The sequence below is a fragment of the Spiroplasma endosymbiont of Apeira syringaria genome (genome assembly GCF_964020205.1).
GTDB lineage: Bacteria > Bacillota_I > Bacilli_A > Mycoplasmatales > VBWQ01 > Spiroplasma_E > Spiroplasma_E ixodetis_A.
On record NZ_OZ026543.1, the window covers coordinates 57,672 to 288,357 of the forward strand.

Genomic DNA, 230,686 nt, shown 5'->3' on the forward strand with positions numbered 1-230,686 from the left:
GTATTTACAGTAATTTTAACTGCTATCTTTTTTGGTGTTAGTGTTTTATCTTTAATATTTGGTTATTTTAAACGTTGATTATATTCTTAGTGTTTAGTAAGTGTTAAATATGGATAAAAATGTAGAATATAAAAAATTTACATCTTGGGATTGAAAGCAAAAACTAGGATTATTCTTATGTATTTTAACTTTGCTTTTTCTAATAATTAGTTTAATACTATTTGGAACAGCTATTTTTAATGATCACTATAATAATTTTCTTGGTAACGGTTTTTGAAGTTTAAAACACTATGGTATTATTAATTTGTTTTATAATTGAGATCAACTAGATATAGAAGCGGCTAAAAATACTTATGTTTCTCATCCTTTTGAACAAGTTTATTTTGCAATTATTTTTTTAATCATTATTGTACCAATATGTTTTGTTCTTGGAGTTAGTTTATTAGTTAGAGGATGATGAAAGTCAAGAATTTAATATATAATTACTTCATAAATTTATTTATAGTAAAATTTAATAATCATTATTTCATTAAAAAGGGTGTATTATGATGTTTAATTCTAAAAAAATAATTGTTTTTTTACTAATAAATATTGTGTGAGTAGTAGTTTGGATTATGATAACTATTAGTTACGATAGTTATCGCGATCCAATTTTAAATTATGTACCACATAGTAACGATTATTTAACAAATGAACCAACTAATCAATTGGTTCCTAAAGCAAAAAAACCTAAACATGTAGTTATGGTGGGTATTGACGGTATGGCCAGTTATGCATTAAAAAGTGCTTATAGTCCAAATATGAACTATTTAATGCATCATGGTTCATATACATTGTAAGCACGTGATGTTTTACCAACTTCTTCTGCTGCAAATTGAGCAAGTGTTATGTTTGCTACAGATCCTATTAAGCATGGTGTTGTTGATCAAGATTTGTGGAATATTCATCATACTGTTCATGCTGAAGTAAAAGCTGATCAAGTAAGTATTTTTAGTTCTATTATTGATAAGTATGGTCCTTCAAAAAATTTATTTGGTTATGCTAGTGAAGGTGAAATGATTGCTAATTTTCAGCCCAAAGGGCAAGAAAATATAAAAACTTTAATTAGTAATAATGGTAATTATTATGCAACAGAAAATGATAAACAAACTTTTGAAAATACGAAAAATGTATTAATTAATAAACCTTTATTTTCATTTTTTTATTATGTTAATCCTGATTTAGCAGGTCATTCACGTGAATGAAATAGTGAAGAATATTATCAAGCAATTAGTCAGACTGATAAATATATTGGAGGTATTATTGAAAATTTAAAAGATTTAGAAATGTGAGAAGATACCTTATTAATTATTAGTTCTGATCATAGAGGTGTTTCACAATATCATGGTCATTCTTCTGATGCTGAACAAAAAATTCCTTTGCTTTTTGCAGGAAATTGTATTCCAAAATACGGAATTATTCCAGATAAAATTAAAATTTATGATATTCCAGCTACTATTGCTTGATTATTAGATATTAATTCACGACCAATAATTTGAGATGGTCAGCCAATTTTAACACCTTTTTTTGATATGACAAATATGTATGATCATAGTGAGGAGTTTAAGTAATGGATATTATCAATTTTAAACAAATTAACTTTCGAGATAATGGCATTAGATTACTTATTGTGCTTGCTACTATTTTTATTGTTTGAAATAATGTACAAAATGTTACTTTAAATATTGGTGGTAGTTTACATGCTTTTAATGCTTATTTTTGCTCACCAATGTTATTTGTTATATTGATATCATTTGGTTTTTTAAGTGCCAATAATAATTTTAGTTGAAAAGAGTATAGTAAATTAATACTAGCTATTATGATTTTATCTTTAATTACAAGTTTTATGTATTTAGATTTTTTTGCTTTTAAAGAAGGATATGTAACAACAGGTTATATGATAGGATTATGATTTAAATTATTATTTTTTGATTATGGTAAATGAATGATATGAATTATTATTGGTGGTAGCGCATTAGTAAAAGTTGTTACTAACCATTTTTCTTTAAGTAATAAAAGTTGAAATATTGTTAAAATAATAACTTTAGTTATTACTAGTATTTTTTTAATAATAGTTTTAATATTTAGTATTAACTTGCAACTTACTAGTAAGTTATATTGATATGATAACTTTAATTGAGATTTATTTTATGTATCATTTCGTGAGGGTGGATTTTTACAACTGATACCTGGGTTATTAGCTTTTTTAGTTGGTCTTAATTTTCAGTGATGAATAAATTGAGAAAAGATAAAAGATAATGTGGTTTATTCATTACTTAGTTTTTCTTTATTTATTGTTATTATTAGTTGTCGAATGATATTTTATTTTCCTTTAATTTATTGAGATATTATGGAAATTTTGCAAGCTTTATTTTTATTTATTCCTTTTATTATGTTAAATATTAATTATAATAAAATTTTAGCCTTTTTATTTCATGGTACTACTTTTATTTTATTTTTCCATATTGCTTTTAATAAAGTAATTAGTGTTGAATTTATGACAGGTTTATTATTGCGCTTAATATTTGGATTAAATGTTGCTAGAAGAGCAGTGGAATTTGTAAATAATAATTTTTTTGTTACTATAATTTACTCATTTGTTAAGATGTTAATTTTAATTTTCTTTTGTGCTTTTTTATCAAGACAGTATGTAAAACTATTTAAATTTAAAGTATTTGCTATAGAAAAAAAGAAAGCAATTATTCATTAAATTATTATAATTAATCTTTTTCTCTTATAATAAAATAAGGCTTTTCTCCCTTTATGTACTATTTTAATTTTATCACATAAATGCTGAGAAAAGCCTATCTACGGACTTCTCTCCACATTTTTAAATCAAACATAGAATTACAGTTTCAAAACTAGGTATCTTGTTGAATTTATATGCAGCTTCTTTAGCATATAAATGAACATGATGTTTTGCAACTTTGATATGTGTTTTAAATGTTCTTCTTATATGTTTTCAAACTGATTCAATTTGGTTGGTATTTACACCAATTTTTGAAACATAGCCATCTTGATGGTTAACTGTTTCATGCTTAGTGAAAACTGATTTAAAATCGCAATATCCTTTTCAAGAATCAGTATATACAAGACATTTTGAAGAAATGTGGTTTTTTGCAAACTGCAAAAGATTTTTACTCTTTGCGTTTTTCAATACTTTCACAATTAAATTATTGGTTGTTTTTTGATAAATGCCAACAATCAAGGTTTTATTCACCAAGGATCTTCCTTTTTTTTTAAAACCCATATGTGAAAGATACATTTCATCAATTTGCACTGTACCTTCAACAATAAATTGAGGTTTTTGTTTTGCAATACGTGTTCTGATTTTATGAGTCATTCTTCAAGCAGTTTTCAAAGTCACTCCCAATTCTTTTGCAATATCTGTTGATGGAATTCCATGTTTGGTGTTTATTCATCTAAAGATAAGATAAAACCAAGATGTTAAAGATGTTTGTGACCTTGAAAATATGGTGCCTGTGAGAATGCTAAATGTTTGATTACATTTTAAACATCTCATTCTTTTTAAATCAGAAGTATTCAAATTAAAATTAAAACACCTAATACATTTGTTTTCTTTCAAATTTGCTATATATGCAAGACATTGCTGTTCAGTTTGAAAAGCATTGTTGAATTCATTCAGTTTCATTATTCCCTCCACAAGTACATGTGGGGAGAAGTCAGTAAAATAATTATTATCTTTTAATTATTAACGATTTTCCTCATTTTATAATCAACCATCTTTATTTGAAAAAATAAGTTAGCAGTTGGTTTTACTGTTAATTATTTTAGTGATGAAGAAGGAAAAGTAGCAGCAGATGATGAAGAACAGGTTGCTGGTGATATTTGAGTTAAAATTACAGCAGATGTTAATGATCCTTATTGAACAGGAACAACAGCCATTTTGAAAGTAACTTTAACAGATAAGCGTTCTGATTTAAATACAATTAATGATTTATCAGGAATGGATCCAATTATTGTTAATCCTAATTTAACATATCAACAAATTAATAAGAATGTTATTAATACTTCTAATCAATTAAAGAGTGATCCTTTAACTGGTAATTTCACAATTCAATATTTTAGTGATAAATTTGCTAAACATGTAATTAATAACTATTATCAACAAGTTGGTATGGTTTATGTTATTATTACTCCTGATTTTCATACAGGAACTAAGTGAAAAACTAATAAAATACCAATTGTTTTTTCAATTGAAAGTAATGATAGTTTTTAAATAAAAATAAATTAAAGAGATTATTTTTAAATATTTATTTATTATTAGGTTATAATGTAATTATATTTTTTATAAAAATTTATATTTTAATTTTTTTCTTCTAACATTTTTTAAAATACTAAACATGTTTTTTATTTGTGACAGCAATAGATATTTTAGTTATGAGCTTTTATAAAATATAATATTAATTAGATTAATTTTGTTAGAAAGGATAATATTATGGAAAAAGAAAATCTTGCTAAAGTTACTTTCAATAAACGAACAGAAAGAAATTCAATAAACAAGTTGAAAAGACAAGCTATTTTTAGCACGGCAAATCCATGAAAAGCAATCTTTATTATGGTCACACCACCTTTAATTGCTGTAATTATTTTTTCTACTTATCAAATTTTTGATAAATGAATTGCTACACAATGAGGTGGACAAAGTATTATTGATAGTTATAATAATTATCAAAATTCAGGAATAATGATAACTTCTGAACAAGCATTAAAAATTATTAATATTGCTACTACTTATGCTGCTGTTCCTTCTTCAATGATGGTTTCCTTTGCTTTAATGGTTGCTACTGGAACAGGTATTAAGTTTTCAATTGCATATGGTCAAAATAAACGAGAACAAATGTCAGAATATTTAGGAAATGGGTTTCTATTATCTTTTTTAGTTTCTATTGTTCTTATGATCATTATGTATTTTAGTTGTCAGGGTATTATTGAATTTCAAGCTGGAAGTAATGCTGGAAGTAATCCAGTAATTAGGGAAATAATAATTAAAGAAGCAGTTAGATTTTCACAAATTTTAATTCTTGCTACACCATTACTTTTTTTTGCTTATTTTTTAGTTTCATTGTTACGTAGTGAAGGAATGATGTTATGAACAATTTTAATTAATGTTGCAGCTTGTTTAGTAAATATATCTTTAGATTTTATTTTTGTTATTCCTGGTAAATTAGGAATGGAAGGCACTGCATATGCAACTATTATTGCTTGAGCAAGCATTAATTTATTTTCAATAGGTATTATTTGATATAGTGCCGATAATTTAAGATTTAAAGTAGCACACTTAAAACTTAAATGAGTAATAGTAACGGGCATTTTATTAATTGGTGCAACTTCTTTATTACAAAATATTGCCCAAAGTATTTTGGCAATGGTTACTACTAAAATTTTAAATACATTGCCACCTCCAGACTATCATGGTGGAGTAATTACTGGTATTCCGGTTTTTGTTCAATTATATGGTGGTATTATGCCTTGGTTAATTTTAATTAATGCACCTATTATTGGAATTACGCAGGGAGCAAGAGCATTAATTGGCTATGTTTATGGTTCAAAGGACTTTAGTCGTGTTTGACAATTGATGTGACGTTTAACTTTATTACTTTTATTGTTGCTAATTGCTTCAGTATTATTAGTAGTAATAGCGGGGCAATATATGATGCATTTCTTTGGCGTAGATTTAGAAATGGCAAGATTCTTTAAAGTTTATATTATTATGCAGTTTGCTTTTTATCCATTAGCTACACTACATTATGTTGCTGTTATTTTCTATCAATCAATTAATCGTGGTAAATTGTCATTATTTGCTAGTTTACAACGAACAATTATAATGCCAATTATTTGTTTAGGTTTAGGATATTATGTTGCACATGTTTCTCATAATGGTTTTTATTTTTATTTATTTCTTGGCTTTATTGATTTATTTGCTGCTTTTATATTATTACCATTATTAATTTATACATTTTGAAAATCTAAACCATTTATTCATACAACTAAAGATAAAAAAACGCAAATATCTAATTTATCAGAAAAAAAAGTACTTAATAAAAATATATCTTAATATTAATATATGAATAAAATAAAAAATACTCATTTAAAACAGAGTATTTTTTTTAATTATTTAAGATTAAAAAAGGTTGTTAATTTTACAAATTAAAAGGAATGAATATACAATCTATATTTGATTGAAGTCATTCCTAAAATAAAATATTTATTTACCTTCATTAACTCTCTTTTTTAATGCTTTACAAGAATTAAATTTAACTACTCGCTTTCTAGGAATAGCCATCGGTTCTGAATTTTGTGGATTTACTCCCGGTCGAGCTTTGCGGTATTTAATAGTAAAATTTCCAAAGTTACGTAGTGTTACTTTTTCTCCTTTAATTAAAGCAGTAGCAATTTTATCTAAGATAAATTCTAACACTTCTTTGTATTCTTTTTCTGATAATTCTAATTTTTTTTGTACAGCTCGTGCTATCTGACTTTTTTGCATAAAATTTTCAACCCTTTCTTCACCAATTACCATAAGTATGCTATAAAAACATGCCTTAAATGATACTTATTATTATATAACATTTTTTAAAAAAACCTTATTTAATGAAAATTAAAGACTAGTAAAAAAATAAGATTTGAATATATAAATTTATATGTTAATTAATAAGTACAAGGGAAAAAATCTTTACATTCATTTTCTTGTATGTTAAAATTCAAAAAATAAGTAAATAACTATTTCGGAGGTACTAAGATATGCAAATGAAAAATTTATTAAGACTTATGGGTGCATTAGCCCTAACAACAGTAGCTACTACTTCAGTTGTAGCTTGTGGTGATCAAACTGTAGTTAATTTAGATACATTATTAAAAAAGAAAGAATTAGGTCCAATTTCAGTTGTTGATATTACTAAACCAACTGAGAAAGAACTTAAAGAAGCTATTAAAGCAGTTCCAGAAAATAAAAACATTGATTTAAATGGTATTACAGTTAAAGTTAATAATCCTGAAAAAGAGGGAGATCCAATTACTAGTGCAGTAGTTACTCCTGATGGTAAAATTTATAATGGTGATTCAATAACTATTACATTTACATTAGCACATAAAAAGACAGATGTTGAAGTTACAACTGATATTAAAGCAGCTTTAGAAAAAGGTGTTGATGGTAAATCATTAAATGATTCACAAAAACAAAGTGATGCTAAAGATATTATTACAGCAGCAATTAAAAAAGTTACTGATGAAGATAAAGCTAGTGAAGCAACATTTACTTTTGATAAAGAAGATACAGATTTAACTGTAGGAGATAATACAGTTAATATTAAAGTTACACTTGGGCAATCAAAAGATGTTGCAGTTGCTGTTAAATTAACTGGTGTAACAGCACACGAATAAGAAATATAATATTTTATTATAATTAAAATGACACAATTTAAATTGTGTCATTTTTTTCTAATTATTTTTCAAAATTTATTTGACTATTACTATTAAAAACTGGTATTATACTTATTGGACTAAATTTTGATACACTAGGAATTGTGTATATAATTAATTCTTTAAAATCATAAAGGAGGCTAACGATTAATGCCAACAATGAACCAACTATTACGTAAAGGACGTACAGATAAAAAATACAAATCTAAATCACCAGCGTTAAATGTTTCATATAATTCATTAACAAAAACAACTTCTTCAATTAGCAGTCCGCAAAAAAAAGGTGTAGCGATTGTAGTTACTACAAGAACACCAAAAAAACCTAACTCAGCTTTAAGAAAAATTGTTCGTGCTCGTTTAACTAACGGTATGGAAGTTACTGCTTATATTTCTGGAGAAGGTCATAATTTGCAAGAACATGCTATTGTTGGAATCCGTGGTGGAAGAGTTAAAGACTTACCTGGAGTTAGATACCATGTTATTCGTGGGTATTCTGATACTGCCGGAGTAGTAAATCGTAATCAAGGTCGTTCTAAATACGGAACTAAAAAACCAAAAGATAAGAAATAAGGAGGTAAAACTAAATGCGTAAAAATCAAGCTATTAAAAGAGAATTAGTTGCTGATCCAATTTATGATTCAAAAATTGTTACTCAATTAATTAACGCCATTATGATTGATGGTAAAAAAAGTGTAGCTCAAAAAATTGTTTATAATTCTTTTAAAATTGTTGGAGAAAAAACCCAACAAGTACCATTAGAAGTATTTGAAAAGGCAATTGCTAATATTACACCACAATTAGAAATTAAAACTCGAAGAATTGGTGGTGCAAACTATCAAGTTCCTATTGAAGTTAGTGCTACTCGTAAGATAACTTTAGCAATTCGTTGATTAGTTTCTTATTCACAAGCAAGATATGGTAATAGTATGCAAGATAAACTTGCAGCTGAGATTATGGATGCTGCTACTGGTAATGGTTCATCAATTAAAAAACGTGATGAAATTCATCGTATGGCTGAAGCTAATAAAGCCTTTGCTCACTATAAATGATAATAAAGGAGAGAGAAAATGGCAGAAAAATCAGGTCGAGAATATTCACTAGCAAATACTAGAAATATTGGAATTATGGCTCATATTGATGCTGGTAAAACTACAACAACAGAAAGAGTTTTATATCATACTGGTAAAATTCATAAAATTGGTGAGGTACATGAAGGTGCCGCAACTATGGACTGAATGGAACAAGAACAAGAACGTGGTATTACTATTACTTCAGCTGCAACAACTGCTGTTTGAAGAAATAATCGAATAAATATTATTGATACTCCGGGTCACGTTGATTTTACTGTTGAAGTTGAACGCTCATTAAGAGTTTTAGACGGAGCAGTTGCTGTATTAGACGCGCAAACTGGAGTTGAACCACAAACCGAAACTGTTTGAAATCAAGCAACTAGGTATAATGTACCAAGAATTGTTTTTGCAAATAAAATGGATAAAATTGGGGCTGACTTTGCTCATTCAATTCAAACATTAAAAGATCGTCTTGGTGCTAATGCTCATGCAATTCAATGACCAATTGGTGCAGAAGATGCTTTTGATGGAATTATTGATATAATTGAGATGAAAGCATACCATTTTGATGGTAAACCAAATGAGGATTATAAAGAAATTGCAATTCCTGAAGAACTTAAAGATGTTATTGCAAGTAGACGTGAGGAATTATTAGAAGCACTTTCTCACTTTGATGATGATTTCTTTATGAAATATGCTGAAGGAGAAGTAACTGTTGCTGAAATTAAGACAGTAATTCGTAAAGCAACAATTGCTGCTGAGTTTTTCCCAGTATTATGTGGTAGTGCCTTTAAAAATAAAGGTGTTAAATTAATGTTAGATGCAGTTATTGATTACTTGCCTTCACCATTAGATGTACCTGCAATTAAAGGAATATTACCTGTTTCATCAAAAGAAGTAGAACGTCATTCTAGTGATGAAGAACCTTTCTCAGCGTTAGCATTTAAGATCATGACTGACCCTTTTGTTGGAAGATTAACTTTTTTTAGAGTATATTCGGGAACATTAGAATCTGGTAGTTATGTATTAAACTCAACTAAAGAAAAAAAAGAGCGTGTTGGTCGAATTTTACAAATGCATGCCAATAGTCGTGCCGAAATTAAAAAGGTTTATGCTGGTGACATTGCTGCTATTGTTGGTTTAAAAGATACAACTACTGGTGATACATTATGTGATGAAAAACATGAAGTTATTTTAGAAAAAATGGTATTTCCAGAACCAGTTATTTCATTAGCGCTTGAACCTAAAACAAAAGCTGATCAAGAAAAAATGAGTTTAGGTTTACAAAAACTTGCAGAAGAAGATCCAACATTCCGTGTTTCATCAGACAAAGAAACAGGACAGACAATTATTTCAGGAATGGGAGAACTGCATTTAGACATCTTAACTGATCGTTTAAAACGTGAATTTAAAGTAGCAACTAACATTGGAAATCCACAAGTTGCTTATCGTGAAACAATTAAAGCAGTTTGTGAACGCGCTGAGGGTAAATATATTCATCAATCAGGTGGTCGCGGCCAATATGGACATGTTATTATTAAATTTGAACCAAATCCAGATAAAGGATTCGAGTTTGTTGATAAAATTGTTGGTGGTAAAGTGCCACGTGAATACATTAAACCAGTACAAGAAGGATTAATTGAATCATTAGCTAATGGTTTAATTGCAGGATATCCAGTTATTGACGTTAAAGCAACATTATATGATGGTTCATTCCACCCTGTTGACTCTTCAGAACGTGCCTTTAATATTGCAGCTTCTAAATCTTTACAAGATAATAAAGATTTATTAAAACCAGTATTATTAGAACCAATTATGAATGTTGAAGTTATTATTCCAGATGAATATTATGGTTCTATTGTTGGTAAAATTTCTGGTAAAAGAGGTACTATAGAAGCAGATGAAATGCGTGGTAATAGTAAAGTTGTTAAAGCTAAAGTGCCTTTATCTGAAATGTTTGGTTATGCTACTGAATTACGTTCAATGACCCAAGGACGCGGAACATATACAATGTCTTTTTCACACTATGAAGAAGCACCAAAATCAGTTGCTGAAGCAGTTGCTGGTAAATATCAAAAAGGAAGAATTACTAAAAAATAAAATAATTTAATTGAAAGTATAATAACTTTACTTTAAAATTATCTTAGTGTTTAATTTAATTAAATAAAAATAAGTATTAATTATTTCCAAGGAGGAAACAAAAATGGCAGAAAAAGAAGTAAAAAAATCAAAGCCTGTATCAACAGGCCCAAAACAAAAATTTGAACGTACAAAACCGCACGTTAATGTTGGAACAATTGGTCACGTTGATCACGGAAAAACAACATTAACTGCTGCAATTACTAGTTATTGTTCAAAACATGAAGCAGATGGATATAAAGGTATGTTTAAGGACTATGCTTCTATCGATGCTGCTCCAGAAGAAAAAGCACGTGGTATTACTATTAATACAGCTCACGTTGAATATGAAACACCAACTCGTCACTATGCACACGTTGACTGTCCAGGTCACGCTGACTACATTAAAAATATGATTACAGGTGCAGCTCAAATGGATGGTTCAGTGTTAGTTGTTTCTGCAACTGATGGTCCAATGCCACAAACACGTGAACACATTCTATTGGCACGTCAAGTTGGAGTTAAAAAAATTGTTGTATTCTTAAATAAGTGTGATATGGAAAGTGTAGACGATGACGTATTAGAACTTGTTGAAATGGAAATTCGTGAATTACTAACTAAGTATGAATTTGAAGGTGATGATACACCAATTATTCGTGGTTCTGCAAGAGGAGCATTAGATGGTAAAAAAGAATGAGAAGCAAAAATTAAAGAATTATTAACAGCAATGGATGAATGAATCCCAACACCAAAAAGAGAAGTTGATAAACCAGTATTATTAGCTGTTGAAGATGTTTTCACTATTACTGGACGTGGAACAGTAGCTACTGGAAGAATTGAACGTGGAACTTTAAAAGTTAATGATGAAATTGATATTATTGGTATTAACAAAGGTCTTAGAAAAGTTGTTGTTACTGGTATTGAAATGTTCAGAAAATTATTAGATGAAGCACAAGCTGGTGATAACGTTGGAGTATTATTACGTGGAGTTAAACGTGAAGATATTCAACGTGGACAAGTTATTGCTAAACCAGGATCAGTTACTCCACATACTAAATTTAAAGGTGAAGTTTATATTCTAACTAAAGAAGAAGGTGGACGTCATACTTCATTTAATCCGGGATATCGACCACAATTTTATTTCCGTACAACTGATGTTACAGGAAGTATGGGAAACTTTATTAATAAAGGTGAAAAATCGGAATTAATTATGCCAGGTGATAACGTTACTATTACTGTTGAATTAATTCACCCAGTTGCCCTTGAGAAAGGTACTCAATTCTCAATCCGTGAAGGCGGAAGAACTGTTGGAGCCGGACAAGTTACTGAGGTTATTGAATAATCACATTAAATCAAAAATCTTTATTCTCAAAAGAGAATAAAGATTTTTGATTAAAAATATTTTAGTAGTAAAATTAATTTATAGAAAAGAGATGACAAATCAATGCCTTATGTTAAAGAACTGGAAAGTCTAATTTTAAATCGTAAATCAATTCGTAATTATGATCCTAGTAAAGTTATTAGTGATAGTAAAATTAACGATATTCTTAACTATGTGCGTCATACCCCATCTTCATATGGTTTAGAACCATGAAAAATTTTAGTTATTAGTAATTCTAAAATTAAAGCACAATTGCAACCAATCATAAATAATCAACAACAAGTTAGTACTTGTTCACATTTATTTATTTTATTAAGTTATAGTGGTGAAAATTTCAATACTAGTAATCAATGATTTGTTGATACTGTTATGAAAAGACGTAATTTAACAAAACCACAATACGAAATTTATAAATCAACATTTAATAATTTCTTTGATCATGACAAAAAAACACAAATAAATCATTGGGCACAATGTCAAACTTTTATTTTATTACAAAACCTTTTATTATTATTAACTGCTCATCAAATTGATAATGTTGTATTAGGTGGTTTTAATGAACAACAATTATTAACTTACTTAGAATCAAATAAGATTATTAAACCTAATAAGTATCATGTTACAATTTTAGTGTCTGCTGGTTATGGTTATCCATCAAAAACTAAAATTATTAAAAATGAAGTTAGTGAAATCAGTACGCTTATCAAATAAATGTAGGCTTTTCTCCCTTTATGTACTATTTTAATTTTATCACATAAATGCTGAGAAAAGCCTTAAATTATTATATATAATTGTAAAATTATAAGTAAAAGTAGCAATATTATAAATTAAAATCATAATTTTATGATTTACTAACACCCAAACTAATACCTAATATAAGGTGTACTTATGTTATAATTACTATAGTATATTGTTGACTCTTCGTTAAAATTAAGTTTGAAAAGGAGTACTAACTATGAAAATTGGAATTATTGGAGCATCAGGAAAATCAGGACTTGCCTTAACTAAAGAAGCTTTAAAACAGGGATATCAAGTTGTTGCCATTACTAGAAATCCTATTAAAATGCCAATTCTTAATAATGATAATCGATTGACCATTAAAAAAGCTGATCTTACTAATAAAAGTAGTATTAAAGCGGTTGTTAATGATGTTGATATTTTAATTAGTGATTACGGCCCTACTATTGATAATCCCCAAAATATTCATCAGCAAGTTGCTAAAAACTTAATTACTATCATGCATGAATGTCAAAATATTAAAAGGTTATTAATTGTTGGTGGTGCTGGTAGTTTGCTAAATGATAAGAATGAAATATTAGTAGAAACAATTGCATTTCCTGAAGCATGAAAAGAGCATGCACAACAACAAGTTCAAGCATTAGATACTTATCGTAGCAGTGACATTAATTGAACATATTTTAGCCCTTCTTTATACTATGACCCAGAATTACCAACTTTAGGCAAATTTAAAATTGGTAACAATCACTTAATTGTTAATAAAGAAGGAAAAAGTGAAATTAGTTATGGTGATGCTGCAATTGCTATTATTAATGAGATTAAAGAACAAAAATTTATTAAAAAACGTTTTACAGCGGGTTATAATTAATATTTTGTTTGAAAGGATATTAGACAAATGTTAAAACTTACAAAAGAACAAATTTTACAAAAAACGATAACTTTAAATAATGGTGTCAAAATTCCTCAATTTGGATTAGGTACATATTTAATGGTTGATAGTAAATCTATTTATAATTCAGTAATTTGTGCTTTGCAAAATGGTTATCGTCATATTGATACTGCATAATATTATAAAAACGAGGAGATAATTGGTAATGCAATTAAAGATTTTTTAGCAGAAAATCCAGAAGTTAAAAGGGAAGATTTATTTATTACTTCTAAAATTTGAAATGACAATCATGAATATGAACTTACTAAAGATGCTTTGCGTCGTATCCTGAATCGTTTAAAACTAGATTATTTAGATTTATGTTTAATTCATTGACCAACTAAACAAAGTTTTGAATGTTGAAGAGCCTTAGAAGAATTTTATGAATATGGTAAAGTTAGGGCAATTGGTGTTTCAAATTTTAATAGTTCACAATTGAAAGATTTTTTAAAAAAAATAAAAATAAAACCAGCAATTAATCAAATTGAAACACATCCTGGTTTTAATCAAAAAAACACAATAGATTTTTGTTACGAGAATAATATTGCTGTTACTTCATGAAGAACAATGCTAGGTGGTAGAGCATATGAAATACCATTATTACAATAATTAGCAAATAAATACAAGGTTACTACTAGTCACATTGCTTTAAGATGAGCTTGACAATTGGGTCAAGTAGTTATTCCTAAATCAACTAATCCAGAGCGAATTATTAGTAATCCCGATATTGCGGTTTTTCAACTAACAGAAGAAGAGATGTTAAAAATCCAAAAATTACCACAAACTGCTTTAGGGCCACAATCTAATGATAAAAAATTTTGAAAAGGAATTATGATGGATTAAATTAAAAAGGGGGTTAAATAATTGTGATTTGAAATGATTCAACTAAGGAATTAGCAAAAAAATTAAATACTAATTTTTTTACAGGTTTAACTGAAGAAGCCGCAGCTCAATTGCTAATAGAAACAGGACCTAATCAATTACCAGTTACGAAAAAAAACCAATTTGAAAAATAGTTTTAGCACATTTTATTGAACCATTTGTTTTAGTATTAATTGCATTAGCAATTATTGCTACTGTTATTGGTCAATGACAAGAAGCATTAGTTGTTTTTTTAATTGTAATTGTTGATGCTACTTTGGCTACTTATCAAGAAGTAAAAGCTGCAGCTTCTTTGGACTCTTTAAAGAAATTAGTTTCTTCACAAGCAGTAGTAATTCGTAATGGTAATAAATACGATATTGATGCTAAAGATTTAGTGGTAGGTGATTTGGTTTATTTAGATGCGGGAATGTTTGTACCTGCTGATCTGCGTATTATTCAGTCTTATAATTTACGTACTAATGAATCACTTTTAACTGGTGAATCAACCTTAATTAGTAAAACTCCTGAAACATTAACTGAAGAAAAATTATCAATTGGTGAAAGAACTAATCTTGCTTTTATGTCTACTTCTATTGCGACAGGTAGTGGTCTTGGTTTAGTTTATGCAACAGCAAAAACTTCTGAAATTGGAAAAATAACTAAGTTATTACAAGAAGAAAAAGAACCTAAATCACCATTAACGCGACAAATGTCTTTTTTAATTAGAATAATTTCGGTTTTTGCTTTATTATTAGGTTTAGCTATGTTTTTATTACAATTTTTCTTAATTAAAGTACCTGCTATTAATGCTTTAATTTTTGGAATTGCTTTAACAATAGCAGTAATACCTGAAGGTTTGCAAGTTATTGTTACCGTTTCATTATCACTGGGAAGTTCAAGAATGGCAAAAAAACATGCTATTGTTAAACATTTACCTGCTGTTGAAACATTAGGTCAAGTTGATATTATTTGTTCTGATAAAACCGGAACTTTAACACAAAATAAAATGACTGTTAAAAAATATTATTTAACAAAATCAGTTAATGATAGTAATGACTTTAAAAAGAAAACTAAGCAAGAACAATTATTTTTAGATTGTTTAGTATTATGTAATAATAGTGAAGTTAGTAAAAATAAAACTATTGGTGATCCAACGGAAGCAGCACTTATTAATTGATCAGAAACATTAAAGTTTCCAACAAAGGCACTTAGTGATAAACATACTCGAGTTCATGAAATACCTTTTGATTCCAATCGTAAATTAATGTCAACAATTAATGAATACGATAAAGAAACTTATGTTTTTGTTAAAGGTGCGTTTGATAATATGATTAATATTTGTACTCATGCGCTTATTAATAACGAAAGGGTAGTATTAACTGCACAAATTAAAAAAGAAATAATTGCAAGTATGGAAGAAATGTCAAATTCAGCATTACGTGTTTTGGGAGCAAGTTATAAAACTGTTAATAATACGAAAGATTATAGTAATATTAGTGAAATTGAAAGTAATTTAACTTTTTTAGGATTAGTTGGAATGATTGATCCACCAAGAAACGAAGTTAAAGATTCTTTAGTTAAAACTAAAAAAGCAGGTATTGATACAATTATGATTACTGGTGATCATTTAAATACTGCTGTTGCTATTGGTCAAGAATTAGGTTTGATTGAAAATAAAACACAAGCACTTAGTGGTAATAAGATTGATGATATTCCAGAAGAATCATTTAATGCTAATATTAATCAATATCGAGTTTTTGCTCGTGTTTCTCCTGAACATAAAGTTAAGATTGTTAAAGCATTGCAGAGTCATAATAAGGTTGTTTCGATGACTGGTGATGGTGTTAATGATGCTCCTAGTTTAAAAGCGGCAGATATTGGAGTAGCGATGGGTATTACGGGAACTGATGTTGCTAAAGAATCTTCACAAATAGTATTAACTGATGATAATTTTGCTACTATTGTTGATGCTATTGAAGAAGGACGCAATATTTACAGTAAAATTAAAAGAATTGTTATTTTTATTTTAATTACTAATATGGCCCAAGTATTTTCAATTGTTATTGGTGCTATTTTTGGATGAAATGAATTATTGCAACCAATTCGAGGCTTTTTAATAATCTGTGTATCTTTGTTTTATAAAGTACTAGTTTAGATTAATTCTATCTTCAAATTTTATCATAAAATGAGCAATTGCTGTATTTCAATTTTGAATAGGCAATGTTCATTTTTTTGTTATATTTTCAATTGCCAAGTAAAATATTTTGAAAACTGCCATATCATTAGGAAAAACTTTTTTATTTCTGATGATTTTTCGTAATTGACTATTAACAGATTCAATAGCATTTGTAGTATAAATCACTCTTTTGATTTCTACTGGATAACTAATAAAAACCATTAAATTATCTCAATTTTTATATCAAGATTTAGTAATTTGAGGATATTGTTTATTTCATTTACTTTCAAACGATTCTAAAGCTTGCATTGCTTGTTCTTCACTACATGCACTATAAATTGGTTTTAAATCTGCAACTAGACCTTTTCGATGTTTGTATGAAACATATTTTAAACTATTTCTAATTTGATGAACAATGCATAATTGATGTTCTGTTTTAGGATAAACTGATTGTATTGCTTCTGACATGCCTGTTAAATTATCACTACAAGCAATAAGAATATCATTTAAGCCACGATTTTTCATTTCTGTGAAATTAGATAATCAAAACTTAGAACCTTCATTTTCACTAATTCATAATCCTAAAACATCTTTTTTGCCTTCTAAATCAACTCCTAATGCTATATAAACTGATTTGTTAATAATCCGTTTATCTTGTCGTACTTTAACTACTATACAATCAAAATAAACAATAGGATAAATACTTTCTAATGGTCGATTTTGTCATGCTTTAACATCATCAATAACATCATCAGTAATTTGACTAATAACACTTTCACTAATATCAGCACCATGATATAACTCTTGCAACTGCATTCTAATGTCAGATAATGTCATTCCTTTTGCATACAAGGAAAGAACTTGTTGATCAAAACCATCAAATCTTATTTGCCTTTTAGGAACTATTACAGGAGTAAAATTACTATTGCGATCTCTTGGTACATCAATTTCAATTTTACCTTGTTGAGTTATTAATTTTTTTGAACTTTTACCATTACGAGCATTTTCAGTAGTACTATGTTGATTTTTTTCATATCCTAAATAATTTTGCATTTCAGAATTCAACATTTTTTCAACTAATCTTTTTGTTAATTCTTTATATAAACCGCCAGGTTTAAAAACTGTTGTTAAATCTTCAGTATTTTCTAGTAATAAATCTACTGCTTTTGATATTGGATGATTATTATTAAAGTTATCTTTTTTAGCCATCTGTAACTCACTCTTTCTAGTCATTTAATTATATTTACTAGAATTAATTAAACATAGTTATTTTTGTAAGTTACACAGATTACTAAACATTTCCACCAATTCAAATTTTATGAATTAATTTAATTGTTGAATCTGTTATTGCAATTCCAATGTCAATGGGACCTAATAACCTTGATTTAATGCTTAGAAAACCAACGAAACGGAATGATAGAATTCTTACTGGTAGTTGAGGATTTATTGGTATTGTTAGTATAATATTAAGTACCTTATTACTATTAGCTTTTCATTTTTTACCTCAAATTTTACGTGAAAATAATAGTGAAGGTTTTGTTTTTGTTTTTGTTATAATGACTAATGCTCCTGTTTTTTATGCATTTTCTTTTGTTTCAGGTGCTAATACAAGTATTTTTAATAAGATTACTTGAAAAAATAAATATATTTGAGTTGCGGCGATTAGTGCTTTTGCTATTAATACTTTTAGGCTTTTCTCCCTTTATGTACTATTTTAATTTTATCACATAAATGCTGAGAAAAGCCTATCTACGGACTTCTCCCCACATTTTTAAATCAAACATAGAATTACAGTTTCAAAACTAGGTATCTTGTTGAATTTATATGCAGCTTCTTTAGCATATAAATGAACATGATGTTTTGCAACTTTGATATGTGTTTTAAATGTTCTTCTTATATGTTTTCAAAATGATTCAATTTGGTTGGTATTTACACCAATTTTTGAAACATAGCCATCTTGATGGTTAACTGTTTCATGCTTAGTGAAAACTGATTTAAAATCGCAATATCCTTTTCAAGAATCAGTATATACAAGACATTTTGAAGAAATGTGGTTTTTTGCAAACTGCAAAAGATTTTTACTCTTTGCGTTTTTCAATACTTTCACAATTAAATTATTGGTTGTTTTTTGATAAATGCCAACAATCAAGGTTTTATTCACCAAGGATCTTCCTTGTTTTTTAAAACCCATATGTGAAAGATACATTTCATCAATTTGCACTGTACCTTCAACAATAAATTGAGGTTTTTGTTTTGCAATACGTGTTCTGATTTTATGAGTCATTCTTCAATCAGTTTTCAAAGTCACTCCCAATTCTTTTGCAATATCTGTTGATGGAATTCCATGTTTGGTGTTTATTCATCTAAAGATAAGATAAAACCAAGATGTTAAAGATGTTTGTGACCTTGAAAATATGGTGCCTGTGAGAATGCTAAATGTTTGATTACATTTTAAACATCTCATTCTTTTTAAATCAGAAGTATTCAAATTAAAATTAAAACACCTAATACATTTGTTTTCTTTCAAATTTGCTATATATGCAAGACATTGCTGTTCAGTTTGAAAAGCATTGTTGAATTAATTCAGTTTCATTATTCCCTCCACAAGTACATGTGGGGAGAAGTCCGTACTTTTATTATTTTTACACCTGTTGTTAGCAATGCTTTTGGTATTGGTGCTGGTTTTCGGGCAGTTGATTGATTACTTTGTATTGCTTTATCAACAATACCAATGTGATTATTAAAAGTGTATAAAGGATGGAATGGCAACCCTTTTTAGGACTATTTTTTGGTAGACATTTGTTTTTGATAAGGCTTTTCTCCCTTTATGTACTATTTTAATTTTATCACATAAATGCTGAGAAAAGCCTATCTACGGACTTCTCCCCACATTTTTAAATCAAACATAGAATTACAGTTTCAAAACTAGGTATCTTGTTGAATTTATATGCAGCTTCTTTAGCATATAAATGAACATGATGTTTTGCAACTTTGATATGTGTTTTAAATGTTCTTCTTATATGTTTTCAAACTGATTCAATTTGGTTGGTATTTACACCAATTTTTGAAACATAGCCATCTTGATGGTTAACTGTTTCATGCTTAGTGAAAACTGATTTAAAATCGCAATATCCTTTTCAAGAATCAGTATATACAAGACATTTTGAAGAAATGTGGTTTTTTGCAAACTGCAAAAGATTTTTACTCTTTGCGTTTTTCAATACTTTCACAATTAAATTATTGGTTGTTTTTTGATAAATGCCAACAATCAAGGTTTTATTCACCAAGGATCTTCCTTGTTTTTTAAAACCCATATGTGAAAGATACATTTCATCAATTTGCACTGTACCTTCAACAATAAATTGAGGTTTTTGTTTTGCAATACGTGTTCTGATTTTATGAGTCATTCTTCAAGCAGTTTTCAAAGTCACTCCCAATTCTTTTGCAATATCTGTTGATGGAATTCCATGTTTGGTGTTTATTCATCTAAAGATAAGATAAAACCAAGATGTTAAAGATGTTTGTGACCTTGAAAATATGGTGCCTGTGAGAATGCTAAATGTTTGATTACATTTTAAACATCTCATTCTTTTTAAATCAGAAGTATTCAAATTAAAACTAAAACACCTAATACATTTGTTTTCTTTCAAATTTGCTATATATGCAAGACATTGCTGTTCAGTTTGAAAAGCATTGTTGAATTCATTCAGTTTCATTATTCCCTCCACAAGTACATGTGGGGAGAAGTCCGTTTGATAATTAACTGGAGTTAAGTAGTTTAAAGTGCCGTGAATTCTTATGTTGTTATATCAATTGATGTAATCAAATAATTCTAATTTTAATTGGATTAATGATGTAAAATTTTTATCATTAATAAATTCGGTTTTGAAAGTTTTAAAGGTTGCTTCAGCAACAGCGTTATCATAAGGACAACCTTTTTTGCTTAAAGAGCGATTAATATTGAATGCTAGTAAAAGTTTATCAATAATTTTATTATTAAATTCATTACCGCGATCACTATGAAATATTTGAATATCTTTTAAACAGCGATTTGAGTGCATAAATGCTTGATATACTAATGATGCATCTTTTTTAGTACCTACACTATGTCCAATTATTTCGCGGTTAAATAGGTCAATTAATAAACAAATATAGTTTCACTTACCATTTACTTGAACATAAGTTAAATCACTAACAATAACTTCATTTTTAACTCTATTATTAAAGTTTCTATTAACAAGATTGGTTATTTGACTATCATTGACTTTATTATGATAATTTTTGAATGATAATTTAGTGTATTTTGATATTAAATTATGTTTATTCATAATTTCTTTAATTTTTCGTCTTGATAAATAAATTTCTTGGTTTTCTAGAATGACTTTTAATCTTCTAGTACCATAAACTTCTTTATTTTTTTTAAAAGCACTAATAACAGCTTGTTCATAAATATTATTTTGAATTTTATTTTTTTTCTTTAAATTAAAATAATATGTTGATTTAGAGAGTTTTAAAAAATGACACATTGTGCGAATTTTATATTTAGATTTATTATTTGCAATAATCTCTACTTTCTGCCTATTATTAGTGCTGCTTGCTTTAAAATATCATTTTCCATTCTTAATTTTTTTAATTCTTTTCTTAATTTAATTAATTCATTTTCTTCAACAGAACGATTATCTTTAGTTTTAAAACTACCTGAATTAGTAAATTGCTTAATTCAATTGTAAGTAGCTGCTCTTGTAACATTATATTCTTTAGCAAGGCAAGATACTGATTTGCCACTTTGATATAAAGCTACTATTTTTTTTTAAATTCATCGGTATATGAGTTAATATTGGCCATAATTATAGTTCCTTTCTTTGTTCACTTGTCTATGTAATTAGTGTCCAATAAAGTGTAACCCATCCAGGAATTAGACTTTTAGTTAATAAATTAATTAAAAAAGAACAAAATAAAGTAAAAGTTAAATAATATAGAATGGAAAATTAATAATGAGAATTATTCCGTATGAATTATTTAGTTATACACCAGATATGATTTAACTGCATTGCGTAAAGAACTACTAATGTATGATCATTGTTTAAATAAAAAAATTACAAATATGGCAATGCAACCATTTTTAGACTTGGAACGCAACTATTTTAATTTACTTTTATGTAAATGAGAATTAGAAATGAAAAAACGAAATCATTATGTTAATTCATTATTTAAATGTTATACTAAATACAATGATTTTGAATTTGTTGCAACTCCTGATTTTTTAATTATTGAATGTTGTATACAATGAGATTTAAAAGGTTTTAAACCATATAAATGTAATTTAAATTGATATGAAATTATGATGATGACAATTAAAAATAAAGATAAAATAAATAAAGATTTTTATGAACAACTTTCTTTGTGGTATAAAGAAATGTTTATGAAAATTAATGATAATGGTTCTTTTAAACCTAAGAAATTAAATATGAATGTTTTTTTTGAAAAAATAAGTAATTTTTTATTAACAGCATAATAGTTTTTGAAAAAAATTTTGATTTTATTTTATAATTAAATTATAAAATACTCTAATAGAATGGAAATTTTATTTTTGAAATTAAACTAAATATGTTGTTGAATTGTTTCTATTTTAATTACCCTTTTTAAACAATTAACCCATTTACTTTGGCATAAAAGTAATGGGTTAAAATTATATATTGGATAGCAACTATATGTTATTAAATTTTGTGTATTTTCAATAGACTTCTTTCATGTTTGATTTAAAATTTACATTAGTTAATAATTTTAATAGCTTTTGGTAAAGTGACAGATATTAAATTAGTCATTCCAACAAAATCAATTGAATTTCATTGAGCAGTAATTTTAACTTTGACTATCTTACTAGTAGTTGATAAATCAATAGTAGTAATTCTATTAATACAATCTTCATCTATTATATCATATACATAATCAAGGTTTTTGATGACAATATCGCCATAACATATTTTTTGTACAGAATTATTGATGATTGAATCTAATGCATTTTCTATTTCTTCTTTTGTAACAGCATTTGGGTAAATAGCCTCAATTTGACTTGGACTATCAATATTAGTAATTTCGTTTAAATCATTTCATCATTGTAATAAGCAATAACTAATTGTAATATTATTTTTTTCTCCTTTAAATTTGGCTCCATTTTTAGCCACAATTTTAATATTTAAATTTAAAGTTAAAAAATCATTTGGTTTAAAAATATCAATAAAGTATAAATCTTTAAAGTAAAAATATTTCGGACTTCTCCCCACATGTACTTGTGGAGGGAATAATGAAACTGAATGAATTCAACAATGCTTTTCAAACTGAACAGCAATGTCTTGCATATATAGCAAATTTGAAAGAAAACAAATGTATTAGGTGTTTTAGTTTTAATTTGAATACTTCTGATTTAAAAAGAATGAGATGTTTAAAATGTAATCAAAAATTTAGCATTCTCACAGGCACCATATTTTCAAGGTCACAAACATCTTTAACATCTTGGTTTTATCTTATCTTTAGATGAATAAACACCAAACATGGAATTCCATCAACAGATATTGCAAAAGAATTGGGAGTGACTTTGAAAACTGCTTGAAGAATGACTCATAAAATCAGAACACGTATTGCAAAACAAAAACCTCAATTTATTGTTGAAGGTACAGTGCAAATTGATGAAATGTATCTTTCACATATGGGTTTTAAAAAACAAGGAAGATCCTTGGTGAATAAAACCTTGATTGTTGGCATTTATCAAAAAACAACCAATAATTTAATTGTGAAAGTATTGAAAAACGCAAATAGTAAAAATCTTTTGCAGTTTGCAAAAAACCACATTTCTTCAAAATGTCTTGTATATACTGATTCTTGAAAAGGATATTGCGATTTTAAATCAGTTTTCACTAAGCATGAAACAGTTAACCATCAAGATGGCTATGTTTCAAAAATTGGTGTAAATACCAACCAAATTGAATCAGTTTGAAAACATATAAGAAGAACATTTAAAACACATATCAAAGTTGCAAAACATCATGTTCATTTATATGCTAAAGAAGCTGCATATAAATTCAACAAGATACCTAGTTTTGAAACTGTAATTCTATGTTTGATTTAAAAATGTGGGGAGAAGTCCGTAGATAGGCTTTTCTCAGCATTTATGTGATAAAATTAAAATAGTACATAAAGGGAGAAAAGCCAAATATTTTTCAAAAATTTTTATATAAACATCATAGTCATCACTTGTAATAGTTTTTAAACCTGATATTGCTACTAATTTTGCTTGTAATTTATTTAAAAATTCAGATTTTATATTTTTTTTAAATTTTAATGTATCTAAATTTATATTATTAGGAATTTTTGTTGAAATATCAATTTTTGTATCTTTTTTTTGAGTCTGGTGTATCGCAAGCAACTACAGTTAATGGTATTGGTGTTGATATTGCTAAAATTATTATTAATTTTAATAAATTTTTCATTTTATTTTTCTCCTTTAAATTCATTTACCTTCATATAAATTATATAAAATAAAACTTAAATACCATTATATAATATTATTCACGGCAATAAATAAGAATGACAAAAAATTTCTAAAATAAAGTGTAAAAATAATTAGTAGTTTTAATGATAAAAGTTATCAAAGTTCAATAATTATTGATATAACTAAACAAACAAATATTTCAGATATTTATATGCAAAATTATTTTGCAGAGAAAACTAAACCAGTAACATCAGATAAACAGCAGGCAATTGCAAATGTTACAGATAGTTTAAAGAAAATTCAAAAAAATGAATATCTTACTAAGTCAATTAGAAGTATGTATAAAGAAAAAAATGATTTTAATCAAAGTATAATGATTATACATTAAGATTTGGTAAGAGTCCTTTAATAAAAGGTATTATTGAAGGTAGAAATGTATTAGCGCATCAATTAATTTTTATTAGTCCATATCAAAAAATTAGTTATTTTCCTCACTTAATTTCTACTATATATTTAGTTTTGTGATATCTTTATGAAATAGATTACTAAAAATTTATTTAGATAATAATTGGAAATTAGATATCTTTACCACTTTTAATTGTTTTAATATCTTTTTTTAACTGCTCTTTTAAAAATTTAATATCATTCTCACTATTTTTTACTTTTTTTAATGCTTCAATTTTAACTTTAGTATCTTTTTTTAATGCTTGAATCTTATCATTTTTTTCAGATCTAATTAACAATTTGGCTCCAACTTTCTTTGTTAAAATGTGTAAACCCATAAAAGGGTATTTTTTTAATAAAAGTTTTTCATCTTCAATTAATTCTTGATTGCGAGAAGCAATAACAGTAGCTTGTAAACCACCAGAAATATTAACTGCAGTTCTGCCCATATCAAATAAACCATCTAAAGCACCAATAATACCATAAACAGCAGCATAATAGCTACCAAAACCAAGACCACCTAAAACACCAGCTGTTACAACAGCAGCAGTTCCTGGTACTCCCGCAATTCCTAATGAAGCAACTAATGTTACAATTAAGCCATTAATAAATAAAATAGCAATTGTTCAGTTGGGGAAATTACCAGGAAGGATAACACTAAATCATAAGAAAGATAAAATAATGCCAGCTTGCACTCCAGCACAGCCACTTAAACCTATTGTTGTTGAAAGTGGCATTACTGTATCACTACCCTCTTCTTTCACTTTTAAATATTCTTTTAAGGTATTCATAGCAATTGGTAAAGCGGCATTAGAAGACTGAGTTGTAAAACCAGCAATAATTGGTTTCTGTGCTTTTAATAATCAACGATAAGGATTAATACCAAATAAATATAATGATAATAAATGTCATAAGAAAGTAATAATTAGTGCTAAATAAGCGACTCCAATAATAATGCCAATATTAGCAAGTGCACCAATTGGTTGATTAATAATTGCTGTTGCTAGCATAATCATAACAGCAAATGGCATAGTTTTAATAAACATCATTAATATTGAAATAATAATTTTTCACATTGTTTCTAAAGTGTTTCTTGCTTTGTCCATTCGTTCTTCATTATGCTTAGTTAGTTTTTTAATTGCAAATCCAATTAAAGCACCAAGGACAATGATTGGAATAATTAATGTTTGAGTAAAAACACCAATTAAGCTGCTAGGAACGTAACTAATGATAATTTCGGGAATTGTTTTGGCAGTAGTTTTATCGTAACTACCACCATCAGTTAAATTAAAACCTTGGCCAATTTTAAAAGCAATTCCTAGTCCAAAGGCAATAGTAAAAGCAATATCCACATTTATTAATAAAATAGTAATACCAACTCCTGAAACTTTAGTTATTGTTTTTGAGTTACTATTTTTTTTACTAGTAATTCTAGCAATAGCTAAAAATACTAATGGAATAGTTAACATAGTAATACCAATAATAAAAATAGTTTTTAATAATTCAATTCAGTGTACAATTTCTGCAACTCAGGGTATATAGTCAGGATTAGGTTTTATTGGTGTTCCAGGTAAGTTAGGATAAGTAATGTTATGATTATTAAAACCAGTAATAACTTGGATAATAATACCAAAAATTAGTCCTAATCCCATTCCAGTAAAAATACGAATTGGAAATTTAGTTTTATTTTTTTTAATAAAAATAGAAAGTGCTAGGATAATACTAAAAAAGACAATTATCCCGATTAGAATTTGTCAGTGTGAAATACCAAAAAAGTCTCTTAATAAGTTAATATTGTCATTACTAAGAGTTGTCATAGTTGCTACCTCATTCTTTTTATTTTTTATAGGTTATGACGATGTTACTTTTCTGCTTGCTATATGAATAATATCACTAGTACGAGCAAAAGGAGGTGAATAAACTAAATCTAAATTTTGTAAATCACGGATGTCCATTTTATTTCAAATGGCAGTAGCAAGAGCATTAATTCTTAATGTGGCATGATTATAGCCTGCCATTTGTGCTGCCAGTAATTGGAAATTTGTTTTATCATAAAATAGTTTCAAGTATAAAGGACGAGATTGTTTTAAGTATCTTGGTAGATCATAATCTTTAATATAAACACTACCAATTTTATTTTTATCAATCGTATCAAAACTACCAGTTTTTGTTATTTCTAAATTACCAACACGTAAAATACTTGATCATAAAGTTCCTGGATATTTATGTTCTGGGTTTTTAATATTATCAGCAATAATACGTGCCATTTTATTAGCATTACTTGCCAAGGGAACATATATTGATGATTTATCAAATTGACTATATATTTGTGCACAATCACCACCACTATACATATTTGAAAACTTTTTTGTAACATTTTCTTTAGAAGGAATTTGACAGAATTCGTTAATAATAATTGCTTTATTTTTATTTAATTCAATGTTGCTATTTTGTAAAAAATTCGTATTTGGTTCAAAACCAACTGCTAGTATTACTAAGTCACAAGGTATTGTTTTTCCATTTTTTTTATCACTTACACTTCTTAAACGCAAATCATTAACATTATTATGAGTCATCATTAGTTCTTAAACTTGATAGTTTAGTAAAATAGTGGCATCGTTTTTTGATTTAGTTTTATGATTAATATTTTTTTTGGTTATTTCATCATAAATTAATTGGCTAAATTCTTTATCAACAGCGTCTGCCATTAATCGATCTTTCATTTCAACGATTGTGACATCTTTTTTTTGTTTTAAGCATGCTTCTGCCATTTCCATGCTAATGAATCCACCGCCAATAATAACTATTTTTTTAGCATTTTTCATTGCTTTTTTTAGATTTATGGCATCTTCTTTAGTAAAAACATTATAAACATTATGTGGCAAAATACCATGACTAAAAGGTGGCGGAATTTTTGGTTTGGCTCCTGTTGCAATAACTAAGGCATGATAAGATACAACTTTTGCTTTAGTTTTATCGTCTGTTGTTTTTTTGACATGAATTTATTGTTTTGCTGTATCGACTTTAATAACATTTTGATTTAAATGAATTTTAATTTTATTTTTATTATTAGTTTTTTCTGAAAAATCTTTTTTTGTACGATCATTTAAAAGTTTTTTATCTTTAAATTAATTAGCAATATAATAAGGAATACCACAAGCACCAAGTGAAATATAGTTTTTTTCTTGATAAACATGGATATCAAAATTTTTATCACTATTTTTTTAACTACGTAATAATTTACTCGCAACTCCCATCCCAGTCGCGCCAGCACCAATAATAATAACTTTAATTTTCATTTTTATCATCGCTCCACTCTCATTAATTATAATATATATTTAATAAAAATATCAATTAATAGTGTTTATCTTAAGTATTGATTCATTTTTGAACAAATTCTAAAGTAGTGTCACTAATACCTTTATCAGTTACTAAATTATATTCATTAACAACTGTGTGGTCTAAATCACCAATTAAAAAACTTTGACCGTGGTTAGCATCAAGGATAGTGTATAATGAACTTTTTTTTGGTATTTCATATCGAATTTTTTCTTGAAATAATTCGTTAGCATTAGTGTAGTTAATAAAGTGATCATTTTGACCATGAAGAAATAACATTGGCATATCAGGTATTAATTTTAAATATTTAATTGGTTGTATTTCTTGTAAACCATCGACACCAAATGTTTTTTGTGCTTTTTTCCGACTTAATTTCAGCATTAAATTAGTAGGTAAGAAAGCATAATTGTATAGTTTTTCACTATACGTACGATCTAAGCGACTAAATGTACAATCAGAAATAATGAATTTTACTTTTTGATTAATTTTATGTTTTGCATATAAATCGCTTCACATTACTACTGTTGCGCCACCTAATGAAAAACCATATAATCCTAAAGCAGTAGTTTCTTGCTTATATGTTTTACAACAGTATTCAATAATGTCTTGTAAATCTTGTGATTCTTTTAAACCAAAAGTTGTTGGTGATGCATCACTTTCACCATGGTTACGAGCATCATATCAAATAACATTATAGCCAGCACGTAAAAAAATGAAAGCCTGTTTAAATATTCAAAATCTTGTATTAGTTATTCCGTGTAATAAAATTATTGTTTTATTATTATTTTCATTTTTAAGGGTACTTTTTAAAAGATTACCGTATAATGTTAAATTGTCAATTGATGTTTTAATTGAAAAAGGAATTATATTTTCATGTTTTTCTAGGTATTCTCAATATTCAAAATACATTCGCCATTTTGCTAATTCAATTTTAACTTTCGGTTGAGATTGAGAATTATATTGCAAGCATGCTTTAAACATTTCAATTGAATTTATATTAACTTTTTGTCTTAATTTTATTCTATTAATAATACTTTGTTTCATTAGTTTTCCTCACATTTTAGGTCATACATTTTAATAGTAGATGTTATTTAGTATTGTTGGTTTTGGTTTACAACGAATATATTTTTTGTATTTTTTATAAGGTATAAATTTAATATATTTGTATTTGCTAACTACGTGTTGTCCATTATTTTTACTATTTCGTCGTAAACAAGGTTTTACTTTTTTGATTTTAAAAGTACCAAAATTAGAAATAGTAATTACTTTACCTAGTTGGTTAATATTTTTAATTTCTTCAATTACACAATTAAAAACTATTTCAATATCTTGAATGTTAAATTTAGTTTTATCTGATAATCTTGCAATTAATTCTTTTGCGTTCATAAAAATCAACCCTAGCTTTTTGCCCATATCCTTCTAATATTATTTTATATTATTTTAGGCTTTTCTCCCTTTATGTACTATTTTAATTTTATCACATAAATGCTGAGAAAAGCCTATCTACGGACTTCTCCCCACATTTTTAAATCAAACATAGAATTACAGTTTCAAAACTAGGTATCTTGTTGAATTTATATGCAGCTTCTTTAGCATATAAATGAACATGATGTTTTGCAACTTTGATATGTGTTTTAAATGTTCTTCTTATATGTTTTCAAACTGATTCAATTTGGTTGGTATTTACACCAATTTTTGAAACATAGCCATCTTGATGGTTAACTGTTTCATGCTTAGTGAAAACTGATTTAAAATCGCAATATCCTTTTCAAGAATCAGTATATACAAGACATTTTGAAGAAATGTGGTTTTTTGCAAACTGCAAAAGATTTTTACTCTTTGCGTTTTTCAATACTTTCACAATTAAATTATTGGTTGTTTTTTGATAAATGCCAACAATCAAGGTTTTATTCACCAAGGATCTTCCTTGTTTTTTAAAACCCATATGTGAAAGATACATTTCATCAATTTGCACTGTACCTTCAACAATAAATTGAGGTTTTTGTTTTGCAATACGTGTTCTGATTTTATGAGTCATTCTTCAAGCAGTTTTCAAAGTCACTCCCAATTCTTTTGCAATATATGTTGATGGAATTCCATGTTTGGTGTTTATTCATCTAAAGATAAGATAAAACCAAGATGTTAAAGATGTTTGTGACCTTGAAAATATGGTGCCTGTGAGAATGCTAAATGTTTGATTACATTTTAAACATCTCATTCTTTTTAAATCAGAAGTATTCAAATTAAAACTAAAACACCTAATACATTTGTTTTCTTTCAAATTTGCTATATATGCAAGACATTGCTGTTCAGTTTGAAAAGCATTGTTGAATTCATTCAGTTTCATTATTCCCTCCACAAGTACATGTGGGGAGAAGTCCGTTATTTTATTTATAAAATGTAATCTATAAATTTTTCGTACTTTGCTTATTAATAATTTTATAGGCTTTTCTCCCTTTATGTACTATTTTAATTTTATCACATAAATGCTGAGAAAAGCCTATCTCCGGACTTCTCCCCACATTTTTAAATCAAACATAGAATTACAGTTTCAAAACTAGGTATCTTGTTGAATTTATATGCAGCTTCTTTATCATATAAATGAACATGATGTTTTGCAACTTTGATATGTGTTTTAAATGTTCTTCTTATATGTTTTCAAACTGATTCAATTTGGTTGGTATTTACACCAATTTTTGAAACATAGCCATCTTGATGGTTAACTGTTTCATGCTTAGTGAAAACTGATTTAAAATCGCAATATCCTTTTCAAGAATCAGTATATACAAGACATTTTGAAGAAATGTGGTTTTTTGCAAACTGCAAAAGATTTTTACTCTTTGCGTTTTTCAATACTTTCACAATTAAATTATTGGTTGTTTTTTGATAAATGCCAACAATCAAGGTTTTATTCACCAAGGATCTTCCTTGTTTTTTAAAACCCATATGTGAAAGATACATTTCATCAATTTGCACTGTACCTTCAACAATAAATTGAGGTTTTTGTTTTGCAATACGTGTTCTGATTTTATGAGTCATTCTTCAAGCAGTTTTCAAAGTCACTCCCAATTCTTTTGCAATATCTGTTGATGGAATTCCATGTTTGGTGTTTATTCATCTAAAGATAAGATAAAACCAAGATGTTAAAGATGTTTGTGACCTTGAAAATATGGTGCCTGTGAGAATGCTAAATGTTTTATTACATTTTAAACATCTCATTCTTTTTAAATCAGAAGTATTCAAATTAAAATTAAAACACCTAATACATTTGTTTTCTTTCAAATTTGCTATATATGCAAGACATTGCTGTTCAGTTTGAAAAGCATTGTTGAATTCATTCAGTTTCATTATTCCCTCCACAAGTACATGTGGGGAGAAGTCCGATTTTATATATAAAAGGCATTTTACATATTTAATTTGAATAATTTTAACATTAAAAATAATAAGAATCAAAGATAAAAATTTCTTTATTATATTCAATAGTATAAGTAAGTATATTCCTTAACTATAATTATAATTTATATAAAATGTAATTACAAAAATAAAATTGTTTGGCCATTGCTTTAGTTTTAAAGCAAGTGGTTTTTTATTTTTGAAAGAAAAGAAAGAGAGGTTTAAAATTATTCTAGAGATAGCGACAACAAATGTTTCAATAGGTGATATTGAAAATAAAATTAGAAAATTTAAAGAAAATTTAGAAATTTTTAAAAAAGAATTCACATTTTTCATAAATGAAAGTGTTGAGGAACAACGTAATTATAAACAAAGATATCAAGATATTTTATCAGAAGAAGAATTAGAGAATAGTAAATATGAAAAGGATTTATCTTATAAAGAAGATGATTTAAAAAACTTAAAAAGTCATATTGAAGATTTAACAAAAAGTAGGACTAATAATCAACTTAGAAATCAAACATTGGATGAAAAAATAGCAAAAGATCAAAAAGAATTAAAAAAAATAAGAAAAGAAATTAAAGCTTTGCAAAAAGATAAAGAAGAGTTTAAAGAAAAAAGCGCAAAGATAGATAAAGATACTTTTCAAGAAACTCAAAAAAATATTGAAGATTTCCAAGCTACTATGAGAACAAAAATAAAATATGTTGAAGTAGTATCAGCTTTAATTGAAGTTAATTCAAGTGATGCAAACATACAAAAGCATTGAGATGCATTATGAATCGATTATAATAATAAAGTTAAAAATGCAAAAGAAAGAATTCAAATTTTAGAAACAAAAATTTCAAGTTATAAAAAACAAATTTTAGAAAATGAAATTAGTATTAAAAGCCAAGAAAAAGAAATAATAGTATTAACGCAAGAACAATTAAAGTTAGAAATTGATATAAAAAAAATTAAAGATAAAATTGAAAAAAATATAAAAGAAATAAGGGATAAATTAAATGAAATTAATAATAAAATGAATATTTGTTTTACTGAAAATAAATTGAATATAACCAAAAAGAGTAATTATATTATTAATTTATTTAATGAATTTAAAACTTTTCATGAAAAAATAAAAGAAGATTTTAAGTTTTTCATTACATTAAAAGAACAAGTAGATAAATTTTTAGGTGAATATTTTTTTATTAAAAACTCTAAAATTGAAAATTCTATATCAATAGTTGCTGATTATGATGCTGCACTTAAAATTATTATCAAGAATTTTACTACTTTTTTTGGAGAAAATAAATATGGTGAACTTTTAAAAAGTATAAAACAGTTTAATAACTATAAAGAAAGTAATGCTCAACAAGAATTACAACCATCAACTTCTAGTGATATCACTATTGATATCAATAATGAAAATAATGGTAAATGCAAATTATTTGATTTTGAAGAATTAAAATTAGAATCAGGATCAATAGTAAAAATGACTCTTAATTATTATAATTTTTTACAAGAATATAAAGGTCCATATTCTTATCTAATTTTTATTAAAGATGATAGTTTAAATGAAGGGAAGAATCAAAAAATAGCAAAAAACCTTTATTTTAATCCATTACTATTATTTGAAGATTGTAATGAAGAAGAACAAATGATTTTTAAAAAATTACAAAATAAAATGGTAAAAAATAGTAAAAAGAATTTTCTTTTTAATGAAAACAAAAAATTTGCTTTATTATGTACTAATGAAAATGATAGTTCGCAAAATCTTTTGTTTTTAATTGATTTTACAACGTTAATTAAAATTCCTAAAAAGTTTATTCCATTAATGTATGATTATCAAAAAAAATATAATTTAAATCAAAAAATATGTAAAAAAATAGTTAATAATTTTGAACAAAAAAATAAAAAAGATTATAAATTTATGTTTATAAAAGTTAGAGTACAAAATAATAATATTAAAAATTATATTAAAAATTTAGATTTATTATATGAAAAAATTTATCAACAAAAAGATCAATTACAAGAGTTAAAACATTTATTTTTTGAATTTAATGAATTTCTTGATTTAAATAAAAAACAGCAAAATATAAAAATAAGTGATTATGAAACGCAACAAACTAGCGAATTTCTTAAAGAAAATGATTTTGTATATAAAATGGTAAAAGAAATATCTAATATTTTAGATATAACATTAAATTCAATAAATTCAGATTGTTTGATAGGAAATTCTAATAATGTATTACAAATAGCAGATGTTGAATCAATAAATCAAGAAGTATCAGTTGGTCTAGTACTTTCTGAACAAAAGATAGCATTTACAAATAATATATAATCAAAAGTTTTAAACTTATAAATAATGCAATTTTCCAGATAATTTAATTATCTGGAATTTAAAATTAATAAGGAAAAAAAATGAGGCTTTTTAATAATCTGTGTATCTTTGTTTTATAAAGTACTAGTTTAGATTAATTCTATCTTCAAATTTTATCATAAAATGAGCAATTGCTGTATTTCAATTTTGAATAGGCAATGTTCATTTTTTTGTTATATTTTCAATTGCCAAGTAAAATATTTTGAAAACTGCCATATCATTAGGAAAAACTTTTTTATTTCTGATGATTTTTCGTAATTGACTATTAACAGATTCAATAGCATTTGTAGTATAAATCACTCTTTTGATTTCTACTGGATAACTAATAAAAACCATTAAATTATCTCAATTTTTATATCAAGATTTAGTAATTTGAGGATATTGTTTATTTCATTTACTTTCAAACGATTCTAAAGCTTGCATTGCTTGTTCTTCACTACATGCACTATAAATTGGTTTTAAATCTTCAAATAGACCTTTTCGATGTTTGTATGAAACATATTTTAAACTATTTCTAATTTGATGAACAATGCATAATTGATGTTCTGTTTTAGGATAAACTGATTGTATTGCTTCTGACATGCCTGTTAAATTATCACTACAAGCAATAAGAATATCATTTAAGCCACGATTTTTCATTTCTGTGAAATTAGATAATCAAAACTTACAACCTTCATTTTCACTAATTCATAATCCTAAAACATCTTTTTTGCCTTCTAAATCAACTCCTAATGCTATATAAAATGATTTGTTAATAATCCGTTTATCTTGTCGTACTTTAACTACTATACAATCAAAATAAACAATAGGATAAATACTTTCTAATGGTCGATTTTGTCATGCTTTAACATCATCAATAACATCATCAGTAATTTGACTAATAACACTTTCACTAATATCAGCACCATGATATAACTCTTGCAACTGCATTCTAATGTCAGATAATGTCATTCCTTTTGCATACAAGGAAAGAACTTGTTGATCAAAACCATCAAATATTCTTTGCCTTTTAGGAACTATTACAGGAGTAAAATTACTATTGCGATCTCTTGGTACATCAATTTCAATTTTACCTTGTTGAGTTATTAATTTTTTTGAACTTGTACCATTACGAGCATTTTCAGTAGTACTATGTTGATTTTTTTCATATCCTAAATAATTTTGCATTTCAGAATTCAACATTTTTTCAACTAATCTTTTTGTTAATTATTTATATAAACCGCCAGGTTTAAAAACTGTTGTTAAATCTTCAGTATTTTCTAGTAATAAATCTACTGCTTTTGATATTGGATGATTATTATTAAAGTTATCTTTTTTAGCCATCTGTAACTCACTCTTTCTAGTCATTTAATTATATTTACTAGAATTAATTAAACATAGTTATTTTTGTAAGTTACACAGATTACTAAACATTTCCAAAAAAATAATAATTTAATTTTTTTATATGCTGAATTATACTTGTAAGTGCAAGTAAATAAAATTGCAAAAAAATTCTCATATAAAAATTTCATAATGCTAAATTTATTTTATAAAAAAAGTAAGGAGTTTTTATATGAGTTATAAACATCTTGGCGTAGATGAAAGAATTTATATTGAGAATCAATTGAAATTTAAAGTTAAAATTAGTGAAATAGCTAAAAATCTTAATCGAAATATTAGTACTATTATTCGAGAAATTAATAGAAATCAAGATAATAGTAATTATTTTTCATTGATTGCACAAAATAAAGCTGAAAATAGAAAACAATCACATATTTTTTTTCATAAGTTTAAAAATAAAGATTTAGTAAAATATGTGCAACAAAAACTATTATTAGGCTGATCACCTGAACAAATTTATGGCAGAATTAAAAATTTTCATAAACAATGAGTTATTAGTTTTAAAACAATTTACAATTGAATTTATTCTGGATTGCTTGATCAAGTTACTAGTAAAAATTTAAGAAGAAAAGGCAAAAAACGCAAATCTCAAGAAAATCGTGGCAAATTCAATAGCAAATCAATTAAAGAAAGAGATCTTAATATTAATGATCGTATAACACTTGGTCATTGAGAAGGAGATACTATAGTATCATCACGAGGCAAAAGTAAAAAATGTTTAATAACTTTAGTTGAAAGAGTATCACGATTTACTTTAGCAATATTAGTTAAAAACAGAACTACTAAAGTTATTAACAAAAATATTAGCCATTATTTATCAATTCTTCCTAAAAATATTGTTAAAACCATTACTTTTGATCGTGGTAAAGAATTTTCAAATTGACAACAACTTGAAAAAAATTTAGATGTGAAAATTTATTTTGCAAATCCATATTCACCTTGACAAAGAGGTACTAATGAAAATACTAATGGTTTAATTAGAGAAAAATTTCCTAAAAAATTTAATTTTTCAAAAACTTGTAAAAATGAAGTTCATAAATTTATATTGTCTTTAAACCAAAGACCAAGAAAAATACTAAATTATCTTTCACCGATAGAATATTTGGATAGAAAAATAATTTAGTTGCACTTACCTTTACAATTTAGCATATAAATTTTGAAATACTTCTATTTTTAACATTGATTTCTTCTCATGATTTTTCATCATTAATTCTATTTTTAACATTGATTTCTTTTCATGATTTTTCATCATTAATATATTTTTTAAATAAGATTTCTGATCATAATGGTGCAAAATATGAGATTTGTTGTTCTGTAAATCATGGAATTTGTCATCATGTAAATGCTTGAATCTGCTCTGTTGTAAAAACCGCAATTTGTGATGGCAAAAATGATGCAATTTGTTCTATTATAAATCATGGAATTTGTTCTTTTGTGAATGCTTGAATCTGCTCTGTTGTAAAAACCGCAATTTGTGATGGCAAAAATGATGAAACTTGTTCTTTTGTAAATCAACTGATTTGTTCTTCTGTCAATGCTTGAATTTGTCAATCTGTAAATGCTTGAATTTGCTTTTCGGTAAATGCTGGTATTTGTAATTTTGTAAAATGTGGAATTTGCTTTATTGTAAATCAGGTAATCTGTGCTGAGGTAAATTTTTCAATTTGTTGTTTGCTAAAGTATGGAATTTGTGTTGTTGCATTGAATGCTCGAATTTCTTTTTTAGTTAATTTTAAAATATTTAAAATATCATTTCCATTAATTGTGATTGGTTTAGGAACAAAATCCTTTGCTTTATCATTGTCTTTTCTTTCAAATATTATTGGTTTTCTTTTTTTAAACTTTTTTCTTCAATATTTCTTTTGTCTGTTTCAGAAGTTCCTGACTCTTTATTTGAATCTTCACTATTTTTTCTTGTAATTTTTCTAGAATTTTTTTTATCTTTTTTATCTTTCCTTTATTAGCATTTTTGGTAATCGTTGTTTTATTTTTTAATTTAATATTTATTTTTCCTTTTCCTCCGCTTTTTACTTTTGCTCTCTTATTTCTATTGAGTAAAATTAATTCTTTTGCTATTGTTTCTAGTTCTATTTGATTGTATATTAAATTTTTTATTGATGTTATGTCAAATGTATTGTTAGAATCTATTTCATTATCAATTGACATAGTATTAGTACATTGCACTTTATTGTTAAAAAATGGTCCGATTAATATTCATAATTTAAATCAATAATTTGGATTAAAGTATTTCATAATTTTTGCCCTCCTTTGAAAGTAAATATTTTTTTATTTACTTTCAAAACAAAACAATTTTTAAATTTTATTATTTTAAAATAAAAATATGATTAAATTAGTTCTCTTTTATTATTAGATTATCAATTTAAGAAAACTTGAAATAGCGCTGTCAAGAAAGATGGACATTCAAAGTGAAATTTTATTAAGTTTTATAAATAATATTTGTAAATGTTAAATTGATAGTTATCAAGTTATTATTTAGTTTGTGATGAGTTTAATATTGATTAATTTTTTAAAATATATTGCTATTTATAATCATATTAGTACTTAATATACTAGTTAAAATTAGTATTACTAAATACTTAATTCTTTTTTATTTTCTTACTAAATTTAATTTATTTAAGGCTTTTCTCCCTTTATGTACTATTTTAATTTTATCACATAAATGCTGAGAAAAGCCTATCTACGGACTTCTCCCCACATTTTTAAATCAAACATAGAATTACAGTTTCAAAACTAGGTATCTTGTTGAATTTATATGCAGCTTCTTTAGCATATAAATGAACATGATGTTTTGCAACTTTGATATGTGTTTTAAATGTTCTTCTTATATGTTTTCAAACTGATTCAATTTGGTTGGTATTTACACCAATTTTTGAAACATAGCCATCTTGATGGTTAATTGTTTCATGCTTAGTGAAAACTGATTTAAAATCGCAATATCCTTTTCAAGAATCAGTATATACAAGACATTTTGAAGAAATGTGGTTTTTTGCAAACTGCAAAAGATTTTTACTCTTTGCGTTTTTCAATACTTTCACAATTAAATTATTGGTTGTTTTTTGATAAATGCCAACAATCAAGGTTTTATTCACCAAGGATCTTCCTTGTTTTTTAAAACCCATATGTGAAAGATACATTTCATCAATTTGCACTGTACCTTCAACAATAAATTGAGGTTTTTGTTTTGCAATACGTGTTCTGATTTTATGAGTCATTCTTCAAGCAGTTTTCAAAGTCACTCCTAATTCTTTTGCAATATCTGTTGATGGAATTCCATGTTTGGTGTTTATTCATCTAAAGATAAGATAAAACCAAGATGTTAAAGATGTTTGTGACCTTGAAAATATGGTGCCTGTGAGAATGCTAAATGTTTGATTACATTTTAAACATCTCATTCTTTTTAAATCAGAAGTATTCAAATTAAAACTAAAACACCTAATACATTTGTTTTCTTTCAAATTTGCTATATATGCAAGACATTGCTGTTCAGTTTGAAAAGCATTGTTGAATTCATTCAGTTTCATTATTCCCTCCACAAGTACATGTGGGGAGAAGTCCGTTATTTAATCTGTCAAAATCTTTATTTTAAAGGCTTTTCTCCCTTTATGTACTATTTTAATTTTATCACATAAATGCTGAGAAAAGCCTATCTACGGACTTCTCCCCACATTTTTAAATCAAACATAGAATTACAGTTTCAAAACTAGGTATCTTGTTGAATTTATATGCAGCTTCTTTAGCATATAAATGAACATGATGTTTTGCAACTTTGATATGTGTTTTAAATGTTCTTCTTATATGTTTTCAAACTGATTCAATTTGGTTGGTATTTACACCAATTTTTGAAACATAGCCATCTTGATGGTTAACTGTTTCATGCTTAGTGAAAACTGATTTAAAATCGCAATATCCTTTTCAAGAATCAGTATATACAAGACATTTTGAAGAAATGTGGTTTTTTGCAAACTGCAAAAGATTTTTACTCTTTGCGTTTTTCAATACTTTCACAATTAAATTATTGGTTGTTTTTTGATAAATGCCAACAATCAAGGTTTTATTCACCAAGGATCTTCCTTTTTTTTTAAAACCCATATGTGAAAGATACATTTCATCAATTTGCACTGTACCTTCAACAATAAATTGAGGTTTTTGTTTTGCAATACGTGTTCTGATTTTATGAGTCATTCTTCAAGCAGTTTTCAAAGTCACTCCCAATTCTTTTGCAATATCTGTTGATGGAATTCCATGTTTGGTGTTTATTCATCTAAAGATAAGATAAAACCAAGATGTTAAAGATGTTTGTGACCTTGAAAATATGGTGCCTGTGAGAATGCTAAATGTTTGATTACATTTTAAACATCTCATTCTTTTTAAATCAGAAGTATTCAAATTAAAATTAAAACACCTAATACATTTGTTTTCTTTCAAATTTGCTATATATGCAAGACATTGCTGTTCAGTTTGAAAAGCATTGTTGAATTCATTCAGTTTCATTATTCCCTCCACAAGTACATGTGGGGAGAAGTCCGATTTTAAATTATAAAACTTTAAAATAATTTTTCATGAAATAACTTTTGGAAATTATTAAAATTTTTAATATTTTTTAGGCAGTGTTTTTTAAATTCAAAATTTTGTTCATAAATTTTTTGTAAAACTAAGTATCAATAGCGTTAATATTTAAAAGTAATAAAAAAGAGATTTAATAATTAAGTTTTTTGTTAAAAATTATCATATAATTAACAATGAACATCTTAATTATGGAGAAAAATATGAATAAGGATATGTATTTAATTAGAGCAGTAGAAATGGCGACAATTGCTGCTTATAAATTTATTGGTCGTAAAAATAAGAATGCTGTTGACTTTGCTGCTGTTGAAGCAATGACAATTATGCTAGATAATGTCCCTATTAAATGTCGTATTATCGTTGGTGAAGGTGAGTTAGATCAAGCCCCAATGTTATTTGTTAATCAAGAACTAGGAAAAGGAAAAACTTTAATTTATGATTTAGCAGTTGATCCAGTAGAAGGTACTTATCCTGCTGCTTATAATATTGCTGGTAGTATTGCTTGTTTAGCAGCAGCAACACCCAATACTATTTTAAAGTTACCAGAAATGTATATGGAAAAATTATTTGTTGGACCCGATTTACAAGATGCTATTAACAATGAAGATGATTTTATTACTAATATTAAAACTATGCAAAAAATGAAAAAACATAATGATTTAATTGGTATTGTTTTAGATAAACCAAGACATCAAAAAATAATTGAAAAGTTGCATGATTTAGGTATTATTGTTCGTTTAATTGGTGATGGTGATGTGCTTGCTGCTATTGATGTTATTAACAAGGAAGCAGATTTTGTTTATGGTATTGGTGGTGCTCCTGAAGGGGCATTAATGGCAGCATTAGCATTAAGTGCTGGTGGCAATATTAAAACTAAGTTAATTTCCTATCAAACAATCTGACCTACTGATGAAGACACTAAGATTCGTGTTAATATTGAAGATATTGCTATTAAAAAATATAAATTATCATATAATAAATATTATTTTGCTAAAGATTTAGTAAAAGATGAAAATGTCCGTTTTGTTGCAACAGGTTTAACAGCTGGTGGAAGTTTAAAAGCAATTAAATATTATTATGGTACATATTATTTAAATACTTTTTTTGTATCGCATGGTTTTGTTAGAAATATGGAAGTTACTTATAGTGTTAGTCAGGTTAATAAACTATTGCCAATTGTTGAAAAAATTATGAAAATATATAATAAATATGTTTAAAAATACGGACTTCTCCCCACATGTACTTGTGGAGGGAATAATGAAACTGAATGAATTCAACAATGCTTTTCAAACTGAACAGCAATGTCTTGCATATATAGCAAATTTGAAAGAAAACAAATGTATTAGGTGTTTTAATTTTAATTTGAATACTTCTGATTTAAAAAGAATGAGATGTTTAAAATGTAATCAAACATTTAGCATTCTCACAGGCACCATATTTTCAAGGTCACAAACATCTTTAACATCTTGGTTTTATCTTATCTTTAGATGAATAAACACCAAACATGGAATTCCATCAACAGATATTGCAAAAGAATTAGGAGTGACTTTGAAAACTGCTTGAAGAATGACTCATAAAATCAGAACACGTATTGCAAAACAAAAACCTCAATTTATTGTTGAAGGTACAGTGCAAATTGATGAAATGTATCTTTCACATATGGGTTTTAAAAAACAAGGAAGATCCTTGGTGAATAAAACCTTGATTGTTGGCATTTATCAAAAAACAACCAATAATTTAATTGTGAAAGTATTGAAAAACGCAAAGAGTAAAAATCTTTTGCAGTTTGCAAAAAACCACATTTCTTCAAAATGTCTTGTATATACTGATTCTTGAAAAGGATATTGCGATTTTAAATCAGTTTTCAATAAGCATGAAACAGTTAACCATCAATATGGCTATGTTTCAAAAATTGGTGTAAATACCAACCAAATTGAATCAGTTTGAAAACATATAAGAAGAACATTTAAAACACATATCAAAGTTGCAAAACATCATGTTCATTTATATGCTAAAGAAGCTGCATATAAATTCAACAAGATACCTAGTTTTGAAACTGTAATTCTATGTTTGATTTAAAAATGTGGGGAGAAGTCCGTAGATAGGCTTTTCTCAGCATTTATGTGATAAAATTAAAATAGTACATAAAGGGAGAAAAGCCTAATAATATTTAAAGGAGAAAATTATGAATGATATTGATCGTTTACCTGCCATCCCAGTTTTAGAAAGTCAACGTTTAAAACTACGTCCTATTACTTTAAATGATGCACAAGCATTATTTAATTATGCGAAGAATGAAAATATGACAAAATATGTACCATGAAAAGCTCATAAAAGTATTAATGATAGTATTGGTTTTATTAATTCTTTATTACAATAATATAAACAATTAAGTTCTTTAATGTGAGCAGTGCAATTAAAAGATGATAAAACTAATACGATGATTGGTACTTGTGGCTTTATTAGATATTTTGCTCACACTAAATGTTTGGAAATAGGTTATGCTTTTAATCCAAAAGAATGGGGTAAAGGTTATGCCAAAGAGGCATTGTTAACTGCTATTAAGTACTGATTTGAAAATACTGATAGTATTAGAATTGAAGGCAGTTGTGTTAAATAGAACATTGCTTCAGCGAAAACGATGGAAAGTGTTGGTATGAAGTTTGAAGGAATTTCCCGTAGTAATTTTATTAAAGATGGTAAAGTTAGTGATTGTAAAATATTTAGTATTATTCGTAGTGAGTATTTTAAAGATAATAAATAATAAAAAATAGTAACTAGATAATAAAATTTTAATTATTATTTAATATTTTTTAGTATTTTTATATAATTAAAACGTGAATATTTTTGTTAAAATGTTTTTTTATTAAGAGGTATAAAATATTTAAAGGAGAGATTAAAATTGAAATCTTATACAGAAATAAGATTACTTCCACATAATCCAAGGTATACTAGATCTATTGAAATTGATTTACTTAATATAAATTATGGTTTAAATTATGACATTTATGAAAATATTAAAAAATTATTACAGTATGAAGGTGAATGAGATGATTTATTATATTTATTAGAACAATTAATGTTAGGCTACAATGCTGCTATGGATCAAATTTTTATTTTAGAAGGTAAAGATCAATTCTTTTATTCAATTGAAGGTAATAGAAGAATAATGTGTATGTATTTAATTACAGAATTTGATAAATATAAAACTATTTTAGAAAATTTTTCGGATAAAAAAATTATTCAAAAGTTATTAAGATTTTACAATCGCCAGAAAAACCTAATTTTAATAAGTTGAATGTAACTGAAGTGCATTAGCAGATGTAAAGCATGAAGATGAAATTTGAAAAATAATATATACAAGACATGCTGGTGAAAATAAGGGTAAAAGATCTTGATCAAGACTAAAATATTTTTATGATTTAAAAGATATGTTTTTTAAATATAAAGAAAATAAATTTGAAAATAAAGAAATTAAACAAAAATTAAGTTATAGATTTAATAAATCAATTAAATCTTTAGATACAGATTTAAATAATGCCGTGTGAGTAATTGATATTGTTGAAACTTATAATAAGGATAAAAAAGATATAAATAAAATTAATATAAATGGAAATAGTGAAAGTATATCAGCTTTAGAATTGGCGAGGTCTGTTATTAAAATTTAATATAATGATGAATTAAAAACGTTATCTAAATTATTTAATATAGCAGTAACTGTAGAAAAATGAGAAGTTAAAATAACTCTTGTAGATAAACAAGATTTGTATAACTTTCTTGTAAAAAATTTAAAAGATGAAAATTATTCAACTCGTGGTTGAGAAGGAAGCAAAATTTTTATTTTATATGAATTTGTTATAAAATATTTAGAGCCAAGTTCTATAGGTTCAAGTACTTTGAGGCAAGAAATTGAATTAGCAAATCAAACGCCCATTCATGATAGAACCCTTATTCAAGAACAATTAATTAAATATTCTAATAATGTTAACTTTTTAAAAAATATACATAAACAATTACTAGATAATAAAGAAAAAATTACAGATATTAAATGAGGAATATTTCAAATATGAAAAAATAATACAAAACCTTTACTTGATACGTTAAAAATAAAGTCTGAAAATTATCCATTTTTAATTAGTTCTATAGTTATTAGGTCATCTTTAGAATTATTATCAATTTTTGCTATTTTAAAATCTCCCAAATTTAGATTTAAAATATTAGAAATTTGATAAAATTTAAGTAAAGAAGAAAAGGAAATTTGAAATAATTCATATTCATTTACTAGTGATAAACTAGATTTTATAAGAAAAGATTCTAAAAAATTAGAACAAGAAATATTAAAATCATTTAGAAGTGATAATATTTTTGAAATTATTAAAAGAAATATTTCAATGAAAAAAATTAAATCTGTTGAAATATTAGATATGATTTATGAAGATATGAAAATTGATAAATTTTTAATAAAATATAAAATTTTACGAACTCACATTGGTTATTTAGATAATGTTGTTTTAGGAAAAAATAATAATATACCAAATATTATTATTCATAATTATTATTATTTGGAAAATAAAGAAAATTTTAATTTAGCTTGAGAATCATTAAATACTCAATTAGAAATATTGATAAAAATATGGCTTTTCTCCCTTTATGTACTATTTTAATTTTATCACATAAATGCTGAGAAAAGCCTATCTACGGACTTCTCCCCACATTTTTAAATCAAACATAGAATTACAGTTTCAAAACTAGGTATCTTGTTGAATTTATATGCAGCTTCTTTAGCATATAAATGAACATGATGTTTTGCAACTTTGATATGTGTTTTAAATGTTCTTCTTATATGTTTTCAAACTGATTCAATTTGGTTGGTATTTACACCAATTTTTGAAACATAGCCATCTTGATGGTTAACTGTTTCATGCTTAGTGAAAACTGATTTAAAATCGCAATATCCTTTTCAAGAATCAGTATATACAAGACATTTTGAAGAAATGTGGTTTTTTGCAAACTGCAAAAGATTTTTACTCTTTGCGTTTTTCAATACTTTCACAATTAAATTATTGGTTGTTTTTTGATAAATGCCAACAATCAAGGTTTTATTAACCAAGGATCTTCCTTGTTTTTTAAAACCCATATGTGAAAGATACATTTCATCAATTTGCACTGTACCTTCAACAATAAATTGAGGTTTTTGTTTTGCAATACGTGTTCTGATTTTATGAGTCATTATTCAAGCAGTTTTCAAAGTCACTCCCAATTCTTTTGCAATATCTGTTGATGGAATTCCATGTTTGGTGTTTATTCATCTAAAGATAAGATAAAACCAAGATGTTAAAGATGTTTGTGACCTTGAAAATATGGTGCCTTTGAGAATGCTAAATGTTTGATTACATTTTAAACATCTCATTCTTTTTAAATCAGAAGTATTCAAATTAAAACTAAAACACCTAATACATTTGTTTTCTTTCAAATTTGCTATATATGCAAGACATTGCTGTTCAGTTTGAAAAGCATTGTTGAATTCATTCAGTTTCATTATTCCCTCCACAAGTACATGTGGGGAGAAGTCCGAAAAATAATAAGGATATGGTTATTAAATAATCATTATGATAATTAAAAAAAAGAAGGGAAGTGAGTAGATGTTATTAGAAGGAGAAATAGTAATTCATCATAATTTTAATAAAAATCTTATAATAGAATTACCAAAAGAAAAAACATGAAAAAACTTTAGTCGTGTTTCAGGTGATTCTATGCATAGAATTTGTTCTTATGTTGCTATGTTTTCACCAAGTTTAGCCGATTATTTTATTCAAAAGTATTCAGAAGAAAATGACATTGTTGGAATGGCAACCCTTTTTAGGACTATTTTTTGGTAGACATTTGTTTTTGATAATTAACTGGAGTTAAGTAGTGGATGGGTTACACTTTATTGGACACTAATTACATAGACAAGTGAACAAAGAAAGGAACTATAATTATGGCCAATATTAACTCATATACCGATGAATTTAAAAAACAAATAGTAGCTTTATATCAAAGTGGCAAATCAGTATCTTGCCTTGTTAAAGAATATAATGTTACAAGAGCAGCTACTTACAATTGAATTAAGCAATTTACTAATTCAGGTAGTTTTAAAACTAAAGATAATCGTTCTGTTGAAGAAAATGAATTAATTAAATTAAGAAAAGAATTAATACAATTAAGAATGGAAAATGATATTTTAAAGCAAGCAGCACTAATAATAGGCAGAAAGTAGAGATTATTGCAAATAATAAATCTAAATATAAAATTCGCACAATGTGTCATTTTTTAAAAATCTCTAAATCAACATATTATTTTAACGGACTTCTCCCCACATGTACTTGTGGAGGGAATAATGAAACTGAATTAATTCAAAAATGCTTTTCAAACTGAACAGCAATGTCTTGCATATATAGCAAATTTGAAAGAAAACAAATGTATTAGGTGTTTTAGTTTTAATTTGAATACTTCTGATTTAAAAAGAATGAGATGTTTAAAATGTAATCAAACATTTAGCATTCTCAAAGGCACCATATTTTCAAGGTCACAAACATCTTTAACATCTTGGTTTTATCTTATCTTTAGATGAATAAACACCAAACATGGAATTCCATCAACAGATATTGCAAAAGAATTGGGAGTGACTTTGAAAACTGCTTGAAGAATGACTCATAAAATCAGAACACGTATTGCAAAACAAAAACCTCAATTTATTGTTGAAGGTACAGTGCAAATTGATGAAATGTATCTTTCACATATTGGTTTTAAAAAACAAGGAAGATCCTTGGTTAATAAAACCTTGATTGTTGGCATTTATCAAAAAACAACCAATAATTTAATTGTGAAAGTATTGAAAAACGCAAAGAGTAAAAATCTTTTGCAGTTTGCAAAAAACCACATTTCTTCAAAATGTCTTGTATATACTGATTCTTGAAAAGGATATTGCGATTTTAAATCAGTTTTCACTAAGCATGAAACAGTTAACCATCAAGATGGCTATGTTTCAAAAATTGGTGTAAATACCAACCAAATTGAATCAGTTTGAAAACATATAAGAAGAACATTTAAAACACATATCAAAGTTGCAAAACATCATGTTCATTTATATGCTAAAGAAGCTGCATATAAATTCAACAAGATACCTAGTTTTGAAACTGTAATTCTATGTTTGATTTAAAAATGTGGGGAGAAGTCCGTAGATAGGCTTTTCTCAGCATTTATGTGATAAAATTAAAATAGTACATAAAGGGAGAAAAGCCTATTTTAATTTAAAGAAAAAAGAAAATAAAATCAAAAATAATATTTATGAACAAGCTGTTATTAGTGCTTTTAAAAAAAATAAAGAAGTTTATGGTACTAGAAGATTAAAAGTCATTCTAGAAAAACAAGAAATTTATTTATCAAGACGAAAAATTAAAGAAATTATGAATAAACATAATTTAATATCAAAATACACTAAATTATCATTCAAAAATTATCATAATAAAGTCAATGATAGTCAAATAACCAATCTTGTTAATAGAAACTTTAATAATAGAGTTAAAAATGAAGTTATTGTTAGTGATTTAACTTATGTTCAAGTAAATGGTAAGTGAAACTATTGGATGGGTTACACTTTATTGGACACTAATTACGTAGACAAGTGAACAAAGAAAGGAACTATAATTATGGCCAATATTAACTCATATACCGATGAATTTAAAAAACAAATAGTAGCTTTATATCAAAGTGGCAAATCAGTATCTTGCCTTGCTAAAGAATATAATGTTACAAGAGCAGCTACTTACAATTGAATTAAGCAATTTACTAATTCAGGTAGTTTTAAAACTAAAGATAATCGTTCTGTTGAAGAAAATGAATTAATTAAATTAAGAAAAGAATTAAAACAATTAAGAATGGAAAATGATATTTTAAAGCAAGCAGCACTAATAATAGGCAGAAAATAGAAATTATTGTCAAAAATAAAGTTAAATATAAAATTCGCACAATGTGTCATTTTTTAAAAATCTCTAAATCAACATATTATTTTAATTTAAAGAAAAAAGAAAATAAAATCAAAAATAATATTTATGATGAAGCTGTTATTAGTGCTTTTAAAGAAAATAAAGAAGTTTATGGTACTAGAAGATTAAAAGTCATTCTAGAAAACCAAGAAATTTATTTATCAAGACGAAAAATTAAAGAAATTATGAATAAACATAATTTAATATCAAAATACACTAAATTATCATACAAAAATCATAATAACAAAGTTAACGATAGTCCAATAAACAATCTTGTTGATAGAAACTTTAATAATAGAGTTAAAAATGAAGTTATTGTTAGTGATTTAACTTATGTTCAAGTAAATGGTAAGTGAAACTATATTTGTTTATTAATTGACCTATTTAACCGCGAAATAATTGGACATAGTGTAGGTACTAAAAAAGATGCATCATTAGTATATCAAGCATTTATGCACTCAAATCGCTGTTTAAAAGATATTCAAATATTTCATAGTGATCGCGGTAATGAATTTAATAATAAAATTATTGATAAACTTTTACTAGCATTCAATATTAATCGCTCTTTAAGCAAAAAAGGTTGTCCTTATGATAACGCTGTTGCTGAAGCAACCTTTAAAACTTTCAAAACCGAATTTATTAATGATAAAAATTTTACATCATTAATCCAATTAAAATTAGAATTATTTGATTACATCAATTGATATAACAACATAAGAATTCACAGCACTTTAAACTACTTAACTCCAGTTAATTATCAAAAAAAAATGTCTACCAAAAAATAGTCCTAAAAAAGGTTGCCATTACACTATATTTGTTTATTAATTGACCTATTTAACCGCGAAATAATTGAACATAGTGTAGGTACTAAAAAAGATGCATCATTAGTATATCAAGCATTTATGCACTCAAATCGCTGTTTAAAAGATATTCAAATATTTCATAGTGATCGCGGTAATGAATTTAATAACGGACTTCTCCCCACATGTACTTGTGGAGGGAATAATGAAACTGAATGAATTCAACAATGCTTTTCAAAATGAACAGCAATGTCTTGCATATATAGCAAATTTGAAAGAAAACAAATGTATTAGGTGTTTTAGTTTTAATTTGAATACTTCTGATTTAAAAAGAATGAGATGTTTAAAATGTAATCAAACATTTAGCATTCTCACAGGCACCATATTTTCAAGGTCACAAACATCTTTAACATCTTGGTTTTATCTTATCTTTAGATGAATAAACACCAAACATGGAATTCCATCAACAGATATTGCAAAAGAATTGGGAGTGACTTTGAAAACTGCTTGAAGAATGACTAATAAAATCAGAACACGTATTGCAAAACAAAAACCTCAATTTATTGTTGAAGGTACAGTGCAAATTGATGAAATGTATCTTTCACATATGGGTTTTAAAAAACAAGGAAGATCCTTGGTGAATAAAACCTTGATTGTTGGCATTTATCAAAAAACAACCAATAATTTAATTGTGAAAGTATTGAAAAACGCAAATATTAAAAATCTTTTGCAGTTTGCAAAAAACCACATTTCTTCAAAATGTCTTGTATATACTGATTCTTGAAAATGATATTGCGATTTTAAATCAGTTTTCACTAAGCATGAAACAGTTAACCATCAAGATGGCTATGTTTCAAAAATTGGTGTAAATACCAACCAAATTGAATCAGTTTGAAAACATATAAGAAGAACATTTAAAACACATATCAAAGTTGCAAAACATCATGTTCATTTATATGCTAAAGAAGCTGCATATAAATTCAACAAGATACCTATTTTTGAAACTGTAATTCTATGTTTGATTTAAAAATGTGGGGAGAAGTCCGTAGATAGGCTTTTCTCAGCATTTATGTGATAAAATTAAAATAGTACATAAAGGGAGAAAAGCCTTTAATAATAAAATTATTGATAAACTTTTACTAGCATTCAATATTAATCGCTCTTTAAGCAAAAAAGGTTGTCCTTATGATAACGCTGTTGCTGAAGCAACCTTTAAAACTTTCAAAACCGAATTTATTAATGATAAAAATTTTACATCATTAATCCAATTAAAATTAGAATTATTTGATTACATCAATTTATATAACAACATAAGAATTAACGGCACTTTAAACTACTTAACTCCAGTTAATTATCAAAAACAAATGTCTACCAAACAATAGTCCTAAAAAGGGTTGCCATTCCAGTAAACAAAAAAATGAAATATTTAAAGAAGAACAAATGGAATGTTTCAAATCAAAATTAGCAAGTCAAAAAGCACAATATGATTATGAAAGAAAAACATTTGAAGTGGGACTGGTTGAAAAAGAAGTAGAAAACAAAAAATTAAAAATTGAATTAAAAATGTTAGATGATCATTTAGAAAAACTAAATAATAAATGTAATAGAGAACCATTGTCTGAATTAAATCCCAATATTAATCAGTTTAATAATAAAATAGTATTAGGTGCTAATAGTTTAGAAACAAATATAAATAATAGTGATAAAACAACATTAAGACCAAGTTTAGGTTAAAGGAAAGGTAGAAAAATTATGTTTGGATGATTAGATGATATTGCTAAAGGTATAGAAGATATTGGAAATGATATTGGTAAAGGTGTAGAAGGTGTTATATCAGATATTGGTTCGGGTGTAGAAGATATTGGAAGAGGTATAGAAGATATTGGAAATGATATTGGTAAAGGATTAGAAGAAATTGGTAAAGGTGTAGATGATATTGGCTCAGATATTAGTGGCATTTGAGAAGATATTTCAAAAGGATTTGAGGATTTTACAAAAGACGTAGGAAATTTTTTTGAAAAAGGTTGACAAGGGATAGAATCATTTTTTAGTGATTTATTTGAAGGATTAGACTTTTTACTTTATGCTGTACCAATAGTTATTGGAGGAGCAATTGCTGCTGCAATAAGTGTCAAAATTTATAAGTTAATAACTAAACTGCAAAAAGATAAACTAGTAAGAATGAATCTTAAAGATGCACAACGTCAAAGAAAAATTAATAAAAAAAATAGTCCTTTATTAGGAACACTTAGTGATAAAATTGTAAAAAGTAAAAATAAAATTAAAAAAAGAGAAGATAAACTGCAAGACGCAGAAAATAAATTAAAAAATTTAAAAGCAAAAAATCAAAAATTAGAAGAAAAAGAACTTAATAAACAAGTTAAAATAGCTAAAAAGTTAAAAAAAATTAATAATTTTCAAAATGAAGTAAATGATAGTGAACCATTAATTACTAGATATAATTCTTCACCTTCGTGTTCATTATAATATTTTTCTTATTTAAAAAAAGATTGCAACCGCAATCTTTTTTATTGTCAACAATATAATATTTTATTCATAATATTATTTTTATAAATTATATTAAGTTATTTGTTAAAGAATGATAATTAATTAATGAATTTTGCAAAAAATGAAGTTTTATAAGTAAAAATATAGTTACTCTAACTTATCAATGTTATAATTTATCAAAGGAATAACTAATATTAATTTATGAAAATTTAGATAGAAAGGTGCTATTGCCATTAATATGTTTTTTAAAAGTGTAAAATTCAAGAAGACAAATGATGATTTTGAAACAGATGATAATTCTGAATCAAAAGGTAATATAGAAGGAAAACAAGAAATAATTACACCTTTTAAACAGTATAAAAGTAAAGATAGTAAAAATCTTTTTGCTAAAAAAATGTTATTAAAAAGAAAGCAATCAAAATTAAATAGTAAGAAAAAATTTAGTGTTCATGATTGAGGGATTGATAATACTAATTATGTTTTTATTGATTTTGAAATTGCAAATTTGAATAAAACAAGTGCTTGTCAATTAATTATGATAAAAGTAACACAAGGTAAAATTGTCAAAACTTATAGTTCATTAATTAAACCACATCCCGAAGAATTTACTTTTTCTCATGTTCATGGAATTACAAGTGAAAGCGTATCTTTAATGTCAAACTTTAAAGAATTATGAGTAGACATCGTTACTTTTTTTACTGAAAATACTGTTCTTATTGCTCATCACGCTAACTTTAACATTAATATCTTAAGATCATTAATTAATCATTATGATTTAAAATGTCCTAATTTTTTTTACATTTGTTCAGTTAAGTTATTTAGAAGAACATATGATTATCCTAATAACCGTTTAAGTGCTCTTGCTCATAGTAATCAAATTAAATTTGATCATCATGATTCATTGGCAGATGTTACCACTTTACATAAATTAATTAATATACATTTCAGTGAACATTACCATTTAAAAACTTTATGTAATAATCTTAATATTAAAATGGGGAAATTATTTGGTGATTCTTTATCTTAATTAATATAAGATGTATTTTTATATATAAAAATACTTTTTAAGTTTAAAGGTATAGTAAATAAAAATTTGCAAATTTAAAAATTAACATTATAATTATACTTATGTAGGGATATTAAGATAAATTATTTAAGTCAAATTGTATACAAAAGAGGTTACAGTTATGGAAAAAGAAATAGATGTTGCATATGTTTTATCACCATTGGATACAGTCACCAATGTTAATGACAAAAGTGTCTTTTCAATAAAAACACATCTTGTGCTAATAAATAAAATACTTAAAAGTAAGTAATTACTGGCTTTTAATTAGTATTAATGATTATTAATTAAGGCTTTTCTCCCTTTATGTACTATTTTAATTTTATCACATAAATGCTGAGAAAAGCCTATCTACGGACTTCTTCCCACATTTTTAAATCAAACATAGAATTACAGTTTCAAAAATAGGTGGAAATGTTTAGTAATCTGTGTAACTTACAAAAATAACTATGTTTAATTAATTCTAGTAAATATAATTAAATGACTAGAAATAGTGAGTTACAGATGGCTAAAAAAGATAACTTTAATAATAATGATCCAATATCAAAAGCAGTAGATTTATTACTAGAAAATACTGAAGATTTAACAACAGTTTTTAAACCTGGCGGTTTATATAAAGAATTAACAAAAAGATTAGTTGAAAAAATGTTGAATTCTGAAATGCAAAATTATTTAGGATATGAAAAAAATCAACATAGTACTACTGAAAATGCTCGTAATGGTACAAGTTCAAAAAAATTAATAACTCAACAAGGTAAAATTGAAATTGATGTACCAAGAGATCGCAATAGTAATTTTACTCCTGTAATAGTTCCTAAAAGGGAAATGTTTAGTAATCTGTGTAACTTACAAAAATAACTATGTTTAATTAATTCTAGTAAATATAATTAAATGACTAGAAAGAGTGAGTTACAGATGGCTAAAAAAGATAACTTTAATAATAATGATCCAATATCAAAAGCAGTAGATTTATTACTAGAAAATACTGAAGATTTAACAACAGTTTTTAAACCTGGCGGTTTATATAAAGAATTAACAAAAAGATTAGTTGAAAAAATGTTGAATTCTGAAATGCAAAATTATTTAGGATATGAAAAAAATCAACATAGTACTACTGAAAATGCTCGTAATGGTACAAGTTCAAAAAAATTAATAACTCAACAAGGTAAAATTGAAATTGATGTACCAAGAGATCGCAATAGTAATTTTACTCCTGTAATAGTTCCTAAAAGGCAAAGAAGATTTGATGGTTTTGATCAACAAGTTCTTTCCTTGTATGCAAAAGGAATGACATTATCTGACATTAGAATGCAGTTGCAAGAGTTATATCATGGTGCTGATATTAGTGAAAGTGTTATTAGTCAAATTACTGATGATGTTATTGATGATGTTAAAGCATGACAAAATCGACCATTAGAAAGTATTTATCCTATTGTTTATTTTGATTGTATAGTAGTTAAAGTACGACAAGATAAACGGATTATTAACAAATCAGTTTATATAGCATTAGGAGTTGATTTAGAAGGCAAAAAAGATGTTTTAGGATTATGAATTAGTGAAAATGAAGGTTCTAAGTTTTGATTATCTAATTTCACAGAAATGAAAAATCGTGGCTTAAATGATATTATTATTGCTTGTAGTGATAATTTAACAGGCATGTCAGAAGCAATACAATCAGTTTATCCTAAAACAGAACATCAATTATGCATTGTTCATCAAATTAGAAATAGTTTAAAATATGTTTCATACAAACATCGAAAAGGTCTAGTTGCAGATTTAAAACCAATTTATAGTGCATGTAGTGAAGAACAAGCAATGCAAGCTTTAGAATCGTTTGAAAGTAAATGAAATAAACAATATCCTCAAATTACTAAATCTTGATATAAAAATTGAGATAATTTAATGGTTTTTATTAGTTATCCAGTAGAAATCAAAAGAGTGATTTATACTACAAATGCTATTGAATCTGTTAATATTCAATTACGAAAAATCATCAGAAATAAAAAAGTTTTTCCTAATGATATGGCAGTTTTCAAAATATTTTACTTGGCAATTGAAAATATAACAAAAAAATGAACATTGCCTATTCAAAATTGAAATACAGCAATTGCTCATTTTATGATAAAATTTGAAGACAGAATTAATCTAAATTAGTAACTTTGTAAAACAAAGATACACAGATTATTAAAAAGCCTCAACTAGGTATCTTGTTGAATTTATATGCAGCTTCTTTAGCATATAAATGAACATGATGTTTTGCAACTTTGATATGTGTTTTAAATGTTCTTCTTATATGTTTTCAAACTGATTCAATTTGGTTGGTATTTACACCAATTTTTGAAACATAGCCATCTTGATGGTTAACTGTTTCATGCTTAGTGAAAACTGATTTAAAATCGCAATATCCTTTTCAAGAATCAGTATATACAAGACATTTTGAAGAAATGTGGTTTTTTGCAAACTGCAAAAGATTTTTACTCTTTGCGTTTTTCAATACTTTCACAATTAAATTATTGGTTGTTTTTTGATAAATGCCAACAATCAAGGTTTTATTCACCAAGGATCTTCCTTGTTTTTTAAAACCCATATGTGAAAGATACATTTCATCAATTTGCACTGTACCTTCAACAATAAATTGAGGTTTTTGTTTTGCAATACGTGTTCTGATTTTATGATTCATTCTTCAAGCATTTTTCAAAGTCACTCCCAATTCTTTTGCAATATCTGTTGATGGAATTCCATGTTTGGTGTTTATTCATCTAAAGATAAGATAAAACCAAGATGTTAAAGATGTTTGTGACCTTGAAAATATGGTGCCTGTGAGAATGCTAAATGTTTGATTACATTTTAAACATCTCATTCTTTTTAAATCAGAAGTATTCAAATTAAAATTAAAACAACTAATACATTTGTTTTCTTTCAAATTTGCTATATATGCAAGACATTGCTGTTCAGTTTGAAAAGCATTTTTGAATTCATTCAGTTTCATTATTCCCTCCACAATTACATGTGGGGAGAAGTCCGTTAATTAAAACAGTTGCTATTTTTAGGTGCAGCACTAATTATTTAAATAATATTTATATCTTGTATAAAAGATAATGAATTATAATTGAGAAGATTATTAACTAAAATTCAATTTTATTTAATAAAAGTCTAAAAAGTACATGAATATTTTGCTTGTTTATGATAACATTACTAAAGAAATTAAAAATAAAATTTCTGATTTTTGATGTTATTAATTTTGATATGTAATATTTTATGAAATGGAGGTGAAATCAATGAAATATGACTATGAAATTATTGTAATTGGTGCTGGTCATGCTGGTGTTGAAGCGGCATTATCTTCTGCACGAGCAGGTCATAAAACCGCTATTATTACTCTTGATAAAACTAAAATTGCATTAATGCCATGTAATCCTTCTATTGGTGGACCCGCCAAAGGAGTTGTGGTTCGTGAAATTGATGCACTTGGTGGCGAAATGGCTAAAGCAGCAGATGCTACTGCTTTGCAAATGAAACTATTAAATCATTCACGTGGTCCAGCAGTTTGAGCTATTCGTGCTCAATCTGATAAAATTGCTTATTCACAATATATGCAAAATGCAATAAATAAACAAGAAAATTTAACAATTTTAGAAGTTATGGTACAATCATTAATAATTGAAGAAAACACTGCTAAGGGTGTTATTTTAGAGAATCGCGAAAAAATTACTAGTGAAATTGTGATTTTAACTACTGGCACTTATATGACAGCTTTAACTTTACAAGGTCATAATAAGAAATCAGAAGGACCAGATGGTCAAAGAACAAGTAATGGTATTTCTGAACAATTAAAAATTGTAGGCTTTAATATGATACGTTTAAAAACAGGAACACCACCTCGTATTAAAAAAAATAGTATTGATTTTGACAAAACTAATATTGAACTAGGTAGTGATTTACCTTTAGCATTTTCACATGAAACTAAAAATTTTTTACCATTAGCAAAACAGTTACCTTGTTATTTACTTTATACAAATGATAAAACTCATACCATTATTAATAATAATTTAGATAAATCACCAATGTATAATGGTGAAGCACAAGGTACTGGACCACGTTATTGTCCAAGTATTGAGGATAAAGTAGTACGTTTTGCTGATAAGCCTCGTCATCAAATTTTCTTAGAGCCAGAATCACTTGCTTTGGATTCAATTTATGTCCAAGGTTTTTCAACATCGATGCCAATTGATGTGCAAGATAAAATGTTGAGAACATTACCTGGTTTAGAAAATTGTGAAGTATTAAAATGAGCATATGCTATTGAATATGATGCTTTTGAACCAACACAATTATGACCAACATTGGAAACTAAATTAATTAAAAACTTATTTAGTGCTGGTCAAATTAATGGTACTAGTGGTTATGAAGAAGCAGCGTGTCAAGGTTTAATGGCCGGAATTAACGCACATTTAAAAATAAAAAAAGAAAAACCATTAATTTTAAAGCGTGATGAAGCATATATCGGAGTTTTAATTGATGATTTAGTAACAAAAGGAACAGTTGAACCTTATCGTTTATTAACTTCTTTAGCTGAACATCGTTTATTATTACGAAATGATAATGCTCAAAAAAGATTAATTAAATATGGTTATCAAGTTGGCTTAGTTAGTGAACAACGTTGATCACAATTTAAAATTCAACAAAAATTAATGTCTAATATTGTTGAAAAATTAAAAACTATTAAAGTTAGTCCCAATTCAGAAGTTGCTAAGTATATTAATAATAATAATTTAGGTCCAATTCCCGATAATCATATTATTGCTTATGAATTATTAAAACGTCCAGGTGTCAAATTATCAATGTTTACTTCACAGTTACCTTTAATAAATGATTTACAATATCATCAATTAATGGAATTAGAAATTACAATTAAATATTCAGGGTATATTAATCAACAACTAAAAATGGCGCAACAAACTAATAGTTTAGAAAAAAAACAAATTCCTGGTGATATTGATTATGATTTAGTAGAAAGTATTACTGGTGAAGCTAGAGAAAAATTAAAGCGTGTTAGACCATTAACAATTGGTCATGCTACAAGAATTTCTGGTGTTAGTCCTGCTGATATTCAAGTTTTATTATTTTTTTTAAAACGCAAATATCAAAATTTAAATATTTAATAAATTAGCGATTTTTTAATTAAGTTCGCTAATTTTATATATTAAATATTTTACTTGCATTTTAAAGTTTAAAGAAGATTTTGATTTGTGATTACCAAAAAAATTAAACAGTAATAAAAATTGTAAATCTGAAACAATGACACATATTTAAGGGGTGATAAATTTATGAATAATGAAAAACAAAAAGAGTATAAGAAAAAGTGATATCAAAAAAATAAAAAAAGAATACAAGAATATCAACAAAGACCTGAAGTGAAAGCAAAAAAGAAAGAATATGCTCAAAGGCCTGAAGTGAAAGCAAAAAAGAGAAAATATGATCAAGAAAAATATCAAAAAAATCAAGAAAAAATAAATCAATATAATCAAAGACCTGAAGTGAAAGCAAAAAATCAAGAATATGCTCAAAGACCCGAAGTGAAGGCAAGAAAACAAAAATATGAGCAAAAATCCGAGGTAAAAGCAAAAAGGAAAATATATAATCAAAAATGATATCAAAAAAGGAAAAAAACAAAACAAGAATTATAATTTAATAATAATTATCAAAAAGAAGTAATGGTAAATGCAATCAACAAATTAGCTGATGAATATCCTCCTACTGCACATGTTTTAAGTGAAAATCAAAAAATTTGAAAATCTTATTTATAAAATAAAAATAAATTAAAAAAATAAATTGATAAAAAATAAGGCTTTTCTCCCTTTATGTACTATTTTAATTTTATCACATAAATGCTGAGAAAAGCCTATCTACGGAATTCTCCCCACATTTTTAAATCAAACATAGAATTACAGTTTCAAAACTAGGTATCTTGTTGAATTTATATGCAGCTTCTTTAGCATATAAATGAACATGATGTTTTGCAACTTTGATATGTGTTTTAAATGTTCTTCTTATATGTTTTCAAACTGATTCAATTTGGTTGGTATTTACACCAATTTTTGAAACATAGCCATCTTGATGGTTAACTGTTTCATGCTTAGTGAAAACTGATTTAAAATCGCAATATCCTTTTCAAGAATCAGTATATACAAGACATTTTGAAGAAATGTGGTTTTTTGCAAACTGCAAAAGATTTTTACTCTTTGCGTTTTTCAATACTTTCACAATTAAATTATTGGTTGTTTTTTGATAAATGCCAACAATCAAGGTTTTATTCACCAAGGATCTTCCTTGTTTTTTAAAACCCATATGTGAAAGATACATTTCATCAATTTGCACTGTACCTTCAACAATAAATTGAGGTTTTTGTTTTGCAATACGTGTTCTGATTTTATGAGTCATTCTTCAAGCAGTTTTCAAAGTCACTCCCAATTCTTTTGCAATATCTGTTGATGGAATTCCATGTTTGGTGTTTATTCATCTAAAGATAAGATAAAACCAAGATGTTAAAGATGTTTGTGACCTTGAAAATATGGTGCCTGTGAGAATGCTAAATGTTTGATTACATTTTAAACATCTCATTCTTTTTAAATCAGAAGTATTCAAATTAAAATTAAAACACCTAATACATTTGTTTTCTTTCAAATTTGCTATATATGCAAGACATTGCTGTTCAGTTTGAAAAGCATTGTTGAATTCATTCAGTTTCATTATTCCCTCCACAAGTACATGTAGGGAGAAGTCCGAAAAATAAATATAATTCTTTTTCATGTAAATCATATATAACAATTTTCTTTTCACTCAAAATAAAATTAAGTTGTGATATATAATTTTTATCAATTAATTTAATTAAAATACTATCAGTATCTTTATTATATTTAAATTGAAAATTATATAAACTTAAAAGTGATGATGCTACAAGATTATTGCTTGTTTTTAAAACAAAAATTTTACCAACTCCAAATTTATCAATTGGCCCAGTATAAATTAATTTACCATATTCAATAATAGTACAATTATCAATAATATCTTTTGTTTCATCAATCATATTAGTTGTTAATAAAATAGTTTTTCCTTCTTTTTTTAAATCTTGTAAAACAGAAGTAAAAAATTTTCTTGATTCTGAATCTAAATTAGCTCCTGGTTCATCTAAAATAACTAGGTTTGGATCATGTGCTAGGGCAACAATCAACATAATTATATTTTTCATTCCTGAAGAAAATGAATTTAAAGATTTATTACGTGATTCTCATAAACCAAAATTTTTTAATAATCTTTCTAAATTTACTAGTAATTTACTTTCTGAAATTATTGTTTTTTTACCTAAAAATTTCAAAAAATTATAAGCACTTAATCCCTGAGGAAAATTTTCTATATTCAAAGAATAGCCTAAACTATTTTTTGAAAAAGTTGTTCCCGCTTTATAGCCATTAATGGTAATTAATCCTTCGTAATTACTTTTTGGAATAGCACCAATAATTGATTTCAACAGTACTGATTTACCACTTCCTGAACGGCCAACTAAAGCATGAATAGTTCCTTCAAATACAGTAAAGCTAATATTATTCATGTGAAATTTCTTAAATTTTTTACTATAGTTTTGAACATTAATTAAAATTTTATTTTTATCATTTGTTGACATAAATACTCTCCTAACTAACTTATCCAATATTCTTTTTTAAGAAAAAACAAAATGATAAGAAAAATAAAACAATACACAACACACCGTAAAATAAACTAACAATCAAATTATTTTGTATGCTTGTAGTATTATTAACATCAATTTTATATTCGCTATTTAAATGAAAAGTAAAATCAGGATAACTAAATAAAGTATTTTTTTGAACATTAAAATCAATACTTGATAAAGCTAATGGTTTAAATCAAAAATTACCATAACATCCCATATAATTTGTTCACATTTGGTTTCAATGCTCAATAAAATTAAAATAGTTAATCAAAGTATATAAATTCATATTATTTTTAAATGCAATAAAATTTTCATCATTTAAAACTTTTTCTGATTTAACTTGATAATAAATTCATATTTGATTATAAATGTAATCTTCCACAGTTCTTAATAAAATATAAATTGGATTAAAAAAAAGATTATCATATTTGTTACGTAATGGACTGCTAAATTTAACATAATATCCACCATCTTTAAAAGCTCTTGTTCAATCATCACTAGTTAATGTTTTTTTATTACTACCTTCCTCAACATAAGATTTAGCAAGATCATATTCTAACAAATCAGCTATTTTTGATTTTTGTAAATAACAAAAATTATTAATTTCAAATTCATTATTATAATCTTCATATAATTGAATGCTTTTCTCCCTTTATGTACTATTTTAATTTTATCACATAAATGCTGAGAAAAGCCTATCTACGGACTTCTCCCCACATTTTTAAATCAAACATAGAATTACAGTTTCAAAACTAGGTATCTTGTTGAATTTATATGCAGCTTCTTTAGCATATAAATGAACATGATGTTTTGCAACTTTGATATGTGTTTTAAATGTTCTTCTTATATGTTTTCAAACTGATTCAATTTGGTTGGTATTTACACCAATTTTTGAAACATAGCCATCTTGATGGTTAACTGTTTCATGCTTAGTGAAAACTGATTTAAAATCGCAATATCCTTTTCAAGAATCAGTATATACAAGACATTTTGAAGAAATGTGGTTTTTTGCAAACTGCAAAAGATTTTTACTCTTTGCGTTTTTCAATACTTTCACAATTAAATTATTGGTTGTTTTTTGATAAATGCCAACAATCAAGGTTTTATTCACCAAGGATCTTCCTTGTTTTTTAAAACCCATATGTGAAAGATACATTTCATCAATTTGCACTGTACCTTCAACAATAAATTGAGGTTTTTGTTTTGCAATACGTGTTCTGATTTTATGAGTCATTCTTCAAGCAGTTTTCAAAGTCACTCCCAATTCTTTTGCAATATCTGTTGATGGAATTCCATGTTTGGTGTTTATTCATCTAAAGATAAGATAAAACCAAGATGTTAAAGATGTTTGTGACCTTGAAAATATGGTGCCTGTGAGAATGCTAAATGTTTGATTACATTTTAAACATCTCATTCTTTTTAAATCAGAAGTATTCAAATTAAAATTAAAACACCTAATACATTTGTTTTCTTTCAAATTTGCTATATATGCAAGACATTGCTGTTCAGTTTGAAAAGCATTGTTGAATTCATTCAGTTTCATTATTCCCTCCACAAGTACATGTGGGGAGAAGTCCGTAATTGAAATAAATTGGAATGGCAACCCTTTTTAGGACTATTTTTTGGTAGACATTTGTTTTTGATAATTAACTGGAGTTAAGTAGTTTAAAGTGCCGTGAATTCTTATGTTGTTATATCAATTGATGTAATCAAATAATTCTAATTTTAATTGGATTAATGATGTAAAATTTTTATCATTAATAAATTCGGTTTTGAAAGTTTTAAAGGTTGCTTCAGCAACAGCGTTATCATAAGGACAACCTTTTTTGCTTAAAGAGCGATTAATATTTAATGCTAGTAAAAGTTTATCAATAATTTTATTATTAAATTCATTACCGCGATCACTATGAAATATTTGAATATCTTTTAAACAGCGATTTGAGTGCATAAATGCTTGATATACTAATGATGCATCTTTTTTAGTACCTACACTATGTCCAATTATTTCGCGGTTAAATAGGTCAATTAATAAACAAATATAGTTTCACTTACCATTTACTTGAACATAAGTTAAATCACTAACAATAACTTCATTTTTAACTCTATTATTAAAGTTTCTATTAACAAGATTGGTTATTTGACTATCATTGACTTTATTATGATAATTTTTGAATGATAATTTAGTGTATTTTGATATTAAATTATGTTTATTCATAATTTCTTTAATTTTTCGTCTTGATAAATAAATTTCTTGGTTTTCTAGAATGACTTTTAATCTTCTAGTACCATAAACTTCTTTATTTTTTTTTAAAAGCACTAATAACAGCTTGTTCATAAATATTATTTTGAATTTTATTTTTTTTCTTTAAATTAAAATAATATGTTGATTTAGAGAGTTTTAAAAAATGACACATTGTGCGAATTTTATATTTAGATTTATTATTTGCAATAATCTCTACTTTCTGCCTATTATTAGTGCTGCTTGCTTTAAAATATCATTTTCCATTCTTAATTGTTTTAATTCTTTTCTTAATTTAATTAATTCATTTTCTTCAACAGAACGATTATCTTTAGTTTTAAAACTACCTGAATTAGTAAATTGCTTAATTCAATTGTAAGTAGCTGCTCTTGTAACATTATATTCTTTAACAAGGCAAGATACTGATTTGCCACTTTGATATAAAGCTACTATTTGTTTTTTAAATTCATCGGTATATGAGTTAATATTGGCCATAATTATAGTTCCTTTCTTTGTTCACTTGTCTATGTAATTAGTGTCCAATAAAGTTTAACCCATCCAAATCTTTTTGAGTATCGTTATTAGATTCTTCAATTTTTTGTTTTAATTCTTTTAAATTAATAAAGTATTTATTAAAAACTAAAACTATTTTAACTGTTTTGCCATTAAAATCATTATGTCCATTTCAAACATCAATTTTACCTTCCATTTCACCACTATTAAATGAACTATTTAAAAGAAATCCTTCTTTTTTATAAAAATCTTGTCTTTTACTAATAACTTCCTTTTTATTAATATTTTGTAATTCATCAATTGTTAAACTATTATAAAAATCAGCAATATCTTTAGTTAAATTAGGATAACGAATTAATCCCATTTTATAATATTTATTAAATAACATTGCTTCTTTAATTTGTTTAACCAAATAAGGTCCAACACCTTCTTTAAAAGAAATTGGTAAATTTTCTGTTTTATTTAATATCAAAGAAGAAGGCAAACCACCCAAAAGGAATAAACTACAAAAAATAACAAATATTAAAAAAACCTTTTCTGATGAAAAAAACGCTAACATAGCTACCGATCCATTAGTTACTAAAATTGAGAAAAAAAGTAAAAAAAGAAATAATTTTAAAATAATTAAGGCTTTTCTCCCTTTATGTACTATTTTAATTTTATCACATAAATGCTGAGAAAAGCCTATCTACGGACTTCTCCCCACATTTTTAAATCAAACATAGAATTACAGTTTCAAAACTAGGTATCTTGTTGAATTTATATGCAGCTTCTTTAGCATATAAATGAACATGATGTTTTGCAACTTTGATATGTGTTTTAAATGTTCTTCTTATATGTTTTCAAACTGATTCAATTTGGTTGGTATTTACACCAATTTTTGAAACATAGCCATCTTGATGGTTAACTGTTTCATGCTTAGTGAAAACTGATTTAAAATCGCAATATCCTTTTCAAGAATCAGTATATACAAGACATTTTGAAGAAATGTGGTTTTTTGCAAACTGCAAAAGATTTTTACTCTTTGCGTTTTTCAATACTTTCACAATTAAATTATTGGTTGTTTTTTGATAAATGCCAACAATCAAGGTTTTATTCACCAAGGATCTTCCTTGTTTTTTAAAACCCATATGTGAAAGATACATTTCATCAATTTGCACTGTACCTTCAACAATAAATTGAGGTTTTTGTTTTGCAATACGTGTTCTGATTTTATGAGTCATTCTTCAAGCAGTTTTCAAAGTCACTCCCAATTCTTTTGCAATATCTGTTGATGGAATTCCATGTTTGGTGTTTATTCATCTAAAGATAAGATAAAACCAAGATGTTAAAGATGTTTGTGACCTTGAAAATATGGTGCCTGTGAGAATGCTAAATGTTTGATTACATTTTAAACATCTCATTCTTTTTAAATCAGAAGTATTCAAATTAAAATTAAAACACCTAATACATTTGTTTTCTTTCAAATTTGCTATATATGCAAGACATTGCTGTTCAGTTTGAAAAGCATTGTTGAATTCATTCAGTTTCATTATTCCCTCCACAAGTACATGTGGGGAGAAGTCCGATAATTAAAATATAAAATTTAATATATATTATTTTTAGAATTACTCCTATGATGCCTCCAAAAACTAATAAAGTAATAATATTAGATACGATAAAAAATAATGAAGATAAAAATAACACGAAATATTGTGAAATGATAATTACTTTTCTTGAATATGGCCTTGTTAGTATTAGAAGAAAAGAATTATCTTCAAATTGTGTACCAAATAACTTAATAGAATTCATTAAAGCAAAAATAAAAAGAAAAATGCTATACAAAATCATAATATAATATTGAAAAATAATGAAAAAAGTATTTGAACTTAATTTCAAAGTAAAAAAAAACAATAGATATTGTTAAAGATATAAATATTGATAAAATAAATAAAAAAACTGTAATAAAAGAATAATAAACCTTAATAAAAATAAACTCTAATAATTTACCTAAATTTGCTTTTTCAACCATACCTCTCTTAAATAACCTCTCAATGTATTAGTTTATAATATTTTTATTTAAAAAAACAATTTTATTAATTTAGAAACAACAATATATACTAGCAATTATATAATCAATATTAAGCATAATATGAAAAATTTCTTAGTAGAATTTTACTATGTTTTATATAATAAATCTTGTTTTAATAGTATTAAATACAGTAAATGTTAAATTTTAAAACTAGTTATTATTTTAAAAAATAAAATAAGTAAAAACATAAAAAAACTTATAAAAAATCACTAAATATGATACTATTGGTGTTTATTATAAAACTTTAAAACATAATATAAAAAATAATTTTAGAATAATATAAGGCTTTTCTCAGCATTTATGTGATAAAATTAAAATAGTACATAAAGGGAGAAAAGCCTATTTAATTTATAACTTTATTCATATATAATTATGAATAACTTTTGGTTAGTAAAGAATGGGGAAATTAATAATGTTTTGAAATTTGACTGACAAAATTAAAAATTATATTTCGGACTTCTCCCCACATGTACTTGTGGAGGGAATAATGAAACTGAATGAATTCAACAATGCTTTTCAAACTGAACAGCAATGTCTTGCATATATAGCAAATTTGAAAGAAAACAAATGTATTAGGTGTTTTAATTTTAATTTGAATACTTCTGATTTAAAAAGAATGAGATGTTTAAAATGTAATCAAACATTTAGCATTCTCACAGGCACCATATTTTCAAGGTCACAAACATCTTTAACATCTTGGTTTTATCTTATCTTTAGATGAATAAACACCAAACATGGAATTCCATCAACAGATATTGCAAAAGAATTGGGAGTGACTTTGAAAACTGCTTGAAGAATGACTCATAAAATCAGAACACGTATTGCAAAACAAAAACCTCAATTTATTGTTGAAGGTACAGTGCAAATTGATGAAATGTATCTTTCACATATGGGTTTTAAAAAACAAGGAAGATCCTTGGTGAATAAAACCTTGATTGTTGGCATTTATCAAAAAACAACCAATAATTTAATTGTGAAAGTATTGAAAAACGCAAAGAGTAAAAATCTTTTGCAGTTTGCAAAAAACCACATTTCTTCAAAATGTCTTGTATATACTGATTCTTGAAAAGGATATTGCGATTTTAAATCAGTTTTCACTAAGCACGAAACAGTTAACCATCAAGATGGCTATGTTTCAAAAATTGGTGTAAATACCAACCAAATTGAATCAGTTTGAAAACATATAAGAAGAACATTTAAAACACATATCAAATTTGCAAAACATCATGTTCATTTATATGCTAAAGAAGCTGCATATAAATTCAACAAGATACCTAGTTTTGAAACTGTAATTCTATGTTTGATTTAAAAATGTGGGGAGAAGTCCGTAGATAGGCTTTTCTCAGCATTTATGTGATAAAATTAAAATAGTACATAAAGGGAGAAAAGCCTTATATTTTATCAACATTTTGTTTTAAGTTAATAATTTATTGTATAGGTTTATTGGGTAAATCATTAATATATTTTAAAGTAAAAGGAAATTTTTTAGGTATAGCAAAGTCATTAATAATGTTTGAAAGTTTTGTCAATTGAATTGATAATTTAATATCAAATTTTATATTTTTTTAATAAACTTAATTATTAAATTATTAGGAATAAATGAACTTATTAACTTTAATATTGAATTGATAAATTTTTCAATTATATGTTTTTTAATCATTATGTTTATTTTATTTTCAGTTAAATTTTTAAAATATATATTAAATCATAACCCAAATAACATTTCTGAAAATCTAAATATTGAATCAGAAAATAATCAAAATTTTGATTCATTTATTCGAAATACAGTAAATCATCAAGACCCACAACCTTCAACAAGTACAATATATCATTCAAATTCCATGTTATAGTTTATTTTATTTCAAATCACTATTTTTTTAAAAAATAGTGATTTTTTATTATTTATTACACATTTTTTGTTTTAAAAATATATAATTTTCTTTGATATTTTAAGTATAGAAAAAAATATTCAAAAATAATAAAAGGAGATGTAATATGTGAAAATCATGTAATGATTGAAGTCAAGCCGAAAAAGATGAATATAATAAAAGAGCTAGAGAAACAAACAAAGCTTGAGGAGAAAAAAACGAACGCGAAAGAAGAGAAAGAGTTGCTAATGCTCTTGGATTTGAAAAAAATAAATCAAAAGTAAACAGTGAAACTTCAATAAGTAAAACTCAAAGTTCTAGTAGTAAATAACAAAAAATGTAAAAAATAAGAGGTTGTAATTACAACATATTATAATTAATTTTATATAATAAAAATTAAAAAAGGGGAAAATAAATTATGTTAAATATAAATGACGAAGAAGTATTGTTTGATTCTAAATATATTCAAGTAAAAAAAACAATAAAAAATGGTTTTATTCATGTAGAAGAACCTTGATGTAACAACCAAGGAGTTGCTATTTTACCCTATGTTTTAAAAGACAATGAGTATTATTTTTTACAAATTCATAATGAAAAAAACCCAGCTCATGAAATATCTAAAATCAGTCAGTATAGTACAATTACTGGTGGACTTGAAACTATGGATTATTATACAACTGTTGTAAAAGAAATGTGAGAAGAGACAGGTATTGATATTAGTGGAAATAATGTAGTAATTGATAAATTTAATTGATCTTTTGCAAATAAATCAAGTAACAAAAAATGATTTTTGTATGCCATTGATTTGACTAATTTAAATTTAAATATCACCAAAACTTATTATGGAAAAGGTGGTGATGGTACTTATTTTGAAAAAGATATTCATGCTAAATTTATTAATAGCTTTACATTAGCAAGTGCTGGTGATACTTTATCTACTAGTATTTGAGGAAAATTAAATTTATTTAAAAAATACAAAGAAAAACAATACCAAAATTTCTTAAAAAAAATAGAAGATAAATTATTAACAATAAACAATTTAAATAAAAAAATAAATTTAAGATTACTATTTGATGAAAAATTTCTTAATAATGAATTATATGTGCTGAATTATACTTGTAAGTGCAAGTAAATAAAATTGCAAAAAAATTCTCATATAAAAATTTCATAATGCTAAATTTATTTTATAAAAAAAGTAAGGAGTTTTTATATGAGTTATAAACATCTTGGCGTAGATGAAAGAATTTATATTGAGAATCAATTGAAATTTAAAGTTAAAATTAGTGAAATAGCTAAAAATCTTAATCGAAATATTAGTACTATTATTCGAGAAATTAATAGAAATCAAGATAATAGTAATTATTTTTCATTGATTGCACAAAATAAAGCTGAAAATAGAAAACAATCACATATTTTTTTTCATAAGTTTAAAAATAAAGATTTAGTAAAATATGTGCAACAAAAACTATTATTAGGCTGATCACCTGAACAAATTTATGGCAGAATTAAAAATTTTCATAAACAATGAGTTATTAGTTTTAAAACAATTTACAATTGAATTTATTCTGGATTGCTTGATCAAGTTACTAGTAAAAATTTAAGAAGAAAAGGCAAAAAACGCAAATCTCAAGAAAATCGTGGCAAATTCAATAGCAAATCAATTAAAGAAAGAGATCTTAATATTAATGATCGTATAACACTTGGTCATTGAGAAGGAGATACTATAGTATCATCACGAGGCAAAAGTAAAAAATGTTTAATAACTTTAGTTGAAAGAGTATCACGATTTACTTTAGCAATATTAGTTAAAAACAGAACTACTAAAGTTATTAACAAAAATATTAGCCATTATTTATCAATTCTTCCTAAAAATATTGTTAAAACCATTACTTTTGATCGTGGTAAAGAATTTTCAAATTGACAACAACTTGAAAAAAATTTAGATGTGAAAATTTATTTTGCAAATCCATATTCACCTTGACAAAGAGGTACTAATGAAAATACTAATGGTTTAATTAGAGAAAAATTTCCTAAAAAATTTAATTTTTCAAAAACTTGTAAAAATGAAGTTCATAAATTTATATTGTCTTTAAACCAAAGACCAAGAAAAATACTAAATTATCTTTCACCGATAGAATATTTGGATAGAAAAATAATTTAGTTGCACTTACCTTTACAATTTAGCATGTAAAAAACACAAAAGAAACTACTAGTATTCATACAGGATTTCCTTTACATTATGCAGTAGATAATGGTTATTTTGAAATAGCTAAATTATTACTTGAAAAAGGTGCAGATCCAAATATTAAAGATGTTGGAGGAACTCCTTTACAAATTGCTGTATCAAATTTTAATAACAATATTGAAATAGTAAAATTACTTCTTGAAAATGATGCTGATATTAATATACAAAATAAATATGGTAATAATACTATTTTAGATGTTCTTTTTAAGAACAATAAAATTGAAATTATTAAAGAAATATTAATAAAAAAAATGGCTTTTCTCCCTTTATGTACTATTTTAATTTTATCACATAAATGCTGAGAAAAGCCTATCTACGGACTTCTCCCCACATTTTTAAATCAAACATAGAATTACAGTTTCAAAAATAGGTATCTTGTTGAATTTATATGCAGCTTCTTTAGCATATAAATGAACATGATGTTTTGCAACTTTGATATGTGTTTTAAATGTTCTTCTTATATGTTTTCAAACTGATTCAATTTGGTTGGTATTTACACCAATTTTTGAAACATAGCCATCTTGATGGTTAACTGTTTCATGCTTAGTGAAAACTGATTTAAAATCGCAATATCCTTTTCAAGAATCAGTATATACAAGACATTTTGAAGAAATGTGGTTTTTTGCAAACTGCAAAAGATTTTTACTCTTTGCGTTTTTCAATACTTTCACAATTAAATTATTGGTTGTTTTTTGATAAATGCCAACAATCAAGGTTTTATTCACCAAGGATCTTCCTTGTTTTTTAAAACCCATATGTGAAAGATACATTTCATCAATTTGCACTGTACCTTCAACAATAAATTGAGGTTTTTGTTTTGCAATACGTGTTCTGATTTTATGAGTCATTCTTCAAGCAGTTTTCAAAGTCACTCCCAATTCTTTTGCAATATCTGTTGATGGAATTCCATGTTTGGTGTTTATTCATCTAAAGATAAGATAAAACCAAGATGTTAAAGATGTTTGTGACCTTGAAAATATGGTGCCTGTGAGAATGCTAAATGTTTGATTACATTTTAAACATCTCATTCTTTTTAAATCAGAAGTATTCAAATTAAAATTAAAACACCTAATACATTTGTTTTCTTTCAAATTTGCTATATATGCAAGACATTGCTGTTCAGTTTGAAAAGCATTGTTGAATTCATTCAGTTTCATTATTCCCTCCACAAGTACATGTGGGGAGAAGTCCGAAAAAAATTATTAATGATTATAATGAAAAAAAATATATTGATATACTTTTAATTTATTTTTCAAAATATAATGATATATTGTCATTTAAGTGATTAAATGAAAATTTTAAAATTGATTCTAATATTGAAGATAAAGAAACTTTTTGTTCACCTTTATATTATGCAGTAAACAATAATAATATTGAAATAGTAAAATTACTTCTTGAAAATGATGCTGATATTAATGAACAAGATATAAATGGATCTACACCTTTACATTGAGCTATAGAATGTAATAATATTGAAATAGTAAAATTACTTCTTGAAAATGATGCTGATATTAATGAACAAGATATAAATGGATGTGCACCTTTACATTGAGCTATAGAATGTAATAATATTGAAATAGTAAAATTACTTCTTGAAAATGATGCTGATATTAATGCACAAGAGAAAAGTTTGGCTACTCCTTTACATCTTTCTATATATACAAATAATTTTGACATGATTAAATTATTACTTGAAAAACGTGCAGATCTAAATATTAAAGATATTGGAGAGTTTACTACTTTAAATGTTTTATTAAAAAAATACAATATTAGTTCAGAAATAAGTCAATTATTATTCAAAAAAGTGAATTTTAAGAAAAATATCAAAAGAAAGTTTTTAAAAAAAGAATTAACTAACGGACTTCTCCCCACATGTACTTGTGGAGGGAATAATGAAAATGAATGAATTCAACAATGCTTTTCAAACTGAACAGCAATGTCTTGCATATATAGCAAATTTGAAAGAAAACAAATGTATTAGGTGTTTTAATTTTAATTTGAATACTTCTGATTTAAAAAGAATGAGATGTTTAAAATGTAATCAAACATTTAGCATTCTCACAGGCACCATATTTTCAAGGTCACAAACATCTTTAACATCTTGGTTTTATCTTATCTTTAGATGAATAAACACCAAACATGGAATTCCATCAACAGATATTGCAAAAGAATTGGGAGTGACTTTGAAAACTGCTTGAAGAATGACTCATAAAATCAGAACACGTATTGCAAAACAAAAACCTCAATTTATTGTTGAAGGTACAGTGCAAATTGATGAAATGTATCTTTCACATATGGGTTTTAAAAAACAAGGAAGATCCTTGGTGAATAAAACCTTGATTGTTGGCATTTATCAAAAAACAACCAATAATTTAATTGTGAAAGTATTGAAAAACGCAAAGAGTAAAAATCTTTTGCAGTTTGCAAAAAACCACATTTCTTCAAAATGTCTTGTATATACTGATTATTGAAAAGGATATTGCGATTTTAAATCAGTTTTCACTAAGCATGAAACAGTTAACCATCAAGATGGCTATGTTTCAAAAATTGGTGTAAATACCAACCAAATTGAATCAGTTTGAAAACATATAAGAAGAACATTTAAAACACATATCAAAGTTGCAAAACATCATGTTCATTTATATGCTAAAAAAGCTGCATATAAATTCAACAAGATACCTAGTTTTGAAACTGTAATTCTATTTTTGATTTAAAAATGTGGGGAGAAGTCCGTAGATAGGCTTTTCTCAGCATTTATGTGATAAAATTAAAATAGTACATAAAGGGAGAAAAGCCTTAACTAATTCAACAAAATCAAAATTACCTAAGTTAATATTTGAAAAAGAGGAGATAAATGCTATAAATTTACAAAATCAACCCTCAACAAGTAAAACTCAAAGTTCTAGTAGTAAATCACAAAAAATGTAAATATAATAATTACTTCAAAACTGCACAATTGTGCAGTTTATTTAGCAATTTTGTTTTTTTTAAAAATATTTAACATAAATAAGTGTTAAAATATAAAAAAGTGTTATAATTAAATTGTTCTTATTTTTGTATAGAACAAAATAATTATAAAAAATGAATATAAAATTTAAATAAACATAAATTCAAAAACGGACTTCTCCCCACATGTACTTGTGGAGGGAATAATGAAACTGAATGAATTCAAAAATGCTTTTCAAACTGAACAGCAATGTCTTGCATATATAGCAAATTTGAAAGAAAACAAATGTATTAGGTGTTTTAATTTTAATTTGAATACTTCTGATTTAAAAAGAATGAGATGTTTAAAATGTAATCAAACATTTAGCATTCTCACAGGCACCATATTTTCAAGGTCACAAACATCTTTAACATCTTGGTTTTATCTTATCTTTAGATGAATAAACACCAAACATGGAATTCCATCAACAGATATTGCAAAAGAATTGGGAGTGACTTTGAAAACTGCTTGAAGAATGACTCATAAAATCAGAACACGTATTGCAAAACAAAAACCTCAATTTATTGTTGAAGGTACAGTGCAAATTGATGAAATGTATCTTTCACATATGGGTTTTAAAAAACAAGGAAGATCCTTGGTGAATAAAACCTTGATTGTTGGCATTTATCAAAAAACAACCAATAATTTAATTGTGAAAGTATTGAAAAACGCAAAGAGTAAAAATCTTTTGCAGTTTGCAAAAAACCACATTTCTTCAAAATGTCTTGTATATACTGATTCTTGAAAAGGATATTGCGATTTTAAATCAGTTTTCACTAAGCATGAAACAGTTAACCATCAAGATGGCTATGTTTCAAAAATTGGTGTAAATACCAACCAAATTGAATCAGTTTGAAAACATATAAGAAGAACATTTAAAACACATATCAAAGTTGCAAAACATCATGTTCATTTATATGCTAAAGAAGCTGCATATAAATTCAACAAGATACCTAGTTTTGAAACTGTAATTCTATTTTTGATTTAAAAATGTGGGGAGAAGTCCGTAGATAGGCTTTTCTCAGCATTTATGTGATAAAATTAAAATAGTACATAAAGGGAGAAAAGCCATAAAAACACTCAAACTTGAGTGTTTTTATAGTTTTTTTAAAAAGCGAATTTGCTTGCAAGTATTAAAGTTCAGTCACTACTAAAATAAGCATTTTTTTTTAGTTCTTTAATATCAATTTCTTTTTTTTTTCAGTTTTTTTTGATGTTAATTAAATTTATGATTGATAATGGAATAGTCACAATACAAATCATCATAGCAATTGATGTATATATTGCTCATAACATAAATCATTTTTCAACTTTAATCATTTGTGATGTTTCTTTTATTGCTACAACATCATTTTTTTTGTTTTTTTGTTTTTTCATTAGTAATAAAATACTAATTATTCCAAAAGAATTTAATGCTAAAAAATACAAAAATAATCATAAAAATCGATATTTTTGTTGTTGAATTTCATTACTATTAATTACAAAAATACTTAAACTATATGAAATAATAACTGCTTCAAAAACATAAATGGAATATGAAATAAATTTTTTATCTGCATTATTTAATTTACTTATCAACATTAATGCAAAACATAATCAAAAAGTAAGAATACCGATACAAGAATAAATAACACATATTTTCATTATATTTTTTCAACACGGATCATTTTTAAAATATTTTCATAGACTTTTAAACACTTAAATCACCCTTAATTACTTCCAAAACCCATATCTGGTATAAATCAAAGTAAACCTAACCAAGCACCATTTCCATAATCATAAGATTTTAATATAGCTGCATTTGTCGTTATTACGCTAGCAATAATTAGTGCTACGGGTACTAAATAAGGTGCTGCTTCTATGATTTGCTCAGCAATTTCTGTGGTTGATTCTCCAAAATCAGTAAATGCTTCAATTTTATTTGAACTTAAATGCAATTTTGCTCAACCAAATCAGTATCAATATGTTTCATATCAAATTCCATCAATTTTTAGATTTTTTATTTTTGGGAAATTAAAATGTGCTTTTTCTTGTTCATCAAAAGTTAGCATTTTGTTTTTATAAAGTCAGTTTAAAGTTTTTAAATACTCATCACTAGTAATAATTTGATAAATTTTTAAATCTCATTTTTTTTTATTTAATTTTGTTTTATCAAATACAACTACATCATTTTTTAAACCAATAGCAGTTAATAAATTTTCTTTTAATTCTTGTTTTTCTTGTTCAGTTTTAAAATTAAAATATTTTTCTATATATTCAAAATCTTCTGGTGTTGATATTCATTTTTGTAAATTGTTTTCATTGTGTAGTTTAGTATTTGCTGTTGTTAAGATACTAATTTGTGGAGTTGTACCTAACAGTGTTGCTAAAACAAAAATATTTGCAATATTTTTTTTCATAATAATACTACCCCTTAAAATTATTTTTATAAAATCTAAATCTAAGTTTAATATTACAACTTTTAAAAAGTTAAAGAAAAAATATGATTATGTTATGTAATTTTACTATATAGTCTTAAAACACTCATATTTGCTGTTTTTAGCGATGTTTTAATTTTGAATATAAGGGACTAGGGGTAAGGTTACTTTTGTTCTTTTACATTTAATAAAACATCATGCAGTTAAAAATTGATTAGAAAAAAGAAAACAAAAATAAAATTGAAACATTATTATTACTTTTGTGTATAATTTGACTAGAATTCTGATTTCACTCTATAAAAAGTATGCCTTACTTCCGTAAGGAATTAAAAAAGGTTTTAAAACCTTTTTTTATTTTTTATTGATTAATAATTCAATTAGTTTTCTTTCAATTAAAATGAAAAAAATTTTAAAAGTTTATAATAAATTAAAAATTTTAATTAAATTTTAATTGAATAATAAGGACTAATTATATCTTTTTTTACTAAAATTAGTAGTAAAAGGTATTTTTGCATTATAAATATTTCATTTTATTATTTTTATTGGAATGGCAACCCTTTTTAGGACTATTTTTTGGTAGACATTTGTTTTTGATAATTAACTGGAGTTAAGTAGTGGAATGGTAACCCTTTTTAGGACTATTTTTTGGTAGACATTTGTTTTTGATAATTAACTGGAGTTAAGTAGTTTAAAGTGCCGTGAATTCTTATGTTGTTATATCAATTGATGTAATCAAATAATTATAATTTTAATTGGATTAATGATGTAAAATTTTTATCATTAATAAATTCGGTTTTGAAAGTTTTAAAGGTTGCTTCAGCAACAGCGTTATCATAAGGACAACCTTTTTTGCTTAAAGAGCGATTAATATTGAATGCTAGTAAAAGTTTATCAATAATTTTATTATTAAATTCATTACCGCGATCACTATGAAATATTTGAATATCTTTTAAACAGCGATTTGAGTGCATAAATGCTTGATATACTAATGATGCATCTTTTTTAGTACCTACACTATGTCCAATTATTTCGCGGTTAAATAGGTCAATTAATAAACAAATATAGTTTCACTTACCATTTACTTGAACATAAGTTAAATCACTAACAATAACTTCATTTTTAACTCTATTATTAAAGTTTCTATTAACAAGATTGGTTATTTGACTATCATTGACTTTATTATGATAATTTTTGAATGATAATTTAGTGTATTTTGATATTAAATTATGTTTATTCATAATTTCTTTAATTTTTCGTCTTGATAAATAAATTTCTTGGTTTTCTAGAATGACTTTTAATCTTCTAGTACCATAAACTTCTTTATTTTTTTTAAAAGCACTAATAACAGCTTGTTCATAAATATTATTTTTGATTTTATTTTCTTTTTTCTTTAAATTAAAATAATATGTTGATTTAGAGATTTTTAAAAAATGACACATTGTGCGAATTTTATATTTAGATTTATTATTTGCAATAATCTCTACTTTCTGCCTATTATTAGTGCTGCTTGCTTTAAAATATCATTTTCCATTCTTAATTGTTTTAATTATTTTCTTAATTTAATTAAGGCTTTTCTCCCTTTATGTACTATTTTAATTTTATCACATAAATGCTGAGAAAAGCCTAAAATTAAAACACCTAATACATTTGTTTTCTTTCAAATTTGCTATATATGCAAGACATTGCTGTTCATTTTGAAAAGCATTGTTGAATTCATTCAGTTTCATTATTCCCTCCACAAGTACATGTGGGGAGAAGTCCGTTAATTAATTCATTTTCTTCAACAGAACGATTATCTTTAGTTTTAAAACTACCTTAATTAGTAAATTGCTTAATTCAATTGTAAGTAGCTGCTCTTGTAACATTATATTCTTTAACAAGGCAAGATACTGATTTGCCACTTTGATATAAAGCTACTATTTGTTTTTTAAATTCATCGGTATATGAGTTAATATTGGCCATAATTATAGTTCCTTTCTTTGTTCACTTGTCTACGTAATTAGTGTCCAATAAAGTGTAACCCATCCATTATGATAAAAAGTATAATATTGATTCATTTATGGATCTGCAAAGTGGTAAAGCACCTTCACTATTAACATACGATACTGATATTAATAATACTTATATACAAATTACAGGTCCAATATTAGAAAAACCCGTTCCACTATCACCCAAGGAAATTAAAAATATTTTTATTGATACATATGCATATAAATTTGATTTTCGTAATGAATTTAATAAATTTTTTTATAATCCTGTTTATTTTTTAGTTAGAACAACCGAAGAATATATTTATAATCAAATTCATACTTATCGTCAGATTACTAATAATTCTGTTACTAATGATAAAAATTATAAAAATTACATTAGTATTGCAAATAGTTATCAATTTATCAATGCAATAAATTTTATTGAACATTGAAATCAAATTTGAACTTATTTTATGGACTACTATGGTGATTTTTGATTTGAACCTTATGCAACATCTAGTATCGATTTTGATACACAAAAAAATACTTTATTTAGTTATCATGATTTTAAACTAACACTAAATAATAAAAAAATAAAAACTGATAACATTGATTATTTTCAAAATAATCAATCAGTTCTTGAAATATATTGTGGATTTTCTATCTTTTTATTATTACTTTCTTATTTAATGTATAATCGAAAAATTGTTAGTTAGGAGAAAACTTATTATGGGAACTACAGAAGACATTATGATTAGTGTCAGAAACTATAACAAAAAATTTAAAAAGTTTAATATTAGTAATATAAATTTTACTGTATTTAAAGGAACTATTCATGCTTTGGTTGGTCAATCTGGTAGCGGAAAATCTGTTTTATTAAAGTCTATCATTGGTGCAATGCCTAGTAACAGATACAGTGGTACAATTAAGATTAATGATTACAAAGCAGGAAGTGCAAAATCAAAATTAAGTTTAGGTTATTCCTTAAATTTAGAAAACTTTCCACAAGGTTTAACAGCTTATAATTTTCTAAAATATTTAGGACAAACAACCACTATTACCGATAGTGCTCTAGAAGTTAATTTACAAAAATTATTAAATAATTTTAATTTACGAGAACATCGTAATAAGGGTTTAAATTCTTTCTCTTCAGGAATGAAAAATAGAATTATGCTAATCCAAGCCTTAGCACATGATCCAGAACTAGTAATTCTTGATGAACCTGGTGCAAACTTAGATTCAGAGTCACGAAAATATTTTACAAATGTATTAAAAAGATTAAAAGCAGAAGGTAAAACTATTTTCTTAACAACTCATATGATTAACGAGGTTAAAGATATTATTGATGATTGTACTATTATTGATTTGGGAAAAATGCTTTATAGTGGACCAATAGCAAAATTTGATGTTGGCAAAATTTTTATTTTGACTACTAACAATTTACCATTAACAGCCACTATATTAACAAAATATCAATATCAATTTAAATATCTTAAAGATTTAAATGAAATCTTAATTCGCTTAGATACACAACAAAAAATTGATAATCTTAGTTAAATTTTAAATAAATATAAAATTGGTATTCAAAATCTTTATGAAAAAGAAATAGATTTATCACATTTAAAAAATTTTTTATAAAATAAAAAACAAAAATTTAACTATAAAATTTCTAATCTTTTTAATTTCTTATAGTATAATTATTTATAAACTTAATATAAGTTTAATTATTTTAAATAAATACCTTTTCATTTTAATAAGGAGAAAAAATGCAAAAAGTTAATGAATGAATAAATAAACATCAACATGAATTTAAGAAAACACTTGAAGAAAAAAATCAAATAAAAATAAATTGAGAACAAGAATACAAAATAATTAATAATTTAAAAGAAGAAATAAACAACAAATATAAAAAAACTAATTTAATAAAAAAATAAGTTACTCTATAGAGTAACTTATTTTTTTATTAACTATTACATTTTGCTAATTTTGCTTGATGTTCTAAATTAAAAGTAAATTCACTATTCAATTCTACTTGTAAATTAGGATTTGTTTTTAAACGAATTTTATACTTTTTATAGTAATAAGCAAAGTATCAAGTTATTGCAAAAATCACATTACTTAAAATAAATACTAATTCAATAACCATGGAAATGTTTAGTAATCTGTGTAACTTACAAAAATAACTATGTTTAATTAATTCTAGTAAATATAATTAAATGACTAGAAAGAGTGAGTTACAGATGGCTAAAAAAGATAACTTTAATAATAATGATCCAATATCAAAAGCAGTAGATTTATTACTAGAAAATACTGAAGATTTAACAACAGTTTTTAAACCTGGCGGTTTATATAAAGAATTAACAAAAAGATTAGTTGAAAAAATGTTGAATTCTGAAATGCAAAATTATTTAGGATATGAAAAAAATCAACATAGTACTACTGAAAATGCTCGTAATGGTACAAGTTCAAAAAAATTAAGGCTTTTCTCCCTTTATGTACTATTTTAGTTTTATCACATAAATGCTGAGAAAAGCCTATCTACGGACTTCTCCCCACATTTTTAAATCAAACATAGAATTACAGTTTCAAAACTAGGTATCTTGTTGAATTTATATGCAGCTTCTTTAGCATATAAATGAACATGATGTTTTGCAACTTTGATATGTGTTTTAAATGTTCTTCTTATATTTTTTCAAACTGATTCAATTTGGTTGGTATTTACACCAATTTTTGAAACATAGCCATCTTGATGGTTAACTGTTTCATGCTTAGTGAAAACTGATTTAAAATCGCAATATCCTTTTCAAGAATCAGTATATACAAGACATTTTGAAGAAATGTGGTTTTTTGCAAACTGCAAAAGATTTTTACTCTTTGCGTTTTTCAATACTTTCACAATTAAATTATTGGTTGTTTTTTGATAAATGCCAACAATCAAGGTTTTATTCACCAAGGATCTTCCTTGTTTTTTAAAACCCATATGTGAAAGATACATTTCATCAATTTGCACTGTACCTTCAACAATAAATTGAGGTTTTTGTTTTGCAATACGTGTTCTGATTTTATGAGTCATTCTTCAAGCAGTTTTCAAAGTCACTCCCAATTCTTTTGCAATATCTGTTGATGGAATTCCATGTTTGGTGTTTATTCATCTAAAGATAAGATAAAACCAAGATGTTAAAGATGTTTGTGACCTTGAAAATATGGTGCCTGTGAGAATGCTAAATGTTTGATTACATTTTAAACATCTCATTCTTTTTAAATCAGAAGTATTCAAATTAAAACTAAAACACCTAATACATTTGTTTTCTTTCAAATTTGCTATATATGCAAGACATTGCTGTTCAGTTTGAAAAGCATTGTTGAATTCATTCAGTTTCATTATTCCCTCCACAAGTACATGTGGGGAGAAGTCCGTTAATTATTTTATTAAACCAGCACTTTATTAAAGTAATTAATTATTCCATAACTAAATAAAAAATTATTTAGGCTATTGTGCTGGAATATTCCAATAGTAATTTTTGTCATGCTCTTTGAAAATTTCAGAAATTTTGGTTCCCTCCCCCTAGAACCCCTACCCTCCAAGGCTTTGCTACTTACAGTAGCATAAGCCTTACGTAGAGTAGTAGAAGTATTTAGTTAGTAGTATATAAGCCTTTTATCACTGTAGGTGATAAGGCTTATACGTAGAAAGGATTCGTAATGATTAATGTTAATTTAGATATTAAAAATAAAGTTAGAGAAACAACTAAAGGTATGTTATTAGAAATTGGTGAATATGAAACATGATTTCCAATTAAAGATACTACTATTAATCAAAATAATAAAAAAATAACATTAAAAATAATTGAAGATTTTAATTATAAATTAGGTAAAAAATCAATTACAAAAGATATTGAAAGTATTAAAGGTAGTGATATTTTAAAATATATTAAAAATATTTCAGATATTACTACAAATGAAAATGAATTAATATCTTGTGAATTTTATGAACAATATAATGGTTATTATATTTTTACAAATGATAAAAATCAAGAATGTTTTAAATATAACATTACATGAGAACAAGATATGAAAAGTTTTAAAATAAATAATCCATATAATGATAATGATTTAGCAATAAATTATATTGTTACACCAATGAAAGATATAAATACTCATAATTAAAAAATATTTTATTTAAAGTATTAAAGGAAATTAATATGTTATTAAATATTGAAAAAATTGAATTAATTAAAAATTTATGTAATGAAAAATTACTTAAAAATAAAAAATATATTGAAATACAAGAAATATTAAAAATTATAGAAAGAGATTAAAAATGGAAGAAATAGATAATTTAGAAATACAAGAAGATAATAAAGAATTACAAAATAAATTATTAAAAGAACAAATTGAATTAATTGAAGAACAAAAAGAATTTTATAAAAAATCATGAAAAAGTAGAATTGTATTTTTAACAATTTGAATAATTATTATGATTTTAACATTAATAATTATTGCTTCTAAATATTCTTAATTAAAGGAGTTAATATAAATGATTAATTTAAAAGAAGATAAAAGAATATATTTAAAATATGAAGAAATTGAAAAAATATTTGGTTCATGTGATATATGTAATAAAAATTCATCATTTGCAAATAGAACTTGTAATAAATGTTTTTATAAATTAATAGGTGAAAAAAATGAAATGTAATATTCATAATGAAAAATATATTTGAATTAGTGAATTAGATAATAATTATTATTGTAATAAATGTATAGATGAAATGATTGAAGAAGATATGTATTTAACATCAAATAATTGAGATTCTTTATATGAATATTATATTAATGAATTACAATTAGAAAATTTTAAAGGAGTGTAAATATGAATAGATTAGAATTAGAAAATGCAAGAAAATTAATAGAAAAATTTGAAGAATTACAAGAAGAATTTAATGACAAATATGAAGATTTAGAACTTAACATTGATGCTGATTATGAATTAAACATTAGGAATGATTATTTTACATATGAAGATGTAAACAAATTAGAACAAGCAATTATTGATTATAAAAAAATTATTAAAGGTTAAAGGAGATGAATAAATATGGTAGCAACTCCTAAAAAGAAACCAGAAGATTTAATGACTAAACAAATTATTATTCATTTAAGATTTACTGAAAAAAATTATGAAAAATTAAAAGAAATTTGTGAAGAAAAAAATATGAAAATTAATGGATTTATAAGAAGTTTAATTAAAAATGAAATAAATAGAAAGAGTGATTATAATGAATAATTTATATAAAAAAATACTTAAATTACAATTAGAAATTGGTAGTACACCTAAAAATGGTTTTAATACTCATGGTAATTATAAATATTGATTATTAAGTGATATTTTTAATAAATTTAAATTATTATGTAAAGAATTAAATATTGTGATTTTACATGAAGATATATTAACAACTGATAGAAAAATAAATTATTTAGAGACTAAAGAAGTAGAAATAACATATTTTAAAAGATATACAATTATTGATTTAGATAATGATAAAGAAATTAAATATTTTGATATACTTGCTTGTGCTAAAAATAAAGATGTAGCAAAAGCAAAAGGTAGTGCAGAAACTTATGCTTATAGATATTTTTTAATGAATTTATTGTTATTAAGTGAAGATGAACTTGACCCAGATAATGATAATGTTAATTTAGATATTAAAAATAAACAACAAAATAATTATATTAATAATAATGTAAAAATACAAAATGAAAAATGAGAACCAAGTGAAAAACAATTAGATTATTTTGAAAAATATATGATTACAAATACAGTTTTATTTGATGAATGTATCAGAGAAGATATGGAAAGATTAAATCCAAATAATAGTAAAGATTTTTTAATATTAATGGGTGAAAATTATTTAAAAACTTTATTTGATAAATTTAAAGAAATTCGTGAAAGATTTAAAAATATAAAAACTAATAATAAAAATGAGTATAGAAATTATGAATAAATGTAAATATTGTAATAAAAGAATTTGATTAACAAATTATTGATGTATGAATTGTTTAGAAATATTAGTTATGAATTTAAATAAAAATAAGTAGAAAAAATAATGAATAATTATTTACTTTCAATTGACCCAAGTATAAAAAATACTGGATTTACTTTATGAGAAAAAAGATGTCATGTAATAGATTGTGAAAATAATAATTGTATTGAATTAAAACTATGAACACCAATATGAATTAAAAGTTATAGTTTTGAAAAATTTAAAAATATTAATCGAACATTTGATGAACAAATAATATTTGAATTATTTATGATTGGTGAAATTGGAGATTTTGATAATATGAATATAATTATTGAACGTGGTACTTTTCATAGTAAAAATGGTATTGGTTATGAAACACAAGAACATTTAAGAGGTTTTATTGCTGGACAATTTAATAAATTATTAACAAAAGATATGTTAATAAGTCCTTCTTCATGAAAGAAATGATATATAAAAAAATATCATTTACAAAGTATTAATTTTAAAAATAAAAATTGAAGTAAAGAATTTTCAATAAGTATGACAGAAAGTTTAATAGATGAACAAGGTTGAAATATAAAAATATCAAATCATGATGAAGCTGATAGTTTATTAATTGGTTGATATTATTTAAATAAGGAGAAATAAAATGAGTAAGTTTGAAACAGATTATTATGCAATGAAAAGTATACAAGAATTTAGTGAAAATATAGGCAAATTAAAAAAATTAAAAAACTTAGAAATATCAATTAATTTATGTACTTGTAAAAAGGAAGTAAAATAATGCAAAAACAAAAAAAAGAAAAAGTATTACTTAAATGTATTGTTAAAGATTGTAATAGTAAAGTATTAGTTACTTTAAAAACTTTAAATATAGAAAGTAGTACAGAGCAATTTTTTAATATGTGTTATTTTCATAAAAAAACAATTTAAAAATAAAATAAAAGAAATAAGAGAATCTTATAAAGATAAAAAAGTTTAAATAAGTATAAAAAAAATAATCGTGTAAAATAAAATCATAAAACTTAATGTAAATGTAATTTTTAACTCATTACTTTTAAGAAAATAATAAATTAATTTAATAAAAAAAATAAAGGAGTTTATTATAACAAATGCAAATTTATTGTAAACATATAGAGATGTTTATTATGACAAATAAATATTTAGATGATTATTATGGTCAAGTAGAAAATGAAAATATAAATCAAAATGAAAAAGAAATTAAAAAAATGTGAGCTTATATTTTATATTATGAAGAACAAAACTCTTTTAATTTCTTATTTAATCAAGATTTTAATAATATTGATTTATCAAAAATGGATATGAATATGACGATGATATTTGATGAAGAAAATAAATTAATACAAAATAAATTACGGACTTCTCCCCACATGTACTTGTGGAGGGAATAATGAAACTGAATGAATTCAACAATGCTTTTCAAACTGAACAGCAATGTCTTGCATATATAGCAAATTTGAAAGAAAACAAATGTATTAGGTGTTTTAATTTTAATTTGAATACTTCTGATTTAAAAAGAATGAGATGTTTAAAATGTAATCAAACATTTAGCATTCTCACAGGCACCATATTTTCAAGGTCACAAACATCTTTAACATCTTGGTTTTATCTTATCTTTAGATGAATAAACACCAAACATGGAATTCCATCAACAGATATTGCAAAAGAATTGGGAGTGACTTTGAAAACTGCTTGAATAATGACTCATAAAATCAGAACACGTATTGCAAAACAAAAACCTCAATTTATTGTTGAAGGTACAGTGCAAATTGATGAAATGTATCTTTCACATATGGGTTTTAAAAAACAAGGAAGATCCTTGGTGAATAAAACCTTGATTGTTGGCATTTATCAAAAAACAACCAATAATTTAATTGTGAAAGTATTGAAAAACGCAAAGAGTAAAAATCTTTTGCAGTTTGCAAAAAACCACATTTCTTCAAAATGTCTTGTATATACTGATTCTTGAAAAGGATATTGCGATTTTAAATCAGTTTTCACTAAGCATGAAACAGTTAACCATCAAGATGGCTATGTTTCAAAAATTGGTGTAAATACCAACCAAATTGAATCAGTTTGAAAACATATAAGAAGAACATTTAAAACACATATCAAAGTTGCAAAACATCATGTTCATTTATATGCTAAAGAAGCTGCATATAAATTCAACAAGATACCTAGTTTTGAAACTGTAATTCTATGTTTGATTTAAAAATGTGGGGAGAAGTCCGTAGATAGGCTTTTCTCAGCATTTATGTGATAAAATTAAAATAGTACATAAAGGGAGAAAAGCCATAAATTAATAAAAAGTGAAATTGAAAGAAATATAAATAGAATGTGACATAATATGATAAATAACTTAAAAAGTGAAAACGATGAAATTCAAACTAAATTAATAAAAAGTGAATTCAAGTTTGTGGAAGTTAATATAGAAATTAAAAAAATAAAAGAAGAAAATAGTAAATTAAAAGAAATTGAACGTATTACCAGTAATAGTCCAAAATTTATTGATATTTTGGAAAATCTTAAAAATCAAGGTATAGAACATAGAACACCTAGTCCTTTTTTTCCTTCACCATTAGTTAATAATGAATTTTCAATTGAAAAAATACTTGAAGAAGAAAATAGAATTTTAAAACAAGAAAATAGTAAATTAAAAAAAGAAAATATTTATTTAAAGAAAGAAAAATCTAGTAAAAAAAAATACCAATTAAAAAAATTAAATGAAACTAAAAATAAAATTAATTTAAAATTAAAACAATTACAATCTAAAAAAAATGCAAATATTATAAAATAATTATGACTAAATTAAAAAATGACTTATAAGTAATAAGATAAACTTATAAAATATTTAAATATTGAAAGGATAAAATAAATTGAAAACTTTTATAAAACCAATTTTAAATCATTCAAAAAAAGGAAGAAAAATTATAAAAAAATTAAACTTAAAAAAAGAAAATAATCATACAACTAAAGTTATTTATCAAAAAATTGAAAACTTTTTAATAAAAGATAATTTAAATCAAGAAACAAATGAAAATTATATTAAATTAAAATTAAATAATATTTTTCAACATCCAAAACTAGGTAAAAAAGAATTAAAGTCAATAACTTGCAAAAAAATAAATGAAAATGATGAAATTATTAGTGATGAAATTTATATTAATTTTAAAGAATTAAATAATTATGATTATAACATTGAAATTCAGAAAATAGAAAATGAAAATATAGACGAAAAAATAAAAAAATTAAATGAAACTAAAAATAAAATTGAAAATCATATGAAAATTTTAATTAAAATTAACAATGAATTCATAAATCATATTAATAAAGATGAACTTGAAATTAAATTTGAAAAATTAAAAAATAATTATAATTATTCAAATTTAACTACTATTTCAGAATGAAGTGCTAATATAACTAATTTAGGTGCTGGTGCGACTGCATTTGTTCCTAATGTTGGTTCTATAATTTCTCCTATTTTAACAATGGCTTCTGCTAGTTGTTCAATAATAAATAGTGTTATTAAAGATAAAGAAAATAAATCCATTGAAGATAGTATTAGAAATGAAATAAATAATTTAGAAATAATTGAACAACCTTCAACAAGTACAGGAATATATAATTCAAATTTCTCTACAAGATTATAACTAAAATTTAAAAATATAACAAAAAAGTTACCAATAAGGTAACTTTTTAATTAGATGTCAACCTAATTATATAAGAATGAAGAATAATAAAACATCTGTAACTTACCTAAGTAAGCTCAGTACATTATAACATTAAATATTTAAGATTATGGGGAAGTATTATTTTGATTAGACTTTACCAGAAAAATCATTAAGATAATAAAAATTAACATAAGGTGCATATTTAACAATAGTAATATTACCATTAGAAACAATAGTATTATTTAATTTATCTTTTATTTCACTTTCGGTATTATTCATATTTAATCCATATACATTTAAAAATTTACTAAACATTGTTCCGCTAATTTCAATTTTTATATATCATTCTTTATTATAAAAATCATTAAGAGAGCCGGCATTATCTAATACATAACTTTTATAAAGGTTTAAATCCATTACTGGAATTGACATATTAATAATAATAACATTAAATTTACTAATTTTATCAAATTTTGCTGTAAAATTTTGTGGAAGACCTTGTTCAATGCCACAAGCAGTAGTAACTGTCACTGATATTGTTGTTAATTTAATAATACTTAATAAGTTTAAAATATGTTTCATATGAAAATACCCCTTTTATTATAATTAATATAACCTAATTTATCTAATCTATTATAAAAATTATAAAAAAAAATAATTTTTATCTTGCATTTAACACAATTTTATTAATTATTAAAGAATTGTTATTTCCATTTTTTATATTACCAATTCTATTATCAATTTCATTTGGTGTACAATCTAACTCAAAATAAGAAGTTGAAGTACCAATATTTCATATTAAACTATTTGATGAATTATCAAAATTTATACCACATAAAGGAATGTAATCTAATACATTATTATAATTTGTTCCTTGACCATTAAACTGTATTTCAAATTTTGCTTTTTGAAATACATAAGTTCATTGTGATTGTGAATAAGCATAAGCAATATAACCACGGCCATGTGGACTTTCTCAACTATTATGAATAAAATCATTTTTCATTATTCTTGAAAAATGATTATTAAATAATAAATCATTTAATAAAATTGTTTTAGTAGTTGTTACATTATCTGGATTTTGAAATGAAGCATTGTAATTAAAACCTTGTATAGCAAAATTAGTAGTTAAATCAGCATTTATATAATATTCAATAGTTATTGATTTATAATATCTTTTTAAATCATTAAAAGTATTAATTAATAAAGTTGGGTCTAATAATGATTTTAAATCAATAGAATAAATTTTTAAATCATTTTCATTTATATCACCAATTTCAGTACTACCATATCAATTAGAATAATTATCTGTAATTTCAGAACTAATTAAATTTACATTTTGATTAATATATTTTGCAGATACTTCCTTTGAACTTAAAATTGTTATATTTTTTGCTATATTTTGTGGACTTGGTGGTAATATTTTTGCTGGATAACTAAATGTTGTTTCTTCACTTTCAGAATATTCATCATGATTTAATTTATATAAAGTTGTTCAATTAAAAGCATTACCAGTTAAATAACCCATATTATTATAACGAAATTGTGCAACTGATATTTCATTATAATCACCTTGATAAGTAAAAGGATTATCACTATAAAATGTATGTCTTTCTTCACCTTGATGTAATGATTGAGTTACAATTGTATCAATAATATAAGCATAATTTGAACCATCAATAACTCCATTACTTGTAGGATTTCATTGACAATCTTTATCTTCGTTTGTAAATGGTGAAGCAATATCTAAAAATTCAGTATCTTCTGCTAAAATATAAACTTTATTATTTTTCTTTTGTGATAAATCAACAGTTGATATTTGTTCTTTTGTAGTTAATTTCTGACCACTATTAGGGTCTCATGGATATACTGATACTCTATCACTTAATTTCATAGTCATAGCAGTTGTTGAAACATTAGCACCTAATAATTTACCAATAGTAAAATCATTATCATTTGTAAATGCATTTAATGGAATTAAACCACCATTACCAATAATACTTTCTAAATTACTTGTAAAAAATGCACTCATAAAACCATTAAAATATAACATTTTTTTATATTGTTGAGCATTTTGAGTAATAACTCAACTACTTCATATACCTAATGTTAAAGCATTTAATAATTTACCAATTAAAGGAATATCACTTAATGCAAATGGTAATCATTGTTGACTATCATAAGGCATTTGTATTAATGGTGAAAATACTACACTATTAAAATTTAATATTGCTGACATATATTTTTGACTTATTTTACTATAATCTACAGTTGGACTTCCTATAATTAATCCACTTTCTGGGTCTTTATATTTAAAATTACTTGACATATCAACATTATAATTACCAGTTAAATTATTTATATTTCATTCACTATCTCAAAAGAATTTCGCTTCTCCTACTGATGTACCATTACTTAATCTTGCTTTATCTTTATCAAAAGATAACATACCTTTAAAATCTTTTGTTACAAATAAATTATCTTGAAAATTTAATGAAGTTTTTAATCATTCTGTAAAATTTTTAAAATTAGTAAATCCAGTATGTTTTGCATCCATAATATTATAAAATGTAGTTTCTGGATGACTACTTGTTGTTATTTTATCATTTATACCAGCAATTAAACCACCATTATTTTTAATATCAGTTGTAGATTTTTCATTATTACCAGCAATAAATAATCTTCTTGAAGCAAATACTTTACTTTCAAATATTTCTTCATTATTTTGTTGTATTGGTTCTTGACCTTGAATTATTGGTCTTCCATAATAATAACAACTTGTTAATAATTCTAATCCATAACTTTGTCTATGACTATATCTTACTCCTATATCACTCATTAAAGTACGATTTAAAGTTACTTTTCCTTGTTGAATAGTAGGGAAAGCATAACCACTACCTGGGCTTGCATATTGTACAAAATCAAGTGTATTTTGACCAGTAGAAACTTGGATGGGTTACACTTTATTGGACACTAATTACGTAGACAAGTGAACAAAGAAAGGAACTATAATTATGGCCAATATTAACTCATATACCGATGAATTTAAAAAACAAATAGTAGCTTTATATCAAAGTGGCAAATCAGTATCTTGCCTTGCTAAAGAATATAATGTTACAAGAGCAGCTACTTACAATTGAATTAAGCAATTTACTAATTCAGGTAGTTTTAAAACTAAAGATAATCGTTCTGTTGAAGAAAATGAATTAATTAAATTAAGAAAAGAATTAAAACAATTAAGAATGGAAAATGATATTTTAAAGCAAGCAGCACTAATAATAGGCAGAAAATAGAAATTATTGTCAAAAATAAAGTTAAATATAAAATTCGCACAATGTGTCATTTTTTAAAAATCTCTAAATCAACATATTATTTTAATTTAAAGAAAAAAGAAAATAAAATCAAAAATAATATTTATGATGAAGCTGTTATTAGTGCTTTTAAAGAAAATAAAGAAGTTTATGGTACTAGAAGATTAAAAGTCATTCTAGAAAACCAAGAAATTTATTTATCAAGACGAAAAATTAAAGAAATTATGAATAAACATAATTTAATATCAAAATACACTAAATTATCATTCAAAAATTATCATAATAAAGTCAATGATAGTCAAATAACCAATCTTGTTAATAGAAAATTTAATAATAGAGTTAAAAATGAAGTTATTGTTAGTGATTTAACTTATGTTCGGAAATGTTTAGTAATCTGTGTAACTTACAAAAATAACTATGTTTAATTAATTCTAGTAAATATAATTAAATGAATAGAAAGAGTGAGTTACAGATGGCTAAAAAAGATAACTTTAATAATAATGATCCAATATCAAAAGCAGTAGATTTATTACTAGAAAATACTGAAGATTTAACAACAGTTTTTAAACCTGGCGGTTTATATAAAGAATTAACAAAAAGATTAGTTGAAAAAATGTTGAATTCTGAAATGCAAAATTATTTAGGATATGAAAAAAATCAACATAGTACTACTGAAAATGCTCGTAATGGTACAAGTTCAAAAAAATTAATAACTCAACAAGGTAAAATTGAAATTGATGTACCAAGAGATCGCAATAGTAATTTTACTCCTGTAATAGTTCCTAAAAGGCAAAGAAGATTTGATGGTTTTGATCAACAAGTTCTTTCCTTGTATGCAAAAGGAATGACATTATCTGACATTAGAATGCAGTTGCAAGAGTTATATCATGGTGCTGATATTAGTGAAAGTGTTATTAGTCAAATTACTGATGATGTTATTGATGATGTTAAAGCATGACAAAATCGACCATTAGAAAGTTGGATGGGTTACACTTTATTGGACACTAATTACATAGACAAGTGAACAAAGAAAGGAACTATAATTATGGCCAATATTAACTCATATACCGATGAATTTAAAAAACAAATAGTAGCTTTATATCAAAGTGGCAAATCAGTATCTTGCCTTGTTAAAGAATATAATGTTACAAGAGCAGCTACTTACAATTGAATTAAGCAATTTACTAATTCATGTAGTTTTAAAACTAAAGATAATCGTTCTGTTGAAGAAAATGAAATAATTAAATTAAGAAAAGAATTAAAACAATTAAGAATGGAAAATGATATTTTAAAGCAAGCAGCACTAATAATAGGCAGAAAGTAGAGATTATTGCAAATAATAAATCTAAATATAAAATTCGCACAATGTGTCATTTTTTAAAACTCTCTAAATCAACATATTATTTTAAGGCTTTTCTCCCTTTATGTACTATTTTAATTTTATCACATAAATGCTGAGAAAAGCCTATCTACGGACTTCTCCCCACATTTTTAAATCAAACATAGAATTACAGTTTCAAAACTAGGTATCTTGTTGAATTTATATGCAGCTTCTTTAGCATATAAATGAACATGATGTTTTGCAACTTTGATATGTGTTTTAAATGTTCTTCTTATATGTTTTCAAACTGATTCAATTTGGTTGGTATTTACACCAATTTTTGAAACATAGCCATCTTGATGGTTAACTGTTTCATGCTTAGTGAAAACTGATTTAAAATCGCAATATCCTTTTCAAGAATCAGTATATACAAGACATTTTGAAGAAATGTGGTTTTTTGCAAACTGCAAAAGATTTTTACTCTTTGCGTTTTTCAATACTTTCACAATTAAATTATTGGTTGTTTTTTGATAAATGCCAACAATCAAGGTTTTATTCACCAAGGATCTTCCTTGTTTTTTAAAACCCATATGTGAAAGATACATTTCATCAATTTGCACTGTACCTTCAACAATAAATTGAGGTTTTTGTTTTGCAATACGTGTTCTGATTTTATGAGTCATTCTTCAAGCAGTTTTCAAAGTCACTCCCAATTCTTTTGCAATATCTGTTGATGGAATTCCATGTTTGGTGTTTATTCATCTAAAGATAAGATAAAACCAAGATGTTAAAGATGTTTGTGACCTTGAAAATATGGTGCCTGTGAGAATGCTAAATGTTTGATTACATTTTAAACATCTCATTCTTTTTAAATCAGAAGTATTCAAATTAAAATTAAAACACCTAATACATTTGTTTTCTTTCAAATTTGCTATATATGCAAGACATTGCTGTTCAGTTTGAAAAGCATTGTTGAATTCATTCAGTTTCATTATTCCCTCCACAAGTACATGTGGGGAGAAGTCCGTATTTTAATTTAAAGAAAAAAAATAAAATTCAAAATAATATTTATGAACAAGCTGTTATTAGTGCTTTTAAAAAAAATAAAGAAGTTTATGGTACTAGAAGATTAAAAGTCATTCTAGAAAACCAAGAAATTTATTTATCAAGACGAAAAATTAAAGAAATTATGAATAAACATAATTTAATATCAAAATACACTAAATTATCATTCAAAAATTATCATAATAAAGTCAATGATAGTCAAATAACCAATCTTGTTAATAGAAACTTTAATAATAGAGTTAAAAATGAAGTTATTGTTAGTGATTTAACTTATGTTCAAGTAAATGGTAAGTGAAACTATATTTGTTTATTAATTGACCTATTTAACCGCGAAATAATTGGACATAGTGTAGGTACTAAAAAAGATGCATCATTAGTATATCAAGCATTTATGCACTCAAATCGCTGTTTAAAAGATATTCAAATATTTCATAGTGATCGCGGTAATGAATTTAATAATAAAATTATTGATAAACTTTTACTAGCATTCAATATTAATCGCTCTTTAAGCAAAAAAGGTTGTCCTTATGATAACGCTGTTGCTGAATCAACCTTTAAAACTTTCAAAACCGAATTTATTAATGATAAAAATTTTACATCATTAATCCAATTAAAATTAGAATTATTTGATTACATCAATTGATATAACAACATAAGAATTCACGGCACTTTAAACTACTTAACTCCAGTTAATTATCAAAAACAAATGTCTACCAAAAAATAGTCCTAAAAAGGGTTGCCATTCCAAAATCAGAACACGTATTGCAAAACAAAAACCTCAATTTATTGTTGAAGGTACAGTGCAAATTGATGAAATGTATCTTTCACATATGGGTTTTAAAAAACAAGGAAGATCCTTGGTGAATAAAACCTTGATTGTTGGCATTTATCAAAAAACAACCAATAATTTAATTGTGAAAGTATTGAAAAACGCAAAGAGTAAAAATCTTTTGCAGTTTGCAAAAAACCACATTTCTTCAAAATGTCTTGTATATACTGATTCTTGAAAAGGATATTGCGATTTTAAATCAGTTTTCACTAAGCATGAAACAGTTAACCATCAAGATGGCTATGTTTCAAAAATTGGTGTAAATACCAACCAAATTGAATCAGTTTGAAAACATATAAGAAGAACATTTAAAACACATATCAAAGTTGCAAAACATCATGTTCATTTATATGCTAAAGAAGCTGCATATAAATTCAACAAGATACCTAGTTTTGAAACTGTAATTCTATGTTTGATTTAAAAATGTGGGGAGAAGTCCGTAGATAGGCTTTTCTCAGCATTTATGTGATAAAATTAAAATAGTACATAAAGGGAGAAAAGCCATTAATAATTATATTACTATTATTTGTTTCTATATCTTGATTATCTATTAAATCATCAAACATCTCTCTATGATTTGTTCTTAAATAAGCTCATTCATATTGAGGTACTTGTGTAACATTTTTTAATCTTGCAATTCCTATTTTTAAACATGCTTTATCATATTCTTTAAGAAAATCTTTTTGTCATTTTGTCGATCTTCTTCGGCAATCAAATATATATTTATTATCAACATTTAAAATATAATTTAATTCTTGTTTAGTACATTTTTTTAAATTATCTTTATTTTCTCTTAAATATTCTTGTATCTTTTCTTTATAATTACCTAATTCTTTTCTTTGTTTTGGCATATTATATCACCTATATTCAATAATTTATATATTAATTATAACATTTTAAGCAAATTATTTTCCAACACTCACTAGTTAATTATTGTTATACTCAAAGTCATGTATTTAGAAAGGAAAAAGCATTATGATTTTACTATCTGAAAAACTTGACAACTATCAACATAAAATTAATCATGAAAAACAAATGTTATTAGATTATGATAATAAAATATTAAAATATGATAATAATTGATTTTTAAATGAATATGATAGAAATAAATATAAATTAATAAAACGTAGAAAACATTTAATAAAAAGTGAATTTGGAATATCTTATTTACCATTAAGAACATATAAAAATAAATTAACAAATGAAATTATAACTCCAACAAGAACATATATTGATATTGATAAATATAAAAACGGACTTCTCCCCACATGTACTTGTGGAGGGAATAATGAAACTGAATGAATTCAACAATGCTTTTCAAACTGAACAGCAATGTCTTGCATATATAGCAAATTTGAAAGAAAACAAATGTATTAGGTGTTTTAATTTTAATTTGAATACTTCTGATTTAAAAAGAATGAGATGTTTAAAATGTAATCAAACATTTAGCATTCTCACAGGCACCATATTTTCAAGGTCACAAACATCTTTAACATCTTGGTTTTATATTATCTTTAGATGAATAAACACCAAACATGGAATTCCATCAACAGATATTGCAAAAGAATTGGGAGTGACTTTGAAAACTGCTTGAAGAATGACTCATAAAATCAGAACACGTATTGCAAAACAAAAACCTCAATTTATTGTTGAAGGTACAGTGCAAATTGATGAAATGTATCTTTCACATATGGGTTTTAAAAAACAAGGAAGATCCTTGGTGAATAAAACCTTGATTGTTGGCATTTATCAAAAAACAACCAATAATTTAATTGTGAAAGTATTGAAAAACGCAAAGAGTAAAAATCTTTTGCAGTTTGCAAAAAACCACATTTCTTCAAAATGTCTTGTATATACTGATTCTTGAAAAGGATATTGCGATTTTAAATCAGTTTTCACTAAGCATGAAACAGTTAACCATCAAGATGGCTATGTTTCAAAAATTGGTGTAAATACCAACCAAATTGAATCAGTTTGAAAACATATAAGAAGAACATTTAAAACACATATCAAAGTTGCAAAACATCATGTTCATTTATATGCTAAAGAAGCTGCATATAAATTCAACAAGATACCTAGTTTTGAAACTGTAATTCTATGTTTGATTTAAAAATGTGGGGAGAAGTCCGTAGATAGGCTTTTCTCAGCATTTATGTGATAAAATTAAAATAGTACATAAAGGGAGAAAAGCCTATAAAAATTATACAAATTGAGTTAATAAATTAATAATAATTAATGCAGATTTAAATAATATTACATATCCTATAATTAAACATAATTTAAAAATAAATATATCTTTATCAACTATTTGTAGAAGATTAAAAGAAACTATTATATTTGTTCAAGAATTACCAAAAGAAAAAAGACAAATATTACCAACTGATTATATTTATATACAATCAGATGAATCATATAATAATTTAATTGATAATAAGCAAAAAAGAAAATTTAGACACAGAACGGTAAGTATTAGTTTAGGTTTTGATTTAGAAAAATCTACTGATAATAGACATGTTTTAGAAAATAAATATATTTTTGTTATTTCAACTAGAAAAGGTCAAAGAATTACTAAAAAAGAATTTGGTAAATCAATAATAACTAATTTAGATAATATTTTTATTGGTTATACTAATGAAAATTTAAAATTAACTGGTGATGGTGCAACTTATCTTAAATCTACTGCTAATTATTTAAAAATTGATTATGCTGTAGATAAATGACATCCATTACAAAAATTAAAACAAGTATTTATTGTAGGAAAAGGTAAAAGAACAAAAGAAAATAATAAAAAATTAAATTATGCTTATTATAAATTATTTTTAAATGGTAATTATTATAAATTATTAGATTATTTAAAAGAAAATAATGCTGATGAAAAAATATATGAATATTTTAAAAATAATAAAAAAGGTATTGAAAATCAAAATGCTATTTGAAATATTGGTTGTAGTGCTGAAAGTGATGTTTATCATTTAATAAAATCAATATCTAATAATAATGCAAAAATTTATTCAAAAGAAGCATTTTTTAATTTATTAAAATTAAAACAAGCAAGAATAAATAAATTAAAAGTGTTTTTTTAAATTTATAAAATTTAATAAATATAAACCTAAATAGTTAGGAATTTTTGTTGTAAAATAGTAAAAATAAAAAATATATTTTGTTGAAAAAAATATAAAAATGGTATATAATTATACCAACAATTAATAATTTGTTTTATCTTTTATTTAAAGAAAATTAAATTATATCCACATTTGAAATACGTCCAAGATACATTTCATCAATTTGCACTGTACCTTCAACAATAAATTGAGGTTTTTGTTTTGCAATACGTGTTCTGATTTTATGAGTCATTCTTCAAGCAGTTTTCAAAGTCACTCCCAATTCTTTTGCAATATCTGTTGATGGAATTCCATGTTTGGTGTTTATTCATCTAAAGATAAGATAAAACCAAGATGTTAAAGATGTTTGTGACCTTGAAAATATGGTGCCTGTGAGAATGCTAAATGTTTGATTACATTTTAAACATCTCATTCTTTTTAAATCAGAAGTATTCAAATTAAAATTAAAACACCTAATACATTTGTTTTCTTTCAAATTTGCTATATATGCAAGACATTGCTGTTCAGTTTGAAAAGCATTGTTGAATTCATTCAGTTTCATTATTCCCTCCACAAGTACATGTGGGGAGAAGTCCGAAAATTAATAACTCAACAAGGTAAAATTGAAATTGATGTACCAAGAGATCGCAATAGTAATTTTACTCCTGTAATAGTTCCTAAAAGGCAAAGAAGATTTGATGGTTTTGATCAACAAGTTCTTTCCTTGTATGCAAAAGGAATGACATTATCTGACATTAGAATGCAGTTGCAAGAGTTATATCATGGTGCTGATATTAGTGAAAGTGTTATTAGTCAAATTACTGATGATGTTATTGATGATGTTAAAGCATGACAAAATCGACCATTAGAAAGTATTTATCCTATTGTTTATTTTGATTGTATAGTAGTTAAAGTACGACAAGATAAACGGATTATTAACAAATCAGTTTATATAGCATTAGTAGTTGATTTAGAAGGCAAAAAAGATGTTTTAGGATTATGAATTAGTGAAAATGAAGGTTATAAGTTTTGATTATCTAATTTCACAGAAATGAAAAATCGTGGCTTAAATGATATTCTTATTGCTTGTAGTGATAATTTAACAGGCATGTCAGAAGCAATACAATCAGTTTATCCTAAAACAGAACATCAATTATGCATTGTTCATCAAATTAGAAATAGTTTAAAATATGTTTCATACAAACATCGAAAAGGTCTAGTTGCAGATTTAAAACCAATTTATAGTGCATTTAGTGAAGAACAAGCAATGCAAGCTTTAGAATCGTTTGAAAGTAAATGAAATAAACAATATCCTCAAATTACTAAATCTTGATATAAAAATTGAGATAATTTAATGGTTTTTATTAGTTATCCAGTAGAAATCAAAAGAGTGATTTATACTACAAATGCTATTGAATCTGTTAATAGTCAATTACGAAAAATCATCAGAAATAAAAAAGTTTTTCCTAATGATATGGCAGTTTTCAAAATATTTTACTTGGCAATTGAAAATATAACAAAAAAATGAACATTGTCTATTCAAAATTGAAATACAGCAATTGCTCATTTTATGATAAAATTTGAAGACAGAATTAATCTAAATTAGTAACTTTGTAAAACAAAGATACACAGATTATTAAAAAGCCTCCATTTTTATTATACTTACAATATAAAAAATATTAAGTATAATAAATTTATGAAATATTTAGGCATTGATTTAGGTAGTAAAACATTAGGACTTGCTCGTGGTGAAGGAAAAATTGCTTTTTCTTGAAAAACTATTCGTTTCCCAGAGCATGATTTTAATAATGCTATTATCCAACTCCAAAATGTTATTAAAGAATATGATGCTGATATTCTTGTTTTTGGTTACCCTTTAAACATGGATAGCACAGTCGGCCCCAGCGCAAAAATTGTTTTAAATTTTATTGATAAATTTAAATTAACACAAAATAATGATAAACTAAATATTGTTTTACAAGATGAAAGAAGAACTACCTATTCTTCGCAGCAAATATTAATTAAATCTAATGTTTCTTCAAATAAAAAAAAACAAGTTAAAGATCAATTGGCTGCTGCTATTATTTTACAATCATACTTTGATAAAATAACTCAATCTTAAATTTTAGGAGATAAATGTGAAATATAAAAAAATTAATTTAATCGCTATCGCTGGCGGCAGTGCTTCAGGAAAAACAACAGTAGCAGAAAAAATTGCTGAAGCTTGTAATAAAAAAAATGTCATTTTTGTACAAATGGATAATTATTATCATGACCTTAGTAATTTAAAAGTTGAAGAAAGAAAAAAAACTAATTTTGATCACCCTAATGCTATTGATATGAAATTATTAATTCATGATTTAGAACAATTATTACTCGGCAATGCTATTGAAGAGCCTATTTATGATTTTAAAATCAATAGTCGCAGTAAAAACACTGAGATTATTGGTCCGGGTGACGTTATCATTCTGGATGGTATTTTTGCTTTAGAAAATCCTATTATTCGTGAATTATCTACTATCAAAATTTTTGTTGATAATTATAGTGATACTAGACTACTAAGAAGAATTAAACGAGATGTTAGTTTTAGAAATCGTACTCTTGACAGTGTTTTACAACAATATGCATTAACTGTTAAACCTATGCATGATGCTTTTGTTGAGCCAACTAAACGTTATGCTGATATTATTATTCCTTTTGATTTTCATAATACTGTAGCTATTGATATTATTGCTACTAAAATTAAAGCAATTATTAAATAATTGCTTTAAGCTTTAATTTTTAAAATAACAATAAAATGCATCTTTAAGATGCATTTTTAAATTGTTTTTTATTGTTTTTTAAGTTAACAAGAATATTATCAACTTAAATAATCAATTTTGTCTTCATTTAGAAGAGATAAAATATTAAATTTTTGTATTTGCATTACTTGCTCATAAACACTATTTTTTATTTCATATTTTTTTTCTATACTATCAATATTTAAAACTTCAATTACTGTATTTCCATTTTCATGTGTTACTAAACCAAGTTCATTATTTAAATTAAATAATGTTTGAACATTAATTGATAAATCTAATACATAATTTACTTTATTACTATCTAAATCACTATAATATAATTTTGCTTTTTTACTTGCTAAATTTAAACTATAAAAATATATTTTACTATTTATTTCTGTTATTCACATTGTATCGTTAATGTTAAAAAAATCATCTCCAATTATTGGTTTGGCTTCAGATTGACCTTTTTTTATAATTAACACACTATAACTTATAGGTTTATTTATAGATCTATAAATAACAAGATAAATATTTTCATTTTTATCAATAAATATAGAATTAACTATTAGATTGTTTGGTAAATTTATTTTTTCAGTAATTTCAGTATTAATATTATATTTATAAAAGCCATCAAAAGTTGATACATAAATATTATTTTTCAAATAAATAATATCAGTTACCATACCTGAAACTAATGGCATAGTTTTAGATTTATTTTTATTATTAAGAATTATTACTCAACCAGCAGAAGTTAAATAAATATTACCTTTAATATCAATTATCATGTGAAAATAACCTACTTTGAATTCTTTATTTTCTCAATAAATTTCATTATCTCTGGTACTGATATTATATTTTCAAATTTTTTGTCCAGGTGTATGAAGATCAGAACTATCAAAAGTTGTATAATACAAATTACCATTGTCATCCTGTGTTTGTTTTACATTTTTTGTTGATATTATATTTTTATAATTAAAGTTAGTATCTTGATAATTATCATATATTTTTTTCATTATATTATCCCCTTCATTCTTTTTTTAAAATAGTTATTTTTATTATTTCTTCTTTTAAGTACATATCAATAATTCTAGTAACTAAAATGAACAAACAATATCATATGCTTACTAGAACTTACTATAAAAGAAAAATAATTAGTAGTATTTTTTATTATCCATTATATTTTTATATTTCACATTATCTAGGTTAAACCTTGTTTACTTTAAAAATTAAAGTATCGGTCAAAAAATTCTATAAATTCTATAAATTTTATAAAAATAATTATATTTATTTATTTTCTATAAGTCAAATTTTAATAAAAATACAAATATAAATAATCAATAATAGTCATCAATATTTCTTCAATCAATTGTTGCAATTTGACATTAATGTAGCAAAAATGATAAAATAACACGTTGGAGTGGTTAAATATGAAAAGAAAACTAAATTATAAAAAAATATTAATTGCAACTGGTGTATTAGCTGTCGTTGCTACAAAAAGCACAAAATCAGAACCAAAAAAAGAATTAAGTTCTATCATTACTAAGTTAGAAGTTGACGGTAACAAATTTAATACCGAAAAAACAGTTCTTGATGAAATCATTAAAAAAAACAAAGATGTAACTGCTAATGATGTTGAAATTAAAAACTTCAAAGCAGCATCAGAAGGAACTGCTGGTTCAGCAGAACTACATGCTAAAGCCGACAGTAAATATACAGGAAAAGTTAACATTACAATTACTGCAAAAGACAAAATCGCTTTAGACAGTAAAATTACTAACAAAGAAGTTGACGGTAACAAATTTAATACCGAAAAAACAGTTCTTGATGAAATCATTAAAAAAAACAAAGATGTAACTGCTAATGATGTTGAAATTAAAAACTTCAAAGCAGCATCAGAAGGAACTGCTGGTTCAGCAGAACTACATGCTAAAGCCGACAGTAAATATACAGGAAAAGTTAACATTACAATTACAAAAATTGATACTGAAGAAGAAAAATTAGAAAAAATTATTAAAAAAATAAAAACAGCCGCTGATAAAGAAAGATATGGCAAGGAATATGTTGAGGCATATAAGGAATATTTTCCATTTCTTCAAAAATCTATCGAAGCAAAATTTAAAATAGATCCTTGAATTATAGATGTAAAACCTACAGAAATAAATAAAGAATAAATTTTTACAAAATTAGAAAATTATATTAGACAAATTAGAATATCACATTATAAAATTGGATTAATGGAACAAGGAATTTATTTTCATTTTAAACCAGAACAAATGATAATTACTGATAATCAAGAATTAAAACTTAATAATTTGTGAGTATTTTTACATAATTATGATGAAAACAAACATTTACCAAATTCTTTTTTTAATATAAATACAACTATTAAATACCAAGTAAAATAAATTTAAAATATACTAAAAATAACCAAATATTTGGTTATTTTTTATTAATATAACAAATCAATAAATATAAAATTGATAATACTAATTAATTAGTATTTGCATTAGTACTTTCTTTTAATAATTGTTGATCTCCTGTTTTTGAACTATTAATTATTGGTTTAATAAATGATTCAAAAACCAGATTAGGATTTGTAAATAATTGATCTTGATTATTTAATTCAAAAATAGATTTTTCTAATATTTCATTTTTTTGATGTGCTGGTACTTTAATTATATCTTCAATAAAAATATCAATTATAGCATTTTGTGTTTCTTCATTAATTTCTTTATCAGACAACTGATTTTTAAGTTTCAATCTAGCATTAATTAAAAAATCAGCACTTTCCTCTCTTGGAAATAAAATACTTTCTTGAAAACTATTATTACTTGAATTAACTTCAAATGAAGGCGTCACTACTTTTGTAGTTTCTTCCTCATTCCTTTTTGTTGGTGTTTGATTAGTAACATTTGAAAAATATTGATAATGTCGAGCTTGATAGTATAACTTCACCTCATTATTAGCAATTACATTATTATCTGGTTCAAATCTTTCCCTACTTGCAACATCAAAATCTTCATTAATTCTAATAATATTACAATTTAAAATATTACAAATTGCTTCAATTTCAACAGAACCTGTTATTTCGCCATTTTTTCTCATTTGTTCTAAAGTTTTTCTTATTTGTGTATCTTCACTATTGTTAGGATACAATTCTTTATTTTTTTTATTGATTTCACTTTCTAATAACATTGATCTAAAGTTAGCTTTATTATCTGGCCGTTTTGTATCTAAATTTGTTTCAATATAATCACAAATACGATTACGAAAGACTTTAACTAATTTTTCATTTTCTTTATCAGTAAAATTAAAATCAGCAAAATTAAAAATTCGTTCTCAACCGATTTCTATACCAAAAAGTGATTTATATCTTTTTTTAAATTGGTTTTTATTGGTTTTAACTTGTTCTAAATATGAAACAATTACTGCTCATAATAAACAATTGCCATCTCTTTGTACATCTTTAATTGCCATGGTAATGTGTGCTCCTTTAAAAGAAAAATAGTTACTTTAAAATAAAATAATAAACTAAAATTTTAAATAAATATATTGGGATTTTAATGCTCGTTGCTTTGCAATTCATCGCAAAATTGGTAATAAATATTACTACTTATAATATAACAAAAAAACAAAAAAATAATAGCAAATCATTATTAAAATATTATATATAAATATTTTATAATTTAATTTTATTTAATAAAAAATATATTATAATACTTTCCTAACAAATAAAATTAACCTATAAATAAAATATAAGGAGATTTTTAAAAATGAAAATTCAGAAACTTAAAAAAATAAATTTAATAACACTATCACTATTGATTTTAACTATTTTGGTTATATTTACATCTTTAACCCTAATAGATTTTTTTAACATAAAAAATGATATAAAATATATTCCTTCTTTCTATAATTATTATCGAAAACAAGAAATAATAACAAAAGAAAATGGTTTTAATTTAATAAAAGAACGTGGTTTAATTTATATGTTAACTAATAATAAATTATATTTTTGTAAACATTACCTCTTCCAAAATATTGTTGAAAACTATAATCTTAAATCATTAGTACAACTAAAAATTGGAATTGTTTTTGCTATAATTTTAAGTCCAATTTTATTATTTATAACTATATTACTAATTTTTTTAAATATTTATTTAAAAATAAAAAAAGTAGATAATAACTTTTGAGATGCTATTGAAAATTGTGAAATTATTAATAATTATTATGTTCATTAATTTTTTATTTATTATTAGAAATTAAAGTAAGAAATTTAAAAACTATTGATTATATTTATTATTTAATATAGTAAGCATATAATTTTATCTATGCTTACTATAAATTTTTAATTACTCTTGATAAAATTAACTGAATATTATCATTATAAATTTCTACCTTTCCTTCCATTAAAATTACTTTATTAACTTGTAAATATTCTTGGTATATTTGATATAACTTTTCAAAAACCGTTACTTCAATAACATTACTATCATTTTGCATTTCAAAGAAAGCCATTAATTTTTTAGTTTTAGTTTTAATTACTCTAATATTATTGATAACTCCATATACTCTAACATGTTGATCAACATAATTATTAATATATGCTAAATCAATAGCTTTATTATGAGGATCTAATTGTTCTTTTCATAGTAATTTAGGATTATATTTTAAATAAAGTCCTAATGCACGATGTTCATTAATACTATTATTATTTCAATCATCTTCTCTTTGTAACATAATTGGTTTAGCAATTAAATTAAAATTTAATGATAATTCGCCACTAGTTTCATCTTTTACCTGCACCATATTGGCATATTCTAATGCAGCATCCAAGTTTAATAATAACATTGTTCGATTTGATTGAATATCATCTAAAGCACCAGCGGCAATTAAATGTTCAATGTTTTTACGATTCAAACCAATAAATATTGCTCGAGCACAAAAATTAAAAAAATCTTGAAAAAATCCATTACTAGTACGTTCTTTAATAAGATTACTACAACTACCTTGACTCATTTGCTTAATTGCTTGTAAACTATAACGAATAGCTTTTTTAGCATCATCAATTAAAAAATCAATGCCAGAAAATTGAATTGATGGTGGTAAAACTTTAATTTGATATTTTTGACATTCATTCAAATATTGTAAAATTTTTTGATCATTACCAATAACACTACTTAATAACGATACCATAAATGCCAATGGATAATTTGCTTTTAAATAAACTAAATAATAACTAATTAATGAATAAGCAACAGCATGAGATCGATTAAATCCATAACTAGCAAATTTTTCAATATCTTCTCATATTTTCTTAACAACTCTTGATGAATAACCTCTATTAACAGCACTTTTAACAAATGAGTTTGCTTGTTCTTTCATAACTGTAGTATCTTTTTTACTAATTGCACGACGAATTAAATCAGCTTTTCCTAATGAATAACCAGCAACTTTCTGTAAAATTAATAATATTTGTTCTTGATAAATAATAATGCCATAAGTTGATGCTAAATAAGGTTTTAAATCTTCATGAATATACGTAACTTTTTGTTTTCCTAATTTACGATTAATATAATCTTGAATGTACTCTTGTGGTCCAGGACGAAATAAAGAAGAACTAGCAATAATATCTTCTAAGCTATCAACTTTCATTTTAATTAAAATTTGACGCATTCCTGAAGATTCCAATTGAAAAATACCGGTTGTATCACCATTTTTAATAATGCTAAAACTTTTTTCATCATTTAAAGGAATTTGAGATAATTTTAAATTTAAAAAATAATGTTTACTTACTTGTTGTAAAATATTTTGCAAAATAGTTAAATTACGTAATCCTAAAATATCCATTTTTATCAAACCAAGAGCTTCTAGGGTTTGCATTGGAAATTGCGTTTGATAAATACCTTGAAATCCTAATTGTAATGGAATAGCAGTAACTAATGGTGCACTTGTAATAACGATTCCTGCTGCATGAGTACTAGTTTGTCGTGGAAAACCAAGAATTTCTTTGGTTAAAGTAAACAATAAAGGATACTTATTTGCATATCATGCTAATTTTGGTGATTGTTTAATAGCCATATCTATTTCAAAATTATATTGAATTGGTATTAATTTTGTCATTTCATTAATATCTTCAATATTAACTTGAAAAACTCTTCCCAAATCACGAATTGCCATTTTACTAGCAATTGTTTGAAAAGTAACAATATATGCAACATGTTCTTTGCCATATTTTTGATGAATATATTTAATAACTTCATCTCTTCTTGTATCTTCAAAATCGATATCAATGTCTGGTAATGATATTCGTTCTTGATTTAAAAATCTTTCAAAAATTAAATTATAAGCAATAGGATCAACACCAGTAATTCCTAAAACATATGCCACTAAACTACCAGCAACACTTCCTCTACCTGGTCCAACCATTATATTCTTGCTTTTTGCAAATTTAACATAATCATTAACAATTAAAAAATAATCAGCAAAACCCATTTCATTAATTACTTGTAATTCATATAAAACTCTTTTAACGTATGTTTCAGGAATTTCACGACTTTGAAAATGCGCTTCTAATCCCTGCTTACATAATTCTTGCAAATATAAATTACTAGTAAGATTATTAGGGCAAGTAAATTTTGGTAAACTTAATTCTGCACTATTTGGCTTATTTTTAGGAAATTTTAAATTACATAATCAAATAACCTTTTCAATGTTTTCAATAATTTCATTTGGATAATGTTGCATTAAATCTTGTTTAGTTTTATATAAAAACTCATTACTTTTTGATAAATCTTCTGATTTTAATGTTTTTTGTTCTTTAATAGCTTGTAAAATTTGATAAATACGATGTTGTTTTTCATCTAAATATAAAACCAAATCAATTGGAATAATATTAGATGTAATCGATTTTAATAAAGTAATATTATCCATATCACTAGGTACTAAACCAAAACAAACTAGTTCATGACCTGTTGAATTTAAAATATCATAATTATTTTTAATATATCTAATATTTTTGTTATTAGCATGAATAATAACTAAAACTTCACGTGTTTGATTAAGATATTTTTTTACATCATTAGTAGTAACAATATTATTATTAGTACTAATAATAGTAGAAAGTTCTATTAATCTTTGATAACCAGCATATGAAGTTGCCATAATAGTTAATTCAACTTTATCACTAGCACTTTCTCAAACGCAATTTAAACCAATTAATGGTTTAATTTCATTCTCTATACATAAATTACAAAATTCATAAGCACCATACATTATATTTTTATCTACTAAAGATAGAACTTTTAAATTATTTTTTTTAGCAAATTCAATATAATCACTTATTTTAATAGTTGATGAAAGAAATGAATAATTAGAACGAACATTTAAATTAACTATATATTTCATACTATCCCCTACAATTCTTGAATGACTTATATTACAAGTTAATTTTAACATCATTTTATCTTGCTAGGTTATTCTTAAGTTATTTTTTTCAATACAAAACTATTTAAAACACTTAAAATAAACTTTTTTAGAAATAAAATTTATATTAAAAAAGAAAAAATAAACATTATTTTTTTCAATAATTAATAATAAATAACTTGGAAAAATTATAATATATTTTTTGCATATTAAAACCAATAATATGATAAAATCTGCATAAACTTAATATAAGTTTTCAACTTATTACTTCATTTTAAAGTAAGTGAGTTTGTTATTTTTAATCAAATAAGGAGAAAAAAATGGAAATTCAAAATATTAATTTAATAAAAGCTGCTAAAAGTGGTGATCTACAAGTAATTAAAAAAATAATTAAAAATGGTGGCAATGTTAATTATATATGCGATGATATAACCGCTTTAATATGAGCAGCGCAAAATGGTCATTTAGATGTAGTTAATATCTTAATAGATAATGATGTTAATATTTATCATGTAGTTAAAAATAGACCTGATCCTTGAATATTAAATAATATTAATGGACAAATAATTATCGGACTTCTCCCCACATGTACTTGTGGAGGGAATAATGAAACTGAATGAATTCAACAATGCTTTTCAAACTGAACAGCAATGTCTTGCATATATAGCAAATTTGAAAGAAAACAAATGTATTAGGTGTTTTAATTTTAATTTGAATACTTCTGATTTAAAAAGAATGAGATGTTTAAAATGTAATCAAACATTTAGCATTCTCACAGGCACCATATTTTCAAGGTCACAAACATCTTTAACATCTTGGTTTTATCTTATCTTTAGATGAATAAACACCAAACATGGAATTCCATCAACATATATTGCAAAAGAATTGGGAGTGACTTTGAAAACTGCTTGAAGAATGACTCATAAAATCAGAACACGTATTGCAAAACAAAAACCTCAATTTATTGTTGAAGGTACAGTGCAAATTGATGAAATGTATCTTTCACATATGGGTTTTAAAAAACAAGGAAGATCCTTGGTGAATAAAACCTTGATTGTTGGCATTTATCAAAAAACAACCAATAATTTAATTGTGAAAGTATTGAAAAACGCAAAGAGTAAAAATCTTTTGCAGTTTGCAAAAAACCACATTTCTTCAAAATGTCTTGTATATACTGATTATTGAAAAGGATATTGCGATTTTAAATCAGTTTTCACTAAGCATGAAACAGTTAACCATCAAGATGGCTATGTTTCAAAAATTGGTGTAAATACCAACCAAATTGAATCAGTTTGAAAACATATAAGAAGAACATTTAAAACACATATCAAAGTTGCAAAACATCATGTTCATTTATATGCTAAAGAAGCTGCATATAAATTCAACAAGATACCTAGTTTTGAAACTGTAATTCTATGTTTGATTTAAAAATGTGGGGAGAAGTCCGTAGATAGGCTTTTCTCAGCATTTATGTGATAAAATTAAAATAGTACATAAAGGGAGAAAAGCCATAATTATAGCCAAATATTTAAAAACAAATGGTTATTATAACTACTAGATACTATTGAAAATGGTGATACAGCTTTAACAATAGCTGCTAAAAACAAACACCCAAAAATAGTTGAAAGATTAGCCTATCAAATTTATGAACAAGAAATAAAGCAACGATATAAATTTGTATTACCTACTATTCTTAATGTTACAACCAATAAAAATAATTTTGAAGTTAAATCTCTTCAAGAATTAGCAAATGAAGTACAAAAAATAACAACCAATATTGATTTTAGAGAACCAAATCCATATCAAAAATTACAAATAAATTTAAAACTTGCTCAATTAGAAATTGATAAGAAAAAAATAAATGAAATCAATAAAAGAATTGAAAAAACAAAATTATTAGTAAATGAAATAAATGCAATCGATTTACAAAATCAAGCTTCAACAAGTAATCAAAATACTTATTGTAATATTTTATAGTTTACTATTAAAAAATAACAAAAAGAGTGAAGTTTCACTCTTTTTTTATATTTAAAGTAAATAAACTACAATTTATTAAAACTATTAAATTATTAATAAATTTATTTATATTTTTTCAATATCTTTAAAACTATTTATTAAAATTTGTTCTCAATCAATTATTTGCTTTTAATCATTTTCTAAAAGTTCACATTCTTTAATCTTTGGTTGTGTAACAGGGTTTTTGGGAACAAATAATGAACAACAATCAGCGAATGGTAAAATTGATGTTTCATAAGTACCAATTTTTTTAGCAAGATTAATAATATCAACTTTATCTTCGGCAATTAAACTACGCAAAATTGGTAAATTGCTAACAATATTAATAGCATTAATACTTGCTAATGTTTGTGAAGCAACCTGACCAATTGCTTCACCAGTTGCTAATGCTTGAATTTTATATTTTTCTGCAAATAAACTAGCAATTCTAATAAACATTCTACGCATTAAAGTAATACGATAACTTTCTTTCTTAATATGACTTAATTCATTTTGCAAGTTAGTAAAATTGCAACGGACTTCTCCCCACATGTACTTGTGGAGGGAATAATGAAACTGAATGAATTCAACAATGCTTTTCAAAATGAACAGCAATGTCTTGCATATATAGCAAATTTGAAAGAAAACAAATGTATTAGGTGTTTTAGTTTTAATTTGAATACTTCTGATTTAAAAAGAATGAGATGTTTAAAATGTAATCAAACATTTAGCATTCTCACAGGCACCATATTTTCAAGGTCACAAACATCTTTAACATCTTGGTTTTATCTTATCTTTAGATGAATAAACACCAAACATGGAATTCCATCAACAGATATTGCAAAAGAATTGGGAGTGACTTTGAAAAATGCTTGAAGAATGACTCATAAAATCAGAACACGTATTGCAAAACAAAAAACTCAATTTATTGTTGAAGGTACAGTGCAAATTGATGAAATGTATCTTTCACATATGGGTTTTAAAAAAAAAGGAAGATCCTTGGTGAATAAAACCTTGATTGTTGGCATTTATCAAAAAACAACCAATAATTTAATTGTGAAAGTATTGAAAAACGCAAAGAGTAAAAATCTTTTGCAGTTTGCAAAAAACCACATTTCTTCAAAATGTCTTGTATATACTGATTCTTGAAAAGGATATTGCGATTTTAAATCAGTTTTCACTAAGCATGAAACAGTTAACCATCAAGATGGCTATGTTTCAAAAATTGGTGTAAATACCAACCAAATTGAATCAGTTTGAAAACATATAAGAAGAACATTTAAAACACATATCAAAGTTGCAAAACATCATGTTCATTTATATGCTAAAGAAGCTGCATATAAATTCAACAAGATACCTAGTTTTGAAACTGTAATTCTATGTTTGATTTAAAAATGTGGGGAGAAGTCCGTAGATAGGCTTTTCTCAGCATTTATGTGATAAAATTAAAATAGTACATAAAGGGAGAAAAGCCAATTGCAAATATATAAATTTTTACTACCAGCATTATAAGGTGCTAAAATTTGAACTAAAGTTTCTACTTTTTTTAATGCTGTTGGTAAAGTAAAAGGTGGAGTAGCAAAATGTAAATATTGAACTTGTAATCCTCGTTTCATTAATTTATATGCTGCTACAGGGGAATCAATACCACCGCTCAATAATAATAACACTTTCCCTGAACTACCTACTGGAAATCCACCAGCACCAATAATTTTATTTGCAAATAAATAAATATCATCGTTATTAACTTTGATATTTATTTTTAAATCATGATTAGTAACATTAACTTTTAAATCTGTTTTCTTTAAAATTATAGAAGCTATAATTTTAACTATTTGTTCTGAATTTAATGAAAAACTCTTATCACTACGACTAACAAAAAGTTTAAATGTTTTAAAATTTGTTAGATCTTGACTTAAAATTAATGATATTACTTTTTCTGATAATATTTCCATATTTTTAGCAATTATAAAAGTAGGTGATAATGAACTAATACCAAATATTTTCACCAAAATATTAATAACATCATTCATTACATCAAGAGATAAATTGGTTAGTTCCATCCGATCATGAAAATGAATAATATTTATTTGTTTATAATCACTAAGAGCATACTTAATATTTATTTTTAATTGTTTAATAAAATCAATCCGATTTTTACTTTTAGTTGTTAATTCACCATAACGAATAATAATAATTGGTACCATTTAATTTTCCTCTTTTTTAAAATTTATTCAATTAATTCCAATAATAATGTTAATGCTTTTTGATTATGATTATTAGTGATATTATTTTCAATTTCATTAAATTTACTATTAAGTTGCTGATTAATTGAACGATGACGATTAGCATAAACAAGAGTTAAATGTGATAATTTATGAATAGTAATTTCCATTTTTAATTCAGTATAAAGATGAAAAATTTTATTTTGTAAATCATTAAATTTACTAAAAGAAGAATTATCATAATTTCCATTTTTAAAATTTAAAATAGTATCATTTATTAAATATTGTAAATCACTAAACTTTTCTTTATAAATTTCATTTAAATAATAAAAATTAATATTATTTAAAATATTATCAATTTGTAACATCATTGAATTGATTTTATCAACATAAGTTTTAAATTTAATTTTTGCTTTATTTTGTTCATTCAACAATTTATTATACTCTTTTAAACTATTAAAAACAACAATACTATTTTCAAATAACGCCGCTAATAACATCACTAATGTTTCATAACTAGTATTTTTTATTGATTTTTGATATTCTATGATTAATAAATTATCAAAATGATTAACAGTAGCAAGTTGTTTATTAATAATAGTTTCTAAGTTAGTTATTTTGCTATTTTCTATCATTTTAGAATTAATTTTATTTGAAAGAGCAATTTCATTTTTAATAGTTTCAAATATTTCATTAAAATTAAAACTCATAACTAAAAATTTTTCATAATTTTGTTTAAAAATATTATAAAATATTTGTTCTTTATCAATTTTATTACTAAAAGTGGCAATTAATTTTAATATTTCTTGAGTGTTAACCTTAGCTTTTTTGTATTGTAAATTATTAATTTGTTTATTAATAAAACTTAACTTTTCATCAACGTTTGCTACTAATTGTTCGTATTGTAAAAGTAAAGTATTATTTATTTTTATCATTTGATATTTATTTTTTAAGGCAGCCATTTTCTGTTTAATTTCATATGTTATAATATAACGAAGTGTTGGTAAATTATCTAAAATTTCTGCCAATGTTACAACAGCAATCGCAATCTCACTTAAAATAGTAATAATTTGACTAACATTAATAGCATTAATATTTGTTTCTAATTCTTTAAACATATCATTAATTATCTTAATAACTTCATCTAATTGTTCTCGATTAAGATCGTTTTGTAAATTAATTTTGATCATTTGATCTTGTAAATAATTAAAATTTTGTTTAAAAAATAATTGATATTCTCGTAATAATTGATCAATACTAATAAAATAATCTATTTCAATTGTTAATAACTGCAACTGATTTTTTAAATTATTACTATTATTATGCATTCTATACATTAATTTATATCTTTTTCATAATTCTTTATTATTTTGTAATTTTAAAATTTGAATATAATTTTTAAAAACCTTATTTAAATCTTTTTTTAAAAAAAGATTATAACGACTAATTCAAATTCCTAAAATAGAACTATATTGTTCATTTGCTTGTACCATTTGATTAATACGATTTAATCTTTCTTTAATATTAATATTTTGAATATATTGCAAATTTTTATAAACCATAAATTGTTTATTTTTATACGAACTAAAAATTACTAATAAACTTGTTAAAACGATAATAGTAAAAATTAATAAACTAATAATAGTTATTATAATAATTTGTGCACTAGTTAATTTATAAATTTTTATTAACATTAACATAGTTTTTTTCTCCTTTCCTTATATTTTAAATATATTAAAAGATATTAATCTTTTATTTTATTATTACTTCTAAAATATTTAATAATATCAACTAAACCTAAAAATAACATTTGTGGTTCATAAATATAAGAAAAATCAAAATAAGATTTTAAAATTGGTACACTACCTCCTGTTAAAATTACAGGTAAACTAATATTTGTTTCATTTTGAATCCTAACAACTATACTATTAATCATTGCACTAAAACCATAACCATAACCAATTGATAAAGCATGATTAGTATTTTTACCTAACATTGATTGATAATGTTGCATTTCAAAATCGACAAGTAAAGCAGCATTATCAATCAATGCATCTTTACTTGTACTAAATCCAGGTCCAATAATAACGCCAACCAAAACATCATTAACAACAATACTATAGGTAGTAGCAGTTCCCAAACTAACAACTATCGCATTGTGATACTTAGTATAAGCAGCATATGATAATGCTATCAAATCACTACCTAATTGGCGATTTTCTAAATTAATTTTTAAAGGTAAAGAACTTAGCAAATTAAAATCAACAATTAACGGTTTTAAATTATATGTAAAAACAATTAATTTTTCTATTATTATTAAAAAATTTGGAACAACACAACTAATAACAGCTTCTTCAAAATGTAATTTTTTATTTAATTTAAATGCTTTTTTCAATTGATCAATTGCAGTTTTACTTTTGGTTTCTATTACTGCTCATTGTTCAATAATTTCACTATCATAAATCATAGCAATCTTAATTAATGTATTACCAATATCTAATAATAACAAACTTTTCATTATTATACTTGTTGAACCATTTCTTTAGTTGAAGCTAATTCATCATATAGTGTACGAACAAGATTATTTAAGTTTTCAACTTGTAAAAACTTACCACTACGAGCTATTGAAACAGAACCATTAGTTTCACTGACAATAACTGATACTGCATCGGTTTGCTCTGATATTCCAATAGCAGCACGATGACGTGAACCAAATTGACTAGATATTTTTTTATTAGTTAGTGGAAAATAAGTAGAGGCACATTCAATACGACCTAAACGAATAATAACTGCACCATCATGCAATGGTGAACCTTTAATAAAAATAGACTGTAATAGTTGTGAAGTAACTTCACCATCAATTTTTACTCCCAAATCAGTATATTCATTTAATGAAACATTCCTTTCAATAGTAATTAGTGCTCCAATTTTTTCTTCTGCTAATTTAATCACTGCTTCTGCTAAAACACTTGCTAACATTCTCTTTTCTGAAGTTGCTAGTAGTTTCATATGAGATTTATTTCTTGTTGTTCATCAAACTTTTTTACTACGAATAAAAGTATTCATAACTATTAAAATAAGAATTGTCATTAATAAAGAAATGGTTATTCCAAATAAAACCGCTATTTCAGCAATAACTGTTCCAATATCTGCTGAAATTACAGTCGAAATAATATTTAACGGTAATACACTCATATTAAATACCACCATTCCTTTATTTTTTGATTCCACTACTTTAATTATAAAGTAAAAAAATTATTTTTGATATTATTAGTATAACAACTTATCATAATTTACAAAATACTCCTTTTAAATTTATTTTTAAAAAGAGTATTAATATTACTAATAATCGGACTTCTCCCCACATGTACTTGTGGAGGGAATAATGAAACTGAATGAATTCAACAATGCTTTTCAAACTGAACAGCAATGTCTTGCATATATAGCAAATTTGAAAGAAAACAAATGTATTAGGTGTTTTAGTTTTAATTTGAATACTTCTGATTTAAAAAGAATGAGATGTTTAAAATGTAATCAAACATTTAGCATTCTCACAGGCACCATATTTTCAAGGTCACAAACATCTTTAACATCTTGGTTTTATCTTATCTTTAGATGAATAAACACCAAACATGGAATTCCATCAACAGATATTGCAAAAGAATTGGGAGTGACTTTGAAAACTGCTTGAATAATGACTCATAAAATCAGAACACGTATTGCAAAACAAAAACCTCAATTTATTGTTGAAGGTACAGTGCAAATTGATGAAATGTATCTTTCACATATGGGTTTTAAAAAACAAGGAAGATCCTTGGTGAATAAAACCTTGATTGTTGGCATTTATCAAAAAACAACCAATAATTTAATTGTGAAAGTATTGAAAAACGCAAAGAGTAAAAATCTTTTGCAGTTTGCAAAAAACCACATTTCTTCAAAATGTCTTGTATATACTGATTCTTGAAAAGGATATTGCGATTTTAAATCATTTTTCACTAAGCATGAAACAGTTAACCATCAAGATGGCTATGTTTCAAAAATTGGTGTAAATACCAACCAAATTGAATCAGTTTGAAAACATATAAGAAGAACATTTAAAACACATATCAAAGTTGCAAAACATCATGTTCATTTATATGCTAAAGAAGCTGCATATAAATTCAACAAGATACCTAGTTTTGAAACTGTAATTCTATGTTTGATTTAAAAATGTGGGGAGAAGTCCGTAGATAGGCTTTTCTCAGCATTTATGTGATAAAATTAAAATAGTACATAAAGGGAGAAAAGCCCTAATAATTTTAGATTTTACCTTATATAAGTTTATAAAATTATTATTTGTTAATTATCTTTATTTACTATAAATTTGGTACAGTGTTATGAACATTATTTTTATTTACTACCGATAATGTTGGTAAATTCTCATTTACTTCTGCTTTTATTAAAAAATCATTATCACTATCTTTACTATTTTCTCTTGAAGATAATTTTTTTTTTAATTGTATTATCATTTTTAATGCATTTGATAGTTTTGCTAATTCCTTTAAAGATAAAAATACTTCTTACAATATTTTTTAAGAAATGAAATTTATTAACGGACTTCTCCCCACATGTACTTGTGGAGGGAATAATGAAACTGAATGAATTCAACAATGCTTTTCAAACTGAACAGCAATGTCTTGCATATATAGCAAATTTGAAAGAAAACAAATGTATTAGGTGTTTTAATTTTAATTTGAATACTTCTGATTTAAAAAGAATGAGATGTTTAAAATGTAATCAAACATTTAGCATTCTCACAGGCACCATATTTTCAAGGTCACAAACATCTTTAACATCTTGGTTTTATCTTATCTTTAGATGAATAAACACCAAACATGGAATTCCATCAACAGATATTGCAAAAGAATTGGGAGTGACTTTGAAAACTGCTTGAAGAATGACTCATAAAATCAGAACACGTATTGCAAAACAAAAACCTCAATTTATTGTTGAAGGTACAGTGCAAATTGATGAAATGTATCTTTCACATATGGGTTTTAAAAAACAAGGAAGATCCTTGGTGAATAAAACCTTGATTGTTGGCATTTATCAAAAAACAACCAATAATTTAATTGTGAAAGTATTGAAAAACGCAAAGAGTAAAAATCTTTTGCAGTTTGCAAAAAACCACATTTCTTCAAAATGTCTTGTATATACTGATTCTTGAAAAGGATATTGCGATTTTAAATCAGTTTTCACTAAGCATGAAACAGTTAACCATCAAGATGGCTATGTTTCAAAAATTGGTGTAAATACCAACCAAATTGAATCAGTTTGAAAACATATAAGAAGAACATTTAAAACACATATCAAAGTTGCAAAACATCATGTTCATTTATATGCTAAAGAAGCTGCATATAAATTCAACAAGATACCTAGTTTTGAAACTGTAATTCTATGTTTGATTTAAAAATGTGGGGAGAAGTCCGTAGATAGGCTTTTCTCAGCATTTATGTGATAAAACTAAAATAGTACATAAAGGGAGAAAAGCCTTTATTAATCTTTATCAATAAAAATACTATACATTAATTGTCTTTAATCATTTCTTTTCTATATTTTTTTATTTAGTTTTTATCTAATATTTTTTAAATTCTCTTTTCATAACGTAAAAATACTTTACGTTATAATCTACTTTTTAATTATAAATAGTACTTTTAGCAAATTATTTTGTTATATTCTTTGATTTAACTTTATTATTTTTATTTAAATTTATGACTAACACAATTATGCCTGTTTTGTTTTTAAAAATGAATACACACTTAAAGATTATTCTAAACCTACATTAATTGTTAACCTTTATTATAAATTAATAATATTAGTATATTAAAGTATTCTATAATTAAAATTAACAAATATAATAATTGTAATCTCTTTTCATAAAACTATAAACCAAACGAAACACGATCATAGCAAGATTTGTTTTTTTATTTTGTCGTATCATTTAAATAATATGTATGATATTTTCGTTTTAATTGTTTTAAATTAATTAAATTAAATAAAGTTGAAATACTAAAAATAATCAAAATAATTAATAATGCAGTTATTAATAATCATATAGCCCCTGGAATACCATAAAAAGATTTGTGAATGTTTAAAAAGAAATATTGATAAGCTCAAACCTTTCCTGCTTGTCAACGAAATTCACCACGAATTAACATTATAACTGCTCAAATAACTGGATAAATATAGTACATTCACATACGCTTTTTTCAAAATTCTTTAGTTGTGAAAACACTACCTTGTTCTCTTGGCATAATAAAAAAGTAAATAATCATTATAATTGGAACTACCATATGTTGGACAATATTAGTAAATCATGCATAAAAGGTTTGTAGTTTATTTACTAAAGTTGGTAATAACATAACATTAAAAACAATACCTGTAATAGTAATAAAAGTTGTTACTGCTAAAGTCATATATTGGCCAAATCATTTACTATTAATTCTACCTTCTTGTTCTCAAAAAATAGCAGATGATATTAATCAAATAATAACAAAAACATTAGTTTGAATTGTAAAAAAAGAAAAATAATTTAAAATAAAATCTCCTTTATCTTCAGTAAATCACATTCAATTTCTAGCATCTTTTTTTTGTTGATCAGTTACAGTAATTCCATTAATTAAAGGTGATAATAATCCATATAATAAAACTGCTAGAAAAAATAAACCAAAACCTAATTTAAAATAAAATTTTCAATCCTTAATACAATCATATCAACTTAAATCCATAATATACTTCCCCCTTTGTTTAATTGTAACACTTATTAGTTTTTAATAATTTTTAATACCAAAACTTATTTCAACACTTTTTTTCTTTTAGCACTACTTATAATTTTTACTTTTTATTAATCCAAAAATACAAATTTTGGCTGATTCTGGTTACCAAAATTACAAAAAAATCATAAAAAACATTTTTAACATTTAAAAAGTTTACAAAAAACCTATTGCTTTAAAATTAAAGAAATAGGATTTAAAATAAACTTGATATTAAGTTTATAAAATTATTGTAATATAGTTTTCTATACCATTATATTTTTATACAAATTAACATCGTTAAATGTTTTTAATATTTAATTCTAAACTATCAAATCAAAAACTAATTAATATTATTTTTAATAATATCTGTTATTTCTTTAACAGCAATATCTAAGTCATCGTTAATAATAATATAATCATATTCATGTTGAACTTTAAATTCTTCTTTTGCTTTATTTAACCTTTTCTCAATAATTGCTTCTGACTCACTAGCACGCATACGAATTCTTTGTTCTAATTCTTGATAAGAAGGAGGCATAATAAAAATACTCATAATATCATTGCGATGTTCATAATTTTTTAAAACTTGACTAGCACCATCAACCTCAATTTCTAAAATAACATTATAACCTTGATTTTGCAAATTTAAAACATAACTCTTACTAGTACCATAGTAATTACCAATAAAATTTGTATATTCTAAAAAATCATTACCTTTAACATGATTTAAAAAAGTTGATACATCAACAAAAAAATAATTAATGCCATCTTGTTCTTTATTACGTGGTTTTCTTGTTGTCATCGAAACTGAATATGCTAAATTTAATGATTTATCAGCAAATAATTTAGCAATAATTGCACCCTTACCAACACCACTTGGTCCAGAAAGAATAATTAATTTTCCTTTTTTTTGTGCCATTTAGATTCTACTTTCTACTTTTCATAAAATTGAATTATTTTAATATATATTTTACCGTATTTTTTATTAGATACTACTTTAAAATGGAAATTTAATTGTAAATTTTCAAGTGGTACATTTGTTTCTAAAACAATTAAAGCATTATTAGCAAGTAAATTATTTTTATAAAAGAAATCAATAATTCACTGTTGACAAGTAATATTTACAAACGGTGGATCAATAAAAACAATATCACACTGTTGTACTAGTGTTTTACTAAAAATTTGATAATCCAAATTACTTAATTTAACTTGTTCTTGTAAATTACAAGCAAAACAATTTTGATTAATAATATTACAAGCAGCTTTGTTAATATCATTTGCAAAAGCAAATTTTGCCCCTCGTGATAAACTTTCAAGAATTAAATTACCACTTCCAGCAAATAAATCAACAACAATTTTATCTTCAAAACTACAATAATTTAACATAATATTAAAAATATTTTCTTTAATTCGATTTAATGTTGGCCGTGTTGATAAACCATCTAAAGTAATTATTTTTTTTCCTTTTAATTTTCCAGCAATAATTTTCATGTTTTCTCCAAAATTTAGTTTATAATAACTTTATCATTAAATTTGATAAAAGCAAATTAGTTTAATTTATTATTTATTACAAACTGATGAAAGGATCTGCAATGTTAAACAAATTACAAAACGAAGTACCATCAGCATCTTTAATTACTGAAGATACAAAAGCTAGTTTATTAAAACCTTGTGCTGATGTTATTTTACCCTTAACACCTAAAGATGAAAATATTATGAAACGTATGATTGATTGAGTAAAAGCATCACAAGATAAAGAATTTAATGCTAACAACATTTTAACCGAAGCTATTGGTATTGCTGCACCACAAATTGGAGAAAATATAAAAATGTATTATATTTTATTACCAATTCCTGATAAAAATGAAAAGATTATTTACTATGAACATGCATTAATAAATCCAAAAATCATTGGTAAAAGCGAACAAATAGCTTATTTAAAAAAAGGTGAAGGTTGTTTAAGTGTAACTAATCACCCTCATGAAGGTTTAGTTCCACGTAGTTATAAAATCAACGTTACAGGTTATGACTATTTAAAAAAGAAAAAAGTAACTTTAACTGTTAGAGGTTATGAAGCAATTGTTTTTCAACATGAGCAAGACCATTTAGAAGGAAAACTCTTTTATCATCACATTAATAAGGATAATCCTTGACTTAATGATGATAAATGGATTATGATATAAACTAGAATGATAAACTTAAGTTTTTAAATTGTTTTATTATGGTTAAATATAATATACCAAATAAGTAATAAGTAAAAACATGATTAAATTCATTACATTTTTTTATGTTATGTTTTATGTTATTTTCTTATAATTTTAAAATGAATGAAGGAGAAAAAATATGAGTGATAAATCGACAAAAAATACTATACCAGTTAAAAAGTTCGTCACGAAAATCTTTGCGCTTGGTGGGCTAGAAGAAGTTGGAAAAAATACTTATGTAATTGAACAAGATAATGAAATTATTATTATTGATGCTGGAGTAAAATTTGCTGATGCTTCTATGCCAGGAATTGAAGCAGTAATTCCTGATTATAGCTACCTAAAAGAAAATAAACATAAAATTAAAGGAATATTTATTACTCATGGTCATGAAGATCATATTGGTGGTATACCATACTTATTAAAAGAAATTAGTGATATTCCGGCTATCTACGCTCCTAATTTAGCAGCAGCTTTAATTCGTCATAAAATTAAAGACAAAGGGATAAAATCAAAAATAAAAATAAATATTGTTGATGGTAATAGTAAAATTAAAACTAACAGATTTATTATTAGTTTCTTTGCTGTTAATCATTCAATTCCTGATGCATATGGAATTTGTGTAGAAAATTCAAATGGAACTGTTGTAACAACAGGTGATTATAAATTCGATTGAACACCTTTAGGTCATAAAGCAGATATTGATAAAATGGCACAAATGGGTCAAAAAGGAGTAACATTATTTTTAGCAGATTCAACCAATGCTGAAGTACCCGGTTATACAATGACAGAAATGCTTGTTGTTAAAAGAATTAGTGAAATATTTGCTAAAGCGAAGGGCAGAATTTTAATTTCTACTTTTGCTTCTAATGTACACCGTTTACAACAAATTATTGAAGTTGCAACAAAACATAATAGAAAAGTTATTGTTGTTGGAAGAAGTTTAGAAAGAATAGTTAATGTTATTCGTCAAATGGGACATTTAAAAGTTCGCGATAGTTCATTTATTAAAGCAGAAGAAGCTAAAAAATATGATAATAATCAAATTGTTATTATTTGTACGGGTTCCCAAGGTGAACCAATGGCAGCATTATCAAGAATTGCTAATCGCGAACATCGTCAAATAAAAATTATACCCGGTGATACAGTAATATTCTCTTCATCGGCAATTCCTGGTAACCGTGCTGACGTTGAAAGAGTAGTTAATAAACTAACACGACTTAGTGCGATTGTTGAAGAAAATTCACCATTAAATTGATTACATACTTCTGGTCATGCTTCACAAGAAGAACAAAAACTAATGTTAAATTTAATTAAACCATCATACTTTATGCCAATGCATGGTGATTATAGAATGTTAAAAGTTCATAAAGAAACAGCTGTATCAATTGGAATCCCTGAAGAAAATATATTTATTTGTGCTAACGGTGATCCAATTATTATGGATAATGGTAAATGTTCTTTAAGTGATAAACGCATTGCTGCTGATCCTATTTATGTTGATGGTGGTAAAGATATGTCAGGAGTAACAACTGCTGCAGTAGTCCGTGATAGACAAATTCTTTCTAAAGATGGTTTAATTGCAATTGTTGTTTCTATTGATTCACAAAATAATAAATTATTAGCACCACCAACGTTTATTTCTCGCGGTTCTTTCTATGTTCGCGATGCAGCACCTTTAGTATCTGAAGCAATATCATTATTAACAAAATCTATTAATGAAGTATTAAAAAGCGAAAGACCTACTTTTGCCACAATAAAAAATGCTATCAAATCAACATTAGCACCTTATATATTTAAAAAGAAAAGAAGAAACCCTTTAATTATTCCTGTTATATTAAATAAAAAATAGTTTTAAAAACTATTTTTTATTTTTTTGATATATTTTATTAAAATAAGGCTTTTCTCAGCATTTATGTGATAAAATTAAAATATTACATAAAGGGAGAAAAGCCTTTTTGGATTCCAAAGATTGTTTTAACATTATCTTTAGAATTATCTAACATTGAAGTCAAATCACTCTTAATTTGAAATTTACTTACTGATTGGCCTACTTTAAATTCACTTTGAAAATTACTATTAAAATCTGTTTTTTAATTGGAAAAATATCATGATTAATTACTCCATTTGGACTTGTTTTTGTAACTACTTTATATTTATCAGTTTTTGTAACACCATTTGTAAACATTATATTATATGAACCTTTTACAATATAAAAATCATTTTTCTGTGTTACTGGATTTAAATCAACATTAATATTTGAAATAATAGTAGTTACATTATTTAATTCTGTTTTATTAAAAATAGCATCTTCTAATTTTGTGCCACTATCAATTTTAATATTTAAAACATTTTTTAAAAATTGAAAACTTTCTTCATCTTTAGCTTTTTTATCATTTTTAATCAAATTTATTACCTTAATATTAGTTGTATTGATTTTTCAAGTTACTTATGATTTATCATTTTCATCAATATTAATAGTAGGCATTAATAATCCTTCACCAGTAGCATTAGTCAATTTTAAACCTTGTGAAACTTTTGCATTTAATAAATTTTCTTCGAAATCTTGATTATCACATGAAATAACTGAGCTTGTGCTAACTGTAGTTAAAGCAACTGCCGACATTAATCTTAATACCGATTTTATAATATTCATATTTTTCTCCTCAATCTTTAAATCTTTTTTACTATACCTATTATATATAATTTTTGTTATATTACATTAATTATTATTTTATTATGATTTGAGTGTTTACTTAAAATTTAATCTGTATAATTAAATGAAAATTACCTTTATATTTGTAAAGTTTTTTTATTATTAATTGTTAAAAAAGTATTATCATCTTCAATTAAATTTATGTTATTTTTAAAATAATCAAAAGCATCAATAGCAACTTCATCTACATCATAATAATAATTTATAATGTTAAATCTATTTTTATTAGCATTTTTATCTTTTTTATTTAAAAGTTTAATAAAACAAGATTCTTTTCTTGATAATAAATCAATATTTTTTTCTAAAAATATTTTATCTTCTTCATTTATTTGAACTTTTGATTTAATTGCTAAAGCATTTTCTTTTTTTAGTAACATACAAGCATGATTTCATGCCGAATTCCCCGAACTATCTTTATAATCAATATCAACCGGTAATTTTGTTACTAAATAAGTTACTAATTTTTGTCAATCATTTAATACTGCTATATGCAATAATGAATAATTTTCCTCTTCAAATTTTAGACTATTAATAAATTCTTTTTTAAAAAAAAGATTTAGTTGTCCATCAATATTTTTGGTTTTTTTATTAATATAATCTTCATAATTTTGCAATATTTTAATAAATTTTCTTTCTATTTTTTTTGAATAAATTCTTTCTTTATTTTTAATAAAAATAATATTCATTTTATTTATCATTTTTTTAACATTTAATAAATTTTCTCTTTTTAAACTATTTACTTCAATAATTATCTTTTTTATCTGTCAATGATTATATTTGGTTGCAAATAATAAAGCAGTATTGCCATTTACATCTACATCATCAATATTAGCATTATGTGCTAATAAAGTTTTAACTATATCCAAATGTCCATTTTTAGCAGCAACAATTAAAGCGGTTTCTTCAATTATATTTTCATGATTAACATTAGCGCCATTTTTGATTAAATTATTAACTATTTCTAAATGACCTTTTTCAGCAGCTCACATTAAAGCACTCAAACCATCAATAGTTACATGATTAACATTAGCGCCATTTTTGATTAAAGTATTAACTACATCTAAATGACCTCTACCAGCTGCAGCAATTAAAGCAGTATAACCACAAATTTTTGTTATAGAATAAACATTTGCACCTTTATTTAATAACAAATTAACTACTTCTAAATGACCATTCCTCGCAGCCCACATTAAAGGCGTATCACCATTTTCATTTATACAATTAACATTAGCTCCCAATTCTAATAAAGTTCTGACTATTTCTAAATGACCATTCCTCGCAGCCCACATTAAAGGCGTATAACCAAACATATTTTTTCTATTAACATTAGGATAATTTGTTAATAAGGCATTAGCTATTTCTAAATAATTAGATTTAATTGCTAATATTAAAGCAGTATTACCATTTATAGAGACATGATTAATATTAGCGCCATTTGCTAGTAAATCATTAACTATTTCTGTATATCCATTTTTAGCAGCCACTAACAAAGCAGTTTCGCCATATCGATTTTCATGATTAACATTAACATTAAGTGTTAATAAAGTTTTAACTATTTCCAAATTTCCATTTTCAGTACTTAAAATTAAAGCAGTATTACCAAATTGATCCTCACAACTAACATTAGCATTATGTTCTAATAAAACATTAACTATTTTTGTATATTTTTTTTTAGCAGCTAAGATTAAAGCAGTATTACCATTTACAGATATGTAATTAATATTAGCATTATGTTCTAATAAAACATTAACTATTTCTAGATAACCTTTTTCAGCGGCCCACATTAAAGGCGTATAACCAGTTCTATCAATATAATCAATATTAATATCATATTTTAATATTTTATTAACTACATCTAACTTTTTATTTTTAATAGCATCTATCATTTTTGCTTCTTTGTTATTAATATTTATATTTATTCCAAATATTTCTCTAACTCACTCCAACATATTCTTTTCCTTTCATTGTTTTTTTAAAAACAATGTATTTAAAATATTATTTTTTAAAATTTACCTTCATTATATATTTTTTTCTCCATTTTACAATGTTTAATACCAGCGTCCAAAAATATTTCAGAACAAACTTTATAACCCAAATTTTTATAAAAATTTAGTGCTTGAATTTGGGCATAAAGAGATATAACTTTAAATTGATTTTTAATTGCAACTTTTTCCATAAATTCCATTAATTTTTTACCAATACCCAATTTACGATATTCTTGCAATATACACACTCTTTCAATCTTTACAATATCTTCAACTTTTCGCATTCTACTAGTAGCTATTGGTTTATTATGATCATCAAAAACTAAAAAGTGAATCGATACATCTTCAAATTGATCAATTTCTTCTTCAAAAGGAACCTTTTGCTCATTAACAAAAACTTTTTTTCTAATCAAAAATGCTTGTTCGCTAAATTGTAAAGGTAAGTGCAACTAAATTATTTTTCTATCCAAATATTCTATCGGTGAAAGATAATTTAGTATTTTTCTTGGTCTTTGGTTTAAAGACAATATAAATTTATGAACTTCATTTTTACAAGTTTTTGAAAAATTAAATTTTTTAGGAAATTTTTCTCTAATTAAACCATTAGTATTTTCATTAGTACCTCTTTGTCAAGGTGAATATGGATTTGCAAAATAAATTTTCACATCTAAATTTTTTTCAAGTTGTTGTCAATTTGAAAATTCTTTACCACGATCAAAAGTAATGGTTTTAACAATATTTTTAGGAAGAATTGATAAATAATGGCTAATATTTTTGTTAATAACTTTAGTAGTTCTGTTTTTAACTAATATTGCTAAAGTAAATCGTGATACTCTTTCAACTAAAGTTATTAAACATTTTTTACTTTTGCCTCGTGATGATACTATAGTATCTCCTTCTCAATGACCAAGTGTTATACGATCATTAATATTAAGATCTCTTTCTTTAATTGATTTGCTATTGAATTTGCCACGATTTTCTTGAGATTTGCGTTTTTTGCCTTTTCTTCTTAAATTTTTACTAGTAACTTGATCAAGCAATCCAGAATAAATTCAATTGTAAATTGTTTTAAAACTAATAACTCATTGTTTATGAAAATTTTTAATTCTGCCATAAATTTGTTCAGGTGATCAGCCTAATAATAGTTTTTGTTGCACATATTTTACTAAATCTTTATTTTTAAACTTATGAAAAAAAATATGTGATTGTTTTCTATTTTCAGCTTTATTTTGTGCAATCAATGAAAAATAATTACTATTATCTTGATTTCTATTAATTTCTCGAATAATAGTACTAATATTTCGATTAAGATTTTTAGCTATTTCACTAATTTTAACTTTAAATTTCAATTGATTCTCAATATAAATTCTTTCATCTACGCCAAGATGTTTATAACTCATATAAAAACTCCTTACTTTTTTTATAAAATAAATTTAGCATTATGAAATTTTTATATGAGAATTTTTTTGCAATTTTATTTACTTGCACTTACAAGTATAATTCAGCAATATTTTAAATTAATTATATAATTAATTTTTAAATTTAATTTAACAATTAGTAAATTTTACCAATTAATAAGTGAATTTTTAATTAGTGCTATAATTTAAGTAAGCGATTTTAAAAAATATTTTTTTTGGGGGAGGGAATAAATTTTGGAAGTACAAAAAATTCAATTTAAAAAATTACGACCGCATAATTTTTTGGGAGGGCAATATTTTGTTTTATTATTTTTTTGAATAATATTTCGGACTTCTCCCCACATGTACTTGTGGAGGGAATAATGAAACTGAATGAATTCAAAAATGCTTTTCAAACTGAACAGCAATGTCTTGCATATATAGCAAATTTGAAAGAAAACAAATGTATTAGGTGTTTTAGTTTTAATTTGAATACTTCTGATTTAAAAAGAATGAAATGTTTAAAATGTAATCAAACATTTAGCATTCTCACAGGCACCATATTTTCAAGGTCACAAACATCTTTAACATCTTGGTTTTATCTTATCTTTAGATGAATAAACACCAAACATGGAATTCCATCAACAGATATTGCAAAAGAATTGGGAGTGACTTTGAAAACTGCTTGAAGAATGACTCATAAAATCAGAACACGTATTGCAAAACAAAAACCTCAATTTATTGTTGAAGGTACAGTGCAAATTGATGAAATGTATCTTTCACATATGGGTTTTAAAAAACAAGGAAGATCCTTGGTGAATAAAACCTTGATTGTTGGCATTTATCAAAAAACAACCAATAATTTAATTGTGAAAGTATTGAAAAACGCAAAGAGTAAAAATCTTTTGCAGTTTGCAAAAAACCACATTTCTTCAAAATGTCTTGTATATACTGATTCTTGAAAAGGATATTGCGATTTTAAATCAGTTTTCACTAAGCATGAAACAGTTAACCATCAAGATGGCTATGTTTCAAAAATTGGTGTAAATACCAACCAAATTGAATCAGTTTGAAAACATATAAGAAGAACATTTAAAACACATATCAAAGTTGCAAAACATCATGTTCATTTATATGCTAAAGAAGCTGCATATAAATTCAACAAGATACCTAGTTTTGAAACTGTAATTCTATGTTTGATTTAAAAATGTGGGGAGAAGTCCGTAGATAGGCTTTTCTCAGCATTTATGTGATAAAATTAAAATAGTACATAAAGGGAGAAAAGCCTAATATTTATTACATTACTAATTACTGCATTAGTCTTATTTTTAAATGAAAGAACAAGAATTGATAAAGAAAATAATGTTAAAGAACTACTAGAACAAATTGCTAACGCAAAACAAGAAAGTGACAAAACTCCTTTCTATAAAAAATTAATGGCTATTTATTATCCATTAATTGATTTTTCATTAATGTCATTTATTTTTACTCAACATGATGATGCACCAATAAGTGACTGAGGAAGTGCATGAACACAACGTTTAAATAGTATTAATACTGCTTATTCATATATCTTTATTACAATTTTAATCGCTTTAATTGCTTTACTTTTTTATATTATTATAATCATTAAACTTTATCGTCGTCGAGCATTTCAAAGAAAATATGGTTTAACAACTCAATTTGCAAATGATTATCCAATTTATGATATTAAAATGTATCTAGGTTTTACAGTTAATTTAGCTATTGTTTTTAGTTTTTTCAATTTTCTAACAACTATCATTGTATTAATTTATGGTATTATCTTGGTATTAACTTCTTATTTCTTTTGATATATTTTAAAAATTAAAACAGAAATATTAATTATGCATAAATGATGAAAAACACCAAACTTTGCTTTATTTTTATCTGTTATTTTATTCCAAAATGGTTATACTTTATTAAAATCAATATTTGCTCAAAAGTTTAATGTTAACTTAGACTTAATTTTATCAATTATTTTACCAATTGGAACAATTACCATCTTTATTACCTTATTAATCAAAAATATGCTTAATTCACAAGTTACAGCAGTAAAAAATGCTATTAAAACAATTGGTGCTAAAATTAGTGCTTTTCAAATTTTCTATTATACACAAAAAGAAAAATCTTTAGAAGACTACATGTTTGTTAGTCAGTTGAAAACATCTTGTACTAATACCATTACAAAATAATAGCATTAACACCAAACAAGCAGTAATGCTAATGGCAACTATTGATGAAACAATAATATTTTTTAAAGGCTTTTCTCCCTTTATGTACTATTTTAATTTTATCACATAAATGCTGAGAAAATCCTATCTACGGACTTCTCCCCACATTTTTAAATCAAACATAGAATTACAGTTTCAAAACTAGGTATCTTGTTGAATTTATATGCAGCTTCTTTAGCATATAAATGAACATGATGTTTTGCAACTTTGATATGTGTTTTAAATGTTCTTCTTATATGTTTTCAAACTGATTCAATTTGGTTGGTATTTACACCAATTTTTGAAACATAGCCATCTTGATGGTTAACTGTTTCATGCTTAGTGAAAACTGATTTAAAATCGCAATATCCTTTTCAAGAATCAGTATATACAAGACATTTTGAAGAAATGTGGTTTTTTGCAAACTGCAAAATATTTTTACTCTTTGCGTTTTTCAATACTTTCACAATTAAATTATTGGTTGTTTTTTGATAAATGCCAACAATCAAGGTTTTATTCACCAAGGATCTTCCTTGTTTTTTAAAACCCATATGTGAAAGATACATTTCATCAATTTGCACTGTACCTTCAACAATAAATTGAGGTTTTTGTTTTGCAATACGTGTTCTGATTTTATGAGTCATTCTTCAAGCAGTTTTCAAAGTCACTCCCAATTCTTTTGCAATATCTGTTGATGGAATTCCATGTTTGGTGTTTATTCATCTAAAGATAAGATAAAACCAAGATGTTAAAGATGTTTGTGACCTTGAAAATATGGTGCCTTTGAGAATGCTAAATGTTTGATTACATTTTAAACATCTCATTCTTTTTAAATCAGAAGTATTCAAATTAAAACTAAAACACCTAATACATTTGTTTTCTTTCAAATTTGCTATATATGCAAGACATTGCTGTTCAGTTTGAAAAGCATTTTTGAATTCATTCAGTTTCATTATTCCCTCCACAAGTACATGTGGGGAGAAGTCCGTTTTTAAAAAACACTTTCATAAACCAAAAGAATTAAACTATATGCTTTTTCACTTATTTAATAGAATAACTGATATTGAAGAAATTGAAGAAATCAAAAATAATATTCTTAAAATAGAAAAAAATAATTAATCAAAATTTAACAAAAAAGTTTTAAAAATAGTTAATACCATAGAAAATAATAAAATTTGTTATAATTGAGTAGAGTAATTATGATATGAGGAAAGGAATTTATATACATGTGACCATTTAAAAAAAGGGATAAAACCGGAGAAGCAAAAGATCAAAAAAAATGTGATTGTTGTGGGAAAATGAAAAGTTCATCTGAATGTACTAAAGCAGCAGATGGTAAATGTTTGTGTAAAGATTGTGCTAAATAAATATATTAAATAAGTGTGTCATTAACACACTTATTTAATATATTTAGAAAGGAAGGATATAATGAAATGATTCAATAAAAAAAACAAAAAAACTGATGATGAACCTTTAACAAAAACCGTAAAATGTTTTGATTGCGAAATGATGTTTGAACCTTTTGACATTCTTGATACAAAAGAAGGGAAATCTTTATGTAAAAAATGTTTCATTAAAGAAGAAGAAAAATAAATTAATGATGTGTTTAGCAAAACACATTTTTTATTATTTAAAATAGGCTTTTATCAGCATTTATGTGATAAAATTAAAATAGTACATAAAGGGAGAAAAGCCCTAATTAAAACAATAAATACTTCAGGTCTTTCTATTTTTTCATATAGTATCTATCAACTGGGAGGTCTTACTTTTTTAATATTTGGCATACTTCGTAATGATATTCCCATGATTACTTGTCAAACTATTACTGCTATACTAAATTTCATAATAATTGGGATTATTGTTAACAATTTAATTAAACAAAAAAATAAGGAGGAAAAAAATGTCTAATATTGCAATTGATATTATTGGATATATAGGTGCCTTTTTTATTTCGGTTGCCTTTTTACCACAAACTATTAAACTAATTAAAACTAAAAACACAAAAGGTTTATCGTTAATTTCTTATAGCATATATCAAATAGTATTAACTTCATTCATAATTTATGCTAGTTTAATTAAAAACATTCCCTTACTAGCAGCAAATGCCTTTGGCACAGTTATTAATATCATATTATTAACATTAATAATTTATAATTTATATTATAATAATAAAGATAAAAAGAACAATTTAACTTCCAAAAAATAAAATTTTTATTAACATAATACTTGCACAAGAATGGAGAAAAAATGGAAAATATTAATCTATTAGGAACTTTTATTTTTATTATCATTGGTTATTTAATTGGCTCAATCTCACCTTCAATTATTATTAGTAAAATAAAATTTAAAACCGATGTTAGAGATTATTACTCTAAAAATGCTGGTGCTACTAATTCAACACGAGTTATGGGTGGTAAATGAGGAGCTATTATTTTAATTATTGACGGTTTTAAGCCCGCTATTCCTATTTTAATTGCATACGGTTTAACCTTTATCAATATTACTAATCCTAATTATGAAACAATGTTTAAACAAGCATATATTTATCCAACTGGTCTTGCTGCAATTATTGGTCACTGTTGACCACTATTTTATGGTTTTCGTGGTGGTAAAGGAGCTGCATCTTCATTAGGAGTACTATTAATGATTAATCCTATTTATTGCGTTATCACAATTGCTAGTTGATGATTTATTTTATATTTAAGTAGAATGTCATCTTTATCTTCAATGTTAATGATGATACTTGCTTTTATCTTATCATGAATACCGAATATGCCACTGCATGCTTTTCTTTCCCAACAAGACACTCAATACTATATTGTTAATATAATTATGGCTCTAATTTGAATATTAATTATTATTCGTCATTGAGATAATTGTAAAAGAATTCTTAATCATACTGAACGTAAAGTGACTATTTTTGATAAAAAAAATAAAAACGCAAATGAAGAAAAAAAATAAAAAATCATCTCTTTATACAAAATTAATAAAAATATTTTTTGAAAAAATGCTTGTTTTATGTTTAAAATTAATGTATTATTATAACCGTGTTGACTTAACATTGTTAATATTCTCTCCGATATTAGCTTTGCTTAAGCCGAATTATATTTAAAGGAGAGTTGTCAAATATGGAACAAATTAAACAAGATGAATTGATTAAAAAATTTAGCTTAAATGCCAAAGATACTGGTTCTTCTGCAGTTCAAATTATTAATTTAACAAAAAGAATTTTAGAATTAACAGCCCATCTACAAGTACAAAAAAAAGATATTACTGCAAAACGAAGTTTGTTAAAAATGGTAGCAAGCAGAAAACGCTTCTTAAAATACTTTAAAAAACAAGATGTTGCTACATACAATAAATTATTAACAGCACTATCACTAAAAGATAACTAATATTAAATCAGTATTTGGAAATGTTTAGTAATCTGTGTAACTTACAAAAATAACTATGTTTAATTAATTCTAGTAAATATAATTAAATGACTAGAAAGAGTGAGTTACAGATGGCTAAAAAAGATAACTTTAATAATAATCATCCAATATCAAAAGCAGTAGATTTATTACTAGAAAATACTGAAGATTTAACAACAGTTTTTAAACCTGGCGGTTTATATAAAGAATTAACAAAAAGATTAGTTGAAAAAATGTTGAATTCTGAAATGCAAAATTATTTAGGATATGAAAAAAATCAACATAGTACTACTGAAAATGCTCGTAATGGTACAAGTTCAAAAAAATTAATAACTCAACAAGGTAAAATTGAAATTGATGTACCAAGAGATCGCAATAGTAATTTTACTCCTGTAATAGTTCCTAAAAGGCAAATAAGATTTGATGGTTTTGATCAACAAGTTCTTTCCTTGTATGCAAAAGGAATGACATTATCTGAAATTAGAATGCAGTTGCAAGAGTTATATCATGGTGCTGATATTAGTGAAAGTGTTATTAGTCAAATTACTGATGATGTTATTGATGATGTTAAAGCATGACAAAATCGACCATTAGAAAGTATTTATCCTATTGTTTATTTTGATTGTATAGTAGTTAAAGTACGACAAGATAAACGGATTATTAACAAATCAGTTTATATAGCATTAGGAGTTGATTTAGAAGGCAAAAAAGATGTTTTAGGATTATGAATTAGTGAAAATGAATGTTCTAAGTTTTGATTATCTAATTTCACAGAAATGAAAAATCGTGGCTTAAATGATATTCTTATTGCTTGTAGTGATAATTTAACAGGCATGTCAGAAGCAATACAATCAGTTTATCCTAAAACAGAACATCAATTATGCATTGTTCATCAAATTAGAAATAGTTTAAAATATGTTTCATACAAACATCGAAAAGGTCTAGTTGCAGATTTAAAACCAATTTATAGTGCATGTAGTGAAGAACAAGCAATGCAAGCTTTAGAATCGTTTGAAAGTAAATGAAATAAACAATATCCTCAAATTACTAAATATTGATATAAAAATTGAGATAATTTAATGGTTTTTATTAGTTATCCAGTAGAAATCAAAAGAGTGATTTATACTACAAATGCTATTGAATCTGTTAATAGTCAATTACGAAAAATCATCAGAAATAAAAAAGTTTTTCCTAATGATATGGCAGTTTTCAAAATATTTTACTTGGCAATTGAAAATATAACAAAAAAATGAACATTGCCTATTCAAAATTGAAATACAGCAATTGCTCATTTTATGATAAAATTTGAAGAGAGAATTAATCTAAATTAGTAACTTTGTAAAACAAAGATACACAGATTATTAAAAAGCCTCCAGTATTTACTTATTAATACTGATTTTTTTTATATACATCTAAATAATATTAAACATAGAAATAAATTTACAAATGATTTAAACGATAATAAAATTAATACTAAAAGTGTTATAATATAATGGGAGATTGTCAAAAATCCGGAATAAATTAAATCTATATAGTGGATGGGTTACACTTTATTGGACACTAATTACATAGACAAGTGAACAAAGAAAGGAACTATAATTATGGACAATATTAACTCATATACCGATGAATTTAAAAAACAAATAGTAGCTTTATATCAAAGTGGCAAATCAGTATCTTGCCTTGTTAAAGAATATAATGTTACAAGAGCAGCTACTTACAATTGAATTAAGCAATTTACTAATTCAGGTAGTTTTAAAACTAAAGATAATCGTTCTGTTGAAGAAAATGAATTAATTAAATTAAGAAAAGAATTAAAACAATTAAGAATGGAAAATGATATTTTAAAGCAAGCAGCACTAATAATAGGCAGAAAGTAGAGATTATTGCAAATAATAAATCTAAATATAAAATTCGCACAATGTGTCATTTTTTAAAAATCTCTAAATCAACATATTATTTTAATTTAAAGAAAAAAAATAAAATTCAAAATAATATTTATGAACAAGCTGTTATTAGTGCTTTTAAAAAAAATAAAGAAGTTTATGGTACTAGAAGATTAAAAGTAATTCTAGAAAACCAAGAAATTTATTTATCAAGACGAAAAATTAAAGAAATTATGAATAAACATAATTTAATATCAAAATACACTAAATTATCATTCAAAAATTATCATAATAAAGTCAATGATAGTCAAATAACCAATCTTGTTAATAGAAACTTTAATAATAGAGTTAAAAATGAAGTTATTGTTAGTGATTTAACTTATGTTCAAGTAAATGGTAAGTGAAACTATATTTGTTTATTAATTGACCTATTTAACCGCGAAATAATTGGACATAGTGTAGTTACTAAAAAAGATGCATCATTAGTATATCAAGCATTTATGCACTCAAATCGCTGTTTAAAAGATATTCAAATATTTCATAGTGATCGCGGTAATTAATTTAATAATAAAATTATTGATAAACTTTTACTAGCATTCAATATTAATCGCTCTTTAAGCAAAAAATGTTGTCCTTATGATAACGCTGTTGCTGAAGCAACCTTTAAAACTTTCAAAACCGAATTTATTAATGATAAAAATTTTACATCATTAATCCAATTAAAATTAGAATTATTTGATTACATCAATTGATATAACAACATAAGAATTCACGGCACTTTAAACTACTTAACTCCAGTTAATTATCAAAAACAAATGTCTACCAAAAAATAGTCCTAAAAAGGGTTGCCATTCCATAGTCTTATTATATTTCAGACAAGAAATAATTTGGATTTTTATGAAATTGTATTTAAATAATATAATTTTTTTAACTTAAATGCAACTAAAATACTTATTTTTAAAAATTACTAAAAAATTAAAAAATAAATTTAATATTTATACACAACAAAAATTCTTATTAAAACACATTTAATAAGTTTTATTTTATTTTGATTTTTTAAAAAAAAATTCAATTTTAATCTATAATAATTGTATTTCTGTATTTATCTTATTACATTTAAAAATAACCATTTTAATATAAATTAAAATATTATATGTTCTATTACCAAGCATTTCTTTTAAAACATGTCAAATATTTGTTTCAGTATAACAACCAATATTTCATTTTGCACTTTGATTTTCAATACCTTGTTTATTATTTTTAAAATATTTTTTCTTTAATTTTTTATGATTATCTAATTCTTTATATAAATATTCAATTAATTTTTCATATTGACCATTATTAATTAAATTTTTGCAATAATTATATTCTTTTAAATATTTTCCTTTATTTCCAGCCATTATACCAAGATATAATGTTCTAATTAAATGGAATTTATCTAAAACAAACTGTGTACTTAAATAATCAGCAACTTCTTTAATTCATCCTGCACTATCACCACAAATAATAATTTTTGCTTGTTCAATGTTTTCGTAAAATTTTTGACAATGTTCTTTAACAAATTCAGCAGTTTTTTTAACTCCAATTTTTGTTTTTGTTGGTCTAATAATTGCTTTTACTCTTTTATTTTGTACTTTGTGATTAATATTATCTGTATATGTTACTATTAATCGCATAGAATGTTTTGTACCTTTACGTTTAAAATTTCAAAATTTTCGATGACCATCATCAATTGCTACAAAAATAGGTTGATTTTTTTCTAATTTTACTTTTACTGGATTTGCTTCAACTATTTCAAAATTTTTAAAAACTCTATGAACACTACTAACACTAATGCCTGCTTTTTTACAAATAACACAAATATCACGATATCTTTTTCCATCTGCAAAATTTTCAATAATAGTATCTTCAATATCTTCACCAATTCTTTTATATTTAGGTAATTGTAGTATTTCATCAACTAAACAAACACGAATTCATTCTTGTAATTCTTCATTAAAATATTCATAAATTCTTCTTTTATATGTTACCATTCCATATAATGTTTTTCTTGTTCGATATTGATAGTCAACAATTTTATATTTCTTTTTATCTCTTGTATTTTTTATTCTTCAATCTCATTTTTCTCATTTCTTTGTTATATGTTCTAAAATTAAATTATCAATTTTTGCACTTTGTTCTCTAAAATTTCATTTATAATTAAAATTCACATTTACTTCTCCTAACTATTTTAAAAAAATCTAAATTTATTGTAAATAATTTAAAAAAATAATTTACTGCATATATTATATAAATATATAAGTGTAATTTTAACTAAAATAAAAAATTATTTAAAAAAACCACTTTCATATTTAAAATATAATAAACAATTTCAATATAATTAATAGTATAGGTATTACAAAATAAACGCCTTTAATTTAGGCGTTATTTTGCATTTAAAAGCATACTTGTAAAAATAATCAAAAATAGTACAATTTATAAGTAAAATCAAGGAAAAAAGGAGTAATTTAATATGAAAACATCTAAAAATAATACAACAACATGATATGTAGATAATATAAATGGAGTTAGACAATCAATCACTTATAATGAAGAAGTATGAGAACATATAAATTTAAATGAAGTAGTAGAAGATAAAAAAATAAAAAACAATAAACAAAATATCAAAAAAAGTAAATGTTGTTCAAAACGTTGTACAATTTTATAAAAATATAAGTAAGGAGTAATTTAATATGAAAACATGAATAAAAACAAATTTAAGTAAAATAACATTAGCATTAGCACTAACTGGTGCAATAAGTGGAGTAACTGGTTTAATAATTGGTTCAATAACACATCACAAAACAAATAATTTACAATATTTTTTAGATTATGATGGTAAGGTCCACTGGGGGGGGCTTGTACAACGATATGGTCAGAAAAAAAAGATGATATTCATAAAATATATTTATATATTTCAATTAATTCTGCATCTAAAAGTGATGTAAAATGAGATGGTATTTATCCTAATGGATATTTTAATAAGAAAATCTAAATAAAATGGTTTATTATGAAAAATAATAGAAAAATTCAAATAGTATGATTAATTTTAGGCTTTTCTCCCTTTATTTACTATTTTAATTTTATCACATAAATGCTGAGAAAAGCCTATCTACGGACTTCTCCCCACATTTTTAAATCAAACATAGAATTACAGTTTCAAAACTAGGTATCTTGTTGAATTTATATGCAGCTTCTTTAGCATATAAATGAACATGATGTTTTGCAACTTTGATATGTGTTTTAAATGTTCTTCTTATATGTTTTCAAACTGATTCAATTTGGTTGGTATTTACACCAATTTTTGAAACATAGCCATCTTGATGGTTAACTGTTTCATGCTTAGTGAAAACTGATTTAAAATCGCAATATCCTTTTCAAGAATCAGTATATACAAGACATTTTGAAGAAATGTGGTTTTTTGCAAACTGCAAAAGATTTTTACTCTTTGCGTTTTTCAATACTTTCACAATTAAATTATTGGTTGTTTTTTGATAAATGCCAACAATCAAGGTTTTATTCACCAAGGATCTTCCTTGTTTTTTAAAACCCATATGTGAAAGATACATTTCATCAATTTGCACTGTACCTTCAACAATAAATTGAGGTTTTTGTTTTGCAATACGTGTTCTGATTTTATGAGTCATTCTTCAAGCAGTTTTCAAAGTCACTCCCAATTCTTTTGCAATATCTGTTGATGGAATTCCATGTTTGGTGTTTATTCATCTAAAGATAAGATAAAACCAAGATGTTAAAGATGTTTGTGACCTTGAAAATATGGTGCCTGTGAGAATGCTAAATGTTTGATTACATTTTAAACATCTCATTCTTTTTAAATCAGAAGTATTCAAATTAAAATTAAAAAACCTAATACATTTGTTTTCTTTCAAATTTGCTATATATGCAAGACATTGCTGTTCAGTTTGAAAAGCATTGTTGAATTCATTCAGTTTCATTATTCCCTCCACAAGTACATGTGGGGAGAAGTCCGTAGATAGGCTTTTCTCAGCATTTATGTGATAAAATTAAAATAGTACATAAAGGGAGAAAAGCCAAAATTAAATCATAATTACCGGCACCAAATATTCCGCTGATTTCAATCCTATTTAAATTATTAATAGGATTTTCAATTTGTAATTCAAATTTATTGTCATTATCAATTTGTGAAATTTCTTTAGAAAATTCTAATTTGGAAAATAATTGAGATTTATTAGAACCATATAAATTTAAAGCATTTTCAATTTTTATTTTTCCAATAATTGCTCTTGTAAAGTATTTGCCATATTCACCATTACCTAATGTTCAATCAGCTGGAATTAATGAAGGTATGTTATTACTTTCTAATTCATTAATTATAGATAGTCAGTTAAATTGGTTATCATCTAATTTGAATAATTCATTTTGGCTAATGTCATTATTTTTTAATTTAATATTATTTATATCTGTAAAATCAAAATATTGAGATTTTAATATTACTTTTACATCTTTAAACTCTCAGACTTCATCAGGATTTCTATGAATTGGATTTGATTTTAATTCAAAATAATAAGGTAATAAAATTTTATTATCATCATTTAAACCTTTATTAATTGACATACTTGAATAAATATTATTTGATAACATAATAATTATTTTTTTAAGTATTTGTACTTGTGGTAAATTTACATAATTTGGGTAATCTAATTTTCATTGTTTAAACAAATTGCTAATTACTTCTTCAGGTTTTTGTCCTTCAAATTTTGCACGTAATTGTGATATTTTTTGTTCAAGATGTGATGGGTCAAAACCATCAAAGTTTCTATTATAACTATATGTATAAGTTAACATGTCTAATAATACTTTTTGTAAACTATCAATTGGTGGTCTATCTTTTATTTCAAGCTCAACATCATGAAATTTATTAGTTGTAGAAATAAATAAATTATAGTTACCTACTAAAAATCATGATTCTAATTTTTTATCTTTTAATTCTATTTCATCGGCTAATGGTCATACTTTTAAATTTTTAGTAACATCATAACCTAATTTAGCATTAGTTACTCTTGCATTATTAATAATTTCTTTTCTTGTTTCACTTCCACCACCAATAGCAATTAAGTCTAAAACTGATTTTTCTTGAGCAATAAATTGTTTTGCTAGATTTAAAGGTAATATTTGTTCACTAAATCATTGTTGTAATATTCTAACTTTTGGTTGAGTTTCAATAGGCATTGATAACAGCGGAAATGCTATCTTATCTTTAACAAATAACTTTGGGTATACTTCCTATATTGTCAACTTCACCAAGTACCTTTATATTGCCAAAAATCATGCTTCTAGGGGCTTTAATTTTTAAACCAGTTACTTTTGTATCTTTGTCTAATGGTTTTTGTAATTTAATAATTATTGGATAACCATCTCTTGTTTTAAAATCTTTAATTTTAATAATAGTTATACTTTTATTACTTCTTGTTTTTTGATTTTGATAAGGTTGTGAATAATTATTAATGATATATAAATTATCAATCGGACTTCTCCCCACAAGTACATGTGGGGAGAAGTCCGTTGGTTATTTTCGGGATTAAATAATTTTAATTTAACAGTTAAATTATTAATTTCTTGTTCATCATTAATATTAAATGTTTTACTATTTAATAAATCTTTATCCATACGTACTAATATTTGAATAAATTTAAGAATATCAATATTAAATTGTCATAATTTTTGTTCAATATAATTAATGGTTGAAATATTTACTGCTGTACTTTCGGGAACTGATTGTTGTGCTGACTTTTTTTGACTTGGTATATGAATACCACAACGTTTAAATATTTCATTAACATTTCAATCATATATATCAGTTAAATTTTTACCTTTAAAATTACTACTTGTCATATTAATATTTTCATTTTTTTCGTTATTATCTCCGCCACTTTTAAATAAATAATTTTTAGTAACTAATTCTCTTACTGCTTGTTCTAATGTTGATTGAACATTACCATAAGTTTGATTAAAAATAAATGGCTTTTCTCCCTTTATGTACTATTTTAATTTTATCACATAAATGCTGAGAAAAGCCTATCTACGGACTTCTCCCCACATTTTTAAATCAAACATAGAATTACAGTTTCAAAACTAGGTATCTTGTTGAATTTATATGCAGCTTCTTTAGCATATAAATGAACATGATGTTTTGCAACTTTGATATGTGTTTTAAATGTTCTTCTTATATGTTTTCAAACTGATTCAATTTGGTTGGTATTTACACCAATTTTTGAAACATAGCCATCTTGATGGTTAACTGTTTCATGCTTAGTGAAAACTGATTTAAAATCGCAATATCCTTTTCAAGAATCAGTATATACAAGACATTTTGAAGAAATGTGGTTTTTTGCAAACTGCAAAAGATTTTTACTCTTTGCGTTTTTCAATACTTTCACAATTAAATTATTGGTTGTTTTTTGATAAATGCCAACAATCAAGGTTTTATTCACCAAGGATCTTCCTTGTTTTTTAAAACCCATATGTGAAAGATACATTTCATCAATTTGCACTGTACCTTCAACAATAAATTGATGTTTTTGTTTTGCAATACGTGTTCTGATTTTATGAGTCATTCTTCAAGCAGTTTTCAAAGTCACTCCCAATTCTTTTGCAATATCTGTTGATGGAATTCCATGTTTGGTGTTTATTCATCTAAAGATAAGATAAAACCAAGATGTTAAAGATGTTTGTGACCTTGAAAATATGGTGCCTGTGAGAATGCTAAATGTTTGATTACATTTTAAACATCTCATTCTTTTTAAATCAGAAGTATTCAAATTAAAACTAAAACACCTAATACATTTGTTTTCTTTCAAATTTGCTATATATGCAAGACATTGCTGTTCAGTTTGAAAAGCATTGTTGAATTCATTCAGTTTCATTATTCCCTCCACAAGTACATGTGGGGAGAAGTCCGAAATAAATTTAGGTGAATTTAAAATGGTATCTAAAACAATTTGTTCATAAATAACATCTAACGCTTTAATTTTATCCATTACTTTATTACAATCTGCTAATTCATTTGCTTTATTTCTCATAATTGCTATTGGTATATAATTAATATTTAATGTTTGTTCTTGTTCTAAATTAGGATTATTAATAAATGATTTAAAATTTAAGGGAAATTGTTTTTTATTATCGCTAATACTATAAATTGCACGATTAATAGTTACTTGTTCATTATTTAATGTATAAACTTCAAATAATCTTACCATTTGTGCATTTTGCTCATAACTATCATAAAAAATAGTACATTGAATTAATTTACCAGTAATATCATAAACTCTTTGTTGTATATCAACAACTTGAAAATATAAATCATCATTAGCAATAAAAATTAAATAACCACTAATTCCTAATTTACTTAATTTAAAAATAGAATTTCAATTTTTTCTATAAAATTCTTGTTGAATTAAATATTGTTTAATAGTTTCATTATTAATATCTAATGGAGCATTATATAAATTAGCATTATTTTTCTGCTACAAAATCAGTGAAATAAGTTTCATGATTAAAATCATTAAAACCAAAATAATTTAAAATTGAAGCATGCGTACTTTTATTTTTATTAGTTAAAAATTTTACTTTTTCATTTTGATTATCACTAGTATTTGTTTTATCTTTTCTAAAAAATCTACCTAACATAATATTCAACACCTTTCCTTAAAATATTTGATTAATTTTTACGGACTTCTCCCCACATGTACTTGTGGAGGGAATAATGAAACTGAATGAATTCAACAATGCTTTTCAAACTGAACAGCAATGTCTTGCATATATAGCAAATTTGAAAGAAAACAAATGTATTAGGTGTTTTAGTTTTAATTTGAATACTTCTGATTTAAAAAGAATGAGATGTTTAAAATGTAATCAAACATTTAGCATTCTCACAGGCACCATATTTTCAAGGTCACAAACATCTTTAACATCTTGGTTTTATCTTATCTTTAGATGAATAAACACCAAACATGGAATTCCATCAACAGATATTGCAAAAGAATTGGGAGTGACTTTGAAAACTGCTTGAAGAATGACTCATAAAATCAGAACACGTATTGCAAAACAAAAACCTCAATTTATTGTTGAAGGTACAGTGCAAATTGATGAAATGTATCTTTCACATATGGGTTTTAAAAAACAAGGAAGATCCTTGGTGAATAAAACCTTGATTGTTGGCATTTATCAAAAAACAACCAATAATTTAATTGTGAAAGTATTGAAAAACGCAAAGAGTAAAAATCTTTTGCAGTTTGCAAAAAACCACATTTCTTCAAAATGTCTTGTATATACTGATTATTGAAAAGGATATTGCGATTTTAAATCAGTTTTCACTAAGCATGAAACAGTTAACCATCAAGATGGCTATGTTTCAAAAATTGGTGTAAATACCAACCAAATTGAATCAGTTTGAAAACATATAAGAAGAACATTTAAAACACATATCAAAGTTGCAAAACATCATGTTCATTTATATGCTAAAGAAGCTGCATATAAATTCAACAAGATAACTAGTTTTGAAACTGTAATTCTATGTTTGATTTAAAAATGTGGGGAGAAGTCCGTAGATAGGCTTTTCTCAGCATTTATGTGATAAAATTAAAATAGTACATAAAGGGAGAAAAGCCAATTTTTAATACAATTTTTACAATAATAAATATAATTAAACCAGCAACTGCAGAAGATAATAAAAATCCTATTAAACCTAAAATCACTTTTATAATTTTTCAAATCATAATATTATTCCTGTAATTCTTCTAATTTTAAAAGTTGGCCAAATCTTGAAGGGTCACTAACAATAGCAATTGTATCATTCTGCATTTGTAAAGAAAGCATTATTCTACCATTAATATTATCTCAATCCAAAGTTTGAACATCAGTATTTAATTCACCATATAAAAATTCTTTACAAATAAAAGCAAATTTTTTATTACTGAATTGGCTTTCAAAATTATAATAAATTTTATATTTAGTATTTGATTTAAAAGTATATTTAATATGATTTATATTAACTTTTGTTCCTACTTCTTTTCAATTACCATTATTTATCATTTTCTTTTCATCTTCATGTAATTCATTTGATAATTTTACAAAATCACCTTCAAGTATTCAAACTCTTTTATGTAATTCATTAACTGCATCAACTATAGTTTTATTATAAGTTTGTAATTCTTTAATAGAAGCACTCTTTAAAAGATTTAAAATAAAAATTGGATTAATTTTAAAAACTTTTTCTTCTAAAACTTCATTTATTTTTTCTTGAATAACAAAAATTTCATCACTAAAAAATGGTTTTAATTTATCAATAGTTAAATTAAAATCTTTATTTTTAAGTTCATTAATAGCACTAACAACAGTTTTATTAGTAGTTTCTAAATTAGGAATTTCTTGACCAATAGCATTCATAGAAAAAGCAATTGGAAATAATGATTTTGTATCTTCTAATTTATCATCAACATATTTTTTATTTGGAATATCTAAATCATCTGTTACACTAGGATTATCTCTATAAGTTAATGTTTTTATTCCTTTTTTAATTACTTTATTTATTAAATCAGTAGTAGTATTTTTATCTTCTTTATTATTAAATATTCTATTTTCATCTACATTACCACTACTAGTAGCACTAATTTTATTATTTTCATCAATAGTAATATTTTCACCTTGAATCAATTTATCTTGTTTTTTATCTAATAAGTCATTAGTTTCTATTTTTGTATAATAATCACGTTCAGTATTTTCTGCTGCTATAAATTCAATTGGTGTACCATTTCCAATATATTGATATAATTTATTATTATCTAATCAACCTTTATATTTTGTAGATGAAGTTTGTACTATAAAATTTTTAGTATTAAAATCAAAAGAAAGTGTAATGTTAATATTATCTTCAACAATAATTTTTTCAACAACAATGAACATTTGCTCTTTTGTCAAATTATATTCAATAATAACTTTTGTTAATTTTGAAACAGAACTACTTAATTGCTTACTATCAAAATAAACATAAGTTCAAGGAACAATATATCATTTGTTTGTATATAAGTCATTATTATCAATTTTCTTTCATAATGGGCTAGTTTCAATATTAAATCAATTATTTTTAATATCATCAATACTTTCATTAGTTTTAGTTAATTCATTATTCAATTTAGTTATATTATTCTCATTTGTATTAATTCTTTTTTGTTGTTTAGCAGAAAAATCACATGTTGCAGCATGTGTATAATCACCAATTTGTGGATTGTTTTGTAAAGCTTCGGGTGGTAATGTGCCAATTTCATCAGGTCAATCTAAAATCATTGTTTCAGTTTCTTTATCATAATCAGTTGCAACATAACCTTTATTAATAAATTTACTAACAGGACCTCTATATATTTCATTTTCATTATCATCAACTAAATCATCATATAATTTAATTTGTTTTAATAATGTAAATTCTTTTTGTTCTTTAATTAAGGCTTTTCTCCCTTTATGTACTATTTTAATTTTATCACATAAATGCTGAGAAAAGCCTATCTACGGACTTCTCCCCACATTTTTAAATCAAACATAGAATTACAGTTTCAAAACTAGGTATCTTGTTGAATTTATATGCAGCTTCTTTAGCATATAAATGAACATGATGTTTTGCAACTTTGATATGTGTTTTAAATGTTCTTCTTATATGTTTTCAAACTGATTCAATTTGGTTGGTATTTACACCAATTTTTGAAACATAGCCATCTTGATGGTTAACTGTTTCATGCTTAGTGAAAACTGATTTAAAATCGCAATATCCTTTTCAAGAATCAGTATATACAAGACATTTTGAAGAAATGTGGTTTTTTGCAAACTGCAAAAGATTTTTACTCTTTGCGTTTTTCAATACTTTCACAATTAAATTATTGGTTGTTTTTTGATAAATGCCAACAATCAAGGTTTTATTCACCAAGGATCTTCCTTGTTTTTTAAAACCCATATGTGAAAGATACATTTCATCAATTTGCACTGTACCTTCAACAATAAATTGAGGTTTTTGTTTTGCAATACGTGTTCTGATTTTATGAGTCATTCTTCAAGCAGTTTTCAAAGTCACTCCCAATTCTTTTGCAATATCTGTTGATGGAATTCCATGTTTGGTGTTTATTCATCTAAAGATAAGATAAAACCAAGATGTTAAAGATGTTTGTGACCTTGAAAATATGGTGCCTGTGAGAATGCTAAATGTTTGATTACATTTTAAACATCTCATTCTTTTTAAATCAGAAGTATTCAAATTAAAATTAAAACACCTAATACATTTGTTTTCTTTCAAATTTGCTATATATGCAAGACATTGCTGTTCAGTTTGAAAAGCATTGTTGAATTCATTCAGTTTCATTATTCCCTCCACAAGTACATGTGGGGAGAAGTCCGTTAATTAATTCATCAACTTGATTTCTAGTATAAAATGCTTTTAAATCAATTTTTTCAACATCTATTTCATCATCATTATAACTTGAAAATATTTGTTTTAATTCTGTTAATCTTGCTCATATTTTCATTCTACTTGGTGCTAAATCTCAAACATTAATCGTAGGAGTACTATTTGCACTAAATTGATTACCATTATTAAATTGAATAGTTGCATCAACATTAAATTCAATTGGTGTACGATTAAATACTCAATGTTCTACCATTACATAAACCATATCTCTTAATGTTTCTTTAATTAATTCATCTTTAAAACTATCAAAAGGAAATTTAGATAAAATAAAATCAAGATAAGCATTAATATCATTTTGAGCACGAATAGCAAAAGTTTTAAATCAATCATTAACATTAGGTCATGTTTGTATATATTGCTGTGGCGTTTCTGTAATTTTTCCAGTTAATGGATATCAGTTATTATAATTTTCTAAACTGACATCAGTTCAAAGTTTATTAATCATATTTTATCATTCCTTAAAAAATGCTTTTTTATAATGTTTAGTTTTTGTTTTAGTTTTTCTATGTGCTATATGAATAATTTCTTTTAATATATAAATAATTACCATTTAATCTTAATTGTTGTGCAATTTCATTATCAGTAATTAAACCTTTATTATCTGCCAAGTAAACTATACTATCATAAAGAGCATTAGTAATAAAGAATCTACAATTTGCAATATTTCTATATTGAAATAATGTATTTCATGCCCCCAACATTGCTTCTACATATTTAATTGCTTGTGATTTTGGTTCTGTTGATTTTTCAATCATAAATTTAATTGCATATTTTGCAATTACATTAGTATTGTTATTAGCTAAATAATCTGCTAAATCATTAGCAACTTCATATTGCATACTTTGTAATAAATTTTGTCCATTTTCTACTAATAAATCTTTTGCTGCAATTATTTCGCCAGCAACAGCTTCTTCTGTAATTTCTTTAATAATTTTATCTGTATCAGCATATCCGACATCTATTCTTTTACTCTTATCATTTCATTTAAGAACTTTAACTTTTGGGTCTTTTGGTTTTTTAACTATAAATTCAATTCTTGTTGAATTAACCATTTCGATAGGAAAAAAACTTGCCCATGGACTATTTGATTGTTTAAAAAATTATATAATGGAATGGCAACCCTTTTTAGGACTATTTTTTGGTAGACATTTGTTTTTGATAATTAACTGGAGTTAAGTAGTTTAAAGTGCCGTGAATTCTTATGTTGTTATATCAATTGATGTAATCAAATAATTCTAATTTTAATTGGATTAATGATGTAAAATTTTTATCATTAATAAATTCGGTTTTGAAAGTTTTAAAGGTTGCTTCAGCAACAGCGTTATCATAAGGACAACCTTTTTTGCTTAAAGAGCGATTAATATTGAATGCTAGTAAAAGTTTATCAATAATTTTATTATTAAATTCATTACCGCGATCACTATGAAATATTTGAATATCTTTTAAACAGCGATTTGAGTGCATAAATGCTTGATATACTAATGATGCATCTTTTTTAGTACCTACACTATGTCCAATTATTTCGCGGTTAAATAGGTCAATTAATAAACAAATATAGTTTCACTTACCATTTACTTGAACATAAGTTAAATCACTAACAATAACTTCATTTTTAACTCTATTATTAAAGTTTCTATTAACAAGATTGGTTATTTGACTATCATTGACTTTATTATGATAATTTTTGAATGATAATTTAGTGTATTTTGATATTAAATTATGTTTATTCATAATTTCTTTAATTTTTCGTCTTGATAAATAAATTTCTTGGTTTTCTAGAATGACTTTTAATCTTCTAGTACCATAAACTTCTTTATTTTTTTTAAAAGCACTAATAACAGCTTGTTCATAAATATTATTTTGAATTTTATTTTTTTTCTTTAAATTAAAATAATATGTTGATTTAGAGAGTTTTAAAAAATGACACATTGTGCGAATTTTATATTTAGATTTATTATTTGCAATAATCTCTACTTTCTGCCTATTATTAGTGCTGCTTGCTTTAAAATATCATTTTCCATTCTTAATTGTTTTAATTCTTTTCTTAATTTAATTAATTCATTTTCTTCAACAGAACGATTATCTTTAGTTTTAAAACTACCTGAATTAGTAAATTGCTTAATTCAATTGTAAGTAGCTGCTCTTGTAACATTATATTCTTTAACAAGGCAAGATACTGATTTGCCACTTTGATATAAAGCTACTATTTGTTTTTTAAATTCATCGGTATATGAGTTAATATTGGCAATAATTATAGTTCCTTTCTTTGTTCACTTGTCTATGTAATTAGTGTCCAATAAAGTGTAACCCATCCAATAAATTCTGGTGCTTCTACTAATTTTTCGGTATTATCTAAATTTTGTTTGAATGGTACTGCCATTTTTTATTTTCCTTACTTATAATTTATTTTTATTTTTATAATCCAATAAAGCATTTTTTATTGAATTTGGTTGATTTGTTATTATTGTTTGTGGTTTGCCACCTGTATTAATTGTTTCTTTAAATACTGGTTGTTCTTTAATCATTTTTTTAATAGTTTCTTCAATTTTTGAATTTTCTAAATTATTAGTTTTAAATTTTAAATAATCATAAAATTCAGTTTTAACTTGATATTTTTTAAATATATTAATCATTTCTTTTTCTTTAATTTCTTGATTAAGTTTATTTAACTTATTTTCTGCTTCATTAACTTTTTCCTCCTGTTCTTTCGGTTTTTATTTTCAGTTAAAAGTTCAGTTGTTTGTTGAACATTATTTTCATTTTCTAACATTTAATATTCTCCTAATCTTATCCCAATAATCAATCTTTAACTAATTGTGGCATTTCACTTATTAATTTTTTATAATCATTAACTGCATTTTCTAATGTATCAATATCAGAAAATTTAAAACAATTATCAATATGTAAATCAAAATATCTATCAATACTAATATCTTGTTTTCTATATTTTTCATTAAATTCAATTTTTGTCATATTATTTTTCTCCTTTATTAATCTTTTCATTTAATTTTGCTAATTTTTTTTGATGTTTTATAATTTTGTTATTTGCTCTAACATGTTTTGGAGTTGTAATAAATTTTTTTAATAAAACAATAATTTCTCTGCAAATTAATGTTCCAACACTTGTTCCAATAATTATTAATTCATGTAAAAATTCTTTCATTTCAATATTTTCCTTTCAATTATTTATTATTTATTTTTGATTATTCATCAAATTCACCTTTATTAATTCTTTCAATCATACATTTTGCATCCATTAAAAGATTTGCAATTAAACGTTCATTCAGTCGTATATCTTCTAAATCTTTTTCATGTTGTTTTAATTTATCATTGTAATATTCAAGTAATTTTTCTTTATTCATTATTTTTCACCTCCTTTATAAACTCATGTGATTATAATCTCAATTTAATGAAGTATTATCATTATTTAATGGTACTTCGCTCATATTATCACTACCATATTGACTAGTTGTTTCACTATTAATTGTGAATCTATTATCATTAATTAATGTTGCAGTTTCATTATTAAATGAAGTTTCTTGCATTTCTTGAATATGATTAGTTGTTTCCATTGGTAGTAAATTATGGATTATTTCACTTGCACCAGCAATTATGGTAGGTACTGCATAAGCATTATTAAAATCATTATTAATACCCATTGCTACACCACTAGAAATTAAACAACCACCAGTAGCCATATTACAAATCTTTCTTATTGTTTCAAATCTATTAGGAATTAATTCAGTTAATCCACTGATAAGATTTGATATACCATAAGCATTTAAACTAATATAAGTATCTCAATCCATTAATGACTGATTTTCTTGTTTATTTAATAGTAATCATGGAGGACCTTCTGTTGTAGTTGTAGTAGTTATTGGAGTTGGTGTTTTTGGAATAATAGGAGTAATATTATTTTCACTTCATTTACTATAATTTGCTAATCCAATTGTTCCTAAACCTAATAATATTTTTTTAGAACTATTAATTAATTTAGTTTTAGTATTTGGTCTTTGATTTAAATTTCAAATATCTAAACCTAATTTTTTACCAAATAATAAACTATTAATTGAACCTAATACTGGATTTACAATTACTTGACCATAATAAGCACTTGTACCAATCATTGCACAAATTGGACTTATTCCAGTTCTAATTAATTTAATTAAAGTATAATTTGATTGATTTTCTATATTTGGCATTTTATTCTCCTTTAATTTTCTAATTTTTTAATTGTTACTTTAATTCAACCTTGATAAACATCATTATCACCAACTATTAATGCAACATTACTTTCTGGGTCCGAAACAATTATGTGTTTGGATTTAACATTTGGGTATTGTCTTAAAATAATTGCTCTAATATCATTACTTGTATGAATTGCTTTTGGAAATGGTGAAAATATTTCAATTTCATCTTTATTTTCAAACAAAGTAGGTAATATTATCATTAGTCAAATTCTCCATTTTCAATTCTTTCTTTTAAAGAAAAGACATATTCTGTATAAGTTCTATGTGGATTTTTATCATTTATAATTTCATCGATATCTAAAATTAATTTCGGACTTCTCCCCACATGTACTTGTGGAGGGAATAATGAAACTGAATGAATTCAACAATGCTTTTCAAACTTAACAGCAATGTCTTGCATATATAGCAAATTTGAAAGAAAACAAATGTATTAGGTGTTTTAGTTTTAATTTGAATACTTCTGATTTAAAAAGAATGAGATGTTTAAAATGTAATCCAACATTTAGCATTCTCACAGGTACCATATTTTCAAGGTCACAAACATCTTTAACATCTTGGTTTTATCTTATCTTTAGATGAATAAACACCAAACATGGAATTCCATCAACAGATATTGCAAAAGAATTGGGAGTGACTTTGAAAACTGCTTGAAGAATGACTCATAAAATCAGAACACGTATTGCAAAACAAAAACCTCAATTTATTGTTGAAGGTACAGTGCAAATTGATGAAATGTATCTTTCACATATGGGTTTTAAAAAACAAGGAAGATCCTTGGTGAATAAAACCTTGATTGTTGGCATTTATCAAAAAACAACCAATAATTTAATTGTGAAAGTATTGAAAAACGCAAAGAGTAAAAATCTTTTGCAGTTTGCAAAAAACCACATTTCTTCAAAATGTCTTGTATATACTGATTCTTGAAAAGGATATTGCGATTTTAAATCAGTTTTCACTAAGCATGAAACAGTTAACCATCAAGATGGCTATGTTTCAAAAATTGGTGTAAATACCAACCAAATTGAATCAGTTTGAAAACATATAAGAAGAACATTTAAAACACATATCAAAGTTGCAAAACATCATGTTCATTTATATGCTAAAGAAGCTGCATATAAATTCAACAAGATACCTAGTTTTGAAACTGTAATTCTATGTTTGATTTAAAAATGTGGGGAGAAGTCCGTAGATAGGCTTTTCTCAGCATTTATGTGATAAAATTAAAATAGTACATAAAGGGAGAAAAGCCATTAATTTTTCTTTATATTCATTAATATATTTTTGGGCAATTTTTCTTCTTATATTTTCAACTTTTATCATATGTTTATCACAAAAATATCTTACTTGAACATTATCTTTATCTAATTTTGTTGGTAAATTATTACAATTTGTTATATGTTTACCAAGTTCATTAACTTCACTAAAACAACATGGTATATTTTCTTTATTCATTATCAATGTCTCCTAAATTTCTTCAACTTCTTCTATTTCATTTATTAACTGATTCTAATCAACAACTATTACAGGTATTGGATAAAAAGTTTTCTTTTACTTTATTGCACATAGAACATTTATCTTCATATTTCATATTATTTCTCCTTATTTTCAATTTGATTAGCAATTTCACTTAATATTTTTAATACTTTATATTCATTTTTTAATTCTTTACTAATAAATATTAAAAATATTATTAGTGTTATGCTTGTTATTAATATTGGTACTATTAATAAAATTTTTCATAATATCATTTTTTACTCTTTTCATTTTTTAAATCATTTAACATTTATTGAACAAAATGCACGATTTTAGGAATATTTAAAGTATTAAAGATTTGACCAGTTACTATAATTTCATCGTTTTTGTTTAATAAAATACATCGGTTATAAAGTTTTGGATTGTTAAAAATTAAAGTAACATAGTTTAATCCATTTCATTGTCCACGAACACTATAATATAATCCTTTATTACCTTTTTCGTAATATTTTGCTTCAATACTGTTACTGAGTTTTACTGTTAATTTGACATAATTGGCTTTATCTTTCATTTTTATAATTCCTTAAATAATATTGAATGTGTTTATATGCATATTGTTCATTTTTTGTTAATTTTATATTTCCTTTATAATTTTCTATTTTAGTTTTATTTTTTGGTTCACTTCCTAAATAATCTCAATTCATAACATCTTCTACTAATACCATTAATGTACCAATAGTTTTAGGAGTTGCTAATGGATTAGTTAATAATTGTTTTGAATTTAAAAAGAAATTTTCGACAATAACTAATATTTTTTTATTATCAGAATGTTTTTTAATTAATAAAAAGTATTTTTTATACAAATTTTTACTTTCTAAAACTGTTTTAGTTTTAAATGTTTCATTAAAAATAATATTATTGGTTTCATTTGAATATATAACAATTCCATTATTACCAATACCAGCGGGGTCAATACCAATAATTAAGTCATATTGCATTAATTAAGTTAACCTCTAATAACTGTTTTAATAATTTCTAAATCACAATTACATCAACAATATTTACATTCTTCAATAAATTCTTTATGACCACAAACTAAATTATCTTTTTTTAAATCATCAATCAGTTTAATTAGTCCTATTTTAAATTCAATATCATCACTGTCTGGTATGCGAATCGTTCCTCTTTTAGTTAAATATTCTTTATCCATATTTATAACTCCTACTTAACTTAATATTTAAAATACAGTCATAACAAATCGCTTTACTATTTTTATCTCTTAAAAAATATTTTCTTGTTTTTATATCATTAGTATTAAAGAATAAATAATCTAATTTATTTTGTTTACATGTTCAACAAAAATACTTTTTCATTATGAGTTGAAATTTCCTTATAAGAAGTAACTATATAATTAATTGGTAAATCATCATGTTTATATTGATTATTTATTTTAAAACCTTTTCTGTTTTCTTCTAACGTAATGTTATATTTAAAACAAGGATTAGTAATTTTTGTTTTGTTATCTGTTATTTCACCCATAAATCAACTATTATGCTGTTCATAAAATGTTAATGGTTCAAGTTTTATATCATTAAGATAATATTCTTTTGGAGCGGTTGGTTTATTAACAGTTATTTTTTGGTATTTAATATATGGTTCTAATAATTTTATTAATTCATTACCACTTAATTCTCTTTTAATATTTTCTAAATTAAAAACTCAATATGTATATTTATCATCAGCAATAAAACTATTATTTTTAACCATTCATTTTGGACATTGTAATTTATATTCACCATAATCAATAAGAATAGATTGTGGTCTATCTTTAACAATTTGTTCTTTTTTAAATTCTATTTGCATAATAATCCTTTCCTAATATGTTCTGTTGCTTCTAGCATAAAGAACATATATTTTGATTTTTAGATTATTAATACTACTACTATTCGTTTTATTAATTACAGCAATTCTGGGCTCAAAAATAAATTGTTAAATTTTAAAAAACATTGAGGCATTCGATTCAATATTTATTTAATTTGTGTTAAACAAATTAATATTTTAATTGAACCGGCACCGCTCAATTTTTTTTACAAGTTTGAAATTTATTTTCTCGCCCAAAAAAATTTTCAAAAAAAATAAAAAATAAAACCAACACTTGCTCACTGGGGAGTGGCAAGGTTGGTTAAATAAAGAATAGAATTAATACAATAGGTCCCTACAACAGGTCTATATATACTAGTTTCCAATTCGCTCCCACCCCAAGAATTACCATTAATGGTTAGTATATTTTATTAGGTATCACTCCACTTTTTATTTATCCATGCAAGTCCACATGCTAGCTACTATTTTTAACAACTGTGTTGTAGTTCACTTTTTTAGTTCCTTAACACGTGTTGATAATAGTATTAAAGAGGTTTATTAAAAATTTTAAAATTTTACAATTACAAAAAAAGACAAGATTATTTCTTGTCTTTTTCCTTTATAACTTTGATAATAATTTTTATTTTTTTAAATGTATATTTTTTAAAATACGTCGAATATAAATTTAAAAATTTAAGGGTTAAAGAGAGTAATTTTGTCTAATTTTCATTATTTTGCAAATAATTCATTTTTGGAAATAAGTTACTAATATGATAATTAATTATTTCGTAACTTTGACAACCGCCCTAATATATTAGAAAACATATTTTATCAAGAATATGAAGAATATATTACAAATAAGGCGAAAGTAGAAATTATTAAATATAGGCCAGAATTTTCAAATAACTCATTATTTCATGATATTAAAGATAATATATTAATACATTTCAATACAAATAATTCAGTAAAAAATATAAAAGAAAATTTAATATTAATTGGATTAAAAATCAATAAGAAAAAAATTTTAAAAATTGAACAAAGAATAAAGAAAATATTTAAATGTAACATTAATAAATTAAATACTAATCAAGAAAAAGAAAAAAAATGACAGAAAAAAATTAAACAAGAATTAAAAGAAGAAAATTATCCACAAAATAAGCCATCAACAAGCGGATATATAAAACATTAAATTTATCACAAATATAATGAATAAAAATAGTTACCATTATGGTAACTATTTTACAATTTATATTTAATAAAAATTATCGTTTTTTAATAGTACTTTGTTTAATTTTCATTGCTTGCATTACTGATTTAATTTGAGATTCAGTAGGTTTACGCCCCATTTGTAAATACATTGCACGAATCATATTTTCATTAATAGGAGGATTTTTCTGTAATTGTTTTTCGAAAATCTTCTTAGTAACAATAAAACCAACTAATCCACCAATTAACGCACTAGCAATGCCAATGATTAATACTGCTCACCAAACCATCATTATTAATTTCTCCTTACTTACTGTTTAAAAACTTATTAATTTTATCACACACTTGATTTGATGTAAAGCCATATTTTTCTAGTACTACCTTATCAGGAGCAGAAATACCAAAACTACTTACGCCAATAACAAAGCCATTACCTGCAACATATTTATATCAACTATCTTTAGAACCCATTTCAATAGCAACTTTTATAATATCATTAGGTAAAATTTTATTTTGATATGTTTTATCTTGTTTATCAAAAATAAAAGTAGAAGGCATTGAAACTACACGAACATTAAGTTTTTGATCGTTTCATAGTTGTTCTTGACTAGCAATAGCCAACGAAACTTCACTACCGGTAGCAATAATAATTAAATCTAAAGCTTTACTACTCTTCTCTTTACTAATAATATAAGCACCTTTTTGAACTGCCTCAATATTACTATTTGCAAGTTGTGGTAAATTTTGTCTAGTAATAATAATAGCACTAGGGTTAGTTTTGCTAGATAATGCGATTAAATATGCACCAATTGTTTCTTTTGTATCAGCGGGGCGAATTACATTAAAATTAGGAATAGTTCTTAACATTGTTAGTTGTTCAACTGGTTCATGGGTAGGACCATCTTCGCCAACTGCGATACTATCATGACTAAAAATAAACAAAGATGGAATTGACATTAAAGCTGCTAATCGTAATGCAGGCTTTAGATAATCACTAAACACAAGAAAAGTAGAACCAAAAGGAATTGTGCCTTGATGTAACGTCATACCGTTAACAATAGCGCCCATTGCAAATTCTCTTACTCCATAATGAATATGTCTTCCTGAATGATAAAGAGGTAAAAAGTCTTTATCTGTTACTAATGCTTTAGTTGAGCCACCTAAATCAGCACTACCACCAATTAATGTTGGACAATGAGCTGATAAAAGTTTTAAAATATTACCAGAGTCTACTCTTGTTGCTTGTGGATTTACTCCAATAATTGAAGTTCAATCAATTTTATTTAATTGATAATCTTCATTAAAAATTTCATTTTTCAATGCTGATTTAATTTCATTATACAATTTTGGATATAATTTTGCATATTTTTCAACTTTTTGATTTCAAACTAATTCTATTTTAGAACCATGATTAAGTGCTGTTTGTGTGAAGTAAGTACTTACTTCTTTTGGAACAGTAAATTCAGGATATTCTCAGTTTAAATTTTTAGCAACTGTTTTAATATCTTCCATTAAAGGAGAGCCATGAACACTGGGTGTTCCTTGTTTACTAGCCCCATAACCAATTATAGTTTTAATTTCAATTAAAGTTGGTTTATCACTAAGTTTTGCTTTTTTAATAGCTTCAGAAATAAGTTTATCATCTTCACCATCTTCAACTTTTAAATAATTTCACTCTAATGCTTGAAGACGCATTTTTAAATTTTCTGAATATACTAATTTAACAGATGAATCTAATTGAACATCATTTGAATCATATAAAATAATTAGTTTATTTAATTTAAAATGTCCAGCAAAACTAAGTGCTTCTTGCGCAATACCTTCTTGTAAATCACCATCACCACAAATTGCATATGTATAATGATCAATAATATTAAGATCTTTTTGATTATATTTAGCACCAAGAAAACTCTCAGTAAGTGCCATTCCAACAGCATTAGCGATACCCTGACCTAATGGCCCAGTAGCCGTCTCTACTCCATAGTCTAAATGATATTCGGGATGACCGGGTGTATTACTATTTAATTGACGGAATTGTTTTATATCATTGATTGTATATTTATAACCAGCATGATGTAATATTGAATATAATAAAGCACTACCATGACCTGCTGATAAAACAAATCGATCACGATTAAATCATTTTGGATTTTTTGGATTAAAAGATAAATGATTTTTGAATAAAGAAAAAGTCATTGGTGAAGCACCTAAAACAATACCAGGATGGCCACTTTTAGCAGCATTAACTGCTTGTACTCCTAACATACGAATTGAATTAATAGTTAATTTATCTAAATTAATTTTATTTTCCATAATTTCTCCTTAAATTTTTAATAGTTATTATTTAATATAATATTAACAATATTCTTAATAAAATAAGTAATTTTTTAAAAATAATTAAAAAAGTATAAATAATAATGACAAAAATATAATTTTATTTTAACTAATTTGAATCTTTGAACAAATTAAAAAAGAAAAGATCACCCCAAGATAAAAAAAATAATATTTCATCTTAAATAAGATAACTCTTTTCTTAATATTTTACATTTGTGATGTTCTTGGTTTATTTAAATTTGTTAATGGTGCGTTTGTTGAGTCATTGTTTACTTGTTGTTTATTAAAATCTTTTCCAGATGATTTTGAAAATAATGTTGGATTTGTTTTTGGCTTTTTACTACATGATTCTGATATTTTTTTTCATTTTTTACTAATTTCTAATTCAATTTTCTTATTTTTATTAATTTTTCCAAAAGTTACTAATTTAATAAATAAATTTAAAAATTTATTTATTTTTTGTTGTTCTAAAACTTTAATTTCTTCTATTTCAGATTTTTTGATTACTTGCATTAAATTTGATTGTCTTTTTGCTGATTTTTCAAGTTCTTCTTGTTCTTCTAAATATAAACCAATTGCTTTATTATTTCTTTCTTGTCTTTTTAATGATAAAGCTTCTAATGCAATCGCTCTATCAATATCTTCTCTTTCTTTCTCAGATACTTCTTCTGATTGTAATGTTTTATAAGGTTCATCAACAACTACAAAACCAAATTCATCATCTTCATTGGTTGCTTGTAAATCTAAACTACTTTCATAAAGAGATGGTGAAATGGTTGGTTCGGAAATTATTGCCTTTTCTTGATGATTATTATTTGTATGTTGAATTTGACGTTGAACAATCTTACTTCCTTTGGGTCTTACTCCTTTTTTTAGTATTTCCTCTTCAGTAACTAATTTTACTTCTGTCTCTACTTTAAATGTTTGTGATGAGGGAATTGATGTTTATTTAAATTCTTTTACTATTATGTCAGATTGTTTTTCTTTTTCTAACGATAATTTTTTTGCCAGTTCCACTTGTTCTTCTTCTTCTGATAATCTTATGATTTCATAAATAAGACCTGGATCAATTGCAAGTTGTTCCATTTGTTCAAGTGTGAATGTTCTCATTTGTTCCATTGTAAATAATGGTGTTTGTTTTTTATCAATCGCTTCTCTTTGCTCTTTTGTCAATGAACGGATTTGTTGTGTTGTGAATGCAAATGTTGGCGATAATTTTAATTTTCTAATATAAGTTTCAGCTGCCATTATTTCTTCTTCCTTTCTAAAAATAAAAAAACCCATTTATTTTAAAATTAAAATAAGAGGATTAAAAAAATTTATATTCTTTTGTAGAATATTATCATAATAATAATATTTTTCCAATAAATTCGTATTATTTTTTTTCATTGAGTTATAAATAAATATTATAACTTAAAAAAGGACTTATTTAATATGCAAATTATTAATATTGAAACATATTGTAAAGTACGTTTAATACACATTATTTATTTAAGTTTTTTAGTTTTTGCTAATTTCAAATAAAATGTTTATAATTAAATCAACACTTTTTAATGACTAAAGTGTTATAAAATATATATTTATTAATTTTTTAAATAATTATTTAAAAAATAGAGGTATAAAATTATGAATAAATATTTAATTTTTTTAAGTGTGATACCACCTTTAACTTTTTTAGGAAACAATATTAATAATATAAATATTGAAAATACTGTACTAATAAATCAATTAGAAGAAAATAATGCTTCATTCAATAACCAATTTAACTATTTAAGCAATAGTGAGTGAATTACTAATCAATCAATAACAGATCATAAATTTTATAGTTATGATACATTATCTTTAGCAAAATACACTTTTCCTAAAGCAAGGAATACTTTTTTAGTAGATAACTATGGTAACCTAGTTTATAACCCTAATATAAATATTCCTGATAAAGATAAAGTAAATATTGAAAATACAAAACAAGAAATGAACAGCCACAAAAAAGTAACTATTATTAAAGATGATTATAATCCATATAGTAAAAGTGAATATTCTGATTCATACTTTACTGGTTATAATAATTGAAAATATATTCAACAAGGATATTGGGAAATGTTTAGTAATCTGTGTAACTTACAAAAATAACTATGTTTAATTAATTCTAGTAAATATAATTAAATGACTAGAAAGAGTGAGTTACAGATGGCTAAAAAAGATAACTTTAATAATAATGATCCAATATCAAAAGCAGTAGATTTATTACTAGAAAATACTGAAGATTTAACAACAGTTTTTAAACCTGGCGGTTTATATAAAGAATTAACAAAAAGATTAGTTGAAAAAATGTTGAATTCTGAAATGCAAAATTATTTAGGATATGAAAAAAATCAACATACTACTACTGAAAATGCTCGTAATGGTACAAGTTCAAAAAAATTAATAACTCAACAAGGTAAAATTGAAATTGATGTACCAAGAGATCGCAATAGTAATTTTACTCCTGTAATAGTTCCTAAAAGGCAAAGAAGATTTGATGGTTTTGATCAACAAGTTCTTTCCTTGTATGCAAAAGGAATGACATTATCTGACATTAGAATGCAGTTGCAAGAGTTATATCATGGTGCTGATATTAGTGAAAGTGTTATTAGTCAAATTACTGATGATGTTATTGATGATGTTAAAGCATGACAAAATCGACCATTAGAAAGTATTTATCCTATTGTTTATTTTGATTGTATAGTAGTTAAAGTACGACAAGATAAACGGATTATTAACAAATCAGTTTATATAGCATTAGGAGTTGATTTAGAAGGCAAAAAAGATGTTTTAGGATTATGAATTAGTGAAAATGAAGGTTCTAAGTTTTGATTATCTAATTTCACAGAAATGAAAAATCGTGGCTTAAATGATATTCTTATTGCTTGTAGTGATAATTTAACAGGCATGTCAGAAGCAATACAATCAGTTTATCCTAAAACAGAACATCAATTATGCATTGTTCATCAAATTAGAAATAGTTTAAAATATTTTTCATACAAACATCGAAAAGGTCTAGTTGCAGATTTAAAACCAATTTATAGTGCATGTAGTGAAGAACAAGCAATGCAAGCTTTAGAATCGTTTGAAAGTAAATGAAATAAACAATATCCTCAAATTACTAAATCTTGATATAAAAATTGAGATAATTTAATGGTTTTTATTAGTTATCCAGTAGAAATCAAAAGAGTGATTTATACTACAAATGCTATTGAATCTGTTAATAGTCAATTACGAAAAATCATCAGAAATAAAAAAGTTTTTCCTAATGATATGGCAGTTTTCAAAATATTTTACTTGGCAATTGAAAATATAACAAAAAAATGAACATTGCCTATTCAAAATTGAAATACAGCAATTGCTCATTTTATGATAAAATTTGAAGATAGAATTAATCTAAACTAGTACTTTATAAAACAAAGATACACAGATTATTAAAAAGCCTCATATTGAAAAACATATTGATATTTCTAATCAAGCAGGTGCTGATAAAGTTGAACATAGCAATAATCTAAATGAAACACTAGGTTTATATTATATTGCTAAAGCAACACATGATAATAAAATTAGTAAGACAATAGCTAATAACTTAGCAATGTATTTTATTAATCAAACTAGTTTAAAAGGGCAAATTAACAATCAATTAACTAGTAACATTATTAATTTAATTATTGATAATCAAAATGTTTATAATTTTTTGAATAAATCACCACTAACATTAACTACTAAAAACTATTCATTAAATTGAATTTTTGATAAAAGTAATAGGGACGGTAACAAAAACGGAGGATATAATTACTTTTTAAAGATTTCTTTTAAATTTTAGACAAGAAATAATTGTAATTATATGCAATTGTAAATATATCTTACTATTAAATTAAAATAATTTCAATTAAAATACAAATATTAAAAAATGAAAAATAAAATTAATATTTATACACAACAAAAATTCTTATTAACTTTTAATTTAATAAGTTTTCAAAATTTTAATAAAAAATAAATTAAATTATGTTTTTAAATTTATTTGATTACATTTAAAAATAACCATTTTAATATAAATATTTATGTTATAAGTTCTATTACCAAGCATTTCTTTTAAAATATGTCAAATATTACCTTCTGTAAAACAACCTATATTCCACTTTGCACCTTGATTTTCAATACCTTGTTTATTATTTTTAAAATATTGTTTTTTTAATTTTTTATGATTTTTTAATATTTCATTCATATATTTTATTAACTCATCATATTGACCATTTTCAATAAAATTTCTACAAATCTTATATTCATCTCAATATTTTCCTTTATTTCCAGCGATTATTCCAACATATAATTTTTTAACTAAATGGAATTTATCTAAAACAAAACTTGCACCTAAATAATCAGCAACTTCTTTAATTCATCCTGCACTATCACCACAAATAATAATTTTTGCTTGGTCAAAATTTTCAAAAAATCTATTTCCTTGTTCTTTAATAAATTCAGCAGTTTTTTTAACACCAATTGCTGTTTTTGTTGGTCTTATTATTACATCTGCTCTTTTATTAACTAATTTATGATTAACATTATCTGTACAAAATAATACTAAACGCATTGAATATTTACCAGAATTGCGTTTAAATTTTCAAAATTTTCGATGTCCATCATCAATACTAATATAAATAAATTGATTTGGTTCTAATTTTATTTTAGGAACATCTAATTTATTAACTTGATATTCTTGAAATAATCTACTAATACTTGTTGTACTAAATTTTGTTTGCTTCATAGTATGTAAAATATCAACATATCTTTTTCCGTCAGCAAAATTTTCAATAACATTATTTTTGATATCCTGACAAGTTCTTTTATATTTAGGTAATTCTAATTCTTCATCTAATAAACAAACTCTTACTCATTTTTTTAATTGTTCATCATAATATTTATAATCACGACATTTATAAGTAACAAGACCATTGATAGTATTTCTAGTTCTTTCTTTAATTTTAACTGGAATATATTTTCTATCTCTTTCTTTTAATATTCTTCAATCTGTTTTTTCTCATTGATTTTTTATATCATCTCTAAATGATTGATACATTTTTTTGGTTGCTTCTTTTAAAGTTCATAAATAATTAAAACTCATTTTTTTCTCCTAACTATTTTAAAAAAATCTAAATTTATTGTAAATATATTTAAAAAATTAACGGACTTCTCCCCACATGTACTTGTGGAGGGAATAATGAAACTGAATGAATTCAACAATGCTTTTCAAACTGAACAGCAATGTCTTGCATATATAGCAAATTTGAAAGAAAAAAAATGTATTAGGTGTTTTAGTTTTAATTTGAATACTTCTGATTTAAAAAGAATGAGATGTTTAAAATGTAATCAAACATTTAGCATTCTCACAGGCACCATATTTTCAAGGTCACAAACATCTTTAACATCTTGGTTTTATCTTATCTTTAGATGAATAAACACCAAACATGGAATTCCATCAACAGATATTGCAAAAGAATTGGGAGTGACTTTGAAAACTGCTTGAAGAATGACTCATAAAATCAGAACACGTATTGCAAAACAAAAACCTCAATTTATTGTTGAAGGTACAGTGCAAATTGATGAAATGTATCTTTCACATATGGGTTTTAAAAAACAAGGAAGATCCTTGGTGAATAAAACCTTGATTGTTGGCATTTATCAAAAAACAACCAATAATTTAATTGTGAAAGTATTGAAAAACGCAAAGAGTAAAAATCTTTTGCAGTTTGCAAAAAACCACATTTCTTCAAAATGTCTTGTATATACTGATTCTTGAAAAGGATATTGCGATTTTAAATCAGTTTTCACTAAGCATGAAACAGTTAACCATCAAGATGGCTATGTTTCAAAAATTGGTGTAAATACCAACCAAATTGAATCAGTTTGAAAACATATAAGAAGAACATTTAAAACACATATCAAAGTTGCAAAACATCATGTTCATTTATATGCTAAAGAAGCTGCATATAAATTCAACAAGATACCTAGTTTTGAAACTGTAATTCTATGTTTGATTTAAAAATGTGGGGAGAAGTCCGTAGATAGGCTTTTCTCAGCATTTATGTGATAAAATTAAAATAGTACATAAAGGGAGAAAAGCCAAAATTAATTTACTTTTTTATTATAAACATATATAAGTTTAATTTTAAATAAAATAAAAAATATTTAAAAAACCACTTTCATATTTAAAATATAACAAACAATTTCAATATCATTAATAGTATAGGTATCACAAAATAAACGTTTTTTATTTAGACGTTATTTTGCATTTAAAAGCATACTTGTAAAAATAATCAAAAATAGTACAATTTATAAGTAAAATCAAGGAAAAAAGGAGTAATTTAATATGAAAACATGAATAAAAGCAAATTTTCAAAAAATAGCATTATCATTTGCTGTAATAACTGGTGTTACTGGTTTAGTATTAGGAGCAGTTGCACATCATAAAACAAGTGAATTAACATATTATTTAGACCATGATTATAAAGCACAATGGGGGGGCAACTATATGAGAACATAAAATAAATTATAAGTATAAAATAGATTTATATTTTGCAATTAAACCAATTAATTCTAATGATATAAAATGAAATGGTAAATATCCAAATGGATATTTCTATAATTAAATTTCAATATTTATATAAGATAATGTTTCATCATTTGAACTAAATAATTTAAAATTATTAATTTCTATATTTTTATTATTAGTTTCTAAAATTAAATCATAGGTACCATTACCAAAAATACCTGAAATTTCTAATTTATATAAATTAGAAATTTCTTTTTCTATATTAAATTTAACTTTATTGTTAAAATAATTTTTTTGAACAAAATTAAATCAATCTCAATTTGAAAAATATTGTTTTTGACTATTAAATAATTTTAATAATTCTAAAACATTATTAATTATACTTTTAACCATATACTTTCCATATTCACCATTACTAAAACTCATATCTTGTGGTAATAATGATGGTATATTATTACTTTCTAATTCATTCGTTAATGATAATCAATTATATTGATTATCATTTAATTTAAACCATTAATTTTGACTAATATTTTTATGGCTTTTCTCCCTTTATGTACTATTTTAATTTTATCACATAAATGCTGAGAAAAGCCTATCTACGGACTTCTCCCCACATTTTTAAATCAAACATAGAATTACAGTTTCAAAACTAGGTATCTTGTTGAATTTATATGCAGCTTCTTTAGCATATAAATGAACATGATGTTTTGCAACTTTGATATGTGTTTTAAATGTTCTTCTTATATGTTTTCAAACTGATTCAATTTGGTTAGTATTTACACCAATTTTTGAAACATAGCCATCTTGATGGTTAACTGTTTCATGCTTAGTGAAAACTGATTTAAAATCGCAATATCCTTTTCAAGAATCAGTATATACAAGACATTTTGAAGAAATGTGGTTTTTTGCAAACTGCAAAAGATTTTTACTCTTTGCGTTTTTCAATACTTTCACAATTAAATTATTGGTTGTTTTTTGATAAATGCCAACAATCAAGGTTTTATTCACCAATGATCTTCCTTGTTTTTTAAAACCCATATGTGAAAGATACATTTCATCAATTTGCACTGTACCTTCAACAATAAATTGAGGTTTTTGTTTTGCAATACGTGTTCTGATTTTATGAGTCATTCTTCAAGCAGTTTTCAAAGTCACTCCCAATTCTTTTGCAATATCTGTTGATGGAATTCCATGTTTGGTGTTTATTCATCTAAAGATAAGATAAAACCAAGATGTTAAAGATGTTTGTGACCTTGAAAATATGGTGCCTGTGAGAATGCTAAATGTTTGATTACATTTTAAACATCTCATTCTTTTTAAATCAGAAGTATTCAAATTAAAACTAAAACACCTAATACATTTGTTTTCTTTCAAATTTGCTATATATGCAAGACATTGCTGTTCAGTTTGAAAAGCATTGTTGAATTCATTCAGTTTCATTATTCCCTCCACAAGTACATGTGGGGAGAAGTCCGATTTTTATTTTTTATTTTAATATTATTTAAGTCTGTAAAGTCAAAATACTCAGATTTTAAACTAACATAAACATTTTCAAATACTCAAATTTTATCAATTGATATTCTTGTAGGTTTTGATTTTAATTCAAAATAATAAGGTAACAAAATTTTATAATCATCATCTAAACCCTTATTTATTGACAAATAAGAAAGTATATAATTAGATAACATCATTACTATTTGTTTAAATGTTTTAATTTTTGGATGATTAACAAAATCAGGATTATCTAATTTTCACTGTTCAAAAAGATTAGTAATAACATCATGTGTTTTTTGACTTTCAAATTTAGCATGTAATTTATCTAAATCTGTAATTTTTTGTGGGTCTGTTTGAAAAGATATTCCATCAAAATTTCTTTGATAATTATAATTATAAGTTAACATATCAATTAAAACTTTTCATAATGATGTAATAGGTTTAAATTTTTCATAAGTTAATACTACTGGATGGGTTACACTTTATTGGACACTAATTACGTAGACAAGTGAACAAAGAAAGGAACTATAATTATGGCCAATATTAACTCATATACCAATGAATTTAAAAAACAAATAGTAGCTTTATATCAAAGTGGCAAATCAGTATCTTGCCTTGCTAAAGAATATAATGTTACAAGAGCAGCTACTTACAATTGAATTAAGCAATTTACTAATTCAGGTAGTTTTAAAACTAAAGATAATCGTTCTGTTGAAGAAAATGAATTAATTAAATTAAGAAAAGAATTAAAACAATTAAGAATGGAAAATGATATTTTAAAGCAAGCAGCACTAATAATAGGCAGAAAATAGAAATTATTGTCAAAAATAAAGTTAAATATAAAATTCGCACAATGTGTCATTTTTTAAAAATCTCTAAATCAACATATTATTTTAATTTAAAGAAAAAAGAAAATAAAATCAAAAATAATATTTATGATGAAGCTGTTATTAGTGCTTTTAAAGAAAATAAAGAAGTTTATGGTACTAGAAGATTAAAAGTCATTCTAGAAAACCAAGAAATTTATTTATCAAGACGAAAAATTAAAGAAATTATGAATAAACATAATTTAATATCAAAATACACTAAATTATCATACAAAAATAATAATAACAAAGTTAACGATAGTCCAATAAACAATCTTGTTGATAGAAACTTTAATAATAGAGTTAAAAATGAAGTTATTGTTAGTGATTTAACTTATGTTCAAGTAAATGGTAAGTGAAACTATATTTGTTTATTAATTGACCTATTTAACCGCGAAATAATTGGACATAGTGTAGGTACTAAAAAAGATGCATCATTAGTATATCAAGCATTTATGCACTCAAATCGCTGTTTAAAAGATATTCAAATATTTCATAGTGATCGCGGTAATGAATTTAATAATAAAATTATTGATAAACTTTTACTAGCATTCAATATTAATCGCTCTTTAAGCAAAAAAGGTTGTCCTTATGATAACGCTGTTGCTGAAGCAACCTTTAAAACTTTCAAAACCGAATTTATTAATGATAAAAATTTTACATCATTAATCCAATTAAAATTAGAATTATTTGATTACATCAATTGATATAACAACATAAGAATTCACAGCACTTTAAACTACTTAACTCCAGTTAATTATCAAAAACAAATGTCTACCAAAAAATAGTCCTAAAAAAGGTTGCCATTCCACTACACTGTCAACATTTACTAATTTTCATGTATAAATATTTCGACTAATTTTCTTTTCAATTAAAATTGGTTCGCCTTCAATTGTAGTACCAGAATTCAAATAACTACTATTATCATTTTTTGAAATTAAAATACTATCTACTTTATTTTCATGTTGTTTATTTTTATTATTAGTTATGGCTGTTACTTCTTTCAATTCAATTTGTTTAATATGTTTAAATTCTTGTGCTGGTGGATTAGGTATAATTTCACCAATATCTAAATATTCTAAAATAGAATTTTGATTAATGAAATTTCGGACTTCTCCCCACAAGTACATGTGGGGAGAAGTCCGATTTAATTGTGAAAGTATTGAAAAACGCAAAGAGTAAAAATCTTTTGCAGTTTGCAAAAAACCACATTTCTTCAAAATGTCTTGTATATACTGATTCTTGAAAAGGATATTGCGATTTTAAATCAGTTTTCACTAAGCATGAAACAGTTAACCATCAAGATGGCTATGTTTCAAAAATTGGTGTAAATACCAACCAAATTGAATCAGTTTGAAAACATATAAGAAGAACATTTAAAACACATATCAAAGTTGCAAAACATCATGTTCATTTATATGCTAAAGAAGCTGCATATAAATTCAACAAGATACCTAGTTTTGAAACTGTAATTCTATGTTTGATTTAAAAATGTGGGGAGAAGTCCGTAGATAGGCTTTTCTCAGCATTTATGTGATAAAATTAAAATAGTACATAAAGGGAGAAAAGCCTCTTTAATTTTAATAATAGTTATACTTTTAGTACTTCTTGTTTTTGGATTTTGATAAGGTTGTGAATAATTATTTATGATATATAAATTATCAATATTATTTTCAGTTAATGGTTCATTAATAGATACTGCATATAACTTAAATTGATTTAATAAATTTATTTCTTGAAAAATTAAATTTTTAATATCAGTCATACTATATTCAATTGTATTATCATTAATATTAGTACTTGCTCTTTGATTTAATTGCATAGTAAAGTCTGATGTTTCAACAGCAGTATTTTTTAATACTTTTTCAATATCAATAAAACCTATTTTAATAGTATTTGCTGAAAATTTTAAACTATTATTTTCATTATTTTTAAATAAACGCTCAATTTCATAAATATATAAAGTTCTTTTTTTAAATTCATCGTATGCTCTATTTTAATATCTGGGTCACTACTAGCACTCATCATATTAGTAAAATCATAAGGAATATTATCAATTAAATAATCATTTTCTACTTCTGCTTGATTAAGTTTAGTTTGTTTCTGTGGAAACTTCGTTTGTGGTTTGTTGTTGTTTTCCATTGTTCTCTCCTATTAATTGGTTATTTTCGGGATTAAATAATTTTAATTTAACTGTTAAATTATTAATTTCTTGTTCATCATTAATATTAAATGTTTTACTAGTTAATAAGTCTTTATCAACACTTACTAATATTTGAATAAATTTAAGAATATCAATATTAAATTGTCATAATTTTTGTTCAATATAATTAATAGTTGAAATATTTACTGCTGTACTTTCGGGAACTGATTGTTGTGCAGATTTCTTTTGACTTGGTATATGAATACCACAACGTTTAAATATTTCATTAACATTTCAATCGTATATATCAGTTAAATTTTTACCTTTAAAATTACTATTTGTCATATTGATATTTTCATTTTGTTCATTATTATCTCCGCCACTTTTAAATATGTAGTTTTTAGTAACTAATGTTCTTACTGCTTCTTCTAATGCTGATTGAACATTACCATAAGTTTGACTAAATATAAATTTAGGTGAATTTAAAATGGTATCTAAAACAATTTGTTCATAAATAACATCTAATGCTTTAATTTTATCCATTACTTTATTACAATCTGCTAACTCATTTGCTTTATTTCGCATAATTGCTATTGGTATATAATTAATATTTAGTGTTTGTTCTTGTAATAGATTAGGATTATTAATAAATGATTTAAAATCTAATGGAAATTGTTTTTTATTATCACTAATACTATAAATTGCACGATTAATTGTTACTTCTTCATTGTTTAATGTATAAACTTCAAATAGTCTTACTGTTTGTGCATTTTGTTCATAGTTATCATAAAAAATAGTACATTGAATTAATTTACCAGTAATATCATAAACTCTTTGTTGTATATCTACGACTTGAAAATATAAGTCATCATTAGCAATATAAATTAAATAACCACTAATTCCTAATTTACTTAATTTAAAAATTGAATTTCAATTTTTTCTGTAAAATTCTTGTTGAATTAAATATTGTTTAATAGTTTCATTATTAATATCTAATGGAGCATTATATAAATTAGCATTATTTTCTGCTACAAAATCAGTGAAATAAGTTTCATGGTTAAAATCATTAAAACCAAAATAATTTAAAATTGAAGCATGAGTAATTTTATTTTTATTAGTTAAAAATTTTACTTTTTCATTTTGATTATCACTAATATTACTTTTTTCTTTTCTTTTAAATAGACTTAACATAATATTCACCACCTTTTTAAAATATTTGATTAATTTTTAATATGATTTTTACAATAATAAATATAATTAAACCCGCTGTTGCAGACGATAATAAAACTCCAATTAAACCTAAAATAAGGATAATAATGTTTTTGCTGGTTCTTGAAATGGTCGTCTTTATAAGATAAAGAATGGAATATATGAGGTAATATTAGAAACAAATCCAAACCACGATGTTAAAGGTTTAGTCATTGATAGAGATAATAATTTATTTGTTGGTATTGACTCTAATAAAGTATATAAAAAATTGGTCCAGATGATTCAATTTATGCTGCTGGATCGCAAGGAATCTTATATACAGCTAAAAATTTTAATAAAATATAGGTTATATATAAGTAATTAGTATTAAAATTAATAAAAATAAAAGACTTGCTTGCTAATTATATAGTAAGTTTTTTTATTTTTATTTAAATTTATGTACTAACATATTAAAAAAATCTTGTAATTTATTAAAAATCTAATATAATAATAGTTGACATAAAGAAAGTAGTTTTTACGCTCACCTGATAACTAAGTTGTTATAGGTTCAATGCTTTAAATTTTTATTTTTAAAATAAAGTTTTGTAGTGGTGAGTGTGCGTTTTAGCAGAATTTTATTTATGCAAATTAAAGGAGGTATGTATGGCTTTTAAAAATAATGATAATTTATGAAATAGTAATATTCCCTTTTATGAATTTTTATTAATTGGTAATGAGGGTACTAATTATGGCTTAATGAAAAAAAATGATGCTTTAAAAAAAGCAGAAGATTTAGGATATGACCTGTTATGTATATCACCAAATGCTAAACCACCTGTTTGTAAAATGTTTAAATTTGATACATATCGTTTTGAACAACAAAAAAAGGAAAAAGAAGTTAAAAAAGCACAAAAATTAACAATTGTTGAAGAAAAAGAAATTCGACTAAGTGTTGTTATTGATAACAATGACATTAAAACAAAGGCAAATAAGGCTCGTAAATTTCTAAGTAATGGTAACAAAGTAAAAGTTACATTAAAATATCGTGGTCGTGAATTACATAATCCTGAAGCAGGATTTGAAGTAATTACAAAATTTTATAAAGAATTAGAAGATATTTGTATTTATGATAAAAACTTTGATAAAAAAGAAAAAAATATACAAACTATTTATCTTTTTCCAAAAAAGAAAAATCAAGAAAATTAACAATAGGAGGTAAAATATGCCAAAAATGAAAACAAAAAAAGCTTTAAAAAAAAGAATTAAAGTAACAGGAAGTGGTAAATGAATGCGTAGTGGTGCTTTTGTTTCTCACTTAGCTCAAAATAAAACAACAAAACAAAAACGTCAATTACGTGGGTGAAGTGAAGTATCTGCTTCTGACTATAAGCGTTTAAAAGATTTAATTTAGGAAGGTGACAAAATAAATGGCTAGAGTTAAAGGCAGTTATACAACTAATCATCGTCGTAAAAAAATACTAAAAGCAGCAAAAGGATATTATGGAGCAAAACATAGTTTATATCGTACAGCAAATGAACAAGTAATGAACTCATTAGCATATGCTTATCGTGATCGTAAAAATTGTAAACGTGAGTTTCGAAAGTTATGAATTCAAAGAATTAATGCAGCTGTTCGTAATTATGATTTATCATATTCACGTTTTATTGATGGCTTAAATAAATCTAATATTAATCTTAATCGTAAAATATTGTCTGAGTTATCAATTAATCAACCAGAAGAATTTGAGAAATTAGTTTTGGCATCAAAATCTGCTTTAGCAAAATAATTAATTGCAAATTTTATATAAATTAAAAACACTTATAATAAATTTAATTTATTTCAAGTGTTTTTAATTTATAAAATTATGATAAGTTTTGGAAATGTATTTAATATAAATTTCAAAGAATATTTTTTTATCACAAACTTTGTTTTATAATATATTTAATGGTAAAATTAAAAAATAAATTCGCTTCTTAGTATAAAAATAAGAAAGAAATTTAAAAAAGAGGGGGGCCATTATGCAATTTGTTTTTCTTGGATTTTTTGATGGTAATCCACAAGCAGTTATTAATCCTTTATTTGGTATGTATTATTGAATTGGCTTATCTATATCATTATTCTTGATAATTAGTTTATTTATTTTTAAAAGGTTTTATGCTAATTTAAGTAAGTGCTATAGTTTTAAATATAGTTTAGGTATTTTTCAAATACTTTTATATATTAGTTTTTATATTGTTCATGGATTGAATGGAGATAATTATCAATGGTATGATTATTTTCCTTTTCAATTATGTTCGGTATTAAATATTACTAGTGGTATATTATTAATTATTCCTAATAAAAGTTTATTTAATATTACTTTTCCTTTAATTGGTCTTGTTATTTTGGCATTTTTATTACCAGATAAAACAAAATGAGTTTTTGGTCCACAGCATTTTCTTTATTGAAATTATTATTTTATTCATATTATTATTCTTTTTTCTTATTTACTTTTATATTTATATGGTCATATTGAATATGACAAAATATATATCAAAAAAAGTATATTATATTTAACTTTATTTGGTTGTGTTTTTATTTTTAATACTTCCTTTGGTACTAATTACTTATTTATTGGAAATGCCGGTTATACAGCAAGTTTTGGTAAAAAAGTATTAGACACTTCAGTGTGGTTACCAATTTTACGTTTTACATTTATGTCTGTTGTTGGTATTTCATTACTAGTTTTAACATATATTTTTATTATAAAAACTTTATCTCCTTTTTATTTAGAAAAAGGAACAAAAATTAATCCTATTTACAAAGATAAAAAATCATTAATTACAAAATTTTATAAAAAATTAAATTTAAAAGATAAAAAAATAATGAAATCTTAATTAATAATTAAAAAAAGAAAGTGAGTTAATTATGTTAAATTCAAAACAATTTTCAACAATTATCCAACTTCAAAATGAGTTAGATAAAAAAATAATTATTAATCGCGGTGTTAGCGATATTAAAACATTAAATTCTAGATTTTTAGCACTTTTAGTTGAATTAGGTGAATTTGCAAATGAACAAAGATGTTTTAAATATTGAAGTTCAAAACCAAGTAGTGAAAAATCAGTAATGCTTGAAGAATATATTGATAGTCTTCATTTTATTCTTAGTATCGGTAATAGCCTTAATATTGATTTTCAAAATTTTAGTTTTTCAGAAAAAACAAATTATCAAGATCTTAATCTTGCATTCATTGATTTATTTGCTTTTGTTACAACTTTTTTTAAATCAAAATCAAGTAATGATTTTTTTGAATTATTAAATATTTATTTTACAATTGGTAAAAAATGTAACTTTAATAGTGAAGACATTATTTCTTGTTATATTTATAAAAATGAAATAAATCATTTACGACAATCACAAAATTATTAATGGAAATAAGTGATCGTTTTATTTAGGAGATTAAAATGACTAATGTTAAAATTTTCAATTATAATAATACAAAATGAGAGTACATTATTACATATAAACAACAAAAACATATGTATTTAAAAGTGCGCATTGATAAAATTATTATTAGTGCTCCATTTTTTATGCAAGAAAAATTAATTGAAGATTTCATTTTAAAAAGTTTACCTAAAATTTTAAAAAAGAAAACTATATTAAAACCTAATATTGTTATTAATAATAATGACAGTTATCTTTATTTTTTAAGTAAAAAATATAAATTAATTACTAAGTATCATTCAAAAAAAACCATTATTTATTTTGAATTTAATAATTTGGTAGTATGCACAAATATTCAAGATGATAAGCAAATATTAATTAAAATTCAAAAATTTTTAAAAGAAGAGTCAAAAAATATTTTTATGAGTCGTTTACAATATTGATCAGAAATTATGAATATTGAGTTTTCAGTACTAAAAATTCGTTCGATGTTAAATAAATGAGGTGTTTGTCAACCAAATACTAAAATCATTACACTTAATTATAAATTAATTCATTTTGATTATGCTGTAATTGATTATGTTATAATTCATGAGTTAACGCATATAATTCATGCTCATCATAAAAAAAAATTTTGAAATTTTGTTGCTCAATATTGTCCAGATTTTCAAGATTGTCAAAAAATATTAAAACAAGGAGTTATGGATGAAACAAATAACCTCACTTAAAAATCCAATAATTCAAGAATTAGTTTTATTACATGAAAGAAAACATCGCAATGTTAAAAAAAAGTTTTTAATTGAAGGAGAACATTTAATTAGTATTGCATTATTAAAAAAAAGATTACTTGCAGTATATGTTGATGAGAAGTATTTAGACAAATATGCAAATTTATTAAAAGATTGTAATAATATTGAAGTTATTGTTGTAAATAGTATGATTATTAAAAAAATTTCACAACAAAAAACACCACAACCAATAATTGGCGTTTGTAATATTGTTAAACCTTTAAATTATTTTTATTCTTCTCATATTATTCTAATTGATACAATTCAAGATCCAGGTAATTTAGGAAATATTTTACGCAGTGTTACTGCTTTTAATATTTCTGAAGTATATTTATCGAATGAAAGCGTTGATTTATATAATCACAAAGTAATTAGTGCAAGTCAAGGAGCTATTTTTTATACTAATGTGTATTATGAAAATTTTGATCAATTTTTATTAAAAGTAAAAAATGCAAATTATATGATTTATGGTACATTTCTACATGAAGATAATAGTACTAATTTATCTGAAATTACCTTTAAGCAAAAGAATGCTTTTTTATTTGGCAATGAAGGACAAGGCATTAATAAAAAGTATAAAGATAAAATTAATAGTAATATTTTTATTCCAACTTCTTTTAATGTTGAATCATTAAATTTAGCAACAAGTATAGCAATAGTAACGTATTGCTTATTTACTAGTAATATATCTAGTAATATATTAAAATAAATTATACTTATTTTGAATTATAAAAATTTAATTATACATATTAACAAATTAATGGAGGAATAGAATGTTAGCGGTTAACGATTTAAAAAAAAGATTAGAAATTATTAGACAGCAAGCATTTAATAATATTGATGAAGTTGCTGATTTACATAAATTGCAAGTTTTAAAATCACAATATTTAGGTAAAAATTCGGATATTAATAATATATTAAAATCTTTAGAAAAGTTTCCTCATAATTTTAGAATTGAAATTGGTCAAGCAGCTAATAAATTAAAAAAAGAAATTAATGAATATATAATAAAAAAATTTAATGAAATTGAGAAAGATAACATTAATAAGCGTCTTAAATCTTCAGAAATTGATTTAACACTACCGGGTATTGATTTTAATATTGGTCACATCAATCCTCTATTAAAAACTGTTACCGAAATATCTGAAATTTTTAAAAATTTGGGTTATCAAATCATTAGTGGTAATGAAGTAGAAAATGAAGAATATAATTTTAATCGCTTAAATTTACCATTTGATCATCCAGCAAGAGATATGCAAGATACTTTTTATCTTGAAAATAATAATGACAAACTTAATCGTTGATTATTAAGAACACACGCTACAAATATGACTGCACGCATTCTTAGCGAGCAAGATAAAAATTCAAAAGAAACCACGGCTATTATTAGTTTAGGAAATGTTTATCGAAAAGATGATGATGATGTTACTCATTCTCATCAATTTATGCAAGTTGATGGGTTTTTAGTTGGTTCTAACATTACTTTTGCAAATTTAAAATGAACATTAAATTATTTTTGTCAGCAATTTTTTGGTATGGAAACTAAAACAAGATTACGTCCTAGTTATTTCCCATTTACGGAGCCTTCAGTTGAAGTAGATGTAAGTTGCCAAAAATGTAATACAGAAGGTTGTTCATTATGTAAGTATACTGGTTGAATTGAAGTTTTGGGTGCTGGTATGATTCATCCAAATGTTTTTATTGCTGCTGGTTTAGATGAAACAACAGCAGGTTTTGCCTTTGGTGTAGGCATTGAAAGAATTACTATGATTAAATATGGCATTGACGATATCAGATTATTTTATAATAATGATTTTCGATTCTTAAAACAATTTTAAAAATTAAAAGGAGTATAAAATAAAATGATAGTTTCACGTAAAATCATTTCGCAGTGATTGAATATTAATAGCATTAAAGATTATGAAATCGTTGATGCTTTAAATAGTTTAGGTTTTGAGGTTGATCAAGTAAAAAATTTAATGTTTAGTAATACAAACTTAGTTGTTGGTCAAATTACTAAAATTACCAAACATCCTAAATCGAATAAATTAAATATTTGTGAAGTAACAGTAGGTACTGAAATGTTAACTATAGTTTGTGGTGCACCAAATGTAGTTATTGGTATTAAAGTTGTTGTAGCAAGGATAGGAAGTGTTTTAGGTAATGGTCTTACTATTGTTGAAAGAACAATTCAAGATGTTGTTTCTTCAGGAATGCTTTGTTCATTAACAGAATTAGGATTAAGCGGTATTGTTCAGAATAAAGAAGAATTAAGTGGTATTATTAATTTACCAGATGATGCAATGATTGGTAATATTAATCCGTTACAATATTTAAATTTAGATGATACAATTTTTTTTATTGATTTAACAGTAAATCGTAGTGATTGTTTGGGGATTTATAGTATTGCTAGAGAATTAAGCGGGTATTTTAAAATTCCTTTAAAAAACATGGAAGTTAGTAGTATAGGAAAATTTGATAATAAAAGTCAAGTTAGCGTTCTTAATGGTAAAATTCAAGCTTTAGCAACATTAAAGATTGAATTTGATGATAAATCTGTAATAACACCAATTTGAATTAGAAGAACACTACAACTTGCAAATATTGTACCCAAAACTTTATCAGAAGATATTATTCATTTAGTAATGTTAGAATTGGGTCAACCCTTAATTACTTTTAGTGCTGATGTTTTAAAAAAACCATCTTTAAATATTTCGCCTAAATCATACCCAGAAGGTAATTTGCAAATTAAAGAGGGCGATATTTTATTACACGATAAATATTTGGCTTTTAGTGTTTTAGGAGTTAGTCATAATATTGAATATGAAGTTAAACCAAGTTCCAAAGAAGTTTTTATATTTTCAATTAATCCTGATGTTACCTTAATGAGTAAACAAGCAAAACGACATGGTGCTCTTATTAATACATTATTAGAACGTTTAACAAGACCAGTTGTTCCTGACTATTATTTAATTGCTTTACAACGTTATTTGTTTATTTTAGGACAATTGCAAGTTAAATATGAAATTACCGGTTTTAGTAATGATATTCCTTATCAAGTTAAAACAAAAGTGATTAATTTTAATTTTAATTTTATTAATAAAATTTTAGGTACAAAATTTGAGGTTAATGAAATAATTAATTATTTGACTATTATTGGTTGTCAAATTGAAATTGATGCAAAAAATCAAGAAATTTTAAAAGTAACAGTTCCTAATCATCGTAGTGATTTAAATAACGCTAATGATTTTAGTGAAGAAGTTGCCAGAGTATTTGGATATGATAAATTACCAGTTATTAAACCACAATTTAATGTATCATTTAAGTCACCAACAGCATTGGAAAATTTAATGATGAAATGAAGACAACATTTAACAAGTTATGGTTTTAATCAAGTAAAAACATATAGTTTAACAAGTATGCAGAGATTAAATGATTTTAATTTTTTTAAATATAAAATACCTGTAAAATTAGAAGCACCGTTGACATTAACAAGAGAAGTTATGCGTTTTAGTTTGACAGATAGTTTATTAAGAATTTGTCAATATAATTATGCACGTAAAGAAACACAATTAAAAATTTTTACTGATGAAACTGTTTATACAGGTGATGAAACTGATGATAATCATCATTTAGATTTTATGATTATGGATAATTTTTGACCAAAAATTAATGCTAATAAAATTACTAATAGTACTTATTATTTTATTAAAGGTTTTTTAGATGGTTTTTTAGCAAAAGTTATGCCAAATTTATTTAACTCTATTGTTTATAAAAATAATAATAATTCTTTAATGCATCCGTATTTAAGCGCAGATATTTTTTATGAGCAAGAACATATTGCTACTATTGGCGCACTGCATCCACAAACTGAAAAAATAATGAATGTTGAAAAAATATTCTTAGCAGAAATTAATTGTAGTAAGTTAGTTAAAATCATAGAAGAACAACAAAAAGTAGTTTCTAAATTTAAGCTTTGATCAAAATTTAATACTTTAAGTCGTGATATATCAATTATTGTTAATAGCGATATTCAATTTTCTGATGTAAAAAATGCTATAATGTTTGCAAATATTGATTTTTTAGAACAAATATCTTTGGTAGATTTTTATAATGATGAAAAATTAAAATCACAACATCAACACTCATTAACTTTTAATTTGAAATTTAATAGTCAAGAAGAACAATTAGATGAAACAAAAGTAAGTGGACAAATAAGTAATATTCAAGAAATATTAAAGAAAAAATTTCAAGCAATTATTCGTTAAAAATATAACAAAATATTAAATAATAACATTAATATATTTTTTTATTATATTAAATTTTAAATTGGGTGAGATGATATGAAAATGTTAAACAAAGATAATTTAAGCTTTTATAAAATGGCATTATTATTTATGATTCCAATTTGTGCACAATCTTTAATTGAAACATTAATAAACTTAATGAATAATTTTGTGGTTGGTCAATTTGGAAATGATGATGCTATTGCCGGAGTTGCATCATCAAGTAATATTTATGATATGGTTTGATATATCTTTTTTGCTATTGTTGCTACTGGTAATATTTTTACTGCTCAATATTTAGGTATTAAAGATAAGAAGAAAATTCAAGAAACTACTAATATAAAATTATTTTATACTTTAATTTTTTCAATATTTTTTGTTGTAATATTAGAATTATTTAGTAAACAAATTATGGGAATAATTCTTGGTGCTGAAGATAATTCTCATCAAAATGCTATTGGTATTGCTGAAGAATATAGTAAATTAATTGCTTGAAATTACCCATTATTAGGTTTTGCTTTTATTATGTCAATTACTATGAATACATGTGGTAACGTTAAAACACCATTGATAACTTCTATTTGTTCATTACTCTTAAATACATTTTTAGTTTGTATTTTATCATTACCATATAGTGGGGGACCACAATTAGGCATTAAAGGATTAGCAATAAGTTTAATTATTTCAAGAGCAGTAGAATGTTTTATATTGTTAGGTTATTTAATTTATAAAAAACCAATTTATGACCCTAATTGAAATATTTTTAAATTTACAAAAGATTTACATAAAAAATATATTATTACTTTTATTCCTTTATTTGCTAGTCAAGTATTATTTGGTGTTTCAGTAGTAATGTTAACAGCTTTATATTCTCATTTTGGTGATACTGAAGTTGTTGCCGCTGTGCAAATTGTTGGTAGTGTTGTTGCTATTTTTTATTCTACTTTTAGGGGATATAATGCTTTAGTTGGCTATGCTGTTGGTAGCAAGTTAGGTTTAGGAGAACTAGTACTGGCTAAAGAAAATGCTAAGAAGATATTAAAATTGAGTTTTGCTATTTCAACTGTTATTGCTTTAATTATTTTGGGTAGTGCTTTTTGAGTTCCAAAAGTATTATTTCCAAATTTATCTAATAATGCTATGAAACTTGCAGTTTGATATATGGCTTTTTCAGCAGTAACTTATTTTTTCATTAATATGATGCAACCATTATTTAGTTTTCTTTATGCTGGTGGCTATACTTTAATTATTAGTATTGCTGATCTATTTTTAATTTGATTTATTGATATTTTTATTACTTTTGCTTTATTGCAGTGAACTGACTTAAGTATTAAAATGGTAATTATGATTTCGTGTTTAAGTAAATCAGCTGATTTTATTTGTGCTTATGTATTTTATAAAATAATTCCTTGAAATAAAAATATTATTAATTCTAAAGTAGAAATTGTACCTCATCCGACATTTGAACCACATGGATAATATAAAAATCCCTTTTTAATAATAGATTTATTTTAATAACTCTGTTTAAAAAATTTTAAAAAAATTCTATTATATTTTAGAAAATAAATTCATATTTATAGTTTTATTTTTATTGTATTTAATATACAATTATTATAATTACTGGTGTGATTTTATAGGATGGTAAAAGTAATGATTTTTTTATTTTTAGTTATAATTAAACTTTTATAATAATTAAATTTTAAATAACTAAATAAATACGGACATTAAAAATTTTGACATACCTTTATTATAAGAAATTTTTATTTTTTGAAAGAATTTTAAAAAATAAGTTTAAGTAAATATATAAAAATAGTAATAACACCAGAACTAATAAAATCATTTTGGAATTAAAAAAGAAATTAAGAAATAATAAAAAAATAAAAAAAGCATGATTGTTTTAAAATTTTTTTATTTTTTTATAAGAAGGAGAAAGAAAATGTTAAAGTTTATAAGAAAATTTTATAATAAGTATCTTAAAAAGTACTTTAAAAAGAAAAATAAAGAATTACAAAAAATAAGAAAAGAAATTCTTCATATAGAAGAAGAGATGAAAAAACTAAAAGAAGATAATATTTTTTTATTTAATACTATTAAAATGTTATTAAATTATCAAAATAGTTCAATTGATAATCCTTTATATTTTAATCAAGATGATCATATTTATGAAGAAATAAAAGAAAAAGCTATTTTTGAAAAATTTATTTATGAAAATGTAAAAGATGAAACAACTTCATTGAGTTCAGTTGGTAATAATGTTCCTCCACAATTACCACCAAGAAATAAAACAAGTGAAAATAATATGAAAGTAACGACGGAATAAATTAATGAAATTAAACTATCAAATATTACAAAAAAAGTAGAAGAACAACCTATATATGAAAAAATAAATACCGATTCAATTTATGATGAAGTTAAATCAAATATTAAACCATTTTGTCATTCTATTTCTTAGGAGGGCAAAATTATGAAAAAAATATTAAGTATATTTACAATAAGTATTTTAGCATCATTACTTTTCACAAGTAACATTATTAATATTGATAGTAATAAAACGGATAATAATGTTGTTAATAAAAATTCCTTACTACCAAAAAAAGAATCAACAAATGAGCCCTTAACTTTATTGGGAGCGTACCGATGTTGTCAATAATATTCAAATTTGTCTTAAAATTATAAAGTTAGACGAGAATAATTTAGACTTCAATATGCAATTGTATGTTAATCTTAACACTTGAAAAATATTAGTCAATAATAATACTTACTTTTATAACTCAAAAATTCTTATTAAAGCATCTTTAATAAGTTTTATTTTATTTTTTGGTTTTTTTAAAATTTTAATTTTAATTTATAATAACTGGATGGCTGTATTTATTTGATAGCATTTAAAATTAACCATTTTTGTATACATATCAATGTTATAGGTTCTATCACCAATCATTTTTTTTAAAATTTGTTTAATATTAGTTTCAGTAAAGCAACCAATATTTTCAACTAGTGCTTGGTTTAATACACCATCTTTGGCATTAATAAAATAACCAACTTTTAATTTTTTATATTGTAAGGTTAATGATTGCAAAAAATCAATTAATTCATAATATTGACCTTTGGAAAATAAATTTATTGCATTTTGATAGTGTAATTTAGCAATTTGATTTTTTCTTCTTCCTGCCATTATACCAAGAAATAAAACATGAAAAGCATGGAATTTATCTAAAATAAATTTAGCATTTAAAATTGTAGCAGTTTTTCTAATTCATTTTGCACTATCGCCACAAAATATTAAATTTGCTTGGTTAAAGTTTTCAAAATATAAATGACCATATTTTTGAATAAATTTAGCTGTTTTTTCTGCGCCAATTTCTGTTTTTGATACTCTTATTTTACAAACTGCTCTTTTATTAATTAATTTTCCATTTTTCTTTTTACCAGTACAAAATATTAATAATCTCATAGAACATTTTTTACAATTTTTAGTTGGATGGGTTACACTTTATTGGACACTAATTACGTAGACAAGTGAACAAAGAAAGGAACTATAATTATGGCCAATATTAACTCATATACCGATGAATTTAAAAAACAAATAGTAGCTTTATATCAAAGTGGCAAATCAGTATCTTGCCTTGCTAAAGAATATAATGTTACAAGAGCAGCTACTTACAATTGAATTAAGCAATTTACTAATTCAGGTAGTTTTAAAACTAAAGATAATCGTTCTGTTGAAGAAAATGAATTAATTAAATTAAGAAAAGAATTAAAACAATTAAGAATGGAAAATGATATTTTAAAGCAAGCAGCACTAATAATAGGCAGAAAGTAGAGATTATTGTCAAAAATAAAGTTAAATATAAAATTCGCACAATGTGTCATTTTTTAAAAATCTCTAAATCAACATATTATTTTAATTTAAAGAAAAAAGAAAATAAAATCAAAAATAATATTTATGATGAAGCTGTTATTAGTGCTTTTAAAGAAAATAAAGAAGTTTATGGTACTAGAAGATTAAAAGTCATTCTAGAAAACCAAGAAATTTATTTATCAAGACGAAAAATTAAAGAAATTATGAATAAACATAATTTAATATCAAAATACACTAAATTATCATTCAAAAATTATCATAATAAAGTCAATGATAGTCAAATAACCAATCTTGTTAATAGAAAATTTAATAATAGAGTTAAAAATGAAGTTATTGTTAGTGATTTAACTTATGTTCAAGTAAATGGTAAGTGAAACTATATTTGTTTATTAATTGACCTATTTAACCGCGAAATAATTGGACATAGTGTAGGTACTAAAAAAGATGCATCATTAGTATATCAAGCATTTATGCACTCAAATCGCTGTTTAAAAGATATTCAAATATTTCATAGTGATCGCGGTAATGAATTTAATAATAAAATTATTGATAAACTTTTACTAGCATTCAATATTAATCGCTCTTTAAGCAAAAAAGGTTGTCCTTATGATAACGCTGTTGCTGAAGCAACCTTTAAAACTTTCAAAACCGAATTTATTAATGATAAAAATTTTACATCATTAATCCAATTAAAATTAGAATTATTTGATTACATCAATTGATATAACAACATAAGAATTCACAGCACTTTAAACTACTTAACTCCAGTTAATTATCAAAAACAAATGTCTACCAAAAAATAGTCCTAAAAAGGGTTGCCATTCCAGTTTTACTGAAACAAATATTTGACATGTTTTAAAAGAAATGATTTCTAATAGAACATATATTATTTTTATTTATATAAAAATGGTTATTTCTAAATGTAATAGAATAAATTTAAAAACATAAAATTTAGATATTTTTATGTTAATTACAGAATATAAAAACTTATTAAATTGCTGAATTATACTTGTAAGTGCAAGTAAATAAAATTGCAAAAAAATTCTCATATAAAAATTTCATAATGCTAAATTTATTTTATAAAAAAAGTAAGGAGTTTTTATATGAGTTATAAACATCTTGGCGTAGATGAAAGAATTTATATTGAGAATCAATTGAAATTTAAAGTTAAAATTAGTGAAATAGCTAAAAATCTTAATCGAAATATTAGTACTATTATTCGAGAAATTAATAGAAATCAAGATAATAGTAATTATTTTTCATTGATTGCACAAAATAAAGCTGAAAATAGAAAACAATCACATATTTTTTTTCATAAGTTTAAAAATAAAGATTTAGTAAAATATGTGCAACAAAAACTATTATTAGGCTGATCACCTGAACAAATTTATGGCAGAATTAAAAATTTTCATAAACAATGAGTTATTAGTTTTAAAACAATTTACAATTGAATTTATTCTGGATTGCTTGATCAAGTTACTAGTAAAAATTTAAGAAGAAAAGGCAAAAAACGCAAATCTCAAGAAAATCGTGGCAAATTCAATAGCAAATCAATTAAAGAAAGAGATCTTAATATTAATGATCGTATAACACTTGGTCATTGAGAAGGAGATACTATAGTATCATCACGAGGCAAAAGTAAAAAATGTTTAATAACTTTAGTTGAAAGAGTATCACGATTTACTTTAGCAATATTAGTTAAAAACAGAACTACTAAAGTTATTAACAAAAATATTAGCCATTATTTATCAATTCTTCCTAAAAATATTGTTAAAACCATTACTTTTGATCGTGGTAAAGAATTTTCAAATTGACAACAACTTGAAAAAAATTTAGATGTGAAAATTTATTTTGCAAATCCATATTCACCTTGACAAAGAGGTACTAATGAAAATACTAATGGTTTAATTAGAGAAAAATTTCCTAAAAAATTTAATTTTTCAAAAACTTGTAAAAATGAAGTTCATAAATTTATATTGTCTTTAAACCAAAGACCAAGAAAAATACTAAATTATCTTTCACCGATAGAATATTTGGATAGAAAAATAATTTAGTTGCACTTACCTTTACAATTTAGCAATTAAAATTTAATAAGAATTTTTGTTGTATATTGATGTTAATTAAATATTTATAAATTTCATAATTTGTATTTTAGTTGTAATTATTTTTACTAAGTAGTATTATTAATTTACAATTACATAACAAAAGTCTTAATTTATTCTCATCTAAATAATAATAAAGACAGTATTGAATAATTTATTCCGCATTTTTGTTATTCGCCCAAAAAGTATCTTAACATTTGCTATATAATAAACAAGTTTAATATCATTAATAGTATAGGTCTCATAAAATAAACGCCTTTAATTTAGGCGTTATTTTGCATTTAAAAGCATACTTGTAAAAATAATCAAAAATAGTACAATTTATAAGTAAAATCAATGAAAAAAGGAGAGTTTATGGAGAAAAAAGAGTTAATGAAATTAGTATCTGAAAAAACTAATTTTTATTTAGAACATGTAGAATTAGTTTTTGATGCTATTTTTGAAGAAATTAAATATCAAAATAAACAAGAAAAATCAGTAAATATAAAAGAAATTGCAAATTTTAAAATCGTTAAGGTTCAACCAAAAAATAGAAGAAATAAAAAAAATAATAAAATAATAAAAGTAAAACCTTATAATATTATTAGGTTTGAACCAACAGAAACTTATTTAAAAGAAATCAAAAAATATTGAAGTGAAAAAGAAATGGAAGTCTCAAAATATGAAAACATGAATAAAAACAAATTTAAGTAAAATAACATTAGCATTAGCACTAACTGGTGCAATAAGTGGAGTAACTGGTTTAATAATTGGTTCACTAGCACAAAATAAAACAAATAATCTGACTTATTTTTTAAATCATGACCATATAGCAGTATGAGGAAATACAACTATATGAAAATATGAATTTGAAGGGGGGGATTAATTTATATTTTTCTGTTAAAAAAGCAGGAGATAATGATATAAAATGAGATGGTATTTATCCTAAAAATTATTTTTCAAATTAAATTTCTAAATTAATATAGGAAATATTTTCATTATATTTATCAAATAAATTAATATTTGGAAATGTTTAGTAATCTGTGTAACTTACAAAAATAACTATGTTTAATTAATTCTAGTAAATATAATTAAATGACTAGAAAGAGTGAGTTACAGATCGCTAAAAAAGATAACTTTAATAATAATGATCCAATATCAAAAGCAGTAGATTTATTACTAGAAAATACTGAAGATTTAACAACAGTTTTTAAACCTGGCGGTTTATATAAAGAATTAACAAAAAGATTAGTTGAAAAAATGTTGAATTCTGAAATGCAAAATTATTTAGGATATGAAAAAAATCAACATACTACTACTGAAAATGCTCGTAATGGTACAAGTTCAAAAAAATTAATAACTCAACAAGGTAAAATTGAAATTGATGTACCAAGAGATCGCAATAGTAATTTTACTCCTGTAATAGTTCCTAAAAGGCAAAGAAGATTTGATGGTTTTGATCAACAAGTTCTTTCCTTGTATGCAAAAGGAATGACATTATCTGACATTAGAATGCAGTTGCAAGAGTTATATCATGGTGCTGATATTAGTGAAAGTGTTATTAGTCAAATTACTGATGATGTTATTGATGATGTTAAAGCATGACAAAATCGACCATTAGAAAGTATTTATCCTATTGTTTATTTTGATTGTATAGTAGTTAAAGTACGACAAGATAAACGGATTATTAACAAATCAGTTTATATAGCATTAGGAGTTGATTTAGAAGGCAAAAAAGATGTTTTAGGATTATGAATTAGTGAAAATGAAGGTTCTAAGTTTTGATTATCTAATTTCACAGAAATGAAAAATCGTGGCTTAAATGATATTCTTATTGCTTGTAGTGATAATTTAACAGGCATGTCAGAAGCAATACAATCAGTTTATCCTAAAACAGAACATCAATTATGCATTGTTCATCAAATTAGAAATAGTTTAAAATATGTTTCATACAAACATCGAAAAGGTCTAGTTGCAGATTTAAAACCAATTTATAGTGCATGTAGTGAAGAACAAGCAATGCAAGCTTTAGAATCGTTTGAAAGTAAATGAAATAAACAATATCCTCAAATTACTAAATCTTGATATAAAAATTGAGATAATTTAATGGTTTTTATTAGTTATCCAGTAGAAATCAAAAGAGTGATTTATACTACAAATGCTATTGAATCTGTTAATAGTCAATTACGAAAAATCATCAGAAATAAAAAAGTTTCGGACTTCTCCCCACATGTACTTGTGGAGGGAATAATGAAACTGAATGAATTCAACAATGCTTTTCAAACTGAACAGCAATGTCTTGCATATATAGCAAATTTGAAAGAAAACAAATGTATTAGGTGTTTTAATTTTAATTTGAATACTTCTGATTTAAAAAGAATGAGATGTTTAAAATGTAATCAAACATTTAGCATTCTCACAGGCACCATATTTTCAAGGTCACAAACATCTTTAACATCTTGGTTTTATCTTATCTTTAGATGAATAAACACCAAACATGGAATTCCATCAACAGATATTGCAAAAGAATTGGGAGTGACTTTGAAAACTGCTTGAAGAATGACTCATAAAATCAGAACACGTATTGCAAAACAAAAACCTCAATTTATTGTTGAAGGTACAGTGCAAATTGATGAAATGTATCTTTCACATATGGGTTTTAAAAAACAAGGAAGATCCTTGGTGAATAAAACCTTGATTATTGGCATTTATCAAAAAACAACCAATAATTTAATTGTGAAAGTATTGAAAAACGCAAAGAGTAAAAATCTTTTGCAGTTTGCAAAAAACCACATTTCTTCAAAATGTCTTGTATATACTGATTCTTGAAAAGGATATTGCGATTTTAAATCAGTTTTCACTAAGCATGAAACAGTTAACCATCAAGATGGCTATGTTTCAAAAATTGGTGTAAATACCAACCAAATTGAATCAGTTTGAAAACATATAAGAAGAACATTTAAAACACATATCAAAGTTGCAAAACATCATGTTCATTTATATGCTAAAGAAGCTGCATATAAATTCAACAAGATACCTAGTTTTGAAACTGTAATTCTATGTTTGATTTAAAAATGTGGGGAGAAGTCCGTAGATAGGCTTTTCTCAGCATTTATGTGATAAAATTAAAATAGTACATAAAGGGAGAAAAGCCAAAAGTTTTTCCTAATGATATGGCAGTTTTCAAAATATTTTACTTGACAATTGAAAATATAACAAAAAAATGAACATTGCCTATTCAAAATTGAAATACAGCAATTGCTCATTTTATGATAAAATTTGAAGACAGAATTAATCTAAATTAGTAACTTTGTAAAACAAAGATACACAGATTATTAAAAAGCCTCCTATGTTGATTTTTTTCATATCCTAAATAATTTTGCATTTCAGAATTCAACATTTTTTCAACTAATCTTTTTGTTAATTCTTTATATAAACCGCCAGGTTTAAAAACTGTTGTTAAATCTTCAGTATTTTCTAGTAATAAATCTACTGCTTTTGATATTGGATCATTATTATTAAAGTTATCTTTTTTAGCCATCTGTAACTCACTCTTTCTAGTCATTTAATTATATTTACTAGAATTAATTAAACATAGTTATTTTTGTAAGTTACACAGATTACTAAACATTTCCTTTTTTATTTCTGATGATTTTTCGTAATTTACTATTAACAGATTCAATAGCATTTGTAGTATAAATCACTCTTTTGATTTCTACTGGATAACTAATAAAAACCATTAAATTATCTCAATTTTTATATCAAGATTTAGTAATTTGAGGATATTGTTTATTTCATTTACTTTCAAACGATTCTAAAGCTTGCATTGCTTGTTCTTCACTACATGCACTATAAATTGGTTTTAAATCTGCAACTAGACCTTTTCGATGTTTGTATGAAACATATTTTAAACTATTTCTAATTTGATGAACAATGCATAATTGATGTTCTGTTTTAGGATAAACTGATTGTATTGCTTCTGACATGCCTGTTAAATTATCACTACAAGCAATAAGAATATCATTTAAGCCACGATTTTTCATTTCTGTGAAATTAGATAATCATAAAAAGTTAAAAAAACAATATTTTAAAAATAATAAAAAAGGTATTGTTAATCAAGGTGCAAAATGAAATATAGGTTGTTTTACTGAAACAAATATTTGACATGTTTTAAAAGAAATGATTGTTAATAGAACATATAGTATTTTTATTTATATAAAAATGGTTATTTTTAAATGTAATCAAATAAATTTAAAAACATAATTTTACTTATTTTAAAATAAAAAACGGACTTCTCCCCACATGTACTTGTGGAGGGAATAATGAAACTGAATGAATTCAAAAATGCTTTTCAAACTGAACAGCAATGTCTTGCATATATAGCAAATTTGAAAGAAAACAAATGTATTAGGTGTTTTAGTTTTAATTTGAATACTTCTGATTTAAAAAGAATGAGATGTTTAAAATGTAATCAAACATTTAGCATTCTCACAGGCACCATATTTTCAAGGTCACAAACATCTTTAACATCTTGGTTTTATCTTATCTTTAGATGAATAAACACCAAACATGGAATTCCATCAACAGATATTGCAAAAGAATTGGGAGTGACTTTGAAAACTGCTTGAAGAATGACTCATAAAATCAGAACAAGTATTGCAAAACAAAAACCTCAATTTATTGTTGAAGGTACAGTGCAAATTGATGAAATGTATCTTTCACATATGGGTTTTAAAAAACAAGGAAGATCCTTGGTGAATAAAACCTTGATTGTTGGCATTTATCAAAAAACAACCAATAATTTAATTGTGAAAGTATTGAAAAACGCAAAGAGTAAAAATCTTTTGCAGTTTGCAAAAAACCACATTTCTTCAAAATGTCTTGTATATACTGATTCTTGAAAAGGATATTGCGATTTTAAATCAGTTTTCACTAAGCATGAAACAGTTAACCATCAAGATGGCTATGTTTCAAAAATTGGTGTAAATACCAACCAAATTGAATCAGTTTGAAAACATATAAGAAGAACATTTAAAACACATATCAAAGTTGCAAAACATCATGTTCATTTATATGCTAAAGAAGCTGCATATAAATTCAACAAGATACCTAGTTTTGAAACTGTAATTCTATGTTTGATTTAAAAATGTGGGGAGAAGTCCGTAGATAGGCTTTTCTCAGCATTTATGTGATAAAATTAAAGTAGTACATAAAGGGAGAAAAGCCATAATTTATTCCGGATTTTTGACAATCTCCCGTAATATTTTTGCTAAATCTTAGCAATAAATATTAAACTGATTCATGGTAAAATATAAATATATATTTTAAAATAGGTGAGGTAAGATGGCATTCTTAAAAAGAATTGAAGCATATGGTTTTAAGTCATTTGCAGAGCCTTTAACAATAGAATTTGATACTAATATTGTAGGTATTGTTGGTCCTAATGGTTCTGGAAAGTCTAATATTAATGATGCTATTCGTTGAGTTTTAGGTGAACAATCAGTTAAATCATTACGTGGTGAAAATAGTGAAGATATAATTTTTAATGGTGCTAAAGGTAAACAGCCATTAAATAGTGCTCAAGTTACTTTAGTTTTTGATAATACTAATAAAATATTTAAAGTTGATTTTAATGAAGTACAAATTACTAGAAAAACTTTTCGTAATAGTTCAGAAAATGAATATTACATTAATAAAGCTCGTGTTCGTTTAAAAGATGTACAAGAAATTATTATGGGTACAGGTTTAGCTAAAGGTTCACTTGCAATTATTAGTCAAGGTAATGTTTCAAAATTTGCTGATTCTAAACCAGAAGAAAGAAGAACTTTATTTGAAGAGGCTGCGGGTGTTTCAAAATACAAAAAGAGGAAAGAAGAGTCATTACGTAAATTAGAGCGTACTAATGAAAATTTAGTTCGAGTTAATGATATTATTAGTGAAATAAGTAGAAAAATTGAACCATTAGCAAAACAAGCACAGAAAGCTAAAACTTATGTTGAATTACGTGATAATTTAAAAAAATATGAAATTACTATTATTGTTAAAGATTTGGAGACATATCATAATCAATTAAAACTTACAACAGTCAGTATAAATGATAATGAAATTTTACAACAACAACTTAATTTAAATATTAGTAAGAATGAACAACAATTAAAATTTTTAAAAAACAAAAGTTATGATTTAGATAAAAACATTAATAGTTTAGAAATGAATTTATCTAATGTTAATAGTTTATTGCAAGTTTTAGAACAACAAAAATCATTAATGAAAACAAAACAAAGTGAAATAAAAGATCAAACAGAAGTTGAAAAATTAAAAAATGAAATTGAAACTTTGCTTACTATTATTGAACAAAAAACTTTTTTACAAAAAAAAGAACAAGAAAATTTTGATAAAATTAATAATTTATTTGAAGAACTAAATGTTCAACATCAAGATTTAATTTTAGGACAAAATAATATTCATCGTGGTTTAGGCGAAAAAAAAGCACAATTAGAATCGGTAATTAATTATCAACAACGACAAAATCAAAAATATTTGGGTGTTCAAACAATTTTAAATAATAAAGATAAACTATATGGCATCATTGGAGTAGTGAGTGATTTAATTTCGGTGCCCGATCTTTATAGTGAAGCGATTGTTAAAGTATTGGGTAATACTTTAAAAAACATTGTTACGGCGACTAACAAAGATGCAACCAAGGCTGTTGAATTTTTAAAACAAAATAAAGCGGGAATTGCCACTTTTTTACCTTTAAATTCAATTCAAGTTCGAACAGCGACTAAAGAAGATGAAATTATTGTTAATAGCAAATCGGGTTATTTAAGTTTTGCTCATCATTTAGTTATAGCAGTTGATAATAGAATTCAGCCGATTATTAATTTTCTTTTAGGTCGTACTATTATTTGTGAAGACTTAGAAAGCGCAAGAGTTATTTCACAATTAATTGCTGCTAAATATCAATGTGTAACTTTAGATGGTCAATTAATTAAAGCTGGAGGTGCTATTGTTGGAGGTTATCAACATCAAAATAGTATTAATGTTTTTAAAGAAAAGTTAATAGTTTCTGAATTAAAAGAAGAAATTAAATCATTAGAACAACAATTAGTTAATATAAATGTCCAAAGAACAAGTATTGAAAGCGAATTAAATAATTATCAAGGTCAAAAGTTGACAATTACTTTAACAATAAATAAATTGATTAGTGAAATTAGTGATATCACTAATCAATCACAATTATTAACTACTCAATATCAAACATTGACTGGTAAAAAATTAGATATTGATACTACAAATCAATTAAATGATATTTTTATTCAATATGAAAATTCTAAATATGATCAAGCGACAATAAAAAGTCAATTACAATTAATTCGTAAACAGAAACATCAATTATTAGAACAAATGCAAACTTTAGAAAATGAATTATATAGTTTAAATCAAGAACATTTTATGACTAGTGATAAATTAAATAATCAAAAACTTGAGCAAGTAAAAATGGAGTCAAAAGTAGAACAACATTTAAGACGTTTAGTTGAAACTTATAATTTAACTTATGAATATGCTAGAGAACATTATAGTGAACCATTAGCAGATGAACAACAAGCACGTAATTTGGTACAACAATTACGTAGTGAGATTGAAGATTTAGGATTTGTAAATATTAATGCTATTGAAGAATTTGAAAATGAAAATGAACGTTATTTACGTTTAAAAACTAAACATGATGAATTGCAATTAGCATCACAATCGTTGTTAACAGCTATTGATGAAATGGATAATGTTATGGTAACGCAATTTGATGAAACAATAAAAGATATTAATATGGTATTGCCCGAAACATTTCAAACTTTATTTGGTGGAGGAACTTGTAGTTTACGATATACATCACCTGATGATATTTTAAATACAGGTGTGGAAGTGCTTGCTAATCCTCCTGGTAAAAGAATTAGTAATTTAAACTTATTATCAGGTGGTGAAAAATCATTAGTTGCATTAGCAGTATTATTTGCTATTTTAAAAGTCAAGCCATTGCCATTGACAATATTAGATGAGGTTGAAGCGCCATTGGATCCAGCTAATTTAGAACGTTTTGCTAGATATGTTCGTAGTTTTTCACAATATACGCAATTTATTATTGTTACTCATCGTCCAGGCACAATGGAAAATTGTGATGTATTATATGGGACAACTATGCAAAATCAAGGAATTACGAAAATGGTAGCCATTAAATTAGCATATGCTAAAAAAATTATTGAAAGCGATAAATCAGTGAAAAATGTTAATTATGTTGTTTAATTAAAAAGGTAGTAATAACTACTTTTTTATGTTAAATTTAAATTAATCTATAATAGAAAGATGCAAAATTAAATGGCAGATTCAAAAGATTGTTTAGACAAAAATGTAGAAGAAAACATTAAGTTTATTAGTTCAAAAATAATTGAAAAGAAAACAATATTATTTTTAGGAGCAGGTTTTTCTGCAAATTTTGGTTTTCCTTTATGAAAAGAATTATTAATTGCTGAATTATACTTGTAAGTGCAAGTAAATAAAATTGCAAAAAAATTCTCATATAAAAATTTCATAATGCTAAATTTATTTTATAAAAAAAGTAAGGAGTTTTTATATGAGTTATAAACATCTTGGCGTAGATGAAAGAATTTATATTGAGAATCAATTGAAATTTAAAGTTAAAATTAGTGAAATAGCTAAAAATCTTAATCGAAATATTAGTACTATTATTCGATAAATTAATAGAAATCAAGATAATAGTAATTATTTTTCATTGATTGCACAAAATAAAGCTGAAAATAGAAAACAATCACATATTTTTTTTCATAAGTTTAAAAATAAAGATTTAGTAAAATATGTGCAACAAAAACTATTATTAGGCTGATCACCTGAACAAATTTATGGCAGAATTAAAAATTTTCATAAACAATGAGTTATTAGTTTTAAAACAATTTACAATTGAATTTATTCTGGATTGCTTGATCAAGTTACTAGTAAAAATTTAAGAAGAAAAGGCAAAAAACGCAAATCTCAAGAAAATCGTGGCAAATTCAATAGCAAATCAATTAAAGAAAGAGATCTTAATATTAATGATCGTATAACACTTGGTCATTGAGAAGGAGATACTATAGTATCATCACGAGGCAAAAGTAAAAAATGTTTAATAACTTTAGTTGAAAGAGTATCACGATTTACTTTAGCAATATTAGTTAAAAACAGAACTACTAAAGTTATTAACAAAAATATTAGCCATTATTTATCAATTCTTCCTAAAAATATTGTTAAAACCATTACTTTTGATCGTGGTAAAGAATTTTCAAATTGACAACAACTTGAAAAAAATTTAGATGTGAAAATTTATTTTGCAAATCCATATTCACCTTGACAAAGAGGTACTAATGAAAATACTAATGGTTTAATTAGAGAAAAATTTCCTAAAAAATTTAATTTTTCAAAAACTTGTAAAAATGAAGTTCATAAATTTATATTGTCTTTAAACCAAAGACCAAGAAAAATACTAAATTATCTTTCACCGATAGAATATTTGGATAGAAAAATAATTTAGTTGCACTTACCTTTACAATTTAGCAATTTCTATTATTGAAAAAATAGAGAATGAATTTCAAGATTTAGATGATTATTATAAAAAAGAACTTAAGAATTTGAAGAGTATGGTTCAAAATAACTTTGATCTTTCAAGAGTTTTGGATAATTTAAAGAGTTTATTAGATACAAAAGAGAAAAAAGACAGTGCAAGTGCTTTTTTTATAGAAGAATATAGGAGTAAACTTGATATAGAAAAAAAGGAAATTGATAGTGAAAAAAAGAAATTTTAGAATTAATAAATAATAATTTTGATAAAATAATTACTACAAATTATGATAATATTTTTGCTTGAAATAAATTAGAAAATCCTAAACAATATATAAAAAATTGAATTAATAGTATTGAAGAATTAAATGATAAAGTATATGCAATTCATTGTTCAATAACTGGAATTAATTAAAAATCAAATGAAACAAGTGAACATAAAGTTAATAATTTGAATAAAAAAGGTAAAAAAAATAGAATTTATAGATACTTATAAAAGTTTTATTGAGAATTGAATTATTGAAAATTTTACAGAATCATTTAAAAAAATAATAGAAGATGCAGTAAATCAAAATTATACATTTATTTTTTTAGGTTATAGTTTTGAAGATCAGTTTGTAGCCAATAGTTTGGCGACTTTTATTTTAGAAAAAGCAAAAGTTAAAACATGAGAGAATGAAAATTTTGTTGTATTATTTAATGACTAGAGGCTTTTTAATAATCTGTGTATCTTTGTTTTACAAAGTTACTAATTTAGATTAATTCTGTCTTCAAATTTTATCATAAAATGAGCAATTGCTGTATTTCAATTTTGAATAGGCAATGTTCATTTTTTTGTTATATTTTCAATTGCCAAGTAAAATATTTTGAAAACTGCCATATCATTAGGAAAAACTTTTTTATTTCTGATGATTTTTCGTAATTGACTATTAACAGATTCAATAGCATTTGTAGTATAAATCACTCTTTTGATTTCTACTGGATAACTAATAAAAACCATAAATTGAGGCTTTTTAATAATCTGTGTATCTTTGTTTTACAAAGTTACTAATTTAGATTAATTCTGTCTTCAAATTTTATCATAAAATGAGCAATTGCTGTATTTCAATTTTGAATAGGCAATGTTCATTTTTTTGTTATATTTTCAATTGCCAAGTAAAATATTTTGAAAACTGCCATATCATTAGGAAGAACTTTTTTATTTCTGATGATTTTTCGTAATTGACTATTAACAGATTCAATAGCATTTGTAGTATAAATCACTCTTTTGATTTCTACTGGATAACTAATAAAAACCATTAAATTATCTCAATTTTTATATCAAGATTTAGTAATTTGAGGATATTGTTTATTTCATTTACTTTCAAACGATTCTAAAGCTTGCATTGCTTGTTCTTCACTACATGCACTATAAATTGGTTTTAAATCTGCAACTAGACCTTTTCGATGTTTGTATGAAACATATTTTAAACTATTTCTAATTTGATGAACAATGCATAATTGATGTTCTGTTTTAGGATAAACTGATTGTATTGCTTCTGACATGCCTGTTAAATTATCACTACAAGCAATAAGAATATCATTTAAGCCACGATTTTTCATTTCTGTGAAATTAGATAATCAAAACTTAGAACATTCATTTTCACTAATTCATAATCCTAAAACATCTTTTTTGCCTTCTAAATCAACTCCTAATGCTATATAAACTGATTTGTTAATAATCCGTTTATCTTGTCGTACTTTAACTACTATACAATCAAAATAAACAATAGGATAAATACTTTCTAATGGTCGATTTTGTCATGCTTTAACATCATCAATAACATCATCAGTAATTTGACTAATAACACTTTCACTAATATCAGCACCATGATATAACTCTTGCAACTGCATTCTAATGTCAGATAATGTCATTCCTTTTGCATACAAGGAAAGAACTTGTTGATCAAAACCATCAAATCTTCTTTGCCTTTTAGGAACTATTACAGGAGTAAAATTACTATTGCGATCTCTTGGTACATCAATTTCAATTTTACCTTGTTGAGTTATTAATTTTTTTGAAATTGTACCATTACGAGCATTTTCAGTAGTATTATGTTGATTTTTTTCATATCCTAAATAATTTTGCATTTCAGAATTCAACATTTTTTCAACTAATCTTTTTGTTAATTCTTTATATAAACCGCCAGGTTTAAAAACTGTTGTTAAATCTTCAGTATTTTCTAGTAATAAATCTACTGCTTTTGATATTGGATCATTATTATTAAAGTTATCTTTTTTAGCCATCTGTAACTCACTCTTTCTAGTCATTTAATTATATTTACTAGAATTAATTAAACATAGTTATTTTTGTAAGTTACACAGATTACTAAACATTTCCCTTGTTAATCTTTATTCTAAAGATTTTAATGAAAATTTTTATACATTTTTTTTGCCTAATCAACAATTATTAACTGATTTTACATTTCCCAATGGAATAAAAGTAGATAAACAGACTATTTCTTATTTTGCTGTTTATGAACCTTTTAATGATGGAATTTTTTTATGAAAAAAATTTCTAGAACCTTTTTTGTTTTATATAAAAACAAAAGGATATTATGTTCCAAATAATTGTTTTGTAAAACAAACTGATTTTTTAGGTTTTGCTAATTCATTTAATCCTTGAGTTAGAAAAATAAGAGAAGAACAAAGTGAAAGACGGAAATCTAATGAACTAAGTTTATCAGTTAATGTTGAAGCAGTAAATAGCTTAGAAAATGATAAACCTAATTCCAAAAAAATAAAAGAACAGTTATTTTGTATTAATTCAAATTTGTCTTTGTGTTAGATTGCTTTTTTTTAAATTGTTGTTTTAAGTATCAATCATAAATAATAGCAATAATAGTTAAAATGAAACCAATACCAAGAAAACCAGAAATAATATAACCTAAAGTATTACCACGCGCTTCATTAATTGTTCAATTAACTGATAAATTTCTTAGATTATTAATTTCTTTTGCATTCATATTTTCTAGCTCCTTAGAAGTATAATTAAGTTTTAAAGCAGCATTTCATAATTTTATACCAGTATCAGTAGTTCAAAATTCAACAATAGGTAAATTATTACCATGATAAATAGTAAAATATTGTCAGTTGCTAATATTATTTCAATTAACAGTTTGTAGTAGATATACATTATTATTGCTTTTGGCATTTAATTTAAAAGTAGTTTTTGGTTTTAATGTTCATAAATTCATTTTATTCATAGTAGTACTATCAATAGTAATAATATTTACAAATTGGATAGTATTATCATAGTTAAAATTAATTGTAAAACCGTCATTAGTATTAGTGCTATTAATATCATATAAATTATTATTTACTATTCCAACATATTTAATATTAGTATTAGTACTATTATCTAGTGTTGGCAAAATATTTTGATTATATATTAATACATGGTAAGTTATTATTTCATCTTCAAATTTAATATTAATTTCAGAATTACTATTAATAATAGTCGTAATATTATTATTAATATTTGGTAATAATGGTTGATTATCATTAATAGTAATATCTTTTAGCTCATCATTAGTTACATTTAAAATTAAACTATTATTACTAATTCAATTATTAGTACGATTAACTGCAGTGAGTTTATCTTTATAAATATATGAATTAATAAAATTAGTCAATTGTTCATCTTTAGTTTTAGTAAATTTAATATTATTAATTCGACTTCAATTGTTATTTTTACTATCACTTAGTAATAATTTACTTGTATTATTATTAATAAAACCAAGATTATCATTTATTCTTTGGAAATTGGCACAATAACCAATTTTAGTAAAAGTACCTAATTCATTTACAAAATAGCCAATTTCTTGTTCATCAATAAAAACACCTAAACCATCATGAAGTAAAATGAAATTATTCATATAATGTTCATTAATTTTTGTAAGTTTAATATCATTACTATCAGTAATGCTTAAATGATAAGGTTGTCCAAAAAATTTGGAGCTATTTTTGAGATTTACGTTTAAAATTCCTTGATTGTTACCAGTCTTGCTAAAAAAAACAGTAGTAGTACTAAACAGTGGTTCCTTATTAATAATTAATGGTTTTGTTGTAGCATTACCATTATCATCTATTGTTAAATAAAATAATTGCCCATTAACATCACGAATAATGCCACCATTATCATTAATGGCAACAAAAGAATTTAATAGTATTGGATTAGGAACATTAATATTAATTGGTTTGATATTACCATCAACTTTTAGAATATAAGAATTTTGATCACCACCAACAAAAACGCCAAAAGTAGCATTTATAGTAGTAAAACTAGTTTTACCTTTTCCATAATGATAGGGAGTAACTAAGTTAGTTACTTTTCCGTCTGTATTAATTAAGTCAGCACCAATATCGGTACTAACGATATTATTACCAAAGTTAGTAAAAGTATGATTTGGAGTTTCAATGGCAGTAGCATCATCACTAATACCATTTTTAGTCATTAAAAATGAATTATTAATAAAATTAATATCATCACTTTTATGAAAATTATTTAAAGTAGCAATTCCTAAGTTATCATCAAATCTAATAAAATTACTAATTTGTAAGTCTAAATTATTATATGTGCCATCCTTATTTAATAAATAAGATTGTGCTTGTGAATTTGTAAAAATACCAGCAATAGAATTAGTTGAATCATTTTCATTTCAATTATAAAAATTTCCACTTTCAAAAGCTAAGGTTAAACTTTGTTCGTTTAGGATAGTATTTTCTGATTTTATTTCTTTATGATGATAATTATTTATTTTCACTTGGCTTAAATTAGTAAAAGTGACTAGTGAAATAGTAACTAGTGTATATAAAATTTTAAACATATTATCAATTCCTTTAATATAAACTAATATTAATTATAAAGATTTTGAAGATAGTGTATAGCAAAATAATAAAAATAAGTTACAATTTATATATGATATTTTATAAATTAAGGAATGATTATAATTATGAAAAAAATTTTAACATTAATGGGTACTATTGCTTTTGGTAGTGGAATAGTAACGCCAGTTTTAGCTTGTTATGATCAACAACAAGATAGTATTTTAAAAGCAATTACTAATGGTAATGGTAATTATAATGGTTGAGAAGCAACTTTGTCAAAAGTTGGTATTAAAAAACCAGTGGATGTTCCTATTGATGGTCAAAGACCTGAAAAAGAACAAGTTATTAAAAATGAAGCATTAGAAAACAGTCTTGCACAATCACTTGCCAAATTAATTTTAGATAAAGCAAATATTAAAGAACCAACTTGATTTGATAGTCAATTAGAAGTGGGTACTAAATGTTATTATTTTACGATTGATAATGGTAAAATAGATGAATTAACAAAATCAAGAACTTGAGATGTTGATGCTTCAACTGGTAGAATTAGTATTAATATTACTTATCAAGTTGGAGTAGTAAATAATGATAAAAGTTTTAAAGTTGAACAATACATAAAAAAAACTTTTAATATAAAATGTTCTTATACACAAAGCGATTACATAGTTTATAGTTGTGTTAGTGATGTTACTAAATTATCAGAACAAATAGTACCAATTAGTGTTGATGAAAAAACTAAACCTGATATTGATAAAACATATGCTGATTTTTCTCAAAAAACTAAAACTTTAGTTCAAGAAGGAATAAGTTTAGCATTAAATAATAATCCTCATGTTAATTCTGTTAATATTAATATCAAAGGAATTGATGGTCAAAAAGTTACAAGTTCTGGTCCTAATAAATTAGAACTTAAAGTTAATTTTGTGATTATTTTTCAAGATTCATTAATTGACATGTCTTTACCTTCGCCTTATGATGATAGTAATTATGTTCCAACAATACTTCAATTTAATAGTTAAAAAGGAGTTTAATATGTCCAATAATTCAGAAGCAAAAAATAAAGATAAAGAGCCACCGTTAATTGTTGATGCCTTTACTTTTAAAAATATTGGTGTTAAGCAAGAGATCCATTCTTCATGAAAAAACTTTAATTGAAAAATAACTTCCAAAAATTTATTATTAATTTTTATTAGTGCTTTTTTAACAACTGTTTCCTTTTTTTATTTTATTAATCGTGCTGGTTTATATACTAATGGTTTATCAGCTTTTGCACAATTAATAGCTAAATTTATTGCCTTATCTTATAATGGCAGTATTACTGAACAAGAAACAACCCAAGCATTTTGATTTTATCCAGTATATTTTCTTATTAATGGTCCTATCATTATTTGAGGATTATTCAAGGTTGGATTTCGTTTTACTCTTTATACTATTATTTATTTGTTATTTCAAAACGGAATTAACTTTTTGTTAACATCAATTGATGTTCTTAAAAATTTTCAAGTTTTAGGTAATGAGCCATTAAAAGGTACTACAGATTATTGGCACTTAGTTTTACCACGTACTTTTATTTTTGCTGCTTTAGGTGGATTAATTTATGGTGCTGGTATTGGTATTTTATTTAAAACTGGTGGATCTAGTGGTGGTATGGATTTTATTAGTACTTATATTTCTATGAAACGTAAATATTCAATTGCTACTATTATTAGAAATACTAATATTATTATTGTTGTTATTGTTTTAATTCTTGATGGAACTTTTTTACAGAAAACTAGTCTTGTTGATAATTTTTTAGTTAGACCTTATTTTATGTCAACGCTTGTTTATATTTATGTAGCAGCTTTTGTTATGAATAGAGTTTATCCAAAATATATGTTGATGAGTGTCTTTATTATTTCTAATGAATTAGAGCAAATCCGTAATGATATTTATCGAAATAATTATTTACGTGGTGGTAATGTTTGAAATGTGAAAGGTTTGTATTCAGGTAATGAATATAAAATGATGATGACAACAATGTCATTATTAGAATATAATTTTTTTAAAACAAAAATAGTTCGAATCGATCCTAAAGTTTTTATGGTAGCAGTTCTTGCAAAATATATGCATGGTGGTAATGCAGGTAAACCTCCACAAAATGCACCTGTTAATATTACTGAAATTAATGATTTTTTAGAAAAAAACTAATAATATATATGTTATAATGTCATTATTTTTATAATAATAGGTTTTTAGACTTCTAAATATATTATCGGACTTCTCTCCGCAAGTACATGTGGGGAGAAGTCCGTAATTTAATTGTGAAAGTATTGAAAAACGCAAATAGTAAAAATCTTTTGCAGTTTGCAAAAAACCACATTTCTTCAAAATGTCTTGTATATACTGATTCTTGAAAAGGATATTGCGATTTTAAATCAGTTTTCACTAAGCATTAAACAGTTAACCATCAAGATGGCTATGTTTCAAAAATTGGTGTAAATACCAACCAAATTGAATCAGTTTGAAAACATATAAGAAGAACATTTAAAACACATATCAAAGTTGCAAAACATCATGTTCATTTATATGCTAAAGAAGCTGCATATAAATTCAACAAGATACCTAGTTTTGAAAATGTAATTCTATGTTTGATTTAAAAATGTGGGGAGAAGTCCGTAGATAGGCTTTTCTCAGCATTTATGTGATAAAATTAAAATATTACATAAAGGGAGAAAAGCCTAGATTATTACATCTATAGTTAGTCTTTTTCTATTTTTTATAAAAAAAAATTAGTTATAAACTATATTAAGAATTAAAAAAGAATGGAATAATTATGAAACATAATTTATCGCCAAAGGTTGTAAATGAGATTCTTAATAATATTCATACTGACTATAATAATAGTAGTAATCATTGATGAATTAAATTAATAAATAATCGTTTATGAATTAGTTTATGAATTATTACTACCATTATTGCTCTAATTGCTATTGGTGCTAGTATTGGAAATGTTTAGTAATCTGTGTAACTTACAAAAATAACTATGTTTAATTAATTCTAGTAAATATAATTAAATGACTAGAAAGAGTGAGTTACAGATCGCTAAAAAAGATAACTTTAATAATAATGATCCAATATCAAAAGCAGTAGATTTATTACTAGAAAATACTGAAGATTTAACAACAGTTTTTAAACATGGCGGTTTATATAAAGAATTAACAAAAAGATTAGTTGAAAAAATGTTGAATTCTGAAATGCAAAATTATTTAGGATATGAAAAAAATCAACATACTACTACTGAAAATGCTCGTAATGGTACAAGTTCAAAAAAATTAATAACTCAACAAGGTAAAATTGAAATTGATGTACCAAGAGATCGCAATAGTAATTTTACTCCTGTAATAGTTCCTAAAAGGCAAAGAGAGGATTTTTAATAATCTGTGTATCTTTGTTTACAAAGTTACTAATTTAGATTAATTCTGTCTTCAAATTTTATCATAAAATGAGCAATTGCTGTATTTCAATTTTGAATAGGCAATGTTCATTTTTTTGTTATATTTTCAATTGCCAAGTAAAATATTTTGAAAACTGCCATATCATTAGGAAAAACTTTTTTATTTCTGATGATTTTTCGTAATTGACTATTAACAGATTCAATAGCATTTGTAGTATAAATCACTCTTTTGATTTCTACTGGATAACTAATAAAAACCATTAAATTATTTCAATTTTTATATCAAGATTTAGTAATTTGAGGATATTGTTTATTTCATTTACTTTCAAACGATTCTAAAGCTTGCATTGCTTGTTCTTCACTACATGCACTATAAATTGGTTTTAAATCTGCAACTAGACCTTTTCGATGTTTGTATGAAACATATTTTAAACTATTTCTAATTTGATGAACAATGCATAATTGATGTTCTGTTTTAGGATAAACTGATTGTATTGCTTCTGACATGCCTGTTAAATTATCACTACAAGCAATAAGAATATCATTTAAGCCACGATTTTTCATTTCTGTGAAATTAGATAATCAAAACTTAGAACCTTCATTTTCACTAATTCATAATCCTAAAACATCTTTTTTGCCTTCTAAATCAACTCCTAATGCTATATAAAATGATTTGTTAATAATCCGTTTATCTTGTCGTACTTTAACTACTATACAATCAAAATAAACAATAGGATAAATACTTTCTAATGGTCGATTTTGTCATGCTTTAACATCATCAATAACATCATCAGTAATTTGACTAATAACACTTTCACTAATATCAGCACCATGATATAACTCTTGCAACTGCATTCTAATGTCAGATAATGTCATTCCTTTTGCATACAAGGAAAGAACTTGTTGATCAAAACCATCAAATCTTCTTTGCCTTTTAGGAACTATTACAGGAGTAAAATTACTATTGCGATCTCTTGGTACATCAATTTCAATTTTACCTTGTTGAGTTATTAATTTTTTTGAACTTGTACCATTACGATCATTTTCAGTAGTAGTATGTTGATTTTTTTCATATCCTAAATAATTTTGCATTTCAGAATTCAACATTTTTTCAACTAATCTTTTTGTTAATTCTTTATATAAACCGCCAGGTTTAAAAACTGTTGTTAAATCTTCAGTATTTTCTAGTAATAAATCTACTGCTTTTGATATTGGATCATTATTATTAAAGTTATCTTTTTTAGCCATCTGTAACTCACTATTTCTAGTCATTTAATTATATTTACTAGAATTAATTAAACATAGTTATTTTTGTAAGTTACACAGATTACTAAACATTTCCATCAAATCTTCTTTGCCTTTTAGGAACTATTACAGGAGTAAAATTACTATTGCGATCTCTTGGTACATCAATTTCAATTTTACCTTGTTGAGTTATTAATTTTTTTGAACTTGTACCATTACGATCATTTTCAGTAGTAGTATGTTGATTTTTTTCATATCCTAAATAATTTTGCATTTCAGAATTCAACATTTTTTCAACTAATCTTTTTGTTAATTCTTTATATAAACCGCCAGGTTTAAAAACTGTTGTTAAATCTTCAGTATTTTCTAGTAATAAATCTACTGCTTTTGATATTGGATCATTATTATTAAAGTTATCTTTTTTAGCCATCTGTAACTCACTCTTTCTAGTCATTTAATTATATTTACTAGAATTAATTAAACATAGTTATTTTTGTAAGTTACACAGATTACTAAACATTTCCTTAAAAGCAATTCTTGCTGGAATATTATTTTTAATTACGCCAGTAATTACATCTACTGATGGTCTTTGTGTTGCTATTACTAAATGAATTCCTGCCGCTCGACCCATTTGTGTAATTAGCATGATTCCTTCTTCAACTTGCTTGCTTGTACCATTAAATCTGCTAATTCATCAATAACAATAATATAATAAGGTAATTTATCAATTTCTTGACTTATTTTTTTATTATAACTTTCAATATCACGATTTCCATTTTTTGAAAATAGTTGGTATCGACGCATCATTTCTAAAATTACTACTTGTAATGCTGCTGGTGTTTTGTTTGCTTCATTAATTACTGGAATAATTAAATGTGGGATATCATTATAAATTGCTAATTCTACTCATTTAGGATCGATTAATATTATTTTTATTTCATGAGGTTTGTATTGTAAGAGCAAAGAAATTAGTAAATCATTAATAAAAACGGATTTTCCTGAACCAGTATTACCAGCAATTAATAAGTGGGGCATTTCTTTTAATGAATGAAAGATGTAATCACCAGTAGTATTTCTACCAATACTAATTAATAATTTTTTATTTTTATATTTTTCGCTTATATTTTCAAATTGTTCTTGCATATTAATTGGAACAATATTTTTATTACTAACTTCAATTCCAATCATTGATTTACCAGCTATTGGTGCTTCGATTCTAATATTATTATTTGCTAAAACTAGTTTTAGTTCTTCTTCTAAGTTAGTAATTTTGTTAATTTTCATTCCTGAAGTGATTGAAACCTCGTATTTTGTTACTGTTGTACCAATAGTAAAATCATTTACTTTTCCTTGAACAGAAAATTCTTTAAATAACTGATTAATTTTTTCTTTATTTTCTAAAGCATATTTTTCATTTTCTTCTTGCTTTTTTATTAGATTATCTGATTTTTTAGTTAATTTTAATGTTGGTAAAATATATTTTTGATTAATTATAGTTTGTTCAGGAAGAAAAAATTTTGTTTTTTCTTGATTGTTATTTTGTTTTTCATTTTGATTAATAATTTTGTTTTGCTCTTTAATTTTTGTTTCATTATTTTCTAATTTTTGATTATTAATTTTGTTATTTTCTTGTAATAATTCCTTATTGGTTTCTATATCAAAGTTTATTTTTTCGTTTTTTACTTTATTGTTTGCTAAATTTTCTTTTGTAAATTGTTTAGTTTCTAATTTAGATTGCTTATTATTGTTTTTTGCTTGTTGTTTATTTATTTTTAGTTCTTTTTTTAGATTATTGATTTTGATAGTATTATTTTGTGCCAAAGTAAGTTTTTTTTGTTTTTCTTTTGCTTTTTCTAATTTATTAATTTTTTGTTCTTTTCGCTTAACTTTAAAATCTAAAATTGTTTCTTTGATATGATTTGAAATAGTGATAAATAAAATTAAGGGACGGTTAAAAAATAATCAACTAAAACAAATAATAATCATTAATATATTTAATATAAAATTAACAAAAAAAGTTGTGTAACCTAAAAATTCTAGTATAGTATTACCAATTAATCCACCAACAAGATAAGAAGGAAAGAAACTATCAATAGTTCAATTATTAAAGGAAATAGGTGATTTGAAAAATCCGTGATAGTTATTAAAAATAGTTGAATTTCATCAAGATTGATAATAATCATTAATTAAATTAATATGAAATTTATTATTAAATCAAATATTATCATAACGACTAATAATAGTAATAGTTTCAATTGTTCAAACGCAGCATATAATAGTAGTAATTATTGCTCAAACAAATGAAGCTTTAAATTTAAAATAATAATTAAAACAAAGTGGAATTAAAGATATATATAATAATATATAAATTAAATATTTGCTTCATCCAAATAAAAAAGAAAATATAAAGTCGTCTAAAAATTTACCAATTGGTAGTAGTCGTAATAAACTAAAAGTTATTAATAACAATAAAATTAGAGTACCTAATAAGATACCAATTTTATTATTATTACTATTTTTAATTTGTTTAATTTTAATATTTTTAAAATCTTTCATAATTTTAAACTCCTAACTTTTCTATTTTAAATTTATTGGTTGAGTGATTGTATAAAAATAATATCATATATAGGGGTGTTTGTTACTACTTACTAACCATTTTAATAAATATTATTATGATGTGAACTATTAGTAATTTTTAATTATTTTTTTAAAAAATATAGAATATATATAAATTAAAATATTATTAATATAAGGAGTAAAAAATGATATTTGAGTAATTTTATTTTGTATGTGTTTAGTAGTGATAATTATATTGACAATTTTTTAAATATTATTAGTACTTTAATTGATTATATGGTTATATATAATAAACAATATCCATAGTTTAAATCTTGAAAAAGAATAAAAAATAAATTAAAAGAGAAAAGTAAAAATTAAAGATTGAAAGTGAATTAAAAAATGTATAATACTGAAATGAATAATAATGATTTAATGTTTATGATTATAGGTTTGCCTATAATAGTTATTATTATAGGAGTTATTATAGTTTGTGTAGTTACTTCAATTGATAGTAGTTCTAGAGTATATGCAGTTAATAATGCAATTGAAAAAGAAATAAAATATTTTTTATTGAATAAAAATGATATAAATTATGTTTTTAAAAATGGTAATTTATATCAACAAATGAAAAATGAGGTAAAGACTGCAATAATAGATTTGAGATATAATAAATATACGTTTAATAAATCATATATTAATAGATCTGAAAATAAGATTAAACAAATACAACGTATTATTAATAAATATTATAAATTAGATAAAAAAAATATTATTGAAATTGATAATGAAGAAGTTACTAATAATATTATTTTACGGACTTCTCCCCACATGTACTTGTGGAGGGAATAATGAAACTGAATGAATTCAACAATGCTTTTCAAACTGAACAGCAATGTCTTGCATATATAGCAAATTTGAAAGAAAACAAATGTATTAGGTGTTTTAATTTTAATTTGAATACTTCTGATTTAAAAAGAATGAGATGTTTAAAATGTAATCAAACATTTAGCATTCTCACAGGCACCATATTTTCAAGGTCACAAACATCTTTAACATCTTGGTTTTATATTATCTTTAGATGAATAAACACCAAACATGGAATTCCATCAACAGATATTGCAAAAGAATTGGGAGTGACTTTGAAAACTGCTTGAAGAATGACTCATAAAATCAGAACACGTATTGCAAAACAAAAACCTCAATTTATTGTTGAAGGTACAGTGCAAATTGATGAAATGTATCTTTCACATATGGGTTTTAAAAAACAAGGAAGATCCTTGGTGAATAAAACCTTGATTGTTGGCATTTATCAAAAAAAACCAATAATTTAATTGTGAAAGTATTGAAAAACGCAAAGAGTAAAAATCTTTTGCAGTTTGCAAAAAACCACATTTCTTCAAAATGTCTTGTATATACTGATTCTTGAAAAGGATATTGCGATTTTAAATCAGTTTTCACTAAGCATGAAACAATTAACCATCAAGATGGCTATGTTTCAAAAATTGGTGTAAATACCAACCAAATTGAATCAGTTTGAAAACATATAAGAAGAACATTTAAAACACATATCAAAGTTGCAAAACATCATGTTCATTTATATGCTAAAGAAGCTGCATATAAATTCAACAAGATACCTAGTTTTGAAACTGTAATTCTATGTTTGATTTAAAAATGTGGGGAGAAGTCCGTAGATAGGCTTTTCTCAGCATTTATGTGATAAAACTAAAATAGTACATAAAGGGAGAAAAGCCTATTTTAATAGAAAACAAAGAAATTGATAATGAATAAAATAAAGTTACCTAAATAACTTTATTAATAATATTATTGGATTAAATAATGACTTTGTTGTATTCTTATTTTATAACTGAGTAAATAATAAAATATTTTATTATTGAATTCATTTTAATTATTATTGTGCTTGGATTTTATATAGCATATTTTATTATATAAGACATTTTAATATGACTATTTAATGAAAAATTATCTATCGGACTTCTCCCCACATGTACTTGTGGAGGGAATAATGAAACTGAATGAATTCAACAATGCTTTTCAAACTGAACAGCAATGTCTTGCATATATAGCAAATTTGAAAGAAAACAAATGTATTAGGTGTTTTAATTTTAATTTGAATACTTCTGATTTAAAAAGAATGAGATGTTTAAAATGTAATCAAACATTTAGCATTCTCACAGGCACCATATTTTCAAGGTCACAAACATCTTTAACATCTTGGTTTTATCTTATCTTTAGATGAATAAACACCAAACATGGAATTCCATCAACAGATATTGCAAAAGAATTGGGAGTGACTTTGAAAACTGCTTGAAGAATGACTCATAAAATCAGAACACGTATTGCAAAACAAAAACCTCAATTTATTGTTGAAGGTACAGTGCAAATTGATGAAATGTATCTTTCACATATGGGTTTTAAAAAACAAGGAAGATCCTTGGTGAATAAAACCTTGATTGTTGGCATTTATCAAAAAAAACCAATAATTTAATTGTGAAAGTATTGAAAAACGCAAAGAGTAAAAATCTTTTGCAGTTTGCAAAAAACCACATTTCTTCAAAATGTCTTGTATATACTGATTCTTGAAAAGGATATTGCGATTTTAAATCAGTTTTCACTAAGCATGAAACAATTAACCATCAAGATGGCTATGTTTCAAAAATTGGTGTAAATACCAACCAAATTGAATCAGTTTGAAAACATATAAGAAGAACATTTAAAACACATATCAAAGTTGCAAAACATCATGTTCATTTATATGCTAAAGAAGCTGCATATAAATTCAACAAGATACCTAGTTTTGAAACTGTAATTCTATGTTTGATTTAAAAATGTGGGGAGAAGTCCGTAGATAGGCTTTTCTCAGCATTTATGTGATAAAATTAAAATAGTACATAAAGGGAGAAAAGCCTTATCTATTTAAATTAGCAGTTATATTAATTTTTATTCAGTGTCGACTTTAATAATTTCAGTTTTTGTTTTTTGTTTAAATAGTGTATTATTAATTTTTATAAAATAGATTTTAATATTATTTCAGAAAGTAAAAATTAAAGTAAATAATAAAACAGTAATAGCTGCTAGCGTCAAGCCAATAGTTAGAAATATAAAAGGATTACTAATTATATTATTAATTAATTGATATAAAGCAAAGACCAAGTTAATTAAAATAATTGTTGGAATAAGGATTAAACATAAATATTTGAAACCTTTATTTCATTTAACTCATGAATATTGATTATTAAATTCTTTTAAACTATCATAACATTTCCAAATAAGGATAACACCAATTAATTCACAAATACCAATAATCATTTGTCAAATACCAGTAACTCATATTGCGAGCCCATCAATTAAAGGACTACTATTATTAAAGCAAAATATTAAACCAAGCATAAAACTACTAATAATCATTATTAATAATGCTTGATAACGTTTAATACCATAACAACTAATTAGAGGATTAACAACGGCTTCAGCTATTGCTATTAATGAAGATATACCAGCAAAAAATACTGATAAAAAGAAAAGGAAAGCTAAAGTGTGACTTAAAAATGGAAGATGTGTTTGCTCAGTAATGATTGCAAAAACTTGTGGAAAAACTTGAAAAATTAAAGTTGGACCCGAAATAAATACTTCATCAATAGTTTTATGCTGATTATATGCAATTGCACCAATTCCTCCAAAAACAGTACATGTTGTTAATAAAGCAACAATAACAGTACCAACCATAATAATTAAACCTTTATTAGTATTACTAGTACCAATTGGCGCATGACTTGAAAAAATAATAATAACACCTGTACAAGTTGAAAGCATAAAGAAGGCTTGTCCAAAAGCATCAGTTCAAATGCTACTAGTTAATATTTTTTCACTATTAAAACTAAACATTGTTTTTAAACCATCTAGAGCACCAGGCAAAGTTAAAACGTAAATCATCATCATTAAAATCATGATAAATAGACTAGGAATAAAAATTTTATTTGCTAAATCAATCCCTTTAACAACGCCACCCAACAAAATAACACCAGTAATAATTCAAACCATAATTAAACTAATTAAAACTCAAATACTAATATTACCCAATTGACTAAAACTTTGTGGTACATCGTTGGAAGTTTGACCAATTAATTTATTTAAGAAAAATCCTTGTTGATTTAAACCAGGAAGAAAAGACATAACTATTTCCAATAATGATCAAGCGACAAGAACACTATAAAATACACCCATTATTCAAACAACTGCAGTTTGTAAAAATCCAAAGAAAGTCCCGGGAGTTTTTGCTAAATCTTTAAAAATTTCAACATTATTTTTAAGATATTTATTACCTAAATTGATTTCAATTAATAAAATTGGTAAAGCACAGACAATTAGTGCAATAAAGAATGGAATTAAAAAGATACCACCATGTTTATTCATTTGATTTGGGAGGCTTTTTAATAATCTGTGTATCTTTGTTTTACAAAGTTACTAATTTAGATTAATTCTGTCTTCAAATTTTATCATAAAATGAGCAATTGCTGTATTTCAATTTTGAATAGGCAATGTTCATTTTTTTGTTATATTTTCAATTGCCAAGTAAAATATTTTGAAAACTGCCATATCATTAGGAAAAACTTTTTTATTTCTGATGATTTTTCGTAATTGACTATTAACAGATTCAATAGCATTTGTAGTATAAATCACTCTTTTGATTTCTACTGGATAACTAATAAAAACCATTAAATTATCTCAATTTTTATATCAAGATTTAGTAATTTGAGGATATTGTTTATTTCATTTACTTTCAAACGATTCTAAAGCTTGCATTGCTTGTTCTTCACTACATGCACTATAAATTGGTTTTAAATCTGCAACTAGACCTTTTCGATGTTTGTATGAAACATATTTTAAACTATTTCTAATTTGATGAACAATGCATAATTGATGTTCTGTTTTAGGATAAACTGATTGTATTGCTTCTGACATGCCTGTTAAATTATCACTACAAGCAATAAGAATATCATTTAAGCCACGATTTTTCATTTCTGTGAAATTAGATAATCAAAACTTAGAACCTTCATTTTCACTAATTCATAATCCTAAAACATCTTTTTTGCCTTCTAAATCAACTCCTAATGCTATATAAACTGATTTGTTAATAATCCGTTTATCTTGTCGTACTTTAACTACTATACAATCAAAATAAACAATAGGATAAATACTTTCTAATGGTCGATTTTGTCATGCTTTAACATCATCAATAACATCATCAGTAATTTGACTAATAACACTTTCGCTAATATCAGCACCATGATATAACTCTTGCAACTGCATTCTAATGTCAGATAATGTCATTCCTTTTGCATACAAGGAAAGAACTTGTTGATCAAAACCATCAAATCTTCTTTGCCTTTTAGGAACTATTACAGGAGTAAAATTACTATTGCGATCTCTTGGTACATCAATTTCAATTTTACCTTGTTGAGTTATTAATTTTTTTGAACTTGTACCATTACGAGCATTTTCAGTAGTACTATGTTGATTTTTTTCATATCCTAAATAATTTTGCATTTCAGAATTCAACATTTTTTCAACTAATCTTTTTGTTAATTCTTTATATAAACCGCCAGGTTTAAAAACTGTTGTTAAATCTTCAGTATTTTCTAGTAATAAATCTACTGCTTTTGATATTGGATCATTATTATTAAAGTTATCTTTTTTAGCCATCTGTAACTCACTCTTTCTAGTCATTTAATTATATTTACTAGAATTAATTAAACATAGTTATTTTTGTAAGTTACACAGATTACTAAACATTTCCTGATTTGGAAATCCCCAAATACTTCCTAATCCTACAGCAGCACCTAGTACTGACATAATAAATCCTCATGTAGTTATGTTTTTTTTCTTTTTGCCTTTCATATAATCAGTCCCTTTATTTTTAGATATTATTATCAATTTTACACAATAGTTATCAAAGTTACAATATATATTAGTAATATATTTTTAATCTTTAGTTAAAAGTTATATTTTTTTAAAACCATTAAAATTCAAATTTAAAAATATCAATGTATAATATTCTTAGTTATGTATATTTGATTTTTGTTTATTAGGAGTAAAATAGATGATAAAGATATTACTTACGTGTTCAGCTGGTATGAGCACTTTAAGACTAGAAGCAAATATGAAAGAGTATATTAAAGAGTTAAATTTAGATTATGAAGTGAAAGCATTAGGTGCTACTGAAGCAAAAGCATCTTTTGCTAAAGGTGAAAAATGGGATGTTGTTTTATTAGGACCACAAGTAAGTTATATGAAAAATGATTTTACTAATATTATTGGAAATGCTGCTCTTAATGTTATTCCAGCAGCAGTTTATGCGATGGTTCAAGGTAAAGAAACGTTAGAATTAGCAATGAGTTTATTAGAAATTAAAAAATAATACTATGAGCATTAAAGAAAAAGAGAAAAGTAGTAATATTGATTTTGAAAAAATTTCACTTGAAATAATTTCTTCTGCTGGAAAAGCAAAATCTTTAGCAATAGAAGCAATTACTCTCGCTAAGGAAGCACAATTTGAAACAGCATTAAAAATGATTGATGAAGCAAATGATAATATTACTAAAGCTTTGCAATCACATATGAGCGTCATTGTTGAAGAAGGTAAAGGTTATCAATTACCTTTTTCAGTATTGTTTATGCATTCTGAAGATCATTTGTTAACAACACAAATGATGATTGAAATTAGTAAAGAATTTATTAATTTATATCAATTTATAAACAGAAAAAAATAAAAATAGTCATTTGCCTATTTTTATTTAAAGTATAAAATTAATCTTTTGGTTTTTTTTCAAAATCTTCTCCATCTTTTTCTAATCCTTTGATTGGACAAAGTAGAGGATAATTTTCTTTACAATAATCACAATGTCATTTTTTCTTTTTGAAAATTTCTTTAAATTTTTTAAACATTATATTTTTTATCTCTTTCTTTTCATTATTTTTTTGTAAGTATATTTTATTATTGTTCAAGTTCTGTTCATGAGCCAGTAGTGTTAGTGACTACTTTTCATCCTGTATTACTATTTTCGAATTTAGTTTTAATTGATTAAAATTCTCAATAATTTTTTCAGATAAAGTATATAAATCTTCGTTTGAAATATAACCTTTTCAACCACTTGCATCTCATTCGGGAAATCTAGAAATAATATTAAAAATTTCAGTTTTATTTTTATTAGTATTTAAAATTTTTTGTCATTCATATCGACTTATTGCAATTTTTAAAGTATCATGTCATAAAAATTTATAATATTTTTCTATTATATTTTTATCGTGATTATTTGGTGAAAATTGTGGTGCTAAAAAAAATAATTCCTTAGGTGCTTCATGATAAGTTACTATAATTCCATACGTATTATATCCACGTATATTAATTAAAGACGAAAAATTATTTATTAACTTTTCAGTTAATTCATATATGCTAATCTTTTCTCATCCATTACCTTGATAAGGAAAAGATGAAGTATCATAGTATATTTTTTCTCTTAATTTTTCAAGGTCATTTAAAGAAAAAAGTTTAAATCAACTATCTAAAGTACTACTATTAATGTATATATACGATATAGCAAGTTCATATTGAAATTCATAGTTAGTAATAATTTTATCTTCACCATCATATTTTATTGGTTCATTATTTAAAATATTTGTAGTTTTAATTTCGGTGCTTAAAATAGAATTTAAGTTTCCTGTGGTTGTTGCAAATGTTAAAAGAATTACTGTTGTTAATAGTTTTTTTCATAATCATCCCCCCTTATTTAGTTTCTTTACTTTATATAAAAATTATTTTAATTATCTGGCTAAAATTTTACTATATTTTAAGTAAAATAAAATATAAAAGATAATAACTCAATTTTAAACATTGGATTTATTTGATACTAAACTTTAAATTTTTTAAGAAATTTATTATAATTTTTTATACTTATAAAAATCAAAAAATAAGTATAGTATTTATATTGTTTTATAATAATTTTAGGCTTTTCTCCCTTTATGTACTATTTTAATTTTATCACATAAATGCTGAGAAAAGCCTATCTACGGACTTCTCCCCACATTTTTAAATCAAACATAGAATTACAGTTTCAAAACTAGGTATCTTGTTGAATTTATATGCATCTTCTTTAGCATATAAATGAACATGATGTTTTGCAACTTTGATATGTGTTTTAAATGTTCTTCTTATATGTTTTCAAACTGATTCAATTTGGTTGGTATTTACACCAATTTTTGAAACATAGCCATCTTGATGGTTAACTGTTTCATGCTTAGTGAAAACTGATTTAAAATCGCAATATCCTTTTCAAGAATCAGTATATACAAGACATTTTGAAGAAATGTGGTTTTTTGCAAACTGCAAAAGATTTTTACTCTTTGCGTTTTTCAATACTTTCACAATTAAATTATTGGTTGTTTTTTGATAAATGCCAACAATCAAGGTTTTATTCACCAAGGATCTTCCTTGTTTTTTAAAACCCATATGTGAAAGATACATTTCATCAATTTGCACTGTACCTTCAACAATAAATTGAGGTTTTTGTTTTGCAATACGTGTTCTGATTTTATGAGTCATTCTTCAAGCAGTTTTCAAAGTCACTCCCAATTCTTTTGCAATATCTGTTGATGGAATTCCATGTTTGGTGTTTATTCATCTAAAGATAAGATAAAACCAAGATGTTAAAGATGTTTGTGACCTTGAAAATATGGTGCCTGTGAGAATGCTAAATGTTTGATTACATTTTAAACATCTCATTCTTTTTAAATCAGAAGTATTCAAATTAAAACTAAAACACCTAATACATTTGTTTTCTTTCAAATTTGCTATATATGCAAGACATTGCTGTTCAGTTTGAAAAGCATTTTTGAATTAATTCAGTTTCATTATTCCCTCCACAAGTACATGTGGGGAGAAGTCCGTAATTTTAATTATATAAAAGTTTTATTATTATTTTATTTAAAATAATATGGTATTGTATATAGAAGTTTTAAAGGAATATAAAGTTATGTTTAAATTAAAAGCACCTTATAAACCAACAGGTGATCAACCCGAAGCAATTAGTAAATTAGTAGTAGCTATTAAAAATAATATTAAATACCAAGTATTATTGGGAGCCACTGGCACGGGTAAAACTTTTACAATGGCCAATGTTATTGCGCAAGTGCAAAAACCAACTTTAATTTTAGTACATAATAAAACATTAGCTATGCAATTATATGGAGAATTGAAAACTTTTTTTCCTGAAAATCGCGTTGAATATTTTGTCTCATATTTTGATTTTTATCAACCTGAGGCATATTTACCAAAAACCGATACTTATATTGATAAAAATTCTAAACAAAATCAAGAAATTGAAATGTTAAGATTAAGTGCTTTAAATGGTTTATCTATTAGTAAAGATGTTATTGTTGTGGCATCGGTAGCAGCAATTTATGGTGAACAAGAACCAACAGCATATAAAGATAACTTTTTTGAATTGAGAAAAGGACAAAAAATTAATAGAAAAGATTTATTATTAAGACTAATTAAAAATGGATATGTACGTAATGATATTACATTAGAACCGGGTAGTTTTAGTGCAAAAGGTGATTTAATAAAGTTAGCTCCATCTTGAAATGATCAATTTTATTTAAGAATTAGTTTATTTGGTGATGAAATTGAAGAAATAGCACGTATTGATACATTAGGTGCTAATGTTTTAGAGCGTTTTCCCTTTATTACAATTTTTCCTGCGCAAAATTATATTACTAGTAAAAATCGTGTTGATCAGGCAATTATTAAAATTACTGAAGAGTTAAAAATAACATTAGCACAACTAAGAAAAAATAATATGTTAGTAGAAGCGCAAAGATTAGAACAAAGAACAGAACATGATCTAGAATCCTTAAAAGAATTTGGTATTTGTAGTGTTATTGAAAATTATTCTCGTCATTTAGAAAATAGAGAAGTGGGTTCAGCACCATATACTTTAATTGATTTTTTTCCAGATGATTTTTTAACAATTATTGATGAATCTCATATGACATTACCGCAAATTAGAGGAATGTATAATACTGATCGTAGCAGAAAAGAAACATTAGTAAAATATGGCTTTCGTTTACCTAGTGCTTTGGATAATCGTCCTTTAAATTTTAATGAATTTTCTAATAAGTTAAAGCAAGTTATTTATACTTCAGCAACTCCTGCTGATTATGAATTAGCATTAATTAAAAATGAAGTTGAGCCTTTTAATGTACCAGTTCAACAAATTATTCGTCCCACAGGTTTATTAGATCCAACAATTGAAATTAAACCAACTAAAAATCAAATGGAAGATATTATTAATCAAATAAAATTACGAACAAAAAATAATGAAAGAGTATTTATTACTACTTTAACAATTAGAATGGCAGAAGAATTATCAAATTTTTTACAAGAACAAAAAATTAAAGTTGCTTATATTCATAATGAATTAAAAACATTAGAACGTACTAAAGTTTTGTTAGATTTAAGAAAAGGTGTTTTTGATGTTATTGTTGGTATTAATTTATTACGTGAAGGATTAGACGTACCAGAAGTTTCATTAATCTGTATTTTGGATGCTGATAAATCTGGTTTTTTACGTAATACTAAATCATTAATCCAAACTATTGGTCGCGCAGCACGAAATGTTAATGGTCATGTTATACTATATGGAGATATTAAGACAGAGGCAATGACACAAGCAATTGAAGAAACGCAAAGAAGAAGAGAAATTCAACTTGCTTATAATAAAAAACATAATATAGTACCAGTTACTGTTAAAAAACCGTTGAGTGAAATCGTAAGTACTAGAGAATTAGATGTTGATTTAAAAATTTTAAATTCAAGTAAAGGTAAAACAAAAATAGCTGCTAAAACAAAGATAATTGCTGATTTAAGAGTTGAAATGTTACAAGCAGCTAAAGATTTAAATTTTGAAAAGGCAGCTTCACTTCGTGATTTAATTTTGAGTATTGAAAGTGAAAAATAAAGGAGTAAAATAAGTTGACCGATAAAGCACAAAAAGGTATTTTGATAAGTCCAAATACTAAAATTAATCCTCATATACCAATAATATTTTTAATAAAAAATTATATTACTAAACCTAAAATTTTTATTGGTGATTATACTTATTATCATGATTTTAATGGTGAGCAAGCAGCTATTGATTTTGAAAATAAAAATATAATTTATCATTTTCCAAATATGATAAATGATGAATTAATTATTGGTAAATTTTGTTCAATTGCACAAGGTGTTTTATTTATAATGAATGGTGGCAATCATAATTATTGTGTAGTTTCAACATTTCCTTTACCATTATTTTATAAATCATTAAATTTATCAGAAGTTACAGAAAAAGATAAATTAGATAAATTTCCGATTAAATCACCAACAGAGATAGAAAATGATGTTTGAATTGGTCATGATGTGGCAATCTTAAGAGGGCTAACTATTGGTAATGGGGCAGTAATTGCAGCTAAAAGTGTAGTTACAAAAAATGTGCCTCCTTATGCTATTGTTGGTGGTAATCCTGCTAAAATTATAAAATATCGTTTTTCTAAAAAAATAGTTCAAAAATTACAAAATATAAAGTGATGAGATTGATCTATTGAAAAGATTATTGAAAATTCAGATTTGTTAAAACAAAATTTTGATAATAAAATATTACAAAAACTTGTAAAAGAAAGTAATAGTTTAAATAAAATAAAGGGTTAATAAAAAATATGAAAAAATATGGTTATTTAACTACTAAAATAGGTTTAATTGAAATCATAGTAGTTGCAGAACAAGTAGTAAAAGTTAGTTTCGTTAATACTCGTCAAGTTGCTAAGGATAGTAGTAATATAGTGGTAGTTAATTGTTTAAAACAACTAGCAATGTATTTTGATAAAAAATTAAGTGATTTTAACTTACCAATAGCTTTAAAAGGAACTCCTTTTCAAGAATTAGTATGGAGTAAAACTTGTACTATTCAATTTGGTACAACTTTAACTTATCAAGAATTAGCGCAAAAAATAGGTTATCCAAAAGCAAGTAGGGCAGTGGGTTCGGCTTTAAGTAAAAATCCATTAGCAATTATTGTTCCTTGTCATCGAGTTGTTAATAAAAATAAGAATATTGTTAATTATCTTTATGGTGCCCATATTAAAAATTTTTTATTAGCACAAGAAAGTAAATAAGGTATAAGATTATTTTTTTATGATTGATTATTTTTTTTTTGATTTTTAAAATTGTTAACAATTTTAACTACATAATTTTTAATATAGTAAACAGGATATCCTGCTAACATAACAGCAATTAAAATTAGTGAATTTCATAATGCTCAAATATTATTATTTTGTGTACCATAATAATACATTGCTAAAAATGATCCAACAATAGCAATTATTGCTCCTAAATAACCAATAATAATGAAAAAATAAAATCAAAAATTATTAAAAATCTTTTGATAGTCTGGATGTTTGCACCTTAAAAAGATAATGACTGAATTAACAATTAATTTTAAAAAACTAATAGCAATAATAAAGTAATTAGTTACTTCATACAATTGATTTCATAAAATATAAATTAAAGCAGCAAATATTAATAGTAGCATAGCAGCTCATGGCATATTAGTTCTTTTAGTTGTTTTTTGAAAAAATTTAAACAAATCTTTTTCTTCACTCATTTTAAAAATTAAACGTGATTGATAAAGTAGAAATGCATTTAGTGAACCAACAAATAATAAAATTGCTAGTCCTGAAAAAATATAAGCTAAAACGCGAGGAATATTAGGATTATTGATAATAGCATAATATCAAACGTTACTAAATCCTTTATTTTCATCTAATCATAAAAGTGGTTCATTAATAGTTAACAAAGCAATTAATAGTATTAAATATAAAAAAATAACGGACTTCTCCCCACATGTACTTGTGGAGGGAATAATGAAACTGAATGAATTCAACAATGCTTTTCAAACTGAACAGCAATGTCTTGCATATATAGCAAATTTGAAAGAAAACAAATGTATTAGGTGTTTTAGTTTTAATTTGAATACTTCTGATTTAAAAAGAATGAGATGTTTAAAATGTAATCAAAAATTTAGCATTCTCACAGGCACCATATTTTCAAGGTCACAAACATCTTTAACATCTTGGTTTTATCTTATCTTTAGATGAATAAACACCAAACATGGAATTCCATCAACAGATATTGCAAAAGAATTGGGAGTGACTTTGAAAACTGCTTGAAGAATGACTCATAAAATCAGAACACGTATTGCAAAACAAAAACCTCAATTTATTGTTGAAGGTACAGTGCAAATTGATGAAATGTATCTTTCACATATGGGTTTTAAAAAACAAGGAAGATCCTTGGTGAATAAAACCTTGATTGTTGGCATTTATCAAAAAACAACCAATAATTTAATTGTGAAAGTATTGAAAAACGCAAAGAGTAAAAATCTTTTGCAGTTTGCAAAAAACCACATTTCTTCAAAATGTCTTGTATATACTGATTCTTGAAAAGGATATTGCGATTTTAAATCAGTTTTCACTAAGCATGAAACAGTTAACCATCAAGATGGCTATGTTTCAAAAATTGGTGTAAATACCAACCAAATTGAATCAGTTTGAAAACATATAAGAAGAACATTTAAAACACATATCAAAGTTGCAAAACATCATGTTCATTTATATGCTAAAGAAGCTGCATATAAATTCAACAAGATACCTAGTTTTGAAACTGTAATTCTATGTTTGATTTAAAAATGTGGGGAGAAGTCCGTAGATAGGCTTTTCTCAGCATTTATGTGATAAAATTAAAATAGTACATAAAGGGATAAAAGCCAAAAATAATTAGTCATGTTGCAATAATTAAAGCTCAAAGTACATTTTTTCTTGGATTTTCTACTTCTTCAGTAACATAAGTTATTGCTTCAATTCCTGAATAGGCAAATAGTGTCATTGTTGTAGCTGGTAATAAAACATAAGTTGCAAGAAAAATTTTTGATAAATCTTTTTGAACTATTTCACTATTAAAACTATCTGTATTTCCATAAATCATAGCAATAAATAAAACAAAAGTAATTGGTAATCCTTTTAAAATTGTAAAAATAATTTGTGTTTTTCCAGAACTATTTTAATAAATATTTGGACTATAGCTAATGCAAATAAAATTAAAATTCCAAATAATTTTATCAACCATTGGTTAGTAATATGAGCTAAAGTACCGATAATATTACCTAATGCTAAAGTAGCAGAAGCAACGGCAGTAGCACTAACCATTAAAACTAAAATCCATCCCAATCAAAACGAACAAGCCATTCAATTTGTTTTTTTTAATCAATAATAAGCACTTCCATTTCCCGGAAAAGAAATAGCAGTTTCTGCTAGTAATAACATTTCTGGCAAAATTAAAATACCGCCTAAAATTCAGGCACATATCATTAAAATCGGATTAAATCCACTTTGAAATGCTACTTGTCCAAATGAAATTAGTACTGATGATCCAACTGTGGCAGAAATTGCCATCATTAATATTACTCAAAACGAATACTTCTTTTTTAATTTCATGTCTTTTTCCTATCTCTATTTTTTTATTTCGTATGTATTGATAAAACTTTTTATTTTATTAATATAAGTTTGATAAGCATTTGGTAAGGTTTCAATATGACCAATATTTTCCAAAAATAAATAATCATAATTTTTATAATGGAGTTTAACTTGATAATTATGAATGACATTAGCCATGAAAAATGGGACAAAATTATCTTTTTTACCGTGAATTAATAAAGTAGGAACTTGAAAACCTGTTTTGCTTTTTTTTGGGTGATTGTCAAAAATCCGGAATAAATTAAATCTATATAGTCTTATTATATTTCAGACAAGAAATAATTTTGATTTTTATGAAATTGTACATTCATCTTACTATTTTTTAAAAGATATTTCAACTAAAATACTTATATTAAATTTTATTAAATGCTAAACTTATTAAATAAACTTAGAGAGGATTTAAAAATGAAAATTAAAGCACTTAAAAAATTACAGTTAATAACTGTATTAATATTTATTTTAACTATTTTAATTATTATTGCAGGATTATTATTACTAGGTTTATTTCATGGAAAAGAAGTAGTAACTATTAAAAGTAATCATTTAGTTAAAAATACAGAACCTTTAATATATGAATATAATGGTTTTACTTTATGAAGTAAATACAGTTGATATTATATATTAACTAATAACAATATTTGCCTTAATAATTTTGGAAGTTATTATATTATTCATAATTCTTATAATTATTCTTTATTATGGTTAAAAATTGCAGTTATTTTTTCTACAATTGTAGTTCAAATTTTTATTTCTATAATTTTGTCATTAACATTCTTAATTATTGGTTTAAAAAGAAAAATAAAAAATAATAATTTTTGAGATGCTATTGCAAATTGTGAAATAATAAGTAATTATTACATTCATTAATTATATTTCTAAATTTATCTTATTACATTTAAAAATAACCATTTTAATATAAATTAAAATATTATATGTTCTATTACCAAGCATTTCTTTTAAAACATGTCAAATATTAGTTTCAGTATAACAACCTTTATTTCATTTTTTACCTTGATTTTCAATACCTTGTTTATTATTTTTAAAATATTTTTTCTTTAATTTTTTATGATTATCTAATTGATTATATAAATAGTCAATTAATTAATCATATTTACCATTATTAATTAAATTTTTACAGTGATTATATTCTTTTAAATATTTTCCTTTATTTCCAGCCATTATTCCAAGATATAATGTTCTAATTAAATGGAATTTATCTAAAACAAACTGTGTACCTAAATAATCAGCAACTTCTTTAATTCATCCTGCACTATCACCACAAATAATAATTTTTGCTTGTTCAATGTTTTCATAAAATTTTTGACAATGTTCTTTAACAAAATCAGCAGTTTTTTTAACTCCAATTTTTGTTTTTGTTGGTCTAATAATTGCTTTTACTCTTTTATTTTGTACTTTGTGATTAATATTATCTGTATATGTTACTATTAATCGCATAGAGTGTTTTGTACCTTTACGTTTAAAATTTCAAAACTTTCGATGTCCATCATCAATTGCTACAAAAATAGGTTGATTTTTTTCTAATTTTACTTTTATTGGATTTGCTTCAATTATTTCTAAATTTTTAAAAACTCTATGAACAGTACTAACACTAATACCTGCTTTTTTACAAATAGCACAAATATCATGATATCTTTTTCCATCAGCAAAATATTCAATAATAGTTTGTTCAATATCTTCACCAATTCTTTTATATTTAGGTAATTATAGTCATTCATCAACTAAACAAACACGAACTCATTTTTGTAATTTTTCATCAAAATATTCATAAATTCTTCTTTTATAAGTTACTAATCCATACATTATTTTTCTTGTTCGATATTGATAATCAACAATTTTATATTTATTTTTATCTCTTGTATTTTTTATTCTTCAATCTCATTTTTCTCATTTTTTTCTTATATGTTCTAAAACTAATTTATCAATTTTTGCACTTTGTTCTCTAAAATTTCATTTATAATTAAAATTCACATTTACTTCTCCTAACTATTTTAAAAAAATCTAAATTTATTGTAAATAATTTAAAAAAATAATTTACTGCATATATTATATAAATATATAAGTGTAATTTTAACTAAAATAAAAAATTATTTAAAAAACCACTTTCATATTTAAAATATAATAAATAATGGCTTTTCTCCCTTTATGTACTATTTTAATTTTATCACATAAATGCTGAGAAAAGCCTATCTACGGACTTCTCCCCACATTTTTAAATCAAACATAGAATTACAGTTTCAAAACTAGGTATCTTGTTGAATTTATATGCAGCTTCTTTAGCATATAAATGAACATGATGTTTTGCAACTTTGATATGTGTTTTAAATGTTCTTCTTATATGTTTTCAAACTGATTCAATTTGGTTGGTATTTACACCAATTTTTGAAACATAGCCATCTTGATGGTTAACTGTTTCATGCTTAGTGAAAACTGATTTAAAATCGCAATATCCTTTTCAAGAATCAGTATATACAAGACATTTTGAAGAAATGTGGTTTTTTGCAAACTGCAAAAGATTTTTACTCTTTGCGTTTTTCAATACTTTCACAATTAAATTATTGGTTGTTTTTTGATAAATGCCAACAATCAAGGTTTTATTCACCAAGGATCTTCCTTGTTTTTTAAAACCCATATGTGAAAGATACATTTCATCAATTTGCACTGTACCTTCAACAATAAATTGAGGTTTTTGTTTTGCAATACGTGTTCTGATTTTATGAGTCATTCTTCAAGCAGTTTTCAAAGTCACTCCCAATTCTTTTGCAATATATGTTGATGGAATTCCATGTTTGGTGTTTATTCATCTAAAGATAAGATAAAACCAAGATGTTAAAGATGTTTGTGACCTTGAAAATATGGTGCCTGTGAGAATGCTAAATGTTTGATTACATTTTAAACATCTCATTCTTTTTAAATCAGAAGTATTCAAATTAAAATTAAAACACCTAATACATTTGTTTTCTTTCAAATTTGCTATATATGCAAGACATTGCTGTTCAGTTTGAAAAGCATTGTTGAATTCATTCAGTTTCATTATTCCCTCCACAAGTACATGTGGGGAGAAGTCCGTAAATTTATTGCATTTTGATAGTGTAATTTAGCAATTTGATTTTTTCTTCTTCCAGCCATTATACCAAGAAATAAAACATGAAAAGCATGGAATTTATCTAAAATAAATTTAGCATTTAAAATTGTAGCAGTTTTTCTAATTCATTTTGCACTATCTCCGCAAACTACTAAATTTGCTTGTTCAAAATTTTCAAAAAATAAATTACCATATTTTTCAATTAATTTTGCAGTTTTTTCAGCACCAATTTCTGTTTTTGATACTCTTATTTGACATGCAGCTCTTTTATTAATTAATTTTCCATTTTTCTTTTTACCAGTACAAAATACTAATAATCTCATAGAACATTTTTTACAATTTTTAGTATTGTGTTTTTCATTAAACTTAAATCGGACTTCTCCCCACATGTACTTGTGGAGGGAATAATGAAACTGAATGAATTCAAAAATGCTTTTCAAACTGAACAGCAATGTCTTGCATATATAGCAAATTTGAAAGAAAACAAATGTATTAGGTGTTTTAATTTTAATTTGAATACTTCTGATTTAAAAAGAATGAGATGTTTAAAATGTAATCAAACATTTAGCATTCTCACAGGCACCATATTTTCAAGGTCACAAACATCTTTAACATCTTGGTTTTATCTTATCTTTAGATGAATAAACACCAAACATGGAATTCCATCAACAGATATTGCAAAAGAATTGGGAGTGACTTTGAAAACTGCTTGAAGAATGACTCATAAAATCAGAACACGTATTGCAAAACAAAAACCTCAATTTATTGTTGAAGGTACAGTGCAAATTGATGGGACGTATTGCAACCTTAGTTAGATTTAATAAGAAATTAAATGAGAGATAAAAGTCTCATTTTTAATTGTTGAACAATTATAATTAATTATTTTATTAAACCAGCACTTTATTAAAGTAATTAATTATTCCATAACTAAATAAAAAATTATTTAGGCTATTGTGCTGGAATTAACCAATAGTAATTTTTGTGTTGCTCTTTGAAAATTTCAGAAATTTTGGTTCCCTTCCCCTAGAACCCCTACCCTCCAAGGCTTTGCTACTTACAGTAGCATAAGCCTTACGTAGTAGTAGTATTAGTTAGTAGTATATAAGCCTTTTATCACTGTAGGTGATAAGGCTTATACGTAGAAAGGATTCATAATGATTAATGTTAATTTAGATATTAAAAATAAAGTAAGAGAAACAACTAAAGGTATGTTATTAGAAATTGGTGAATATGAAACATGATTTCCAATTAAAGATACTATTATTAATCAAAATAATAAAAAAATAACATTAAAAATAATTGAAGATTTTAATTATAAATTAGGTAAAAAATCAATTACAAAAGATATTGAAAGTATTAAAGGTAGTGATATTTTAAAATATATAAAAAATATTTCAGATATTACTACTACTGAAAATGAATTAATATCTTGTGAATTTTATGAACAATATAATGGTTATTATATTTTTAAAAATGATAAAAATCAAGAATGTTTTAAATATAACATTACATGAGAACAAGATATGAAAAGTTTTAAAATAAATAATCCTTATAAAGATAATGATAAGTCAATTAATTATATTGTTATTCCAATGAAAGATATAAATACTCATAATGAAAAAATATTTTATTTAAAGTATTAAAGGAAATTAATATGTTATTAAATGTTGAAAAAATAGAATTAATTAAAAATTTATGTAATAAAAAATTACTTAAAAATAAAAAATATATTGAAATACAAAAAATATTAAAAATTATAGAAAGAGAGAATTAATTATGTTTAATTTAAAAGAAGAAAAAAGAATGTATTTAAAACATGAAATAAAAGTATATGGTTCATGTGATATTTGTCATAAAAATTCATCATTTGCAAATAGAACTTGTAATAAATGTTTTTATAAATTAATGAGTGATAATAATGAAATGTAATATACATAATGAAAAATATATATGAATTAGTGAAATAGATAATAGTTATTATTGTAATAAATGTATAAATGACATGATTGAAGAAGATATGTATTTAACATCAAATAATTGAGATTACTTATATGAATATTATATTAATGAATTACAATTAGAAAATTTTAAAGGAGTGTAATAAAAAATGAAAGATAAAAATTTTCAAGAAATAAAAAATGAATATCAACAATTTTTTCAAGATATTGAAAATGGTAAATATGGTGAAAGAATTAAAGAATTATTTATGAAAGAAGAAAGTAGTGAATAAAAATGGTAGCAGCACCTAAAAAGAAACCAGAAGATTTAATTATTAAACAAATTCATATTAGATTAAATAAAAATGATTATTATGAATTAAAAAAGATGTGTTTAGAAGAAGATATTACAATTAATAGTTTTGTAAAGAATTTAATTAAAAATGCAATTAAACAATCAAAAAAATAATTTAATTTTTAAAAAAGAAACACATCAATATTTTATTCAAAATAAAGAATTAATATCAGTAAGTAAAATACTTGATTATTATTTAGGTAATTCATATTGTAAATGTAATAAATGTAAATATTGTTTTAATATAAATAATGCAAGAATTCGTGGTAATGCAGTTCATAAAGTAGCAGAATTATATTTTAAAAATATAAATATTAAAAATATAAATAATCAAATTAAAAATATTATTAAAGATTTATTTTCACAAAATTATTTAAATTATTGTTATACATTATTAGAATATTTACCAAATAAATTTATTAATAATACTGAATATATTAGTGAAAAAATATTTAATTATGATATTGTTGCTGGAACACCAGATTTAATTTATAAAGAAAATAAGTTAAATATAATAATAGATTTTAAAACTTATAAAGTTTTTTCAAAAGAATTATTAGAAAAATCAAAATTACAAATAATAGCATATTATTGATTATTAAAAAATAATAATTATGAATTATCAAATATACATTTTATATGTTGAGTTAAAGAAAATGAAATTGAATTAATAAAAGTTGAAATAACAAATGAATTATTAATTGAATGAGAAAAAGCAATTTGAACATGAAAGGAATTAAAATAAAATGGCAAATTTAATATTACCTAAAACAATTACACAAAATCAAATTAATGATTTTAAAAAATATTATGAAATTACTAAATTAAATGATAAAAAATTATCCACATTTAATCCACAATCTTTATTAAATACATTAGCAACTATATTTGAATTAAATTTATCAAATAATCCTATTAAAAAAGAATTAGCATTAATACCTTATGGAAATGATTTACAAGTTCAAATTCAAGAAGATGGTTTTTTAACTTTATTACAAAGAAGTAATTGTGTTATTGATTTTCAAAGAGAAATTATTACAAATAAACATATTTATAATGATAAAACAAAACGTTGAGAAATTAATCCAGCAAAAATATTTGAACCAAAAGAAATTATTGGATATTATGGAATGATTTGTATTAAAGATTATTTAGGTAAAAATATTACTTTTATTAAAGGTATGACTAAACAAGAATGTGAAGAACATAGAAAAAAATATAGTAAAGCAAATGGTAATAGTCCTTGAAATACTAGTTTTGATGCTATGGCTTTAAAAACAGTTATTAAAGCAATTATTAGAGATATTAATAAAAATCCAAGTATTAAATTAGAAAATCAAAATTTAATTAATAAAGCATTACAAGTTGACCAATCAGCAATTATTGATGAAGAAATTGTTTATATTGATAATCCAAATACTAATAATTTAATTGAAAATAATACAAATTTTCAACAATTAGAAGAAAATATTAATAAATTAGATAATTATGAATTTAAAAATGAATAAATGTAAATATTGTAATAAAAAAATATTTTTAAATAAATATTGATGTATTAATTGTTTAAAAATATTAGTTATGAATTTAAATAAAAATAAGGAGAAAAAATAATGACTAATTATTTACTTTCAATTGACCCAAGTATTAAAAATACTGGAATAACTTTTTGACAAAATAAAGTACCAATATTAATAAAAAGTTATAGTTTTAATGGAAAAATAGATTTTAGAAAATATATAGTTGAAGATATTGATTATTATATTATGATTGAAAGTTTATATATTTATAACAAAGATATTGAAGATTATATTTATCAAGAAAATAATTATAATTTAGATTTAATTATTGAACGTGGTACTTTTCATAGTAAAAATGGTATTGGTTATGAAACTCAAGAACATTTAAGAGGATTTATTGCTGGACAATTTAATAAATTATTAACAAAAAATATGTTAATTAGTCCAAGTGAATGAAAGAAATATTATTGAATAAAATTAGATTTACCATATCATAAAGAATTAAAAAAAATTAATGAATGAAATAAAAATTTATCATTAGAAATAGCAAATAATTTAATAGAAGAAAATAATTGAAATATAACAATATCAAATCATGATGAAGCAGATAGTTTATTAATTGGTTGATATTATTTAAATAAGGAGAAAAAATAATGGAAATTACTACTGAAGATATTATTAATGAATATAAAAACGAATATAAACAAAAATTAATTGATTATTTAAATTTATGTATTGAAATGGATAATAAAAGATTACAAACTAAACTTTATAATGAAAGTCATATAAAAGGTTCAATAGAACAAACTAATGTAATTTTACAATTAATAAAGAATGGAGTATTTGATTAATGCAAAAGCAAAAATAAGAAAAAGTATTACTTAAATGTATTGTTAAAGATTGTAATAGTAAAGTATTAGTTACTTTAAAAATTGGAAATATTGAAGATAGTGCTGTTCAATTTTTTAATATGTGTTATTTTCATAAAAAACAATTTAAAAATAAAGTAAAAGAAATAAAAAATAAGGAGTAAAAAGTATGATAGAAAATCATAAGTTTTTTAAGCCAAAAAATTGATGTTGTAAAAATGAAGATGGTAATCCAAAAAGAGCAGGTGTTAATAAAGAAAATCGTAGAAGATGAAGATTAAAAATAAAAAAAGAATTAAATAAGGAGTAAATAATGAATTTATGAGACTTTTTAAAATATAGTGATAAATATAATGTTTTTAAAATATATACAAGAAATACAGAAATATATTTTTCATGAAATGGTGGAAGTAGTGAATTAGATGATGACCGTACTTTATTAGGTTATGAATTAGCAGATTGAAAAGTTTTATCATATAAACAATATCCAAATGAAATTAGAGTATTTATTAAATTAGATAATCAAGAAATGTGTGCATATAATCATTTTCCAAAAACAAAAGAAGAAAGATTAAATTATAATTAGGAGTAAATAATAATGTTTTGATATGATTGAATTATATTTATAGTAAATACTATTATTAGTTCCATTATAGGTAATATTTTAGGTGAATTAATTATTAGATGATGATATAAAAAAAATAAGGAGTAAATAATGACTAAAGAAATTGAAGAAAAAATTATAGAATTTACTAATGAAATAAGTAATAAATTAGATACTAATGAACAAGAAGTATTAAGTAAAATTATAAATAATTATATAAATTTAAGTCAAACTTTAAATCAAATAACAAAGCAACATAAGGAAAAACATAAATAATGACATTTTGATATTGATTTACACATTGATTTTATTTAAGTAGATGAGAATTAATGAATGTACCAATATGATATGAAATAGTTGCTAGTTTAATAATATTTGGAGTAATTGGTTTAATTTTAGGAATTATTGGTATTGGATATTTAATTTATGAAAAAATAACTAATTAAATTATACATATTTAGTAAATATTTATGATATAAAAAATATAAACTTAATATAAGTTTATAACTCATTACTTTATTTTAAAGTAAATGAGTTTTTTTTAAAAAAAGAAAAAAAAGAAAGGTGATTAAATTATGTGAAAAAAAGATGAAAAATATAAAAAATTTAATGATAAAGCTAAAGAACAAAAAAAAGAAGATATGAAGAGATATAATGATTTTCAACAAGAAAGAAAAAAAGAAGAAGAAAAAATAAAAGAAAATCTAAAAAGAGCCGAAAAAGAAGCAAGAGCCAAGGAAGAACGCGAACGAAGAGACCGTGAACGAAGAGAAAAAGAAGCAAGAGCCAAAGAAGAACGTGAACGAAGAGACCGTGAACGAAGAAAAGTAGAAGAACAAAAAGCTCATGAAAAAGCATGAGAACGTGAACAAAAAGAACGAGAAAGAAGAGAACAACAAAGAATGGAATTACAAAAAAAAGAAGAAGATAGAAAATTTAAAAAAGAAATCGAAGAACAAATTAAAGAAATGGAAAAATTAAAACTAAATTCAAATAAAAATAAATCAACTTGGTTGTAAAGATTTAATATTAAAAAAAAGTTACCAATTAAGGTAACTTTTTAATTAGGTGCCAACCTAAGTTTAAATATAAATGAAATAAATTGATATATACAACTTACCTTTTCTAACCCCTTAGTTAAGTATTTTCATATTATACATTAATATTTAAGATTGTGGGGTTTTATCTTTTTCTTGTTTATCTAAATAATTATTTAATTTATCATATAATGTTTTTTTTTCTTTATATCTTAAATTAGAAATAATACAACAACCAAAAATTAATCCAAAAACATTTAATGCAACAAAAAGCAATAAAATACCATAAGTGTTATTTTTAAAACATAATTTTAATCCAAAATAAATAAATGCAGTTATTATTGGCAACATTATAGCAATTAGTAAAGCAATTGTACTAGGTAAATCCATTTTAACTCCTTTGTAAATTAATATTAAAATTATAACAAAGAATATTAAATTATCTATTGTTAAATATTAATTTTGTAATTTTTAAAGTTACATTTGAAATATATCTTTTACCATATCCAATTTTTTCACCAATTGCATCTCCATAAATTGATTCTATTTTTCCGAGATTTATGTAAATATTAAATTTTCAAATTAATATATTATTTTTACTTACATCTAATATATTAATACCACATGCACTATCCGTAGTAAATTCTTCTTTTATACCATAATAACTTTCAGTTAATGTAAATGTATATCCAGTAAGATTATAATTAGATAATACTGTGGAATTATAAGCATATCCAAAAGCAGAATAAGGTTGAACATTAGGAACTAATTTTCAATCTTTAACATTTTTATTTTGTAGATTTGAAAATATTAAATCTTTTAAATCAATAGTTTTACTTGTATTTTCTGTTTTTGCCGGATTAAAACTTTCTGTTGTGTTAAAATTTATACCTTGTTCATTATGTTTATTTTCAATTGTTTCAAAATTATATTCATAATAAATAGTTATGGACTTATAATATCTCTTAAAATCATTAAAACTATAAATCAATAATGTAGGGTCTAATTTTGATGTTATATTTAATACAAAATCATTAGTTTTAATTTTGTTATTATTAAATCAATCATTAGTATTATCATAAGGATTATGCGAACTATCAAAACCAATTAAAGGTATATCGGTTCCTTTATTAATTACATTAAAATTATCTGGATTAATAATTATGGTTTTAGCAATATTTTGTGGACTTGGTGGTAATATTTTTGCTGGATAACTAAATGTAGTTTCCTCACTTTCTTCATATTCATCATGATTTAATTTATACAAAGTCGTTCAATTAAAAGCATTACCAGTTAAATAACCCATATTATTATAACGAAATTGAGCAACTGATATTTCATTATAATCACCTTGATAAGTAAAAGGATTATCACTATAAAATGTATGTCTTTCTTCTCCTTGATGTAATGATTGAGTTACAATTGTATCAATAATATAAGCATAATTTGAACCATCAATAACTCCATTTCCTGTTGGATTTCATTGACAATTTTTATCTTCATTTGTAAAAGGACTTGCTATATCTAAAAACTCAGTATCTTCAGCTAAAATATAAACTTTATTATTTTTCTTTTGTGATAAATCAACTGTACTTATTTGTTCTTTTGTAGTTAATTTCTGACCAGTAGTAGGGTCTCATGGATAAACACTAACTCTATCACTTAATTTCATTGTCATAGCAGTTGTTGAAACATTTGCTCCTAATAATTTACCAATAGTAAAATCATTATCATTTGTAAATGCATTTAAAGGAATTAAACCACCATTACCAATAATACTTTCTAAATTACTTGTAAAAAATGCACTCATAAAACCATTAAAATATAACATTTTTTTATATTGTTGAGCATTTTGAGTAATAACTCAACTACTTCATATACCTAATGTTAAAGCATTTAATAATTTACCAATTAAAGGAATATCACTTAAAGCAAATGGTAATCATTGTTGACTATCATAAGGCATTTGTATTAATGGTGAAAATACTACACTATTAAAATTTAATATTGCTGACATATATTTTTGTGATATTTTTGAATAATCAACAGTTGGACTTCCTATAATTAATCCACTTTCTGGGTCTTTATATTTAAAATTACTTGACATATCAACATTATAATTACCAGTTAAATTATTTATATTTCATTCACTATCTCAAAAGAATTTTGCTTCTCCTACTGATGTACCATTACTTAATCTTGCTTTATCTTTATCAAAGGCAAGCATACCTTTAAAATCTTTTGTTACAAATAAATTATCTTGAAAATTTAATGAAGTTTTTAATCATTCTGTAAAATTTTTAAAATTAGTAAATCCAGTTGGTTTTGCATCCATAATATTATAAAATGTAGTTTCTGGATGACTACTTGTTGTTATTTTATCATTTATACCAGCAAGTAAACCACCATTATTTTTAATATCAGTTGTAGATTTTTCATTATTACCAGCAATAAATAATCTTCTTGAAGCAAATACTTTACTTTCAAATATTTCTTCTGTTCCTTGTTGAATAGGTTCTTGACCTTGAATAATAGGTCTACCATAATAATAACAACTTGTTAATAATTCTAATCCATAACTTTGTCTATGACTATAACGTACACCAATATCACGCATTAAAGTACGATTTAATGTTACTTTTCCTTGTTGAATAGTAGGGAAAGCATAACCACTACCAGGACTTGCATATTGTACAAAATCAAGTGTATTTTGACCACTAGAAACTACTCTATCATTTAAACTACTAAAAGTTAATACTTGCATACTAAATGCACCATTATAAACAAACTAATGTAGAAGGAGTTAATGAAAATGCCAAATGACACCATTGTACAATCAAATAATTATACTTTATTAAAAATAATTCGTTCTTCAATTAGTCCATTATCAGCAATGATAGGTATAAGTGCTTATTATGGTCAAGTAATAGATAATCCAATATTAGGTTCAATTAATAGTTTATTATTTGGTAAAAA

Annotated in this window: 282 protein-coding genes and 21 pseudogenes (2 of these 303 only partly in view); 178 read left to right on the forward strand and 125 right to left on the reverse strand. The window is 24.5% G+C overall.

The window, feature by feature from the left end; all coding sequences use genetic code 4:
* The 5 genes from AACL02_RS00315 to AACL02_RS00335 all read left to right on the forward strand — a co-directional run.
* A protein-coding gene (locus tag AACL02_RS00315) for a hypothetical protein (protein WP_339042014.1) crosses the window boundary here: on the forward strand, positions 1-90 show its end. Its footprint begins 291 nt before the window's first position; only the last 90 of its 381 coding nucleotides appear in the window; its start codon lies beyond the left edge, outside the window; the stop codon is at positions 88-90.
* 19 nt (positions 91-109) lie between these two features.
* Positions 110-475, forward strand: a complete 366-nt coding sequence (locus AACL02_RS00320) for a hypothetical protein (protein ID WP_339042016.1) — start codon at positions 110-112, stop codon at positions 473-475.
* Positions 476-614: 139 nt separating this feature from the next.
* On the forward strand, positions 615-839 hold the full coding sequence (locus AACL02_RS00325) for a hypothetical protein (RefSeq protein WP_339042017.1): 225 nt from the start codon (positions 615-617) through the stop codon (positions 837-839).
* Between the two features lie 48 nt (positions 840-887).
* A complete protein-coding gene (locus AACL02_RS00330; protein WP_339042018.1) occupies positions 888-1,610 on the forward strand; it encodes an alkaline phosphatase in 723 nt (240 codons plus the stop codon).
* Positions 1,610-2,749: a hypothetical protein gene (locus AACL02_RS00335; protein ID WP_339042020.1), complete on the forward strand. Its 1,140-nt coding sequence runs from the start codon at positions 1,610-1,612 to the stop codon at positions 2,747-2,749. The genes AACL02_RS00330 and AACL02_RS00335 overlap by 1 nt, the downstream gene beginning before the upstream one ends.
* Positions 2,750-2,869: 120 nt before the next feature.
* On the opposite strand, the gene AACL02_RS00340 is transcribed toward AACL02_RS00335, so the two are convergent.
* Positions 2,870-3,562, reverse strand: coding sequence for an IS1595 family transposase (locus AACL02_RS00340; RefSeq protein ID WP_339043444.1), 693 nt, complete (start codon positions 3,560-3,562; stop codon positions 2,870-2,872).
* 384 nt (positions 3,563-3,946) lie between these two features.
* Here AACL02_RS00340 and AACL02_RS00345 point away from each other — a divergent pair, with 384 nt between their 5' ends.
* A complete protein-coding gene (locus AACL02_RS00345) occupies positions 3,947-4,279 on the forward strand; it encodes a hypothetical protein (protein ID WP_338961647.1) in 333 nt (110 codons plus the stop codon).
* 219 nt (positions 4,280-4,498) lie between these two features.
* A complete protein-coding gene (locus tag AACL02_RS00350; protein WP_339042022.1) occupies positions 4,499-6,118 on the forward strand; it encodes an MATE family efflux transporter in 1,620 nt (539 codons plus the stop codon).
* Positions 6,119-6,268: 150 nt separating this feature from the next.
* On the opposite strand, the gene AACL02_RS00355 is transcribed toward AACL02_RS00350, so the two are convergent.
* On the reverse strand, positions 6,269-6,583 hold the full coding sequence (locus tag AACL02_RS00355; RefSeq protein WP_339042024.1) for an HU family DNA-binding protein: 315 nt from the start codon (positions 6,581-6,583) through the stop codon (positions 6,269-6,271).
* Between the two features lie 221 nt (positions 6,584-6,804).
* Here AACL02_RS00355 and AACL02_RS00360 point away from each other — a divergent pair, with 221 nt between their 5' ends.
* From AACL02_RS00360 to AACL02_RS00415, 12 genes and pseudogenes are all read left to right on the forward strand, one after another.
* Entirely contained in the window at positions 6,805-7,443 is a 639-nt protein-coding gene (locus AACL02_RS00360) for a hypothetical protein (RefSeq protein ID WP_339042026.1), read from the forward strand.
* Between the two features lie 189 nt (positions 7,444-7,632).
* Positions 7,633-8,052, forward strand: coding sequence for a 30S ribosomal protein S12 (gene rpsL / locus AACL02_RS00365; RefSeq protein WP_339042028.1), 420 nt, complete (start codon positions 7,633-7,635; stop codon positions 8,050-8,052).
* A gap of 14 nt (positions 8,053-8,066) precedes the next feature.
* Complete coding sequence (rpsG, locus tag AACL02_RS00370; RefSeq protein WP_174481359.1) at positions 8,067-8,534, forward strand: 30S ribosomal protein S7; 468 nt, start codon at positions 8,067-8,069, stop codon at positions 8,532-8,534.
* Between the two features lie 15 nt (positions 8,535-8,549).
* On the forward strand, positions 8,550-10,652 hold the full coding sequence (gene fusA, locus AACL02_RS00375; protein WP_338974412.1) for an elongation factor G: 2,103 nt from the start codon (positions 8,550-8,552) through the stop codon (positions 10,650-10,652).
* Positions 10,653-10,755: 103 nt separating this feature from the next.
* Positions 10,756-12,012, forward strand: coding sequence for an elongation factor Tu (tuf, locus tag AACL02_RS00380; protein WP_339042031.1), 1,257 nt, complete (start codon positions 10,756-10,758; stop codon positions 12,010-12,012).
* A 102-nt stretch (positions 12,013-12,114) separates the two neighbouring features.
* Positions 12,115-12,762, forward strand: a complete 648-nt coding sequence (locus tag AACL02_RS00385) for a nitroreductase family protein (RefSeq protein WP_339042033.1) — start codon at positions 12,115-12,117, stop codon at positions 12,760-12,762.
* Between the two features lie 244 nt (positions 12,763-13,006).
* Positions 13,007-13,657, forward strand: coding sequence for an NAD(P)-dependent oxidoreductase (locus AACL02_RS00390; RefSeq protein ID WP_339042035.1), 651 nt, complete (start codon positions 13,007-13,009; stop codon positions 13,655-13,657).
* Positions 13,658-13,684: 27 nt separating this feature from the next.
* The gene (locus tag AACL02_RS00395; protein WP_339042037.1) at positions 13,685-13,855 is read left to right on the forward strand and encodes a hypothetical protein; all 171 of its coding nucleotides are present in this window, start codon (positions 13,685-13,687) and stop codon (positions 13,853-13,855) included.
* Between the two features lie 12 nt (positions 13,856-13,867).
* Positions 13,868-14,326 (forward strand): annotated as a pseudogene (locus tag AACL02_RS00400) (aldo/keto reductase family protein); the annotation flags it as partial.
* A gap of 57 nt (positions 14,327-14,383) precedes the next feature.
* Positions 14,384-14,560, forward strand: a complete 177-nt coding sequence (locus tag AACL02_RS00405) for a hypothetical protein (RefSeq protein ID WP_339042039.1) — start codon at positions 14,384-14,386, stop codon at positions 14,558-14,560.
* Positions 14,561-14,583: 23 nt separating this feature from the next.
* The gene (locus AACL02_RS00410) at positions 14,584-14,733 is read left to right on the forward strand and encodes a cation-transporting P-type ATPase (RefSeq protein WP_339042041.1); all 150 of its coding nucleotides are present in this window, start codon (positions 14,584-14,586) and stop codon (positions 14,731-14,733) included.
* A 101-nt stretch (positions 14,734-14,834) separates the two neighbouring features.
* Positions 14,835-16,736 (forward strand): HAD-IC family P-type ATPase, encoded by a 1,902-nt coding sequence (locus tag AACL02_RS00415; RefSeq protein ID WP_339043446.1) that lies wholly within the window; start codon positions 14,835-14,837, stop codon positions 16,734-16,736.
* Here the strand turns inward: AACL02_RS00415 and AACL02_RS00420 are convergent.
* The gene (locus AACL02_RS00420; protein WP_339043448.1) at positions 16,728-17,966 is read right to left on the reverse strand and encodes an IS256 family transposase; all 1,239 of its coding nucleotides are present in this window, start codon (positions 17,964-17,966) and stop codon (positions 16,728-16,730) included. The genes AACL02_RS00415 and AACL02_RS00420 overlap by 9 nt on opposite strands.
* 155 nt (positions 17,967-18,121) lie before the next feature.
* Between AACL02_RS00420 and AACL02_RS00425 the strand changes: the two genes are divergently transcribed.
* Complete coding sequence (locus tag AACL02_RS00425; RefSeq protein WP_339042043.1) at positions 18,122-18,475, forward strand: cation transporting ATPase C-terminal domain-containing protein; 354 nt, start codon at positions 18,122-18,124, stop codon at positions 18,473-18,475.
* A 53-nt stretch (positions 18,476-18,528) separates the two neighbouring features.
* On the opposite strand, the gene AACL02_RS00430 is transcribed toward AACL02_RS00425, so the two are convergent.
* Positions 18,529-19,284: an IS1595 family transposase gene (locus AACL02_RS00430; RefSeq protein WP_339042045.1), complete on the reverse strand. Its 756-nt coding sequence runs from the start codon at positions 19,282-19,284 to the stop codon at positions 18,529-18,531.
* An 84-nt stretch (positions 19,285-19,368) separates the two neighbouring features.
* Between AACL02_RS00430 and AACL02_RS00435 the strand changes: the two genes are divergently transcribed.
* Positions 19,369-19,536, forward strand: a complete 168-nt coding sequence (locus AACL02_RS00435) for a hypothetical protein (RefSeq protein WP_339042047.1) — start codon at positions 19,369-19,371, stop codon at positions 19,534-19,536.
* A gap of 115 nt (positions 19,537-19,651) precedes the next feature.
* Here AACL02_RS00435 and AACL02_RS00440 read toward each other — a convergent pair whose 3' ends face one another.
* Both AACL02_RS00440 and AACL02_RS00445 read right to left on the reverse strand, forming a co-directional pair.
* The gene (locus tag AACL02_RS00440; protein ID WP_281748407.1) at positions 19,652-20,473 is read right to left on the reverse strand and encodes an IS1595 family transposase; all 822 of its coding nucleotides are present in this window, start codon (positions 20,471-20,473) and stop codon (positions 19,652-19,654) included.
* A gap of 36 nt (positions 20,474-20,509) precedes the next feature.
* Positions 20,510-21,561: pseudogene (locus tag AACL02_RS00445) on the reverse strand (IS3 family transposase); the annotation flags it as partial.
* A gap of 306 nt (positions 21,562-21,867) precedes the next feature.
* On the opposite strand from AACL02_RS00445, the gene AACL02_RS00450 reads away from it, so the two are divergent.
* Positions 21,868-22,272, forward strand: coding sequence for a hypothetical protein (locus AACL02_RS00450; RefSeq protein WP_339042049.1), 405 nt, complete (start codon positions 21,868-21,870; stop codon positions 22,270-22,272).
* Positions 22,273-22,528: 256 nt separating this feature from the next.
* On the opposite strand, the gene AACL02_RS00455 is transcribed toward AACL02_RS00450, so the two are convergent.
* Complete coding sequence (locus tag AACL02_RS00455) at positions 22,529-23,116, reverse strand: hypothetical protein (RefSeq protein ID WP_339042051.1); 588 nt, start codon at positions 23,114-23,116, stop codon at positions 22,529-22,531.
* Here AACL02_RS00455 and AACL02_RS00460 point away from each other — a divergent pair.
* Positions 23,062-23,883: an IS1595 family transposase gene (locus tag AACL02_RS00460; protein ID WP_339042053.1), complete on the forward strand. Its 822-nt coding sequence runs from the start codon at positions 23,062-23,064 to the stop codon at positions 23,881-23,883. The genes AACL02_RS00455 and AACL02_RS00460 overlap by 55 nt on opposite strands.
* Before the next feature lie 232 nt (positions 23,884-24,115).
* On the opposite strand, the gene AACL02_RS00465 is transcribed toward AACL02_RS00460, so the two are convergent.
* Positions 24,116-24,244 carry a hypothetical protein gene (locus tag AACL02_RS00465; protein WP_339042055.1) on the reverse strand — a complete coding sequence of 43 codons (129 nt, stop codon included), beginning with the start codon at positions 24,242-24,244 and terminating at the stop codon, positions 24,116-24,118.
* 213 nt (positions 24,245-24,457) lie between these two features.
* On the opposite strand from AACL02_RS00465, the gene AACL02_RS00470 reads away from it, so the two are divergent.
* Positions 24,458-24,634, forward strand: a complete 177-nt coding sequence (locus AACL02_RS00470; RefSeq protein ID WP_338975618.1) for a hypothetical protein — start codon at positions 24,458-24,460, stop codon at positions 24,632-24,634.
* A gap of 187 nt (positions 24,635-24,821) precedes the next feature.
* Here AACL02_RS00470 and AACL02_RS00475 read toward each other — a convergent pair whose 3' ends face one another.
* The 6 genes and pseudogenes from AACL02_RS00475 to AACL02_RS00500 form a co-directional block, all read right to left on the reverse strand.
* Positions 24,822-26,507, reverse strand: a complete 1,686-nt coding sequence (locus AACL02_RS00475; RefSeq protein ID WP_339042057.1) for a dicarboxylate/amino acid:cation symporter — start codon at positions 26,505-26,507, stop codon at positions 24,822-24,824.
* Between the two features lie 33 nt (positions 26,508-26,540).
* Positions 26,541-27,692: pseudogene (locus tag AACL02_RS00480) on the reverse strand (FAD-dependent oxidoreductase).
* Between the two features lie 367 nt (positions 27,693-28,059).
* The gene (locus tag AACL02_RS00485; protein WP_339042059.1) at positions 28,060-29,073 is read right to left on the reverse strand and encodes an alpha/beta hydrolase; all 1,014 of its coding nucleotides are present in this window, start codon (positions 29,071-29,073) and stop codon (positions 28,060-28,062) included.
* 30 nt (positions 29,074-29,103) lie between these two features.
* Complete coding sequence (locus AACL02_RS00490) at positions 29,104-29,442, reverse strand: HU family DNA-binding protein (RefSeq protein WP_339042061.1); 339 nt, start codon at positions 29,440-29,442, stop codon at positions 29,104-29,106.
* A gap of 112 nt (positions 29,443-29,554) precedes the next feature.
* Positions 29,555-30,370: an IS1595 family transposase gene (locus AACL02_RS00495; RefSeq protein WP_339043450.1), complete on the reverse strand. Its 816-nt coding sequence runs from the start codon at positions 30,368-30,370 to the stop codon at positions 29,555-29,557.
* A gap of 185 nt (positions 30,371-30,555) precedes the next feature.
* On the reverse strand, positions 30,556-31,377 hold the full coding sequence (locus tag AACL02_RS00500) for an IS1595 family transposase (protein ID WP_339042063.1): 822 nt from the start codon (positions 31,375-31,377) through the stop codon (positions 30,556-30,558).
* Between AACL02_RS00500 and AACL02_RS00505 the strand changes: the two genes are divergently transcribed.
* Both AACL02_RS00505 and AACL02_RS00510 read left to right on the forward strand, forming a co-directional pair.
* A complete protein-coding gene (locus AACL02_RS00505; protein WP_339042066.1) occupies positions 31,323-31,445 on the forward strand; it encodes a hypothetical protein in 123 nt (40 codons plus the stop codon). The two genes, AACL02_RS00500 and AACL02_RS00505, sit on opposite strands and share 55 nt — an antisense overlap.
* Positions 31,446-31,621: 176 nt before the next feature.
* Complete coding sequence (locus AACL02_RS00510) at positions 31,622-33,745, forward strand: hypothetical protein (RefSeq protein WP_339042068.1); 2,124 nt, start codon at positions 31,622-31,624, stop codon at positions 33,743-33,745.
* Positions 33,746-33,868: 123 nt separating this feature from the next.
* Here the strand turns inward: AACL02_RS00510 and AACL02_RS00515 are convergent.
* Positions 33,869-35,107 (reverse strand): annotated as a pseudogene (locus AACL02_RS00515) (IS256 family transposase).
* A gap of 229 nt (positions 35,108-35,336) precedes the next feature.
* Here AACL02_RS00515 and AACL02_RS00520 point away from each other — a divergent pair.
* Positions 35,337-36,287 (forward strand): IS30 family transposase, encoded by a 951-nt coding sequence (locus AACL02_RS00520; RefSeq protein ID WP_339040235.1) that lies wholly within the window; start codon positions 35,337-35,339, stop codon positions 36,285-36,287.
* A 19-nt stretch (positions 36,288-36,306) separates the two neighbouring features.
* Here AACL02_RS00520 and AACL02_RS00525 read toward each other — a convergent pair whose 3' ends face one another.
* Positions 36,307-36,699: a hypothetical protein gene (locus tag AACL02_RS00525; RefSeq protein WP_339042070.1), complete on the reverse strand. Its 393-nt coding sequence runs from the start codon at positions 36,697-36,699 to the stop codon at positions 36,307-36,309.
* Between the two features lie 301 nt (positions 36,700-37,000).
* Positions 37,001-37,417, reverse strand: coding sequence for a hypothetical protein (locus AACL02_RS00530; RefSeq protein WP_339042072.1), 417 nt, complete (start codon positions 37,415-37,417; stop codon positions 37,001-37,003).
* 284 nt (positions 37,418-37,701) lie between these two features.
* On the opposite strand from AACL02_RS00530, the gene AACL02_RS00535 reads away from it, so the two are divergent.
* Positions 37,702-37,899, forward strand: coding sequence for a hypothetical protein (locus AACL02_RS00535; RefSeq protein WP_339042074.1), 198 nt, complete (start codon positions 37,702-37,704; stop codon positions 37,897-37,899).
* On the opposite strand, the gene AACL02_RS00540 is transcribed toward AACL02_RS00535, so the two are convergent.
* Together AACL02_RS00540 and AACL02_RS00545 are read right to left on the reverse strand one after the other, a co-directional pair.
* A complete protein-coding gene (locus AACL02_RS00540; protein WP_339042076.1) occupies positions 37,885-38,706 on the reverse strand; it encodes an IS1595 family transposase in 822 nt (273 codons plus the stop codon). The genes AACL02_RS00535 and AACL02_RS00540 overlap by 15 nt on opposite strands.
* Before the next feature lie 148 nt (positions 38,707-38,854).
* Entirely contained in the window at positions 38,855-39,676 is an 822-nt protein-coding gene (locus tag AACL02_RS00545; protein ID WP_339042078.1) for an IS1595 family transposase, read from the reverse strand.
* Between the two features lie 275 nt (positions 39,677-39,951).
* Between AACL02_RS00545 and AACL02_RS00550 the strand changes: the two genes are divergently transcribed.
* From AACL02_RS00550 to AACL02_RS00580, 7 genes are all read left to right on the forward strand, one after another.
* Entirely contained in the window at positions 39,952-40,965 is a 1,014-nt protein-coding gene (locus AACL02_RS00550; RefSeq protein WP_339042080.1) for a fructose-bisphosphatase class II, read from the forward strand.
* A 46-nt stretch (positions 40,966-41,011) separates the two neighbouring features.
* Positions 41,012-41,827, forward strand: coding sequence for an IS1595 family transposase (locus AACL02_RS00555; RefSeq protein WP_339043452.1), 816 nt, complete (start codon positions 41,012-41,014; stop codon positions 41,825-41,827).
* 106 nt (positions 41,828-41,933) lie between these two features.
* Positions 41,934-42,128, forward strand: a complete 195-nt coding sequence (locus AACL02_RS00560; protein ID WP_339042082.1) for a hypothetical protein — start codon at positions 41,934-41,936, stop codon at positions 42,126-42,128.
* Between the two features lie 30 nt (positions 42,129-42,158).
* Positions 42,159-42,368, forward strand: a complete 210-nt coding sequence (locus AACL02_RS00565) for a GNAT family N-acetyltransferase (RefSeq protein ID WP_339042084.1) — start codon at positions 42,159-42,161, stop codon at positions 42,366-42,368.
* Positions 42,369-42,650: 282 nt separating this feature from the next.
* Positions 42,651-43,052: a hypothetical protein gene (locus AACL02_RS00570; RefSeq protein ID WP_339042086.1), complete on the forward strand. Its 402-nt coding sequence runs from the start codon at positions 42,651-42,653 to the stop codon at positions 43,050-43,052.
* A 127-nt stretch (positions 43,053-43,179) separates the two neighbouring features.
* The gene (locus tag AACL02_RS00575; protein ID WP_339042088.1) at positions 43,180-43,416 is read left to right on the forward strand and encodes a hypothetical protein; all 237 of its coding nucleotides are present in this window, start codon (positions 43,180-43,182) and stop codon (positions 43,414-43,416) included.
* A 96-nt stretch (positions 43,417-43,512) separates the two neighbouring features.
* Positions 43,513-43,980: a hypothetical protein gene (locus AACL02_RS00580; protein ID WP_339042090.1), complete on the forward strand. Its 468-nt coding sequence runs from the start codon at positions 43,513-43,515 to the stop codon at positions 43,978-43,980.
* A 485-nt stretch (positions 43,981-44,465) separates the two neighbouring features.
* On the opposite strand, the gene AACL02_RS00585 is transcribed toward AACL02_RS00580, so the two are convergent.
* Positions 44,466-45,287 carry an IS1595 family transposase gene (locus AACL02_RS00585; RefSeq protein ID WP_339042092.1) on the reverse strand — a complete coding sequence of 274 codons (822 nt, stop codon included), beginning with the start codon at positions 45,285-45,287 and terminating at the stop codon, positions 44,466-44,468.
* Positions 45,288-45,390: 103 nt separating this feature from the next.
* On the opposite strand from AACL02_RS00585, the gene AACL02_RS00590 reads away from it, so the two are divergent.
* The 7 genes and pseudogenes from AACL02_RS00590 (at position 45,391) to AACL02_RS00620 (ending at position 49,602) form a co-directional block, all read left to right on the forward strand.
* Positions 45,391-45,627 carry a hypothetical protein gene (locus AACL02_RS00590; protein WP_339042094.1) on the forward strand — a complete coding sequence of 79 codons (237 nt, stop codon included), beginning with the start codon at positions 45,391-45,393 and terminating at the stop codon, positions 45,625-45,627.
* Between the two features lie 101 nt (positions 45,628-45,728).
* Positions 45,729-46,007, forward strand: a complete 279-nt coding sequence (locus tag AACL02_RS00595) for a transposase (protein ID WP_339042096.1) — start codon at positions 45,729-45,731, stop codon at positions 46,005-46,007.
* A 186-nt stretch (positions 46,008-46,193) separates the two neighbouring features.
* Positions 46,194-46,949, forward strand: a complete 756-nt coding sequence (locus AACL02_RS00600) for an IS1595 family transposase (RefSeq protein ID WP_339042098.1) — start codon at positions 46,194-46,196, stop codon at positions 46,947-46,949.
* Positions 46,950-47,091: 142 nt separating this feature from the next.
* Positions 47,092-47,217: pseudogene (locus AACL02_RS00605) on the forward strand (IS3 family transposase); the annotation flags it as partial.
* A gap of 222 nt (positions 47,218-47,439) precedes the next feature.
* Positions 47,440-48,560, forward strand: a protein-coding gene (locus tag AACL02_RS00610) for an IS3 family transposase (protein ID WP_339043454.1) whose coding sequence is annotated in 2 segments (ribosomal slippage) — positions 47,440-47,683 and positions 47,683-48,560 — 1,122 coding nt in all. Because the reading frame shifts where the segments join, the coding sequence is not laid out codon by codon here.
* 12 nt (positions 48,561-48,572) lie between these two features.
* A complete protein-coding gene (locus AACL02_RS12390; RefSeq protein WP_422397825.1) occupies positions 48,573-48,869 on the forward strand; it encodes a hypothetical protein in 297 nt (98 codons plus the stop codon).
* Entirely contained in the window at positions 48,781-49,602 is an 822-nt protein-coding gene (locus AACL02_RS00620; RefSeq protein ID WP_339042100.1) for an IS1595 family transposase, read from the forward strand. Before AACL02_RS12390 ends, AACL02_RS00620 begins: the two co-directional genes overlap by 89 nt.
* Here AACL02_RS00620 and AACL02_RS00625 read toward each other — a convergent pair.
* The gene (locus AACL02_RS00625) at positions 49,588-49,725 is read right to left on the reverse strand and encodes a hypothetical protein (protein ID WP_339042102.1); all 138 of its coding nucleotides are present in this window, start codon (positions 49,723-49,725) and stop codon (positions 49,588-49,590) included. The two genes, AACL02_RS00620 and AACL02_RS00625, sit on opposite strands and share 15 nt — an antisense overlap.
* Before the next feature lie 13 nt (positions 49,726-49,738).
* Here AACL02_RS00625 and AACL02_RS12395 point away from each other — a divergent pair, with 13 nt between their 5' ends.
* The 6 genes and pseudogenes from AACL02_RS12395 to AACL02_RS00650 all read left to right on the forward strand — a co-directional run bounded on the left by AACL02_RS12395 (position 49,739) and on the right by AACL02_RS00650 (position 54,300).
* Positions 49,739-49,957 (forward strand): IS3 family transposase, encoded by a 219-nt coding sequence (locus AACL02_RS12395; RefSeq protein WP_422397829.1) that lies wholly within the window; start codon positions 49,739-49,741, stop codon positions 49,955-49,957.
* Positions 49,958-50,015: 58 nt separating this feature from the next.
* On the forward strand, positions 50,016-50,309 hold the full coding sequence (locus AACL02_RS00630; RefSeq protein WP_339042104.1) for a hypothetical protein: 294 nt from the start codon (positions 50,016-50,018) through the stop codon (positions 50,307-50,309).
* A gap of 18 nt (positions 50,310-50,327) precedes the next feature.
* Positions 50,328-51,062, forward strand: a complete 735-nt coding sequence (locus AACL02_RS00635; protein WP_339042106.1) for a hypothetical protein — start codon at positions 50,328-50,330, stop codon at positions 51,060-51,062.
* A gap of 259 nt (positions 51,063-51,321) precedes the next feature.
* Positions 51,322-52,110: an exonuclease domain-containing protein gene (locus tag AACL02_RS00640; RefSeq protein ID WP_339042108.1), complete on the forward strand. Its 789-nt coding sequence runs from the start codon at positions 51,322-51,324 to the stop codon at positions 52,108-52,110.
* Between the two features lie 540 nt (positions 52,111-52,650).
* Positions 52,651-52,971: pseudogene (locus tag AACL02_RS00645) on the forward strand (transposase); the annotation flags it as partial.
* Positions 52,972-53,061: 90 nt separating this feature from the next.
* Positions 53,062-54,300: an IS256 family transposase gene (locus AACL02_RS00650; protein ID WP_339043456.1), complete on the forward strand. Its 1,239-nt coding sequence runs from the start codon at positions 53,062-53,064 to the stop codon at positions 54,298-54,300.
* On the opposite strand, the gene AACL02_RS00655 is transcribed toward AACL02_RS00650, so the two are convergent.
* Complete coding sequence (locus AACL02_RS00655; RefSeq protein WP_339042112.1) at positions 54,287-55,135, reverse strand: IS1595 family transposase; 849 nt, start codon at positions 55,133-55,135, stop codon at positions 54,287-54,289. The genes AACL02_RS00650 and AACL02_RS00655 overlap by 14 nt on opposite strands.
* Between AACL02_RS00655 and AACL02_RS00660 the strand changes: the two genes are divergently transcribed.
* The 3 genes from AACL02_RS00660 to AACL02_RS00670 all read left to right on the forward strand — a co-directional run bounded on the left by AACL02_RS00660 (position 55,081) and on the right by AACL02_RS00670 (position 57,833).
* On the forward strand, positions 55,081-55,245 hold the full coding sequence (locus AACL02_RS00660; RefSeq protein WP_339042114.1) for a hypothetical protein: 165 nt from the start codon (positions 55,081-55,083) through the stop codon (positions 55,243-55,245). The genes AACL02_RS00655 and AACL02_RS00660 overlap by 55 nt on opposite strands.
* 179 nt (positions 55,246-55,424) lie before the next feature.
* A complete protein-coding gene (mnmG, locus tag AACL02_RS00665) occupies positions 55,425-57,308 on the forward strand; it encodes a tRNA uridine-5-carboxymethylaminomethyl(34) synthesis enzyme MnmG (RefSeq protein ID WP_339042116.1) in 1,884 nt (627 codons plus the stop codon).
* A gap of 165 nt (positions 57,309-57,473) precedes the next feature.
* Positions 57,474-57,833, forward strand: coding sequence for a hypothetical protein (locus AACL02_RS00670; protein WP_339042118.1), 360 nt, complete (start codon positions 57,474-57,476; stop codon positions 57,831-57,833).
* Between the two features lie 241 nt (positions 57,834-58,074).
* On the opposite strand, the gene AACL02_RS00675 is transcribed toward AACL02_RS00670, so the two are convergent.
* The 7 genes and pseudogenes from AACL02_RS00675 to AACL02_RS00705 form a co-directional block, all read right to left on the reverse strand.
* Positions 58,075-58,896, reverse strand: coding sequence for an IS1595 family transposase (locus tag AACL02_RS00675; RefSeq protein ID WP_281747836.1), 822 nt, complete (start codon positions 58,894-58,896; stop codon positions 58,075-58,077).
* Positions 58,808-59,827, reverse strand: a complete 1,020-nt coding sequence (locus AACL02_RS00680; RefSeq protein WP_339042120.1) for an ABC transporter ATP-binding protein — start codon at positions 59,825-59,827, stop codon at positions 58,808-58,810. The genes AACL02_RS00675 and AACL02_RS00680 overlap by 89 nt, the downstream gene beginning before the upstream one ends.
* 19 nt (positions 59,828-59,846) lie before the next feature.
* On the reverse strand, positions 59,847-60,437 hold the full coding sequence (locus AACL02_RS00685; RefSeq protein ID WP_339042122.1) for a hypothetical protein: 591 nt from the start codon (positions 60,435-60,437) through the stop codon (positions 59,847-59,849).
* Between the two features lie 159 nt (positions 60,438-60,596).
* Entirely contained in the window at positions 60,597-61,289 is a 693-nt protein-coding gene (locus AACL02_RS00690; protein ID WP_339040707.1) for an IS1595 family transposase, read from the reverse strand.
* A 201-nt stretch (positions 61,290-61,490) separates the two neighbouring features.
* Positions 61,491-62,609, reverse strand: a pseudogene (locus AACL02_RS00695) (IS3 family transposase).
* A 37-nt stretch (positions 62,610-62,646) separates the two neighbouring features.
* A complete protein-coding gene (locus AACL02_RS00700; protein ID WP_339042124.1) occupies positions 62,647-63,186 on the reverse strand; it encodes a hypothetical protein in 540 nt (179 codons plus the stop codon).
* 151 nt (positions 63,187-63,337) lie between these two features.
* Entirely contained in the window at positions 63,338-64,153 is an 816-nt protein-coding gene (locus tag AACL02_RS00705; RefSeq protein WP_339043458.1) for an IS1595 family transposase, read from the reverse strand.
* 1,038 nt (positions 64,154-65,191) lie between these two features.
* On the opposite strand from AACL02_RS00705, the gene AACL02_RS00710 reads away from it, so the two are divergent.
* From AACL02_RS00710 to AACL02_RS12400, 5 genes and pseudogenes are all read left to right on the forward strand, one after another.
* Entirely contained in the window at positions 65,192-66,007 is an 816-nt protein-coding gene (locus tag AACL02_RS00710; RefSeq protein WP_339043460.1) for an IS1595 family transposase, read from the forward strand.
* 686 nt (positions 66,008-66,693) lie between these two features.
* A complete protein-coding gene (locus AACL02_RS00715; protein WP_339042126.1) occupies positions 66,694-66,897 on the forward strand; it encodes a hypothetical protein in 204 nt (67 codons plus the stop codon).
* A gap of 87 nt (positions 66,898-66,984) precedes the next feature.
* Entirely contained in the window at positions 66,985-67,698 is a 714-nt protein-coding gene (locus AACL02_RS00720; protein ID WP_339042128.1) for a hypothetical protein, read from the forward strand.
* A 78-nt stretch (positions 67,699-67,776) separates the two neighbouring features.
* Positions 67,777-68,727: an IS30 family transposase gene (locus AACL02_RS00725; RefSeq protein WP_339040235.1), complete on the forward strand. Its 951-nt coding sequence runs from the start codon at positions 67,777-67,779 to the stop codon at positions 68,725-68,727.
* A gap of 71 nt (positions 68,728-68,798) precedes the next feature.
* Positions 68,799-69,041 (forward strand): annotated as a pseudogene (locus AACL02_RS12400) (ankyrin repeat domain-containing protein); the annotation flags it as partial.
* 105 nt (positions 69,042-69,146) lie between these two features.
* On the opposite strand, the gene AACL02_RS00730 reads toward AACL02_RS12400, so the two are convergent.
* Positions 69,147-69,968 carry an IS1595 family transposase gene (locus AACL02_RS00730; protein WP_339042130.1) on the reverse strand — a complete coding sequence of 274 codons (822 nt, stop codon included), beginning with the start codon at positions 69,966-69,968 and terminating at the stop codon, positions 69,147-69,149.
* On the opposite strand from AACL02_RS00730, the gene AACL02_RS00735 reads away from it, so the two are divergent.
* The gene (locus AACL02_RS00735) at positions 69,914-70,792 is read left to right on the forward strand and encodes an ankyrin repeat domain-containing protein (protein WP_339042132.1); all 879 of its coding nucleotides are present in this window, start codon (positions 69,914-69,916) and stop codon (positions 70,790-70,792) included. The two genes, AACL02_RS00730 and AACL02_RS00735, sit on opposite strands and share 55 nt — an antisense overlap.
* Positions 70,704-71,525 carry an IS1595 family transposase gene (locus tag AACL02_RS00740; protein ID WP_339042135.1) on the forward strand — a complete coding sequence of 274 codons (822 nt, stop codon included), beginning with the start codon at positions 70,704-70,706 and terminating at the stop codon, positions 71,523-71,525. Before AACL02_RS00735 ends, AACL02_RS00740 begins: the two co-directional genes overlap by 89 nt.
* On the opposite strand, the gene AACL02_RS00745 is transcribed toward AACL02_RS00740, so the two are convergent.
* Together AACL02_RS00745 and AACL02_RS00750 are read right to left on the reverse strand one after the other, a co-directional pair.
* Positions 71,511-71,765: a hypothetical protein gene (locus AACL02_RS00745; RefSeq protein WP_339042137.1), complete on the reverse strand. Its 255-nt coding sequence runs from the start codon at positions 71,763-71,765 to the stop codon at positions 71,511-71,513. The two genes, AACL02_RS00740 and AACL02_RS00745, sit on opposite strands and share 15 nt — an antisense overlap.
* A 118-nt stretch (positions 71,766-71,883) precedes the next feature.
* A complete protein-coding gene (locus AACL02_RS00750; protein WP_339042139.1) occupies positions 71,884-72,018 on the reverse strand; it encodes a hypothetical protein in 135 nt (44 codons plus the stop codon).
* Between AACL02_RS00750 and AACL02_RS00755 the strand changes: the two genes are divergently transcribed.
* Positions 71,964-72,785: an IS1595 family transposase gene (locus AACL02_RS00755; protein ID WP_339042141.1), complete on the forward strand. Its 822-nt coding sequence runs from the start codon at positions 71,964-71,966 to the stop codon at positions 72,783-72,785. The genes AACL02_RS00750 and AACL02_RS00755 overlap by 55 nt on opposite strands.
* 119 nt (positions 72,786-72,904) lie before the next feature.
* Here AACL02_RS00755 and AACL02_RS00760 read toward each other — a convergent pair whose 3' ends face one another.
* From AACL02_RS00760 to AACL02_RS00775, 5 genes are all read right to left on the reverse strand, one after another.
* Positions 72,905-73,378, reverse strand: a complete 474-nt coding sequence (locus tag AACL02_RS00760; protein ID WP_339042143.1) for a hypothetical protein — start codon at positions 73,376-73,378, stop codon at positions 72,905-72,907.
* A 128-nt stretch (positions 73,379-73,506) separates the two neighbouring features.
* Positions 73,507-74,196, reverse strand: a complete 690-nt coding sequence (locus AACL02_RS00765; RefSeq protein WP_339042145.1) for a hypothetical protein — start codon at positions 74,194-74,196, stop codon at positions 73,507-73,509.
* A gap of 656 nt (positions 74,197-74,852) precedes the next feature.
* The gene (locus tag AACL02_RS12405) at positions 74,853-74,954 is read right to left on the reverse strand and encodes an IS3 family transposase (RefSeq protein WP_422397830.1); all 102 of its coding nucleotides are present in this window, start codon (positions 74,952-74,954) and stop codon (positions 74,853-74,855) included.
* A complete protein-coding gene (locus tag AACL02_RS00770; protein WP_339043462.1) occupies positions 74,955-75,773 on the reverse strand; it encodes an IS3 family transposase in 819 nt (272 codons plus the stop codon).
* Positions 75,774-75,812: 39 nt separating this feature from the next.
* The gene (locus AACL02_RS00775; RefSeq protein ID WP_339042147.1) at positions 75,813-75,941 is read right to left on the reverse strand and encodes a hypothetical protein; all 129 of its coding nucleotides are present in this window, start codon (positions 75,939-75,941) and stop codon (positions 75,813-75,815) included.
* Here AACL02_RS00775 and AACL02_RS00780 point away from each other — a divergent pair.
* Positions 75,887-76,033 (forward strand): hypothetical protein, encoded by a 147-nt coding sequence (locus AACL02_RS00780; protein ID WP_339042149.1) that lies wholly within the window; start codon positions 75,887-75,889, stop codon positions 76,031-76,033. The two genes, AACL02_RS00775 and AACL02_RS00780, sit on opposite strands and share 55 nt — an antisense overlap.
* On the opposite strand, the gene AACL02_RS00785 is transcribed toward AACL02_RS00780, so the two are convergent.
* Positions 76,030-76,176: a transposase gene (locus AACL02_RS00785; RefSeq protein ID WP_339042151.1), complete on the reverse strand. Its 147-nt coding sequence runs from the start codon at positions 76,174-76,176 to the stop codon at positions 76,030-76,032. The genes AACL02_RS00780 and AACL02_RS00785 overlap by 4 nt on opposite strands.
* Positions 76,177-76,273: 97 nt before the next feature.
* Between AACL02_RS00785 and AACL02_RS00790 the strand changes: the two genes are divergently transcribed.
* The 4 genes and pseudogenes from AACL02_RS00790 to AACL02_RS00805 all read left to right on the forward strand — a co-directional run.
* Positions 76,274-76,900 carry a hypothetical protein gene (locus AACL02_RS00790; RefSeq protein WP_339042153.1) on the forward strand — a complete coding sequence of 209 codons (627 nt, stop codon included), beginning with the start codon at positions 76,274-76,276 and terminating at the stop codon, positions 76,898-76,900.
* Between the two features lie 13 nt (positions 76,901-76,913).
* The gene (locus AACL02_RS00795) at positions 76,914-77,741 is read left to right on the forward strand and encodes an ABC transporter ATP-binding protein (protein ID WP_339042155.1); all 828 of its coding nucleotides are present in this window, start codon (positions 76,914-76,916) and stop codon (positions 77,739-77,741) included.
* Positions 77,742-77,950: 209 nt separating this feature from the next.
* Positions 77,951-78,118, forward strand: a complete 168-nt coding sequence (locus AACL02_RS00800; RefSeq protein WP_338973776.1) for a hypothetical protein — start codon at positions 77,951-77,953, stop codon at positions 78,116-78,118.
* A 306-nt stretch (positions 78,119-78,424) separates the two neighbouring features.
* A pseudogene (locus AACL02_RS00805) lies at positions 78,425-78,661 on the forward strand (transposase); the annotation flags it as partial.
* A gap of 83 nt (positions 78,662-78,744) precedes the next feature.
* On the opposite strand, the gene AACL02_RS00810 reads toward AACL02_RS00805, so the two are convergent.
* The gene (locus AACL02_RS00810) at positions 78,745-79,566 is read right to left on the reverse strand and encodes an IS1595 family transposase (RefSeq protein ID WP_339042159.1); all 822 of its coding nucleotides are present in this window, start codon (positions 79,564-79,566) and stop codon (positions 78,745-78,747) included.
* Here AACL02_RS00810 and AACL02_RS00815 point away from each other — a divergent pair.
* The 15 genes from AACL02_RS00815 to AACL02_RS00885 all read left to right on the forward strand — a co-directional run bounded on the left by AACL02_RS00815 (position 79,512) and on the right by AACL02_RS00885 (position 85,875).
* Entirely contained in the window at positions 79,512-79,661 is a 150-nt protein-coding gene (locus AACL02_RS00815; RefSeq protein WP_339042161.1) for a hypothetical protein, read from the forward strand. The genes AACL02_RS00810 and AACL02_RS00815 overlap by 55 nt on opposite strands.
* Positions 79,662-79,886: 225 nt before the next feature.
* The gene (locus AACL02_RS00820) at positions 79,887-80,351 is read left to right on the forward strand and encodes a hypothetical protein (RefSeq protein WP_339042163.1); all 465 of its coding nucleotides are present in this window, start codon (positions 79,887-79,889) and stop codon (positions 80,349-80,351) included.
* Positions 80,352-80,505: 154 nt separating this feature from the next.
* A complete protein-coding gene (locus tag AACL02_RS00825; RefSeq protein ID WP_174480508.1) occupies positions 80,506-80,703 on the forward strand; it encodes a hypothetical protein in 198 nt (65 codons plus the stop codon).
* Positions 80,704-80,721: 18 nt separating this feature from the next.
* Positions 80,722-80,880 carry a hypothetical protein gene (locus AACL02_RS00830; protein WP_339040940.1) on the forward strand — a complete coding sequence of 53 codons (159 nt, stop codon included), beginning with the start codon at positions 80,722-80,724 and terminating at the stop codon, positions 80,878-80,880.
* The gene (locus tag AACL02_RS00835) at positions 80,870-81,052 is read left to right on the forward strand and encodes a hypothetical protein (RefSeq protein WP_339040942.1); all 183 of its coding nucleotides are present in this window, start codon (positions 80,870-80,872) and stop codon (positions 81,050-81,052) included. The genes AACL02_RS00830 and AACL02_RS00835 overlap by 11 nt, the downstream gene beginning before the upstream one ends.
* 2 nt (positions 81,053-81,054) lie before the next feature.
* On the forward strand, positions 81,055-81,261 hold the full coding sequence (locus AACL02_RS00840) for a hypothetical protein (RefSeq protein ID WP_281748643.1): 207 nt from the start codon (positions 81,055-81,057) through the stop codon (positions 81,259-81,261).
* 51 nt (positions 81,262-81,312) lie between these two features.
* The gene (locus tag AACL02_RS00845) at positions 81,313-81,465 is read left to right on the forward strand and encodes a hypothetical protein (RefSeq protein WP_339042165.1); all 153 of its coding nucleotides are present in this window, start codon (positions 81,313-81,315) and stop codon (positions 81,463-81,465) included.
* Positions 81,458-82,183 carry an ERF family protein gene (locus AACL02_RS00850; protein WP_339040946.1) on the forward strand — a complete coding sequence of 242 codons (726 nt, stop codon included), beginning with the start codon at positions 81,458-81,460 and terminating at the stop codon, positions 82,181-82,183. Before AACL02_RS00845 ends, AACL02_RS00850 begins: the two co-directional genes overlap by 8 nt.
* Positions 82,184-82,285: 102 nt before the next feature.
* Positions 82,286-82,852: a hypothetical protein gene (locus AACL02_RS00855; protein WP_339042167.1), complete on the forward strand. Its 567-nt coding sequence runs from the start codon at positions 82,286-82,288 to the stop codon at positions 82,850-82,852.
* 1 nt (position 82,853) lies between these two features.
* Positions 82,854-82,988 (forward strand): hypothetical protein, encoded by a 135-nt coding sequence (locus AACL02_RS00860; protein WP_339040950.1) that lies wholly within the window; start codon positions 82,854-82,856, stop codon positions 82,986-82,988.
* Positions 82,988-83,137: a hypothetical protein gene (locus AACL02_RS00865; RefSeq protein ID WP_339042169.1), complete on the forward strand. Its 150-nt coding sequence runs from the start codon at positions 82,988-82,990 to the stop codon at positions 83,135-83,137. Before AACL02_RS00860 ends, AACL02_RS00865 begins: the two co-directional genes overlap by 1 nt.
* 215 nt (positions 83,138-83,352) lie before the next feature.
* The gene (locus AACL02_RS00870; protein ID WP_339042171.1) at positions 83,353-83,616 is read left to right on the forward strand and encodes a hypothetical protein; all 264 of its coding nucleotides are present in this window, start codon (positions 83,353-83,355) and stop codon (positions 83,614-83,616) included.
* Positions 83,617-83,924: 308 nt separating this feature from the next.
* Positions 83,925-84,437 (forward strand): IS1595 family transposase, encoded by a 513-nt coding sequence (locus AACL02_RS00875; protein WP_281749673.1) that lies wholly within the window; start codon positions 83,925-83,927, stop codon positions 84,435-84,437.
* A 135-nt stretch (positions 84,438-84,572) separates the two neighbouring features.
* A complete protein-coding gene (locus tag AACL02_RS00880) occupies positions 84,573-85,022 on the forward strand; it encodes a hypothetical protein (RefSeq protein ID WP_339042173.1) in 450 nt (149 codons plus the stop codon).
* 79 nt (positions 85,023-85,101) lie between these two features.
* Positions 85,102-85,875: a hypothetical protein gene (locus tag AACL02_RS00885; RefSeq protein WP_339042175.1), complete on the forward strand. Its 774-nt coding sequence runs from the start codon at positions 85,102-85,104 to the stop codon at positions 85,873-85,875.
* 168 nt (positions 85,876-86,043) lie between these two features.
* Here AACL02_RS00885 and AACL02_RS00890 read toward each other — a convergent pair whose 3' ends face one another.
* Together AACL02_RS00890 and AACL02_RS00895 are read right to left on the reverse strand one after the other, a co-directional pair.
* A complete protein-coding gene (locus AACL02_RS00890) occupies positions 86,044-86,478 on the reverse strand; it encodes a hypothetical protein (RefSeq protein ID WP_339042177.1) in 435 nt (144 codons plus the stop codon).
* A gap of 79 nt (positions 86,479-86,557) precedes the next feature.
* Positions 86,558-88,735, reverse strand: a complete 2,178-nt coding sequence (locus tag AACL02_RS00895) for a hypothetical protein (RefSeq protein WP_339042179.1) — start codon at positions 88,733-88,735, stop codon at positions 86,558-86,560.
* A 175-nt stretch (positions 88,736-88,910) separates the two neighbouring features.
* Here AACL02_RS00895 and AACL02_RS00900 point away from each other — a divergent pair, with 175 nt between their 5' ends.
* Genes AACL02_RS00900 through AACL02_RS00915 form a run of 4 tightly spaced genes read left to right on the forward strand, consistent with a single transcriptional unit; the run spans position 88,911 to position 90,713 of the window.
* Positions 88,911-89,189 carry a transposase gene (locus AACL02_RS00900; RefSeq protein ID WP_339040199.1) on the forward strand — a complete coding sequence of 93 codons (279 nt, stop codon included), beginning with the start codon at positions 88,911-88,913 and terminating at the stop codon, positions 89,187-89,189.
* A gap of 41 nt (positions 89,190-89,230) precedes the next feature.
* Entirely contained in the window at positions 89,231-89,632 is a 402-nt protein-coding gene (locus AACL02_RS00905) for an IS3 family transposase (protein WP_339042181.1), read from the forward strand.
* Between the two features lie 47 nt (positions 89,633-89,679).
* The gene (locus AACL02_RS00910; RefSeq protein WP_422397831.1) at positions 89,680-90,531 is read left to right on the forward strand and encodes a transposase; all 852 of its coding nucleotides are present in this window, start codon (positions 89,680-89,682) and stop codon (positions 90,529-90,531) included.
* Positions 90,532-90,572: 41 nt separating this feature from the next.
* The gene (locus tag AACL02_RS00915; RefSeq protein WP_339042185.1) at positions 90,573-90,713 is read left to right on the forward strand and encodes a hypothetical protein; all 141 of its coding nucleotides are present in this window, start codon (positions 90,573-90,575) and stop codon (positions 90,711-90,713) included.
* Here the strand turns inward: AACL02_RS00915 and AACL02_RS00920 are convergent.
* The gene (locus AACL02_RS00920) at positions 90,699-91,520 is read right to left on the reverse strand and encodes an IS1595 family transposase (RefSeq protein WP_281747836.1); all 822 of its coding nucleotides are present in this window, start codon (positions 91,518-91,520) and stop codon (positions 90,699-90,701) included. The two genes, AACL02_RS00915 and AACL02_RS00920, sit on opposite strands and share 15 nt — an antisense overlap.
* On the opposite strand from AACL02_RS00920, the gene AACL02_RS00925 reads away from it, so the two are divergent.
* Entirely contained in the window at positions 91,466-92,317 is an 852-nt protein-coding gene (locus tag AACL02_RS00925) for an IS3 family transposase (protein WP_339042187.1), read from the forward strand. The two genes, AACL02_RS00920 and AACL02_RS00925, sit on opposite strands and share 55 nt — an antisense overlap.
* A gap of 76 nt (positions 92,318-92,393) precedes the next feature.
* On the forward strand, positions 92,394-92,843 hold the full coding sequence (locus tag AACL02_RS00930; protein ID WP_339042189.1) for an IS1595 family transposase: 450 nt from the start codon (positions 92,394-92,396) through the stop codon (positions 92,841-92,843).
* Positions 92,844-92,883: 40 nt separating this feature from the next.
* Here AACL02_RS00930 and AACL02_RS00935 read toward each other — a convergent pair whose 3' ends face one another.
* Together AACL02_RS00935 and AACL02_RS00940 are read right to left on the reverse strand one after the other, a co-directional pair.
* A complete protein-coding gene (locus AACL02_RS00935; RefSeq protein WP_339042191.1) occupies positions 92,884-93,273 on the reverse strand; it encodes a hypothetical protein in 390 nt (129 codons plus the stop codon).
* A 312-nt stretch (positions 93,274-93,585) separates the two neighbouring features.
* Positions 93,586-93,765: a hypothetical protein gene (locus AACL02_RS00940; protein ID WP_339042193.1), complete on the reverse strand. Its 180-nt coding sequence runs from the start codon at positions 93,763-93,765 to the stop codon at positions 93,586-93,588.
* Between AACL02_RS00940 and AACL02_RS00945 the strand changes: the two genes are divergently transcribed.
* Entirely contained in the window at positions 93,711-94,532 is an 822-nt protein-coding gene (locus AACL02_RS00945; protein WP_339041234.1) for an IS1595 family transposase, read from the forward strand. The genes AACL02_RS00940 and AACL02_RS00945 overlap by 55 nt on opposite strands.
* A gap of 1,127 nt (positions 94,533-95,659) precedes the next feature.
* On the opposite strand, the gene AACL02_RS00950 is transcribed toward AACL02_RS00945, so the two are convergent.
* On the reverse strand, positions 95,660-96,085 hold the full coding sequence (locus AACL02_RS00950; protein WP_339042195.1) for a hypothetical protein: 426 nt from the start codon (positions 96,083-96,085) through the stop codon (positions 95,660-95,662).
* Positions 96,086-96,118: 33 nt separating this feature from the next.
* On the opposite strand from AACL02_RS00950, the pseudogene AACL02_RS00955 reads away from it, so the two are divergent.
* From AACL02_RS00955 to udk, 3 genes and pseudogenes are all read left to right on the forward strand, one after another.
* Positions 96,119-97,129: pseudogene (locus AACL02_RS00955) on the forward strand (IS256 family transposase); the annotation flags it as partial.
* Between the two features lie 90 nt (positions 97,130-97,219).
* Positions 97,220-97,645, forward strand: coding sequence for a Holliday junction resolvase RuvX (ruvX, locus tag AACL02_RS00960; protein ID WP_339042199.1), 426 nt, complete (start codon positions 97,220-97,222; stop codon positions 97,643-97,645).
* 16 nt (positions 97,646-97,661) lie between these two features.
* On the forward strand, positions 97,662-98,285 hold the full coding sequence (gene udk, locus AACL02_RS00965; RefSeq protein ID WP_339042201.1) for a uridine kinase: 624 nt from the start codon (positions 97,662-97,664) through the stop codon (positions 98,283-98,285).
* Positions 98,286-98,380: 95 nt separating this feature from the next.
* Here the strand turns inward: udk and AACL02_RS00970 are convergent, their stop codons facing one another.
* Complete coding sequence (locus tag AACL02_RS00970; protein ID WP_339042203.1) at positions 98,381-99,319, reverse strand: hypothetical protein; 939 nt, start codon at positions 99,317-99,319, stop codon at positions 98,381-98,383.
* A gap of 414 nt (positions 99,320-99,733) precedes the next feature.
* On the opposite strand from AACL02_RS00970, the gene AACL02_RS00975 reads away from it, so the two are divergent.
* Together AACL02_RS00975 and AACL02_RS00980 are read left to right on the forward strand one after the other, a co-directional pair.
* Entirely contained in the window at positions 99,734-100,477 is a 744-nt protein-coding gene (locus tag AACL02_RS00975; RefSeq protein ID WP_339042205.1) for a hypothetical protein, read from the forward strand.
* Positions 100,478-100,579: 102 nt separating this feature from the next.
* A complete protein-coding gene (locus AACL02_RS00980) occupies positions 100,580-100,711 on the forward strand; it encodes a hypothetical protein (RefSeq protein ID WP_339042207.1) in 132 nt (43 codons plus the stop codon).
* Between the two features lie 85 nt (positions 100,712-100,796).
* On the opposite strand, the gene AACL02_RS00985 is transcribed toward AACL02_RS00980, so the two are convergent.
* Positions 100,797-101,783 (reverse strand): OTU domain-containing protein, encoded by a 987-nt coding sequence (locus AACL02_RS00985; protein WP_338978706.1) that lies wholly within the window; start codon positions 101,781-101,783, stop codon positions 100,797-100,799.
* A 296-nt stretch (positions 101,784-102,079) separates the two neighbouring features.
* On the opposite strand from AACL02_RS00985, the gene AACL02_RS00990 reads away from it, so the two are divergent.
* Positions 102,080-102,547 carry a hypothetical protein gene (locus AACL02_RS00990; RefSeq protein ID WP_338978708.1) on the forward strand — a complete coding sequence of 156 codons (468 nt, stop codon included), beginning with the start codon at positions 102,080-102,082 and terminating at the stop codon, positions 102,545-102,547.
* A 97-nt stretch (positions 102,548-102,644) separates the two neighbouring features.
* Here AACL02_RS00990 and AACL02_RS00995 read toward each other — a convergent pair whose 3' ends face one another.
* Positions 102,645-105,713, reverse strand: coding sequence for a DNA polymerase III subunit alpha (locus AACL02_RS00995; protein ID WP_339042209.1), 3,069 nt, complete (start codon positions 105,711-105,713; stop codon positions 102,645-102,647).
* 338 nt (positions 105,714-106,051) lie between these two features.
* On the opposite strand from AACL02_RS00995, the pseudogene AACL02_RS12410 reads away from it, so the two are divergent.
* Positions 106,052-106,228, forward strand: a pseudogene (locus AACL02_RS12410) (ankyrin repeat domain-containing protein); the annotation flags it as partial.
* Between the two features lie 8 nt (positions 106,229-106,236).
* On the opposite strand, the gene AACL02_RS01000 reads toward AACL02_RS12410, so the two are convergent.
* Positions 106,237-106,392: a hypothetical protein gene (locus AACL02_RS01000; protein WP_339042211.1), complete on the reverse strand. Its 156-nt coding sequence runs from the start codon at positions 106,390-106,392 to the stop codon at positions 106,237-106,239.
* Here AACL02_RS01000 and AACL02_RS01005 point away from each other — a divergent pair.
* Positions 106,338-107,159: an IS1595 family transposase gene (locus AACL02_RS01005; RefSeq protein ID WP_339042213.1), complete on the forward strand. Its 822-nt coding sequence runs from the start codon at positions 106,338-106,340 to the stop codon at positions 107,157-107,159. The genes AACL02_RS01000 and AACL02_RS01005 overlap by 55 nt on opposite strands.
* A gap of 717 nt (positions 107,160-107,876) precedes the next feature.
* Here AACL02_RS01005 and AACL02_RS01010 read toward each other — a convergent pair.
* Entirely contained in the window at positions 107,877-108,278 is a 402-nt protein-coding gene (locus AACL02_RS01010) for a hypothetical protein (protein WP_339042215.1), read from the reverse strand.
* Positions 108,279-108,302: 24 nt separating this feature from the next.
* On the opposite strand from AACL02_RS01010, the gene AACL02_RS01015 reads away from it, so the two are divergent.
* Complete coding sequence (locus AACL02_RS01015; RefSeq protein WP_339043465.1) at positions 108,303-109,118, forward strand: IS1595 family transposase; 816 nt, start codon at positions 108,303-108,305, stop codon at positions 109,116-109,118.
* Positions 109,119-109,171: 53 nt separating this feature from the next.
* Here the strand turns inward: AACL02_RS01015 and AACL02_RS01020 are convergent, their stop codons facing one another.
* The 5 genes from AACL02_RS01020 to AACL02_RS01040 form a co-directional block, all read right to left on the reverse strand.
* Complete coding sequence (locus AACL02_RS01020; RefSeq protein ID WP_339042217.1) at positions 109,172-109,933, reverse strand: tRNA sulfurtransferase; 762 nt, start codon at positions 109,931-109,933, stop codon at positions 109,172-109,174.
* A 23-nt stretch (positions 109,934-109,956) separates the two neighbouring features.
* A complete protein-coding gene (locus tag AACL02_RS01025; protein ID WP_339042219.1) occupies positions 109,957-111,645 on the reverse strand; it encodes a hypothetical protein in 1,689 nt (562 codons plus the stop codon).
* 50 nt (positions 111,646-111,695) lie between these two features.
* A complete protein-coding gene (locus AACL02_RS01030; protein WP_339042221.1) occupies positions 111,696-112,469 on the reverse strand; it encodes a type III pantothenate kinase in 774 nt (257 codons plus the stop codon).
* A gap of 2 nt (positions 112,470-112,471) precedes the next feature.
* Entirely contained in the window at positions 112,472-113,146 is a 675-nt protein-coding gene (locus AACL02_RS01035) for a DNA integrity scanning protein DisA nucleotide-binding domain protein (protein WP_339042223.1), read from the reverse strand.
* Between the two features lie 98 nt (positions 113,147-113,244).
* Positions 113,245-113,391 carry a hypothetical protein gene (locus tag AACL02_RS01040; RefSeq protein WP_339042225.1) on the reverse strand — a complete coding sequence of 49 codons (147 nt, stop codon included), beginning with the start codon at positions 113,389-113,391 and terminating at the stop codon, positions 113,245-113,247.
* Here AACL02_RS01040 and AACL02_RS01045 point away from each other — a divergent pair.
* Positions 113,337-114,158, forward strand: coding sequence for an IS1595 family transposase (locus tag AACL02_RS01045; RefSeq protein WP_339042227.1), 822 nt, complete (start codon positions 113,337-113,339; stop codon positions 114,156-114,158). The two genes, AACL02_RS01040 and AACL02_RS01045, sit on opposite strands and share 55 nt — an antisense overlap.
* A 148-nt stretch (positions 114,159-114,306) precedes the next feature.
* Here the strand turns inward: AACL02_RS01045 and AACL02_RS01050 are convergent, their stop codons facing one another.
* Positions 114,307-114,459: a hypothetical protein gene (locus tag AACL02_RS01050; RefSeq protein ID WP_339042229.1), complete on the reverse strand. Its 153-nt coding sequence runs from the start codon at positions 114,457-114,459 to the stop codon at positions 114,307-114,309.
* A gap of 125 nt (positions 114,460-114,584) precedes the next feature.
* On the opposite strand from AACL02_RS01050, the gene AACL02_RS01055 reads away from it, so the two are divergent.
* Positions 114,585-115,400 (forward strand): IS1595 family transposase, encoded by an 816-nt coding sequence (locus tag AACL02_RS01055; RefSeq protein WP_339043458.1) that lies wholly within the window; start codon positions 114,585-114,587, stop codon positions 115,398-115,400.
* 514 nt (positions 115,401-115,914) lie between these two features.
* On the opposite strand, the gene AACL02_RS01060 is transcribed toward AACL02_RS01055, so the two are convergent.
* The 3 genes from AACL02_RS01060 to AACL02_RS01070 all read right to left on the reverse strand — a co-directional run bounded on the left by AACL02_RS01060 (position 115,915) and on the right by AACL02_RS01070 (position 118,236).
* Positions 115,915-116,718, reverse strand: a complete 804-nt coding sequence (locus AACL02_RS01060; protein ID WP_339042231.1) for a Pr6Pr family membrane protein — start codon at positions 116,716-116,718, stop codon at positions 115,915-115,917.
* 367 nt (positions 116,719-117,085) lie between these two features.
* Positions 117,086-117,664, reverse strand: coding sequence for a guanylate kinase (gene gmk, locus AACL02_RS01065; protein WP_339042233.1), 579 nt, complete (start codon positions 117,662-117,664; stop codon positions 117,086-117,088).
* 14 nt (positions 117,665-117,678) lie between these two features.
* Entirely contained in the window at positions 117,679-118,236 is a 558-nt protein-coding gene (locus tag AACL02_RS01070) for an RsmD family RNA methyltransferase (RefSeq protein WP_338976230.1), read from the reverse strand.
* An 86-nt stretch (positions 118,237-118,322) separates the two neighbouring features.
* Here AACL02_RS01070 and def point away from each other — a divergent pair, with 86 nt between their 5' ends.
* Positions 118,323-118,928, forward strand: a complete 606-nt coding sequence (def, locus tag AACL02_RS01075; RefSeq protein ID WP_339042235.1) for a peptide deformylase — start codon at positions 118,323-118,325, stop codon at positions 118,926-118,928.
* A gap of 160 nt (positions 118,929-119,088) precedes the next feature.
* A complete protein-coding gene (locus AACL02_RS01080; protein WP_339042237.1) occupies positions 119,089-120,801 on the forward strand; it encodes a ribonuclease J in 1,713 nt (570 codons plus the stop codon).
* A 9-nt stretch (positions 120,802-120,810) separates the two neighbouring features.
* On the opposite strand, the gene AACL02_RS01085 is transcribed toward AACL02_RS01080, so the two are convergent.
* From AACL02_RS01085 to AACL02_RS01115, 7 genes are all read right to left on the reverse strand, one after another.
* The gene (locus AACL02_RS01085; RefSeq protein WP_339042239.1) at positions 120,811-120,933 is read right to left on the reverse strand and encodes a hypothetical protein; all 123 of its coding nucleotides are present in this window, start codon (positions 120,931-120,933) and stop codon (positions 120,811-120,813) included.
* Between the two features lie 66 nt (positions 120,934-120,999).
* On the reverse strand, positions 121,000-121,356 hold the full coding sequence (locus AACL02_RS01090; RefSeq protein WP_339042241.1) for a hypothetical protein: 357 nt from the start codon (positions 121,354-121,356) through the stop codon (positions 121,000-121,002).
* A 42-nt stretch (positions 121,357-121,398) separates the two neighbouring features.
* Positions 121,399-121,605 carry a hypothetical protein gene (locus AACL02_RS01095; protein WP_339042243.1) on the reverse strand — a complete coding sequence of 69 codons (207 nt, stop codon included), beginning with the start codon at positions 121,603-121,605 and terminating at the stop codon, positions 121,399-121,401.
* 137 nt (positions 121,606-121,742) lie between these two features.
* Positions 121,743-123,647, reverse strand: coding sequence for an ankyrin repeat domain-containing protein (locus AACL02_RS01100; RefSeq protein ID WP_339042245.1), 1,905 nt, complete (start codon positions 123,645-123,647; stop codon positions 121,743-121,745).
* 20 nt (positions 123,648-123,667) lie between these two features.
* Positions 123,668-124,063 (reverse strand): GNAT family N-acetyltransferase, encoded by a 396-nt coding sequence (locus AACL02_RS01105; protein ID WP_339042247.1) that lies wholly within the window; start codon positions 124,061-124,063, stop codon positions 123,668-123,670.
* Between the two features lie 36 nt (positions 124,064-124,099).
* Positions 124,100-125,050 carry an IS30 family transposase gene (locus tag AACL02_RS01110; protein WP_339040235.1) on the reverse strand — a complete coding sequence of 317 codons (951 nt, stop codon included), beginning with the start codon at positions 125,048-125,050 and terminating at the stop codon, positions 124,100-124,102.
* 203 nt (positions 125,051-125,253) lie between these two features.
* Positions 125,254-125,412, reverse strand: coding sequence for a hypothetical protein (locus tag AACL02_RS01115; protein WP_339042249.1), 159 nt, complete (start codon positions 125,410-125,412; stop codon positions 125,254-125,256).
* 24 nt (positions 125,413-125,436) lie between these two features.
* Between AACL02_RS01115 and AACL02_RS01120 the strand changes: the two genes are divergently transcribed.
* On the forward strand, positions 125,437-126,252 hold the full coding sequence (locus AACL02_RS01120; RefSeq protein WP_339043467.1) for an IS1595 family transposase: 816 nt from the start codon (positions 125,437-125,439) through the stop codon (positions 126,250-126,252).
* 53 nt (positions 126,253-126,305) lie between these two features.
* On the opposite strand, the gene AACL02_RS01125 is transcribed toward AACL02_RS01120, so the two are convergent.
* A complete protein-coding gene (locus tag AACL02_RS01125; RefSeq protein ID WP_339042250.1) occupies positions 126,306-126,461 on the reverse strand; it encodes a hypothetical protein in 156 nt (51 codons plus the stop codon).
* A gap of 22 nt (positions 126,462-126,483) precedes the next feature.
* Here AACL02_RS01125 and AACL02_RS01130 point away from each other — a divergent pair, with 22 nt between their 5' ends.
* Positions 126,484-127,260: a hypothetical protein gene (locus AACL02_RS01130; RefSeq protein WP_339042251.1), complete on the forward strand. Its 777-nt coding sequence runs from the start codon at positions 126,484-126,486 to the stop codon at positions 127,258-127,260.
* 149 nt (positions 127,261-127,409) lie between these two features.
* Here AACL02_RS01130 and AACL02_RS01135 read toward each other — a convergent pair whose 3' ends face one another.
* Complete coding sequence (locus AACL02_RS01135) at positions 127,410-128,231, reverse strand: IS1595 family transposase (RefSeq protein WP_339042252.1); 822 nt, start codon at positions 128,229-128,231, stop codon at positions 127,410-127,412.
* Between AACL02_RS01135 and AACL02_RS01140 the strand changes: the two genes are divergently transcribed.
* The 8 genes and pseudogenes from AACL02_RS01140 (at position 128,177) to AACL02_RS01175 (ending at position 133,410) form a co-directional block, all read left to right on the forward strand.
* Positions 128,177-128,302, forward strand: coding sequence for a hypothetical protein (locus AACL02_RS01140; RefSeq protein WP_339042254.1), 126 nt, complete (start codon positions 128,177-128,179; stop codon positions 128,300-128,302). The genes AACL02_RS01135 and AACL02_RS01140 overlap by 55 nt on opposite strands.
* 202 nt (positions 128,303-128,504) lie before the next feature.
* Positions 128,505-128,645 (forward strand): hypothetical protein, encoded by a 141-nt coding sequence (locus AACL02_RS01145; RefSeq protein ID WP_339042256.1) that lies wholly within the window; start codon positions 128,505-128,507, stop codon positions 128,643-128,645.
* Between the two features lie 61 nt (positions 128,646-128,706).
* Positions 128,707-128,871, forward strand: coding sequence for a hypothetical protein (locus AACL02_RS01150; protein ID WP_281748104.1), 165 nt, complete (start codon positions 128,707-128,709; stop codon positions 128,869-128,871).
* Positions 128,872-129,178: 307 nt separating this feature from the next.
* A complete protein-coding gene (locus tag AACL02_RS01155) occupies positions 129,179-129,484 on the forward strand; it encodes a SemiSWEET family sugar transporter (protein ID WP_339042258.1) in 306 nt (101 codons plus the stop codon).
* A gap of 41 nt (positions 129,485-129,525) precedes the next feature.
* Positions 129,526-130,239, forward strand: coding sequence for a glycerol-3-phosphate 1-O-acyltransferase PlsY (plsY, locus tag AACL02_RS01160; protein WP_339042260.1), 714 nt, complete (start codon positions 129,526-129,528; stop codon positions 130,237-130,239).
* A 167-nt stretch (positions 130,240-130,406) separates the two neighbouring features.
* The gene (rpsO, locus tag AACL02_RS01165) at positions 130,407-130,673 is read left to right on the forward strand and encodes a 30S ribosomal protein S15 (protein WP_339042262.1); all 267 of its coding nucleotides are present in this window, start codon (positions 130,407-130,409) and stop codon (positions 130,671-130,673) included.
* A gap of 110 nt (positions 130,674-130,783) precedes the next feature.
* The gene (locus AACL02_RS01170; protein ID WP_339043469.1) at positions 130,784-132,022 is read left to right on the forward strand and encodes an IS256 family transposase; all 1,239 of its coding nucleotides are present in this window, start codon (positions 130,784-130,786) and stop codon (positions 132,020-132,022) included.
* 270 nt (positions 132,023-132,292) lie between these two features.
* A pseudogene (locus AACL02_RS01175) lies at positions 132,293-133,410 on the forward strand (IS3 family transposase).
* A gap of 246 nt (positions 133,411-133,656) precedes the next feature.
* Here AACL02_RS01175 and AACL02_RS01180 read toward each other — a convergent pair.
* A complete protein-coding gene (locus AACL02_RS01180; RefSeq protein ID WP_339042264.1) occupies positions 133,657-134,787 on the reverse strand; it encodes an Mbov_0401 family ICE element transposase-like protein in 1,131 nt (376 codons plus the stop codon).
* A gap of 302 nt (positions 134,788-135,089) precedes the next feature.
* Here AACL02_RS01180 and AACL02_RS01185 point away from each other — a divergent pair, with 302 nt between their 5' ends.
* Entirely contained in the window at positions 135,090-135,284 is a 195-nt protein-coding gene (locus AACL02_RS01185; protein ID WP_339041801.1) for a hypothetical protein, read from the forward strand.
* A 25-nt stretch (positions 135,285-135,309) separates the two neighbouring features.
* Positions 135,310-135,564 (forward strand): hypothetical protein, encoded by a 255-nt coding sequence (locus AACL02_RS01190; RefSeq protein ID WP_339042266.1) that lies wholly within the window; start codon positions 135,310-135,312, stop codon positions 135,562-135,564.
* Positions 135,565-135,750: 186 nt separating this feature from the next.
* Here AACL02_RS01190 and AACL02_RS01195 read toward each other — a convergent pair whose 3' ends face one another.
* From AACL02_RS01195 to AACL02_RS01215, 5 genes are all read right to left on the reverse strand, one after another.
* The gene (locus AACL02_RS01195; protein ID WP_339042268.1) at positions 135,751-136,572 is read right to left on the reverse strand and encodes an IS1595 family transposase; all 822 of its coding nucleotides are present in this window, start codon (positions 136,570-136,572) and stop codon (positions 135,751-135,753) included.
* Positions 136,484-137,827, reverse strand: a complete 1,344-nt coding sequence (locus AACL02_RS01200) for a hypothetical protein (protein ID WP_339042270.1) — start codon at positions 137,825-137,827, stop codon at positions 136,484-136,486. Before AACL02_RS01200 ends, AACL02_RS01195 begins: the two co-directional genes overlap by 89 nt.
* Positions 137,828-138,046: 219 nt before the next feature.
* Entirely contained in the window at positions 138,047-138,490 is a 444-nt protein-coding gene (locus AACL02_RS01205; protein WP_339042272.1) for a hypothetical protein, read from the reverse strand.
* 209 nt (positions 138,491-138,699) lie between these two features.
* Positions 138,700-139,521: an IS1595 family transposase gene (locus AACL02_RS01210; RefSeq protein ID WP_339042275.1), complete on the reverse strand. Its 822-nt coding sequence runs from the start codon at positions 139,519-139,521 to the stop codon at positions 138,700-138,702.
* Between the two features lie 589 nt (positions 139,522-140,110).
* Positions 140,111-140,284, reverse strand: coding sequence for a hypothetical protein (locus tag AACL02_RS01215; RefSeq protein WP_339042277.1), 174 nt, complete (start codon positions 140,282-140,284; stop codon positions 140,111-140,113).
* Positions 140,285-140,669: 385 nt separating this feature from the next.
* Here AACL02_RS01215 and AACL02_RS01220 point away from each other — a divergent pair, with 385 nt between their 5' ends.
* Positions 140,670-141,182 (forward strand): IS1595 family transposase, encoded by a 513-nt coding sequence (locus tag AACL02_RS01220; protein WP_339043471.1) that lies wholly within the window; start codon positions 140,670-140,672, stop codon positions 141,180-141,182.
* A gap of 194 nt (positions 141,183-141,376) precedes the next feature.
* On the opposite strand, the gene AACL02_RS01225 is transcribed toward AACL02_RS01220, so the two are convergent.
* The 12 genes from AACL02_RS01225 to AACL02_RS01280 all read right to left on the reverse strand — a co-directional run bounded on the left by AACL02_RS01225 (position 141,377) and on the right by AACL02_RS01280 (position 148,754).
* A complete protein-coding gene (locus AACL02_RS01225; RefSeq protein WP_339042279.1) occupies positions 141,377-142,939 on the reverse strand; it encodes a hypothetical protein in 1,563 nt (520 codons plus the stop codon).
* A gap of 238 nt (positions 142,940-143,177) precedes the next feature.
* Entirely contained in the window at positions 143,178-143,999 is an 822-nt protein-coding gene (locus AACL02_RS01230; RefSeq protein ID WP_281747836.1) for an IS1595 family transposase, read from the reverse strand.
* Positions 143,911-144,549, reverse strand: a complete 639-nt coding sequence (locus AACL02_RS01235; RefSeq protein ID WP_339042281.1) for a hypothetical protein — start codon at positions 144,547-144,549, stop codon at positions 143,911-143,913. Before AACL02_RS01235 ends, AACL02_RS01230 begins: the two co-directional genes overlap by 89 nt.
* Before the next feature lie 58 nt (positions 144,550-144,607).
* Complete coding sequence (locus AACL02_RS01240; RefSeq protein WP_339042283.1) at positions 144,608-145,156, reverse strand: hypothetical protein; 549 nt, start codon at positions 145,154-145,156, stop codon at positions 144,608-144,610.
* Between the two features lie 79 nt (positions 145,157-145,235).
* Positions 145,236-146,359, reverse strand: a protein-coding gene (locus AACL02_RS01245; RefSeq protein ID WP_422397832.1) for an IS3 family transposase whose coding sequence is annotated in 2 segments (ribosomal slippage) — positions 145,236-146,083 and positions 146,083-146,359 — 1,125 coding nt in all. Because the reading frame shifts where the segments join, the coding sequence is not laid out codon by codon here.
* 141 nt (positions 146,360-146,500) lie between these two features.
* Positions 146,501-146,737, reverse strand: a complete 237-nt coding sequence (locus tag AACL02_RS01250; RefSeq protein ID WP_339042285.1) for a hypothetical protein — start codon at positions 146,735-146,737, stop codon at positions 146,501-146,503.
* Between the two features lie 154 nt (positions 146,738-146,891).
* Positions 146,892-147,077, reverse strand: coding sequence for a hypothetical protein (locus AACL02_RS01255; RefSeq protein WP_339042287.1), 186 nt, complete (start codon positions 147,075-147,077; stop codon positions 146,892-146,894).
* Position 147,078: 1 nt separating this feature from the next.
* On the reverse strand, positions 147,079-147,267 hold the full coding sequence (locus AACL02_RS01260; protein WP_281748785.1) for a hypothetical protein: 189 nt from the start codon (positions 147,265-147,267) through the stop codon (positions 147,079-147,081).
* 40 nt (positions 147,268-147,307) lie between these two features.
* Positions 147,308-147,466: a hypothetical protein gene (locus AACL02_RS01265; RefSeq protein ID WP_281748786.1), complete on the reverse strand. Its 159-nt coding sequence runs from the start codon at positions 147,464-147,466 to the stop codon at positions 147,308-147,310.
* Between the two features lie 15 nt (positions 147,467-147,481).
* Complete coding sequence (locus tag AACL02_RS01270) at positions 147,482-148,306, reverse strand: hypothetical protein (protein WP_339042289.1); 825 nt, start codon at positions 148,304-148,306, stop codon at positions 147,482-147,484.
* An 11-nt stretch (positions 148,307-148,317) separates the two neighbouring features.
* The gene (locus AACL02_RS01275) at positions 148,318-148,554 is read right to left on the reverse strand and encodes a hypothetical protein (protein WP_339042291.1); all 237 of its coding nucleotides are present in this window, start codon (positions 148,552-148,554) and stop codon (positions 148,318-148,320) included.
* Complete coding sequence (locus AACL02_RS01280; RefSeq protein WP_339042293.1) at positions 148,554-148,754, reverse strand: hypothetical protein; 201 nt, start codon at positions 148,752-148,754, stop codon at positions 148,554-148,556. The genes AACL02_RS01275 and AACL02_RS01280 overlap by 1 nt, the downstream gene beginning before the upstream one ends.
* Positions 148,755-148,765: 11 nt before the next feature.
* On the opposite strand from AACL02_RS01280, the gene AACL02_RS01285 reads away from it, so the two are divergent.
* A complete protein-coding gene (locus tag AACL02_RS01285) occupies positions 148,766-149,521 on the forward strand; it encodes an IS1595 family transposase (protein ID WP_339042295.1) in 756 nt (251 codons plus the stop codon).
* Here the strand turns inward: AACL02_RS01285 and AACL02_RS01290 are convergent.
* From AACL02_RS01290 to AACL02_RS01330, 9 genes are all read right to left on the reverse strand, one after another.
* Positions 149,507-149,806, reverse strand: coding sequence for a hypothetical protein (locus AACL02_RS01290; protein WP_339042297.1), 300 nt, complete (start codon positions 149,804-149,806; stop codon positions 149,507-149,509). The genes AACL02_RS01285 and AACL02_RS01290 overlap by 15 nt on opposite strands.
* Positions 149,807-150,137: 331 nt before the next feature.
* On the reverse strand, positions 150,138-150,398 hold the full coding sequence (locus AACL02_RS01295) for a hypothetical protein (protein ID WP_339042299.1): 261 nt from the start codon (positions 150,396-150,398) through the stop codon (positions 150,138-150,140).
* Positions 150,388-150,825, reverse strand: coding sequence for a hypothetical protein (locus tag AACL02_RS01300; RefSeq protein WP_339042301.1), 438 nt, complete (start codon positions 150,823-150,825; stop codon positions 150,388-150,390). Before AACL02_RS01300 ends, AACL02_RS01295 begins: the two co-directional genes overlap by 11 nt.
* Positions 150,826-150,833: 8 nt before the next feature.
* Positions 150,834-151,037: a hypothetical protein gene (locus AACL02_RS01305; protein WP_339042303.1), complete on the reverse strand. Its 204-nt coding sequence runs from the start codon at positions 151,035-151,037 to the stop codon at positions 150,834-150,836.
* Positions 151,038-151,171: 134 nt separating this feature from the next.
* Positions 151,172-151,690 carry a hypothetical protein gene (locus AACL02_RS01310; protein WP_339042305.1) on the reverse strand — a complete coding sequence of 173 codons (519 nt, stop codon included), beginning with the start codon at positions 151,688-151,690 and terminating at the stop codon, positions 151,172-151,174.
* A 1,259-nt stretch (positions 151,691-152,949) separates the two neighbouring features.
* On the reverse strand, positions 152,950-153,183 hold the full coding sequence (locus tag AACL02_RS01315) for a YneF family protein (RefSeq protein ID WP_339042307.1): 234 nt from the start codon (positions 153,181-153,183) through the stop codon (positions 152,950-152,952).
* Positions 153,184-153,199: 16 nt separating this feature from the next.
* On the reverse strand, positions 153,200-155,206 hold the full coding sequence (gene tkt, locus AACL02_RS01320; protein ID WP_339042309.1) for a transketolase: 2,007 nt from the start codon (positions 155,204-155,206) through the stop codon (positions 153,200-153,202).
* A 228-nt stretch (positions 155,207-155,434) separates the two neighbouring features.
* Complete coding sequence (locus AACL02_RS01325; protein ID WP_339042311.1) at positions 155,435-155,740, reverse strand: hypothetical protein; 306 nt, start codon at positions 155,738-155,740, stop codon at positions 155,435-155,437.
* Between the two features lie 432 nt (positions 155,741-156,172).
* Positions 156,173-156,475, reverse strand: coding sequence for a hypothetical protein (locus tag AACL02_RS01330; RefSeq protein ID WP_339042313.1), 303 nt, complete (start codon positions 156,473-156,475; stop codon positions 156,173-156,175).
* A gap of 378 nt (positions 156,476-156,853) precedes the next feature.
* Between AACL02_RS01330 and AACL02_RS01335 the strand changes: the two genes are divergently transcribed.
* Positions 156,854-157,357, forward strand: a complete 504-nt coding sequence (locus AACL02_RS01335) for a hypothetical protein (RefSeq protein ID WP_339042315.1) — start codon at positions 156,854-156,856, stop codon at positions 157,355-157,357.
* Positions 157,358-157,414: 57 nt separating this feature from the next.
* Positions 157,415-158,653 (forward strand): IS256 family transposase, encoded by a 1,239-nt coding sequence (locus AACL02_RS01340; protein ID WP_339043475.1) that lies wholly within the window; start codon positions 157,415-157,417, stop codon positions 158,651-158,653.
* 601 nt (positions 158,654-159,254) lie between these two features.
* Here AACL02_RS01340 and AACL02_RS01345 read toward each other — a convergent pair.
* A complete protein-coding gene (locus tag AACL02_RS01345) occupies positions 159,255-160,373 on the reverse strand; it encodes an Mbov_0401 family ICE element transposase-like protein (protein ID WP_339042317.1) in 1,119 nt (372 codons plus the stop codon).
* 102 nt (positions 160,374-160,475) lie between these two features.
* Between AACL02_RS01345 and AACL02_RS01350 the strand changes: the two genes are divergently transcribed.
* Both AACL02_RS01350 and AACL02_RS01355 read left to right on the forward strand, forming a co-directional pair.
* Positions 160,476-161,291: an IS1595 family transposase gene (locus tag AACL02_RS01350; protein ID WP_339043477.1), complete on the forward strand. Its 816-nt coding sequence runs from the start codon at positions 160,476-160,478 to the stop codon at positions 161,289-161,291.
* Between the two features lie 327 nt (positions 161,292-161,618).
* Entirely contained in the window at positions 161,619-161,792 is a 174-nt protein-coding gene (locus AACL02_RS01355) for a hypothetical protein (protein WP_339042319.1), read from the forward strand.
* Between the two features lie 102 nt (positions 161,793-161,894).
* Here AACL02_RS01355 and AACL02_RS01360 read toward each other — a convergent pair whose 3' ends face one another.
* Positions 161,895-162,194, reverse strand: coding sequence for a hypothetical protein (locus tag AACL02_RS01360; protein ID WP_339042322.1), 300 nt, complete (start codon positions 162,192-162,194; stop codon positions 161,895-161,897).
* Between the two features lie 228 nt (positions 162,195-162,422).
* Positions 162,423-163,244: an IS1595 family transposase gene (locus AACL02_RS01365; protein WP_281748407.1), complete on the reverse strand. Its 822-nt coding sequence runs from the start codon at positions 163,242-163,244 to the stop codon at positions 162,423-162,425.
* 587 nt (positions 163,245-163,831) lie between these two features.
* Between AACL02_RS01365 and AACL02_RS01370 the strand changes: the two genes are divergently transcribed.
* Positions 163,832-164,952, forward strand: a protein-coding gene (locus AACL02_RS01370; protein WP_339042324.1) for an IS3 family transposase whose coding sequence is annotated in 2 segments (ribosomal slippage) — positions 163,832-164,075 and positions 164,075-164,952 — 1,122 coding nt in all. Because the reading frame shifts where the segments join, the coding sequence is not laid out codon by codon here.
* Here AACL02_RS01370 and AACL02_RS01375 read toward each other — a convergent pair.
* The gene (locus AACL02_RS01375) at positions 164,908-165,288 is read right to left on the reverse strand and encodes a hypothetical protein (protein WP_339042326.1); all 381 of its coding nucleotides are present in this window, start codon (positions 165,286-165,288) and stop codon (positions 164,908-164,910) included. The two genes, AACL02_RS01370 and AACL02_RS01375, sit on opposite strands and share 45 nt — an antisense overlap.
* Positions 165,289-165,308: 20 nt before the next feature.
* Between AACL02_RS01375 and AACL02_RS01380 the strand changes: the two are divergent.
* A pseudogene (locus tag AACL02_RS01380) lies at positions 165,309-165,653 on the forward strand (transposase); the annotation flags it as partial.
* Here the strand turns inward: AACL02_RS01380 and AACL02_RS01385 are convergent.
* From AACL02_RS01385 to AACL02_RS01395, 3 genes are all read right to left on the reverse strand, one after another.
* A complete protein-coding gene (locus tag AACL02_RS01385) occupies positions 165,639-165,986 on the reverse strand; it encodes a hypothetical protein (RefSeq protein WP_339042328.1) in 348 nt (115 codons plus the stop codon). The pseudogene AACL02_RS01380 and the gene AACL02_RS01385 overlap by 15 nt on opposite strands.
* Positions 165,987-166,072: 86 nt before the next feature.
* Positions 166,073-166,306 (reverse strand): hypothetical protein, encoded by a 234-nt coding sequence (locus AACL02_RS01390; RefSeq protein WP_339042330.1) that lies wholly within the window; start codon positions 166,304-166,306, stop codon positions 166,073-166,075.
* Positions 166,257-167,498 (reverse strand): hypothetical protein, encoded by a 1,242-nt coding sequence (locus tag AACL02_RS01395; RefSeq protein ID WP_339042332.1) that lies wholly within the window; start codon positions 167,496-167,498, stop codon positions 166,257-166,259. Before AACL02_RS01395 ends, AACL02_RS01390 begins: the two co-directional genes overlap by 50 nt.
* Before the next feature lie 660 nt (positions 167,499-168,158).
* On the opposite strand from AACL02_RS01395, the gene infC reads away from it, so the two are divergent.
* From infC to AACL02_RS01455, 12 genes are all read left to right on the forward strand, one after another.
* Positions 168,159-168,701: a translation initiation factor IF-3 gene (gene infC, locus AACL02_RS01400; RefSeq protein WP_339042334.1), complete on the forward strand. Its 543-nt coding sequence runs from the start codon at positions 168,159-168,161 to the stop codon at positions 168,699-168,701.
* Positions 168,702-168,717: 16 nt separating this feature from the next.
* A complete protein-coding gene (gene rpmI / locus AACL02_RS01405) occupies positions 168,718-168,906 on the forward strand; it encodes a 50S ribosomal protein L35 (protein WP_174480739.1) in 189 nt (62 codons plus the stop codon).
* Positions 168,907-168,922: 16 nt separating this feature from the next.
* On the forward strand, positions 168,923-169,282 hold the full coding sequence (gene rplT, locus AACL02_RS01410) for a 50S ribosomal protein L20 (protein WP_281749155.1): 360 nt from the start codon (positions 168,923-168,925) through the stop codon (positions 169,280-169,282).
* A 232-nt stretch (positions 169,283-169,514) separates the two neighbouring features.
* Positions 169,515-170,372 (forward strand): hypothetical protein, encoded by an 858-nt coding sequence (locus tag AACL02_RS01415; protein ID WP_339042336.1) that lies wholly within the window; start codon positions 169,515-169,517, stop codon positions 170,370-170,372.
* A gap of 31 nt (positions 170,373-170,403) precedes the next feature.
* Positions 170,404-170,907 carry a dUTP diphosphatase gene (locus tag AACL02_RS01420; protein WP_338960903.1) on the forward strand — a complete coding sequence of 168 codons (504 nt, stop codon included), beginning with the start codon at positions 170,404-170,406 and terminating at the stop codon, positions 170,905-170,907.
* Positions 170,908-170,942: 35 nt separating this feature from the next.
* Complete coding sequence (locus AACL02_RS01425; RefSeq protein WP_339042339.1) at positions 170,943-171,650, forward strand: SprT family zinc-dependent metalloprotease; 708 nt, start codon at positions 170,943-170,945, stop codon at positions 171,648-171,650.
* A complete protein-coding gene (locus AACL02_RS01430) occupies positions 171,628-172,419 on the forward strand; it encodes a TrmH family RNA methyltransferase (RefSeq protein ID WP_281749159.1) in 792 nt (263 codons plus the stop codon). The genes AACL02_RS01425 and AACL02_RS01430 overlap by 23 nt, the downstream gene beginning before the upstream one ends.
* Before the next feature lie 64 nt (positions 172,420-172,483).
* Complete coding sequence (gene pheS / locus AACL02_RS01435) at positions 172,484-173,548, forward strand: phenylalanine--tRNA ligase subunit alpha (protein ID WP_339042341.1); 1,065 nt, start codon at positions 172,484-172,486, stop codon at positions 173,546-173,548.
* Between the two features lie 24 nt (positions 173,549-173,572).
* Entirely contained in the window at positions 173,573-175,978 is a 2,406-nt protein-coding gene (gene pheT / locus AACL02_RS01440) for a phenylalanine--tRNA ligase subunit beta (protein ID WP_339042343.1), read from the forward strand.
* Between the two features lie 81 nt (positions 175,979-176,059).
* The gene (locus tag AACL02_RS01445; RefSeq protein ID WP_339042345.1) at positions 176,060-177,475 is read left to right on the forward strand and encodes an MATE family efflux transporter; all 1,416 of its coding nucleotides are present in this window, start codon (positions 176,060-176,062) and stop codon (positions 177,473-177,475) included.
* Positions 177,476-177,932: 457 nt separating this feature from the next.
* Positions 177,933-178,316, forward strand: coding sequence for a hypothetical protein (locus AACL02_RS01450; protein WP_339042347.1), 384 nt, complete (start codon positions 177,933-177,935; stop codon positions 178,314-178,316).
* A 144-nt stretch (positions 178,317-178,460) separates the two neighbouring features.
* On the forward strand, positions 178,461-178,646 hold the full coding sequence (locus AACL02_RS01455) for a hypothetical protein (RefSeq protein WP_339042349.1): 186 nt from the start codon (positions 178,461-178,463) through the stop codon (positions 178,644-178,646).
* A 195-nt stretch (positions 178,647-178,841) separates the two neighbouring features.
* Here AACL02_RS01455 and AACL02_RS01460 read toward each other — a convergent pair whose 3' ends face one another.
* A complete protein-coding gene (locus AACL02_RS01460; protein ID WP_339042351.1) occupies positions 178,842-179,447 on the reverse strand; it encodes a hypothetical protein in 606 nt (201 codons plus the stop codon).
* A gap of 90 nt (positions 179,448-179,537) precedes the next feature.
* On the opposite strand from AACL02_RS01460, the gene AACL02_RS01465 reads away from it, so the two are divergent.
* From AACL02_RS01465 to AACL02_RS01490, 7 genes and pseudogenes are all read left to right on the forward strand, one after another.
* Positions 179,538-180,658 (forward strand): IS3 family transposase gene (locus tag AACL02_RS01465; RefSeq protein ID WP_339042353.1). Its coding sequence is split into 2 segments (ribosomal slippage): positions 179,538-179,808 and positions 179,808-180,658, totalling 1,122 coding nucleotides; the frame shifts between segments, so codons are not numbered across the junction.
* A 300-nt stretch (positions 180,659-180,958) separates the two neighbouring features.
* Positions 180,959-181,909 (forward strand): IS30 family transposase, encoded by a 951-nt coding sequence (locus AACL02_RS01470; protein ID WP_339040235.1) that lies wholly within the window; start codon positions 180,959-180,961, stop codon positions 181,907-181,909.
* A 402-nt stretch (positions 181,910-182,311) separates the two neighbouring features.
* Positions 182,312-182,650 carry an HU family DNA-binding protein gene (locus AACL02_RS01475; RefSeq protein ID WP_339042355.1) on the forward strand — a complete coding sequence of 113 codons (339 nt, stop codon included), beginning with the start codon at positions 182,312-182,314 and terminating at the stop codon, positions 182,648-182,650.
* Positions 182,619-182,822 carry a hypothetical protein gene (locus tag AACL02_RS01480; RefSeq protein ID WP_339042357.1) on the forward strand — a complete coding sequence of 68 codons (204 nt, stop codon included), beginning with the start codon at positions 182,619-182,621 and terminating at the stop codon, positions 182,820-182,822. Before AACL02_RS01475 ends, AACL02_RS01480 begins: the two co-directional genes overlap by 32 nt.
* Before the next feature lie 233 nt (positions 182,823-183,055).
* A pseudogene (locus AACL02_RS12415) lies at positions 183,056-184,150 on the forward strand (IS256 family transposase); the annotation flags it as partial.
* Between the two features lie 345 nt (positions 184,151-184,495).
* Positions 184,496-185,008, forward strand: a complete 513-nt coding sequence (locus AACL02_RS12420) for an IS1595 family transposase (RefSeq protein ID WP_422397833.1) — start codon at positions 184,496-184,498, stop codon at positions 185,006-185,008.
* An 83-nt stretch (positions 185,009-185,091) separates the two neighbouring features.
* Positions 185,092-185,241, forward strand: a pseudogene (locus AACL02_RS01490) (IS256 family transposase); the annotation flags it as partial.
* A gap of 47 nt (positions 185,242-185,288) precedes the next feature.
* Here AACL02_RS01490 and AACL02_RS01495 read toward each other — a convergent pair.
* Both AACL02_RS01495 and AACL02_RS01500 read right to left on the reverse strand, forming a co-directional pair.
* A pseudogene (locus AACL02_RS01495) lies at positions 185,289-185,477 on the reverse strand (IS256 family transposase); the annotation flags it as partial.
* Between the two features lie 94 nt (positions 185,478-185,571).
* Positions 185,572-186,000, reverse strand: a pseudogene (locus AACL02_RS01500) (IS256 family transposase); the annotation flags it as partial.
* Between AACL02_RS01500 and AACL02_RS01505 the strand changes: the two are divergent.
* From AACL02_RS01505 to AACL02_RS01540, 8 genes are all read left to right on the forward strand, one after another.
* Positions 185,984-186,199, forward strand: a complete 216-nt coding sequence (locus tag AACL02_RS01505) for a hypothetical protein (protein WP_339042367.1) — start codon at positions 185,984-185,986, stop codon at positions 186,197-186,199. The pseudogene AACL02_RS01500 and the gene AACL02_RS01505 sit on opposite strands and share 17 nt — an antisense overlap.
* A 65-nt stretch (positions 186,200-186,264) precedes the next feature.
* Complete coding sequence (locus tag AACL02_RS01510) at positions 186,265-187,080, forward strand: IS1595 family transposase (protein ID WP_339043479.1); 816 nt, start codon at positions 186,265-186,267, stop codon at positions 187,078-187,080.
* 199 nt (positions 187,081-187,279) lie between these two features.
* Positions 187,280-190,237, forward strand: coding sequence for an AAA family ATPase (locus AACL02_RS01515; protein ID WP_339042369.1), 2,958 nt, complete (start codon positions 187,280-187,282; stop codon positions 190,235-190,237).
* A gap of 72 nt (positions 190,238-190,309) precedes the next feature.
* Complete coding sequence (locus AACL02_RS01520; RefSeq protein WP_339042370.1) at positions 190,310-190,477, forward strand: hypothetical protein; 168 nt, start codon at positions 190,310-190,312, stop codon at positions 190,475-190,477.
* 88 nt (positions 190,478-190,565) lie between these two features.
* Positions 190,566-190,688: a helix-turn-helix domain-containing protein gene (locus tag AACL02_RS01525; protein ID WP_339042372.1), complete on the forward strand. Its 123-nt coding sequence runs from the start codon at positions 190,566-190,568 to the stop codon at positions 190,686-190,688.
* The gene (locus AACL02_RS01530) at positions 190,689-191,516 is read left to right on the forward strand and encodes an IS30 family transposase (RefSeq protein ID WP_339043481.1); all 828 of its coding nucleotides are present in this window, start codon (positions 190,689-190,691) and stop codon (positions 191,514-191,516) included.
* Between the two features lie 106 nt (positions 191,517-191,622).
* Positions 191,623-191,787: a hypothetical protein gene (locus AACL02_RS01535; protein WP_339042374.1), complete on the forward strand. Its 165-nt coding sequence runs from the start codon at positions 191,623-191,625 to the stop codon at positions 191,785-191,787.
* A gap of 177 nt (positions 191,788-191,964) precedes the next feature.
* The gene (locus tag AACL02_RS01540) at positions 191,965-192,249 is read left to right on the forward strand and encodes an SIR2 family protein (RefSeq protein ID WP_339042376.1); all 285 of its coding nucleotides are present in this window, start codon (positions 191,965-191,967) and stop codon (positions 192,247-192,249) included.
* A 41-nt stretch (positions 192,250-192,290) separates the two neighbouring features.
* On the opposite strand, the pseudogene AACL02_RS01545 reads toward AACL02_RS01540, so the two are convergent.
* A pseudogene (locus tag AACL02_RS01545) lies at positions 192,291-192,542 on the reverse strand (transposase); the annotation flags it as partial.
* A gap of 47 nt (positions 192,543-192,589) precedes the next feature.
* A complete protein-coding gene (locus AACL02_RS01550; RefSeq protein ID WP_339043485.1) occupies positions 192,590-193,828 on the reverse strand; it encodes an IS256 family transposase in 1,239 nt (412 codons plus the stop codon).
* 145 nt (positions 193,829-193,973) lie between these two features.
* On the opposite strand from AACL02_RS01550, the gene AACL02_RS01555 reads away from it, so the two are divergent.
* Complete coding sequence (locus AACL02_RS01555) at positions 193,974-194,369, forward strand: hypothetical protein (RefSeq protein ID WP_339042378.1); 396 nt, start codon at positions 193,974-193,976, stop codon at positions 194,367-194,369.
* On the opposite strand, the gene AACL02_RS01560 is transcribed toward AACL02_RS01555, so the two are convergent.
* Entirely contained in the window at positions 194,344-196,410 is a 2,067-nt protein-coding gene (locus AACL02_RS01560) for a hypothetical protein (RefSeq protein ID WP_339042380.1), read from the reverse strand. The genes AACL02_RS01555 and AACL02_RS01560 overlap by 26 nt on opposite strands.
* 126 nt (positions 196,411-196,536) lie before the next feature.
* Here AACL02_RS01560 and AACL02_RS01565 point away from each other — a divergent pair, with 126 nt between their 5' ends.
* The 4 genes and pseudogenes from AACL02_RS01565 to AACL02_RS01580 all read left to right on the forward strand — a co-directional run.
* Complete coding sequence (locus AACL02_RS01565; protein WP_339042382.1) at positions 196,537-197,430, forward strand: hypothetical protein; 894 nt, start codon at positions 196,537-196,539, stop codon at positions 197,428-197,430.
* A 13-nt stretch (positions 197,431-197,443) separates the two neighbouring features.
* On the forward strand, positions 197,444-198,598 hold the full coding sequence (locus AACL02_RS01570) for a YitT family protein (protein ID WP_339042384.1): 1,155 nt from the start codon (positions 197,444-197,446) through the stop codon (positions 198,596-198,598).
* 86 nt (positions 198,599-198,684) lie between these two features.
* The gene (locus AACL02_RS01575) at positions 198,685-198,846 is read left to right on the forward strand and encodes a transposase (protein WP_339042386.1); all 162 of its coding nucleotides are present in this window, start codon (positions 198,685-198,687) and stop codon (positions 198,844-198,846) included.
* 642 nt (positions 198,847-199,488) lie between these two features.
* A pseudogene (locus AACL02_RS01580) lies at positions 199,489-199,812 on the forward strand (transposase); the annotation flags it as partial.
* Between the two features lie 41 nt (positions 199,813-199,853).
* Here AACL02_RS01580 and AACL02_RS01585 read toward each other — a convergent pair.
* The 3 genes and pseudogenes from AACL02_RS01585 to AACL02_RS01595 form a co-directional block, all read right to left on the reverse strand.
* On the reverse strand, positions 199,854-201,092 hold the full coding sequence (locus AACL02_RS01585; RefSeq protein WP_339043487.1) for an IS256 family transposase: 1,239 nt from the start codon (positions 201,090-201,092) through the stop codon (positions 199,854-199,856).
* A 91-nt stretch (positions 201,093-201,183) separates the two neighbouring features.
* Positions 201,184-201,519: pseudogene (locus AACL02_RS01590) on the reverse strand (transposase); the annotation flags it as partial.
* A gap of 57 nt (positions 201,520-201,576) precedes the next feature.
* Positions 201,577-203,645: pseudogene (locus AACL02_RS01595) on the reverse strand (DNA translocase FtsK).
* Between the two features lie 402 nt (positions 203,646-204,047).
* Between AACL02_RS01595 and AACL02_RS01600 the strand changes: the two are divergent.
* From AACL02_RS01600 to AACL02_RS01610, 3 genes are read left to right on the forward strand one after another with little or no spacing between them, the layout of a single operon-like run.
* Complete coding sequence (locus tag AACL02_RS01600; RefSeq protein WP_339042392.1) at positions 204,048-204,497, forward strand: hypothetical protein; 450 nt, start codon at positions 204,048-204,050, stop codon at positions 204,495-204,497.
* Positions 204,497-204,979, forward strand: a complete 483-nt coding sequence (locus AACL02_RS01605) for a hypothetical protein (protein WP_339042394.1) — start codon at positions 204,497-204,499, stop codon at positions 204,977-204,979. The genes AACL02_RS01600 and AACL02_RS01605 overlap by 1 nt, the downstream gene beginning before the upstream one ends.
* A gap of 2 nt (positions 204,980-204,981) precedes the next feature.
* Positions 204,982-205,317 (forward strand): transposase, encoded by a 336-nt coding sequence (locus AACL02_RS01610; RefSeq protein WP_339042396.1) that lies wholly within the window; start codon positions 204,982-204,984, stop codon positions 205,315-205,317.
* A gap of 256 nt (positions 205,318-205,573) precedes the next feature.
* Here AACL02_RS01610 and AACL02_RS01615 read toward each other — a convergent pair whose 3' ends face one another.
* Positions 205,574-205,726: a hypothetical protein gene (locus tag AACL02_RS01615; protein WP_339042398.1), complete on the reverse strand. Its 153-nt coding sequence runs from the start codon at positions 205,724-205,726 to the stop codon at positions 205,574-205,576.
* Between AACL02_RS01615 and AACL02_RS01620 the strand changes: the two genes are divergently transcribed.
* Positions 205,672-206,154, forward strand: a complete 483-nt coding sequence (locus AACL02_RS01620) for a hypothetical protein (RefSeq protein ID WP_339042400.1) — start codon at positions 205,672-205,674, stop codon at positions 206,152-206,154. The two genes, AACL02_RS01615 and AACL02_RS01620, sit on opposite strands and share 55 nt — an antisense overlap.
* Positions 206,155-206,156: 2 nt before the next feature.
* On the forward strand, positions 206,157-206,492 hold the full coding sequence (locus AACL02_RS01625; RefSeq protein WP_339042396.1) for a transposase: 336 nt from the start codon (positions 206,157-206,159) through the stop codon (positions 206,490-206,492).
* 114 nt (positions 206,493-206,606) lie between these two features.
* On the opposite strand, the gene AACL02_RS01630 is transcribed toward AACL02_RS01625, so the two are convergent.
* Together AACL02_RS01630 and AACL02_RS01635 are read right to left on the reverse strand one after the other, a co-directional pair.
* Complete coding sequence (locus tag AACL02_RS01630; RefSeq protein WP_339042402.1) at positions 206,607-208,079, reverse strand: sodium-dependent transporter; 1,473 nt, start codon at positions 208,077-208,079, stop codon at positions 206,607-206,609.
* Positions 208,080-208,130: 51 nt separating this feature from the next.
* Entirely contained in the window at positions 208,131-209,369 is a 1,239-nt protein-coding gene (locus tag AACL02_RS01635; RefSeq protein WP_281749630.1) for an IS256 family transposase, read from the reverse strand.
* Positions 209,370-209,766: 397 nt separating this feature from the next.
* On the opposite strand from AACL02_RS01635, the gene AACL02_RS01640 reads away from it, so the two are divergent.
* Positions 209,767-210,084: a PTS sugar transporter subunit IIB gene (locus AACL02_RS01640; RefSeq protein ID WP_252320477.1), complete on the forward strand. Its 318-nt coding sequence runs from the start codon at positions 209,767-209,769 to the stop codon at positions 210,082-210,084.
* Positions 210,085-210,088: 4 nt separating this feature from the next.
* Positions 210,089-210,436 (forward strand): PTS lactose/cellobiose transporter subunit IIA, encoded by a 348-nt coding sequence (locus tag AACL02_RS01645; RefSeq protein WP_281749073.1) that lies wholly within the window; start codon positions 210,089-210,091, stop codon positions 210,434-210,436.
* A gap of 37 nt (positions 210,437-210,473) precedes the next feature.
* On the opposite strand, the gene AACL02_RS01650 is transcribed toward AACL02_RS01645, so the two are convergent.
* Entirely contained in the window at positions 210,474-210,671 is a 198-nt protein-coding gene (locus AACL02_RS01650) for a hypothetical protein (protein WP_339042407.1), read from the reverse strand.
* 1,081 nt (positions 210,672-211,752) lie between these two features.
* Complete coding sequence (locus AACL02_RS01655; RefSeq protein ID WP_339042409.1) at positions 211,753-212,508, reverse strand: IS1595 family transposase; 756 nt, start codon at positions 212,506-212,508, stop codon at positions 211,753-211,755.
* A 187-nt stretch (positions 212,509-212,695) separates the two neighbouring features.
* On the opposite strand from AACL02_RS01655, the gene uvrB reads away from it, so the two are divergent.
* The 3 genes from uvrB to AACL02_RS01670 are packed head-to-tail and all read left to right on the forward strand — an operon-like array spanning position 212,696 to position 215,873.
* Positions 212,696-214,681: an excinuclease ABC subunit UvrB gene (gene uvrB / locus AACL02_RS01660; RefSeq protein WP_422397834.1), complete on the forward strand. Its 1,986-nt coding sequence runs from the start codon at positions 212,696-212,698 to the stop codon at positions 214,679-214,681.
* 14 nt (positions 214,682-214,695) lie between these two features.
* The gene (locus AACL02_RS01665; protein ID WP_339042413.1) at positions 214,696-215,409 is read left to right on the forward strand and encodes a CatB-related O-acetyltransferase; all 714 of its coding nucleotides are present in this window, start codon (positions 214,696-214,698) and stop codon (positions 215,407-215,409) included.
* An 8-nt stretch (positions 215,410-215,417) separates the two neighbouring features.
* Complete coding sequence (locus tag AACL02_RS01670; protein ID WP_174481403.1) at positions 215,418-215,873, forward strand: methylated-DNA--[protein]-cysteine S-methyltransferase; 456 nt, start codon at positions 215,418-215,420, stop codon at positions 215,871-215,873.
* Between the two features lie 17 nt (positions 215,874-215,890).
* Here AACL02_RS01670 and AACL02_RS01675 read toward each other — a convergent pair whose 3' ends face one another.
* A complete protein-coding gene (locus tag AACL02_RS01675; RefSeq protein WP_339042415.1) occupies positions 215,891-216,553 on the reverse strand; it encodes a hypothetical protein in 663 nt (220 codons plus the stop codon).
* A gap of 73 nt (positions 216,554-216,626) precedes the next feature.
* On the opposite strand from AACL02_RS01675, the gene AACL02_RS01680 reads away from it, so the two are divergent.
* Positions 216,627-217,442 carry an IS1595 family transposase gene (locus tag AACL02_RS01680; protein ID WP_339043489.1) on the forward strand — a complete coding sequence of 272 codons (816 nt, stop codon included), beginning with the start codon at positions 216,627-216,629 and terminating at the stop codon, positions 217,440-217,442.
* Between the two features lie 40 nt (positions 217,443-217,482).
* Here AACL02_RS01680 and AACL02_RS01685 read toward each other — a convergent pair whose 3' ends face one another.
* Together AACL02_RS01685 and AACL02_RS01690 are read right to left on the reverse strand one after the other, a co-directional pair.
* Positions 217,483-217,794 (reverse strand): amino acid permease, encoded by a 312-nt coding sequence (locus AACL02_RS01685; RefSeq protein ID WP_339043491.1) that lies wholly within the window; start codon positions 217,792-217,794, stop codon positions 217,483-217,485.
* Positions 217,776-218,249, reverse strand: a complete 474-nt coding sequence (locus tag AACL02_RS01690) for an amino acid permease (RefSeq protein ID WP_339042417.1) — start codon at positions 218,247-218,249, stop codon at positions 217,776-217,778. The genes AACL02_RS01685 and AACL02_RS01690 overlap by 19 nt, the downstream gene beginning before the upstream one ends.
* A 444-nt stretch (positions 218,250-218,693) precedes the next feature.
* On the opposite strand from AACL02_RS01690, the gene AACL02_RS01695 reads away from it, so the two are divergent.
* A complete protein-coding gene (locus AACL02_RS01695; protein ID WP_339042419.1) occupies positions 218,694-219,155 on the forward strand; it encodes a hypothetical protein in 462 nt (153 codons plus the stop codon).
* Between the two features lie 234 nt (positions 219,156-219,389).
* Here the strand turns inward: AACL02_RS01695 and AACL02_RS01700 are convergent, their stop codons facing one another.
* The 4 genes from AACL02_RS01700 to AACL02_RS01715 form a co-directional block, all read right to left on the reverse strand.
* Positions 219,390-219,743 (reverse strand): UPF0236 family transposase-like protein, encoded by a 354-nt coding sequence (locus AACL02_RS01700; protein WP_339042421.1) that lies wholly within the window; start codon positions 219,741-219,743, stop codon positions 219,390-219,392.
* 267 nt (positions 219,744-220,010) lie between these two features.
* Positions 220,011-220,277 carry a hypothetical protein gene (locus tag AACL02_RS01705; protein ID WP_339042423.1) on the reverse strand — a complete coding sequence of 89 codons (267 nt, stop codon included), beginning with the start codon at positions 220,275-220,277 and terminating at the stop codon, positions 220,011-220,013.
* 241 nt (positions 220,278-220,518) lie between these two features.
* Complete coding sequence (locus tag AACL02_RS01710) at positions 220,519-221,211, reverse strand: IS1595 family transposase (RefSeq protein WP_339043493.1); 693 nt, start codon at positions 221,209-221,211, stop codon at positions 220,519-220,521.
* Between the two features lie 128 nt (positions 221,212-221,339).
* Positions 221,340-221,780, reverse strand: coding sequence for a hypothetical protein (locus AACL02_RS01715; protein ID WP_339042425.1), 441 nt, complete (start codon positions 221,778-221,780; stop codon positions 221,340-221,342).
* An 18-nt stretch (positions 221,781-221,798) separates the two neighbouring features.
* Between AACL02_RS01715 and AACL02_RS01720 the strand changes: the two genes are divergently transcribed.
* From AACL02_RS01720 to AACL02_RS01785, 14 genes are all read left to right on the forward strand, one after another.
* A complete protein-coding gene (locus AACL02_RS01720; RefSeq protein ID WP_339042427.1) occupies positions 221,799-222,206 on the forward strand; it encodes a hypothetical protein in 408 nt (135 codons plus the stop codon).
* Positions 222,207-222,545: 339 nt separating this feature from the next.
* Positions 222,546-223,034: a hypothetical protein gene (locus tag AACL02_RS01725; protein WP_339042429.1), complete on the forward strand. Its 489-nt coding sequence runs from the start codon at positions 222,546-222,548 to the stop codon at positions 223,032-223,034.
* A gap of 133 nt (positions 223,035-223,167) precedes the next feature.
* Positions 223,168-223,320: a hypothetical protein gene (locus AACL02_RS01730; protein ID WP_339042431.1), complete on the forward strand. Its 153-nt coding sequence runs from the start codon at positions 223,168-223,170 to the stop codon at positions 223,318-223,320.
* Positions 223,310-223,492 (forward strand): hypothetical protein, encoded by a 183-nt coding sequence (locus AACL02_RS01735; RefSeq protein ID WP_281748642.1) that lies wholly within the window; start codon positions 223,310-223,312, stop codon positions 223,490-223,492. The genes AACL02_RS01730 and AACL02_RS01735 overlap by 11 nt, the downstream gene beginning before the upstream one ends.
* Before the next feature lie 6 nt (positions 223,493-223,498).
* On the forward strand, positions 223,499-223,621 hold the full coding sequence (locus AACL02_RS01740) for a hypothetical protein (protein ID WP_339042433.1): 123 nt from the start codon (positions 223,499-223,501) through the stop codon (positions 223,619-223,621).
* A gap of 2 nt (positions 223,622-223,623) precedes the next feature.
* The gene (locus tag AACL02_RS01745) at positions 223,624-223,797 is read left to right on the forward strand and encodes a hypothetical protein (RefSeq protein ID WP_339042435.1); all 174 of its coding nucleotides are present in this window, start codon (positions 223,624-223,626) and stop codon (positions 223,795-223,797) included.
* Positions 223,772-224,428: a PD-(D/E)XK nuclease family protein gene (locus tag AACL02_RS01750; protein ID WP_339042437.1), complete on the forward strand. Its 657-nt coding sequence runs from the start codon at positions 223,772-223,774 to the stop codon at positions 224,426-224,428. Before AACL02_RS01745 ends, AACL02_RS01750 begins: the two co-directional genes overlap by 26 nt.
* 1 nt (position 224,429) lies before the next feature.
* Positions 224,430-225,191: a recombinase RecT gene (locus AACL02_RS01755; protein WP_339042439.1), complete on the forward strand. Its 762-nt coding sequence runs from the start codon at positions 224,430-224,432 to the stop codon at positions 225,189-225,191.
* A 102-nt stretch (positions 225,192-225,293) separates the two neighbouring features.
* Positions 225,294-225,854 (forward strand): hypothetical protein, encoded by a 561-nt coding sequence (locus AACL02_RS01760; protein WP_339042441.1) that lies wholly within the window; start codon positions 225,294-225,296, stop codon positions 225,852-225,854.
* The gene (locus AACL02_RS01765; RefSeq protein WP_338978656.1) at positions 225,854-226,051 is read left to right on the forward strand and encodes a hypothetical protein; all 198 of its coding nucleotides are present in this window, start codon (positions 225,854-225,856) and stop codon (positions 226,049-226,051) included. The genes AACL02_RS01760 and AACL02_RS01765 overlap by 1 nt, the downstream gene beginning before the upstream one ends.
* A 187-nt stretch (positions 226,052-226,238) precedes the next feature.
* Entirely contained in the window at positions 226,239-226,379 is a 141-nt protein-coding gene (locus AACL02_RS01770; RefSeq protein ID WP_338978652.1) for a hypothetical protein, read from the forward strand.
* A 3-nt stretch (positions 226,380-226,382) separates the two neighbouring features.
* Positions 226,383-226,655 carry a hypothetical protein gene (locus AACL02_RS01775; protein ID WP_338978648.1) on the forward strand — a complete coding sequence of 91 codons (273 nt, stop codon included), beginning with the start codon at positions 226,383-226,385 and terminating at the stop codon, positions 226,653-226,655.
* Positions 226,656-226,784: 129 nt separating this feature from the next.
* The gene (locus AACL02_RS01780; RefSeq protein ID WP_338978645.1) at positions 226,785-226,949 is read left to right on the forward strand and encodes a hypothetical protein; all 165 of its coding nucleotides are present in this window, start codon (positions 226,785-226,787) and stop codon (positions 226,947-226,949) included.
* Between the two features lie 299 nt (positions 226,950-227,248).
* Positions 227,249-227,692 (forward strand): hypothetical protein, encoded by a 444-nt coding sequence (locus tag AACL02_RS01785; protein ID WP_338978641.1) that lies wholly within the window; start codon positions 227,249-227,251, stop codon positions 227,690-227,692.
* Positions 227,693-227,839: 147 nt separating this feature from the next.
* Here AACL02_RS01785 and AACL02_RS01790 read toward each other — a convergent pair whose 3' ends face one another.
* Positions 227,840-228,100, reverse strand: a complete 261-nt coding sequence (locus AACL02_RS01790; protein WP_338978638.1) for a hypothetical protein — start codon at positions 228,098-228,100, stop codon at positions 227,840-227,842.
* 49 nt (positions 228,101-228,149) lie between these two features.
* The gene (locus tag AACL02_RS01795; RefSeq protein WP_339042444.1) at positions 228,150-230,474 is read right to left on the reverse strand and encodes a hypothetical protein; all 2,325 of its coding nucleotides are present in this window, start codon (positions 230,472-230,474) and stop codon (positions 228,150-228,152) included.
* 48 nt (positions 230,475-230,522) lie between these two features.
* On the opposite strand from AACL02_RS01795, the gene AACL02_RS01800 reads away from it, so the two are divergent.
* On the forward strand, positions 230,523-230,686 hold the 5' portion of the coding sequence (locus tag AACL02_RS01800) for a hypothetical protein (protein ID WP_339042446.1). It continues 664 nt past the right edge of the window; only the first 164 of its 828 coding nucleotides appear in the window; it begins with the start codon at positions 230,523-230,525; its stop codon lies beyond the right edge, outside the window.